This is a genomic window from Nitrospira marina (genome assembly GCF_059568365.1).
The window spans coordinates 346,029-576,714 of the sequence record NZ_JCANTH010000001.1; the positions used below are offsets into that span (position 1 = coordinate 346,029).

Below are 230,686 nucleotides of genomic sequence, written 5' to 3' on the forward strand. Positions count from 1 at the left end.
CCCTTTTCCCTCTGTTAACTGTTCAGATAGGGCATGTGAAAATTTTACCTAAGCAATTCAAAGGTCGGAGCCCTTAGTCAAGAAATAGAGTTCACGGTAAATTTTGCCCATCACTCAAGGATGAATGGAACCGATAACGAATTGAATCAGAGGTTCATATTGTGGAATAGACATTCATCTTTTAGAATTAATATTCAAGGCCGATTAGAACTATCTCGGTAAAAGGCATTGTTATGAAAGCGACTCCCAATCCTCGGGCGGAAAGAAAACAGCGGGAATATGAAGCCCGGCGTGAAGAAATCTTGCTGGCCGCGGAGCGAAAGTTTTCCCAGAACGGATTTTTTAAAACCAGCATGGCCGAAATCGCCGAGGCCGCTCAATTTGCCATGGGGACGGTGTACCGGTTTTTTAAAAGCAAAGAAGACATCTATATCTCTCTGGTGGAAGCCAAGGTGGAGGAATTACTCCGGCTCTTGGAAGAAGCGACGCACAGCCGTCTCCCGGCCCAGGAGAAGTTACGTGCGGTAATTCAGGTGAAGTTAGCTTTCGCTGATCAAAACCGTGCGTTCTTCCGTATTTATGTCTCTGAGTGGAGCGGGTTTGAATGGACGGTGAAAAGCGCGTTTGGCGAGCGGGTGTGGAAACGGTACTTGGCGCAAATTGATCTTGTTGCAAATCTCATTAAGGAGGGCATTAGGACCGGAGAATTCCGCAAAGTGAATCCCAAAGATACCTCCTTGGCGTTTCATGGCATGTTAAACTCCACCATCTATCTTTGGATTCTCCAGTCAGGCCCCAAAGAATCGCTTGTAGACAAAGGCAAGTGGTTGGGGTCGTTGTTGCTTGACGGTCTCGGGACTTCAACCTTAAAAAGGCCAATGTAAACGTATGACATGTCCGCCTAAAAGCTCTATCTGGTTGGTGTTTGCCCTGGTCCTAGGTGTGCAGGGCTTGCAGGGGTGTAGCGAACAGGAGGCGGCCCAGCCGCCAACGGGGCGTCCACCCTCTCCGGTCAAGATTGTGACCGTTTCGAGCAAGCAGGTTCAGCGATCCGTCTCATTGGTGGGAACAGCGGAGCCACGCAAGCGAAGTCTTGTAGCCAGTGAAGTGGCCGGGCTGGTCAAAGCCTTCCCCGGTAAAGAAGGGCAGTTTGTGAAGAAAGGCCAACTGCTTGCCAGTCTTCGAACAGACACCCTGGACATCCGCCTTGACTCGGCAGTAGCTTCGCATCGTGAAGCCAAAGCCCGCTATGAACAGGCGCAGAAGGATTTGGACCGAATCAAAGTGTTGTTTGCCAAAGAACTGGTGACTCAAAAGGAAATGGATGATGCGGTTGTTGAAGAAAGCGCTCTGGAAAAGCGGCTGATTCAATTAGAAGCGGAAATTCGACTTGTACGTGATCAAGTAACCAAATCAAAAATCATGGCACCTTTTCCCGGCTGGATCACGAAAGAATATACGGAAATCGGCCAATGGGTCGAGGAGGGTGGACCAGTGGTGGAATTGGTAGATCTGGCAAAGGTCGAGGTGCAAGTACCGCTTCCGGAAGAATATGTGCGGGATGTCAGGGTCGGGGATCCAGTGATGGCGGAGTTCGATGCCCTGCCTGGAGTGGAGGTTGAGGGAACAGTCTTTTCGGTCATCGCGCAAGCCGATCGGTCGGCACGGACATTTCCGGTCAAAGTCGTTTTGGCCAATCCGGATTTACGCATTAAAAGCGGGATGGTCGCACGGGTGAAGCTAGCGGTGGGCGCTCCTTACCAGGCGGTCGTGATCCCCAAGGATGCCCTGGTGCTCAAAGGAGGCAAGGAATTCGCCTTTATTGTGGCCAATAACACTGTTACGCAGGTAGCGGTGATCCCCATAGCCCATTTTGAGGACGTGGTAGAAGTGCAGGGAGCTATTGAAGAAGGCATGCAGATAGTCGTGGAAGGGAATGAACGCCTCCTGCCCGGTCAGTCGGTCAGAATTTTAGAGGAGCCGGTAAAAACATGAATCTGGTTCATTCCGCCATCCGTTATCCGGTCAGCACGGCAGTGGGTGTGCTCTTAGTGGTGTTGTTCGGCATTGTGGCGTTGGTGAAGCTCCCGGTTCAATTGGCCCCTGATGTGGAAAAGCATGAGGTCACCGTGGATACCGTTTGGCCTGGGGGAAGCCCGCATGAAATCGAGCGTGAAATCATCGATGAGCAGGAAGAGCAACTCAAAGGCGTCGAAGGACTGGAAAAAATGTTCAGCGAAAGTTCCTACGGTCAGGGAAAAGTCATTCTCCGATTTCCCACAGGAACGAACACGGATACCGCCTTACTCCAAGTTTCCAACCGGTTGAATCAGGTCAAGGAATATCCGCTTGAGGCGGATGAACCCGTCATTAGCAGTGCGGATACCCGTGGGGCCGCCATGGCCTGGTTTATTTTAGACACTTTAGAAGGAAATCCCGTCAACATTGAAACCATGCGGGATTTTGCAGAGGATATCATCAAAGCCCGTTTCGAACGGGTCCAGGGTGTCGCGGCTTCGAATGTTTACGGTGGGCGGGAGCGGGAGCTTCGGGTGACGGTCGATCCGGCTAAATTAGCGTCCAGAGCGTTAACCATTATGGATTTGGCTCGAGCGTTAGATCAGGAGAATAGGGATTACAGTGCCGGAGATTTCGATGAGGGTAAACGGTCGTATGTCGTACGTACGGTGGGGGAATATCTCAATCCCCAGGATGTGGAAAATGTCATCATCGCCCGGCGTGATGGCGCGTCGGTGTATGTACGGGATGTGGCGACTGCCCATATTGATTACAAGGATCCGACCGTTGTGGTGCGACAAAAAGGCCATCCAGCCATCGCAATCAACGCGATACGGCAAACCGGGGCCAATGTGTTGGAAGCCATGGACGGTCTCCGGGAGGCCGCCAGTGAGCTCAATGAAGAAATTTTGAATGCGCGGGGGTTTCAGTTATTTCAGGTCTATGATGAAACCACTTACATTAACCGATCCCTGACTCTGGTCCAGCAAAATTTAATCGTCGGGAGTATATTGGCGATTTCCATTTTGTATTTATTTCTCCGCACGGGCAGTAGCACCCTGGTGGTCGGTTTGGCCATCCCGATCAGCATGATGGGAACGTTTATTATGCTGTGGGCGTTGGGCCGGAACTTCAATGTCATCAGTTTAGCGGGAATGACGTTTGCTGCCGGGATGTTGGTGGATAATTCCATTGTGGTGTTGGAAAATATTTATCGTCATCGGGAATTGGGCAAATCGTTATTCCAAGCGGCATACGATGGCACTGTGGAGGTGTGGGGTGCAGTGCTGGCCAGTACTCTCACGACTATTGCTGTTTTTGTTCCCATTGTGTTCATGGAAGAACAATCCGGTCAATTGTTTCGGGATATCGCTATTGCGATCAGTGCGGGAGTGGGGTTGAGCCTTGTGGTCTCAATGACGGTGATTCCATCATTGTCTGCACGGGTGTTAACCACGGTGAAAAAGTCCAAAGGGGAGCAAGCACCCGGTACGTGGACTGCCGCGGGATTTACGGAGAGTGGTTCGATGGCGGGACGGCATTCCTGGTTGGATCGTATCAAAGAGGCCCTGGGTTCTTTGGTATACGGTTTGAGTGGCAGTGTCTTCTGGCGAAGTGTGACGATTCTGGGATTCACCTCCCTTGCGATACTGGGAAGCTGGGCTTTGTTACCGAAGGCGGAGTATCTTCCTCAGGGAAACCGGAATCTTGTCATCGGCATTCTGCTTCCTCCTCCGGGGTATAACACTCACGAATTTGTCAAAATGGGAAAGCCGATTGAATCGACCCTAAGCCCCTATTGGGACGCAAAGCCAGGCTCCCCGGAGGAAGCGGCTTTGGATGGCCCCAGTATTGCCAATTTTTTCTATGTGGCACGGGGGCGATCCGTCTTTATGGGCGGTCGAGTGAATGATCCGAGCCGCGTGAAGGAATTGATCCCCCTGTTCCGTCGAGCCACGGCGGACCTTCCGGGCGTGATTGGGATCATCACCCAACGCGGCCTGTTTGAGCGTGGTCTTGGTGAAGGACGAAACATCGATATTGAGATCACCGGGCCGGAGTTGGACACGCTTGTTCAATTAGGTGTTCAGGTGTTCGGTCAGGTGAAAGGGGTGCTCCCCGAGGCACAGGTCAGACCCATTCCCAGTCTGGATTTGGGAAGTCCGGAAGTCCGGGTCACCGTCAAACGGGATCGTGCGGCGGATGTGCAAATGACGAATCAGGAACTCGGATTTACCATTGATGCCCTGGTCGATGGGGCAAAGGCCAGTGATTACCAATTTGAAGGAGATGAGGTTGATCTTACGATTCGTGGGATCGATAAATATGCCAATCAGACGCAGTCGCTGACCTCGATCCCAATCTATACCAAGGGGGGGCAATTGACGACGGTCGGCAATATTGCTGATGTCTCCCTGGTAGCTGGCCCCGAACAAATTAATCATATTGAACGGGAACGATCCATTGTGATTCAGGTGATCCCGCCGGTTGAGATGGCGCTGGAGGAGGCGATGGATGTCATTCGAACGCAAATCCTTGGGCCATTGAAAGAAAGTGGGACGTTAGGACGTTTGTATAATGTCCGCCTGTCGGGGACGGCCGATGATCTTACCGAAACCTATGATGCGTTAAAATGGAATTTTCTGTTGGCCTTTACTATTACCTACCTCCTGATGGCGGCCTTGTTCGAAAGTTTTCTCTATCCTCTGGTCATTATTTTTACGGTGCCGTTTGCCGCAGCCGGTGGATTCCTGGGGCTTTCTCTGGTCAATAATTTTATCGCGTATCAACCATTAGATGTGCTGACCATGTTAGGCTTTGTCATTCTCATTGGAGTGGTGGTCAATAATGCCATTCTAGTGGTGCACCAGGCCTTAAATTTCATGAGGGGACCGGAAGAGGGGGATTCGTTTGGGGGAGAATCGGGACAAGGATTACCTCTTCGGGAGGCAATTCGTGAATCCGTCAAAATCCGTGTCCGGCCGATTATGATGACGACACTCACGACGCTCTTTGGCCTCTTTCCGCTTGTGGTCTCATCCGGCGCGGGCTCCGAGCTGTATCGGGGTATCGGAAGTGTGGTACTGGGTGGCCTCTTGGTCTCCACCGTGTTCACCCTTATTGTTATTCCGGCATTGTTTACTCTGGTCGTTGATACGCAGCGCAAGTGGGTAGAGGCTAGAAATCCTCAATTAGCTGAACAGCCGTCGGGCGGCGCTTTGTAACTTGGAGGCGAAGGGACAAGAAATGATGGGAGTCCAGTGTTGGAAGGTGGTTGGGCTATGCGCAGTGTGTCTTATGGTGTCTGGCGGATTCGGTGCCGTGACCTGGGCGGCTTCCCCGGAGCCTTCAACCGCTCGGGACCTTCCCGAGTTGCGGCTGAGTTTGCGAGAGGCGATGGATGCGGCTGTCGATCAAAATCCAACGGTCCGTTTGTTTAACGAACGTATTACACAGGCGCAGGATGTCGCGAATACACAACTTGGTGAATTATTGCCCAATCTTTCAGGGACGGCAGGCGCATCCCGGCGTCGATTCTTTACGGGATCGTTTGGCTCGAGTGCCACAGTCGTCGGTCCCAGGGATTTTTACGAAATGAGGGCATTTCTCACCCAGAATGTGTTCAGCTTAAGTCTCATTCAAAAATGGCGGGCTGCCAAAGCGGGAGTGGATGTGGCAGGGTTGGATGCCGAAGTCACCAAACGGGATACCATGGCTACCGCAGGTCTGATTTATTTGGAAACGCTTCGGGCTAAGGCGGCGGTGGATGCTCGGACCGCGGATGTGGCGTTGAATAAGGAATTACTGCGTTTGGCGGCGGAACGAAAATCCGCGGGGATGGCGACCAGTTTGGATGTGACGCGTGCGAAGGTTCAATTGGAAAACGCCAGACAGCGATTATTAGTCGCTGAAAATGAGCGGGATCGTGCCAAACTCAATTTGATTCGTGCCATGGGGCTGTCGTTCGAGGTGCGGCTGGTGCTCACGGATGAAATGAAAATGGTGAATGTCTCCGAACAATCCATCGGAGAAGCCTTGCAGGTGGCAAAAGAAAACCGGACCGAACTGAAGGCGCAGCAGAACCGTCAGCGTCTGGCGTCCTTGTCGTTAAGTTCAGTGACGAACGAACGGATTCCCACTATTCAGGCCCTGGGGGATGTGGGCATGATTGGCAATCAAATCCCCAATGCGTTGACCACCGACAATGTTCAGGTATTAATGAGAGTGCCGATTTTCGATGGCGGAATGCGGGAAGCCAGAATTTCAGAGAGTCGCAGTCTGCTCAGACAGGAAGCCATCAGAACGCAGGATGTGCAATATCAAGTGGGATTGGAAGTTCGTGATGCGCTGATCACCATGAGTTCGGCCAAACAGCAAGTCGCGGTTGCGGAAGAAGGCTTAAAACTTTCACTGACTGAATTGGAACTCTCGCGTGAACGGTTCGCAGTCGGTGTCGCCACGAATATTGAAGTCACTGATGCGCAAACCCGTGTGGCGCAAGCCAGGGATAATTTGATCGAAGGCCTCTTCACATTTAATGCCTCCCGGCTGAGTCTGGCCCGGGCTCAGGGTCAGTTGGAAAAATTATAATAGATCGGGCCCGTTCGCCCAAAAGGGAATATGACGACACTCCAACTCAAACAAGAAATCCGGTCAGAAGCGAACAAGCGTCGGACCTTTGCCATCATCAGCCATCCGGACGCTGGTAAAACCACGTTGACCGAAAAGCTCCTGCTTTACTCAGGGCTGGTCCGCACCGCCGGTATGGTCGGGGGGCGAAAAAACCGGAAAATGGCCACGTCGGATTGGATGGAAATGGAGCAGGAGCGCGGCATCTCCATTACCGCCTCGGCGATGCAATTTCCTTATAAACAGGCTGTGATCAATGTGTTGGATACGCCTGGCCATCAGGATTTTTGCGAGGACACGTACCGGACACTCACGGCCGCAGATAGCGCAATCATGGTCATTGACGCGGCGAAGGGTGTTGAAACGCAAACACGAAAACTGTTTGAAGTCTGCCGTCTCCGTCGGATTCCCGTACTGACTTTCATCAATAAGATGGATTTGCCGGGACGGGCTCCACTGGATCTCATGTCAGAAGTGGAGGATGTATTGGGCATTCATGCCAGTCCCATTAACTGGCCCATCGGGTCCGGACAGGATTTTCTCGGTGTGGTGAACCGGCAAACCCGAAAAGTGTTGCTCTATACCAAAACGGCTGCGGGAGGGGCGGCGAAACCGGATCTCATGGAACTCTCATTGGACGATCCCTCGGTGAAAGACCGTATGGCGGGGTATATCTGGGATGAATTGATGCATGATTTGGAATTGCTGGATATCGCTGGGAATCCCTTCTCGAAAGATGATTTTCAAAATGGAAAAGTCACGCCCGTCTTCTTCGGATCTGCCATGACCAATTTCGGTGTGGAAGCATTCTTCGATGCATTTGTGGATCTGGCGCCTCCCGCTCGCGGTCGATTAGCGGATGCCCCGGATGGCCATGAGCTGATGATCGATCCGGTGGATACACCATTTAGCGCCTATGTATTTAAACTCCAGGCCAATATGAATCCACGCCATCGCGACAGCACGGCTTTTTTACGAGTCTGTTCAGGGAGATTCGAGCGGGATGTGGTGGTCAAACATCATCGGACCAACACGGAGGTTCGGCTCTCACGGCCCCACAGTATGGTGGCGAAGGAACGCAATACGGTCGATGTGGCCTATCCCGGGGATGTCATTGGGATTATCAATCCCGGAATTTTTCAAATCGGTGACACGATTTCGGTGGCGGACCGCTTTAATTATAAACCGCTTCCACAATTTCAACCCGAAGTCTTTGCCCGTGTGCGGCCGACCGATACGGGTATGCGGAAATCGTTCGACAAAGGGATCGAGCAACTCGCCAGGGAAGGGACCATTCAAATTCTTCGGAGTCTGGACGAGCTGGAATTTTTTGTGGCCGCTGTGGGCAAACTTCAATTTGATGTACTGGAATTCCGTTTGCAAAGCGAATACCGCGTCAAAGTGGTGGTGGATGTGTTGCCCTATGAATCCAGCGCCTGGCTGGTAGGCGATGTTGAGACCTTTAAACCGCCCTCTGATGCCCTTGTCGTTAAAGACAGCCGGGACCGAGCCGTCGTTCTGTTTCGCAGCTCGTGGTCGAAAAACTTCGCCGGCGAACGTAATCCCGATCACAGTTTCCGCGATATGGGGTAGTCATGAATCAATGTTGCTCTATATCAGATGTTCTGCTTAATACCTCTTTTCTGAAATCCTATCCCTGAAATTGAGTAGGGGGTGTAACCTCCATATTTTCCTCAGACTTTCCCGCGATTTTGTTTTGACCTCTTCAGTTGTTTCGGTCCACCTTCAGCACGCTGCGGTCCTCTTGTTTCAATAGGATTTACAATGACTTGTAACGGGAGATCAGAAGGAAAGACCAATCATCATCAGGTTGGATTGAATCCCGAGGAAAGTGAAAATCACAATTTGGGTTTTGTAGAAAACGTATTCATTGAAAGCAGAGGCAACACATGAAGCAAACATGGAAGGGCATACTGACGGATTTGACCATCTTAGCCACAACGGTTTGGCTATTCAATTTTCCTTCGATAAGTGTGGCGACAAGTATTCCTGCTCCTGAAATTACCAGCTCGACTTGGTTGAATTCCGGGCCCTTACAAATGGAAAAATTGCGCGGCAAGGTGGTGCTGGTGGAGTTTTGGACATTTGGATGCTGGAACTGCCGGAATATCGAACCCTATGTCAAAGAATGGCATGACAAGTACGCCAAACAAGGGCTGGTTGTGATTGCGGTACATTCTCCGGAATTCAAATATGAATACGATGTAGAAAAGGTCAAAGGGTACATTCAGGAGCACCATATTCCCTATGCCGTGCCAATCGATAATGAATTCCTGAACTGGCGGCAGTACCGAAATCGCTATTGGCCGACGCTGTATTTGATCGATAAGAAGGGAAATATTCAATACACCAAGATCGGTGAAGGTAGCTATGAGGAAACCGAAAAAACTATTCAGCAGCTACTAGCCGAACCGACATAAACAGGGTGCTGATGAAGAGGTATACAAAGATCAATAGGTAGCGAGAAGGTTGGAGGAAAGAGCACTTGATGAAACCGTGATCCGGTTTCGATCAAGGGGGAGATGACAGGCTTATTCTTGACGACATTTCTTGAGTACCTCAGCCATCTCCTGATGGATATGACCGTTGGTAGCGATAAGGGTGCTGCCATAGATGGAGTAGGGTTCGCCCGCATAATTTGTTAACTTTCCCCCGGCCTCTTCCAGGATGACCTTTCCTGCCGCAGTGTCCCACGGATTGAGTTGTAGTTCCCAAAAGCCATCGAATCGGCCGCAGGCGAGGTAGCAGAGATCAATCGCGGCGGTGCCGGTGCGGCGCATCCCACGCGCACGGAGGGTGAATGCGCAAAATTCCTTAAGATTGTTATCTTTGGCGGTGTGCACGTCATAGGCAAAGCCGGTGACGAGTAACGCTTGATTTAATTGATGTGTCGCCGAGACATGAATGGGTGTGCCGTTGAGTGTGGCCCCCTTCCCTTGTTGCCCCAGAAACAATTCGTCCCGTGTGGGATCATAGACCACTCCTAGGACGCAGGTGCCTTCAAATTCCACCCCGATAGAGACATTGTACATGGGAAAGCCATGGGTGAAATTGGTGGTGCCGTCCAGGGGATCGACGATCCATTTGACGGGATGGGTGGGGATGTTCTGCAGGCCTTGTTCCTCGCTGAGAATCTGGTGTTCGGGAAACGCAAGTCGGATGGTCTGAATGACCGCTTCTTCTGAGCGTAGGTCAGCTTCGGTGACCAGGTTGATGGCTTGATCTTTTTGATGGATCTGAAATCCTTTTTTTGCATAGTCGAGCAGGATCGCCCCGCCCTGCCTGGCGGCTTGAATGGCGATGCGGGTGAACGAGTGATAGTCGGTAGGGGATAGTGGCATAGATGATGGGGAACAGACCGGTTTTCAGCATACCTGAAGTCTGCGGAAATCCCAAGCGCCAGGAGGCGATCAGGGGAATGTGTTGTGTGAGTGTTTAAGGGGGTTGAAGAGAAAAACACACCGGGAGTGGGTGGCCCCACTCCCGGTGGCACTGCAGGTGGGATCTACAGCTACTTCTTCTTGGTTTTTGCTTTAGCTTTGGGTTTCGCGGCCGCGGCCTTTTTCTTTGGAGCGGCTTTCTTTTTCGTTGCTGCCAATTCACTCACCCCCTTTCAGATCATACAATCATGTCCGTCAATGCGGGTCAGACGGCTTTGGTTAAAGATTTTTCGTGATTGACTTCGAATGTATTGGGCCCGACTTTTCGAAAACGAGGGTCCCTTTTTAAGGATGTAGCGACCGACGTGACAGGAGTTTTTCCCCGAATAGGCATCCCACCTTCTTTGAGACGTTGAAAAAGTTCTTTGGCGTGCAATGGACGACCTACCTCCTGGAGAACCATATACACTGCATCAGGGACGCTCATGCCCACGTATTTGCTTCGGCCTAGGAGAATTTCCCTCGACTTAGACGCGACATCCGTGTCGGCTGAGGACAGATGTCCCTCTTTTTCCGAGAAGATCTGGCTGGAGAGACTCGCCAGCTTCGCTTTGTCAGCTTCGACGCGATAGAGGGTTTTTGCCAACTCCAGATATTTCTCAACCGTCGCAATTTCCTCACCTACCTGCTCCCGTTTTTTTTGGAGATCTTTGAGTTTGCGCTCATAAACGCTAATGCGCTGTTCCAGCCCATCGCTGATATCTTTAAGCTGGTCATTTTGATCCTCCATTTCGCAGGCTCCACCATATGTTGAGTCTCATTCTATTCGTGTTTTAAAGCAAAGTCAACAAGCAAGCTTTAAATTTTTATTTTTAAAGGATGCCTTCAAACAAATATGCAAATTATGATTGGTTGATTATAAGTCAATGGCATGTTTGTGAAGAGATAATTATGAGATTACATGTTGAAAATGAAAGCCTAAACTTAGTGCCTTATGATTTTTTAAATCCAATATTTGGTATGTTATTCCTCATTTACTATTCATGAATGTGCTTTATTAACTAGGTAATATATCGTGGTCAGGAATTACTTACTGATGTTTTGACGGTGAGGAATTGACCGAAAAATTTTTATAATAATTGGCCATAAAGTGTCATATTGTTTATTGATGAGGTTTTACAGGTCGAAAGTATGGTATGGAATAACTCGTCGTTGAAGCATGCCATGAAGGAAATTACAACAGGTTGTGTTGTAGAAATACCTAATATTAATTTGGCATTTTGAGGAATTCTCGACGATTCTATGAGATGGCTTGGGAATGTAGGGATGCTATGATTGTTATTATATTTGATTGTGGAATTTAGACCTAATGACCAAAAATACCGCCCGTCTTAACCTGCTTGCTCTCAGCGCGAATGAACTGAATGCATTCATTCAGCAATTCGGTTGGCCACGATATCGGGCCGATCAAATCCTCCGATGGCTCTACCAACTTCGTGCAGTGGATATTGAAGCGATGACCAATTTGTCAAAAGCCGACCGAGCCAGGTTGCAGGAGGTGGCGACCATTCACCGCATGGGGTCTTTACCTCCAACGATTGCCAGCGATGGCACCGTAAAATTTGTATGGAATTTGGAGGATGGCCTGGCTGTGGAAACGATATTAATCCCGGATGGTCGTCGACGGACATTGTGTCTGTCATCTCAGGTCGGCTGCACGCTGGATTGTGGCTTTTGTTTAACGGCCGAAATGGGCCTGAAGCGAAGTTTGCGCGCGCATGAAATTGTCGGGCAGGTGTTGAATGTCCAAGCCTATCTGCCGGAAGGGGAGCATCTGTCTTCCTTGGTGTTCATGGGAATGGGAGAACCATTGGTGAATTTTGAGCCGGTGGCAGAAGCCATCCAGCGTCTCACCAATATTGAGTGGGGTTTGGGTTTTTCTCCACGACGTATTACGGTGTCCACAGCAGGATGGATTCCGCGATTTCCAGATGTGCGGCGATTAGGCGTGAATCTGGCCATATCCTTAAATGGCACAACCAATGAGCAGCGGTCACATCTGATGCCTGCAGTGAATGGGCGCTATGATTTATCCGAATTGCTTGGTGCCTGTCGCGAATATACCCAATTCAGCGAGCGTCCTCTGACGTTTGAGTATGTGTTGTTAGCCGGGGTCAATGATTCACCGGAGGATGCCAGGCGTTTGGTGCGGCTATTACAGGGAATCCGGTGTAAGGTGAATTTGATTCCCTTTAATGAATTCCCGGGGAACCCATTTCGGCGTCCGTCATCAGAAGTTATTGATGCCTTTCAAGGTATTCTAAGAAGCAAGGGTCTGGATGTGTTTCTCCGAAAAAGCCGGGGAGATGATGTGTTGGGGGCTTGCGGACAATTGGGTCGATCAGCTTCCGAAGTTTTAAATCAGACGACTACGAACAAGAAAAGGAGTCTTCCTCTCTATGCTCAACCTTGAACCAACTCTGCAGGGGAAGTACGAGACCTTGCAAGAACTCTTTCACCAAATGGGATCGGTAGTAATCGCGTTTTCTGGAGGGGTCGACAGCACCCTTGTGTTAAAAGTGGGCTTTGACACACTTGGTGCGCAGACCAAAGCAGTCACGGCAATTTCGCCAACATTTCCCGCATTGGAAGTGGAAGAAGTCAAGCGATTAAGCGCCGCGATCGGGGCGCCCTTGCAATTGGTAGAAACGGATCAGTTGCAAATTGATGCGTTCGTGAAAAATGATGCAACCCGTTGCTTTCATTGCAAGACAGACTTATACCGGTTGCTTTCCGGCCTTCGGGATGCCGTGGGATTTCAGACAATCGTAGACGGGACTAATGTGGATGATTTAGGAGAAGAGCGTCCCGGTATCAATGCGGCCCGACAACTCGGCGTGCGGAGTCCTTTGGTTGAAGCAGGATTCGGTAAGGCGGATATTCGGGAATTGGCAAAAGGTTTAGGTCTAGCCAATTGGAATAAGCCGGCTGCCGCCTGTTTGAGTTCACGAATTACGCGTGGTCTTCCCATCACGAAGACCTACCTTTCCCGGGTAGAGCGTGCCGAGGCCTTTTTGGTTGCTCAAGGAGTGACGCAAGTGCGGGTTCGCCTTCACGGCGATTTGGCAAGAATCGAGATTGACCCAACCCAAATGTCGATTTTGACTCAAGAACCGGAAAGATCCCAATTAGTGGAGGAATTTAAGAAGCTGGGATTTCAAACGGTCACGCTGGACTTAGAAGGGTATCGGGCCGGAGGTGGGAATCTTTCCTCCAACGAACGATCGAAACGTAGATCATGATTTTTGGGAACGGGTCACTGGAAGTGTCACTGAAAAACCGTTCTTTGCGGGTGTTTTGGGGAATATCAAAAAAAAAGAGGGAAGTGATTCTTCCCTCTTTTTTTTGTGAGTGGCGTTTTGATGTAGGCGATTCTTGAGGGAATAGCTCAGGTGCTCAAGGCTAGTTTGAGAGAATGGGGAAAGCCTTAGTTTTTTGATTGGGCAGCGACGGCTGCGAGAGCTTCCTCGGCATATCGCCGATGATCATCGTCCGATAAGCTTCGACCGATTACCTTTTCCGCAATCATGAGGGCCAGCTCAGCGGATTGGGTTTTGATATCTTGAATGGCCTTTCGTCGCTCCCGCTCGATGTCTTGTGTCGTTTCTTCTTTAATTCTCTGGGATTCGGCACGAAGCCGTTGCTCATTTTCATCAAGCAGTCGTTGAGCCTGTTGCTTGGCCTCTGCCAGGATCGTTTCCACTTCTTTGGCAGCCACCTGCAGCTTGGCATCGTATTCCTTGAGCTTTCGTTCTGCTGCAAGCCGGTTTTGTTCGGCCTGGTCGAGGCTTTCCCTGATCTTTCGTTCACGGGTTTCCAGTGTTTCCAGGATCGGGGGAAGGGCGTACTTATAAAGCACCCATAGGAGGATCCCAAATGACAGGAGTTCCCAAAATATCAGCGACGAAAAGAAATGTGAGTCAAATTGTGGCATAGGTCAGGAGCCCTTTATCCTTTGCCCATGATGATAAAGGCGATGACCAGTCCGTAGAGCGCGATGGCTTCGACCAAGGCAAACCCGATCCACATGTACTTGCCGACTCGAGCTTCCGCCTCGGGTTGACGGGCAACCGCCTCAATCATTTTTCCAAAAATATACCCGATGCCGATACCGGCACCCGCAAAGCCCGCCGCTGCCAGGCCCATTCCCAAAAGTGCTGCTGCTGCAGAATCCATTGTAGTGTTGTCCTCCCAGTTTAAAAGGGACTAATTGTAAAAACGTCCTCTGATCGTTCGTTTGAATGCCGGTTAGTGTAAATGCATCGCGTCGCCGATATAGACGCAGGTTAAAACGGTAAAAATATAGGCCTGAATAAAGGCAATCCCGACTTCTAAGCCATAAAGTGCGATGGTAAAGGAAAAGGGCAGCCATCCTATCAGGAGGCCGCCGGCAATGGTGAGGCCGAACAATACTCCAAGAATCACATGGCCTGCAGTCATATTGGCGAACAATCGGACGGCCAGTGAGATTGGCCTGGCTATTTGACTAATTAATTCAATGGGAATCATTAATGGTAGGAGCCACCCTGGCGTGCCAGGGGGAACGAGTATACCCAGGAATTTTGCCCCATGCAGCTGAAATCCGACGATAAGACTAAGTAGATAGACCCCTACAGCGAACACCCCGGTCACAATAATTTGGCTGGTAATTGTATAGGATCCAGGTATAAGACCGACCAGGTTTGAAAATAAGATAAACAAAAAGAGGGCGCTGATGAGCGGGAAATATCGCATCCCGGAGGCCCCCATCGTGTCGTGGATAATCCCGCGAATGAAATCGACCAGCAACTCCGCAAGACTTTGGAGCTTGGAAGGCACGAGTGCCCTGGCGCCACCAGCTTTCAATAATAAGAAAGTAACAAGTCCCACCACGACCCACATCATCAAGACAGCCTTATTGACAGAAACGTCAAGGCCGAAAATGGAAAGCGGGAGAAAGTTATGAAGCTCGAAGGGATGTAACGGATCTTCCAAAACTAAACCTTGTGTCTAGCGACTCATTGTTTCCAACGCTGAGCTGCACGGTAGGCGTTGCGAACTCCAGCGATTAATCCCAGTACCAGTCCTATCGCCACACCCCACGGCGTGGTATCCAACACATACGAATCAGTTAACCAACCAAGGAATCCACCGACGATAAGGGCGGCAAGAAGGTCCGTCCCCACTCGCATTGCCTGTCCCAGCCCCGCAAACATTGGATCCTGAGAAGGTGCCATTTTTTCAATCGGCAAGGCGAGTCGTTGGAAGGGGTCACATTCAAGCAAAAAATCCTGAATCATGTCAAGCAACAAAGGTCCCATTTTTCAATATTGTTATGGTAAGGTACAGTCAAGAAAGAAGCAGGATCATGAAGCCACCTCGCGGGTTCAGTTCCGGGTTCATTTTTTGGCCAATATTCACGATGATGAAACATTTTGTGTTACTTCTGATCCTGGCGGTTACCACGAGTGGGAATTCCGTGTGGGCCACTTCATCCGGGGTTGATGATTTACCGGATTTAACGGGTGGTGTGGTGCCTGTGGTTCAATATAAGCAACTCGACCCCTTCTCTGGAAACGATATATTAACGTCAGTGAGTGAAGTTGAGTATACGGTGAAGGTCAAAAACCAAACGGGCCATCCGCTAATTGCCGTTTCTTTGGTCCTGGTGGTGGATTCCGTCCTGGAAATTTCCGGAAAAGAGATCATCAACCGTGTCAGAATCGAAGGTTCCGATGGATTGACCCAGGAGGGGAAACCTTTTTTCAGAATTCCCAGTTCAGGGGCGGACCTGTCACCCTATGGAGAGAGTGAGTCGGTCACCATACGGGTGACGAATCCTGATTTTCTTCGATTTTATCCTCCCGGTGTTCGGGTTCGCGGGATTCGGCGCTCTTCTGAAAAAGCCGTCAAGGATCTGCTCGAAACCCTGGTGCAAAAGGGGTTGTTGTCTCCAGAAGACGCCATGCAGGCATTGGAATCTCCTTCATCAGGTAGTCCTTAACCCTTGTCCCCCATTTCCAAGCATGCCGAACGAGGAGGTCCTTCCTCGGTTCGTTCGAATCCGTATTTTCCTCTTATTCAGCATTGTTTCCCTGCTTTTGATGATCCCTTTGACCTCTTTGGCCGAGTGACCGGATATGCTCCGCATTCATTTTTTATGGAGCAGGATGCCGTTCAGGAAGGAGTGGCGCATCGTTATTCTTATTTGGGTTGCGATCCCTATCGCGTCGTTCGGGGAAGGGGACACACGTATGAAACTGTTACGATGGATAAGAAGGAAACCCACATTGGGGATCCATTCGCGTTGTTGCAGCGTACCTTTGTAGGTCAGCCCGTCAGTTCGTGGTCCCACCTCCCGCCTTTCCAGGGAGGAGCGGTCGGCTGTTTCAGCTACGACCTTGTTCGTAGGTTTGAGGTGTTACCGGAACGCCTACGGGATGATCTGCATTTTCCTGATCTATACTTTCTGTTTGTCGAGATGTTTGTCATAGTGGATCATCACGCGCCAGGAGCCTGGCTGATTTTTGCACCTTCGCCGGACCGCCTGGCGACCGAAAGCTGGGATCACTTGTATCGAGAAGGGCAGGAGCGCTTGTCTGATCTGCAAGCCAAGGTAATGATCCCTGAGAATCTCCCAACGAAGATGCACTCCCCCAGGTCTTCACTTCGCATAGAGGGGGAGCAATCGTCTCTGGAGTATATGGATCGCGTGCGTACCTGCCAGCAGTACATTGCGGCGGGAGATATTTATCAGGCTAACCTCTCTCATCGATTTCGGATAGAGGGGGTGACTTATGGTTTTGCAAACCAAGCGGAAGCCGGAGCCGACTTATATCGGCAATTGCGCAAGGTTAATCCCTCTCCCCATTCGGCATTTCTTGTATTGGAGTCCGACGTCATTGTGTGTAATTCCCCGGAACGATTAGTCCGCCTTGCAGAAGGACATGCAGATATGCGTCCGATCGCGGGCACCAGGCCTCGTGGCCGAGAACCTCACGATGATCGACTCCTGGCGGAAGATCTGTTGTCGTGTCCCAAGGAACGGGCGGAGCATCTCATGTTGGTTGATTTGGCTCGAAATGATCTGGGACGGGTGTGCGATTATGGGTCCGTTCGTGTCAATGAATTAATGACGGTAGAGCGTTATTCCCACGTCATGCATATGGTTTCCCATATTTCCGGCCGTTTGCGGGACCCTTACCATGGTTTCGATCTCATTCGAGCCACGTTTCCCGGAGGGACGATTACCGGAGTGCCGAAGGTCCACTGCATGGAACTTATCGAGCAGCTTGAGCCAGTTCGTCGGGGAATATACACCGGGTCGATAGGGTTTATTGGATGGAACGGGAATCTTGACTTGAATATTGCCATTCGCACATTGTTGCTCACGAAAGGACACGGATTGCTTCATGTGGGAGCAGGGATCGTGGCTGATTCCGAACCGGACCGGGAGTATCAGGAAACGCTCCAAAAAGCCGAAGCCTTTTTTCAAGTTCTGAAAGGGAACTGCTGACGGCAGATCGCGGATAAGAGATGTGGATATTTCTCAACGGAAAGTTTGTGAAAAAAGAACAGGCTCGGATTTCGGTCTTTGATCATGGGTTTCTGTACGGGGATGGAGTCTATGAAACTCTTCGAGTCTACCAGCGACGAATTTTTTTACTAGAACGGCATCTGGCGCGACTTCGACGATCCTGTGAACTGATCGGGCTGGTCCTTCCAATCCAGGATAATGCGTGGGCGAGCATCATGGCCGAAATGCTGATCCGGAATGGGCTTCAGGATGCCGGTCTGCGCGTGACGATTTCTCGAGGAGAAGGGGAACTCGGGATTGACCCCGGTCTCTGTCCCAGCCCAACAATCGTCGTGATGGCGAAGTCTGTGGTGTCCTATCCTGCTCACATGCGAGAGCAGGGAGTCCGGTTGCAGCTCGTCTCAATTCGACGGAATCCAGAGTCTGCCCAATCGCCGCAAATTAAGTCGCTGAGTTTTCTCAACAATATTCTGGCCAAGCAGGAAGCCGTGCAGGCCGGAGCGTTCGATGCTCTGATGTTGAATATGGGTGGTCATGTGACGGAATGTACAACGAGCAATATCTTTTTTGTGTCCAACCACCGGTTGCATACTCCTTCGGTTGCTTGCGGGATCCTTGAGGGGATCACTCGGGAAGTGGTGATGGTCTTAGCCAGGGAGTTGGGTATTGAATTGGAAGAAGGGGCATATGCGGCCGAGGATGTGCTTCAAGCGGATGAGTGCTTTATGACGAATACAGGTTTGGAAATTATGGCGGTCTCTCAAATTGGAAGAAATCCTATTGGCCAAGGCAGGAGTGGGGAAATCACGATGGCCTTATGGCGGGCTTTCCAAGAGAATTTGGAACGATGGTTGGGACCGGTTGTCACGGGCCCACAGGGATCATGACATTCAACGCTGTGCGGTTTTTATTGGGTTCTTCCCAGTAGCCTCAGTGACCTTGGAAAGATTTTCCTGTTGACAGTGGCTATGGGTTTTCCATGCTAAGCCTTTATAGAACGGAAAGTCTTCCCGGAAATGCGCGCCCACACTATTGGCTCTCCACAGTGCAGATTCGGCAATGCATTGCCCAACCAGAACCATATTTCGTGTTTCTAATCCTGGCCGGTTCCACGGAGCAGCCGACAGCTTTTGCGACCATTGCTGAATCTGATCGACCGCTTTTTTCAATGAGTTCCCTGTCCGCACCAATCCGACTTTAGACCACATCAAACGCCGCAGGGAGTTTCTAATTTTTTCCACATCTTGAGTGGACATCTTCCGGCCGGTGGATTTTCGGAGAAGGGGGGAATCCGAGAAGTTCGGGGAAGAGCCGGTCGTCCAACATGTTGAAGCGGTTTGAGCTGCGCGGTAGCCAAAGACCAGACCTTCCAGCAAAGAATTACTCGCCAGTCGATTCGCACCGTGCACGCCGGAGCAGGCCACTTCTCCAGCCGCAAACAGGCCTGGAAGGGTAGAGGCCCCATGCAGATCGGTTTTGACTCCCCCCATAAAATAATGGGCGCTAGGGGAGACGGGGATCCATTCCTCTGTGATGTCGATATCATACCGTAAGCAGGTTGAGTAAATGGTAGGAAACCGTTCTTTCAAAAATGTTGCTCCCAAATGCGTCACATCTAAATAGACATGGCGAGCCTTCGTTCGTTGCATTTCCGTCCAGATTGCCCGGGATACAATGTCTCGTGGCGCGAGTTCCTGGCTCCGGTGATAGTTTTTCATGAAGCGTTCGCAGCGATTATTGCGCAGAATCCCTCCTTCTCCTCGTAGCGTTTCAGATAGCAAAAAGGGAGGACTCGAAGGGAGATACAGTGCGGTCGGGTGAAATTGGACGAATTCCATATCCTCCAGCATGGCGCCGGCTCGAAAAGCCATGGCGATGCCATCTCCGGTCGCATTGGGCGGATTGGTGGTTCGAGCATAGACCTGTCCGGCTCCTCCTGTAACCAAAATCGTGGCCGGGGCACAGACGATCTTAAGATGCCCACTCAGTTCATCCAGAATTAATGCTCCCCAGCATCGTCCGTCTTGGATACACAGCTCAACCGCAACATGATTGCCCATCCATGTCAAATTGTTCAGGGTTTGGGCTTTAACGCTGAGCGCACGAACCATTTCGCTTCCAGTGGCATCCCCTCCGGCTCGTAACACTCGGTGGCGACTATGGGCTCCCTCCCGGGTGAACGCCAGTTTGCCATCCACTGTGTCGAATTTTGCTCCCCATTCGATCAATTCATGAATGCGCGTGGGGCCTTCTTCAACGAGTATTTTGGTAGCTGGCCGCGAACAGAGTTGATGGCCGGCTTTTAGGGTATCCGCCAGATGGAGAACCACGTCATCTTCTTCACTCAGGGCGACCGCCACGCCTCCTTGGGCGTAAAAGGAATTATTGTCTTGGGGCCCACCTTTGGCGACCATGGTGACTCGTCCATGTCGACTCAATTCAATTGCGGCTCGAAGGCCCGCGACCCCGGCGCCTAAAATCAGAAAATCCGTGGAAATCATGTGAGAGGAATGGTGAGATGTGACGATGGAAGGCATGGTAATGACTGAAACAGGGAAAAAGGATTGATGATCAAGAGGGAAAATTGAGACGGTGTGTCATACCAAACGGCAGGTCTCCTTCGATCCTGCGGAGCAGAATAACCTGATTGCCACTCCATAACAGGATTCCATGACCGCTCGCTTGAGCAGAAGGTCCCTGGGGCGTGCGTTCCCAGTTGCCTTGCCAGGACACAAAGGCCGAAATCCGGTCTCCATCAATTACCATGCGGTCGATGGTCAGGTCTAACCGAATACTTGAAAACGTGGCGAAATCCTCACGAACATTGGCCTCAAGAAGGTCAAGGTTTTCCAGTGGAAGGAGTAATTCCTGGAAGCCCGAAGCATCTTGATTGACATAGGCCTTTTCCAGTGCTTTGATGGCTTGCACCACCCGTTGGAATCGGGCGTGGTCCTCAGGATATTTGGGGGCCTTTTTCGAACATCCTGTTCCGGCAAGGGAAAAAATGACCGGAAAGGTTATTAAAAGCACAAAAACATGTTTATTCAAAAATTTAAGTAGAATCATGAAATTCTATAATGAAGAAGAATGCCGGAGGGGGTCAAGAGAATTTATAGAAAGTTGATGATTATCAGGTGAAGGACCAGGTATGATACACTGTTTATCTTGACACCTTTCTTGGCCCTATGATAGGTAGTCAGCCGGCAGTAGGGGCCAGTTTGCCAAATACGCGGAGAGAACTTTTCGAACCACAGTAGCAGAAACGATTTCACCCAGGAATGTAACTTTATGTCGAGTGTTGTCAAAAAGCGTAGGAAGAAAATGCGTAAGCATAAACATAAAAAGCTCCTTCGCCGAATGAAATTTGCCAAACGTCGTAATTAATTTCCATAGGCCGGGATGGTCAAGGGCTTGCATATGACCCAGGGGAAAAAAACTCGTATTCGGGTCCGTTCCTCTCTGTCATCCTATGTGGGAGATATCTTGATCCCGCCTATGCGAAATCGAATTTCAGATGTGTTAAATGATGAGTCTGTTTTGTTTATTAACCTAACAGATGTGCTGATCAATGACACTGAACATTCTGCTTTTGTGGCGTTAAATAAAAATCAGATCGAATCGGTTATTCAACTCGACTAACCCCTAATTCGTCTTTTTTCTCGCCTTGTTGCACCTTCCGATTGTAGTTTTAGGACATTCCATTCTTTCCCTCAACGGATACGATCACTGTTCGTGTAAGCCTCTATGAATTATCTGTCTCGATTTATTCCCTTCCTCCGTCCGTATTTGATGCCCATGGTCGGTGCGGGGGTCCTGGTGATGGGGGTTGCGGCCTGCAACCTGTTACTCATCCGGTTGGGTGGCACGCTGTGGGATCTTATTACGGTCCAACGAGATTTGCCGAAATTGACAAGCATGGTATGGGTCTTTGTCGGGTTGGTGATCGGACAGGGCCTCTTATCCATGGCTCATAGTTATTTGACCGCGCTTGCTTCCCAGCATGTGATGGCGGATTTTCGTACTCACGTTTTTTCTCACCTCCATCGGTTGTCACTGAATTTTTTCGCAAAACGGCGAACAGGAGAGTTGATTTCCAGATTGATGAACGATGTCGGGGTGATTCAAAATTTATTAACTGAGACCCCGATGGATGCCCTGAAGCATCTCGTGACCATCATCGGGGGGGTGGGATTTTTGTTGGTGATGAATTGGCGGTTGTGTGTCCTGATTCTCATAGTTTTGCCATTGCTGGCCATCGTCGCCAGGATGTTTGGAAGGCGTTTGAAATTTTTATCCATGCAAATTCAGGATCAAACGGCCCACGTTACCACGCTGATTGAAGAAGTGGTGTCAGGCATTCGTGTGGTCAAATCGTTTGTTCAGGGTAAACGAGAGGACGCGCGGTTTCGTTCAGCCGTAGAGACTTTATTAGCGACCACCATGAAACGGACAGCGGTGTTGGCCGTATTTGTTCCTGTCATCACCTTCTGTACCTTTGTCATGGCAATTGGGGTCTTATGGTATGGGGGCAAACAAGTCATCGAAGGACAGCTTTCGCCTGGGGAATTATTTGCATTTGTTCTATTTGCGGGGATTTTAATTGGCCCGTTTGGGTCGGCGGCCCGAATGTTCTCTCAGGTCAAAGAAGTGCAAGGAGCGATGACCAGGGTGTTTGAACTCTTGGATACGCCACTGGAAATCCATGATAGTCCGATGGCGAAGGCCTTATGGCCCATTCATGGGAAGGTCGAGTTCGATCGCGTGCAATTTGGCTATGAGGGCCGATCCCCCGTGTTGGATGCGGTGTCATTTTCGATTCAGGCCGGGGAATGTGTGGCGTTAGTAGGACCCACCGGAGCCGGGAAAACAACTATCGTGAATTTACTGCATCGATTTTATGATCCAACTGCCGGTCGGGTCCTTATCGACGGGCATGATCTCAAATCCATTCAAGTGGAGAGTTTGTATCAACAGTTAGCTCTCGTGCCGCAGGAAACCCTGCTTTTTGGTGGAACGATTGCGGACAATATCCGGTATGGTCGAGCCGATGCCCCTGAATCTGACATGATTGATGCCAGTCGCCGAGCCAATGCCCATGAATTTATTCAGTCGCTCCCTGATGGCTATGGGACGATTCTCGGTGAAAAAGGGATCAATTTGTCTGGGGGGCAGCGGCAGCGCATTGCCATTGCCAGGGCGTTGCTGAAAGACCCGAGAATTTTGATCCTGGATGAAGCCACCTCCGCATTAGATAGCCAGTCGGAATCGCTGGTCCAGTCGGCGTTAACGGAACTGATGAAGGGACGCACCACCCTCATGATCGCGCATCGGTTTTCTTCTATTCAACGGGCGCATCGTATTCTGGTTCTGCATAAAGGCACAATTGTGGAAGAAGGACAGCACGAGGAACTGCTTGCCAAGCGTGGGCTCTATCATCACCTCTATACACTTAGAGAAGTCGAGGGAATAACGGAGCCTCTGGAAGACTCCGCACAACCGTTGTCTCAATAAAGAGTCATATGAGCCGGGCGGAACATAAATAAAAACGGGCTTTTGCCCGACATTGAAACGGGAATAGGTCGTGGTTGCGAATTCGCTAATCCGGTTTTCGTGAAAAATGGGGTTAATGAATTTTGGAAAAGTCGGCTGGTATGTTAATCAGTTTTCCATCAGGAAAAAACACTGCGAGGGTTCCAGGCGCCATTGGATCGAAGTCGGCATAGGCGAAGCGTGCTGTAAACCTCGATCGAAAGCTGACGGTATCCCCTGGATTTTTTCGGCCGCGCTCAGCCGGCCCAATATCCACAGGGCGAATGGTGGTTGAACCCTGCTGGAGAGCAATTTCTGCTCCTTCCGCAAAGAACTCATCCTCTCCGCAAAGGCGAACCTCGACTTCCAGGTAGGGCATTTCCAGAATTTCCTGGATTTTGGCTTCTGGCATACGAATGTCTTGCTTCTGGCGTTTGGATTCTGCCGCTTCGCGGCGCCCAAAGTATTCCAACCAATAGAGGCGCGTTCTTAAAATGGCATGGGCCCCACAGGGTTCCACTTCCGGGTCAGCGCCGACCCGAACCGCACGCTCCGAGGCTTTCATCACTGCTGCCACATCCTCTACCGAATCGGCTTGTTCCATAGTTTTGCGACCAGCTGCCATGGCCTTATTGGCCTGATCTAATGTAATGGACAGTTCGATTGCGGAGGAGAGCGATGGCTGGATCCCCATACCGATCACGGTGAGGGCACAAAAAGTGAGAGGGAGACGAATGTACAAAGACAGCAATGAAACCATGCGCATTCTCCTTGGTACTTTCGAGGCATGACTCAGGATGAATGCCGGAATTGTAGAGGACACCTTAAGCCATTGCAATCCCTGGATGGTGCCCGGTAGGAGAGCGGGCATATCTGAACTCCTGCCCATGTCGGCATGGGGGGGAGACTGGAAAAGTGATTTCTAGTTGACTCCCTCATGCCGCTCCGGTAGATTAGCGAACTGTTTGATTTATTACATACATAGGCGGCCGTCCCCCTACGGCACCAGTTATTTGGGGTTCTCGCCTCAGGTAAGCAATCCCTTATCACACGGAATAAATGTCGAACGTAAATTTCCCTTGAAGGGGTGTGGATTGCGAAGGACACCATCATGGAGAAACAATGAATCTTGAGAAAGTTGAGCGTGTATACAGTGCGTACGCATCTGTTTATGACCATACCTTTGGTAAAGTATTTCAGCAATCGCGCGAATCGGCGGTCCGAGGGCTTCCTATTGAGCCTGGGCATCGGGTTCTTGAAGTTGGCGTAGGAACCGGGGAAGCGCTTCCTCTTTATCCCTCCTGTTGCGAAGTTCTTGGCATTGACCTCTCAGATGGTATGTTGGAACATGCTCGGCGTCGGGTTCAGGAGCACCGCTTGGATCATGTGACCCTTAAGAGAATGGATGCCGGGAAAATGGATCTTCCGGATAATCACTATGATATTGTGATGGCGGCCTACGTCGTCACGGCAGTTCCTGATTATCGAAGTGTGGTGGACGAAATGATTCGAGTGTGTAAGCCCGGTGGCCGGATCATTATGCTGAATCACTTTAGCAATGGGAATAAAGTGATTGCGGCGGTAGAAAAATGGATTTCTCCCCTGTGTAAGCATATTGGATTCCGAACCGATCTCGCATTACACACGGTCCTGGAAGGCACATGTCTAATGGTGGTCAATAAAAAGAAAGTGAATCCTTTGCGTTTCTGGCATTTGGTGGAATGTGTGAATAAGAAGAACGGTCAACAGGCTTTGTTCACAAATGGTTTTGCGTTGAATGGACATTCTTAGACCTCTCTACCCATTTTCGCCCTGTCGCATCCCTTCCTGCCTCCTAACCTATTTCTCTATCTAAGCTATATGACGAAGGGTGCGTCTTGTCCCTCGTTGATTGGCTCCTTGTTCTGAATCAACCCCAAGACTTACCTCATGAAGGTTGCTCTCTGCCTCCAGCATGTCTTGTTTGAAGGTCCTGGCGTCTTTCGTCGGGCTCTAGAAACTCGTGGGTATGCCGTCCGAAATGTGGTCGTCCCTGCTGAGGGTTTTCCTGCAGATCCAGGTGATTTTCTGCTCATCATGGGAGGACCGATGTCCGTCAATGATAGTGATCCGTGGATTGAGGCCGAACGCCAATTTGTAAAGATGGCTCTCGCGCGTGATATTCCTGTCCTGGGTATTTGTTTCGGCGCGCAGGTGCTGGCCAAAGCGTTGGGTGGTTCGGTGACACCGGGGCCAAAATTTGAAATCGGCATGGGTTCCGTGTCCCTGACCGATATGGGACAGATCGATCCCATCTTGCGTGCCATGCCTCAGAACTTTCTCGTGTTTCAATGGCACGGGGAAGGGATCACTCTTCCTCCGGGAAGCACGCATCTGATGACTTCTGCTGATTTTCCCGTTCAGGCATTCCGGATGACGGATCGAACGTATGGTCTTCTGTTTCATCTGGAATTGGAGGAAGCGGGAATTGTGGCCTTGTGTCGTGAATGTCCGCAAGATGTTCAACGAGGGGGGATGACACCAGCGTCTATTCAGGCCCGGTCGCGACCTCATCTACCCAGGCTTCATCAATTGGCTGATCGCTTCCTTGAACATTTGGTTGGGACGGGGTGACACCTGCTTCTGAATTCACGTCCCTATTGCCCGTTTCGAAATGATTTTTTCCGGGACGGTACCGTAACGGGTCCCATATTTGGTACCGTAACAGGCTCATATTCACCAGTTTCCGAAAAGGAGTACGAATTCATGGCAGGGTTTCCTATTCAGTATGCAGAAAGAATCCGCACGCTCCCCCCCTACCTATTCGCCGCCATCGATGACATGAAACGCAAGGCCATCGAGCGTGGCATGGACATCATTAATTTAGGCATTGGTGATCCTGATTTGCCGACTCCTGAACCCATCATTGAATCATTACGACGCGAGGCCGGGAATCCCAAGCACCATCAGTACCCTTCGTATGATGGCATGTTGTCATTTCGGACTGCGGTCGCCGATTGGTATCAACGTCGGTTTGGCGTGACCCTGGACCCCAAAACAGAAGTTGTGACGTTGATCGGGTCAAAAGAAGGCATCGGTCATATTCCCTTGGCCTTTATCGACCCGGGAGATATCGTGTTGGTTCCGAGCCCCGGATATCCGGTGTACCCCGTCGCAACCAGTTTTGCCGGGGGAATCTCCTATACCATGCCGTTGACGAAAGAGAATGGGTTTTTGCCGGACCTGTCTGCCATTCCCAAGGATATTGCCCAAAAAGCCAAAATGATGTTTCTCAACTCCCCGAATAATCCTACGTCGGTGGTGGCGAGCAAGGAATTTTTTCAACAAGTGGCGGATTTTGCGCAAGAGCATCAGATTATTGTCTGCCATGACGCGGCCTATTCCGAAATATATTATGACGGTAAACGGCCGGCAAGCTTTTTGGAAGCAGCGGGCGCAAAAGACGTGGGGGTGGAATTCCACTCGCTGTCCAAAACGTACAATATGACGGGCTGGCGCATCGGGTTCGCCGTGGGGCGAAAGGAAGTCATCGCAGGTTTGGGGAAAGTCAAAACCAATATTGATTCCGGCGTGTTTCAAGCGATCCAGGAAGCAGGCATTACCGCCTTGCAACTGGATGATTCGGTGACGGAAGGCTTGCGAACGATTTATCAAGAACGGCGGGATGTCCTGGTGCCCGGCTTGAAAAGCATGGGATTGGAACTGGATCCGCCTCCGGCGGCGTTTTACGTCTGGATTGGTGTACCGAAAGGCTTTACCTCGGCGTCCTTCACGGCACATCTTATTGAGAAAGCCGGAATTGTGACCACGCCTGGCAATGGATTTGGCGATCCGGGAGAAGGTTATATCCGGATGACGGTCACGACCACAAAAGAAAAATTAGCAGAAGCGGTGGAGCGCATGAAAAAGATCGGCTGGTAGCTATTCATTTTGGCGGATCTGCGAACAAACGAAATGGCCCAAGAAATCGTGTTTATCGCCTTTGGCTCCAACGCAGGAGATCGCCAGGAATTGTGCGACCGGGCGGTGGCCCTGATGAATTTGCTCCCTCTTTCTCATGTCACCGGAGTGTCTTCGTATTACGAATCCGAACCGGTCGATCCTCAGGGAATGTTGGGACCCACCTGGTTTTATAATGGTGTGGTGAGGCTGGAAACCACACTTAGTGCTCAACGACTTCTGGATATTCTTCAAGAAACCGAACGAGCGTTGGGCCGTGATGAAGGCAACCGTCGCGGTCCACGCACGATGGATTTTGACATTGTATTTTTTGGCCAACAGGTGATTGAACAACCAGGACTCACCGTCCCCCATCCGCGACTCCATCAGCGACGATTTGTGCTGGAACCGCTTGTGGAAGTAGATCCTGATTGGACTCATCCGGTGTTTCATCGTTCGGCGAAAGAGTTGTTAGAGTCTTTGACAGATACCAGTCAGGTCAACAAGTTGGATGTCATCCCCGGGGCGAAGTATGGCTCCCGACAGTCCTGCTCCGGGCCTTCCACTTGATCCATGCGCGTTATCCATTCTGTTCGAAATCTGCATAGCTGGAGAAGAAAACAGGAGGCGTTGGACGGCCCAATCGGGTTTGTCCCCACGATGGGCGCCTTGCATGATGGCCATCTCTCGTTAATACAGCGCGCTCGAAAACACTGTGGAACCGTTGTGGTCAGTGTCTTTGTCAATCCGCTCCAGTTTGGGGAGGCTGAAGATTTAGGCCGCTATCCCCGGAGTTTTTCCGCCGACCGGCGTTTGTGCCGGGAGGCGGGTGTTGATCTCCTCTTTGCTCCTCCTCCAGAAGAATTCTATCCGGAAAATTTTCAAACAACCGTCACGGTGAACCGCCTCACGCGACGCTGGGAGGGTGAAACCCGGCCCACCCATTTTCAAGGCGTGACGACCGTAGTGGCGAAATTATTCTGTCTGGTTCGTCCTCACCGCGCCTATTTCGGACAAAAGGATTATCAACAATCCCTGGTAGTGAACCAGCTCATCCATGATCTCAACTGGGATATGCGAATGGTCCTCTGTCCAACGGTGCGGGAATCCGATGGGCTAGCCGTCAGTTCCCGCAATCGGTACCTCTCAGCCAATCAACGATTGCAAGCCGGGCTCTTATCGAAGGCGTTACGCGAAGGGGGCGATGCCATTAAGACCGGAGTCCGGAATGTTCGGACCATACAATCCCGGATGGAAAAACTTTTACGCAGCGACGCCGATGTGCATCCGGAGTATCTGGCAATTTGCAATTGCAGGAATCTGGAACCATTGACTCAGGTGCGTGGAACAGTTGTCATCTTGGGAGCCGTTAGACTGGGGAACATTCGGTTGATTGATAATCTGCTCGTCCGCTGTCCACGGTCCAGTAGTTAGCTTTGAATCAGCTTGTTCGGGAGTTCATTGGGATTGGGGCCAGTGGGACCTGCCGGGAAATATTCGCCTAAAACCTCACCACATAAGGTAATGGCCTGACACAACGACTCCACGGGGTTCCCTTTGTGAAAGCCATCCTGAATCAAGGCCAGCATATTCTTCCAAGTCTCCGGGGGAACCCGATCCAGGATAGCGCGGTCTGTCAGAATCTCAATCCGGTGTTCGAGTAACGATATAAGAATCAGCACGCCTGTTCCAAGTTCTGTGCGATGCAGACCATGTTCCAGAAATGCCTGATGGGCGCGGAGGTTCGCTTTATAGGCCATTCGTTCGTGTGAGGTGAGGACCCGAATCACCGGGTCGAATGTTCCCAACCAGAATCCGAGTCCATAGGCCGCAATGACTGTCAGCAGAAGCCAACCGGCATTGGTGGCGTGCCACCCCCAGGACATCCATTCCCATTCAATGGTTATGAGGGCACTCAGCGTGAATAAGGCACAGCCTGCTCCGGCCCGATATTGCGTCTCCCGGTATCGCGCTGAGCGTTCGACGATCATCGGCACGATTTCTCCACGAGTATGGCGTTCAGCTTCTGTGACGCTGTGTTGAATGCGTGCCTGATCCTGGTCTGAAAAAGTCATCGTGAATTACCAGCTTCCCGAGGCACCCCCGCCCCCAAAGCTGCCTCCGCCTCCACCAAATCCACCGCTTCCGCCCCCAAACCCTCCCGATCCTCCCATTGGCCAGGACTGTCGAGGCCACCCGAAATTTGAGCCATACCCCAATGGGTTTCGAGTCGATGGACCACCGACGCTATTGAACAAACCAACAAGGAGAGAGGTCACCACACTCGCGAGGATACCCAGCCAGAGCGCCGCGGGAAATGCGACAACAAACGAAAGGAGCATGCCAATTACGCTACCATTTACACGTCGCCGGGAACCTAAGAACAAACCTATCAACGTCCCTAATATGACGGCTAAACCAAAGATTTCCCAAAGTCCAACGTGTTCAGCCTTATTGTCAGCGGAGGATGTCAGGTTTGTATACGTCCCTTCAATCGTCCCGAGGATGGCGTGAGTGCCGGCAATGATGCCTCCGGAGAAATCCCCAACCCGAAAACGTGGAACCACCTCATGTCGTATGATTCGAGAACTTTTGGCATCGGTCAATGTGCCTTCCAACCCATACCCTACCTCAATGCGAACCTTTTTCTCTTGCAGGGCAATCAGGAACAGGACGCCGTTGTCTGTACCCTTTTGGCCAAGTGCCCAGGCTGTTGCCACCTGATGAGAAAACTCTTCCAGGGGGTGACCCTCCAGCGACGCAATTGTGAGAACGGCCACCTGGTTCGAGGTTTTGGATTCATGGGCAGCCAGTGCCGCGTTCAGATCGGAAATGGCAGAAGGTGAGAGAAGATGAGCCTGGTCTACCACCCGACCGGTAAGGGGCGGAACATCCAGGCACCACCCGGTCGCAGCCAGGAAGAAGATACTCAGGAGTCCCACCAAGCCTAACCGGTAAAGGCTCTGCCCTGGTCTCGGCCTCATCATGTTCATGCCGTCCGGTGTACCGATGTCAGGTTAGAACTTCACCTCAGGAGGCGTCGACACCGCCTTTTCATCAGCGACGGTAAAGCTTGGTTTCACCTCAAGTCCCAGGAGGTATTTGGCGGTTAGATTGGTCGGAAAAAATCGAACGCCCTTATTGAACTCCGCGACCTTGTCGATATAGCGCTTGCGGGCGACCGTGATGCGATTTTCCGTGCCTTCCAGTTGGCTCTGGAGATCACGAAAATTTTCATTCGCTTTGAGGTCAGGATATTTTTCCACGACAACCATCAGGCGGGAAAGAGCGGATGATAGCCCCTGTTGGGCCTCCTGGAATTTCTGAAATATACCAGGGTCTTTTAAGGCTTCCGGTGTCAGTGTCAGACCGGCGACTTGAGAGCGTGCTTGGGTCACTCCCTCTAACGTGTCTTTTTCGTGAGCCGCATACCCTTTAACCGTCGCCACAAGATTAGGAATTAAATCGGCCCGACGTTGGTATTGGTTCAAGACTTCGCTCCAGGCGGCATTGGTTTCTTCGTCCAACCCCTGGAGGTCATTATAGCCGCATCCGCTCAGGAACAAGGTCAAGACGAGCAATCCAAGCACAAGGCTTTTGAGAATTCTTTCCATCGTCCATTTCTCCTTTACCAGCAAGCTGGATGTTCAGCAAAATATTTCGCCACTGAAGAGATAGACATCAAATTCCTGGAAACAAGGAAATGAACAATCCAGTTAACAGAAAGGTCCTCGGTTGGATTGGATTTCTGTGAGAAGTCCAGGCGTATCCGGCCATATTGAAATATATCATGTTGGGAAAGACCTCAATGTTCAAGGGATTCACCGGCACCCATTTGTGCGGCTAACAGATCATCAAGTTGAGCCGGGGAGTAGGTTGGGGGTTTGACCCATTTGCCGTCTTCCCGTTTGTGTCCGCCAATTTTACTCATGTTCGACCGGTGGACTTCCTGGAAGACCGGTTCCATGTCAATGCCAAGGGAAACGGCGGTGCCATAGACGACATACAATAAATCAGCAAGTTCTTTCGCAATAGACGGTAAGTCCTTTTCATGCATGGCTTCCTGAAGTTCATCAAATTCTTCCTGGATGAGACGTTTCCGAAGGATTTGGGTCGGTTCATCCGGGATAGAGGGAGTAGGAGACACGTGGATCTCGAATTGCTTGTGGAATTCTTGGACCATGCGTTGCGCGTCGTTCAATGTTCTTGACCTCCTCTGGCTCTTACCTAATTAAAGCGCAGAAATGAAAAATAATCTTTTACATGGCGACGATCAGATAAATGTCGTTCACGTTCGTGCCGGTTGGGCCGGTCATGATGTGGCCGTGGATCTGTTGGAAGAAGGTATAGCTGTCATGTTCATGTAACGCGTGCTCAATGGAGAGCCCTTGCTTCTTGGCCCGCTGAACCGTCTTCCCATCGGCGACCGCACCGGCCGCATCGGTTGGTCCATCGGTCCCGTCCGTGCCAAACCCTGCCACAAATACATTCGTGAGTCCAGCCAATTCCCGGGCTGCGGCCAGGACGCATTCCTGTGCCCGCCCACCCCGGCCTTTTCCGTTCACGATGACCGTCGGTTCTCCTCCGGCGATGAGACAGGCTGGTGGATGAACCGGGTTGCCGAATTCGACGAGGTCCCTGGCTAAACCTCCCAGAATGCTGCCGATCTCCTTTGCTTCCCCTTGCAAGGGGTAGGGGAGAATGAAGGGCTTGAGTCCTAACAGCTTGGCAGTTTTGGCCACGCCTTCGAGGGCCTGACGGTTGTTGGCAAGAACGATATGCCGATTTCGTAAGGCCTGTTGTCTGGTTGCCTTCAATGGTGCGGGAATTGGCTTGGAACGTGCTCGTTGTAAGTGGCGTTGTACGGATTCAGGCGCTTTGCGCCAAATCAAATACTGTTGAAGAATGTCTATGGCATCCTGAAACGTGGAGGGATCTGTGACCGTCGGGCCGGATCCAATGGTGGAGAGGTCATCTCCTAAAACATCGGACATGATTAAGGTCAGGGTAGTCGCCGGGGTGGATTGGGCTAATTGTCCGCCTTTGATGGCGGACATATGTTTTCGGACGACATTTATCTCATGAATGGTGGCTCCGGATCGCAGGAGTAACTGGGTGGTCCGTCGTTTGGCAGATAAGGTAAGGCCGATTGATGGCGAGCAGAGCAGGCTTGAAGCTCCACCTGAAAGTAAAACAATCAACAAGTCTTCTTGAGAAAGCGATTGAGTCAGGGCCAGGAGTTGTTTCGTGGCTTTTACCCCTCGTCTGTCCGGCGTCGGATGTGCGGCTTCAAACATGCGAATCCTGTCGCAGGGGGCATCATATCCATCCGGGACAATGACCATTCCGCCTTCAAGCCGATCTCCGAGCATTTGTTCCAGGGCTATCGCCATCCGTGCGGAGGCTTTTCCCGCTCCGACGCAAACGATGCGACCATAGCGGGTCAGATTGTAGTGGAGACGATGAACCTGAAGTCGGTTCTTGGTGAGATGGAGGGTATTTGCGATGGCGAGAGCAGGATCGCACGCCTCCAGGCCGGCATCAATAAGGGATTTTAATATTCGTTTCGCGGTCGGATTGGCCTGTTGGACGATGACGCGTGTTTTTTTAAGGTGTGATACTGACATGGAGGTGATTGATGAAGAATTTATTGTGAAGAGCGTGATGGCTTTTCTGAAAACATTGTCTGCAATGTAGCATATTATCAATAGAAACGAGTTTGAGGAATGCAAGGTGAAATTCTGCCACCCTTAGTCAACACAAGGAGTTTTTCCAATATGGTGAAAGGTCGTTGGTGCGTTCACCGGCTGTATGAAGGCATAGCCCGGAACACAATTTAATGAGGGGGAGAGGAGATAGAGGACATCCGCCCTGGTGGGTCGGAAGGGGTTTGTCCGGTTGCGAGGGGAGACTGACGCCAGAGTCTTTGGTGAACCATGTTGCTCAGTTCGATCAGCGAATAGGGCTTGGTAATCACTCCGTCGAATCCATGGGAGGCATAATTGGCCATGATTGGATCATTTGAATATCCGCTGGAGACGAGTGCCTTGACCTGTGGGTCAAGTTTTTGCAACCGTGCCAAGGTTCCCATACCGCCAAGTTTTCCCGGCACCGTTAAGTCTAAGATCACTAAGAGAAAAGGCGTCTGAGTCTCCATGGCTTGTTGATAGAGGGCCACCGCTTCCTCTCCATCCTTTGCGATCATCACTTCGTATCCACAATGCGATAACATTTCTCGTGCCATGACTCGAATTGATTCTTCATCATCCATGACTAAAATTTTTCCTTGTCCCCGCCGAATCCCCAGGTTCAGGGATTTGGGCGATGAGGTGGCCTTGGGAGATGCAGGGAAGTAGAGTGTGAAGGTGGTGCCTCCGCCGACCTGGGATTCCACGGTCACATGGCCGGCATGTTTTTTTATAATGGCATACGTGGAAGCCAAGCCCAATCCCTGTCCCGCCGACTTTGTCGTAAAGTATGGCTCAAAGATTTTTGGCAAATGATCTTCGGCGATTCCGATTCCCTCGTCGGTGATGGTGACTTTCACATACGGACCGGCAGAAAGAGGCAGAGGACTTCTGACGTCCGGATCGGACAATTGGATGTTTTCGGCGCGAATGGTGATTGATCCTCCGTGGGGCATCGCTTGGATGGCATTCATGAGGAGATTTTGCATCACCTGATTGATTTGACCCGGGTCGGCTTCAACAATCCATAAGTTCGGATCAGCCCAATGTTGGCAAATAAGCGATGACCCGGAAAGAGCCAGTTCGGAAGATTCCTTGATCAACTCGGATAAGGCCACAGATTGTTTAATGGGATCGCCGCCCTTCGAGAAGGTGAGTAATTGGTGCGTCAGGTGTTTGGCATGGAGAGCCGCACGTTCAGCTCGTTCTAAATAGGACTGGCGTTCCTTGGAAAAAGGCAGAATTTGTTTGGTCAGAGTAATATTCCCCAGGATCGTCGTCAGAAAATTGTTGAAATCATGGGCGATGCCCCCGGCGAGATTCCCCACCGATTCCAATTTTTGGGAATGAAGCAATTGGGTTTCCAGGCGCTGTTTTTCCTCTTCAATTTTTTTGCGTTCTGTCACATCTCTTGTAACTCCCGTTATGCCTATGGGGAGATTGTGTTTATTGAGCAGGAGGCTTCCTCGCACTTCCGCCCAGACTGAGGACCCATTGTGATGTTGATGTTCCAAGACTAACAAGAACGACTGGTTTGGCTCTTGGGTGCGGGATTGGTGATGAGCGCGTTCGTGTTGAATGGCCTTCCTCAGAGTGACCATGGAAGCCGGTGTCAGAATGGTCTCTGGCGAAAGCCCGTCAAGATCATACCCCGAATACCCCAACAACCGTTCCAGAGAGGGGCTGATGTAGGAAAACCTCGATCCCTCCAGGTCCATGACCCAAATGACATCGGATATCTTTTCAACCACCATTCGATACCGGGCTTCCGATTTTTGTAAATCGGCAGTCCGAATCCCCACAAGCGATTCAAGATGGTCTTTGTGATGAAGGAGTTCCTTTTCGATGTCTATCCGGGTTTGGATCTCCTGACTTAATGATCGATTGAGCGTTTCGGCCTGAGAGTGGGCCTTCTTCAATTGGTGGATTAATTGAAAATTCTCTGTTTCCAATGTGAGAGTATTTTTTACCATGAAAAAATTTCGGTAGGCGGTGACCGTAATCACAGCGAGAAACGTGAATCCCATGATCCCCACGGATTGATGTGCAGGGTCACCCTGCGCGAAAAATTGATAGGTGAGAGGCAAGGTCGTGGGAAAACTGTAGGCCAAAAAAGCAGGGAAATAGGCGGCATGGACGGCAGTCGAGCCCGCCGCCATTCCTCCCAGCATCAAGGCTAAAAACATTTGGTGGCTTGGTGAAGAAGGGGGGTACAGTGCAATACCCGCCATGCCCCAGATCAGTCCGGAGGCACAATTGCCGGCAACAAACCAGGCCAACCATGTACGTGGATGTACCAGAGGTTTTGATGCGCGGCGATAGGCTAAGACTAAACCTGACCAGAGAAGGTTAATCCCCACAATACCGATGATCCATCCCGACACGATCTTGGTCGGAATGTCATCCATGAGAATATAGGCGACCAGCCCACAATTAATAATGGAGGCCAGAATGGCCATCGGGACTAAGGAAAACAGTTGATGAACCTGTTGACGACGAAGTTCGATTAAGGAGTGGGAAGAGGAAGGGGTTCCTGAGGATCTCATGGGGGTCGGATCCGGCCGATTGAGCATCAACGCTATTCCAAAAACTAAGGAGTCCAGGCATAGACAACACCCCGGCATGGACCCTTCATACCGTCAAACTGATGAAGCAGGGATACTCGGGACGGAATGACCCCTCCTTCTAGCCTATAGCCTGCCTTTCATCAACGACTATGTCAAGACGACTGACGTTTCGGGGATAAAGAAAGGAACATAGGGAAAAGCGGTTAGGGAGGAGGTGCGAATCGGCGCAGAGAGCCTTAATCGGGATTATCCGGGTTCGGGCTGATTCATGTCCGTCTATGATACGATCACCCTAGGATGAAATCGTTCATGCTTCTTCAGAAGACCATAACGGACTGTTCGACCTGTCAACGATTGACGACATATCGTCAAGCCATTGCAAAGGAAAAGGTCAAACGATTTCGGGATTGGGAATATTGGGGACGGCCTATTTCCGGGTTCGGCGATCCCAGGGCTCAGGTCTTCGTGGTGGGTTTGGCCCCTGCGGCCCATGGAGGAAACCGCACGGGACGGGTGTTTACCGGTGATCGAAGCGGAGACTGGTTGTATGAAGCGCTGCATGCCTTCGGGTTTGCCAACCAGCCGGATTCAACCCACCGGGAGGATGGGCTCACGTTGAACGATTGTTATGTTGCGGCGGTGGTACGCTGTGCCCCACCGGCCAATAAACCCACAAAAGCGGAATTCGCCGCCTGCCGTCCTTATTTGCAGGAAGAATTACGATTATTGCGGCGGGTCAAAGTTGTTGTGGCGCTTGGGAAGATCGCCTTTGATGAATACTTGCGGACCTGCCAGACCATGGGTCGGCAGGTGCCTTCTCCACGACCGAAATTCAGCCATGGGGCCCAATATGCCTTATCCTGGGGTGTGACCTTGGTCGGGTCTTACCATCCCAGTCAGCAAAATACCTTTACGGGTACACTCACCCGTCCGATGTTTCACGGGATATTTAGCACCGTCCGCAAGCTGCTCACACCATCCTGACCGGTGCGGGCTCCTCTGCTCATGATGGTCCGATTAGGTCTAGTTGGAGGGCCTGGCTTCCCAATCGGAGAGAAATTTTTTTAAACCATTATCTGTCAACGGATGTTTGATGAGCTGTTGAAATACGCCAAAGGGCATCGTGCAAATATGTCCGCCGGTGAGAGCCGCCTCGACGACATGTTGGGGGTGGCGAACGCTGGCGACGAGAACCTGTGTGGTGAAATTATAGTTTTCGTAGATCGTCAGGATTTGTCGAATGAGTTCCATCCCATTGGAACTAATGTCGTCCAATCGGCCTATGAATGGCGAGACGCACCATGCCCCTGCTTTAGCGGCCAATAAGGCTTGAGTTGGAGAGAAACATAATGTGACGTTGACCCGGATTCCTTCGCTGGACAATTGCTTCGTGGCCTTGAGCCCTTCCGGAATAAGTGGACATTTCACCACGATATTTTTGTGAATCTTCGCTAATTCTTTTCCTTCCTTTACCATGGCCGCCGCTTCAACACTGACCACTTCGGCGCTGATGGGACCATCCACAATTCCGCAAATTTCCAGGAGGAGATCTTTGAAATCACGCCCTTCTTTTGAGACAAGCGAAGGGTTGGTGGTGATGCCGTCTACCAGGCCATAACTGGCCGCTTCACGGATCTCTTTGACACTTCCGGTATCGAGATAGAGCTTCATATCGAATCCCCTTTTTAGGTTTTAAGCTGGTGTTCCCTGAGTGGTCTCGTATGCCATTGTAATCCACGCCCTTGTCTTGTACAAATTTTCTTATCCATTGTCTGGAAGAAAAAAAATTATATGATAAGCCTGCCTGACGTGTCGTCCCCCTAGGAGGGCGTGCCGGCCCTTTCGAAGGACAGGTCCCTCATGCGGTCCTACCATTCGGGGATGAAGTAGGCGGAGGCCTCCTTTTACGTTGATGGATCACGTTGTTTGACTGGTAGAGGATCGAAGGCTAGAATTTTCACAGGCATAGAGAGCGTGTCCGCGTTTCAGCCATTGTTGGGGAAGGAGACAGGTGTGGTCTACAAATTTTTGCTGATAGGACTGATGGGATTGTTCTGTGCCGGTTGTGGAGGGAATCCGTATTTGGATGCCTCACTTGATCCCGCCAAATTTGAGGGAAAAGACAAGGCCTGGTTCGAAGAAAACTGGGGAAAGCCGAGCGGGAAATCCGCTCGATTCTTTGGAGGAGAAACCTGGATGTATTCACGTATTTCCGGGGGTGAGTCCCGATTTCCCTACTTTAATTTTTCCCCGAATCAATGTCACATCAATTTAGATTTCGACAAAGAAGGCAAGCTGGAAGATTATGATTATTCGAATTGCTAAGGAATTTCATGCCTCCGTTCCACTTGCTATGCATAAGAAGAACGTCGTTCTGCTAATTCATTTTAAACGGGTTTTCTTTCTTTAGACTGTTTGCTCGCCCTTTGGACGTAGGAGTCTGGATTGTCTCGGACAATTATCGTAACACCAACAATCGACGAGTTGTTTATAGCTGCCGCCAAGGAAGTGGTGCAGGTGGTGCTGGACTGTCGGAAAAACGGGCGCGACTGTCGTGTGGCTTTGGCGGGTGGGTCCACACCTCGAGGTTTGTACCGGCTCTTGGTGGGTGACCCCTATCGAACTCAGATTTCTTGGGACCATCTTCGCGTTTTTTGGGGAGATGAGCGAACAGTCCCTCCGGATCACCAAGATAGTAATTTCCGCATGGCCAAAGAGGCCTTATTATCTCATGTGCCCATCCCCTCCAGTCAGGTATTTCGCATTGAAGGAGAAGTACCCGCCGATGAAGCTGCGGCACGCTATGAAACCGTCCTGCAGGAACAATTCAATCTATCATCAGGTGAGAGACCACAGTTCGATTTGATCCTATTGGGCATGGGGCCGGATGGGCATACGGCGTCGTTGTTTCCTGGAACTTCCGCTGTGGCAGAGTCCGAAAAACTGGTGTCGGCTCCGTGGGTCGAGAAATTACAGACACACCGGGTGACGTTGACCCCACCGGTCCTTAATGCGGCGAAGCACGTGGTTTTTTTGGTTAGTGGAGTGGATAAAGCGACGGCGTTACAGGTGGTGTTGGAAGGGCCGGCAGATCCTGCCCGCTATCCCGCCCAAGTTGTGAATCCTCCGACAGGTCACCTGGTATGGTTGGTCAATCAGGATGCGGCTGGTCTCTTGAAGAGAGAATCGATGACGTCATCTGTGTGAAGAAGGAGAGGTCCCATGAAAATGGTTAAAGCGCCCGAGGCATTTATTCACGCCCTCCATAAAAAACCCATGACATGTCCTACACCGGATTGTTCCGGTTCCGTGGCTGTGGAAGAGTGCTCCCGGTCCACGGATCGGGTGAAATCGTTTAGATTGCACTGTGAGCAATGTGATTGGCACGACACGATAACGGGTGATGAACAAGTCGATCCGCCGTGGGACGAGGGGTCCCTGATGGAAATTACCGAGGAGCATCTTCTGCATTTGGAACCGGTTTGCCCGTATGATCAGGCACCGGTGGATTTTCATTCGCTGCCGAATCCCCGTCGTCGGGCTCGCTATCGCATTACGTGTTTTTTCTGTGGGCGGCAGGAGGAATTGGATTGGCCCCCTGAGGAAGCGAAGCGATAGTCCTTGCAAGTGTGCCGGGGCCTGAAGTTTCCCTCCAGTGCCCACTTGCGATATTCCCCATGCCCTGTTATTCCTGTCAGACTCATCTGTTGTCGAACTCATGAAAAAAATCAAAAAAAAGAAGTCGGCTTCTCAAGTCGTGCCGGCTTTTCTTGTTGGGTGGACTCATGGAAATGCACCTCCCCCAGGCTATATCGCTGCCTGGTTCGATGAAGCGTATGGCGGGCCACTGCGCATACGATTCCTCACCTCGAACGGACACCATCATTTTGAGGCGGCGCACACCAATTGGACTGCCGAAGTCAATATTGAGCCCTCAACGGCAATCGTGGAACAGTGGCAGGGTCGCTTACAGTGGGAACAGACCCAATTAGCAATCCTGTTTCCTCCAACCTATTCCGTGACCGATCGTCGGGATGTCCTGCTGCATGTGGCGAGAATGGCGAGGGGAGTAACCCTGCTCACCGACGGAACGACCTATGACGTGGCGACCGGCACGTATCTCAATCCTTCGGATTGGCGTGATCGGGATTTGGAGGTCTTTCGAATTACCGATCACATTCAGGTGGAACATCGTGAAGACGTTCAGCGGGCGCGCATGTGGTTCCATACCAGGGGCCTCACGAAATTTGGCCTGGATGAAATCGAGATCTTTCAACCCATGGGCCTATCGAGTCGAGAGGTGAAAGACACCGTCCTCAGGGTTGCCGACTATTTGATCGAGCAGGGAAAGAATTCAAAGGTAGGGGAACGAATCTTTCTTGATGGAAGTGGTCCCCAGGTGATGGTGGTACGTCATCGGACCGATCCCGTGTATGGGACTCCTCTTGCATTCCGGGAATTTATTTTGGAGTAGCGGGAACCCAAACACACAGGATGGCGCAACCGAACGTGCTTACCGTGGTGGAGAAACGACGGTAATGCGAGTCCGTGCGCCTCGTCCAATCGCTTGATCACAGGGGCTAATTTGTGTATCGATGGCAATATTCGGAATGGAGCCCGGCTTGCTCATCAGTTGCCGGGTGAGTGCCTCGCCCGATTCCACAGGGCGTGGCAGGCGATAAAGATAGATCGTGTCGATATCTTCTGCTTGAAACCAGGTTGCGCCTAAACTTCTCTTGTAAAATTCCAGAATTTGTCCAGGCGGATCGGGGGTGAGGAGCACGGCTGAAGGAATGGTCTGGTAAGCGTGTCCATGAATTTGGGCATTCCCGCTGGGCATGGCGCTGGCCAGGACGGCATTCGGATATGGAGGGACCAAGAAAAACTGTGCCGGAGGCGTCCAGCTATTGAGAAATGATTCCTGCATGGAGGTGAGGCGGCATTGCGGGTTCTTGCTCACGGCGGAAAAATCGGCCAGGGGAGCATAAGGGCCTGCATGGGCGAGTGCCGGGAATACGAACAGCGATACGAGACTCAGGGAAAAAAACCTCTTCATGCCTTGTCTCCTTGCAGCGTTTGGGATTGAAAAAACGGGCATGTTCAGCATACAAGAGGAGAATCATGGCGTAAGCATGCTGTGCAGTCAACTAAGAGGGGGCACAGAAATTCGGCGGCTTGAGTCATGGGACGGAATGAAATTTCATGAACCGGTCAGCAAAGCAAATCGGCCTTATCGATAACGGATTGCCCCATGAGGGAATTCAGACCACTGTTGTCTGTAATAAGTTATGAAAGCTTTGGTGTAGGGGCTGGTTTTTGATTGATGACATTCATGGCCAGCGCAATCATTGAACCCACATCGGACACCGAGGCTGGGAGTACGAGGGTGTTACTGGCTTTCGCCAATTCCCCAAATTCTCTGATATATTGTTCTGCTACACGAAGCTGAACCGCCTCAAATCCCCCCGGAAGTTGAATCGCGTCGGCAACCTTTCGAATACCTTCGGATGTGGCTGTCGCAATCGCGAGAATGGCTGAGGCTTCTCCTTCGGCTTCGTTGATTTGCTGCTGTCGTTTCGCTTCAGATGCTTTAATGACCTGCTGCTTATCTCCCTCGGCTTCGTTAATGGCCGCATCCCGTTGACCTTCGGACGCCAATACCACCGCCCGCTTTTCCCGTTCGGCCCGCATTTGTTTTTCCATCGCGCTGAGCACGTCTTTGGGCGGGTTGATATTTCGAATTTCGTATCGAAGGACTTTGGCACCCCAGGGCGAGGATGCTTTGTCTAATTCGTTTACGACCGAGATGTTGATCGTGGTCCGTTCTTCGAAGGTCTTATCCAGGTCAATTTTTCCGATCTCACTACGAAGCGTGGTTTGGGCGAGCTGAGAAATGGCGAACCGGTAATCGGTAATGCCATAGGAAGCCCGTTCGGCATCTAAGACTTTGATATACAAGACCCCGTCCACTCCGACCTGCACATTATCCCTGGTAATACAAATTTGTTCGGGGACGTCCACGGCCATTTCTTTTAGGGTATGTTTGTATCGGATCACATCTAAAAACGGGATGAGGATGTGAAGCCCGGCGTTCAATGTTGTCGAATAGCGTCCTAATCGTTCAACGACATAGGCGCTCTGTTGAGGAACCACGACAGCGGTTTTTGCTAGAATGATAAATGCGAGCAAAGCTAAAACCAATGTGACCAGCAATTCACCCGACATGAGATTCCTCCTGTGTCATCGGATCCGCCTGAATCCAGAGCGTCAACCCTTCAACTCGAATAACTTTGGCCTGGGATCCTTTGCCTAGGGTAGATGTTCCGGCATTGCGGGCAGTCCAGCTCGATCCGTGGAGTTCCACTTTCCCTATTCGTTGAGCTTCCAAATTTTCCAGAACGGTGGCCAACTCTCCGACCATGGAGTCCACGGGAACCTCATCCTTTTCCCTTATGAAGCCTGTTCCTTGAAGAGGTTTCTTCATGGCAAAGAGAGAGAGGATGCCGAAGAGCACGAAACTCAACCATTGCAGCCAGGCGGCTTCGGTCAAGCTTAACCAGGTGAGGGCGCTCACCATCAGTGCCGCTACCCCGAAAAACAGAAAATAAAAATTGCCCAGGCCTCCAAGGGTGAGGATTTCCAGCCCTATTAAGATTAAACCCATTATCGACCAATGCCACCAAAGCATCGCGAAAAGACTCCTCTCTGTTGCAAGGATACCGGCAGAAGGGGACAGGGGGATCCGAGCTATTGCCGTTTTTCTATTATATCGGCCGTCGTATGGCGAAAACTAAGGACCACATGGTTTTTTGTTGAGATGGGAACACTGCGGTACCGTCTTTAGGGAAGATTAGCACAAATTTCCGGAAAGGTCTTCCTTTCATAGAGGCAAAGCTGCATTTCAAATGGGAGATTGCCGGTGTATCCATGAACACTCAGCTTTGCTCTGCAAATTCTGTCTTTTGGCCTGAGAAATGTCCCGATTGGATTCGAAAGGTTGAAACAAATCGGACACAATGCCTGGGGATCCGTGAATTCCCCGGCACGGCTCTTTCCCCGTTTGGGAGAACGGAAGTTGTCAGGTGAAGACCACCAACAAGTCTCATTTCCGGCTACACAGGGTTGCGTTGATTTAGCCCGTTCGTCGGTCCTGTTTCTACCCGATGGGCAGGTCAGGGTGTTCGACAAAAACAGAGGGTGGAAACTTTTTGCCGGTTTTAGAGTGGCGGAGGGTGCGTTTCAGGACGAAGTCAAACAACAAAGGATTGTAGTCATAGATTTCATTGAGGGCGTCCCGTTCTTCAGAGTTGATGTGACCTGAGGACACGAGTGAGCGGGTCCGAATCACGATATTGATTGCAGGCAAGGGATAATCGCTTCCATTGATGAGTCTGGAGTGAATGGAGGGCTTGGATAAGATCTTATCGAGGTTGTGATGCCGATTGTATTGGGTCAGGGCCGAAATATCAGCAAACACTAAGCCTGTATACTTGGGGTCTTCAAGCATCTGAATGGCCAGATCGATGTAGGGCGTGCCGGGAGGACAAAGGGTCTCCTCCTTTTTTTCGCATTCCCCCAAACTGGCGACATGCGCCATCACGACTTTCACGCCCATATCCAAGGGTCTTTTTAATAACAAGGGATTTCCAAAACGCTGAAATTCTTCTGCTTCCGTGGCAACCTCCACACCCGTGTGGGAAATCAGGGCCATGTCGTACTCTTTCATGATGCGGTAGTACGGTACGAGTTTGTCCTGCATGGTCTCTGACGCCGGGTGAATACCCATGGCGTTGGGTAGCCATTTCACAAACCGAACGCCTTGTTGTGCATAGTGACGAAGCGCGGTTGTGGCCTCCTCCCGATAAGGATGAATGGAGATGATAGGAAAAAAGATATCGGGGTTCCTCTTTGCAATGGTCATCACATATTCATTGGGCACATAAAACGTTGATAATTCTCGATTAGGTTGGCCCTGCTCGTCATGAAAGAAATCAAACGCCATGATACCGAACTTTCCCCGTTCAGGCATGAACTGAATAAGGTTTTTTAAACGCGCAAGGTACTGGGCATCGGCCTGTTGTTCGTCGGTAACCACCGCCGCACTCTTGTAAATTTCAAACTGGAAAAAATGGGTTACTCCGCTCCAGGGGGATTGCCATTCCTCATTGACAAAGGTTCCATTGATGTTTTCATTCATGCCCAACATATGAACGTGATAGTCGCGAAGCGCGTCAGCTTGCATGCCCTCGAACGCCTGTTCGACCAGCGAACGGGCCCCGGCGCTAATCTTTTTTTCCAAATACTTGGGTTCATGATCGAAGGCTCCCCCCAAAAGATCGCAAGAAACACAGAAGGCACTTACAACAAACAGCATTGCCCGGAGAAAATGTGTCGATGTTGTTCTCATATGCTTGTGTGGAACCATGTTGAGTGCATCTGGTGCGTGGTGACGGGTTCTATCTCACTGATAGACGATATTCGATATGTAACGAAAGGTTTTAGGAAATTACACACGTAATTGTGACAAACAAAGAATGCCCATTCCATGTTGGCTTCCTTGTAAATCTTTCGGGAAGGCAGAATGGTAAATGTACATTCCGTTCCAACCCTACCGTAAAAAATGGTTCGGCGAAATATTATTTGCTACTTTTTTAAATATTTCTGAAGGCTTAGTTTACAAATTTTATACCTTGACTAATTGTCAGGATTAACCAAGAATCTGCCCATTCATGCAGATGCGCCTCTCTCATGGCTGAGTTAGGAAATCTGGATGTGAAGGTACCTATCCACCGTGTGCCGAATGAAATCTCTGATCCAATTCCCTTGATGAGGATGAAACGCACCGAGCCTACGATGCCGCCTACGCCAACCGGTTTTGGCGAGTCCTGTTACAGGCCGATCGAGTCTTTGCAAAGTTCCGTGCACGATTCATCGGTAAATGCAGCCCCGTGCATTTTTTCTGGGTTGCGCCTGATCTGGAAGTCACTCGCTTTTCGGGTCGTCCGGCGCCGAAACATCCCGGGGGAATTCCAAATCTGCCGGACTGGGTTACGCGGGAAGCCTACTCCGAGGAAGTGAGTAGTTGCGGGTTCTGGCCCGGTGGAGGTCCGATTCCGTACCCGGCTTTTAATTCATATGCCTATCCGGCTCCGCCGGACTTCTCAGCGGCAGCCGTCCACCCGAAAGGGGCCTTCTTCAGTAACGACCTGCATGAATTTGTTCTTTCTTACGATATTGTCCGGGAGGCACCATCGCCCAATGATACCCTTCTTGAATTCCTGCAAACGACGTATGAAGCCGCAGCCGATTTAGCAAAATAGGATTGCAATGCTCTGGAACGACGGATCGATCACAAAATTGCAGGGACATGAGAGTCCGGCCAAAATAATGCTCGGATCTTTGCCGGCCCGGTTGCGGTTCCCGTCTTCATCTTGGAAAAGCATGTTGATTTCCTGCGTGTCTTTCGTCGATAGGAAATAGTTAGTAGTTCCCTGGATGGAGGAGAGTATGTACACTCCCAATCTGCTGGGGTAACAGGTAACAGGGAGGTGCAAGTGGAACATATCTTCTTTGATAATTGGCAGGCGCTGTTCCGAACGGCGTTGATCAGTGTCCTGGCATATGTCAGCCTTATCACGCTTTTAAGGATGTTCGGCAAACGGACCCTCTCCAAAATGAATGCCTTTGATTTGGTTGTGACCGTCGCGCTTGGGTCGACCCTAGCAACCATTTTGCTCAACAAAGACGTGACCTTGGCTCAGGGAGTCCTGGCCTTAACTCTGCTGATAGGAATGCAGTTCGTTGTGACATGGTCCAGTCTTCGCGTCCGATGGGTGCGAAAGCTGGCCACAGGGGAACCGACGATGTTGTTGTATCAGGGTACATTTTTACCTGTTGCTTTGCGGTGGACACGGGTGACCGAAGATGAGGTGCGAGCCGCGGTTCGAATTGCAGGAGTGGCGACGTTAGATGAGGTCGAGGCGGTGGTGTTGGAGACTGACGGCTCCTTCAGCGTAGTCCCAAGTGGTGGAGGTTCCGGAGAGTCGAGCCTCACAGGGGTCAGTCGACCGTCGGGCATTCCACCCACAACCACCAACAGGTAAACTATGCCGTTAGGGGAGCCATGACGAAAAGGACAGCAGACGTTCGTATCGAAACCGACTCCTTCGGCTCAATTTCTGTGCCCGCCGACAAATATTGGGGTGCACAGACCCAACGTTCCTTGGAAAATTTCCAAATAGGCCAGGAGCGGTTGCCTCGCCCTCTGATCCGGGCGTTGGGTATCGTCAAGCGTTGCGCGGCCCTATCAAATATCATTCTGAACGCCATCGATGAAGCAACCGGCAAGGCTATTGCTGATGCGGCACAGGATGTGATCGACGGCAAGTTAGACGATCATTTTCCCCTAGTCGTCTGGCAAACCGGTTCCGGCACGCAGTCCAACATGAACGCGAATGAGGTGATTGCCAATCTGGCCATCGAACGTCTGGGCGGTAGACTGGGATCAAAAACGCCGGTTCATCCGAATGATCACTGCAATCGCAGCCAGTCTTCCAATGATGTCTTTCCGACGGCGATGCATATCGCGACAGTTGAGCAACTGCACCATGCCCTGATTCCATCCTTGAAACATCTGCACCGAGTTTTGTTGAATAAGTCGCAAGCCTGGGAAGGCATAATCAAAATCGGACGAACCCATTTGCAGGATGCCACTCCTCTCACGTTGGGTCAGGAATTCTCAGGATATGCGGCCCAGGTGCAATTGGGGATTGATCGGATTCAGGATGGTCTTAAACGACTGTATCCCCTTGCGCAAGGCGGTACGGCTGTCGGTACGGGATTGAACGCACAGTCCGGGTTTGGTGAGAAGTTTGCTGCAGAAGTCGCAAGGTATACCCAGCTGCCCTTTCTTTCGGCTTCCAATAAGTTTGAAGCGTTGGCCACTCATGATGCCATGGTGGAAATCTCCGGTGTGCTCAATGTTATCGCCGTCAGTCTGAATAAATTTGCCAATGATATTCGCCTGTTAAGTTCCGGTCCGCGGTCCGGTCTTGGAGAACTCTCCCTGCCGGAAAATGAGCCGGGTTCTTCCATCATGCCGGGAAAGGTGAATCCCACTCAATGCGAAGCCATGACCATGGTCTCTGCTCAGGTTATCGGGAATCACACGACTATCACGATTTCCGGCGCACAAGGGCATCTTGAACTCAATGTGTTCAAACCCGTCATTGCGTACAACGTGCTTCAATCCATCCGCCTCCTCGGCGATGCGGTCATGAGCCTGACCGATAAATGTATTGTGGGCATTGAACCCAATATCGGTCGTATTTCTGAGCTGATGGAACAATCCCTGATGCTGGTCACGGCATTGGTTCCCCGCATTGGTTACGATAAGGCTGCCAAAATTGCTCAAGGGGCCTTGAAAAATGGACGCACCCTGCGAGAAGAAGCTATCGCCAGCGGATTTGTGACTGAAGAAGAATTCAATACCTTAATTCGTCCGGAACAGATGGTTCGTCCAGAGTAACTCCAACGTCACCTACAGCATTCTGGATCCTTCCGGGAAGGATTTTAAAACGAAAGATTGCGATCTCTTTCGGCCACAGCTTTGACATAATCCTGCATGCCTTTCATTACGGCACCCACCTCGAGATCAGATTCGTGAATTTGTCGGGCGATCGAACAGGCTGAACAGACCCACAGAGGAATACCTTGAGACAGAATGGTATTGGCTAACACCTTCAATGCCGGTAATCCGACTCCCTGTACACCATCTACAACACCTTTTTTTGCTAAGACGACGGCCTCGGCCTGAAGCCACAAAACGACCTCATGCCCTTGTTCGTGAGCCGCCTGTGAAGCGATAAACGGAAGGGTGGCCATTGTTGGATCATCCGTCCCCTTACTTCCGGCAATGACAAAGCGTGCCATAGTTTACTCCTTTTATTACCCTCTTTTCTTTCATGCTTCTCCGACACCCCCATCTCATATCACAGGAAAGCTGGAATTAAGACGGGAGCACCTTCATTGATGATATCAGTAATGAATGTAAGACCAACCTCTGTAGAACCCTGGGTTTTGGCCGGCGCGTGTGAATAAAGTTAGCTCTCCGGTTTTGCCTATATCCCCTTTCCCTGAATTTACTAATCTGTCACGATAGATGGCGTGATATTTTTCGGTACCCGCCTGAGACTTGTGTCCGATCCTCGCCAAGCCGAAATTTTTATAGTCAATTAAAAAGGAGTATTCACATGCAAAAGATGAAAGCTGTAGAAGTCCGGCAGGCAAAGGGCTCTTTCCAACTTGTGGAGCGTGAGGTACCTAATCCTGGTTCAGGACAGGTCCTCGTGAAGGTTCAGGCCTGCGGCATCTGTCACAGCGATGTGTTCACGAAGGAAGGCCTATGGCCCGGTCTTGAGTATCCACGCATTCCCGGACATGAAATTGCCGGTATTATTGAGGAGATGGGGTTTGGGGTGGAGGGATGGACACAGGGCCAACGAGTTGGCGTGGGGTGGCACGGAGGACATTGTGGCTGTTGTGAGCCATGCCGCCGAGGCGATTTTGTCCTTTGCCAACGTGGGTTGGTTCCGGGGATTAGCTATGATGGAGGCTATGCCGAATACATGATCGCTCCTGTCGAAGCCTTGGCTCGCATACCAGAGGATCTTTCCGACGTGGAGGCGGCCCCTCTGCTTTGTGCCGGCATTACGACTTTCAATGCTCTTCGTAAGAGCGGCGCCCGCGCTGGTGAGGTGGTTGCTATTCTGGGCATCGGCGGCCTTGGACACTTAGGGGTACAGTATGCCAGCAAGATGGGATTCGAGACGGTCGCTATTTCCAGAGGAAAAGACAAAGAGGCTTTGGCCAAGAAATTGGGCGCACGGCACTATATTGACAGCAAAGCCCAAAATGTATCGGAAACGCTTAAGGGTTTAGGAGGAGCGAAGATAATCCTCGCAACCGTCACGAGTGGAAAGGCCATGAGTGCGACTATCGGTGGACTGGCCGTGGACGGAAAATTGATTATGGTTGGCGCCTCTGAAGAACCGGTGGAAGTACCCATCGTTCAGTTTATTATGGGACGACATGCAGTTCAAGGCTGGCCGTCCGGGACGTCGTCGGATTCGCAGCATACGTTGGCCTTTAGTGTGATGACAGGTATAAAGCCAATGATAGAGGAGTATCCTCTTGAACGCGCAGCCGAAGCCTATGAGCGTATGATGAGTGGTGAAGCAAGGTTCAGGGTAGTTTTAAAGGTTAGTTGAAGAGTCCACTCACTGGTCACTCCAATGCTTTGTCTTCGTCAAAAACGGGAATGCCCATATTGAAAGAAGCTGTGCGCATGAAAAGAGCCAAGTTAAACAGCGGTTAAAGGAGACAGGTTCCTACAGCGATGGCTCGACTTTTCATATTCTGAACGCGGCGTTACCCAACTGATCTCTGTCACCGTGGGATCATGTATATTTTCTCGCCTCAGGGGATGAGGGGGCAGGGAAAGGCGGGGGCCATTCCATTGAAAAATGAAGATTTGAATAGGGTATTCGTTGTGAAAATTTCGCTGAATGGATTTTCCCTCCAACGTCTAATTACTCGGTAGTTGATTAAGTTTGAGACACGCCAAAGAGTTATTCTACAAGGGCAGAATCTCAGGCCTTTTTAACATAGGCTTTGTACACTTTTTTGTCCGCAGCACCTTCTTCTTCCATCCCAACCATGGCGTGTCCGGTTGTCTCGCACCAGGCCGGCATATCTTTTTTAATCCCTTCGTCATCCGAGATCACTTCAAGGACTTGCCCTGAGGCGAGTTCTTTGATTTTTTTTGAGGTCAGAATAATGGGCATCGGGCAAAAATACCCCAATGTATCGAGTTTAACGTCGGCTGGTATCATGGTTCATCCTTTTGTGGTGGTCGTTAGATAAATAAGTTTACGGACCCGTGCCGGGCTTCCGCCAAATAGGTGCTGACTCCGGCGAGTTGGTCGATGCCATCAATGAGCGTATCCTTTGAAATGCCCATGAGTCCCAGGGTCGTGGTGCAGGCAATCATCTTCACATCCAAATCTTTGGCGGTTTCCATGAGTTCGGGTATACCGGGCATGCGGTTATCTTTCATCACCTTTTTCATCATGGTGGTTCCGAGACCTCCAAAATGAAATCGTGAGAGGGGCAGGCGACTGGCTCCCCCTTTGTTCAGCCATCCAAAGGCTCGACGGAGCCAATCCTTAGGGGAACTACTCACATTTTCCTTCCGGATGGCATTCAACCCCCAAAAGGTAAAAAACATCGTCACCTGCATGCCCATGGCTGCAGCGCCCGTGGCGATAATCAGGGCCGCCATGACGCGGTCCATATCTCCGCTCAGGACGACAAGTGTCACTTTATCGGGTTTGGTTTCTTTGAGCTCGGCCAAGGCAGTTGCTGGTTCTACGTGGGTGGCGTTCATGATGTCACCTTCTTTCTCAGAAAAATGATGGGTCGCCTTTTAAAGAGTCTTCGATATAAGCGGATTGTTACGGAGTATAGCAGCTCTTGGCCTTGGAAAGGGTTGATTTTGCTTGAAGACATTTTCAAAGGATGAGGCTTACTCCTCACTCGACTATAATATGGTAATTTTTTCGGTGTCAACAAAAGCCTGTTCTGGATTGTGCCTGCATGAGGCATGAACCGCAGGCTTCTTAGCCCTGTAGGCATCTGTAAGGAAGGGGCCATGGATCGGTTGATAGAATGTGTGCCGAATGTGAGTGAAGGCCTGGACAAGGGCGTACTCGCCTTATTGACTGAGCGTATTCAGTCGGTACCCAATGTGGCCTTACTGGATCTTCATATGGATCCCGATCATCATCGGTCGGTTTTTACCCTTGCAGGGGAGCCTGAGGCAATGGCCAGGGTGCTTTTTCAGTTTATTCAAGAAGCACAGCATAGCATCGATCTCCGCAGACATCAGGGGCAGCATCCACGCATTGGGGCCGTTGATGTGGTGCCGTGGATTCCCTTACGAGGCGTGACGATGGAGGAGTGTGCGGACCATGCCAAAGATTTGGGCAGGCGAGTCGGGCAAGAACTGGGCATTCCCGTCTTTCTCTATGAACAGGCGGCTTTAGTGCCTTTGCGGGCCCGGCTGGATATTATCCGGCGGGGAGGGCTTACCGGGTTACAGGAACGGATGGATCAAGAGGCCGATTGGAAGCCTGATTTTGGCCCAAATGTATTGCATCCTACGGCAGGAGCGGTCGCAATCGGAGCCCGTTTCTTCCTGATTGCCTTTAACGTGGTCCTCAAAAGTCAGGACATTCATGTGGCTCGTCGAATTGCCGGCACGATCCGGTCTTCAGGTGGAGGTTTGCCTGCGCTCAAGGCCATGGGTGTGACCTTGTTATCAAAAGGGCTTGTGCAGGTGTCCATGAATTTAATGGATTTCCGGCAAACCTCCCTGCGAGCGGCGTTTCAGGCTGTGGAGGAGGAGTCACATCGGTTGGGTGTGGATATTCAGGAAAGTGAAATTGTGGGTTTGGTTCCGCAGGAGGCATGGGATGCGGATTTGGCTGGCGATCTTAAGTTGAAGAACTGGAATCCTGAAGGCGTGTTGGAAGCAGCGTGTGGAAAATACCATCTTTTCCCATTGTAACTCATCAGGTACAATAACCCGGGAATGTGAAGGTGAATACCACGTCCTAGTGAATGGTGAGCCGGGCCACTGCATTTATTCGAAAGAGCAACAAAATGGGCATGGACTTTTACTCAAAAAAGGAAAAAACCATATGAGCGATGATGTCGCAGCTTTGCGGGCCAGTAAATTTGGGAAGTTAACGGTGGGCAGTGTCATGGAGAAAGAAGTGCAATCGGGCATGAAGGATTCGGAAGCCAAGTTACTGGCCTCTTATATGATGGAAGGATTTGGTTCCGTTCCCATCATTGACGAAACCTCGAAACTGGTGGGCATCGTTTCCGAGTTTGATTTACTGAAGGCCTTGCGCAAAGGAAAAAACCTGGAAGAGGTGACGGCAGGTGATATCATGACTGCCAATCCGGTATCGGTCACGCAAGATACCAATGTGCTGACTCTGATGGATGTCCTGCAAAATAATCATCTGATTCGGGTGCCTGTTGTGGATTCGAAGGGAAAATTGATCGGAATCGTCGCGCGAAGAGATTTACTGCGGGGCTATTTGCAAACATCGGGGAGTTGAAGCTCCCCGAGAGTTGTGCTACGGCTTTCCTTCACCGGGTTCATCCCTCCCATTTTCCAACATTAATGAATCGGCGCTCGTTCTCTTCCTGATTCCAGGGTGAGAATACGCCATGAGCTTGTGAGTTGACGACGATGAAAAATCAAGCGAATCAGATTGTCCGCCACCCATGGTTTGAGTACGGGATCATTGCCTTTATTCTCATTAACGGGGTCATTCTCGGCCTGGAAACCTCACCGGCACTGGTGAAACATTATGGTGCCCTGATGCATTGGGGAAATCACGTCATCCTTGGCATTTTTATTCTGGAAGCCCTCATCAAAATGGTGGCCGTGGCACCTCAAATTGATCGGTATTTTCGAGATGGCTGGAACATCTTTGATTTTTCCGTCATCGTGTTTTCTTTGATCCCGGCAACCGGTGAATTTGCCATGATTGCCCGGTTAGCTCGCTTGTTGCGGGTGGTTCGTCTCATCTCGACCATTCCTGAGCTCCGCCTTATCGTTTCAACCCTCGTCAGATCTATTCCCAGCATGATTCACGTGATGACTCTCATGGGCGTGATTTTTTATGTCTATGCCATCATGGGCTATCAGTTGTTTCATGAGCACGATCCGACGCATTGGCGATCATTGGGGGTCTCGCTGTTGACCCTATTTCGCGTCGTGACCCTGGAAGATTGGACTGATGTGATGTATACCGCCATGGATTTTCATTACCTGTCCTGGATTTATTTTGTGAGTTTTGTGGTTTTAGGAACGTTTGTCGTGATCAATCTGTTTATTGCCGTGGTGATCAATAACCTCGATGAGGCCAAAGCCGAACGCCTGGCTGAGCTTCAGGGGCCGGTCACACAAAAAGAGATACTCAAAGATTTGAGAGACACACAAATAGCCCTCAAGCGCCTAGAGGAGCGCTTGGAAAAAACGTCTGGAGAAAATGTCCTACCCCTATCGAAAGTGTTGAAAGGTTAAAATACCCAGAACCGGATTGGTTACGTTCCAAGAGGAATCGTGGAAAGGAATGAGAGGGAAAGAAAGCCCGGGGATATTCTACTAGACCAGATCCCAACACGAAAAAATCGGGCCCGTTCCGGTCTGCCGGAACGGGCACAATTTATGGCAATCACGTAACGGTAATGGTTCCTGTCGAACACCTTAAGTTCCTCCGACATTTAGGGCTGCATCGACGGGAGCCTGCTTCATGCATTTTTTCCGCGATTCCCATAGCTAAGTGTAGAAGTGTTGATCGGGCAGCTTCCGAACGCAGTGCCGAATACCACGATCCCCTTCACCACAGTGAGAGTCATTTGACCGTCCGGCAGGACCTTGATGTCAAATTCCTTTTCCTTCACGGCTGCAGTGGCTACGGGGTTTTCGATTCCCAATGGTTTCGACCCAAACCTCTCAGGTCGACAAACGTAAGATCCTGATAAATCATTTCCGTCTCCCCAGCGAGAGAGAATAGGAGAATCAGAATGCACCTTGAGTGCCATCTGGATGCCATTGGAAAATTCCAGTAACGCCTGACTTCCCGATCCGATTTTGACCCGGTCCCCTTCATATAAGGGTCGTATGTCTTACCCCTTCAGTTGCTCCTGAATACCATTGGTTCGAAATACTGTGAGATCCCCTATGACATTGCTCAATCTCATCTTCAGCCGACTACTCCCGGCATCGTTCCCTTGTGGAGGGCGGAAGCTGTACACCAGTTTCGATGCTGCTCCCCTCTCGCGTTGGTATTGATTCAAATCTCTTTTAACGGTCAGTAAAGTGTTCACGGAGATCTAGAGCCGGATCATCTCGTTTTCGCTGCATCGTTTCTGGGCATGCCTGATTGGCAACATGGCCGTCCTGTTTTGATAGGAGCATGGAAATAAATACGCGAACGATTGGCGATAGGGCGAGGGATCGTGTTTGGAAATCGTCGTGCGTATCTGAATCGATATCTTTCGTATCTAATGTTGTTGGCTTTCCCCGGGAAAGAGGAGTTGATCGAAAAACGTTTGGATTGAAATATATTCAATTTGCCAATGAATACGGTGTTTTTTTCTCATTGAAGATTCTGGCATTGAGGTTGCTTTAGCAGGCTGCAGAAATATTTTTCTCATTAACTCACCAAGGAGGGTGCATGCTTAGAAAGCAGGCGCACAAAATTCAGATGCAACGCAGAAAATGGACACACAATGTTTTCGGTGATCCGTAAATGAAGACTGCTTGGTCACGGTTCCGGCAATTTTGTATTCACGCAATGAAACAGAAAGGGCTTTCTATGAAACTCAATGTCTTGTTCAACGTAGCGGTAATGCTTGGCATGGTGGCCATCAATTCATCAGGATGGGGACATAGTCCCAATGATGCCGGCGAAGGCGGTCTTCAATCTAAAGTTCGTGAAGCGGGTTTGATTATGTATGGCCAGGTTGTTGATATCCAATATCGAAACTCGGAGCCCACGAAAGAACAACCCCAGGGTCTTCCTCATACGTTTGTGACTTATCAGGTTCTGGAAGTTTTGAGAGGTGATGTCCCGGACAAAAAAGTCACGCTTCGAATTCCCGGTGGGGCCGATGGGCAGGGTGGTGTCTACATGGTATCGACAGCCCCCGCGTTTGCCTTTGGACAAACTGATGTGTTGTTCGTCAAAGGAGGAGAAATCGACGATTGTCAGCTGGTGGAATGTGTCGAGGGAAGATTCCGTATACATGAAAATCAGGTGTTGAACGGTTGGGGAGTGCCGGTTGTGGAAGCACACAAAACGTTACGCATTGGGGGTAAACCACGGTTCGATCTCAATGTCATGGAAATACCCCGCCCTTCGTTTAAAGCCTTGTTGGAACGACCTGATATGAAGGCCTATATCGATCGCATAAGCCGGGAGAGCCGCCTGAGCTTGAAAGATCTGCAGGCCCGTTATGAGCGTGAAGCTCCCAAGATCACGACGGTCAATCTGGGCAATCAGATTCTGCCAATCCAAAGAGATGTCACCGACGAATCGGAGGCTATGCCAATGGAAACATACGGAGAACCGCTGACTCCCGAAGTATTTTTTGAGGCCATACGCGAGTGGAGTAAACAGGTGGGTGATCCTCGATCGCCAATCGTGATGGCTAATGCGAAAGAACGGTTTGAGGTTCCTGACCAAGAGGTCTTGGCTCTCGAGGCCAAGGATGAGGCAGGACTTAAAATAAGCGATGAAGAGCGTTATGACATTCATGCTAAGGAGGGACTTCGATAATGAATATGACCAAAATTTTCGTACCCATGATGTTCGTGGTGTTATGTAGTCCTCCCGCATTTTCAGCATCCTGGCTGGAATGTAATGGGGACAGTGGCAAGAAATTGCGTTGGGGAGGAAACTCCACGACGGCGCGAATCAATACCGGAAGTTTCCCGGCCGGGAGCGTCCTGCAGGCGGCCCAACGAGGTGTGAATATTACGAACACCAACCCCTCGCCGTTTACGATCAACCATACGACCGAAACCGGTGGGGTAGGGAGTGGAAATGGACAAAATGAAATATGGGCCGCGAGTATTTCTCCACCGGGAGAGGCCCGCATGCGCTATCACTGCTACTGGTTATTCGGGTGGCATTATGGACTGGATGAGGTGGATATTGTGTTGGATTCGACAGGGCGGTCCTGGACGACCTCCCAAAACAAAAGCGCGAATTTTACGTATACCGGCTCAAGCCGTCCCATCGATGCGGTCATTGTGCACGAGGCCGGACACTATCTTGGCCTGATGCATGTCAATTGGGAATACAATGTTATGGGTGATTCCTGGCGCCACCATCATACCAATGGGGGATCAGCTATCACGTATTTCGGAGAAGATGCTTCGCATGGGGCGCGGGTGCTGTATGGCTCGCAAAGCTCTGCCTTTAACGATGTGTCCGCTTCGCACTGGCGAAGAACCGGAGCCAGCGGTGAGTATTCAAGTCATGACCGGGTACGAGTTCGAAATAGTGCCAACACGGGGACGTTGACGGATATTACGATCGCCGGGGAACCCGGGTATCGGGTGAATCGAGGAAATGTGGTGCGGCCTGAATTTACGATCGAGAATAATGGGAAACAGACCCATGCCAACGTCACCTTCGGAATCTATGTCTCAACGAATGACTTTATTAGCTACAGCGATACCCGCATTGGGGGGGGGACTTTTGGCTCGATTCACCCTGCCGACGTGTTAACTACCACGATTCCGGTGATCATACCCAATTTTCTGAATGCGGGGCAAAATTACTGGCTGGGAATCATCGTTGATGAGGATAACGATATTAACGAGGTGAATGGTTCGAACAATCGGGCGTATATTCCCATCCGGGTTCAGTGAAAAGAATGCAAGTAAGGGATCCCGGGACAACACTGCTTGTGGTTTCGGATTCACTATAGGGGAATGGGCCTCGACCGGATCCCCGGGCATGTTTAATTGGAGGTCGACTTGGTAGCCGAGGCCGTCAGGATTCGAAGAATCTTGCACGGCCTCGGCTTTTCAAGGATGTTTACTCCGGCTTGTCAAAAGGGGTCGGTGTTAAGCATGTGCCCGGAGAATCAGGCCGTCAAAAGCAGCGTGATGAGAATTGGAGGTCGGGAATAAAAGTCCTGTCAGTCAGTCAGAAAATTTCTGGAAGGGGTAATCTTGAGCAATCCGACGAAATGCGGTGTTCCAATTCGGAATGAAGGTGAGAAGTTCGAGAAACATTCCCTCTTCACATGATCGACTGATGGTCATTGCGTCGTTCATCGCTTGTCCCTCATTTAAAAGCCGTTGGCCATAGAATTCTCTAAAAAATTAACGCAGTGGGAACTACAAACTACTATGTTCGAAAAAGATATCAGCCGAATAAAATGTTCACATTTAATGGAATGCAAGTTCATGCCTATAGTCGCCATAACCAATACAAGGAAACCAATCCTAAAAGACTTACGCAACTGATGATGATGAGTAAAATACTTTCCATGGTGTTGCCTCTCTCTGTTGGACAATCGGCCGTCACCCGTTCCTGATTCTGAATAAAAGCAACCTTGATGCCGTTGGACGTGTTGTGGCTTCTGGCCAATCAGGAATGCAAGCTAAACAACTAATTTTAAAGAGAAAAGGAAAGAGAGGCTAAAGCATTGTTTCTGGAAATCTTCGATCGGTGTCATATGGGGAAGTACCAAAAGGGGTACATGCCGTAAACATGGGGGAGCAGATACGAATGATGAGCTATTTAAAGGGGGTAATCTAAATGGGATAGATCATAAAATGAGGAATTAGTTATTTGAAGGTACTCTTTGTGTGGAAAGCTCCAGGCTTGTGTTAATCAAAGTCAGGGCCATGGGGGATGCCAACATACTTCACTTACGAAGAAGATTGAGGGAGCCTTCTTTAGGGAGGAGGATTATTTTTTTAGATTTTCTTCCTCCGTGCTCGGCTCGATTGAGCCTGGACTGGAGATGGCCGAACGTCGACGGGTTTGTTGCTTTTCTTCAGGAATGGATATTCGGGGTTCCCATTCCTCGACCAACCCTGCCGTTCCCCGTTGGCCCCAAGTGGACAGGCTAATAGTGGAATTTTTTCTTAGACCGGTGACCATGTGTACTTTCTCCATGTTGTAAAAGGTAAATACTCCAAATAGGCGTCTGGTAAATGACTCTTTCTGTGTGGTTTTCCCTTCAAAAATGTATCCTAAATGGGAAATTTTAAAAGAAAACTCATAATTCAAATTAAACAGCAATTTTGATGCCATGTCAAAATCCGGTCTTTAAATCATGGCTTTCAGCCATGATTTAAGCAATAGGACAGGGGAATTAGGGTATTTTCATGTGGGTGGGACGTTGTTTACTTTTGGAGGATGCATGTATCCATTCAGATAAACGAATGCATGGATGAAAAAATTTTTATTAACAATAAAAGAGGGAGGTCGTCTCTTAGGGGCACATCCCAAATGAATGCTGCTTGCAGTTAAGGTAAACCTCGATTCTACTTGAACCGTATTATTTCAAAAATCGATGAAGTTCGGTCCGGATTTTCGTGGGGGTTATGGGTTTAGGCCAAAATTCAGAGCCTCCAGCTGCGAAGGCCCGGTCTCGATGAGTGATTTCTGATTGCGCGCTCATGAGAATAATCGGGGTAAGTTGAAAGTTCTCCTGTGCTCGAAGTCGTTCACAGGCCTGGAATCCATTAAGGCCAGGCATTTTCACATCTATAAATATCAAGTCGGGTCGGACTCGTTGAGCGAGTTCAAGTCCCCTCTCGCCATCTTCTGCGCAGACGACCTGATAGCCCATTTGTTCTAAGACATCTCCCAGGATCATCAAATTATCCGGGGAATCATCAATGAGCAGTATGGTGACGGAATCGATACCGGAAATACTTTTGAAAGTCTGTGATGAAGAAACCGTCATGTTCATCTGCCTCCCTCCATTCCTTGTCCTATTGCTTCATCCATTGTTATTACCGATGAATTACGCAAGGAGAGTGCCGGATTGGTTGGGCATTGTAACCCATTGAAATGGAGATATTTTTAGTCAATTTGTCTCAAGAATCTGGTGTCGTGAGGTGTGTCATGAGACAAGGAGATGGGACAGAAAAGGTGTTTGAGACAATGAACAAAATCGCAATTGGGAGGAGAAACCCGTCCAAAAATGGATGCTATCCGTTAGTTTGGATTGATCACTTCAGCAGCTAACTGTGAGATCTCCTCGTCAAAGACCGGAGACTTCCTTGGAAGTGAATTTCCCCACTTAAAAATGAGAGGGGTTTTCTGAACGTTCATGGTAGGCTACCCGAAAACTCTTCACCAATTGGTTCCAGGCGGCCATGCCCTCGCTGCGGTCGAAAGAGATATGGAAAAGCCTCAAGATACCATAAATCAAAAAATTCAATTGGTGAGTATTGTTATTCCGGTCTTTAACGAACGGAAAACGATTGAGACGATTGTTGGCCGGGTGCAAAAGGTGGAAATTCCAAAAGAACTCATCATTGTGGATGACGGATCCACGGATGGGACTCGGGAATGGCTCTATGAGCAGTTCGGTCAGGGGGCTACAGAGGATGAAAAAAGCCAGAAAATAATCTGTGAGTCACGTGCCGATTGTTCTCAAGTCCTGGTGTTGGCTCACCAGTACAATCAAGGGAAAGGGGCAGCCCTGAAAACGGGATTTGGGCAGGTTCGAGGGAGCATTGTCATCGTGCAGGACGCGGATTTGGAATATAGTCCAGAGGATTATTATCGACTGTTGGACCCAGTGATAACAGGCCGGGCCGATGTTGTCTACGGGTCCCGGTTTTTGGGAGGCTGGAAAGGGAGTTGGCCACCGGTCTCCTATCTGGGTAACAAGATTTTCACCACGTTAACCAATGCTGCGACTGGGCTATCATTGACGGATGTATGGACCGGTTACAAAGTGTTTAAACGGGAAGTCCTGAGCGATATCTCGCTCGAAGAATCAGGGTTTGAATTGGAGTTGGAGCTCACACTGAAAGTGGCTCAAAAAAAATGGCGCGTGACAGAGGTGCCGATTTCTTATTTACCCAGAAGTAAAGCGGACGGGAAAAAAATCCGCTGGAGAGATGGAATTCAGTCCATCAAAACGCTGTATCGGTATTTTCACCCCTCATAACCCCGTCGGATTGATTGTCTTCTTACCCACGCATTCCGCCTGCATCAGAATTTTTGATGGTCATCGCATTTTTATCCCGAAAGACCCATTGAAAAAGGGTTCTGTCGCAAATCTGACTCGAACCAGCATTGGAGGAATCATTCACGATTGGCCCAGTAATACGGAAGCCAAGGCATAGAACTTTGTGTCTGCCCGAAGGCCAAACTCTCAGTTCCTGCACTTCGCCTTTCTTGATCATCCGCATCAAATCTATTTCAGTAAGAGTAGGGAGGACGGCGTGGGAGGGAGTGAAAGCCCACCTTCAGTATGTAATCCGTGTAGTACTGCAAAACGATAGGGATTAAATATTTACAGGTACGAATGTCAGTTGTGGGACCTGGTTAAGACTTATCCCATTATAGTTGACGATCAAGGACCCATGTGTCCGAGATTTTCCCTTCATGCATAGGAAATTATTAGTTAGAAAAAGCATGCCGCAAAATAATTCAAGTGGAAATTATGAGGAAACGGGCAGAAGCCATGATGATGGATAGTCCGGCGATGGATAGGTATTGGTCAATTCTGTTCAGTGTTGAAAATGATGCTGAAGGGCTTTCCCCCAATAGGAATCAGGTGGAGCCTGCCAGGCCTGCTCATGCAGCCATTGCAAACTGGCCCGGTCGCGTACCAGGTGACAGAGTTCTTTCTGTGTGAGGGAGTGTGGACCATGTTGAAAGCATCGTTTGCGGAGCGCGAGGATCATTTCCTGTTTTTTGCCACCGCGATGCGCATGAGCCATGGCTTGATGAACCTGGTTTAGCACCGGATCCAGGATAGCCTGTATGGCGGGAGAAGATCGTTCAGTATAGGTTTCCAGTTGAGGATAGGTCCTGGCATAGACATCATCCAGCAATGGTGAGCCATGACGTTCCTCAGGAACTTGCAAAAATCCCCAGCGCTTCAGTCGGTCACCTGGTCCCACCCGACTGAGAAAAACGGAGGTGGGCGCGGCAAACACGAGTGGTGCTGCGACCGGGAGGGACCAGAAAAAAAACATCTGATCAAGCCAGAAAGCGAATGCGGCCCAGGCTCCGGCAATCAACGTCCCCGGTGCCTGATTTAAAATGGCGGCTGACCAGCCGGTTTCATCTGTTCGATTCTGGCCTGCCCAACGTAAGGTTGTATTAAGCAGTGCTTCCACCACAAAACGGCTATGGGCCAACATGCGGATGGGCGCGAGGAGAGTGGACACCACTATTTCCAGTAAGACACTAATCAGGAGTCGAATGATGCCACCGTGTTGTTTGCTCCGTCGACGTCGGATGACATCGATCACCGCCAGAAATTTTGGCAGAAACAGCAGGAACAAGGTGCTGCTGGCCAGAATGATGGCCCATTCCGGATTCCATTCAGGCCAATGGGGGAAGAGGCTATGAGGTTCCGGAAAGTAATTAATGGGATATAGCACCAGCCGTGCGGCTTCGATCGTGGTTAATACCAAAAAAATTAACCATAACGGGGAGGCCAGGTAGGACATAATCCCGTTCAAAAAGGCCATGCGATGAGCAGGCCGCAGCCCAGGTTCAAACAGCATAAGCCAGATGTGCTGTAAATTTCCCTTGGCCCAGCGTTTATCGCGTTGCAGGTCATCCACAAGCGTGGGAGGGGATTCTTCATAACTGTGAGAGAGTTCCGGTTCCAGCCAGACTTCATACCCGCCCCGTCCCATAAATGAGGCTTCCACAAAATCGTGACTGAGAATAGGGCCATGAAAAAGTCCTGGTCCGGGAAGCCGCTTCAGGCCGGCATGTTCCATAAACGCTTGGGTACGAAGAATGGCGTTATGGCCCCAATAGACTGCTTCCCCAAGCTGCAGGGAGGCAAGACCTGTCGTAAACAGTGGGCCGTAGATATGGTTGGCAAATTGCTGGACCCGTGCAAACATTGAACGGGCATTGATCAAGGTGGGGCTGGTTTGCAGGATGCCTGTTTGAGGTTCAGCCTGCATGAGTTGCACCATCGTGACCAGGGTGGATCCACCCATGAGGCTATCTGCATCAAGGACGATCATATACTCATAGCCGGAACCCCAGCGGCGAAGAAAATCGGCAATATTGCCACTTTTATAATGTTGGTTCAGAGACCGGCGCCGATAAAAGAGATGTTCGCCCGCTCCCAATTCTTGGCATAACCGATGCCAGGCGGCTTGTTCAGCCAACCACACATCCGGATTGCGGCTGTCGGAAAGAATGAAAAAATCAAAATGGTCAATCTGCCCTGTCTGTTCTAATGAGCGATACATTGCGCGGATCCCGCCGAACGTTCGCTGAATGGGTTCGTGGTAGATCGGCATGACCACGGCTGTCCGTGCTAGGGGTTGAGTGCTTAACTCTGCAGCGGTATAGCGTCCCAGTGGGGAAAATCGATCCCCGCCGAAACACCGGAGGACAAATCCGAACATGCCAATCCAAAAACCAACGGAAATCCAGACGAATAGCACAAAAAACAGGCTAATAATCGCCATCTCCAGAAAATTTCCCCCATGATAGGGAAGGATGGCCGTCATATACGAAGCGGCCACGAACGATTGAATGAGGACTAATACGGTGAGCAGGGCGCGCCGGAGTCCTGCGGCCATTCTCCAGCTTATTCGTCTGGGGGTGGTCAGCGAATGCTGGGCCTCGGCGATTGTGGCTCCACGAATTTTCATGGCTTAAAACTCATGCTGCCGCGTGTGATCGGTGGCGCGGTGGTTGGGAGAGGAGGATTCTGCAGTGCAAAGTGGTCATGGATTCTTGTCATCACAAATTGCAGTGGATCTTCCTGCTTTGAAGCCAGCCCGGCTTCCACCAGGGTGAGAGCCCGTAGCGTGACCTCGCGGGTCAATTCCACTCCCATGGCCGACAGGTAATCGCAGACTCGTGAAAGAGTATGTTCGGCAATCGATCGGGCCATTATTCTTTGTCTGGTGCCAGAATGTTATTATTCATTGGTAGGCGGTACGTCCAGGTTTCCGTTAAGGTTGCCGAATCAGTTTTGAGAAATGCCCGCAAATGAAGCGGCTTTTTGTCTTGAGGTTTGGCCAGGATGGACAATCGCCATCCTTGTATCTGTTCATGATATTCCACAAAATGCTCCAGGATGTCGCTATTGTCCAACACCGTGACCTGGCCGCTGATGGGAGCATCGGGCGGCATTTTGCTCAGTGGGCCACCCGCAAAATCGATAATGATACGATACGCCTGTGGAATATTTCCTCCCCCGATACGATTCCCGTCCCCGATAAAGGTATTGACCACGGTTCCCAACGGATTTTGTGAGAGAGTGGCCTTCCCAAAACTCACATCATAGGCCATTTCTAAAGGGGTCTCCCGGGTCACGGGCGCTACGGGTGTCCAAAATGCGACAATATTGTCATGCGTTTCATTGGGGGTAGGCAGTTGGACGAGCACCACTTTTCCTTGCCCCCAGTCACCCTGTGGTTCGACCCAGGCGCTTGGACGTTGTTCATAATGCGCCCCTATATCTTCGTAGCCAGAAAATTTTTCCTCACGTTGCAGTAAACCGAATCCTTGTACATTGTCCGTGCTGAAAAAATCCATTTCAAGGTTAGCTGGATTCATCAAGGGACGCCACAACCACTCACGGGTGAGGCCATCATGAATCTGCAATCCGTCCGAATCATGGACTTCCCGGCGCCATTCTCCAGCTGGTCGTGGGGTATTCTCTCCATAAAAAAACATGCTGGTCAGCGGGGCAACACCCAATAACTGAATAGGTTTTCTGGGGAAGAGTTTGGTGCGTACCTTCATCCTCGTCTGGCTACCGGGAACAATGGTAAATTGATACGCTCCAGTGAGACTGATGCTGTCCAGTAAACCATAGATCACCATTTCTTTGGCATCGGGAGACGGGCGTACCAACCAGAATTCCGTGAATGAAGGAAATACCTCCCCGCTGGGGAGTCCCGTATCAATGGCCAGGCCTCGTCCTGCTAACCCGAACACGTTTTCCTTTCCGACCCCCCGAAAATAACTCGCCCCCGCGAAAACCAAAAACTGATTTTGTTCATTTTTGTTTTTCAAGGGAAAGGTCAGCTTGAATCCGGCAAATCCTACATCGGCCGGCACCCGTTTTTCGATTTCGGGGTCAGCAAACATAAAGTCGCTTTTCTTAAAAACCAGCGGGCGTGGACCTTCGGCGTCGATGACGTTGATGGTGACCGGGTGGGTGTAATGCAACCCCGGAGTTAGAAACATGACTTGAAAATTTGATTGGCTTTCTTTCCACAGACTGTGGTCAGGATTAAACCTGATCCCTTTATATGCCTCATAGGAAATTTCCCGCATAATTTTTGGGACAAGTTGAGGGGCCTCATAGGGTTTATCCGCTAGGTTTTTCGCTTTCTGAACCACCTGATCGAATGTGAAGCCCGCTGCTACATGCAGGGGGAACAGCAAGAACATTGCGACCATTCCAGCTAACAAGATTCTCATCACTGACGCTCCCGTTTAGTAAGATAATGAAACTGAAACTACCCAAATAAAATATCCCACTGAAGAGAAAACCTAAGAAGGAATGCTCAATGGGGAAGGGTATTTTGCGTTGGCTAAGAGGGAGATGGTCCCCCTGTTTGATCTGGGTTCGAATTGTACTATATGAGTGAATGAAAAACTGAGGGAAGATGAGGAATTTATCGTAGGACAACCAAGAAGTGAGAGACCTCGATCGCTTTCTTTCATTGGACTTTGTAGACAAGGAAGCCATTGGAGATGGTCGCACGTAAAAATATGATCATGGAAAGTTTGAGCAATACCTTGAGCCAATACACGGCTCAGGTGAGTAAGTGAGAGTATGGTACTACTCAAGGACATTTTTGGCCCGATTATAGCACATTTTGATTTGGTATCTATCCTGGTCTGCATTGTTTTTCAAGAGTTTTTGGCCATTGATCAACAAAATTCTGAAAAGTTATCAATTGACATCCCTCATTGAAAGAAGAAGCCGTTTACTATTCCATAATACTCTTCCCGTTAAATTAATCCCGCTGATTCAGTTCGTTCTCTCCGGTAGAACGTGTCGAGGTAACGCTTTGACCGTGTTGCCGACCGGATTAGAGGATGGCTCTAACCAAGTTAAAGCGGCCATTGCGAAGCCCAATTTTTAGGCAATTGCGCCTTTGTCTCAAATCATCCTGGCTTTAAGAAATTCTTCGAAGTTGTTTATCCGAAAAATATCCCGAAGGTGTTCTAGGATGTGTAGGGGGCCTCACTCGTTTGAGCGAGAGGAAAACAATGCCAGGGTCGAACGGATGTCGACACTTGGTGTGTCGGTGGTCCAGGAGATACGGATCGAAAGGTTTGAGGGATGGGAGGGATGGGTGAGGGTTTTCCAGGCAATGGAATGAGTGGAGGAAAGAGTGTGCATAGCCTGTTCCGTCTGTTCGTCAAGGCAGGCAAACGTTAAGATGCCGGGAGCATGCGCCCCGTCCCATTCGATAATCCGAATGCCAGGATAGTATCCGAGGCAGACTTTCCATTCTTTTCGTACCGGTTCAAGGCTGTGGCTGTGTGGATCTTGATGAGCCTTAAGATGGCAGCCTTTGGCAAATCCGGCGATCAAGCCAATATTCTGTGTGCCCAATTCGTATCCGGCCCAATAGGGTTGCGTTTCTTGGTGACCGTCTTTCCCGACAATTAGCGCACCGGTTCCCATTGGGCCTGTGCACCATTTATGGCCAGGGAAAAAATACGCATAGGGAGAAATTTCCTGAAAAGAAACCGGAATATGTCCGACGGCTTGCGCCCCGTCGACGATGAGTCGCGTGTGGTGTGACTGCGCCAGATGCTGGATTGCGGTGATGGGAAAGATGCGCCCATCAAAATGAGAGACGTGACTGATGACGATGGCCTGAATGGGTTGTTCATTTAGGATGCGTTCAAGCGCGGGAAGGAAGCCGGAGGGTAAATCCGGGTCGAGTGTAATAACGCGGACTCCACGGTCACCGAGTTTATTGATTTCATTGAGAATCGTGGAATTTTCATGAGTGGTGGTCAGAAGGACATTTCCAGGCTTCCAATTGATACGAGATAGGACCAGGCTGCATGCAGTTGTGGTATTGGGCATGAAGGCGAGCCGCTGTTCATCCTTCAACCCCAACCAATTCGCAATGGTTCGTCGGCATTCCTGAAGCGTATCCCGGTAATACTGAATGCCGGCTTCCGCATATAACAGGTGACTGAACGTGTCGAGTGTCCGGGAAATTACTTGCTGCACGTCAGGATGGAATGGAGCGAGTCCAGCCGGGTTGAGATAAATCATGGGAGCAGGGTGGCGGAGTACACTTGGGTTGTGAGGTTAGGTCCGGTCAGAATCCTGATGGAAAAAATCGTGCTTCTCTCGAACCATCCGGCTTAGGGTTTTTTTGCGAGCGCAAGGCCAATCAGGCTGTCAGGGTCCGAGTACCATTTGACCAAGGCAAAGCCCGAAGCCGCGAGAAGTGCTTCCGCCAAGGGGCGGTCATATTTCGTGCTGATTTCGGTGCGGATCTCCTCCCCTTGTTTGAGATGGACTTGTAATCCTAAGTCCTGAATGTCCAGAATTTGATCTTCTCGTGACCGTAGCCACATTTCAATGCGATGTTCATCATTATTGTATCTGGCGATATGGTCGAACGAATCCGGATCATTCTGAGATCCAAACTGATGACCAAGGACACGAATAATATTTTTGTTAAATTTTGCTGTAATGCCCTGTTTGTCATTATATGCGGCTTCCAGGCGACTTCGTTCCGTGATGAGCTGGACTCCCAATAAGAAATAATCTCCGGATGCCATTTCGGAGTTCACGGATGAGAGGAACTCTTCAGCGGCAAAAGCAGGAAGGTTGCCAATGGTTCCTCCAAGGATGACTACCAGGCGTTTGCCGCCTTCCGGAATATGCTCCAAATGGCAAAGAAAATCCCCTACCACACCATGTATCTGGAGACCGGGGTACTCGCGGACCAGTTCTTCTGAGACCCGTCGGACAATGGCTTCATCGACATCAAAGGGGACGAAATAGCGCAGCTGGTCAACCTTGGCCATGGCATCGAGGAGAACCCGTGTTTTTGTGGCTGCGCCGGATCCTAATTCCACGAGTTCTTCAGCTCCGCTGAGAGCCACAATTTCGTCGGCGCACTTGGTGAGCAGCTGATGCTCGGTCCGAGTTTGATAATATTCCGGCAACTCGCATATTTGTTCGAACAGGGTGGATCCCTGTTCGTCATAAAAGAGTTTTGAAGGGAGGGTTTTGGGGCTTGCTTGCAGACCGCGGGTGATTTGGGTTTTGACTAAGTCCGGATCTTCTCTGGTGAATGGAAGATCAATGGTAATTGATGGATCTGTTTGCGATGACATGAGCCCTCCTCGGGGGTCTATCGTGAGCAATATTCTATCCTCTCCCCTCAGACGTCAGCGCAGATGACGCCATCGTCGGAATAAGACGGAAAGAAAATGTCCAGGAAACGGAAAGAAAATGTTCAAAAAATGAACATCCTTTGGTCTAAATTTTTCTCGTGTAATACTGAGCGGGAGAAAGGGTTCGTTCGATAAGTTCCCTCATCTGTCTTCAATGCGCATAACTAAAGTGCAGTATGTGGATGGTGACGAATAAATTGGAATTTTATCACTTTCCCACTATAGCGGCAGAGCGGGTTGCGGGCAAGACAAGGGCATTGACAAAATCAGATGAGTAAACGGCTCTTTTGTCCGCCAAAATGTCACTTGGGTTGGTGTGCTTTTGGCATATATCAAATGGCAATTCGGTGAGGTTATTGGGCCGGTTCCAGGCCGCGTGGCCGGGCCCATTGTTCTACACGACCCAAGAGGCCATCAACCGACAGGGCCAACACTGTTGCGGGAAGGGCCCCGGATAATATCAAATTGACGTCCGCCAGCTGGAGCCCGGCCACAATGGGGACACCCAAACCCCCGGACCCAATAAAGGCGGCCAGTGTGGCAGTCCTCATCAGTTAGCTCGTCGGACAAGAGATCCTGCTTTTGTCTCAGGGTGCCCTACTGGCAACTTCGCCAATTCGACAAAGAAGCCGTTGCGCCGAACGTGATCTAAGCGCGGTTGAGGGGACCCAAGAAGAGAAATTGAGTTGGAGACGCATCCCGCTTACGATTTCATATGACGATTTGGTCGTGTGGAATGTGCTCGGGCCCTGTATTATGGGACGTTGTAAGAAACTGATTGGGTGTCTTGGTGCCGGGCAGTACAGCATTGGCGTGAATGGTAAGTTTCGTAGATTTAGCTGGAAGTAAAGCGCGGAGAATGTTGAGAATGCCGACTAAAGAAGAAGCGGTTATCCAAGTAACTGTTGCTTCCAATTCACATTGGTGAAATTTTTTCCCCACGAACGTATGAAGCCTTTGGGGCAGTTTGTCAACATGCTCGTGGGATGTCTTTGCATGAGGCACGCCCATGCAAACGCGATAGTCAATGGGCGGCGCGGCATTACGGCAGATTCGGTCATGCGATTGGCGTGTCGTTTTGTCAACACCGAAACTTGGAAGGATCTTCGGTAAGGAACTGAATAGAGTCTGCCCGATGGGGGTGGTGCGGTGGAAGGTTTGCTGGTGGCATTTGGCTTGGCGAAATAGAACGTTTTTGTCGCTTGGGTCGCGATGAGAAGACTGGACTTTTGATTCGTAGTGCTCTTGATTTGCTCTTTAGTTTAATGCTACTCCGGTCGATATGATTGCGAGCCAAGTAGTTCGAACCATTCTCTTGCTCGGCTTCTATATTGCCGCAACCGCATGTACTATTGTTAGCTACGGTCCCGAAGTGATTGTGCCTGCCGCATCAATGAAGAGAGAAGGGATTATTCGGTTTTTCTACTTTACCGGGGCTGCAAGAGATCCAAATGCGAAAGAAAACCCACTGCCTGTGGAGGCTAAGCTTATACAGGAAATTTTAGAGAACAAGGCCGGATTTGCCGCAGCTATTGTATCAACTCCACCACTGACGACAGGATTTCATCTCAATATTTATGAAACCTTCATAGAACCATCTGCCACCAGCAAATTTTTCTGTAATTTATCAATCTCAACACTCACGATACTACCTTGTTATAGCGGAGCTGCAGGATATCTCGTTCAATATGATTTGTTCGTGGACAATGAGCTGGAAAAGACATACAGATATAAGATCAATAGAACATTGGCACAATGGATCGGTCTGCTTCCTGTTGTGTGGGTGAATGGCTTGACTGGTGATTATAATACAGCTTTCAAAGGGACGATTTACCGGTTTCTTCGTGATAGTCAGGCAGACGGATACCTTCCATCTCAGTAGTCTTTTTTAAAACAAATTCGATCTACGGTTTTTTTTGAGCAATGAACCGGCAATTCCTTCTCCTCGTCAGCATAACTATTGCGACTAGCCTCTTGCTGTCATCGTGTATAACTCAAAGCTGGGAAATGCCTGCTCCTGGGTGGATTCAATATGCTGCTCTCGATAAACCTCCTCAATCACCCCAAATTAGTTTGTATATCCCGGAATATCAGTACGAAGGTCCTTCCTTCTCAAGACGTCTCCTACCACCACCTCATATGGTTTTCGACGCATTGAAGAAGAAAATAGACGGCAAGAACGAATCTAGCCTCTTTAAAGTAACAAGGGTTCCGCAGGAGACTGGAGTGTTCTGCTCTCTTCGGTTGGAAGAAGCTGAGATGCCTGCAATGGTTGAAGCATGGAGTATATTAACTTCCTTCACCGGATGGCTCATTCCTTTTTATGACAGTTCGCTCGGGTATCGCATCACGTACGAGCTATTTATCGATGCTAAACTGAAAAAGCGGTACCAATATCAAATATCGGGAAAAATGTTTATATGGGCTGCTGCTGTTTTTGTGACGCCGTTCATGGCTGGTAATTGGCACGTTCAGATGCATCCTCTGCACAGCGTGAATGATGACCTTCTGCAAAGTTTGTGGCTAACATCCAAAATGTTTTGGGAGGATGCTCGAATAGATGGCCTTCTAAGGTAAAAACTGTGATGCTGGCGTGACGTTCTGAGGGAAATCAATCTTTCGGTCGTCTCCGACTGTAGGCGAGTCTCCTCAGTCTTGGGTCAGCCTGATCCATGTTCGGCTAAGGCTTTTTGCGGAAAAAAGCTGGATCTTTGAAAGCTCGAATATCTTTCTTAAATGGTTATGGCCGCGGGGATTCCTAGGCCATGGGCCGAAAAATTATACGAGCTGGAATTTGAGGGTTTTCGAGGGATTATCGAGCCGGTTCCAGGCCGCGTGGGCGGGCCCATTGTTCTACTCGACTCAAAAGGCCATCGACCGACAGGGCCAACACTGTTGCGGGGAGGGCGCCGGATAATATCAAATTGACGTCCGCCAGCTGGAGCCCTGCCACAATGGGGACACCCAAACCCCCGGAACCGATAAAAGCGGCCAGTGTGGCAGTCCCGACGGTCCAAATGGCAGAGGTCCGAATGCCCGCCATAATGGTCGGTGCGGCCAGTGGAAGGCGAATAGTGCGGAGAATTTGGTATTCCGTCATGCCAAGGGCTCGCCCGGTTTCCACGACATTTGGAGCTGCGTCTCGCAACCCCGAATAGGTATTTCGAAGAATAGGGAATAACGAATACATCCATAAGGCCATGATGGCGGGGAGCGCTCCCACGCCAAATATCGGAATCATAAAGGCCAGAAGTGCGATGGATGGAATCGTTTGCAACATGCCGATTATTCGGATGATCGCTTCCGCTCCTTTTCGCCACCGTTCGAGAGCCAGTCCCAATGGAATGGCGACAAGTATTCCCAGGAACAACCCTAGTCCGGAAAGCCCAAGATGTTCTCCTGTGCGCAGGGCCAGATTAGAACGTTTGGTCCACATGTAGGACAAAATGGAATCGGAAGATTCCGTTCCGGCGCCCGGTTGGACATGATTGTCGGCCACAAGATCGAGTGCCCGTAAGGCGCTATGCGCTACTTGGGGAACCGGTTCTCCCTGTTCCTGAATCCGGAGATTTAATTCACGCATGCGTGTTTGGTCTATGCCATTGGTGAGCAAACTGATTACCCGTCCCAATTCCGGATGGCGTTTGAGAATTTCTCCTCGAACGAGTGCTGCGGCCTCATACGGTGGGAAGAACTGACGATCATCTTTCAGGACGACAAAGTCATACACGGCTAAGCGTCCGTCTGTAGTGTAGACATCTAAGAGGTCAACCTCTCCCTTATCTGTGGCTTGATATTTCAAGGTTTGTTGCATGCCAATCACTTCCTGAAACTGTAACCCGTAGGTTTTTTTTAACCCCGCCAATCCATCTTCTCTCTGGATAAATTCATACCCAAATCCGGCTTTCATGTGAGGGGCGACACGCACAAGATCAGAAATCGTTCGGAGTTCTAAGGTTTGCGCTCGATCGCGGCGAAGGGCTAGCGCATAAGAATTCTCAAATCCCAGCGGTGCCAGCCACCAAATATCCCATCGGTGAAGAAACTCTGTGCGAACGCGGTTCAAAACAGATACTCGATCGTGCATCGGCGGCTCACCCAGAATGGTGACGAGCCCTGTTCCTGTATATTCGGGATAAAGATCAATCCCTCCGGTTTTTAAAGCCTCAAAACAGACTTGAGTACCGGCGAGTCCGAGGCGACGCGTGACGGTTAATTCCGTACGGGCCTCAATGAGTTGAGCGAACATTTCCGCTAAGAGCCGGCTTTCCATAAAATTCTTGGATCCCACCACAATGGTGTCAGAGGCCCAAACCGGCAGAGAAAGAAAATGGAGCAATCCAAAAAGTCCGACCACGATTCCTTTAGAGGTCCTTCCAGTGCGTTGTCTGATCCGATCGGTGTTCATCTCCTTCCTGTTAACCTCAATGAGCGTGATAATGCTGAACGAGCAAATGAACATAGGGCGTGGCCGGTGAATGAAGAATTTCGTGAGGAGTCCCGACTTGCTGAATGCATCCTTCTTTGAGGATGGTAATCCGGTCACCTAGCCTAAAGGCTTCTGACATGTCATGGGTCACCAGGACCATGGTTTTCTGCAATCGGGCTTGAAGAGAGAGAAATTGGTCCTGCAGGTCATGGCGGGTGAGCGGATCTAACGCGCCAAATGGTTCGTCGAGCAGGACGATGGGCTGATCGGCTGCCAGGGCACGTGCCACGGCCACGCGTTGCCGCTGTCCCCCTGAGAGTTCAATGGGGTAGCGTTCAGCAATTTGCGAGGGATTCAGGTTCATGAGAGGTAAGAGCAGGTCGACTCGTTCGAGTTGCTGTTCCTGTGTCCATCCCAATAAATGAGGAACGAGGCAGACATTTTGCTTGATGGTCCAGTGAGGGAAAAGCCCGCCATCTTGTGGGACATACCCCAGGCGTCGACGAAGTTGAATGGGATCCTGTGCAGAGGCGGGCTCGCCTTGAATGACGACGGTACCGGTCGTTGGTTCTATCAGCCGATTCAGAAGACGCAAAAAAGTGGTTTTTCCTGAGCCGCTCTCACCAATCAGCGCCATGGTTTCCCCCTCTTTCACACCCCATTCAATGTTTTGAAGGGCATAGGTACCATCCGGGAATTGCTTGCTGACATGTTGGATTTCCAATGCCCACGGGTTCATGTGGGTGAGGTCCTTATAGACAAAGAAAAGAGGATCCAAATGGTGTGGTGATGCGTCATCGTGGTGATGAACGTCTGGAGAATTACTTGTGACCTGTGGCCAGGATAACAGGGTTCAACCGGAGAGACTAGCCTCGTTATCAACGCCGGATGGCATGCTGGCTTTGGAAATTCTTCTATGAATTTGGAGAGAAAGGTGAAGAAGGGGAGCCAATGGGTTATCGCTCATGCTTGCCTGTCCGCCAACGCCCGGGTTTTTATTATGATGACGTGATCTTCTGGCTTGGGAATGAAGTGCTGAAATATATGGAGAAATTTATGATAAATTTTGAATATTTACATCTTGTTTCTACCCTGGTTGTCGAGGACAGTGTTGATTGTCGCATAATACTCCGCATGGCCCTAGAACGAGACGGCTTTCGTTGCTAGAGGCAACGGATGGAATTGCTGCTTTCAAATTTTTTCAGGAAAAATCGATTGATTTCATCATCACAGATTTCCAGATGCCACATATGGACGGATGCGAATTCCTTGACGTCATTTCAAGTGCGGCGGTTAGTTGTCCTTTTGCTATGATGCTTACAGGAAACCTTACAGATTCTGTGCGAATGAGAGCGCGATCCATGCCGGGGCATTGGCCGTCCTCTCAAAGCTTTTTGATCAAGATTTTGAAAATGATTCGGGAAGTCGTACATCGCAAACAAGAGACCCATCATTAAAGGCGTATCCCTTTCATCCTGGAAAATAAAACTTTGCATTCTCGGTCGTGAATCCTGCTCCTAATGTGTCCTCTTCTTGAAATCCTCCTTCTTTCCTAATTTTTTGCTTGAAATTGGAGTGTGAAACTATCCTTGCCAAACAGGCATATGGGTGAGGTATGCCCGACGAGGGAAACACCACAACCGGACATTGGTCATCCATTTCCCATTATGTGCATGTTCCATTTTTCTGATTAAATTAAATTTCATGCCAATATTCGTTATGAGGGTAATGGATGTTTTGGTCAACCTCCATCTGTTGCCTTATTGAGCCAAATCCAACTGAGGCATAACCCTGAGCAATTGTAAAAGGACACCAACAATATCGAGAAGCCTGGTCACTCCATTGTCTCGGTTCAGGTAGAATGGGTTACTACGTCTCACAATTGGTTTTATCATGTGGAGTATTGGGAGGGGATTCATCACAACACGGGTGACGAGGCACTCTGTGAGGTGAGAAGATCACTGTGAATGAGGAGATTGAATGGCCAGGACATATCACACATTCTTGTGCTGGGATAATGCGAATGGGGCGTGCAGTGTCCCGCATGCAATTGATTGGGCTGAAACCTTTGACAGAGATCGATTAGTCCCATTCAGTGGTTCGATGCGAAGGAGTGTCCCGAAGACCTTAGAGCGCTACGCCAGGTCGTTGGGGAGCGTGTCTTATTTTAAAGTGCCATAGGAAGCCATCATGGAAGACAAAGGTTCCTTGTCATCTACCGAGAGTCACGTATTGAAAGATTCGGATCAGGAATTGAAGCGGACTTTGCACGATCTCCAGGAACGCGTGAAGGAACTGACCGCACTCCATTCCACCACGCAATTGTTTCACAACGAAGATTTATCGACTCAAGAATTACTTCAACGCATTGCCGATCTTATTCCGCCCTCCTGGCAATACCCGGAAGTCACAGCCGGTCGGATTCGGTTTGGTCATCTGGAAATTACGACCCCTAATTTTGTGGTATCCCCGTGGACCCAGCGGGAGGAGTTTGTTTGCCGAGATGGAACGACGGGTGAAATTGAAGTCGTGTATTTGGAGGAACGCCCGACGGAAGTGGAGGGCCCCTTCCTGCAAGAAGAGCGAAATTTATTGCACTCACTAGGAGAGATGATCCGGCTGCAGTTGGATCGGAAGCGGACCCAAGCTGCCCTTCGTGAGGCGCATGATGTGCTGGAGCAGCGGGTGCTGGACAGAACATCCGACCTGACGACGGCCAATCGATTACTGTCGCGAGAAGTGGCACAACGGAAAGAAGCCGAAGAGAAATTAGAGGACTTAATTGCGAAGATCCAGCGGAATCACGATGATCTCATTGCTATTTTAAATCAATTGCATATTGGGACTGCCCTGACCGACAGAGATGGAAAGGTGACCTTTCTGAGTCAGGCGGCCCAACAGTTATGCGGGAAATCAAACTTTCCTCATTCAGGTGAGTCCTGGCAAGCGTTGTTTAGCGATCCTTCCTATCATGCTCAAATAGAGGACATGGTGAATCGTTCTCCTGGTGAACGGCAGGAGGTCTTAGTGCGCATGTCTGAGGTTGGCGGGGAGTGCACCCGTTGGATCAATGTGGATGTCAGAGATGATCCACGAGATCCGGAACGGAAAATGTTTTTCTTGTACGATGCCTCGGAGGTGCAGACCCTTCGTCAATTATTGGGAGAGACCGGCAAATATCAGGATCTTATTGGCGCCAGTCATTCCATGCAATTAGTTTTCCAGCAGATTCAGGATTTTTCACGTGTGGATTCCACCATTCTTATTGAGGGAGAGACCGGAACAGGCAAGGAACTGGTCGCTCGTGCCATTCACCAAGCCAGCCACCGCAATGAATTTCCTTTTATTGCGGTGAATTGTGCGGGGTTAACCGAATCACTGGTCGCCAGTCAATTATTTGGCCATAAACGTGGGGCCTTCACAGGCGCCGTATCAGATCAGCAGGGATTGATCGAAGCCGCTGAAGGAGGAACCTTGTTTCTGGATGAAATCGGGGATATTCCGCTCACCGTCCAAACCAGTCTGCTTCGGGTTCTGCAAGAATGGGAAATTACCCGTCTGGGGGAATCTCGGCTTCGGAAAGTGAATGTTCGTGTGCTTGCGGCCACCCATCATAATCTTGCCAATGATGTCAGTGCGGGAACCTTCCGGGCTGACCTGTTGTATCGGATTCGGGTCGGAAGAGTGTTATTGCCTGCGCTGCGGGAACGACGGGAAGATATCCCATTGTTAATCAGCCACTTTCTGAGCCAATATCGGGCCACAACAGGAAGGCCCGTTGAGGCCGTGAGTAATGAAGCGCTCCGGCTGTTGATGGCCTATGCATGGCCTGGAAACGTTCGCGAACTCAAGCATGCCATTGAATTCGCCGTCATTCGATGTCCTCAGACGATTATTCAACCTCAAGATTTACCGCCAGAGGTGCTTAATCAGGACGAAAGTCTTCAAACGGCACCCTCTGAAGACATCACTTCAAGCCATGATGATGATAAGGAGAAGCTTCTCGCTGCATTGAAGCAGACGGGAGGGAACCGTTCAGCTGCCGCAAAGTTGCTTGGGATCGCACGCCTCACGTTGTATCGTCGCATGTCACGCCTCGGAATTCCTGCTCGCCGTAAAACGTCTTCCATGTGAAGTTTTTTGGTGAGACCGTTGCATAATGCATCCTCCAACTCCATAGGCAATTTGCCGTTATCAAGCCTGGGCGAATCAGGGTGAAGGAGATTTCAGAAAGGTCCGGCCTCTAACCCGTCACCCCGGCAGGCCAAGGCATGGCTTTCCATGGACCGGGCCGCAATCACCTGGATGGCGGAACGTCCAAGTTGATAGCCGAGCGCGGCCAAGAAGTCTCTTGTCTGCGTGCTTGCGCGATTTTCACACATTCCTTCTTTTTTCCCTCTATTCCTTTAGAACAGTTACAAATATCCCGCTTCTTCCATCGTAGAGTTAGGTGTCGTTCAGTATCCAAAATAAACAAAAAACACAACTGAATCCATGACAGGCTGACGTGTTACATAATGTATCAACTCATTACACCTTTGTTCATTGTTATGTAACAGTTCAGCACGTTTACTTTATGTCACAAATATTAAACCGTTGAAATTAAAGGTAAGTACTGCCTAAAGACTGTTGGCCTATAAATTGGATAGATATGAATAGGAGTTGAAAGGGTTGTGACTGAATCATATGGATTCTTTTTTGAAGCAGTCAGCAGGGAGGAAGCCATGAATCACAAAATATTGATGTTATTTTTCCTCTTATGGGTACTCCTAGGCATTCCAGAATTTGCTTTGGCTGGTGAGATTACGAAAGAACAGGTCTCTGAATGGAATCTGGAAACCCAGGGTTGGTCCATTCAAGACCATATGGCTGCTGCGTATTCTGAAGAAGAGGAAGTCCAGTCCTTAGAGGACCGCATTCAGCAATTGGATAAACGCATAAGCAAGTTGGATGAAAAGCCATACTTTGATCCGAAGGGGTTTACCAGAAGCTCATTAAAGCTTCTTTCCAGCACATTGGAAGAGCAAGAGAAACTTCTGAATGAAAAGATTGCCTGGCATTATCGGCAGGCCGACCAAGCCAAGCTGAAGGAGTAGTGGAGCTCTCCAGGTAAGAGGGAGCAGGATTGCCGGCCACCGGTATAGTATATGAATAACCCTTCCGTCGATATAGGTCGACTATTCGTCACCGAGCCAGTGTGGGAAATTCCCTTACCGAACTCAAGCATGCCGTTGGGCTCACCGGTTTTGTGGGCTCATTTTAGGGCGCAGGTCTGCCTTTTACGTCGGTTTTTTCCTAATCCTCGCAGGAGTGTTTTCGCTAAGTTTGCCTTTCAGAAACAGGAAAGCCAACTTTCTCAGCCATGGGGTCCAATGCTCGAATTAGGAGCTTAATGAGTTGGCAAAGCAGTGGCAGGACCTTCGCTTTTTTTATCGTTCCACCCGAATACTGCTCATGGCCTGGGTGGCATCTTCTACAGCCGGTTCCAACTTCATATTATCCAGGGCATCCTGGTTATCAAACCAGGTAAAAACTTCCGAAGTCATGACAAGCAAGAGTGTAACACAATGTAACTTAATGGATCACTATTGTAACATTTACATGTTACAATAGTTACATAACTTTATTATATATAAGGTGTTAAAGCGTTGAATTTAAAAGAAAATTTAATATAAATTATGTTGGCATATAAATTGGATAGATATTTGGATAGGTTGTGGGGATGAAAGCAACGTCAACATGAGCAGTGCCAGACCTACGGTGTTTTCAGAACTGATAAATACTGGAAGGAGGAAGTTATGAATAACAAACTATTTATTTCAGCTTTTCTTGTGGGGATCCTTCTAGGACTTCCCCAATTTGTTTTGGCTAATGATAATGGTCATGAACAGAACTCAGCCTGGAGAATGGAGACCCAGGGTTGGTCAATTCAAGATCATATGTCTGCGGCAAAAGATTCAGAAGGGGAAATCCAGTCCCTGGAAAGCCGTGTTCAGGATATTGATAAGCGCATAGCCCATTTTGAGAGCAAGCCACACTTTGATCCGAAGGGGTTTCATAGAAATGCCTTGAAGCACATATCCTCCACCTTAAAAGGAAATACGAATCTTCTGAATGAGAAGATCGCGTGGCATATAAGGCAAGCTGATCAAGCTAAGCTGACGGAGTAGAGGATCCCTGAATGATATAGTTAAAATATTAATAAATGCCTGTTGGTGGTCCATGGAAGGGGGTAGTAGGTTCAGTACCACCCTTCCATGGACAAGAATAAAATATCCCACGAGTTTTCTTGCGCCTGACGTTATGCGTCAGGCTTTTTCTTTTTCTAAGCCTTTTTGATCTCCATGTGGAGCGACAGACCTTTCATCCCTGATACAAAATGAATGAGCCAAATCGCTTCTTCCGCATATGAAGAAGGGCCCTTCCGGGGATCCTTATCCAAAGCAATGCCTATAGCCTATACAAGTTAAAATAAAAGACCAAAGGTATGGAGCTACCTGCGGTAAATTGCTGTGCGATTGAGCACAGGCATCTACGTTCGTTTTCGCTCTATTGCGAAAAATAAAAATGAAGTTTTTTTAATAATGTTTACTTAAATAAACGATTGATTGCGTGACCTGGATGACACCATGGAAGAGGTGGTGGTTTGCCTTATTAACCTATTGAAAAATAACACATATTTTTATGATTATTAGCTCAAGTGACTTGACAATTTTGACAAGGAAAATAGATATTTGTACACCACAACAAAAGCAATTAATGGCTCAGTAATTGCTGCCTTTATAGAAATTTATGCGTAATATTTTTGCCCATGAAAACTGTTTCTGGTTCGAAAGTTTCATTTAAGGTTACGATCCTTGGTACTCATTATTTCAATGTGAGGGCTTCATGATAGTCGATATGAATCACTCAACCGATCACCTTTCCCGTTACTTCTATCAAACCTTGTTGGAAGTCACGAACATCTTAAATTCCCAACGGAATACAGAAGATCTGTGGAAAGCCATTACGGGACACATTAAAAAGGTGATCTCTTGGGAACGCGCGGGTATTACGCTGTATCATTCTGACATAGATGCTTTCCGGTTTTACGCGGTGGAAACGAGTATGCCGTTGGTGAAGTTGAAATGTGATGCCATCATTCCTCGAGAAGGCAGTGCAATGGGATGGGTGTATAATCACCGGCGTCTTCATATACGTCCCCATTTACAACAACATCCCGTGTTTTTAGAAGATGCGTTTTATCACGAAGAGGGTCTGGGAAGAATGATCAATATTCCCATGATAGTTGGGGGTAATTGCATCGGATCTTTGAATATCGGCAGTGTGGAATCCGGGGATCCTGATCCGGAAAATGTCTTATTTTTACGCCAAGTGGCGACTCAAATTGCTTTTGCCATTGATCATGTGCGGGCCTATGAACAGATCAACCACCTGAAGGAACAGCTCACCCGTGAAAATGCCTATCTTCTAGAAGAAATTAAAGTTACGTACGATTTTGGAGCGATGGTTGGAAATAGTCAAAAGTTTAAGAATGTGCTGGACTTGGCCCAAGCCGTTGCCCCAACCACCACCTCGGTTCTCATTATGGGTGAAACGGGAACGGGAAAAGAACTATTGGCGCGATTACTTCATGAGTTGAGCCCACGCAATTTAAAGCCGTTTGTTCGAGTCAATTGTGCGGCGTTGCCTTCAGGTCTGGTGGAAAGTGAGCTCTTCGGCCATGAAAAAGGCGCGTTTACCGGTGCAGAGAATGGAAGACCCGGCAAATTTGAATTAGCCAATGGTGGCACCTTGTTTCTTGATGAAATCGGGGAGATGCCGATTGAAGCGCAGGCAAAACTCCTGAGGGTTTTACAAGATGGTATCGTGGAACGAGTAGGCAGTATCGAGGGGAAAGCCGTCGATGTGCGAATCATTGCCGCCACCAATAGCGATTTAAGCAAGGCGATTGCCGAAGGGCGTTTTCGTTCCGACTTATATTACCGACTGCATGTCTTTCCGATTGTTGTGCCACCTCTCCGGGAACGTCTGCATGATATTCCCCTTCTGGTGCGACATTTCATGGAGAAAAACCGGTTGCAGTTTAGACGAAACTGTCAGGAAATCGATGATCGTTCAATGGAAATGCTGGTTCAGTATCCATGGCCGGGTAACGTACGGGAACTGAAAAATGTGATTGAACGAGCCATGATTCTTTGCCAATCGTCCGTCATGCATGTGGAGGATTCTTTGTTGCAGTCACCGGCAAACGACATGGATGCCATGCCGCCCACTCAATTGAAAGACGTGGAGCGCACTCGAATACTACAAGCTTTAGCTGCGTGTGAATGGAGAATTGATGGACCATTAGGGGCGGCCAAGCATCTGGGATTACATCCCAGCACCCTGAGAAGCCGATTGAAAAAATTCGGGATTAAGCGGCATTCTGATTAAGACACTCAATAGTGGGCTGTGTGATCGAGATGAGAAGCCGGTTAGTCCGGAGGTAACAATTTGAAATAGGCCGTGCGCCCGTCTTTGTCCTCCCAATCGAAACCTACCTCGACTGACTTGTGAACATACGAACGGCTAAGATCAGGATCTTTGTGCCGTCCCCCTGCTTCACTGATATGCTTTCTTGCCATCATGCTATTAACAGGTCATCCCAACAGGAGGATTATTCAGGGAGGAAACCCACGTAAACGGTTTTCCTTCCACAGCTCCAGAGGGTTCCGGATGCGACAAAAGGCCATACAGAATCTACGCAGTTTTTCCGGTCAATGCTGCAATCTGTTTTATTGGCATATATATGACTGTTCAGTCGGAAGTCCGGGTAGTTTCTATCCTCAACGGTTTAACGAGCCAATCCAATCTTCATGAAATTTTCAATAGCCCACAAATTCTTCAGAGCGAATATTGGTCTTTGGAATGTCGATAGACTCAAGCATCTTTCGTAATCCACCAACCATTCCAGGGGGTCCCACAACATAATACAGAGCCGCTTTTACCTCTTTGACATATTTTCGAAGCATGACATGGTCTATCCGGCCGGTTTCACCTTCCCAGGTTTCCGTGCCTCCGTTTGGGCTCGTCATCGTTCCAATACACGTAAAATGCGTATGCTTTTGTTGGAGGGTTTGCAGTTCATCAAGAAAAGCGGCATCTTCGGGATGCCGATTTGAATACAAAAGAATGAATTGATGTGAGAATTTGTGATGAGCGGTTTCGACCAGCATACTTCGGAACGGTGTAATCCCGACTCCTCCTGCGAGAAGAACCACCGTTCGGGAATCGTCAGACGGTAGCGTGAATTGTCCGAATGGACCTTCAAGGTCAATTGTCGTTCCAAGAGGCATTTCTGCCAACATGCGTTTAAAGGGGGTGTCCCGAAGACGGGTGGCGACCATGAGCTGTTGTTCGGAAGGAGCGCTGGCAAGGGTCAGGGCCCGTGTTTGGCCTTCTGGATCGGATGTGGAAAGATTTGGTAATGACAGATCGATAAACTGCCCAGCTGTAAAGGTGAATCCAGCCGGTCGATCAAAATAGAACGACATTGTACCCTTGGCGATTTCCTGACGCTTTCTCAATGCCACGTGATAACTGGAAGGCTTGGTGAGTTTTCCCATTGAGATCGCTTCTTGATGGTGACATACGTTATGAGGTGACTCCGAACTCATATTATCCTAGCGTTTTGATACGGGGTTGAGTCAATTGTTGGCTCATGGTTTTCATTTTCCGATTAAAACGAATCCATTTTTCTTCACGACTTAAACATAAAATAATCGTACTGCCTTCTCAGATTTCGATTAAGTTCAAGCACATTTCTCTTATTAGACAGGTCATTTGGTTCTATGCTTGAATCTGTCGCAAGAAAGGATTGAAGGACTGTGGAACGAATTGAGAGAAATTACCGGGCCCTACTAAACGTCGCGATTGTGCTTAATTCACAACGGGATACCAATAGTCTCTGGCAGGCCATTATCGAGCAGATTGAACAGGTCATGCCCTGGGCCCGGGTCAGTGTGACTTTATATGACCGTAAGTCTGATGGGTTTCAATTTTACGTTGTGACGACTCATTTAGCGAGGGTGGTGGTCCAAGGTGATACCGTGATACCGCGTGTTGGGAGTGCAATGGGGTGGGTATATGATCACAAGACATTACATGTCCGTCCTGATCTCAAACACGAGCAGGTCTTTCTGGAAGATCAATGGTATGTGGAAGAAGGGCTAGGACGCATGATTAACCTTCCGCTGCTGGTCAGAGGAAAGTGTGTGGGGGTGTTGAACCTTGGGAGCGTTGATGCGGGAAACCCGGATCCAGATGCGATTGAGTTTTTATCCCAAGTGGCAATGCAAATTGCCTATGCAATTGATCATGTACAGGCCTATGAGGAAATTAATCTGCTGCGTCAGCAGTTGGCACGAGAAAACATCTATCTGGTCGAGGAACTCAAGCTGACAAAACACTTCGGGGCCATGGTAGGACGAAGTCAGGTTTTTCAGCATGTATTGGTACTTGCCCGCGAGGTCGCTCCTACGACGGCGACTGTCCTGATCACGGGGGAAACGGGAACCGGGAAGGAACTCCTCGCCCAAGCCATTCATGATTGGAGCATGCGAGCGAACAAACCGTTCATTAGGGTCAATTGTGCGGCTCTTCCGGCAGGATTAGTCGAAAGCGAATTATTTGGTCACGAAAAAGGAGCGTTTACTGGAGCCGATTCCAGGCGTGAGGGGCGTTTTGAGTTAGCCCATGGCGGGACCTTGTTGTTAGACGAAATCGGGGAAATTCCTATGGAGACCCAAGCGAAATTATTACGAGTAATCCAGGACGGGATGGTTGATCGTGTGGGTGGGAAACAGTCTATCCCGGTGGATATTCGGTTGATGGCCTCAACAAATGCCGATCTGCCATCAGCCATTGAACAAGGTCGGTTTCGTGCTGACCTTTTCTATCGACTTCATGTGTTTCCGATTACCATCCCTCCCCTCCGTGCCCGGCCGGAAGATGTTCCGGAACTCGCACAGCATTTTCTGGAGCACTATGCTATGAAACTCAAACGGCCCTGCGAAACCATTGAACCGGATTCTCTGCAGCGGCTTATCCGGTATTCCTGGCCGGGCAATATTCGAGAACTGGAAAATGTTATTGAACGGGCGGTGATTCTCTCACACCAAAAGATTCTGCGTATCGATGAACGGCTTTTGATTCTTCAGAATGCCTCGCATGAATCAAAGGCTCCAGCTGGTTTAGTTGATTTTGAACGGCAACATATTCTTCAGACGCTGGCCTCCAGCAATTGGCAAATTGAGGGAGAGGGTGGCGCGGCGGAACAACTTGGATTGGCACCTAGCACGCTCAGGAGCCGGATCAAAAAATTAGGGCTTCAACGCCCGACTCGACCGTAAAGTGTTCAACTTCACCATCTTTCTTTCTACCTGGTCTCACTCTTTTCTCTGACATCCCAGATGCTGAAACCACGGTGGGTGGTGGTATGAGCCACCAGACCACCACGATCTCTCACGGGATTTCACTACCAGTTCGTTAACCTGCGTCCTTGTCAACGGCGTCTACCGCATTTTCAATGGTCTCTCGTCTCAGTCCATCTCGATCCAACTGTGGCTTGGTGTATGCATACCAAAAATGGAGCCAGTTACGTTTTATCAATTCGGCAAAGAAATTTGGGTCATGAGTTCAGGTTTCATGCGCGATCCTGAGGCGGGAGCAGTAGGTCATGATTTTGGTAGGGGTGCGCTGCTCGGGGGGAAATCCCAGTTCATGAGTAATGAGTGCTCATGAAATTCTATCTTGACACGGTGAGTCTCACAGAGATTCAGGAGATTGGCAGGCTGGGGGTTCTGGATGGAATAGCCATGAACGCCACGTCGGTTACTGAGCAGGGGCTGAATTTCTATCAAGGAATTCGAGAAATCTGTCGTTATGTGGATAGTCCGATCAGTGTCGGCGTGTTGAGTATTGAAGAGGAGGCCATCGTCAAGGAAAGCAAAGAATTATCGAAAATCCACAAAAATGTCCTGGTGAAGTGTCCTTTGACGCCTGCCGGTCTCAAGGCGACTAGGCGGTTGACAGCCGAAGGCATCCGGGTGAATGTGTCTTTGTGTTTTTCCCTCACCCAAGCCTTAATTGCCGCCAAAGCCGGTGCCTGGTGTGTGTCCATTTGCCTTGATCGCACCGGGGACAAGCAATCCAAGGGAGACGATATCATTCGAAACATTGTCACCGTCTTTCGAAACTATGGTCTCTCCACCCAGGTGCTTCTTCCCGGTATCCGTTCTCCTCATGATGTGCTTGAGGCAGCATTAGCGGGAGGGCATATTTGTACGATGCGATTCCCCATGTTTCAGCAACTTTTCGATCCTGCGGTGAAAGTGTCCTTTATGACCACATCCTCCGATCCGGATTGTGCTCTTCAGAACCCCCGACCTTCCGAAGCGTGATCAGGCTTTCGGATATCGTATCTTTCTTCCTCATGCTCCTAGTTTTTCCCCCTTTTGTACTCCCTATATTTTCTTGAGTCCAGCCACGTAAAGCGGTGGTTGGCCACCACCTTCCACCACGTTCTTTCGTGGGTGAGTGATTCGTCTGCGGAGGTTATCCCAGAGAAACAACAATGGAAACTTTAGGATTACAAGGGATTGTCCTAGGACACTGAATTATTTTGATTGGGCATGGCCCATGCAAAGCATTCAACAACATATAGGAACGACCGGAATGAAATCAGTTGCACCCAGAATTCGGCAATGTCAGAAAAACTTGTGAGATAAATTTACCAGACAAAATTTTTATGGATGTCAGATGCGTCCAATGATTTTGGGGGGAGAGAAATGAGTGGAATGCGTGGAGGAATGAAACTTAAAAAGAATGCCGCAGTTTTACTGGTCAGCATGATTGCGGGAATGTTGCTGCTGCCGATCGGTATAGCGATGCCGATCCTTTTTGGAAATGGTGAAGCCATCGCTTCGGGAGGAGGGCAAAGTCCCCAGCCTGCTCAGGAGGTTGTCGAGGGTGAGGAAGGCGCAGCGCCGGTCGAAATGGCACGGGATATTTATTACAAGACCGAGGGCGTAGTGTCCAGTGGGACGGCGCCACTCACAGCTGACAATACTCACGATTATCCGCGCTATGGGAATTTTGAAAGTCGAGTGCTGATTTGGGTTGCGAACCAGCAGCATTTGTATTACGGCAGTTTTGTCTTGGCGGTTCCCATCTTCTGCATGGTGATTGAGTTCATCGGCATGGTGACAAAGGATAAGGCCATGGCGAAGAAATACGACCAGCTGGCCTATGATTTTATCAGAATCAGTCTGACGGCATATTCGTTGACCGCGATCCTTGGGGGCATTCTCCTTTTCACCTTTCTCACGCTTTATCCCACATTCTTCAGTTACCTCTCTGGAATTTTCCGTCCTGTCATGCACATCTACGCTCTGCTCTTCGTCGCCGAAAGCGGAACGCTGTATATCTACTACTATGGATGGGACAGGATGAGAGAAGGAGTCCTGAAATGGGTGCATCTCAGTATCGCGGTGGTCTTGAATGTCATTGGAACCGTGCTGATGTTTTTAGCGAATTCGTGGATCGCCTTTATGATGTCACCGGCAGGGGTGGATGAACAAGGACGATATCTTGGGAATATCTGGCATGCGATTCATAGCGCGTTGTGGAATCCGCTAAATGTTCATCGAATTTTAGGAAATATGGCATTCGGAGGCAGCGTCGTTGCCGCCTACGCGGCCTATCGTTTTTTATCCGCTAAAACCGATGAGGAGCGTGCCCATTACGACTGGATGGGATATGTCGCAATGTTTATCGCAGTTATTTTCCTCATTCCATTGCCGTTTGCGGGATATTGGCTCATGCGGGAGGTGTATGCCTATCGACAGCAAATGGGAATTACCCTGATGGGAGGCCTCCTCGCTTGGTTGTTTATTATTCAGGCCACCATGATCGGTGCTCTCTTTTTGAGTACGAGTTATTACTTGTGGCAATGCTTTGGCCGGATGCCGGGTGCGGAACGATTTCAACGATACATTAAATATCTGGTGTTTATTGCGGTCGTGGGATTACTAGTATTTATCACGCCCCATACCATCGTGATGACCCCGGCTGAGTTGAAAGCCATGGGAGGTCAACAGCATCCCGTCTTAGGAAACTATGGGGTCATGTCCGCCAAAAATGGCGGAATCAATATGCTTATCATTGTGACGATTGTGAGTTTCATTTGGTATCAGCGAGGCAATTTGATTCCGGCAGTGAAATGGAAACAGTTCGGCAATATTTTTATGACCTGTTTTTTCGTGGTCGGCAGTCTCAATATTATTTGGTTAGCCATCTATGGATATTTCATTCCGGCGAACGTGCGGATTGGGCTATCGGTGCCCCAGGTGGCCACCACCATGTCGTGCCTTTTGTTAATGATGCCGATGAATCTGGCCATGCTGAAAAATGCCAAGATGGCGGGCCCCATTCAATGGGGCAAAATGCCGGCCAGATCACAATATGCCCTGATCGCTCTGGCCACGGAATTTACCTGGATGATGGCATTGATGGGATACATCCGTTCATCAGTCCGTCTCTTCTGGCATGTCAATGAGGTGATGCGGGATAACTCGCCCTGGGCCTATACCCATACCATCGGGTTTGCCGCGAATATGATCTCCTTCAACGTTCTGCTGTTCTGGTCGACCATTCTATTCGTGTTCTGGCTGGCGGCATTTGCCGGTAAAAAATCGCCGGTACCGGAAATGCCGAAGGTGCCGGAGTCACAGGCTGTGCCGCAGTTCACACCTCAACCGGCCAGTCGCTCCTGATGGGTTTTATGGGGGAGCTATGGAGGGATGAATGAATGATGCATTCATAAAACCAGCGTCAGATCTGGCTTGCAAGGCGCGTTCACGCATTCAAGGTGAGGCGCATACACGGACTGATTGAACGGTGAAGGAGAGCGAGATGATGGAATTTTGGGTTGCAAATCCTCTGATTGAAATGATTTTCGGGATAGTCAGCTTCGTGGGAGTCTTACTGTTGGGATGGGCAAACCTCATGGTCGATCCCCCGAAAACCGCGGTGGCCATACCTGCCGAAATGAATGTCTGGGAAAGACATCGGTTGAGGCAGTCTCAAAGAAAGGAGGAATAAAGGGTTTGTGTCGTGACCTGGAACAGTCAATCTTTGTATGGAGGAGCGTTTGATGTTGGTAACAAAAAGACAATTTTTAAAAATTACAGCAGGCACTGTGGCTGCAGTGGCGTTGGCGGATAATGCGCTGGCGTTGACCGCATTGCAACCGGTTGTGGAGGTGGGCAATCCATTGGGTGAATACCCGGATCGCTCCTGGGAGAGGGTCTATCACGATCAATACCGGTATGACAGTTCCTTTACCTGGTGCTGTTCCCCGAATGACACGCATGCCTGTCGTATTCGTGCGTTTGTCCGGAACGGGGTTGTGATGCGCGTAGAGCAAAACTACGATCATCAAACCTATGAGGATATGTACGGGAATCGGGGCACGTTTGCCCATAATCCCCGGATGTGTTTGAAGGGGTATACCTACCATCGCCGGGTGTATGGTCCATACCGTCTAAAGGGGCCCTTGATGCGGCGCGGCTGGAAAGCCTGGATGGATGACGGAAGTCCTGAATTAGACCCAACGGTCATGACGAAATATAAATTCAATGCACGCTATTTGGATGATATGTTGCGGGTCTCCTGGGATACCGCGTTTACCTATTTGGCCAAGGCCATGATCGTGATCGCCAACCGGTATAGCGGCGAGGCCGGTGCGAGGCGATTACGGGAACAAGGGTATCCTCCGGAAATGATCGAGATGATGAAGGGCTCAGGGGTCCGGAGCATGAAATTCCGTGCCGGTATGCCCGTGTTAGGTGTCATAGGCAAAATGGGCATTACCCGGATGAACGGTGGATGTGGAGCTCTGTTGGATAGTTGGGTGAGAAAGGTTGGACCGGATAATGCCCAGGGTGGGCGGTATTTTAATAATTTGACCTGGCACGGTGATCAGGATCCTTCGCAACCATTCTGGTCCGGAGCGCAAGCCATCGATTGTGATCTTTCTGATATGCGATTCAGCAAGATGAATACAAGTTGGGGCAAAAATTTCGTCGAAAACAAAATGCCGGAAGCCCATTGGAAACTGGAGTCTATTGAACGGGGTGGTCGAGTGGTGGTCATTACCCCGGAATACAATCCCACGGCTCAACGGGCCGACTATTGGATGCCGGTCCGCCCCGAGACAGATGGAGCCTTATTTCTCGGGGCCTGCAAAATTATTTTAGACGATGGTCTTCAGGACAGTGATTTCATTCGTTCCAGTACGGATTTCCCCTTGTTGGTTCGCACGGATACCCTCCAATATTTGGATCCGCGCGATGTCATTAAAGATTATGCCTTCCCGGATTTCTCCAAAACTTATTCGGGCAAAGTGCAAGGGCTTTCACCTTCGCAGATCGCTCGTCTTGGAGGATTTATGGTGTGGGATCTGAATCAGGACAAGGCGGTCCCGCTTCATCGAGAGCTGGTGGGTTGGCATTTTAAGAATAGCGGCCTCGATCCGGCGTTGACGGGAACGTTCAGGGTGAAATTGCTGAATGGGAGGGACGCAGATGTGATGCCCCTTTTCCAGATGTATCAGGTCCATCTTCAGGATTACGATCTGGATACTGTCCACCAAATCAATCGATGTCCGAAAGACCTTATTGTCCGATGGGCTCGAGATAACGGGACCATTAAACCGGCCGCCATTCATAATGGGGAAGGTGTCTGCCATTATTTTCATATGACGTCCATGGGACGTGCGGCCGCTATGGTGATGACCCTGACCGGAAACATGGGAAAATTTGGTACGGGATGTCATACATGGTCAGGAAATTATAAGGTTGGTGTTTGGGCGGCCACGCCATGGTCAGGAGAAGGCATTGGGATCCACACCGGGGAAAATCCGTTCAAGATCACAACAGATCCGAATGCCCATGGGAAAGAGATTAATTACCGTCCGTACTATTACGGCGAAGAGACGACGTACTGGAACCACGGCGATACGGCGTTGATTGTGAATACACCCAAGTATGGCCGACGGGTGTTTACCGGCAAGACGCATATGCCGACGCCGAGTAAGCTCCGATGGGTGGCGAATGTCAATATCCTCAATAATTCCAAACACCATTATGACATGGTCAAGAATGTGGATCCCCACATCGAAACGATTGTGACTCAGGACATTGAAATGACATCCGATGTGAATCACGCCGATGTGTCATTTGCGGTGAACGGGTGGATGGAGTTTACCTATCCTGAAATGACCGCCACAGTTTCCAATCCCTGGATGCAGGTATGGAAAGGTGGCATCCGGCCGTTGTATGACACGCGGAACGATTTGGATACGGTGGCGGGCGTCGCGGCCAAACTCACCGAAATGACCGGTGATGGCCGGTTCCGCGATTACTTCAAATTTGTCTATGACAATCGTGTGGACGTGTATGTTCAACGATTGTTGGATGCCGGTAGCACCTCCTACGGGTATTCGGCGGACACGATGTTGAAATCGGAAAAGGGCTGGATGGTCATGACCCGGACCTATCCTCGTATTCCATTGTGGGAAGAGGTGAACGAATCAAAGCCGATGTGGACCCGTAGCGGCCGATTGGAGACGTATCGCGTGGAGCCTGAGGCTATTGAATATGGGGAAAACTTCATCTCGCACCGGGAGGGAACGGAAGCGACACCCTATCTGCCGAATGCGATCATGTCATCCAATCCGTATATCCGGCCGGATGACTATGGAATTCCGATCACGGCCCAACATCATGACGACAAAACCGTTCGGAACATCAAGTTGCCATGGGCGGAAATTAAACGATACGCCAATCCCCTCTGGGAGAAGGGGTATCAGTTCTACTGCGTGACGCCGAAGACCCGGCATCGGGTCCATAGCCAATGGTCGGTGAATGACTGGGTGCAGATGTATGAGTCCAACTTTGGCGATGCCTATCGGATGGATAAGCGGACACCGGGGGTGGGTGAACATCAAATCCATATCAACCCATCAGCGGCCAAAGATCGCGGCATCAACGACGGGGACTATGTCTACGTCGATGGGAACCCGGTGGACCGGCCGTATCGTGGCTGGAAGCCCAGCGACCCCTATTACAAGGTGGCGCGATTGATGATCCGGGCGAAGTACAACCCGGCCTTCCCGTACCATGTCACGATGGCCAAGCATGCGCCATATGTGTCGACGGCGAAGTCGGTGAAGGGGCATGAAACCCGGCCGGATGGACGGGCGATTGCGCTGGACACTGGCTATCAATCGAACTTCCGGTATGGGGCGCAACAGTCCTTTACCCGCAGTTGGTTGATGCCGATGCACCAATTGGACTCATTGCCAGGGAAAATGGCGAATAAATGGAAATTCAAATGGGGCTTTGAAATCGATCATCATGCGGTCAACACGGTGCCGAAGGAATGTCTCATCCGGATCACGAAAGCGGAGGATGGCGGTATCGGCGGACGCGGGCCGTGGGAACCGGTCCGGACCGGGTTTACGCCAGGTCAGGAGAATGAGTTCATGATCAAATGGCTGAAGGGTGATCATATTAAGATCAAAGTGTAGGTGAGTTGGAGGCTGGGGATATTTTTTCTATATTGACGTCTAGAAAGAAATATGATGAATACCTCCCCCCAGCCTCCTTCTTTTTATAGTGATCGTTGGAACTAAAAAAAATTCTTGTAAGCCTTTTATCATGAAAACTGTTGGGGGAAGCAAGATGAAACAGGTAATAGGACCCGTCGGTGAGCAAACCCTATGTTTTTGTGGTGGATGATGATGAGGTGATTCGCTCAAACATTGCGAAAAAACTTTCTCGATTGCATTGCACGGTACGTGTCTTTGATTCGGGAGAGGCCTTGATGGAATTTTTGAGAGATCATAGGGATGAACCTGATGTGATCTTGGTGGATTATAAAATGGGTGGGATGAATGGGGTGGAAACCCTGCATGCCGTTCGAAAATTTTCTTCTGTTCCAGCCATTATCTTTACCGCGTATGAAGGTTGGATAGATCCGCAGGAATTGAAAGAAATTGGGAATTGTGAGGTCATGATCAAAACCGTAGATCTTCACAATCTCAGTCATATGGTGAACGGGGTCATGGCCTTAAGGAATTTACGAAAAATTGATTGTTAGGTTAATACCGGGGGGATGCCAACCTGAGGGTTGGCCGACGCGGCCGGGACAGCCCCGAAATTTTCACCGAAACGGAGGACGACAATGCCTGAAGTGTATAACTGGCAGTTAGGACGAAAGATGCTGTATCCGTATGAGGAGCGGCATCCGAAATGGCAGTTCGCGTTTGTCTTTAACATCAACCGGTGTTTGGCGTGTCAAACCTGCTCGATGGCGGACAAATCGACGTGGCTGTTCAGCAAAGGGCAGGAATACATGTGGTGGAACAACGTGGAAACGAAGCCATACGGGGGCTATCCGCAGTTCTACGATGTGAAGATCACGCAGTTGATTGAGCAGGTCAATCCGGGCGGGCAGGTGTGGAATGTGCGGGTGGGCCGCAAACACCATGCGCCGTACGGGGTGTTTGAAGGGATGACGATCTTTGATGCGGGGGCCAAGATCGGGCAGGCGGCCATTGGCTACATCCCGACCGACCAGGAATGGCGGTTTGTGAATATTTATGAAGATACGGCCACCTCGATGCGGGCGATCGTGGAAGGGGTGGATAAGACGGGGTTCACGAAAGAAGAGCCGTGGAAAATGCAAGGCAGCAGCTTGCCGGAGCATGAGACGTACTTCTTCTATCTGCAACGCATCTGTAACCACTGTACATATCCGGGGTGTCTGGCGGCGTGTCCGCGGAAGGCCATCTACAAGCGGCCGGAAGACGGGATTGTGTTGATCGACCAGAACCGGTGCCGGGGGTACAAGAAGTGTGTGGAGCAATGCCCCTATAAGAAGCCGATGTACCGGGGCACGACGCGGGTGAGTGAGAAGTGTATAGCGTGCTATCCGCGGGTGGAAGGCAAAGACCCCTTAACGGGGGGCGAGCCGATGGAGACGCGGTGTATGGCGGCGTGCGTGGGCAAAATCCGGCTGCAAGGGTTGGTGAAGGTGGGCGATGACGGGCTCTGGTCGGAAGATCGCTGGAATCCGTTGTACTATACCATCCGGGTGGAACAAGTGGCGTTGCCGTTGTATCCGCAATGGGGCACGGAACCCAACGGGTTTTACATTCCGCCGCGGCAGGCGCCGCGGGGCTACATCCGGCAGATGTTCGGGCCGGGGGTAGATAATGCGATTGAGAAGTATCTGGTGCCGAGCCGGGAGTTGTTGGCGGTGCTGCAGTTGTGGCGGGCAAGCCAACAGATCATCTTCCGGTATGACGTGATTCCGGGGCCGAAAGTGTTTGAAACCCAAATCCATGGGCGGAAGTTTGAGATGTACAACGACACGGTGTTGGGGTTCAACAAATCGGGCAAGGAAGCGGTGCGGCAGCAAGTGGAAGAGCCGATTTACATCCGCCCGGCGGAGCGGGTGAACTGGCTGTAAGTTCCATGGTTATACATGCAGTGCGAGACAACCGGAATTATTAATTTTCGGTGAGGCTGGAGGCCGGCTGGCGACGTAAAATGAGTGTCAGGGAAAAATCGCCACCCGGTCTCTCCCCTGTTCAGGGGAAAAGCCGGAAAGGGAGGATGTTATGAATTGTCGGCGTTGTACTGGTCTCATGCATTGGCTAAATATGGTAGATCATCTTAATGATTCAGGACAGTTATGGTCCATGGCTTGGCAATGCTTTAACTGTGGAGAAATTGTCGATCCTTTGATTTTACAAAACCGGGGGAACGAACCCAGGCCCAAGGTGGGAAAGGCCCGCCTAAAAACGTTTTCACCATCCAGGCAGATCATGCGGGAAAATGGTCAAACCATAGAAGCCTAACAAAGAACCGCAAGTCCATTGCTGGGAGAGCACAAAGGGGTGAATACGTTTCACCTCCTTGTGCTCTTCCTCGTTGAAAACCATACAAAACTGAAAATGCGACCGGCAATTTCATTCATATCGTGGAACGGGTGCCTGTGCAGGTCGCTTTTGTGAAAGAAGAAATCCTGGCGCACCCCGTCCGTCCGGGATTGTCGACCAAATCCTATATTGATGTGAGCGAGGCGGGACGCCCTCTGGAAGTTTCACTGGCAGAGCTTCCACTCAGGAATATGAGACGAACATCTATGCCGATGAACTTACCGATGCAGAATCCCTGGCACAAGAGATCATCATGAAGAACCTTGTTTTGAAACGCGATCGGCCCGAACCGGCAAAGGGGGTAGAGTCGTGTCGGTTTAAAACCTAGGTATTGGGACGCAGTGATCATGTCAGCGTATGTCATTACCTGCGATTACAGGGGGAAGATAAAGGCGTTCCTCCAGCATCCACAATCTTTCCGGTATATGTGGTGAAGGGTTAAAACAACCTAATCCAGCGCCTGCCTATTGAAGGCCTTTGTTCTGTCCTCGCCGGTCAACCGGACGAACGTTGTTCCTCACCCTGAAATTCCTTTCTTCATTCTTAAAAAATCCTCAATCAAGTCAGCTCGTTAATCGTTGAGCATTGCAGCAAAAATGCTTCCCACGAAAGGCGGTGGTGGAATCGTGGTGGACGGCAGCGATATTTCGTGGCATTCCAACGGATTGAATTTTATTTGCCAAAAGAGGCCACGAAAATAAGGCCAATTTGTAGACAGTGGATGAAGCGTTTGGCGGCTCGCTATTTGCTTGTCGGAAAGGAACGAAACAGTAGTGTCAAGAATCAAAGAGGAAATGCATTAGAGAAGAGAATGTTATCGCTATAGAAAGGGGTTCATATTCCCGGAGACGTTAATAACCTACAGGGTCATGATCGATTTTTTATGAGGAGGGGATGTTTTATGTTGTCAGGGAAGAAGGTGTATGACGCAGTGAAAGGCGTTGTCGCGTGTATAGGGATAGTGCTCATGATGAGTGCCATAGGATATGCGGGAGAGAAGATTCAGGATGAAACGGATACCCATGCTGGTCGAAACGTGGCGGCAGCGTCGGGAAGGACGAATCATTGGGTAGAGAGGTTGAAAGGGCAGACGATTGTAGAGGACTCGATGGAGGGGAATCCTGATCGTACGCTGAACGTGGATCGGCAGCATGAACGGTTAATGTCGAAAATGGGACATCAAATGCAGGCCGATTTGAAGTTGATGGAGGGTAGCGGGGCCTATGACACCGCCACGATGCTCCATCAATACGGAGCCGGCCCGGCAGACTATCTTCTGGCTTCGGACAATGAAATTGAACCCGTCTCGGGTCAGCCTGGACTGTGTCCGGCCGGTGTGCCCGAAAAGCACTACGATATTTCGGCCATCGACGTGGAAATCACGTTGAATAGATGGCTCGACTACTATGTCGGCTACATGTATGTCCTCACCGAAAATCTCGAGAAGGTGAGGGAGGAAGAGGCGGCTAATGCCGCGGCCCGTGAGAAGGAGGGGTATGACCCCGGCGCGGTTGAGACCGGTTTGCAGAATAACTGGATTCAGCCATTGGTGATCCGGGGCAATCAGGGTGATTGCGTGAGGTTCACTCTCCGCAATCAGTTGATAACCGGAGAAGGGGTGAGTTTGCAGATCGGGGGCTCAAGTATGATGGTGAGTACAACCGGCCAACCGGCGACAACCACGAACCCCGATGCGATCGCGATGGAAGGCCAAAGCGTCGACATGGAGTGGTACATTCCACCGACGATGCAAGAAGGCGGACGGCAGTTTCATAGTTACAGCAATGATCGTGAGTTGACGGTGATGGGCCTGATGGGCACCTTTGTGGTGGAACCAAAGGGTTCGACGTATCTGGATCCGCTTGGCGCAGGGGAACCGACACCGATGACCAGTGGTTGGCAGGCGATCATCAAAAACGGCACCGGTCCGGATTTTCGCGAGTTCGTACTCATTTATCATGAAGTCGGCGATGAAGCCTTTCGCCCGGTCAATAAGCATGGTGACTTTATTCCGCAGCGGGATCCGGTCACTGACGTCTACCGGCCTGTCGCGCGGGCGTTGAACTACCGGAGCGAACCGTTTGGTGTGGACAACATGCAAACGCAGCATGAGTATTTCGGATTTGAGGACGAGTCAATGGCCTACAGCGCCTATACCTTCGGTGATCCGGCCACCACTGTGCCGCGCAGTTATTTGGGCGATCCGGCGAAGTTCCGGCTGGTGCATGGGGGATCGGAGGTTTTCCATTCCCATCATCCCCATGGCGGGTCAATTCGCTGGCCCAGGAGTCCCCGTGCGATCGACGAAATGCCCCTGTGGCACACCGCAAAAAACGGACCGGTGAAGTATCCCGTCGTCCGAACAAAGACGGACCGTGTCGACGTGGAGGTGATCGGGCCGTCCGAGGCCGTTGACCTGGAAACGGAATGTGGATCGGGACTCTGCCAGCAATTGGCCGGGGATTTTCTGTTTCACTGTCACGTGGCGCATCATTATATCGCCGGGATGTGGGGCTATTGGCGGGTTTACAATACCATCCAGCAGGGAGAAGTTCACAACGATACGATGCCGGACCTCCGCGAATTGCCGGACCGCAAGGGACGGATCAAGGCCGGTGTCACATCGGACCAGCTGATCGACAAGAAAGTGGATTGGTTCGGCAAAGAGTTTAAAATTATCGAGAAGGGGACAACGGATTGGAAAGCCAATCCGGCTGTCGTCACGGTGAAGGACTGGGTGGAAATGCAGTTGCCGCCTCAAGGCAAGCCCGGGCACAAAGATGATGAGAGAGAACAGATCCTCTCCTATGATGCGACGGTGTTGGACTGGATTTGGAACGGAAATCGGGCGATGACCGAACGGGAAAACACGATCCCCAATCCACGATACCAATCTCCGGCTCCCGGCGAACGCTTGCCGATTCTGTTCGAGCCCACCACCGGCAAGATCGCCTGGCCCCACTTGAGGCCGCATTTTGGAAAGCGGGTTCCATTCTCTCAAAATCACAATCCTTCTCCATGGCTCGAAATGATCCATTTAGATGATGATGGTCAGATGAGTTCCTATCCGGCAAAGCCCGGAGAAAACGGACGGTGGAGTCTGTGCCCAGCCAATGCCGGCTCCAAAAAGTTTAACGTGCATTTCATTAAGACCCCCATGATGGTGGCAGATAAACAAGGGGATGAACCGGCAATCATCGATCCGGATGGGACGATTTATGTTCTTCATGAAGAGGAGGAAGAGGTTCGAAAAAATAATGATAAAAGACATCCGTTGGTCGTGAGGTCTAACGTGTACGACTGTATTGACTGGATGCTGACAAGCGAATGGGTTGATGACGACAATTTCAACATGCATGCGTCGAAGATCAACACCCATTGGCATTTTATGCAGTTCGACAATCAATCGTCGGATGGGGTGATTACCGGCTTTTCGTATGAACAATCCGTGCGACCCTTTACAATGATGGAGAAGACGACTGACAAGGGCCTGCCACTGCCGATGAATACGGTCTTCACGCAGCCGGGCAAGAAGGGTGATATGACCATTACGGTAAAAAATGCCGCGCAGTATCATCCGAAGACCGAGATTCTGATCGGTGCCGATAACGTGAAAGACAATGAGATCGGGCGCATTAAAGCCATAGATGGGAATCAAATAATTCTGTATCGGCCGTTAGAGCATGATCATCCGGTGGATGACATCGTTACCGTGGAATTCGTAAGGCAACGATTCTGGGCGGATGCGGATGTGGGCACCGTGTTTTGGCATGACCATGCGGTCGGCCGTGTCACTTGGGGACACGGAGGGTTCGGGACGATGATTGTTGAACCCTGGGGCTCGACCTATCACGATCCCAAAACGGGCGAACCGATCCGAAGTGGACCGGTCGCGGATATCCATACGGTTGAACCGGTAGGGTATGGAGTGAACGGGAGCTTCCGTGAACTGATGGTGCAGTTGAACGACAGTGTGCCGCATTCCGTCAACATCGTCACCGCAGGTAATCCTCCGGGCCAGCCGATTGAGGTCGCGCTGGAAGCGGGAAAGACGATCTCATTTCCCATGCCTGAACATATTCCCATGACACCGATGCCGTTCCTCAACGGGGGAACGCACACCACGGGTGGCAGTTTTAACTTCCGGGCCGAACCGATCGCGGCTAGACTCAAGGCAAATCCGGATTTCTCGAACATTTTTAATAGCCATGTTCATGGGGATCCCTATACGCCAATGGTCAGGGCGTATCTCGGTGATACAGTCGTGTTCCGGCTTTTGGAGACCATGACAAACGAATCAATGGTGTGGACGTTGTCGGGGCATACCTTTCTGACCGAACGGTATGCCGGTGATGCCAACCGGAAAAATTCCATCCACATTGGTATCGCAGAGCGATACGATCTCGTGGTTCCGCAGGCAGGCGGGCCTAGGCTCCAGCCTGGTGACTACATCCATTTTAACGGACGATCTTCAAAGTTCTCGGAAGGAGCCTGGGGTATTCTGCGGGTATTGGATAAGGAGGTGCCTGATCTTCAAAAGCTGCCGGCCGGGTATTCCGGTCGTAATGAAATTCCAGATCCTGGTCCGGTCTGTCCTGCCGAAGCACCGGTCAAATCATTTAATGTTGTGGCGATGGATTTTCCTTCCATGAATTTCAACACGAAGGCACCCGAAGCCGTAGAGGTCGATTTCGAACGGAACATTCTGCTCCAGAATCCGGAGGGAAAAATCTATGTGCTCGAAGAAGATGTCGAAAAGACGGCCAGTGGAATTCAACCGATGCCGCTGACTCTGAGAGCCAATGTAGGTGACTGTCTCAAGATTCACCTGACGAATCACATGAAGGAAAGCCGCGCCTCGTTCTCCGCGCTTTCCCTCGCCTTCGATCCAAAGGATTCGTTGGGGGCCAACGTCGGGCAGAATCCAGGTGATCAAACGGTTGCGCCTGGAGAAAGCCGGACGTACACCTATTATGCCGATCCATTTTTAGGTGAGATTGCCTCGTTGGTCTGGGACTGGGGCAATGTCATGCACAATCCACGGAACGGGCTTTACGGCGCGATTATTGTCGGGCCGAAGGGCGCGACGTATCGTGATCCTAAAACAGGTGCGGATATATCCCATAAAAACAGTTGGATTGCCGACGTGATCGTGGACCGGACGGTGACTGGATACGAAGACCGACCAAATTATCGGGATGCGGCCTTGTTCTTCCAGGACGAGGACAACATTATCGGGACGAGCTTTATGCCTTACGTGCAGAACGTGGCTGGTCTGGTCGGGGTGAATTATCGAGCGGAACCTTATTTGTTCCGTGAGGAGCAGGGATGTACGTTGGATAGGATATTCCAGCCCTGTTCTGAGGAAGGTCCGGAAGACCCCATTACGCCGATCATTGAGGCCCATGCCGGTGACCCCGTTCGCATTCATGTCTTCGGTGCCAGCAATGAACAAAATGGGATGTTCGGCGTTGAAAGTCATGAATGGCCCATCGAACCATTCATGCGAGGAGCCGATCAAATCAACGTCGTGGAGTTTTCGGGGTCAGAAGCGTTGGATGCCTTCATTCCAGCCGCAGGCGGACCTTATCAACGTACCGGGGATTACGTCTGGAGCAACCAGCGGTTGCCCTATTCCCAATCAGGGCAATGGGGGTATTTACGCGTACTACCAGGGAGTGACCAACGAATCCTATCATTGGATGGAAGGGCTCCTGGCATTAAAGAAGCTAAGTTGCCACGTGAGCAAGTAGTCCATATTAAACCCGTCGAACTGAAATAAGCCGGCATGGTTTTTAGTTGACGGGTTTGGGAACGGGGAAGCCGATCCACGGCTTCCCCGTGCTGGTCACAACCCCGTAAGACAAGATGGTGAGAAACATGTGGAATTTTATGCTGGCGGAGGAATAAATGAAAAGCACGGTGGGACAGTTGCTATGGGTGGCGTTGGGTATCCTGGGAATGTGGGCCATCCCGGTTTGGGCCTATGAAGAAAGTCAGGTCAAACTAGGAGGAACGATTCGTGGGCAAGTGACTTTAGCTGGAGGGATGCCTAAAGCCATGGCCTTTAATTTGGTCACGATTCCTGATCCGGTTTTTTGTGGACGAATTTCAACCGGAACAGGATGGCGTATTGTTGAAGATTTCATACTTGGATCTCAGGGCTCGCTGAAGGACGCGATTGTGATGCTCAAGGGTATTGAAAAAGGGAAAGCTTTTGAATTGCCAAAAGTGACAATTGAGGCGAAGGATTGTGATTTTCTTCCATTTGTCAATGTCTTACGGGATCAAGATGAACTGACGGTCATTAATATGGATCCAGTGGAACATGACATTCAGGGATACGAGACTGCTCGTGATCGTGGTGCGAGGGTCTTGTTTAATCGCCCTCTTCCAATGAATCCATTTCATAAAGTCTTAGATTTGATCAACAGGCATGATCATTTACCCGGCAAGCCAATGATCGAAAAAATTCATGTGCAGAAGGATCGGAATATCTTTGTGATGCAATGCGGGTTTCATCCCTATATGTTTTCTTGGGGGGTGGTGGTTGATAATCCCTATTATGCGATTACAACCGAGGACGGCCGGTTTGAGATATCCGACATTCCACCTGGAACCTATACGTTATCGGTCTGGCATGCCGGAATGAAGAAATACTTAAACCGTGAGGTGACTATAGAACCGAACGGGTCAATTTCTGTGAATTTCGAATATCAATCACCTGTGGGTCGCCGCAGTGTTCATGAAATTCAAGAAAACCCCCATTTTGGATTGGGACTATTAGGGGAAGAAGTCATCATCCCTTCACTTCGTCTTCAACATCCCTCATAACAAACACCATGAAGGGGTCATCATATAGGTTCGGAATGTTTCTGTTTCTGAAAGTGGGAAACCTTTGCGCTGAGTCATTTCTTTATTCGCGCTGATTTCTTTTTCCAATTTCCGAATGTTTAGTATGGCATTCAGGGAATGCCTGCCTCAACGATCCATGTCCTTTGGGAGATGCAGGTTCTTATTCATCCATCCTCGATTGGATTCTCAGAACGGAATCTGGTTGCTATTAGGTAAAGTATGGATTAAACCATATTTTCCTCGTGGCCTAAGTTGGATTTCTACTCTCTCACTAGGAACCTATAGATTATTCTTCGGGCATGATTCAATTTATTTTTAGCCCCTTCGTTTCCCAAAGATGTCCTTGTCATTAAATTCCGTATCCCCTTTCGTTCTTTTGCCTACCTTATTTTTTAATTCACCAAACCGAAGTTCTATTTTGTGCCGATGTGAGATTTGCTTGGAACGGGCGGGTTCCCAGAATTCCAATTTGAGATATATGAACTTTCCATGTTTTTTTTTGCAAAAAAAGGGGCGCCTGAAAAGCATGTGCAAAAATCCCAGCCCTTGAAATTTCGGTGCTTCGCGAGCATTACGCGATATTTTTCGTGGCCTGATTAGTTTCCCATAACCAGCAGCAACTTCAATTAACCTCTCGTTTTCAATGAGTTAAGGAAAATATTGGGAGAATAATTTTTTGGACTAAAGATTGCTATTCAAGAGTGAGGAGGAATGTGGTGACACTGGTGACCAGTGTTCGTGGATTATTGGTTGGATCGGGATGGTAAGAAAGGAGGTGCAAGCAGGTCTGGGTTGAAGTCCAATTACGGAAATCTTTAAATAATTATGACTATCCGTAATGAGTTTTAAAAAAAAAAGGAGGTCTTTTAATGTTTCTTTCTAGACGTCAATTCTTGAAAGTTTCTGCCGGGACTGTGGCGGCAGTCGCACTTGCCGATAAGGCTCTGGCCTTAACCGCCTTGCAGCCAGTCATTGAAGTAGGTAACCCCCTTGGTGAATATCCTGACCGTTCATGGGAGCGGGTTTACCACGATCAATATCGCTATGACAGTTCGTTTACCTGGTGTTGTTCCCCCAATGATACCCATGCCTGCCGCATTCGGGCGTTTGTGCGGAACGGGGTTGTGATGCGGGTTGAGCAAAATTATGACCACCAAACATATGAAGATCTCTATGGCAACCGTGGGACGTTCGCGCACAACCCCCGTATGTGTTTGAAGGGGTTTACGATGCATCGTCGGGTGTATGGTCCATACCGATTGAAGGGGCCCTTGATGCGTCGAGGGTGGAAGCAATGGATGGATGACGGAAGCCCGGAGTTCACTCCTGCTATTCAGACGAAATACAAGTTTAATGCGCGGTATTTGGACGACATGTTGCGGGTGTCCTGGGATACGGCGTTTACCTATTTGGCTAAGGCCATGATCATCATCGCCAACCGGTATAGCGGAGAATATGGGGCGCGCAAATTGCGTGAGCAAGGCTATCCACCGGAGATGATTGAAATGATGAAAGGCTCTGGAGTCCGGTCATTTAAATTCCGGGCCGGTATGCCTGTTTTGGGAATCATTGGGAAAATGGGCATCACCCGGATGAATGGAGGCTGCGGGGCTTTATTGGATTCCTACGTCAGAAAAGTTGGGCCTGAAAATGCTCAAGGAGGACGATACTGGAATAACTATACGTGGCACGGCGACCAGGACCCTTCCCAGCCATGGTGGAATGGGACGCAAAATTGTGATATCGATTTGAGTGATATGCGGTTCTGTAAATTCAACACCAGTTGGGGTAAAAACTTCGTCGAAAATAAAATGCCGGAAGCCCACTGGAAGCTTGAGTCAATTGAACGCGGTGCGCGAATTGCGGTCATTACTCCGGAATACAATCCTACGGCATATCGAGCCGACTACTGGATTCCCATTCGTCCCGAGTCAGATGGGTCCTTCTTTTTAGGGGCCTGCAAAATGATTGTGGATGAGGGTTTGTTCGATGCTGATTTCGTGCGGGCCAACACCGATATGCCGCTGCTGGTACGTACCGATACCCTTCAGTATTTAGATCCGCGTGATGTGATTAAAGATTACCAGTTTCCTGATTTTACCAGTACCTATTCGGGCAAAGTGCAGACCCTGAAACCTGCGGAAATCGCCAGGCTAGGGGGAATCATGGTATGGGATCTGAATAAAAATCAAGCGGTACCCATTCATCGTGAATTGGTAGGCTGGCATTTTAAGAAGAGTGGTATTGATCCGGCGTTGACGGGGACCCATCGGGTTCGGTTGCTTACCGGCCGGGAAGTGGACGTGATGCCGATTTTCCAAATGTATCAAGTCCATCTGCAAGACTATGATTTGGATACTGTCCATCAAATTTGTCGGTCGCCGAAGGATCTGATCGTTCGGTGGGCGCGAGATATGGGTACGGTCAAACCGGCGGCTATCCATAACGGAGAGGGTGTGTGCCATTACTTCCACATGACGCAAAACGGTCGTGCGGCGGCATTGACGCTCATTTATTCCGGAAATATGGGTAAATTCGGAAGCGGTTGCCATACCTGGTCTGGAAATTACAAAGCGGGTACGTGGGCGGCCACGCCGTGGTCAGGATCCGGTCTTGCTGTGCATACCGGAGAGGATCCGTTCAAGATCACGACGGACCCCAATGCTCATGGAAAAGAAATAAAAACCAGAAGTTACTACTATGGCGAAGAAGTCGGATATTGGAACCACGGTGATACGGCCTTGATTGTGAATACGCCCAAGTATGGCCGACGGGTGTTTACCGGCAAGACACATATGCCGACGCCGAGTAAATTCCGGTGGGTGGCCAACGTGAATGTGTTGAATAATTCGAAGCACCATTATGACATGGTCAAGAACGTGGATCCGCATAATGAATGTCTCGTACATCAAGAAGTGGAAATGACCTCCGATGTCAACCATTTTGATGTGTCGTTTGCCGTGAATACCTGGATGGAGTTTACCTATCCTGAGCATACGGCGACGGTGTCGAATCCATGGTTCCAAGTATGGAAAGGCGGTATCCGGCCGTTGTATGACACGCGGAACGATTTGGATACGGTGGCGGGCGTCGCGGCCAAACTCACCGAAATGACCGGTGATGGCCGGTTCCGCGATTACTTCAAATTTGTCTATGACAATCGCGTGGACGTGTACCTCCAACGATTGTTGGATGCCGGTAACTGTTCCTATGGGTATAACGCGGACACGATGTTGAAATCGGAAAAGGGCTGGATGGTCATGACCCGGACCTATCCTCGACATCCATTCTGGGAAGAGACCAACGAATCGAAACCGATGTGGACGCGAAGCGGACGCCTGGAGTCCTACCGGGTGGAGCCGGAAGCCATTGAATATGGGGAAAACTTCATTGTTCATCGTGAAGGGCCAGAGGCCACTCCCTACTTGCCGAATGCGATCATGTCATCCAATCCGTATATCCGGCCGGATGACTATGGTGTGCCGATCACGGCCCAACATCATGACGACAAAACCGTCCGCAACATCAAGTTGCCTTGGGCGGAAATTAAACGATACGCCAATCCGCTCTGGGAGAAGGGGTATCAGTTCTATTGCGTGACGCCGAAGACCCGGCATCGGGTGCATAGCCAATGGTCGGTGAACGATTGGGTGCAGATGTATGAGTCCAACTTTGGTGATGCCTATCGGATGGATAAGCGGACGCCGGGGGTGGGTGAACATCAAATCCATATCAACCCATCAGCGGCCAAAGATCGCGGCATCAACGACGGGGACTATGTCTACGTCGATGGGAACCCGGTGGACCGGCCGTATCGTGGCTGGAAGCCCAGCGACCCCTATTACAAGGTGGCACGGTTGATGATCCGGGCGAAATACAACCCGGCCTTCCCGTACCATGTCACGATGGCCAAGCATGCGCCATATGTGTCGACGGCGAAGTCGGTGAAGGGGCATGAAACCCGGCCGGATGGACGGGCGATTGCGCTGGACACTGGCTATCAATCGAACTTCCGGTATGGGGCGCAGCAGTCCTTTACCCGCAGTTGGCTGATGCCGATGCATCAAACCGACTCGTTACCGGGTAAACATCCAGTTGCCTGGAAATTTAAATGGGGTTTTGCGATTGATCATCATGCGGTCAATACGACGCCAAAGGAATGTCTCATCCGGATCACGAAGGCGGAGGATGGCGGCATTGGCGGACGGGGACCGTGGGAACCGGTCCGGACCGGGTTTACGCCAGGTCAGGAGAATGAGTTCATGATCAAATGGCTGAAGGGTGATCATATTAAGATCAAAGTGTAGGTGAGTCGGAGGCTGGGGGTTTTTTTTCTTGATTGCCGTCTAGAAAGAAACATTGCGAATACCTCCCCCAGCCTCCCTCTACTTACATGGCAGATCTTACGGAGATTATCCTTTGGAGGATGCTATGACATTTGAGATCGACGTAATTCACAACCAATTACCAGGACCTGTCGGTGAGCAAACCCTATGTTTTTGTGGTGGATGATGATGAGGTGATTCGCTCAAACATTGCGAAAAAACTTTCTCGGTTGCATTGCACGGTACGTGTCTTTGATTCGGGAGAGGCCTTGATGGAATTTTTGAGAGATCATAGGGATGAACCTGATGTGATCTTGGTGGATTATAAAATGGGTGGGATGAATGGGGTGGAAACCGTTCGGGCAGTGAGAAAGGTTTCATCCACTCCTACCGTAATTTTTACGGCGTATGAAGGCCTGGTGGACTTGCAGGCCGTGAAACAACTAGGGCGCTGCGAAGTCCTGCTTAAAACGATAGATCTGAGTGTGTTAGGTTCTGTCGTGAATGAAGCGATGGCTGTAAGAAAGATGCGGCAGTTAAATTGGGTTGATACCGGGGGGATGCCAACCTGAGGGTTGGCCGACGCGGCCGGGACAGCCCCGAAATTTTCACCGAAACGGAGGACGACAATGCCTGAAGTGTATAACTGGCAGTTAGGACGAAAGATGCTGTATCCGTATGAGGAGCGGCATCCGAAATGGCAGTTCGCGTTTGTCTTTAACATCAACCGGTGTTTGGCGTGTCAAACCTGCTCGATGGCGGACAAATCGACGTGGCTGTTCAGCAAAGGGCAGGAATACATGTGGTGGAACAACGTGGAAACGAAGCCATACGGGGGCTATCCGCAGTTCTACGATGTGAAGATCACGCAGTTGATTGAGCAGGTCAATCCGGGCGGGCAGGTGTGGAATGTGCGGGTGGGCCGCAAACACCATGCGCCGTACGGGGTGTTTGAAGGGATGACGATCTTTGATGCGGGGGCCAAGATCGGGCAGGCGGCCATTGGCTACATCCCGACCGACCAGGAATGGCGGTTTGTGAATATTTATGAAGATACGGCCACCTCGATGCGGGCGATCGTGGAAGGGGTGGATAAGACGGGGTTCACGAAAGAAGAGCCGTGGAAAATGCAAGGCAGCAGCTTGCCGGAGCATGAGACGTACTTCTTCTATCTGCAACGCATCTGTAACCACTGTACGTATCCGGGGTGTCTGGCGGCGTGTCCGCGGAAGGCCATCTACAAGCGGCCGGAAGACGGGATTGTGTTGATCGACCAGAACCGGTGCCGGGGGTACAAGAAGTGTGTGGAGCAATGCCCGTTTAAAAAGCCGATGTACCGGGGCACGACGCGGGTGAGTGAGAAGTGTATAGCGTGCTATCCGCGGGTGGAAGGCAAAGACCCCTTAACGGGGGGCGAGCCGATGGAGACGCGGTGTATGGCGGCGTGCGTGGGCAAGATCCGGCTGCAAGGGTTGGTGAAGGTGGGCGATGACGGGCTCTGGGCGGAAGATCGCTGGAATCCGTTGTACTATACCATCCGGGTGGAACAAGTGGCGTTGCCGTTGTATCCGCAATGGGGCACGGAACCCAACGGGTTTTACATTCCGCCGCGGCAGGCGCCGCGGGGCTACATCCGGCAGATGTTCGGGCCGGGGGTAGATAATGCGATTGAGAAGTATCTGGTGCCGAGCCGGGAGTTGTTGGCGGTGCTGCAGTTGTGGCGGGCAAGCCAACAGATCATCTTCCGGTATGACGTGATTCCGGGGCCGAAAGTGTTTGAAACCCAAATCCATGGGCGGAAGTTTGAGATGTACAACGACACGGTGTTGGGGTTCAACAAATCGGGCAAGGAAGCGGTGCGGCAGCAAGTGGAAGAGCCGATTTACATCCGCCCGGCGGAGCGGGTGAACTGGCTGTAAGCAGGTAGCCCAGAGGGGAGCCCGAAGAGCAGGGGGCGACATGCGTCGTCCCCTGCTCTTTTTTTGCGTGTTTACCCCGTTGAAAAGGTATTTGGGAGAAAAGAAGGTCAATGTTAATCATTAACCTGACGGCTGTGGGGTGCCTTTTCCCTTGCATAGAACAACCTTTAATGGTGAAACCCTCATCCTTCAATTTGAGATAAACTTGGTCGGTATTCTATTAACGACAGGATTTGTTCCCCTTTTTGGTTGGGATTCTGATTCCCGTTCATTGAACTTTTCTAGGGGGAGATGAGTTGGTATAGTTAGTTTGGTGAGTCAAAGAATCTTGTGAAAGTCGTTTGCTGAGCCATTTTTAGCTGTATCTCGGTTGAGGAGGCGCAATGTCGCAATTGGCACAATTGCAGAGAGAATTGGAGTCGGCCAGGTCACGCACTGATAAATTATTTTCGTGTATGCGTGCCGAGGCAATGTATGAGCGTCCCATTCCTGAGCGAAACCGCTTAATTTTCTATTTGGGACATCTTGAGGCTTTTGACTGGAATCAGATTGGTCGGTGGACATTGGGGATGCCATCATTTCATGAATCGTTTGATCAATTATTTGAAGCCGGCATTGATCCTTCTCTTGGAAGCTTTCCCGTTGACCAACCCTCCGATTGGCCAACGGTCAATGAGGTGTACCGATACAATGCGCGTGCTCGTGAAGAAGTGGATCGCCTGTTGTCATCTGTTCCAGAATGGATTGTTCATATGGCGGTTGAACATCGTCTGATGCATGCTGAGACCAACGCCTATTTACTGCACCATTTGGATTCGAAGCACAAGACCCCCCCTGCCAATTTTTCTCCCGTCTCATCTTTTTCAATCTCAGATGAAACGGCCAAGGATGAGATGATCGAAGTCCCGGAAGGGATTGCGACCTTGGGGAAGAAGCCGGACGAGGGGTTTGGCTGGGACAACGAATTCGCCCAACATGAAGTGGCTGTTCCTGGGTTTTTAATCAGCCGGTATAAAGTGACGAACCAACAATATTTGCGATTTGTCCAGGATGGTGGGGAACCTTCGGCCTTTTGGGTCAAACGAGGGGATGCCTGGTATGTGCGAACAATGTTCCAAGAGATCCCTTTACCAAAATCTTGGCCTGTGTATGTGACGCATCGACAGGCGCAAGCGTATGCAAGTTGGGTCGGGATGACCCTCCCGACCGAGGCGCAATTTCATCGCGCAGCCTTTGGCACTCCGGCTGGTATTGAACGGCCCTTCCCCTGGGGTGATGAGGCGTCAATGTTTCAAAACATAAATGTTGATTCTCAATCTTGGGATCCCGTTCCGGTTACAAGCCAGTCGTATGAGCGCAATGGTTTTGGAGTGGCTCAGATGGTGGGGAACGGCTGGGAATGGACATCGACTCTTTTTCATCCTTTTCACGGCTTTTCGCCCCTTCCCACCTACCCTGGCTATTCGGCCAGATTTTTTGACCAGGATCATTATGTGGTGAAAGGTGGTGGTCCTCATACCGCGAGCCGGCTCTTGCGCCGATCATTTCGAAATTGGTTTCGACAAAGTTACCCCTATGCGCATATCGGGTTTCGTTGTGTGCAATCCTAATGCATGACGCTGAACCCCCACCGTGTGCGTTTTGATTTGAACCGTTCTATGCGACAGATCCTACAAAACGCAGGGTATTGGGGGTATTTCCTCCTTATCTTGATTCTCTGGGGGAATTCAGCCCACGCGACTGACAGGTTGGTGATTTTGCATTCGAGTGAACATCACGGGGTTGCGCTTCCGCTTGATCAAGCCGGGGAAACTAAAATTGGGGGGTTGGCCAGGCGAAGCACAATTGTCGAAGAAGTACGGCGAGAAGGCGGGCCGGTTTTGTTGGTGGATTCCGGGGATATCCTTATTGGAACGGCTTTGTCTTCCTGGTTTCGCGGTGAACCGGATATTCTGGCCATGAATCTGATCCGCTATGACGCGATGGTGGCTGGAAATCATGATTTTGATTATGGGATAGACCATCTTCGCACATTGGTCGAGTTGGCCGATTTCCCCATTTTATGCACGAATCTTCAGTCTGAGCAATCGCTCCTGCCTTGCCGCCGCTCGTTTGTCACTCGCCTGGGGAATGTGGTCGTCGGGGTCTTAGGTATTGTCGGGAAAAGTAATTTTCCCGGCACTTTTAACCGGGATGTGGCAAAGAAATTATCGTTGGTGGATCCGATTGGCTCTCTTCGAGCGGAGGCTCTGCGTTTACGGAAGGAAGGCAATGTTGATCTGATCATTGCCCTCACGCATCAAGATAGTGAAGAAGACTTAAAAATTCTGGAGACCGTTGAGGGGGTGGATGTGCTCATCGGTGGACATACTGAAGGGTTTGACGGATTGTATGCTCCCGGGTTGATGGAGCCCGTTGAAACCGTGACCCGACCCCGATCGGTGTATGTGAAGACGCATCGTCAAGGACGAACAATCGGGCGTTTAGATCTGACGATTTCAGACGGATCGGTGGTCCAGGCGCGTTCCTATAATATTCCAGTGACGGTGGCGGTTCCAGTAGAGCCGAAGGTCCAACAACTTTTAAATGAATATCGACAGCGGTTTGCCCGGCATGCCACCCAGGTGTTGGGGGAGGCATCAGTGCGGCTCCAGGGCGATCGACCGGTTATCAGGACCCAAGAAGCCAATCTAGGCAATTTGTTGGCCGATCGTATGCGAAACACGTTGGGCACGGATATCGCCTTGATTAATGCCGGACAGATTCGCCGCAGTCTGGAACCCGGTCCGGTAACACTTGGCGATGTGCTGTCGGTACTGCCCTTTGATTCCGCTCTTGTGACCCTCCATGTGACGGGAGCGATGCTTCATGAGGTTTTAGAGCATAGTGTGAGCCAATGGCCGAATCATTCTGGCCGGTTCTTCCAGATTTCCGGTCTCCAGGTCACATATCAAGGAAAGGCTCCTGTCGGGTCTCGTGTGAGAAGCATTATGGTTGGAGGTGTGCCGTTGGATATTTCCAAAACCTATACCGTGGCGACGGACGCATTTGTGGCTGACGGCGGGGACGGCTATGACATGTTGACGCACGTCACACACCGAACGGATCATCAAATCCCCCTGAGAGATCTGTTGCTGAATGCCCTAGCTGAAGGTCCCCTCTATGCGGAGGCTGATCATCGTATGGTGTTCATGATTGGGAACGAAGAAAAATGACGTCAATGGCTCCTTGTCTTCGCTGAGCGGCTTCATGTTTACCCGCTCGAGCGCTTCGCCGTGTAAAGGCGCAGCTCATTGATCGCTCTCAAATTCCCCGTTTACTCTCCTTGTGTCTACATGATTGAGGCGTTGCCTCATTCTTTTTCTTTTTACATGTCGCTTCGGAAGCCAGATTAGGATCGACAATCGAAAGATTCATGATTCATCAGTCATCTGCATACCTCACGTCTTAGGGGCTTTTCATATATTCATGTCTCTTCCTCAAGATGCTCGCGATTCACGAAGATGGTGGGCTGACTTGCTGGCTGTCTGGCGGGATACCAGGCAGATTGTTCTGACGGCTCAGATTGCCGCAATTTATGCGGCGATTCTTATTCCCTTTAAAGCCGGCATTCCGATTGTTCCTGGTTTTGTGGAATTACGCCCGGCGAATGCTATTCCCATCGTCGCATCGCTGTTGTTTGGTCCCGCTGCGGCCTGGGGTGCAGGTATTGGCAATGTCATCGGAGATTGTTTCGGCACCTTAGGGCCGGCAAGTTTTTTTGGATTATTAGGCAATTTTATTTTTGGGTATCTTCCGTATGTATTATGGGGGCATTTGGGGTGGTTCTCCTCCGGGCAGCCGCCTTTGGGAAAATCTTGGCGTCAGATGATGGAATATGGCGTGGTATGTGTGATTGCTTCAGCTGCTTGTGCCGGAATGATTGCGTGGGGAGTGGAGTGGTTGGGGTTATTACCCTTCGTTATTCTCGCTCCAGCGATTTTTTTAAATAATGTGGTAATGGGCTTGTTCCTCGGTCCTCCATTATTGGGTTTTCTCTATCCGAGGGTGCAACGGTGGCGATTACGGTATGAAGATATTCGAGAATCAGATTCTTCCCATATTCATCCTTCCAAAACTCTGCGGTCATTTGAATCGATGGGGACCGAGAAGGCGAATGACCATCTCGACGACGCTATTGTGGACTGTCGTGGACTTTCCTTCCAATACGCCTCGGGTTCAGCGCCGGTTCTCCGGAATGTTTCCTTTTCTCTGGCTTCTGGGGAACTCGTCGTTCTGTTAGGCAGGAGTGGAAGTGGCAAATCCACATTATGCTATGCCTGTAATGGTCTCATTCCTCATATGATTCATGGGATTTTCTCCGGAACATTCCGGGTGAAGGGACGTGAAACCGTGGATGACCCCGTGTGGAAACAGGCCGGACGGGTCGGCCTGGTGTTTCAAGATTTTGATACCCAGCTTGTAGCGACGACCGTTGAGGGGGAACTGCTTCATCCATTGGAATACCGTGACCCCCTGCTTTCTTCGGACGAGGTCAGACGGCGGGTCGTTCATGCCCTCAGTCAAATCGGGTTGGGCGATTGTGCCCATCGTGATCCCATGAGAATGTCCGGTGGCCAGAGGCAGCGTCTGGTGATGGCTTCTGTGCTCGTGCAGGAACCGGCGCTGTTGGTCTTAGATGAACCCGGTTCAGATTATGATCCGGCAGGGCGAGCACAATTGCGGGAGGTTTTACGAAATCTTCGACAAGACGGGATTACCGTGCTTATGACGGAGCATGATGATGGCTATCTTTTGCAAGCAGATCGGGTTCTAGTTTTAGATCAGGAGCAAATCGTCTGGGAGGGAAAACCTGAAGCCTTGTTGCGACAGCCTCGGTTGATGCGGGATTATGGTCTTCGACCCTTCGCCCTGACAGAATGTTTTGAAGAATGGGGCGTGGAACACTTGCCTATTTCGGTCGAGGAAGCCTGGACCCAGGCTGAGGTATTGAATCTTCGTCTGTCTCCTCCGGCGGCGGTCTTGGATGACTCCCTCCGTGTGGGTCACCTGCCGGCGAGAAAGTCAACCATGGCTTTGCCCTTGATTCAGGTTGACCATGTATCTTTCCGGTATGAAGAACAGACGGTCCTGGATGGGGTGTCATTTACCATCCGTCCAGGAGACTTTCTGGCTTTGCTGGGTCAGAATGGATCCGGGAAAAGTACGCTTGCACGATTGCTCAATGGCCTCTTGATGCCGACACACGGCACTATTGTTGTGGACGGTATGGATACCCGCACCACCTCGATGAATGAATTGGCGAGGCGCGTCGGATTAGTCTTTCAGAATCCTGATCATCAAATTTTCGCGGATACCGTCTGGGAAGAAGTTGCCTTCAGCGCCAAGAATATGGGTTGCTCAAGCGATGAGATTGTCGATCGGGTGCAAGAATCGCTGGCTGCTGTGGGATTGCCATTTGAGGGAAGCCGAGACTTAGATCCGTTTTCCCTAAGAAAAGGAGAGCGACAGCGGATTGCGGTCGCATCCGTGTTGGCTACCAGACCGGCTGTGTTGATTGTTGATGAGCCGACGACAGGACTTGATCCTGATGAAACTGACCGGATGATGGCGATGATTCGTCGATTGAACCAACAGGGGCATACGATTGTGATGATCACTCATTCGATGGGGCTTGTTGCCGCCTATGCCCGGCGTTGTTTGTTAATTCACACTGGGAGAATTCTTGCTGATGGGACCCCCCGTGAAATTTTTGCTGATCCGGGCTTGATCCAATCCGCATCATTGGAGATTCCGGCCATTTCTCGCTTTAGCCAACGATGGGGACAGACCTTGCTAACGGTGGACGAAGTGAAGGCTTCCTGCAGACCAGGTTTTCCATAAAACTTGTGGCCGATACTTTTCAGATAATAGAGAGCGTGTTTGGGGTGCGTGAGAATCGTACGGCCTGGTAAATACGGATGATTGTTTCCTTGTATCTTTCCCGGAATTCGTGGATGCACCGGTTAGACGGACGCACCAAAGTTCTGACGGTGCTTGGGGTGTTTGGGCTAGCTCTCTGTTTTTCGGATCCGTTCTTCTTGCTGGTGCTATTGGGATTCGTAATGAGCGGGTTAGCCTTGTCTGGCGCGTGGGCCAATGTGAGGAAAATGTGGATGCTGACGGTTCTCCTCTTTCTTTATAGCGTGGCGCTCTGGCCTTTCTTTGTCGAAGGTGTGACACCTGTGCCCCTCTTGCATGGGCTTGGAGTGACCTGGGAAGGCGTCATGGTTGGCTTAGGCATGGGCTTGCGATTGTTAATTATGCTCTGGGCTGGAATTTGGCTACTTTCGACGATGTCGGTTGAAGAACTCGCGCAGGCCTCTCAGCAATTAGGGCTTCCTTCACGGGCAGGGTTTGTTTTCTCACTTGCGTTTCGGTGGGTGGGAATGTTGTTGGGAGCAGGGGCGGGCGTGGTCCAAGCGCAGCGCTCACGCGGATTAGATGTGTCGACGGGCGGAATTCTGCAACGCATTCGTAAGTATGTGCCTCTGGTGATCCCATTGATTGGACATGCCCTTCGTCAAACAAATCTACTGGCCATGTCTTTAGAATCCAAAGGGTTCCATCCCTTAGCGACACGGCATTTTTACTCTACGGGGAAATTGGGTATCCAAGACTATGCGGTTCTGAGTGTGATGCTGATTTTGGTCGTGGTAGGCATCTGGATGCGATGGCAGGGCATTGGAACGCTTGATGTGCGATTTTAAGAATTCGAGATCTGCATCATTTCGCCGGGTGCCTATAGGCATGGATAACAAAACGAGTCCTCCATCCATTGTGCGATGCGGCAAATGCTGGCTGGATAAGGTTGACCCTGGAAGATTGTTTCCCCAAAAGCTTTACAAACAATGCTTTTCTCGTGGAGAGGGAAGGTAATAGACCTGAGAAGGAATTAAAAGGAATCGGATGTGGGGTGGTAGGAACGGAAACCCCTAACTTACCATGGGTGTGTGTCGGCAGGACGTTTCTTCCTCAGCGAGTGCGACAAATTTTGATATTTTTTTGATGCAACGGCCACAGCACTGCCGTTTGTCATTAAGTTCGAGGGCGTCCGCAAGCTTTAAGGGACAAGTGACACCTGCTTGCCCAAGTTCACGGACATCGGATTCTTTGATACCTTTGCAGATACAGATAAACATAAAAATCCGTTACTGAATGATTTTCCTTTCGAAAATGATAACCGTTATCAATCTAAAAATATTCTACTCACCAACTGGGTTCATGTCAAGAGGTGGGTTTCTGGCATAACATATTGAAAGCTAATATATTATTGCTGTTTATGTGATATTGTTTTTTGTTTTGCTCTCTCGTATCAACCTTTTTTTTTGATTAAAAAAGGTCGAAAATTTGTATTGGATAATAGGAAGTTTTACATGGAATGGGCCAGGTGCGTGATAAAAAAATCAGAAGGTATAGAAATTCGAATTTATATTCAGCCACGAGCGTCAAAAACGGAGATTGTTGGGCTCCATGGGGACGCCTTGAAGATCCGCGTAGCGTCTCCCCCGGTAGAAGGTCAGGCCAATGCAGAATTGTGTCGATTTTTGGCACAACATGTTGGTGTTCCCCGCCAATATGTGCAGCTAAAATCGGGTGTTAGTTCAAGACAGAAGCGAATCTTTATTGAAGGGAAAACCTTATTCGATGTAGCAGCAGCCCTGACGGAAAGTGTTTCCTTGAAAAATTCTGAACATCCATGAGTAATGGAGGATAAAGAGAAGAATCTGCAGAATGTTGGGTGAGTTTACAACCCTTGAAGTCACTTTTATAATGCCCAGCCGTAGTTGTGGTTACAATACAGTATGGGATTGTGCTGGGTAAGAACTTTTCTTGTACCCATTTAACTCCCTCGGTTATTAATCAATTACATGTCTTCCTTTACCCCAAAAGATGAACTTCATGAGTTATTGGTCGACCGACTTGATGCGACCACGGCGCATGGTCTCGATGAACAACTCGCGGACCCTCGTTTCCGGCTGCCTGTTCTAGAGTTACTCATTGAATTAAAAGAGATTTCGTCAAAAGTACAGGGTGAAGCCGTATGGGCCCTTGGTGAGGTGTATCGAAAAAAATGCTTAGACAGTGCCATCCCGTGGTTGGATTTAGGCATAACATTCGCTCAGGCCTCTGGCGCACTCGGTCTTCGATATTTCAAAGAAAGCCCAATGATTCTCGGATTTCTGGAAAAAGAGTCGAATCGGGACGAATTGTTGGCCCATGTCTTGGAGTTGGCCGATGGCTCAAATGAGTCCGCTCCACAATGTGCGTATGAATGGTTCAAAGTACTTCCCCAATTGTCCGAGGAGATTGGCCTTCCTGAGATTCGGGAATGGGCTCGACTAGGGATGGAGCTGGCCGAATGGAATTATGTATTAGGAAATGAATTTTTCCGGGAGTGTCCCTCCATTGCTAAAGCTATTCCGTTGGGATCGGCAAAGTCCTGGATTGGGTTTGGCATGAAACTCATGGTTCAAAACAGCCTTGGAAAGCCTGATTACATTGGAACGTTGGAGTTTTTTCGAGCCAGCCCAAGTTTGTTTCTTGAGATCCATAATGAGAATGTCAAGCAAGGGGTCATTGATCTAGGTACGAACCTCGCAGATCATTCTCCCGAACAGGCGGTAGTTTTTTTGGCAAAGGCTCCAGAAGTTTTGGCTAGGGTCTCGACGGTCGATTGGAAGATTCGGATCTTGAAATTCGGCCTTCTTGTAGCGGATCGGGATCCCGAGGCTACTCTCGCGTATTTTACTCAGGTTTCCGAGGTGGTCGTCTTGGCCGGCAAGGAAGACGATTCCGGTGTATTTGACGCGTGGTTTGGCCAGGGGATGGAGGCCCTTGAGTATAGCGTTGAGGCTGGACGCGCCTTTTTTGGTCTGGAAACGCGGCAGGCCTGTTCAGCCGTCGAGCAGGCAATGAGTGGAGTGTCGCTTCGTCAAGTCGCCAGATCGTTGAAGATGTTTGCCAGAGCGTTGTGTGGAGAGGATGTGGCCATAGAGGGGCTCCCTGAGGGAGGAGGTTCAATTGGTGCCAATCACATGTCAACGAGTCCAGTCTCCGGGAAAGCTCAGGTGAGCGCCGACGGAAAAACGGTATATCTTCCTCTGGTCATGAGGCGATCGGAAACCCGTGAAGGAAACCGACGATGGTATACGGTCATGGTCGCTCATGAAGTTGGGCATGTGGAATTTGGAACGTATGCGCTCTCGACTGAAGTATTGAAACGTGTGGCTACCCGGGTGCAGACCCGATACCCCGATGAAGTTCTTAGTCCCAACGGAGCCATTCACACATTGGGAAATCTCTTTCAACGCTACCCTCAACCCGAGATTATCCGGGATTTGTGGGAAATTGTGGAGGATGCTCGAATTGATTTTTTGCTCCGTCATGAATACCCAGGATTACAGGAGGATTTGACGTCTTTGACAAAGGAAGCCATGGAACTCCGAACGCTTTCCCATGGGATGACGGCTCGTGAGATTGTGCTGGACGCATTGTTGTTGCTGTTTGCAGGGTTCACCAAGGAGGAATTCACTCGTCCGGGACTTCAAGAGGTGATTGATGAAATTTGGCAGATTGCCCGAACGATCTTACACCCCACCGCGACCGTCGATGAATCTGTTGAACTTGCCGACCGGCTTTACCACGAATTGGAGCGCCGGATTGGAACCCTGGAAAAGCACAACCAAGAACAAGAACTTGAACCCTTTTCCAATACTTCCGGGGTTTCCGACTCAGGCGGCCAACCTGAGGCGGCCGAACACTTAGAAGAGGCGTATCAGCCTTTGAGTAACTGGGGATATCGGGGCATTCTCAATCCAGACCACGTCAAAGGAGGGGAAGAGGGAGAACAGGCGTCGAAAGGACAGACAGGAGGGCAACTGGATGAAGTTGCCGCAATGGGTGAAAATGCTGGGGGAGACGCACCCAGCCAATTTGAGCGCCGATCTCCTCACCAATCCGATCCTTCGCAAGATCCGAAGAAACCAACCTTTGGTGAATCACCTATGCAACAGTGGTTTCAACCGACGTTTCGTCCGAGCGATGGACAACCGGGAACTCGTCTCCGTGAGGGGGAGTATCTGTATGAAGAGTGGGATGGGACGGTACGTGACTATCGACCACAATGGTGCCGGGTAATCGAACAGGCAGGCCGTGAAGGGTCACCAGACTTTGTAGATGAAACGTTTCAAGTGTATGGCCCGATGGTGCGACTCATCCGCCGTTATTTTGAAGCGATTCGTCCGGAAGCTTTTCGTCGAATGGGGCGCCAATCACATGGGGAGGACATTGATTTGGATGCCTTGGTGAATTGGATGGTTGATCGACGCCAAGGAAACGATTCTTCTGATCAGGTGTATGCCACCAGACAAAAACGTGATCGACAGGTTGCGGTGGCATTTCTGGTGGATATGAGCGGGTCGACCGGACGGCAGATTGGAACTCGAGCGCGTCCCGTCATTGAGATTGAAAAGGAAGGCTTGCTCCTGCTCTCAGAAGCGTTGTCCGCAATTGGCGATCAATACGCGATATACGGCTTTTCCGGGCAATCCCGGCAATCGGTGGACATTCACGTGTTGAAAGATTTTGACCAACGACCTGGAGGGCGTGTCGGTTTGAAAATCAGCGGAGTAACTTCCAAACAACAGAACCGTGATGGCGCGGCGATACGACATGCGACGCAGCGATTGAAACAGCAAGCGGCGAAAGTCCGGCTTCTCATCCTGATCAGTGATGGGAAACCATTAGATGATGACTATGCGGATGAATATTCCCTTGAAGACACCAAAATGGCTCTTCGTGAAGCTCGTCTTCAAGGCGTCCATCCCTTCTGCATTACCATTGACCAAGCGCCAACCGATTATGTGAAACGGATGTATGGGGAGATTGGGTATGTAGTTGTCGATGAAGTCGAATCGCTTCCGATGAAGTTGCCGAAAATTTATCAACGGCTTACGGCCAGATGAGCGGATATGGGAGATGTATGACCAGCTTACCTTCACACTCTGATGTGCCCCCATGGCTCTATAAGTTGTTTACCGGCCATCAATACCCCTATGTCCGTCGGCAGGCGAAGTTTGACCGGAAAGATCGGCAGGAGGACGGAGAACGGTTCGAGCCAACTCAAGATGATATCCGTGAAAAATTTTGGGAAATATTTCCTCGCTGCTCCACCAAAATGTTACAGGAGGTCAAGGTCGGCATGATTGTCGCGTTCAAGGAATTAGGAGGGTATGAGGCGGGAACCTACCAGGAGTTTATCGATCATCCGGAAGAGTTCTTGAGTCGGGAATATGGAAAGAAAAAAATTAAGGTCAATTTTTATGATGGGGATAATTTTGTGTGTACGATCAACTTTAAAGTCGCAGGGTGGACGAGCCATGACGATGATTAAATCCGTATGGCTGGCGACCTCTTCAAAGGGATGGGTGGTTTCATGAGCCGTATCAAAGTGACTGTGGTGGGGGCTGGAAATGTTGGGGGATCCATTGCCCAGCGGTTGGCCGAAAAAAATTGGTACGACATTGTACTGGTCGATATCGTCGAAGGTCTGCCGCAAGGCAAAGCCTTGGATTTGCTCGAAGCCGGCCCAATTTGTGCCTACGATTCCGCCGTCACAGGTACGAATCATTATGAGGCGACCAAAGATTCTGACGTTGTGGTGATCACGTCAGGCGTACCTCGCCGGCCAGGGATGAGCCGTGATGAATTATTGGAAACCAATACCAATATTGTGTCAGCCGTGGTCCGTGAGACGGCCAAACGTTCCCCTGATGCCATTCTTATTATTGTCTCCAACCCTCTTGATGTGATGACCCACGTCGCGCATCGGGTGAGTGGATTTCCCAGAAACCGGGTTATTGGGATGGCGGGGGTGTTGGATTCGGCACGATTCCGTTCCTTTATTGCGGAGGCCCTGCAGGTCTCGGTCGAAAATATTCACGCAATGGTTCTGGGAGGGCATGGCGATTCAATGGTTCCCTTGAATCGTTATACGACGGTGGCAGGGAGGCCGGTGACCGAATGGTTGTCGCCGGAGGCATTAGAGGCCCTGATCAAGCGGACCCGCGAGGGAGGAATCGAAATCGTCAATCTACTCAAGACAGGGAGTGCCTATTATGCCCCGGCTGCCTCAGTCGTAGAAATGGTTGAAGCAATTTCTAAAGATCAAAAGAAAATCCTTCCCTGTGCGGCGTTATGCGCCGGGGAATATGGTTTTAACGACCTCTTTCTGGGTGTGCCGGTGAAGCTAGGGGCAGGCGGAGCGGAAGAGATTATTGAATATGCGCTTACCCCTGAGGAACACGCGGCTCTGAAGGTTTCAGCCGAGGCCGTTAAGGAATTGTGCAGCCATGTTGATCAGATGATGAAAAAGACCCTCTAGCGTGATAGATGGCATGACGAACTTGCCCATCTTTTTTCTTCACTAAATAGACGTGCCTTCTGGTCCTTTTGTTACCTTGACGACTTTAGCGACCCATTCGTATAGTGGGTAGTGCTCGTACGCTGACCCCGCCTTGACGCCTGATTTTCCTTATGAATATGGAAGGAAATTTGGTTTTTCGAGGAAGGGATTTGTAAAAAAGACCATCGTTCAAGTGGTAAACATAATGGGAAAACACATGTCGGTCCAAACCATTGATCAAGGGGGCTTCGGTGGATAACGCATTCGCACCTCGAGTGTTGCGGGAGGTAAAGGGTGAACCAGGGGACATAGAGGCGTACCGCCAGCAAGGGGGGTATGAAGCTTGGGTTCAGTGTGTCACAAAAAATGATCCGCATGCCATAATCGCACAATTGAAAGAGGCCCATCTGCGAGGACGGGGGGGCGCTGGATTTCCTACCGGACTGAAATGGGACAAGGTGGTCAATCATCGCGTCAAAGAGCGATATTTTGTCTGCAATGCCGGGGAGCATGAACCTGGGACGTTCAAAGATCGATACTTGCTTCGACATCATCCTCACCAACTTCTCGAAGGATGCCTGATTGCGGCGTATACCGTTGGAGCGAAGGCGGCTTATATCTATTTAAATCATGAATTTTCCGAAGAGCGAGCCATCTTTGAGCGAGCTAAAGAGCAAGCCACAGAGCAGGGCTTATTGGGAAAGAATTTTCTTGGCACAGGTCTCACCCTGGATATTGAAATTTTTGATGGATATGGCAGTTACGTGGCGGGTGAAGAAACTGCGATGTTGGAATCCATGCAGGGTCGTCCAGCTCAGCCTAAGCAAAAGCCACCATTTTATCCCACGGAGTTTGGACTGCATGGCAAGCCGACCTTGGTCAATAATGTTGAAACGCTGTCGAATATTCCCCAACTGTTGCGGAACGGACCAGAATGGTTTCGTCAGGTCGGCACCAGTACTACTCCAGGGACCATGTTGTTTTCGCTCAGTGGAGCCGTGAATCGGCCCGGTGTATATGAACTGCCGTTGGGAACTTCCATCCGACATCTGATTGAGGTCTGTGGACAGGGCGTGCCGAACGGCCGGGGTGTCAAAGCCGTGTTCCCAGGTGGGCCGTCCTTTTCCATGGTAGGGGCGGATCAATTGGATTTACCCATGGATTTTGATTCGCTTAAGAAAGCTGGGACTGGATTGGGGTCTGCCGGCGTTATTATTGTCGATGATGCGACGTGCATGGTGGAGCAAACGCTCAAGTTTTCCGGATTTTTTGAACGGGAAAGTTGTGGGCAATGTCCACCATGCCGGATTGGTACACAGGAATTAGCGATCTTAATGAGGAAAATCGAAGATGGATCAGGAGAAGAGCGCGATCTGGCCAAACTGTTGCAAATTTGTGGGTTTGTCAAAGGCACCGGATTTTGTACTCTGGTGACGGGAGCTGCGGTGTTGGTACAAAATAGCCTACGGCTGTTTCGTCACGAGTTCGAAGACCACATTCGCCTGGGGCGATGTCCGTTCAAGCCGGTTCCCGTTGGCGCTGAGTAAGGAGGAGACTTTATGCCTCGCGTAACATTTCTTCATCCGGAAGGGAAGTCTGGGGAAGTTTCTGAAGGTCTTTCCCTCTTAGAAGTCGCGGAGCAACTCGGGTTCCCCTTGAATCATGATTGTGGGGGCAACGCCTCCTGCACGACCTGTCGGGTAGATGTGATCGCGGGCGAAGAGAATCTTTCTGATATCGATTTTGATGAGCAGGATTTGCTCGATCGGGAAGCACTGACTGAGCCTTACCATCGATTAGGCTGTCAGGCTCGAGTGTTGGGGGATGTGATTGTGCAAGTCCCCGAAGAAAAATGGGGTGAGGCCGAAGTTGAACAATCTGCCTAACGTTGTCCTTTTTCCAAGAGTAAAGGTAGAGAATGAGGGTACCCGCCACAGCCGTATTGTTCAGTACAAGCTTTGCAATGTGAAAGTATCCTGAGCCCGACTGCTATGCCGACTGCATCGTCCATCACCCGAACCTATCGGTTTTGCGCCGCCCATCGTCTGCATACCGACCAATTGCCAGAGGAGACCAATAAAAAGATTTTTGGAAAATGTAATAATCTGAACGGGCATGGGCATAATTATACTATTCTGGTGACGGTGGCCGGAGAACTGGATATGCGCACGGGGTTGATCGCAAACGTGGACGCCTTGGACCAACTCGTCAAAGACAAGATAATCGATCGTTTTGATCATCAACATCTTAATTTTGATCCCGCCTTTGCACAAGTCACGACAACTGGTGAGAATTTAGCGCGGCTAATTTGGGATTTGCTGGTTGATCAGATTCCTTCCGGGCATTTGAAGAAAATTGGGGTGATTGAAACCAGAGATAATTTCTTTGAATATATGGGTGCTCCAAGAGTGCCCAGCGAATCTTCCAACAGAAACGGGATAAAGGAGAACTAATGCCGAGTAAGACGAAGCGGCCCTCATCTGTCAAGCCACGGGCGGTCGATCCACACATTAGCCAGCCAGTCCGAATGCCCAATCTCCCGAATCTGGAAATCCTTGTAAAGCAATTACTGGAAAATTTGGGTGAAAATCCCCAACGGCATGGTTTAACCGATACGCCCAAGCGGGTAGCCAAATCCATGGCCTTTCTTACCAAAGGCTATCAACAAGACATCGATGAATTATTGAATGGGGCTCTGTTCCCTATCGTATATGATGAGATGGTCATCGTGCGGGATATCGATTTTTTTAGCCTCTGTGAGCATCACCTTCTGCCGTTTTTTGGGAAATGTCATATCGGGTATATTCCCAATAAGCATGTGGTGGGCTTGAGCAAAATCCCGCGGATTGTCGATGCCTTTAGTCGTCGTCTGCAAGTCCAGGAACGGTTGACGGTCCAGATTGCCCACACCCTTCACACGAAGCTCAAGCCGCGTGGGGTGGCTGTTGTCATGGAAGCCCGCCATCTGTGTATGAGTATGCGTGGAGTAGAAAGGCAGAATACCGTGGCGGTCACCAGTGAAATGCTGGGTGTATTTCGGAAACAAGAACAAACCCGTGACGAATTTCTGAAGCTCATTCGCCAGCGCGGATGCGACGGCGATTAGTGGTTTCCATCCATTTCATCTTTCCCGTACAAAAATAGCTGATGCCTGGAATTTTCTAGCTATTTGATTTTGATAGTGGAATCAGGTTTAATGCGACATTATTAAGTTTCATAGGTGCTCCCACGGAAGGGCATGTCGCGCAGGAGGCGCTGGCCTCATCCTTATTTTTCTTTCTGGTTTTGTGTTTGGTCTGGGACAGTAGAGCCTCTTTTTGATTTCCCCTCAATTTCCTTTCCTTTAGGCCCGTCGCTTCTCTATTTCTTTAGTTCCAACCCAACTCCATCCTGTATCGGATGTTTTTCTGATCTGTTTTGGCGTTGTGGCAATACTTATAACCGGTGTGTCGTGAGGAAGCTCCGAAGTGCTTCGTTGAACGCGGCGGGTTGTTCCAAGTTTGATAGATGGCCGGCTTTAGGGATGGTGACCAAGATTGAGCCGGTTATCCGTTTGGCCATGTACTGAGACTCTGAGATCGGGGTAGCGACATCATCCTCGCCCACAATGATCAAAGTCGGGCAGGTGATTGTGGATAACAGGTCCGTTGAATCAGGTCTAGCGGCCATCGCCACCAAATCGACGACAATTCCTCCTGTTGATGTTTGAAGAATCATCTGTCGAACCTGCTCCACAATCTCAGAATGACACTCAATGGTGGAAGGGGCCAGAAGTTTGGGAAGCATGAGGGCGGCAATGGCTGATGCTCCATCGCTAAAAGCTACTTGAGCCATCGACCCACGTCCAGCTTTCCCTTCTTCACTATCCGCTTGCGCTCTTGTATCTGCAAAAACCATGGCTTTTACCCGATCGGCATACTGTCGGTAGATCGAAAAGAGGGTATATCCGCCCATCGACAAGCCCACAAACACGGCTTGAGCAATACCTAAATGATCGAGCAGGTGGATGATATCCTTGGCATAATCGTCCAACGTATCATTCCAAGGCACGATGTCGGATTCTCCATGTCCTCCAAGGTCAATGGTGATCACTCGATAGGTGTCCTTCAGCGCATCGACTTGAGGTTGCCACATGGTTTTGGAAAGTGGAAAGGCATGGATGAAGACGAGCGGCGTGCCGTCCCCTTGATCGGAATACCCGACGGTCATTCCATGAATCAGCGCTTTCACCGATCTCTCCTTTTTTGTCGATGGGAGCCACCTCGAATTTTCTCGAGTGATGTCATCAAAGAGCCATATGCTGGTTTTATTTGCGGGTGCATGACCGGTGGTTATAGCATACTGAGAATAGAGAGGTAATCACAGAATCGCCTGCCAGAAATGCTTAAGGGGTAAGTGCATTTTCATGGAATCCTTTGAGTCACAGTCGCAAGAAGATCTTTTCCCTGTTCAGGAACAGTCCGATACACGCCCGGCTCCTTTAGCAGAGAGGATGCGGCCGCTGGATTTTGATGAGTTTCTGGGCCAGGAAGACGTCTTGGCCGAAGATCAGCCGCTGCGTCTGGCCATTGAACATGATCGTGTGCCCTCACTTATTTTGTGGGGACCGCCGGGGACGGGAAAGACGACCCTAGCGAGTTTAATCGCCAAGAAAACCCAAGCGACATTCGTCCCATTTTCAGCGGTGCTCAGTGGCGTGCCGGAGTTGCGCGGATTGTTGAAAACGGCCCAACAACGCCGGAAGCTGTCAGGACAGCGTACACTTCTTTTTGTGGATGAAATTCATCGATTCAATAAAGCGCAACAGGATGCCTTCCTCCCCTATGTTGAACGGGGAGATATCATACTCATTGGAGCCACCACACAAAATCCTTCTTTCGAAGTGATTGCTCCCTTGTTGTCCCGGTCTATGGTGGTGGTGCTTCAATCCTTAAACGAGGAGGCGTTGAGGCATATCTTGAATCGTGCCCTTTCGGATACGAAACGAGGGCTCGGTTCCTCACACGTCACCCTTACTCCCGATGCGCAGCGTCTATTGATTGGATATGGCAATGGCGATGCCCGGTCGATGTTAACGGGCCTGGAATTTGTTGTTGGCCAATATGCGAAGCCTGGCAAACCTACGACCATTGATCAACCGCAAGTCGAGCAAAGCTTGAAGCAGAAGGCCTTACGATACGACCGGGACGGGGAAGAGCATTACAACCTGATTTCCGCCTTTATTAAAAGTATGCGTGATTCCGATCCGGATGGGGCGTTGTATTGGCTGGCGCGGATGTTGGAGGGCGGAGAAGAGCCCAAGTTCATCGCCAGGCGCATGATAATTTTTGCGTCAGAAGATATCGGGATGGCCGACCCGCAGGGTCTCTTGATTGCCTCGGCCGTTTTTCATGCGGTGGAGGTCATCGGATTACCCGAGGCACAAATCAATTTGGCGCATGGGGTGACCTATTTAGCCACTGCTCCCAAAAGCAAGGCATCGTATATGGGGCTACTGGCAGCGAGGAGAGACGCCAAGGAAAAGGGGAATCTTCCTGTGCCACTGCATTTGCGAAATGCCGTGACTTCGCTGATGAAGGATTTAAACTATGGCAAAGACTACCGCTATGCTCATGATGATCCAAAGGGTGCCAAAAACCAATCTCATCTCCCCAAAGAACTGGAAGGTCGCCAGTATTACCGACCCAAAGGTTCTTCCTCTCCTGCTGATGACGAAGAAGATCTTAACTCGCCCTGGTAGTTATGGAGTTCTGAAAAAGAGCCGGTTTTCGGACCGGCAGCCGAGGTCCTTTTGTTTCGGCAAAAGGACCCAAAACCATTGACGCCCCGTCCGGCCTAATCAAATTAGGCGGGCGCAAACTACGGGAGGGCGGTCCAACTCGCTGCGCTCAGACAAGGCCCGCCGATTCATAAAAGCGCCCAACTATAGGGCCGGACGGAAGGCGTCGGTCCAGAAGGCAAGCGCTACCCAGAGCAAGAAGGTTGGCAATTAACTGAATTAGTTATAACTAGAAGGGCTTGTCTTGTGGAAGAGATGTTTTTCCTAAGAAGCTGGCTAAAAAAAGCGGGGCGAGTGCTAGCTGGTTATTTATTTAACATTTTTCTGCTTGTAATCCTCTATTACTGCTTTAAATCGGTTAAGAACTTCTTTGAATCCACCAAAATCGATCGAGTCCTGATTAGCTTTTACTACTTTCTCAGCGAAAACAATTTTCCCATACTCGGTTGCGGAATCAATTTTTGGTTCTCGATTAAATTTTTTGCCAGCAACAAGAGTGTTAAGAGTTTGTATATCAAAGAGGTCTTCTATCGCCATTTCGCCAGTCCCACTTCCTGAGGAGATACGTACTATATATAAATTTTCTAAAAAAAATGAGAACTGTTTTGATGGATCCCATTTCTCGATATTTTTCAAAAATTTTATGATTTCCTTTGAACCAGTATCATCATCAATGAGTATTATTACAGGGTACTTCTTCCCTTCGCCCTTGAAAGGCTTCATATATTTTTCGTAGATACCCATCAAAGATGCTAAGCCCCCCGTTCCTCCTGATATCGCTAGAACATCCTTCAGATTTTCAGTCAAGTTTAGAAATCCAAGTTTGAAAACGAATTTACCGTCAGTTTTTTGTACTAATTCGCCATATTCCTTTTCTAGTTGCTTTAATGCGCATTTCAAATACGTAATGTCTGTTTTGCCCTCGCAGATTATTAAAGGTGAATTTAAAATGAAAAAATGTTTGTAAAACAGGAATTTTCTAAAAAGCGTAGTTATGGCATTAGGATCATTCCTTCTCTTGTCGGTTTTTCTGTTATCGTGAGGTCTTTTCACATAGTAAATAAAACTTAATACGCTCTCAAGATGTTTTACTGTCCCATTCACCTTCCGTTCCGGTGGAGATCCTTCTATTGGGATAATAGTGCCTACAGGTTTTGATGCTTCACCCATTTTTGAATTTTCAGATTTTTCGGTCTCCATAACGGCGATGTGGTTGTTTTCCCAAAAAAACTGATTGCTTTGAAACAAGGAATGGCACATAGATCTGGTTAGCCTGTAATACTCTTTTTTGATGTTTACTTTATTATTTACGATTAACCCAGTTGCGACTTGCCTTCCTGTCTTGTACTGCAAAGAAGTTTTCTTCTCATTAATTGTGAAGCCAGCCTTTCCTATCTCCCTTTTCAGTGCTTTACTAGCTATCCATTCGTTTCCATTATTTTGGACGGCAACTTTCTCAGGAAATTCTTTTTTGTTTGTGGAAAAAGTTAAATCATCTGCATATCTCGAATAAGTGCATTTGGCCTTCTTCGCAAAATTTGCCATTCGTATATCCAGGATGTGTGCTATTAAATTTGAAATAACCGGAGAACATGGGCTGCCCTGGGGCAACTCATTATTATGGCAAGATATTTGAGCGATGATAGTGGCGATTTTAGGATTTAATGAAAAGTGCGCATTTTTTATAAAAAACCCTCGAACTCGACCAAAGTTTATTGAAGGAAAGAAATCCTGCAAATCAATATTGAAAACATGCCGTTTTTTTATATGGTTAATTGCATTTGTGCTTATGGAATGATTTTTCCTAAATCCATGTGATAATGATTTCTTATGGTTGTCTTTTTGGGAAATCTCATCAAAACATTGATTTAGTAGATCTGCTAAACGTCTTTGGAGATGTTTGACCCTGTCTACAGGAGCTTTAATTCTACGGGCACCCCCATTTTTTTTAGGGATTATAAATTCAGTATATTTATGATCATTTGGAATTTTATAAAGGATGAAGGAAAATTTGCTTGGCTTGTAGCCTAGCAAGACAGCCATCTCACTTAGAGATGAGGCATTTTTTAGTTTTTCCAACTGAGACATTTGGGGGCAAAAAAGAGAATGGGGGCCTATAGGCACTCTTATGCACAAGGCTACCTAGCCAAGTACGGTAAGGATATTAAGGAGGCCAGGAAGCAAGTGCCCTGGCATTGTTTTCTTATGCTGCGATACGCAACAACAAATCTGCCTATAGGCCATTTTCTTTAAACCACATTTTCAATTTAAAATCAATTTATTGGAAATCCTGATCCTTTATGGATGTCCCTTGAAGGGTCCTTTTGGTGCTCGCGTGAGTCAAGTCTATACTATGGAATATTAAAGGGAGGGAGGCCAGAATTGTCTTGCGTTATGTTAAAAAGACAAACTTTGGGAATTACGAAATCTGGGATTGTTGTTTTTCGAGTTGGGCGCTGAGGTCGCCCCATTTGTGTGTGAGACGATCGAGGTCATGGCCCCATTGTTCGCGTTCGTGGTGGAGGGAATTCCAGCGGGAGTAGTCTTGGTAGGTGGCCGGGTCGGCTAGTTCCAAGTCCCGAGCTTTGATCTGTTCTTCGAGCTGGGCAATGTCTTTTTCCACTGTGGTGACTTGTTTTTCCAATCGGGCGATACTTTTTGAGAGGTCTCGTCGCGATGGGGCGTCAGGAGTGGCGACGGTTGTCTTGGCTTTCCCATTTGTGGGGTGCTCGGTGGTTGGTTTTTCTTTGTGGGGCTTCTCTTTTTTCTTTGATTTTTTCTTGTCGGGTGTGGCTTCCGGGGGCGCCTGGTCCTCCAGTTCTTTGGCCCGTTTCCAGCAATAATATTCATAGTCGCCGATGTAATCGCGGGCTTGCCCGTCGTCTATTTCCACGACGCGCGTGGCGACCCGCATGAGGAATGTGGGGTCGTGCGAGATAAACACCATGGTTCCGGGGAATTGAAGGAGTGCGTCCGTTAACATATCCACGGATGTGGGATCCAAGTGGTTGGTCGGCTCATCTAAGAGCAGGGTGTTGGCTGGCTCGACTAACATGCGGGCTAAGGCGACTCGATTACGTTCCCCGCCGCTCAAGGCTTTGATGGGTTTTTTCTGATCATCTCCGGAGAATAAAAACGCGCCGGCTAATCCTCTTAGGAAATTTCGTTCAGTCATGGGTGCGGCTTCTTCCAGTGACTCCAATATGGAATGTTCAGATTTCAGGATTTCGGCCTGGTGCTGAGCAAAGTAGTGGAGTGTGACCCCGTGACCCAAGATTCTGGACCCTTTATCGAATTCCAAGACTCCAGCCAGGATTTTAAGAAGTGTAGATTTTCCAGCCCCGTTTTCCCCGACCAAGGCCACGCGTTGTCCCCGTTCGACGGAAAAATCCAAGTCATCATAGATGATTTTATCGCCATAGCGTTTCCCGATATCCCGTAGTTCAAATACGTCTTTTCCGCTGGCCGGCGGGTCCGGGAATTTAAATCGCAACCGTTTCGTGTCCCGCTGCAACTCAATGCGTTTGACTTTTTCAAGTTGTTTGATGCGGGATTGCACCTGGCTGGCTTTGTTGGCCTGGTATCGGAACCGGTCGACGAAGTTTTGGACGCGTGCAATTTCTTTGGATTGTCGATTGGCGGCGGCCTCTTCCTGGGCGTCTCGCTCTGCCCGGAGTTTTTGAAACCGCGAATAATTGCCCCGGTATTCCTGCAAGGTATGGTTCCGGACTTCCCAAATATGCGTGACCATGGTGTCTAAAAAGCCAATGTCATGGCTGATGATCAACAGTGTGAAATTTGAAGAGAGTAAAAATGATTCCAGCCAACGCTGCGTGGGCTTGTCGAGGTGGTTGGTCGGCTCGTCCAGCATGAGGACGTCGGGGGCGGACAGTAATAAGTGGGCTAAGGCCACTCGCATGCGATAGCCGCCGGAGAGAGTGTCAATCTTGCGTTCCCAATCCGACTCCTGAAATCCTAATCCGGAAAGAATCCGCTTGGCTTCGTGATCGGGAAATTGATTCCTGTGTGTGGCATCGAGAATGGTGTTTCCCGGCAACGACTCCAGTTCCTGTGGCAGATAGCCAAGGCGAAGAAATGGACGTCGTCGAATCTTTCCGCTTTCTATCTCTTCCTCATTGAGGATCATGCGCATCAGTGAGGTTTTGCCAGACCCATTAGGACCAACGAGTCCCACACGCGTATTGGGTTTGAGGTGGGCCGAAGCCTCAATGAACAGGGGTTTCGTGGGGTAGCTCTTGGAGATTTGTTCAATATGCAGCATGCGGAAACACCATCCAATATGTGAGATGAAAACTGAGTCAAAACCCCTTTGTCATGGTCAAAAAGACGGAAAGGAGGGATGAATTGGTGGAGCTGGCCGGGATTGAACCGGCGACCTCGTGAATGCCATTCACGCGCGCTCCCAACTGCGCTACAGCCCCACACCGAAAATGATGCTATCACGCGACTACGGTTCGGTCAAGAAAATCAGAGGCCAGAAAGGCAGAGCTTCCTCGTTGACAAATTATGCGTTGAGACCTACGATTCACCCTCTAAGCTCTGGCTGACCTGCTGGCCGAGTTTTTTTTTGTCCCGTGCTCTTGTCTTGTGCGTGTGGAGGAAGCTATGGCCGCATTGGTTGTTGTTGGCTCCCAATGGGGAGATGAAGGAAAAGGAAAAATTGTGGACCTATTGGCCAAGGATGCGGATGTCATTGTCCGCTATCAAGGAGGTTCCAATGCCGGCCATACGGTCATTACCAATAAAGGCACCTTTATTTTTCATTTGATTCCTTCGGGGATTCTTTATCGAGGGAAGGTGTGCGCGTTGGGGAATGGGGTCGCCATTGATCCGGCTGGGTTGATTGAGGAGTTGGATCGTTTAACTGCCAAAGGGATATCGGTTGGAAAACGATTTCTTATTAGTAATCGGGCCCATGTCATCATGCCCTATCATAAGGCCATTGATAAGGCCGAAGAGCAGGCGAAAGGGGCTCGCCGAATCGGGACGACGGGCCGAGGCATTGGGCCGGCTTATGTCGATAAAATGGCGCGAGTCGGCATTCGCATGGGAGATTTACTGAATCCGGACGTGTTGCAACAAAAGATCCAGGAAAATCTGGTGGAAATTAATGCGTTCTTAGAGCGCATTTACAATGTGGATGGTTTTACGGTTGAGAAGGTTTTTAAAGATTATCAAGCCTATGGTGAGCGACTTCGTCCGCATATTACGGATGTAGCATTGGTCCTGGACCGGGCCTTTGAACGCGGGAAGCGTGTTTTGTTTGAAGGGGCACAAGGGACCCATTTGGATGTCGATTTTGGAACCTATCCCTACGTCACCTCATCAAGTTCCTGTTCGGGTGGGGCGTGCACCGGCAGTGGGGTGGGTCCCACTACGATAACGGGAGTCTTAGGTGTCACGAAGGCCTATACGACTCGAGTGGGTGGAGGTCCGTTTCCGACAGAATTGACTGATGAAATGGGGCAGCAACTCATGCAGCGTGGGAATGAATACGGGTCAACGACGGGTCGAGCCCGCCGGTGTGGCTGGTTGGATATGGTGTTATTGCGATATGCCGTTCGAATCAACGGACTTACCTCATTGGCCATCACAAAGTTGGATGTGTTGGATGGCTGCAAAGAATTGAAAATTTGTACGGGATACCGATATCAGGGAAAACTCCACAAAGAAATGCCAGGTGACCTAAAGGTGCTGGCAGGTTGTGAGCCGGTGTATGAACGATGGAGTGGGTGGACAACCGACACAACGGGATTGAAGGGGTATAAGGGACTTCCCCCTGCTGCTAAAAGGTATTTAGCCAGAATTGAGGAATTAACCGGATGCCGAATTGATATGATTTCGACCGGGTCCAAGCGTGAAGATACCATTGTTGTGAAAAATCCATTGATTCGGTCCCGCAAGGGCAAATGATTAACACGCTTCTTAGTGTTTTTTTGCTGTAAGTTTGACAACAACAGAATCCATTGTTAGCATCGCGACCCGGTGAGCCGCTAGCTCAGTTGGTAGAGCATCGCCCTTTTAAGGCGAGGGTCGTGCGTTCGAGCCGCACGCGGCTCACCATAATTATCAAAAGGTTGTGCACCCTTTCCCTGCCGTTTGATTAGTCACGGTTCCATCTGAAATTTGCCCATTAAAGCCTGTCAGCCCTGCCACTTCGCCCCAGAGGGTGAGTTGGGCTAAAATGGGCATACCGTGCCAACATAGCTGGAGACTTCCAACCGCCCAAGGCCAAGAGCGTTCGGTCATTGGCACCTTGCATAGCCAAGAGGCAGGGAAAGATATGCCGAAAATCATGAAAACTGATGGAGCAAATCCTGAGCCAATTACGGCCTTATCAAAGGGGGCGGTGGGAGTGAAAAATGTGTGGGATGATGAAAGCTTTGTAGAGTGCAAGAGGGTATACTTTTGCTCGGGTTCTACCCATGGAGCTTCACAAATTCAACATGAAAACCTGCCCTGCCCTCGGCCATTTTTCAATCGAAGAAAGGGGACCCGTCAGAAATTAAATAAACACGGTCACGAGATAGGCTCTGCGTGTTTGCTTGGCTTTCAATCCATCTGCCATTTACCACGAAGAAATTTGGTAGGATAACGAAGAGAGGTTCTAGACCCATCCCTGCATCACATTTCCCCATGTAAACTCTTTCTTTTCAGAGTTTTACCGATCCCTCAAATTTCAAAAACATCCCTTTAAAATACAGCCATTCGTTTGATACACATAAAAACCTGGTTATTATACTTATATGCTATATCTGCCCCAGCGATCTACGCAATCCTCAGCTTTTAGTTGATTATTAAGCTGAAAAGTGTAGAGTAATGAAACATTTGCCTGGAATTTAAGAAACCAATTTTTGGCTTTTTGAATTAAATTGCGCATTTCTAAAATAGGTTTTGTATGAATAAATAAACAGGGTGATTTTGGTGAAGATCCTCCGACACATATCCCTTGTTCTCGCTTCCGCAAGTTTTTTTATCCTTTCAAGCTGCACAACCACCGAACCTGATTTCTATAAGTCTCTTAATCCTCCCTTCCCTTCCCCTCAGTCCACTTTTTTCCGTACACCATTAAGTTTTGAAGCCAATCAAGGGCAGACGGATTCCCAGGTTCAATTTCTTTCACGTGGGAACGGCTATAACCTCTTTCTTACGTCAAATGAAGCGGTAATAACCTTTACTAAACCTGACCAAACAAACACAGGAATTACTGAAGCTTCGAATAAATCCGAACCGAAGAGAACCGCCACGGTACGGATGCAGTTGGATGCTAGTAATCCTTTCCCAACCATTTCTGGAGAAAGGACACTGTCGGGGAAGGCGCATTACTTCAAAGGAAACGATCCTAATAAATGGCAGACGAATGTATCGACTTATGCCCAAGTACGGTACGCAGAAATTTATCCGGGAATTGATTTAGTGTACTACGGCAATCAGCAGCAATTGGAATATGATTTCATAATAGCCCCTGGAGAAGATCCATCAAGCATTACGATTAACTTTCAAGGTGTGGATACCCTCAACATTGAACCCAATGGTGATCTGATATTGCAGACTCCAGGTGGAACTATTCGCCAACGGAAGCCTATCATCTATCAGAAAGTCAAGGAGGAAAAACAAATTATTCGGGGACAATATCTTGTGAAAAGTTCACATCAGGTTGGGTTTCAGGTGGAAAAATATGATCCCACAAAAGCCCTGATAATAGATCCAGTCATGGGTTTTTCCACTTATTTTGGTGGGAGCAAAACCGAAAGGCTTCAAGCAATTGCAGTAGATTCTAAAAAGCAGGTGTACATCACCGGACATACCCTTTCCACAGATTTCCCTACTGCCAATCCAATCCAGGCATCCAATATGGGGGGCTCTTCCTCCGCACCTGATAGTTCTCAAAGCGATGTTTTTATAACAAAATTTACAGCGGATGGTTCGGAACTACTCTATTCCACCTATTTAGGCGGTAGCAGTATCGACGAAGGGCGAGATATTGCTGTAGACGAGGATGGAAATGCCTATGTAACGGGAGAAACCTCATCCGACAATTTTCCAATTATGAATCCCTTTCAGAATGCAAAATCCGATGGGGCAGACGCCTTTGTGACCAAATTAGCATCCGATGGATCGTCTCTCATTTATTCAACATTTTTAGGGGGTAGTAGTCATGAAGAACTTTTCCTTTTCGGACACGATGCGGCCAGCGGGATAGCAGTTGATGCTGCCGGAAGCGCGTATATAACAGGCTTTACGGGGTCCAATGATTTTCCGATAAAAAATGCTATTCAGCCTCAGAATGCAGGTGGGCGTCTCACTACGGGCCCTGTCGGAGATGCCTTCGTGACCAAATTAACTCCCGACGGAACCGCACTGGTCTATTCCACTTATCTAGGTGGAGGTGTTAATTCAGAAGGGTTGAGCGGTCAAGGTTATGATACGGGTAGGGCTATTGCTGTAAATAAGACAGGCCATGCCTATATAACTGGGGTAACAGTTTCCGACTCCTTTCCAACGGTCAACGCATTCCAAAATACCTTGTTGGGGTATAGTGATATCTTCTTAACAAAACTCAGCCCTGACGGATCCGCATTTGTCTATTCCACTTATCTGGGGGGGAGTATACCTTTCGATGGTGGTATAGAATCCCACCTGGAACAGGCAACAGGTATAGCAGTCGATGATGCCGGACACGCCTATTTGGCCGGATGGACCAATTCGAACGACTTTCCAGTTGCCAATGCCTTGCAGCCCCTGCCTCCATTTGAACATTCAAATTTCACCTTTAGTGCTGGCTTTGTCACCAAATTTATGGTTGATGGATCAGGTCTAATTTACTCGACCTACCTGTCGGGTTCGCAGCCATTTAGGGATCAAGTCAACGCCATAGCGGTTGACGCTGCCGGAAACGCCTATGTAACGGGAAAAGCAGCATCTTCTGCCTTTCCGACCACTCCGGACGCCATTCAGAAAACTAAATCTGTTTTCCAGGCCGCGTTTGTGACTGTATTCACTCCTAATGGTTCGGCGCTCAGCTATTCCAGTTACCTTGGAGGCTCAGATGATGATAGCGGGATAGATATTGCAGTAGATTCTTCGAGAAATATTTATGTGGCAGGACAAACCGAGTCAACGGATTTCCCCACCATGAATCCATTTCAGGCCTTCAATGCTGGTGTAATTGATGGATTTGTGGTGAAAATTGCCCCAGATAATATTGCTCCCACAGTAGAAGCAGGACCTGCGCAAGCAATAATTTTGCCCAATATAGCCAATCTTAATGGCTCTGTCTCGGATGATGGGTTACCGGACCCTCCAGGCACTGTTCTTACTATCTGGGAAAAGGTTAGTGGTCCTGGAACAGTGACATTTGCTGATCCCTCAGCAGTCAAAACCACCGCCAGATTTAGTCTCCCTGGCACCTATGTGGTGCGTCTTACGGCTGATGATGGAGATTTAACCGCTAGTGATGAAATATCCATAACCGTTAATCCTCCGCCTCCGCTTATAAACCAAGCGCCAATGGTGGATGCGGGTCCAATGCAAACGATTTTCCTTCCTGGCCAGGCCCTGCTCAATGGAACAGTGACGGATGACGGCCTACCGAATCCCCCAGGTACTGTAATGACGACTTGGAGTAAGGTCAGTGGCCCCAACGTTGTGGCATTTGGCAATCCAAATGCCGTAGATACCACCGTTTTGTTTTTCAGCGCGGGAACGTATGTGTTGCGGCTGACTGCATCGGATGGCGCACTCTCCAGGAGTTCGGATGTCACCATCACGGCCAGAGATCAGGGGACCAGTTCACCGAGCAGTGATGTGAATGGGGATGGCAAGGCAGATATCGTGTGGCGCAATACCAATGGGATGGTCGCGATCTGGCTGATGAATGGGGTGACAATCACCTCAACTGGTTTCCCAGGAGGAGTCGCAACCGAATGGCAGATTAAGGGTGTGGGTGATGTGGATGGGGATGGCAAGGCGGATGTCATTTGGCGCCATGCCACCAGTGGCGCCACCGCGATCTGGTTGATGAATGGGGTGACCAGGAGGTCCGTAGGTTTTCCCGGCAGCCCGTCGACGGATTGGGAAATTCAAGTCGTAGGGGATGTCAATGGTGATGGCAAAGCGGACATAGTATGGCGCAACAGTCGTGGTGCCACAGCGATCTGGTTCATGAACGGCGCAGCGATTGCGTCCGCTGGCTTCCCCGGTGGAGTGCCGTTGGCCTGGCAGATTAAGGGTGTGGGTGATGTGGATGGGGATGGCAAAGCAGATGTCATTTGGCGGCATGGCACCAGTGGGACCGTGGCGATATGGCTAATGAATGGGCTGACGATCACTTCAGTTGGCTTTCCGGGGAGCGCGCCCAACATTTGGACTGTCAATGAGGTAGATGATGTGGATGGGGATGGCAAGGCGGATGTCATATGGCGCCATGGCACCAGTGGCGCCACAGCGATCTGGTTTATGAATGGAACGACGATTGCCTCCTCCGGCTTTCCTGGTCCCATGCCCACGGAATGGAAAATTGAACAGGTCGGAGATGTCGACGGGGACGGTAAAGCGGACATTGTGTGGCGGAACAGCCTTCCAGGTGCTGTAGAGGTGTGGATCATGAATGGCTTGACCATAAACACCAAGGGTTCCCCAGGGACCGCCTCCACAGGCTGGGAGATTCAATAGGGCGAAAAAATCATCTTTCAGTATACGTTTCACAAGAGCCTGGCTCCTCACGGTGCTGGGCTTTTTGTTTGCGGTAACGTTGAATCGAGCGCATTCTGTTTCCCCGTGGGAGCACTTGCGTCGATGCCTCAGCACCGCCTCTTTTGGAGTCCTGTTGTGAGAGGGGTGGTACTATCGCCCAAGGGGGCCAAATGGGGGGTCTGCCCATTGGGGGTGGGGGCATGGCAGAGTTTTGATGGAAAAGTTGGTCACGGTTTTAGTCACGGTTCGGTCACGGTTTTGTTCACAATCAGGATGTCTCTCAGTCTCGATTGATCACACTCGAATTTGGTCAATCGCCTTGCCAATCCAAGTGATTATCACCCTTTGTCTTATTCAGTCATTCTCTAGGGTAATCGCCCAAGTTTGCCCTTTTAAGGCGAGGGTCGTGCGTTCGAGCCGCACGCGGCTCACCATAAGTATCACATCCTTCTTGTGTTTTCCCCTCAATAAACCAGCCAAAAGTCCGGGTACATCTCCCAAGGTTGGGAGTTCATTGCCCGTGAAAATCATTTAAAAAAGGAATGCGGCACCCTTTATCAAAGAAGAGTGCCGCATGAAGTGCAAAATATTTAGTGCTTCTGGGCTAATCGAGCCAGATTAGCGTTGGCTTGGGACAACACTAAGGCAAAGGCGGCAAAATCCGTGTCGGTCAATGGATGCCCCGTAGAATATCTATCCACCAGGATGACCCCGATAGGCCTGTTGGGCGCGTATAAGGTTCCGGCAAACCCGGGCTGGTCGCCCCAGTATTTTAAAAAGGCGGTTGGCATACCTCCGGATTCTCCTTCTTTGACCAAGGAAGAATAGTGAATAGGGTGAAACCTGTGGAGCAGTCGATCCCAGAAGTTTCCATGAGAAAGAGGGCAATGAAACGCTGGTTGGATGGTTTCCACATGTGGACCATAACCGATTTTGGCCTGGAGCATATCTTTTCCTGGTACTACCAATGCGAGCCAGACCCGTTCAAATCCATAGGAAACATGGAGCGTTCGGGTGACAAAGGTAAGCAGCGAGGAGGGTTCGGAAATTTTCATGGACTGGATGGTGAAATCCAGCAATGGCCTATCGGAGGCCGGAGAGGGCTGGAGAGAAGGGGAAGCTTGCTGGGCCGATGTTGCTGATCCTTTGGAAAGAATCCCTTCGGGGTCTAGAGCCTGATGGATCGTTTGAGTGAGCCGATGTAGATGTTGATTGTGAAATAGCCCATCGGCCTCAGATGCGGGAAGAAAGTGCTGTCGGTCAATATTGATGGCCGAGGCGATTTCTGAGGCCTGGCTAAAGGCTTTGGAGACGGTGTGTTCCAATTGGATCATGGAGAGGCCGAATGGGGGAAGAAACTGTTCGATCAGGCCTTGAAGTATCTCTCCCTGTCCGGTAGCCAATGGGTTCAGGAGGCAATAACTCAATTCATTAGCGGCTCGAACAATACCTTCCATGATCTGTTGATCTGCTTCTGGATGCGATTTAGGCCAGACGGGCTTTTTCTCCAATAGCTGAACCAAGGTGTCCGGCAGATTCCAATGCTTGGCCATGGCGGCAGCGATGACATGCAGCGGTCTTCCCAAAAGAGTGAGTTCGGCTTTTGGGATCTTGGCTGGATCCTCTCGGCGTAGGACTTCTAGTTGTTCGGCGACGTCGGGGCGACAGAGGGCGAGGATAAGGTCTCCTAGTGAATAGAGCATGGCATTGGTAAATAACGATCCCGTCTCCCTGTAATTGATGGCTTTTCCCAGTTCCTGTGCCTGGGTCCCCGCGACCAGAGCGCGAGCCAGGAGGTGTTTCAGATTGGTGGTATCGGCCCCAAAGGAATCGGCCTGTTCAATTAATTGGGCAGAGACCACCATGGCCCGAATGACGTCAAATCCAATAAGGGCCACCGCATAGGTTGGGGTTTTGACTGGTGTGCGGGTATGATAGGCGGGGCTATTCGCGATTTTAATGACATTGGCCATCATGGCTTGATCACGCATGATGATTTCTCCAATATCGCTGGCATTTGAGCGTTTATCCTGAGTAAGATTTAGGACTTGGATGCAACTTTGCCTGAGGATAGGCAATGTTTCCGGGGCTTCGGCGAGCAGACTTTCTAAAAAGGAAGCAGAGGACGCGTGGCCGGTGGAGGTGGGGGATTTCATGTTGGCACGTCTGGCAGGATAGAGTGCCAGGCGGTAATTCAAGGACGTGGTAATTTTAAATCATGGCAATGGAATGTGGTAATTGGCTCTCAGGTTAATTCTCGGTAATATTCTCCGAAACATTAAACCGTCCTTACCCTTTGAGGTGAAGGCGGGACTCATTTTTTTGATTGGGTGTTACCTGTATGAGAAATAGAATTTCCTGCTCGGCTCAGGAACTGAGCCAATTAGATGCTGACATGATTCAATCCGTGGTTGGGGGAACGGTCTTCGAAGAAGGCCATCAATATTTTTCCACCCAACGAGTCAAGATCCTTGATGCGGACCAGACGCAAATCACGGCCGAGGTCCATGGCGTCTATGGCGTGTATACGCAAACTATTAAATTGCGCGCGGGGACCTTGTCGACCAGGTGTTCCTGTCCATCGACTGAGCAACCTTTTTGTCGCCATTGTGTTGCGGTGTTACTGCATCAATTCCATAACGGTTCCTCACTCAAGGCGGGTGCCAAGGAAAATCATAAGGACCCGGCTCCTCCTTTCGATCAGCGGGGACGGGCCGAAGCACCTCGTGCGGAGGAATCCGGGGGTGCGGGGGACTTGAATTTTTGGGAAGCCATCCTGTTTATCGATTGGGTACAGAAAGCCGTTGGACTGTTAGGCAAGGAGGCCACCCTACCTCCAGTTCCTGGTTCGCTCGGGGGTGTTGCTCGAGAATGGGTAGGTGTAGTTGAACGCCTTAATTCACAATGCCTGGAAGGAGAGGAAGATCGACTTGATGCCTTGAGGAACCTGCAATCAGCCGAAGGCATGGTTGATAACCTCACGAAGAAATTGCATGTTTTAAAGGAGGAAGCTGAGGCGGCTCAAAAGAATTGCAGGGTGTTAGAGAAAAAAGTCAAGCAATTGCAAGATTCATTGGCAGAACTCTCAAAGGCATCAAACTAGGTCTGGTGATTTGCGGCAGGCCTCGTGGGAAATGTGACTTTTAAGTCTAGACGAAGGTTCGTGGACGTGAGGGCAGTCTTCCGACCCTTTTCATATGGGAAGAGAGCGGACGGATTTTTCAATAAAACAAGGCCATGACGTTAGTCATTCATTCATGCTCGAATCTTTCTGGGCTCTTCCATCCGGCCAATTGATCCAGCTGTTTGCCCCACCATCTCAAGTACATTGTCGGCAATTTGGTTCAGCGCGATGGTCGCTGGAGACGTGGGGGCCAGCTCTACCACTGGAAGATATTTTAAAATGGATTGTTGCACGTGCATGTCTTCAGGGATATTTCCTAAGATAGAGAGGTCGGTTCCAACATATTGCTTAAGAAGATGTTGTAAGTGCAGCGTGTTGACCCTGGATTTGGGAGTCATGCGATTTAAAATGAGGGCCGGTTGAAACCTTTTTAAGGCTTCTTGAGCAATCTCCACACCTGATTCGTTCGTCCTTCCAACAGCTTCCAGGACTGCTGTGACACTATGAAAGTCTTTGTCCAGAAGGGCGTCCGCCACTGGGTCGCGGGCTAAAAAAGCCGTAAGGACCTTTCGAATGGCGGCAAGTTTAATGAATCGATACAGATCTAAGACCGAAGTCGGGTCAGGAGTGGCCACAGCCAGGTAATAGTCCGCGAGGAGATAAAAGTCCAGTGCGTGATAACTGGTGCCCGCCCCGACGTCAACCAGAATGATATCTGCATCCAGCTTCTGTACGTGCCGGATAAGGCGTTTTTTTTTGGCATGCTGCAAGTTTGCGGTAATCAGGGTTTCCCCGGTTCCAGAAATGAGCTTCAGGGAAGAGAGGCTGGGAATAGGGTGGGCGATCTCATTTAAATTAGTGAGAGTGTTTGTCAAAAAATCTGTGAGAGTGGATGGGGGATGGAACATCCCAAACAAGATGTGGAGATTAGCTCCCCCAATGTCCATGTCGACCAAAGTAACGCGAAGTCCCTTTTTGGCGAGGAGGAGTCCAAGATTGCTGACGACCATGCTTTTTCCAACTCCGCCCTTACCGGAGGCCACTGAAACTATACAAGGCATCGCATTAAATCCTCTCTTGTTGATTTCACCTGAAAGTGAGTACAACCCTGATCAGAAATAGCCTATCATAGGGTCTGTCTTATGCCCATGGGCCGCGACTCCACGGGTGGTGTGAATGATGAGGGATTTATGTTAGCTAGGGAGTTGTTGTGAGTCGGGTAAGCTCTTGCCTTTAAAAATGGAAAGTGCTAGGTTATTTTCGAGTAGAGTGGGCGTGAGCCCACTTTTTTTTGGTCTTGGTTTGTGGCCGCTCGTAGTGAGGAATTGTGGTGGCCTTTTCGGCTGACAATCTTGAGCAAGTGATTCGCCAAGTGGGCGAGCCTATTGCTCGAGCCTTGGGAGTGGATATTTTCGAGGTTCAGTGCACCGGGAGACCCGCCAACCTTTTGGTTCGATTGACTCTTGATAAAAAGGGGGGAGTTGGAATTGAAGATTGTGAACAATTTCATCAATCCCTGCGTCGAACCTGGGAGGTTCTTCATCCAGAGCAAGCCGCGTATCGGTTTGAAGTTTCTTCGCCTGGTCTAGATCGACCGCTCCGAGATCTAAAAGACTATGAACGAGTGGTGGGTGAACGACTTCGAGTCACTCTGAAAACCTCGATCAACAAGCAATCAGTTGTCTTGGGGCAATTGATTACTGTTACAGACATGGGGATTCATTTAATGGATGACAAGAGCAAAAATCCTCAGGAAGTCGTTGTGCCCTGGGAAGATATTGCCAAAGCGAGATTAGAGGTTTCGTTCTAATGCTTTACTGGAAATGCGCACCAACTGCCCATGTCCGTTTGAACCGCTCATCGTGCCTTGCGAGGGATACATATGAAAAGTGAACTCATGTTGGTCATTGATCAAATCGGTCGGGAGAAAGGAATCGATAAGGCCAAAGTCATTTTGGCCTTGGAGTCAGCGCTTCTCACGGCCGCGAAAAAACGATTTGGGCATGGTGAAAACATTCAAGTCGACATTGATACGGAAACCGGCGAAATTTCTATCGTGAAGAAAAAGACGATTGCCGAGAACGTGCTGGATTCTAAAACAGAGATTTCACTGGAAGATGCCAGAAAAATTGATGATGAAGCTGAAATGGGAGACGAAATTGGCTCACTCATTGATTTGGAAGAATTTGGGCGAATAGCTGCACAGGCCGCGAAGCAGGTCATTTGTCAAAAAGTTCGAGAGGCAGAATGGGAATCGATTGAACGGGAATATTCCAAAAAAGAAGGGGAGCTAGTTCATGGGGTTATATTGGGCCAGGAGCGTCGAAATTACCTGGTCGACATTGGAAAAACAGAGGCCCTTCTTCCCATTCAGGAGCAAATCCCACGGGAAGCTCATAGGCGGGGCGATCGAGTGCGGGCTTTGCTGTTAGAAGTTCGACGAACTCCAAAGGACGTGCAAGTGATCCTTTCCCGAGCGCATCCTCAATTCGTGGTGAAATTGTTTGGTTTGGAAGTGCCTGAAATTACAGAGAAAATTGTTGAAATCAAAGGGGTGGTACGTGAACCGGGTGACCGGACGAAAATTTCAGTGGCTTCGCGGGATAAAGCAGTTGATCCGGTTGGCGCATGCGTTGGCGTCAAAGGTTCACGGGTCCAGGCCATTGTTCGGGAACTGCATGGTGAGAAAATAGATATCATTCCATGGACAAATGATCCTCGGGTTTTTATCGGGGAAGCCCTGAACCCTGCCTCAATTGAAAAAGTAGGGATTGACGAACAAAAGAAATCTGCCTTGGTGGTGGTGGCTGATTCTCAGCTTTCTTTGGCCATCGGGAAAAATGGGCAAAACGTACGATTGGCAGCAAAATTGACAGGTTGGAAGATTGATATCATTAGCTCCACAGAATACGAAAAGCAAAAGCTTGAACGAGACCAGGAGATTAAAGCAGCTTTGGCTGAAGAGGCTGCTCAAATTACGGAAGAGCCGGCGGCGGACAACACTAAGGAAATTGAAAGATCCTCACAAGAGGAAATCGTGGAGAATCCAGCGGTGGCACCAACAGAATCAGGGCAGAGCTCGGGATCGTAAGGATACGGCTTCACAGTAAAGGACGTGCATGAGAGTTCATGAGATAGCCAAAAAAATTGGGATGGAGAGCCGTTTGCTTATTCCTGAATTGGTGCGACTTGGCATTCAGGTTAGTTCCCATAGTAATACTGTGGAAGACAATATGGCCAAATGGGCGATGAATATAATTCTTGGTAAAACTCCTGAAACAACGCCCAAGCCTGGGGATTCATCCGTTCCAGGGCCTGTTGGTGCAAAAAGCTCTGAGGGGGGGCGCCTACTGAAAAAAGAATCGTCGACTTCCGGAAGGCATCGTTCTGAGGCAGTGGTTGAAGAACCTAAAAAAGCCGAAAAAAAGCACATACTGATTAAGAAGAAAAAAACAGAAGAAGAAATCCTGGAAGAGATGGCGGAATTGTCCCCAGTCGGGGAAGGTGGGGGAGAAGAGTCATCGGTCATCCAGGAGGAGTCAGAGTCTCCATTGGAGACGGCTCCCGTTTTGACTCAGAGTCCTGGCGTATCGGTCGTGGAATCTCAACAAGAGGTTCCCGCCTTATCGCCCACTGAATCGGGAGGGCTTCATGGTGTTGGGGCCCCACCGCCTGTTCTTGAGGAGAAAAGTGTCGCAACCCCTCCATCTGGTAAATCTCCTGAAAAAGAAAAAGAGAGGAAGGGCGAAGGAAAGCCCGACAAGAAGGCTGCGGTTATTTCGCGAGAGGTTCCAATAGAGGAAAAAGGCAAAAAAATAAAAAAAGTTGCGCGTGTCAAAGACGAAGATCTCTTCGCCGCACGGTTTGAGGATGCTGCGGTCTGGCAAGATCTTCGGCCATTACCAACGTTGCGACGTGAGGAACGTACCCGTCAGGTTCAACAGCCTTCGGTGGGTGAAGTCACAAAACCCCGGAAAAAAGTTATGAAGGTCACTGCTGGGATATCCGTGAAAGATTTTGCCGAAGTGATCGGCCAAAAACCCACGGAAATTATTCGGAAATTAATGGATTTAAATATTGCAAAAACCCTCAATCAACCCATGGATTTAGAAGCTGGAGTGCTCATTGCGGAGGGCTATGGCCTCGTAGTTGAAGCTGTGGCTGCTAAGGGAGGGGAAGCCCTCCTGGATGAGGTGCTTGAGGGAGGAGAGCAAGGAAATTTGGAACCTCGCGCGCCTGTGGTGACGGTTATGGGACATGTCGATCATGGAAAAACCTCGTTGTTGGATGCCATTCGGCAGACCCAGGTGACCGACCAAGAAGCGGGAGGAATTACTCAGCACATCGGGGCGTCATTTGTGAAGGCTGGTGAACGTGGGGTGACGTTCTTGGATACCCCAGGCCATGAAGCCTTTACGGCCATGCGGGCTCGCGGGGCTCAGGTTACTGATATTGTAGTCCTGGTTGTGGCTGCAGACGATGGGCCGATGCCTCAGACTATTGAAGCTATTAATCATGCGCAAGCGGCCAATGTGCCGATTATTGTGGCCGTGAATAAAATGGACAAACCGGGAGCTAATCCTGATCGGGTCAAGCAAAGTTTAGCCGAGCATGGCTTGCAACCTGAAGCATGGGGAGGCCAAACCATTTTTGTTGAAGTATCGGCAAAGCAAAACAAGGGGTTAGACCAGTTGCTTGATATGTTGTTACTTCAAGCAGAAATTATGGAATTGAAAGGCGATTCTACCTGTTCCGCCCGAGGGATTGTTTTGGAGGCAAAATTGGATAAGGGGCGTGGGCCTGTTGCCACGGTGTTAATTCAAGCCGGAAACTTACGAATCGGGGATTCGTTTGTCGTGGGGGCAGTGAGCGGCCGGGTGCGAGGATTAACATCGGACAAAGGTGAACGTTTGAAGGAAGCTGGGCCATCGATACCAATTGAAGTCATTGGCTTATTGGGGGTTCCTGAAGCCGGGGATCAGCTGGTCGTGGTGAAGGATGAGCGGGCTGCGAGAGAAATTGCCCAGGCCAGGCAGCAAAAGCAAAAAGACGTAGGCCTCGCATCCACGTCCAGAAGAACCCTAGAGGAGCTTTATGCAGAATCTAAAGATGGGGAAATTAAGGAATTGCCACTACTGATCAAGGCTGATGTGCAAGGGTCGGTGGGGGCATTAGGCGATGCACTTCTCAAGATTTCTACCGACGCGGTAAAGCTTAAGATCATTCATAGTGGCGTAGGTGGTATCAACGAAACCGATGTGTTATTAGCGGCTGCTTCAAAAGCGATTATCATTGGATTTCATGTTCGTCCGGATTCGAAGGCGGCTGCTATTGCGGAACGTGAGGGTGTGGAAATTCGGTTGTACACCATCATTTATAATATACTTGATGATATACGTTCGGCTGCAGAGGGGCTTCTGGCTCCAACAATCAAGGAGCGAGTGATGGGGCATGCGGAGGTTCGACAACTATTCACCGTTCCGAAAATGGGCACCATTGCCGGCTGTTATGTGAATGATGGGTTGATATCCCGGTCGAATACCAAAGTGAGAGTTGTTCGTGATCAGGTGATGGTGTATGAAGGAAAAATTGGATCCTTAAGGCGGTTTAAGGATGATGCACGGGAAGTTCAGCAGGGCTATGAATGCGGAATTGGAGTTGAGAATTTTAATGATTTAAAAATCGGGGATGTGTTAGAGGCCTACGTTTTAGAAGAGGAGGCCACAAAATTATAATGTTGAATGGATAATCCTGAATGGGGATGATCGTGGGGTTGTGCACGCTCGAACTCCATATCCCTGATGTCCAATCGTTGAAAGGGAAGCGTCAGGTCCTTTCAAGCTTAATTTCCCGATTGCGAAATCGGTTTAATGTTTCCGTTGCTGAAATTGATGAACAAGACCTTTGGCAAAAAGCCATTTTGGGGGTGGTGTGTGTGGCGAATGACACGGGAAGGGTCAATCAAGTCTTAGATCAAGTCCTCAACTATATACGATCAAATCCCTCCCTCGAGATTTTACGATCCCAGATTGAAGTCTTGTAAGCTCCCATTATTTTTTCACGTCATGGCAAAAATTAATAGTAGTCGGGCAACGCGGGTTGCCGATCAGATCCGGATGGAAGTGGCAGAGATTCTTTCCAGAAAAACGAAAGATCCACGGATCCAATTCGTGACCGTGACAGGGGTGAAGATGACGGCTGATCTCAAAATTGCTCGGATATATGTGACCACTTTGGATCAAGCCCATTTTGATCAGGTGACGGGTCCCGGTCTAAAAAGCGCAGTGGGGTTTGTTCGAACCGAATTGGGACGACGATTGAATCTGCGCTATACGCCGGAATTAGTCTTTTATCGGGATACGAGTGCAGAGTATGGGAATCGAATTGAAAAGTTATTGGATTCTCTTCATCAGGAATCTGGGGACTCCGGGGAACCTAAGGCATCCTCCTCTCTCCCCAATAAGAGTGAAAGTATAGAGGGGTAATGGCAACAGTGGCGTCTTGCATCGACCATTCGGAATCGGGGAAGGCAGCGAAGGGGATGGCCTTACATGGAGTTCTGAATGTCAATAAGCCTGATGGATGGACGTCGCATGATGTGGTGCAACGCCTCCGGTCGGGTTTGGGTATTCAGAAAGTCGGACACGCTGGTACCTTGGATCCCCATGCGACAGGTGTATTGCCGATTTTAATTGGAAAAGGAACCAAAATTGCCCAGTATCTGTTGGGATGGGATAAAGAATATGGAGCCGTGCTTCAATTGGGCCAACGGACTGATACGCAGGATGCGTGGGGCACGGTATTAGAAGAATCCCCGGTGGAATCTCTGACAGAGGAACGTATCCGATCCGTCTTTGCGACCTTTCAAGGATCCATCCAGCAAGTGCCACCCATGTATTCGGCGGTGAAAATCGGGGGGCAGCCCTTGTATAAAAAAGCCAGAAGAGGGGAAACGGTTGATCGACCGGCAAAAACCGTGATGATCCATGATTTAGAAATCCAAAGACTGAATGTCCCTGAGGTTGCATTTCGGGTTGTTTGTTCTAAGGGCACCTATGTTCGAACGCTCTGCGAGGATATTGGAAACATATTGCAGGTAGGTGGACATTTGAAATGGCTTCAACGACGACGGGTCGGGCCTATTCATGTTGATCAGGCTGTTGGGATAGAATCCCTGCTTGGGGGGCTTGAATTCTCCCGTCTGGATGGTGCATTTTTGGGGTTAGACCAGGCTTTAGAAGGGTTTCCCGCAGTTGAGGTCGATGGAAATGACGCTCGAAAGGTGCTCCATGGGAATGCGATCTCCTGGGATCGTGTGGTCAACTCGTATTTGGAACAAAAAGTTTCGCTCATGGGGGACAATATGGTGAGGGTGAAACAGAAAGATGGGCAATTACTTGCTTTGGGGAGAGGTCCGGTGTTTCAGTCAGCCAAGGCAGGTCCCGTATTAGCGATTGAAACGGTGTTTGCCTAGTCTAAAAAAATCGGGTTTGTTTAGTGAGGATAAGACGATATTCCTAGAAGGAATTTCTTACTGAATTCATGTAACCTTGAGAAACTGGAGGAGGAGTTATGGGTTTAACCAAAGAAGCAAAAACCACGGCAATAGAATCGCATCGGATTCACGACAAGGATACTGGTTCGTCTGAAGTGCAGATTTCCTTGTTGACAAATAGAATTACCAGTTTGACCGAACATTTCAAGACACACAAAAAAGACCATCATTCCCGACGCGGCCTTTTGCGAATGGTGAGCAAGCGAAGAAAATTGTTAGATTATTTGCGGCGTCGGGATGAGGGAAAATACCAAGCCGTGATTGCTGCACTGGGTATACGAAAATAAGACAGAATACAGGTTTTAGGGTGAGCAGAATCAATGAGATGGGAGACAGATGCCCGGTTCTCAATGCGAAGCGAAGCCTCACACTCCATATCAATATATCCACTCAAGGATCAGAAAGGTTGAAACATGATTCATTTCGTTGAAATGGAAGTTGGTGGTCGCCCGCTTCGTTTGGAAACTGGTCGCATGGCAAAGCAAGCGGATGGTGCCGTGTTGGCAACCTATGCCGATACCGTGGTGCTAGCCACGGCGGTAGCCTCCAAGACATTGAAGGCCGATGCCGATTTCTTGCCTCTGACCGTGAACTATCAAGAAAAGGCCTACTCAGCCGGGAAAATACCTGGCGGGTTTTTCAAACGGGAGGGGGCTCCCAGCGAAAAAGAGGTGTTAACCAGCCGACTCATTGACCGTCCGATTCGGCCATTAATGCCGGAAGGTTACTTTTATGAAACCCAGATCATTGTATCAGTGCTCTCTATTGATCAGACCATGTCTTCGGACGTCATTGGCATTGTGGCCGCATCGGCAGCACTTGCCGTTTCCGATATTCCAGGGTCCGGGTTATTAGCAGGGGTACGAATTGGAAGAGTGAACGGCCAATTTGTGGTCAATCCCGATAAGAAGGCACAGGAGGAAACCGAGTTAAATCTCGTGGTGGCCGGAACGAAGGACGCCGTGATGATGGTCGAGGCTGGTGCGGATGGACTGTCGGAAGACACGATGATTGATGCGATCGAACTGGCTCATCGTGAAATCAAGAATATTATTGCCAAAATTGAGGAATTACAAGCGAAGGCGGGCAAAACCAAGCGGGTATTGCAGGTGGAAGCCATCGACGCTGAACTTGAGCAGGCCGTGCGCCAAGTCGCGGCCGCTCCCATTTGTGAGGCCATGTATATTGCAGCCAAAGCCGAACGCCAGGATCGATTCGCCCAAATTCTTCAAGAAGCGATTGAGACCGTGGCCGGAGACGATGCCGATCGAAAAGCCAAAGTTAAAAAAGTGTTTGCAGATTTAGAATATTCCGAGGTCCGGAGAATGATCCTGGAAAAAAAGAAGAGAGCCGATGGCCGTGGTTTATCCGATATTCGTCCCATATCTTCTGAGGCAGGGATTCTTCCTCGGACTCATGGCTCTGCATTATTTACGAGGGGGGAAACCCAGGCATTGGCTGTCGTAACCTTGGGCACTTCAGATGATGAGCAACGGATTGATGCGTTGGAAGGAGAGTATTTCCGGTCATTTATGTTGCATTACAATTTCCCGCCTTTTAGTGTGGGTGAGGCGAAAATGCTTCGTGGTCCGGGTCGGCGTGAAGTCGGCCATGGCAAATTAGCCGAACGTGCGTTAGCAGCAGTGCTTCCCACCAAGGACGAGTTCCCTTATACCATTCGACTTGTCTCGGATATTTTGGAATCAAACGGGTCCTCTTCAATGGCCACGATTTGTGGTGGGGCATTAGCCATGATGGATGCGGGAGTACCCATTAAAATGCCGGTGGCAGGAATCGCGATGGGGTTAATTTTGGAGCAGGGTGGCGTCGCGATTCTTTCAGATATTTTAGGAATGGAAGATCATCTGGGCGATATGGATTTCAAAGTTGCAGGAACGCGAGATGGAGTCACAGCCCTGCAGATGGATATTAAGATTGCCGGAATAACTCCCGACCTGATGCGGCAGGCGTTGGCGCAGGCCCGTGAGGGACGATTGCACATTCTTGGGAAAATGGATGAATGCTTGGCTGTTCCTCGTACCGGGCTGGCAGCCTATGCGCCACGTATCACTACCATCCAGATCAAACAAGATAAAATCCGGGATCTCATTGGGCCTGGGGGCAAAATGATTCGTAGCATTATTGCCGATTGTGGAGTGAAAGTGAATGTCGATGACTCAGGAGTGGTTACGATTGCAGCCGTAGACGGTGAGTCGGCCCAAAAGGCAATGGATATGGTTCAGCGGATTGTTGAAGAAGCGGAGGTTGGGAAAATCTATCTCGGGACGGTGCGAAAGATTGTAGATTTTGGCGCCTTTGTGGAGATTCTCCCCGGTATGGATGGGCTTGTGCACATTTCGCAATTGGCCCCGCACCGTGTGGCATCGGTTACGGACGAAATTTCCGAAGGGGAACAGATTCTGGTGAAAGTGCTAGAAATCGATCGACAAGGGAAGATCCGTCTTAGCCGAAAAGACGCCATGGCCGAACAGACCGACAAGGACCAGCTCACCTCTTAAACCTGCCTGAGTAACAACCCGTGTATAAAAAAGTCATATTGGATAATGGAGTCCGGGTTGTCCTGGAGCGGATGTCATCTTTGAAATCCGTGGCTTTAGGAGTATGGGCCACGGTCGGTAGTCGGGATGAAAAAAAGGGTGAGGGTGGCCTCTCTCATTTCATTGAACATATGATGTTCAAGGGCACGCCAAGACGGACTGCGTCCCAAATTTCCAATGAGATCGATGCCTTGGGTGGTGAAATGAATGCCTTTACTACTCATGAGGCCACGGCTTTTTATGTAAAGGTTCTGGATCAGCAGATGAGGCTGGCTTTCGATCTTATTGCCGATCTGTTTCACCATTCAAGGTTTTCGGCCAAAGACATTGCAAAGGAAAAACAAATCGTCCTTGAGGAGATCCGTACGGCCCAGGACGACCCAGAGGACTATATTCATGAATTGCATGCCAAGGATATCTTCGGCTCTCACCCGTTGGGGCGTCCGATCCTGGGAGAGCCTGGGGTGATGAAAAGACTCAGCCGTCAAGCGCTGATGCAATATAGGCAACAGCATTATCGCCCTGAACACACGATTGTCACAGTGGCCGGCAACTTTTCCTTTCCGGAAATCATTGATACCGTCAACACCTACTTTGGGAAGTGGAAGCAGGGTGGAAACGGCAAGCTTTCCTCATCCGTCCAGAAAACACCCTGGCCCGATCAGCCGCAGGAACGCCAAAGTCTTCACGTTAAGCCCTTGGAGCAGGTTCATGTGTGTGTGGGGTTTAAGGGATTGCCTGTGGGGCATCCGGATCGGTATGCGGCGCATGTCTTAAGCACAATTCTTGGAGGCGGGGTCAGTTCACGACTATTTCAGGAAATTCGCGAAAAACGCGGATTGGCCTATACCATTTATTCGCATCTTTCTGGTTTTTTGGATGGCGGGACGCTTACTGTTTATGCCGCCACTCGCCCGAATGAAATGGCAGCCGTCATTGACCGAATTTGTCAAGAAACCAGGAAATTATGTCGTCGGGAAGTGGCAAGTAATGAATTAGAGCGAACCAAAACTCAATTAAAAGGAAGTTTGATGTTGGGCTTGGAAGGAACATACGGGCGGATGAATAAATTGGCAAAAGACGAAATGTACCAAGGGCGTCATGTCACCCTACAGGAGATGGTGAAGGCCATTGATCGGATTTCCCCTGAACACATTCGTCATTTAAGCCAGAAATTATTTGATCTACAGCAGTTTGTGGTCACGGCATTGGGACCCATCCCAAAAAGGGGAATTCCAAGGTGGGGATGATCATCAAAACCGCTTATTTTTTCGCTTGACAACCATGCCCTGGATGAGTAGCATTGGACCCTCTTAAATACCTGGTTTTCCGTTTTGGATTAGGGGTATGCAGAACTAGGGAAAAGTGGTTTTTGAAGATAAACAAAGGGTAAGTCGTTTTTTAATTTTCTGTCATTCTAACACTGTAAGGAGGGAGCAGATGAAGAAGTCATCTCTACGTCAGGAATTGGTAGCTCTCTGTGCCTTTGGCCTGTTGAGTCTTGGATTAGTAAGCGTTGGGTATGCAGCTGGTCCTGGTCCTGACAAGTCAAAGGGTGACCCAAATGATATCACTCACCAGGGTGATATTTCTTTTAAAGGTGAACCAGCTACCAGTTTAAAGGGGCGGGTTTTTGGCCATTGGGCGGACAACCCTGAGGGAGAAATTTTATTCGGAATTCAGTATTGGAACACCTCTGCACCGGCAGAAACCGGCAATCCTCCAGGCAGGGCTTCCGATGATCGAATTCAAACGCTTCCCGACTCATTGTTTTCCTGTTGTGCCTGGGGTTATCAGGGCGGGAACGAAAAGAACAATCCTTATTCAGGATGGTATACCCCGCAAACGACAGTCCGTTTAGCAGTCAAGGATAAAGCGTTAATGGACCAAATCACGAAAGCAGCCCAAGATTTCGTGGCCATGGAAGTACAAGTAGATGGTCGTACGGTCACGGGATTTAAATTGTTACAAGAAGAATAAGAAATTGTCTGATAATTCATGATTAGAATTAAAATTTTAGTCGAGGAGGGAAGCCATTATGAAAAGTGCTAAGAAGAAAGGGTTGGCCCTTGTTGGAGCCGTGGCGCTAGTTGGGGCTATGGCCTCGAGTGCAATGGCAATCGAAGCTTTTCAGGAGCGGTTTGAGTGGGGTGATTTAAGCAAGCCAACGACCCTTCAGGGGCGCGTTGCTGTGGTAGATCCTTACGACAAAGCTGTGTGGATCAATGTCGCCGTATTTGGTGGGAATGCGGAGAGTGGCTATTATTGGCAGAAATATTTCCCAGGGAAGAACATCAAGGTGTATCCCGGGAGCGATGAGGTGTGGAAAACCCTCGTTGCAGCCGGTAAAGATTCCTCAAGTCAGGCGGTGATGACAGACACGAAGCCATCAAATTATGGCTTGGTGGAGATTGTCGTTCAAGAAACCGAACAAAACCATCGGGTGGTTTCATCAGCCAAGGCAGTCCCAGAGGTAGCAGGAACTCCAGAAAAACCACGAAGTATTCATAGCCTCAGGTCATTGCCGGTATTAGAGGCCATGAGGGCTGATAGTTGGCCCAATAATCGAAAAATGCTTTATGATGTCCTGATCCCAGACGGGAAGGCCATTGTTGGAGTAATTCCCAACTCTGATCAAGGGACTGGCGAAATTTACGACCCTACAAAAGGTATGTATGAAAAGGTAGAACCATATAAGGTACCGGCTAAGTCGGGAGGGGCCGAATAAGATTAAGTAGCAATAAACCTTGTTAAAAGGTATTTGTTAAAAGGGCCTGTGGGCATCCACAGGCCCTTTTTTTATGTATTGCCCGCATTCAATCTGGCTTTGAAATCAGCGAGTCTATTGAGGGCCTCAAGGGGAGTCATCGAAAAAAGATCCATTTGCTTGACTTCATCCAATATAACATGAGGTTTTGGTGAGAGGTGTTCGAGAGGAGTGGAATCTAAGGACTCCTCACAGATTGACACATTTGCAGACGAGGTATCCTGTTCAAGCTGAGCTAGAATATTTTTTGCACGATCCAATACCGGTTTTGGTATCCCTGCCAGTTTGGCGACCTGAATCCCGTAGCTTCGATCGGCCTTTCCCTGGACGATCTTTCTCAAGAACAACACATCCTGCCCTTTCTCCTGGACGAGGACTGTATAGTTCTTGATTCCTTCCCGGAGTGCCTCTAATTGAGTCATTTCATGGTAATGGGTGGCAAACAGGGTTCGTGCCCCCAGATGTCCACGATCTAAAATATATTCGGCCAATGCCCAGGCGATACTCAGTCCGTCATAGGTGCTGGTTCCTCTGCCAACTTCATCCAGCAACAATAAGCTTCGCGAAGTCGCGGTGTCCAGAATTCTTGCTGTTTCACTCATTTCCACCATGAATGTACTTTGGCCAGCGCTGAGGTCGTCTGCTGCACCCACTCTGGTAAAAATCCGGTCCACGATTCCTATTCTGGCGGATTCAGCCGGCACAAAGCTTCCCATTTGAGCCATCAGCACAATAAGGGCAACCTGCCGCAGGTAAGTGCTTTTTCCTGCCATATTTGGACCGGTTATTAATAAAAGTCTGTTTGTGTCCAGGTCTAGTATTGTATCGTTTGGGATAAATCCTTCAGTCTGTTGGAGATGCTCAATGACCGGATGTCGACCTTCCGTGATCTGGATTGTTCCGCCTTCATGGACCGTTGGCTGATGATACCGGTTGACGGCAGCTGCCTCCGCTAAACCTGTCAGGACGTCCAGCCTGGCCAGTTGCTGTGCCATTCCCTGGATTCTGATGGTGGCAGATGCGACACGGCGACGGATTTCACCAAATAACTGCCCTTCCAGATTTTTCATCTTTTGGTCTGCGCTCGAGAGCCGACCTTCGAGGTCCTGTAGTTCACCCGTAGTAAACCGTTCGGCATTGACCAGGGTTTGTTTCCGATGGTAATCGGCAGGGACTCGCGATAAATTCGCTTTCGTTACTTCAATGTAATAGCCAAAGACCTGATTGAATTTTACCTTGAGAGAGTCGATACCGGTCCGGTTACGTTCACGAGTTTCCATTTCGGCCAGTAACCTGGTGCCTTCTTTTGCCAGAATTCGCAACTCATCGAGTTCTGCATTCACCCCTGCTTGAATAATGCCTCCTTCCTTGGCCGAAAGGGGTGGATTGGGAATAATGGTGTCGCCAATCCAGGAGGAGACATCCTGGAGGGGATCCCACGCCTCATGAATGGTTTGTAGCATGGGAGACGTGAGAGACGATAAGAGTTGTTGAAGTACGAGCAAATTTTCAAGGGAGCGATGGAGACTTATGAGGTCGCGAGGGTTGGCCACTTCCAGGACAATCCGACTATTCAGTCGTTCAAGGTCTTGTACCGTTTTCAGATGCTCACGAATCGTCATGCGAATCCCAAGATGAAGGACCAATTCCTTCACAGCCTCTTGGCGTAGTTGTATGGCCGTGACCTGGGTTAGGGGACGGACGATCCACTCCCGCAAGAGTCTTGTGCCCATTGGAGTTTTGGTTTTGTCCAATGTCGTGAGTAAGGTAGGACTTTGTCGTAGTTCGGATACGGGCTTGAGAACTTCTAAATTTCGCAGGGTGGTCTGATCCAATTGCATTTCATGTTCGAGGAGTCGAATCCATGGTCGCCGTATATGGGCGTGCACGAGTGTGGGCTGAGTATCAGCCAGGTAGTGTAAAAGGCCGCCTGCAGCTTGAAGTCCGGCATGAAGGCCATGTAGCTGGAGGTCTTCAATATGATTGACTTGGAAAATTCTTGTGAGGACGGTCTTGCTTTCCTCAAGACCAAAGGTCGTGGCGTCACGAGGCACGATACGGGCGATAGGCAAGGATTGGAATGCGGAGGTCATTGCCTCCTGTATTCCAGCAGGAAAGATGACTTCTTTGGGCTCAAGGCGGACCAGTTCATCGACAACACTTTGTAGCGAATGCTTCATCCAGGACTCCGAGATCCAAAATTCCCCGGTTGAAAGGTCTAGGGAGGCCAGTCCGAAGCGATTGGCCAGAGTGTTCCCCGATAGGGATAACGGGGTGTAACACAGCGCTGACAGGAAATTTGCCTCTCCTGCCGGAAGCAACTCATGATCGTATAAGGTTCCAGGGGTATAGACCCGCACGACTTCACGACGGACGAGACCTTTGGCAAGCTTGGGGTCTTCGACTTGTTCGCATAAGGCCACAATTTTTCCAGCCTTTAAGAGCTTTGCGATATACCCGGTTGAGGTGTGATAGGGGACTCCGCAAAGAGGGATGGCCTCCCCTTTGGCCTTGCCTCGTGCTGTTAATACGATGCCAAGGAGTTTCGAGGCTTCTTCGGCGTCCTCAAAAAACATTTCATAAAAATCCCCAACACGAAAAAATACAATGGCATCAGGATGTTGAGCCTTTACATCCTGAAATTGGCGCATGAGCGGGGAGAGTTCTTGGTCTTTCATCAGGTGAGCTGTTTCGTTTTGATAATTGTTGGATCGTGGTAAGAATCGTCTGAAATGAGTATGCAGGTTATGTCATTTGTGGATCCATGCCGCGCCTTCTTTCTTGAATTCACATGGGATGGCCGCACGAATATGTCGATTCAGTTGTATGCGGTACCCATAAGTTGAGTCAATGTGGGTTTGACAAATTTCTTTGTATGTTGGCCATCTTGCGGATAGTTTTGGGTCCGGTTCCAGACAGGGTTACGAGGCGGATGTTTTTTTCCTCTCCGTATTCCAAGCAAATGGCCATGTGGTCGGAGGGTAATATCTGAGGGAACCGCTCCGCCCATTCAATCAGGACAATGGTGTTTGGAGTGAAATATTCCTCTAATCCTAATGTGGATATATCGGATGGCCCCTCAAGACGATATAAATCCACATGAATAAGCGGAATAGTCCCTTGATATTCTTGAATAAGGGTAAACGTGGGACTGCTGACTTGATCAATGGGAATTCCTAGCCCACAGGCAATACCACAGGTAAGAACGGTTTTTCCTGCTCCTAAGTCACCCGTAAGAGCCAGCACGTCTCCTCCTGTTAACTGTTGTCCTAACCGTTCACCGAATCGGATGGTTTCCTGGGCAGATGCCATCCGTAGTTGAAGTGCGTTCCCATTTGGGGCCTGAGGAGGCGTGGGGTGTGAGGGATTCGGATTCATGAGCCTAGGAATGAGAGAGGGTATGGGTCAATGCATGAGGAATAGTGGTCAACACATCCCCCGCGATCAGTCCTGGTTCACCGATGGTGGCGGCTGCCAGATCGCCTGCCAATCCATGCAGATAGACGCCGGCCCGGGCCGCATCCCAACCGCTCAATCCCTGAGCTAATAAACCGGTAATGATTCCGGTTAAAACATCTCCCATTCCGGCGGAAGCCATTCCGGGATTTCCTGTCGGACAAATAGCCACTTGTCCCTGGGGTTCGGCGATGACCGTACGAGCGCCTTTTAGTACCAAGATCACCTGATGTTTCATGGCAAACCGTCTGCTTATGCCGACGCGATCCTCATTGACCTTTTTGGAGGAGGATCCAAGAAGCCTGGCCATCTCTCCAGGATGTGGGGTCAAAATTGGGGGTCGTTTCAAGGCTGAAAATACTTGGGGATGTTGGGCTAAGCCGTTGAGGGCATCGGCATCGAGAACGCAGGGGGCCTCCAGTTGAGGGAGGAGATGGCGCAAGACCTCTGTTGTTTCAGGGGAGGTCCCCAGACCTGGTCCGAAAGCCAGAGCCGATTTTTTAGCGGCGAAATCAAGAAGGCCTGGATAGGCTTCCATTCCCAGGAGGTGTTGGGACGATTCCGGCATGGGCTCAGTCATCACCTCCAGCAGTTTTGACTCCAAAATGGGGGAAATGCTTTGAGGAGTAGCCACGGTTGCCAGGCCGGCTCCAACACGAAGTGCCCCTAGTCCAGCCATAGCCGGAGCCCCTGTTTTCCCCTGTGAACCACCAACAATTCCTGCATGTCCAAAGGTCCCCTTGTGTGAGGACAGGAGGCGAAGAGGAATAAGGGGGCGAACCATCTTTTGTGACAGAAGATGAACCTGAGGGTCCAGATCCACCACAAATTCCTGGGGAATCCCAATATCGACGATTTGGATGGTTCCAACTTTGTCGATGGCCGAACCAAGATACAGGCCGAGTTTCGGGCATCCGAACGTCACGGTGAGATCGGCCTGAACAGCGGCTCCCAGTATGGCTCCGGTGTTGCTATCCAAGCCGGACGGAATATCTATGGCCAGGGTAAAGGCCTGCGAGGCATTCATGGCCCCGATGGCGGAGGAGTAAGGTGGGCGAACTGCAGAAGAGAGGCCCGTACCCAGGAGCGCATCGACAAGAATATCCGCGTCTTGGGTGAGGGAATGCAGGGACTCCTCCGAGGGATTGACGGTTAACAGAGATGGTTTGATGATTTTGCTAAGTCGTCGGTACATAATCTTTGCATCGGGACTGAGTGCCTTGAGTGGAGCCATCAAGACTACCTTCAGCTTTGCCCCCTTTTTTGCCATGAGCCTGGCAACAACCAAACCATCTCCTCCATTATTGCCCTTGCCGCAAAGAATGACGACCTTTTTGCCTTTAGGGGAACCATAGGCTTTGATAAGGTGGCTCATCGCACCGGTTCCTGCCCGCTCCATTAAGGTTATGCCGGGAACCTTGGTTTCTTGAATCGTGCGCCGATCAAGTGTTTGCATCTGTTCAGCGGTCACGACCCACATAAGTAAATCATTGGAACAAGGAGAGCTGGTTGGTTAAAGCATGAGCAACAGCGAGTCATGCGTAGACGAGTTAGGACGACATTCGGGTTCTATACGGTTTTTGAATTGACTCGTGGATGTCTTCGGATCATTCACCGTGCACACTGATGAGATCCTGTTTTTTCTCGTAGACGTTATCCCAGGAGATGTTTCATGTCACGGACCGCTCGTTCAAGTCCGACAAACATGGCATGAGCAATAATGCTATGACCGATGTTGAATTCTTCAATTTCTGAGATGCTGGTCAGCCGCCTGATATTCCGGTAATTCAGCCCATGCCCCGCACTCACACGCAAACCTAATTTCGACGCAAGTTTGGCCGTTTGACCCAACGCGTCAAGCTCAACATCTTCTTCCTGCTGACGGCGGGTATTGGCGTACCGGCCGGTATGGATTTCTATGCAGTCTGCTTGGATCTTGTGGGCGGCGCGAAGTTGATTGACATCAGGATCAATGAACAGACTGACGGGAATGCCGCCTTCATGGAGTAATTGCACCATGGCCTGGATACGGTCCCGATGTTCGATCACGTTCAACCCACCCTCTGTGGTGAGTTCCTGGCGCCGTTCGGGCACGAGGGTCACCAGATCGGGCTTAATGTTCAAGGCAATTTTGGCCACAGCATCGTCAGCGGCCATTTCTAAGTTGAGATGCGTCTGCACGGTTTCACGCAAAATGGTCAGATCCCGATCCTGAATATGCCGCCGGTCCTCTCGAAGGTGCACCACAATGCCATCGGCCCCGGCAAGATGAGCCAACGAAGCCGCAACAATAGGGTCTGGTTCATGTCCTCCACGAGCTTGGCGAAGAGTTGCCACATGGTCGATATTCACGCCGAGTCGTGCCATGGAAGTCCTTTAAAGTCCGGGCGAGTGATAAATCAACGAGATCTCCATTATGGCAAAAGGGAAAATCTTCCTGCAATAAAGGGATTTTCAGTTCAGGGGGAGTGAATCGGGAAAAATTGACTGAAAATTCCCATACTCTGAAATTGACTGGTCGCGTTACCTCATCTAGAATAAAAACTCTATTAAATCGTACGATTATCTATCCATTTCCTTCCCAAACCATCAAGGACGATTCGCCATTTTACACAAACAATGGAACCTTTTTACCGAATTCAACGTTTGCCAGGATACGTCTTCTCTCAGGTTCAAGAGTTAAAACTCCAAGCCCGGAAGCGGGGAGAAGATATCATTGATTTAGGTATGGGCAATCCTGACCAGCCCACACCCCGTCATATTGTAGACAAATTGATTGAGACCGCGCGACTCGGGCGCAATCATCGCTATTCGGCTTCACGCGGTATTACGAAATTGCGTCATGCGATTTGCGATTGGTATCAACGAAATTACGAGGTGAGTCTCGATCCGGAGACGGAAGCGATTGTGACCCTTGGGGTAAAGGAAGGGTTAGCGCATCTGGCCCTAGCCATGGTGGGACCGGGTGACGTAGTTCTGGCACCGACTCCCACGTATCCGATTCATATGTACAGTGTGATCATCGCGGGTGGCGAAATCCGCGGGGTTGAACTCGGGCCGGATTCTGATTTTTTCGAAAATCTGAAAAAGGCCTTCAAGCAGACGCAACCGGCTCCTCGGGCGTTGATCATCAGTTTTCCTCATAATCCCACCACTCGAGTGGTTGATCTGGAATTTTTCAAAAAGGTGGTGGAGTTTGCCCTGGAACATCAAGTCTGGGTCATTCATGATTTGGCCTATGCGGATATCGTGTTCGATGGTTACAAAGCTCCCAGCCTTCTTCAAATTCCTGAGGCCAAACAAATAGGCGTAGAATTTTACTCCCTCTCGAAAAGCTATAATATGCCGGGGTGGCGTGTTGGATTTTGTGTCGGGAATCGTGAAGTCATTGGTGCGTTGACCAAAATCAAAAGTTATCTGGATTATGGCATGTTCCAGCCTATTCAAATTGCCAGTATTATTGCCCTAAACGGTCCACAGGATTGCGTAAAAGAAATTGTGGGACGATATGAGCGACGGCGCAATGCCTTGGTCCGTGGACTCAATCGCATTGGTTGGTCGATCGACTATCCTCGCGCCACCATGTTTGCCTGGGCAAAAATCCCACAACCGTACCTTGGAATGGGGTCGTTGGAGTTTTCCAAGTTATTGTTACGAGATGCCAAAGTTGCGGTGTCACCGGGAATTGGATTTGGCGAAGGCGGCGATGACTATGTGCGCTTTGCATTAGTCGAAAATGAGCACCGGATTTTCCAGGCGGTTCGAGGAATCCGTCAGGCGCTAAAACTGGATGGAGAGATGTAATGCGAAGGACGATCCAGGTTGGGCTGATCGGGTTTGGAACGGTGGGAACAGGAGTGGTGAAGATTCTCCAGGAAAATGTCAGCCTCATCACGAAACGTGTTGGAGTTCCGGTGGCACTCGCGCGAGTTGCGGACCTGGATGTGAGAACCGATCGCGGGGTTTCGGTACCTCAAGGGGTACTCACGACGGATGTCAGGGACATTCTGGATGATTCGGCAATTGATATTGTGGTGGAGTTAATTGGCGGCCATGAACCGGCCAAACGGTTTATTCTTCAGGCGCTTGAACGAAAAAAGTGTGTGGTCACAGCGAATAAAGCGTTGTTGGCCGACCATGGGGAAGAGATATTTGAGGCGGCATTTAAGGCAGGCGTTGATCTCGGGTTTGAAGCGAGTGTGGGGGGAGGCATTCCCATCATTCGCTCGCTTACCGAAGGCTTAGCAGCAAACCGGATCTTGTCGATTACGGGGATCATGAATGGCACGTCAAATTATATTCTGACCCGGATGACCAATGAGCACCGTGATTTTGAGGAAATATTACAGGAAGCGAAACGGGAAGGGTATGCCGAAGCGGATCCATCACTGGATGTGGATGGTGTGGATGCGGCTCACAAACTGGCTATTATGGTGAATCTGGCGTATGGGACTCCCGTGCCCATGGGAGCCGTCTTCACTGAAGGAATTTCCCGTATTTCGACGGTGGATATCGAGTTTGCCCGAGAACTCGGGTTTACGATTAAATTGCTGGGAATCGCAAAACTTCAAGAGCATGCCATTGAGGCACGAGTGCATCCCGCTCTGGTGCCGGCTGGCTCTCCCATTGCACAGGTCAATGGGGTCTACAATGCCATTCATCTGATTGGTGACGCGGTTGGAGATGTTGTGCTCTACGGCAAGGGGGCTGGATCGCTTCCCACAGCCAGTGCCGTGGTGGGAGACATTATCGATCTGGCACGCAATCGAATCGCCGGGGTTGCCGGACGGGTTCCTGTGGCCTCATTCCAATGGGAATCGCGTGAGCCTATTGCCATTCGGCCGATGGACGAGATTGAAAGCCGGTATTATTTGCGGTGCATGGTTAAAGATCAAACCGGCGTATTATCGGCCATATCGGGAATTCTTGGACAGCGGGGGATCAGCATCTCATCGGTCCTGCAAAAAGGGCGAAAGGAAGGGCAAACGGTGCCATTGGTCATTTTGACGCATCGCTCGGTGGAGCGAGCGGTTCAGTCGGCACTCCAGGAAATTAATGCACTTCCCATGGTATCAGAACCCACGACGTTACTTCGGATGGAAGGGGTGGAATAATACATGAAGCCAAATCGCGTCACGAAGGGGGACAAGCCATTATGATTCCTTGGCGTGGCATTATCGAGGAATATCGGAAATTCCTTCCGGTGGGAGAGCAGACTCCGATCGTGTCACTACTGGAAGGGAATACTCCACTCATTCCAGCAAAGCGCTTGGCCGGGAAAATTTGTCCTGGCCTGGGTCTGTATCTGAAGATAGAAGGGGCCAACCCAACCGGTTCATTTAAGGACAGGGGAATGACCATGGCGGTTTCCAAGGCCGTAGAAAGTAAGGCCAGGGGACTCATGTGCGCCTCGACAGGCAACACTTCCGCTTCGGCAGCGGCCTATGGGGCGAAGGCGGGGTTGCCGGTTTATGTCGTCGTGCCGGCAGGGAATATCGCATTGGGTAAGTTGACGCAGGCGCTCATGCATGGGGCGCGAGTCATTCAGATTGAAGGAAACTTTGATCAGGCCTTAACGATTGTAAAAGATTTGTGCGAGGAAACCGCCATTGAATTGGTCAATTCAATTAACCCGTTTCGTTTGGAGGGCCAGAAAACGGCGGCCATGGAAATCTGTGATCAGTTAAGGTATGCCCCGGTCATTCATGCCCTCCCGGTAGGGAACGCCGGGAATATTACTGCGTATTGGCGAGGATATCGGGAGTATCACAAGGCCGGACAAACGCAAGGGTTGCCTCGTATGTTCGGGTTTCAAGCGGAAGGAGCCGCCCCCATGGTCAGGGGTCATGTCGTGGAGGAGCCGAAAACCATTGCATCAGCCATTCGGATTGGCAATCCGGCCAGCTGGTGTTTGGCTCTGGAAGCGGTGGAGGAATCACACGGATATCTGGACATGGTATCGGACGAAGAAATCCTTCGAGCGTATCAAATGGTGGCGAGTGAAGAAGGGGTCTTTTGCGAGCCGGCTTCCGCTGCGTCTCTGGCTGGGATTGACAAAATGAATCGCGCCGGACTGTTGCCGAAGGAGGGGGACATTGTGTGTACCTTAACCGGACACGGGTTAAAGGATCCGGATACGGCCATCTCGGTCTCCTATCGACCGGTGACGGTTCCTGCAACACATGAAGCGGTCAAAGCGCAATTAACGAATCAATAATCCCTCATGGTCTTCTGAAAACCCGGATTGTTCGTTCAACAACTCATTAACTCAACACAGTGAGGCTCAGGTCGTGCGAAAAACGATCGTGATTCACGTCGATGGATTGACAGGACAGTCGTATCAAGAATTAGGAGACCAAACCGTCTTACAATCGGCCCGGACTCCGCACCTGGATGAATTGGCGGAGCATAGCGAATTGGGGCGTTTAGGGGTTCCCCGGGAAACTCGTCCCTTTTGCGGAGAAATGGCCCTGCTGGCTTTATTGGGATACGATCCCCATAAATGGTATACAGGTCCTGGTGCCTTTGAGGCGGGAGGATTAGAGGTTGTTCTGGACGCCCATGACGTGGCCTATCTTTGTCATTTGGTGACTCTCCGGGGTCAGGATGGATGGGGGGATGACAAAAAATTTGGTCCTCACCTATTCATGGCCGATCCCTATGGCGGAGGAATCGGGACTGAGGAAGCCCGAGAACTCATTGATGCCGTTAATGAACAATTGATTTCTGAAAATATTCAATTTTACATGGGCAGCCATCATCGGCATCTTATGGTCTGGGTGGGCGCGAGCGGGAAAGGGGCCTGTCGCAACCCATTTGAGGCTTTAGGACAGTCGATCGAGGCGTATCTGCCGACCGGAGATGGGTCGCACATCTTGCGTGAACTCATGGCGGCTTCCCGTATGATCCTCTGCCATCATCCTGTGAATCACGAGCGCCTGAACGCCGGGTTGAAACCGGCCAATTGTTTGTGGTTGTGGGGGTCAGGAAAGCCTGTGGAATTGCCTCATTTACATGAGCGGTGGCCAGTCAACGGTCTCGTAATTTCGCCCGATGGGCCGTATATCGGTGTTGGAATGGCCGCTGGACTTCAGACGGTGAGGGTCGAACATGTGGGAGGGGGAGATATCGCATGGTTGCAGGCGGTAGCCCATCAGGCTTCGACGGCCTTGGACAGGCATGACCTGGTCTGTCTGCACATTCCTTTTTACGAGTGGGGCTTGAAGGATGGACAGGTGGTGCCACCCGCACAATTAGTGGAATATCTTGGGCAAGTGGACGAACAGGTTATTGGAGCCATTCACGAGTCTGTTGGAAGCACCAACTCCATCCGCATCGTCGTCCTGGTGACTCCATGTCCGAATTGGCAGAAGGATGGAGGGTCTGTCATATCGCCCTATCTGGTGTTTGAAGGGCCAGGAGAAAAATCTGAAAATCATGCGGGACCGATGAATGAACGTGAGGTAGCCAATCGGCCCCTCCGTGATGCTACCAAACTGTTTGAGCGATTTATGGTCACTCACTAAAACCATGGCCCTGTATATTCAAAAATTCGGCGGTACGTCAGTGGGGAGCCTGGAACGCATTCAAAACGTGGCTCGGCTTATTCAGCACACTTTCCGGGAGGGGCATCAACTGGTGGTCGTGTTGTCCGCGATGAGCGGGGAAACGGATCGCCTCATGAAAATGGCCAAAACCTTGAGCGTTGATCCAGATGATCGGGAGCTGGATGTGCTCCTTTCTTCTGGAGAACGGGTCACGATTGCGCTGATGGCGATGACCCTTAAGAGTCTTGGGATCAGGGCGCAATCCTTTACGGGACGTCAGGTTGGAATTGTGACCGATAGCACACATACCAAAGCCCGAGTCTCCCGTGTCGATACGGACCGGGTGCTGGGAGCCTTGCGTGACGGGATTGTTCCCATCGTGGCCGGGTTTCAAGGTATCAACGCCGCATCCGATGTGACCACGTTAGGGCGCGGCGGCTCGGATTTGACGGCCGTGGTCTTGGCGGCGGCGCTCAAGGCCGATACCTGCTTTATTTATACCGATGTGGATGGGGTGTACACTGCCGATCCCAATATTGTGCCGGGCGCGAGAAGATTGGATAAAATATCCTATGAAGAAATGTTAGAATTAGCGAGTCTGGGTGCGAAAGTCCTACAGTCTCGTTCGGTGGAGTTAGCGGCTAAATATCAGGTGCCTGTGGAAGTGCGATCCAGTTTTCAAGACGGGCCTGGAACCTGCGTGGTAAAAGAGGATGTTGATATGGAAGAAGTCTTAGTCTCGGGGGTCACGGGCGACCGGAATCAAGCCAAGGTCACGGTGGTCGGGGTCCCGGATCACCCTGGAATTGCGGCCACATTGTTCTGCTCCATTGCTGATGCCGCCATCAATGTGGATATGATTATCCAAAATGTGAGTCAGGACTCTCTGACTGATATTTCCTTTACCGTGCCGAGAGCTGACCTTCCTCGAGGCATGGGTCTCATCAGAGACATTGCCAAATCAGTGGAAGCGCGGACGGTCGAGGTGAACGAATCCATTGCCAAAGTTTCGTTAGTGGGAGTGGGAATGCGTTCGCATTCCGGTGTCGCAGCCAGAATGTTTCAGACGCTCTCACGTGAAGGCATTAATATCATGATGATCAGTACCTCGGAGATAAAAATCTCTTGTGTGGTGGAAGAAAAATATATGGAGTTAGCTGTTCGGGCTTTGCACCAGGAGTTTGAATTAGAAGTTCATCCGGGGAGCAGAAAGGCATAGCGTGGGGATGTGTGTCGACACCGATAGTGCGAATGCGTGATATGAATTCTCAATTTCCAGTCATCGAAATCTACGATACGACCCTCCGGGATGGAGCTCAGGCCGAAGATGTCAGCTTTTCGGTGGAGGATAAGGTTCGTATCGCCCTTAAATTAGATGAGCTAGGGGTCCATTTCATAGAAGGGGGGTGGCCGGGAGCCAACCCGAAGGACATTGAGTTTTTCCAAGTCATGAAATCGACTCCAATGCAGCACGCCAAAATTGTGGCATTTGGTTCAACGCGAAAAGCCAAAAATACGGCAAAGGCCGATCCGACGCTGGAAGCCCTGTTATCCGCTGAGACGGATATTGTGACCATCTTTGGGAAAAGTTGGACCCTCCATGTGACGGAAGCTTTGGAAACGACGTTGGCCATCAATTTAGAACTGATTGCCGATTCCATCTCCTATCTCCGGTCGAGGGGACGGCAGGTCTTTTACGATGCCGAACATTTTTTCGATGGCTATAAGACGGATCCCGCCTATGCCATGAAAACCATTCAAGTTGCGGCAGAAGCCGGGGCGGAACGAATCGTGTTGTGCGATACGAATGGGGGAACGATGCCATGGGATATCGGGGAGATTTTTGCGAAGATCCGCAAGAACTGTTCTGTGCCGTTAGGCATCCATGCACACAATGATGCGGAGATGGGGGTCGCCAATTCACTGATCGCCGTGCAAGCGGGGGCGATCCAGGTCCAGGGAACGATCAATGGCATTGGAGAGCGGTGCGGGAATGCCAACCTGTGTTCCGTGATGGCCAATTTGGAATTAAAAATGGAGCGGACAGCGTTGGGGGATGGACGTTTGGCACACCTTCGCGCCATTTCTCATTATGTGGCCGAGATGGCCAATCTGACTCCCAACAAACGGCAGCCTTATGTGGGAGATACCGCGTTTGCTCACAAGGGGGGGGTGCATATTCATGCGGTGCAAAAAAACCCGCTCACCTATGAACATGTGAATCCCGATATTGTCGGCAACCATCGCCGCGTTTTAATTTCCGATAGCAGTGGTAGAAGTGCCGTGTTTGGAAAGATGGAAACTTTCGGACTGGACCTTCCTCAGGATAATCCCAAGGTGCTCGAATTACTGGATTCTCTCAAAACGTTGGAATATGAAGGCTACCAATTTGAAGGCGCGGAAGGGTCTTTTGAATTGTTAGTGCGGAAAGCGATGGGGACCTATACTCCATCCTTCGAATTCCTGGGGTGCCGGATCATTGTGGAAAAACGAAAGACGAATGAAGATCCTATTTCCGAAGCCACGATAATGGTCAAAGTCGGGGAGGTGGTTGAACATACCGCCGCGGTCGGCGATGGGCCGGTGAATGCTCTCGATCATGCCCTTCGAAAAGCGCTGGAGCATTTCTATCCGCAGTTAAAGGAAGTCAAACTTCTGGACTATAAGGTCCGTGTGTTGACGGGGCGACGTGGAACGGGTTCTCGTGTGCGAGTCCTGATTGAGTCGGGGGATCACAAGGAAAAATGGGGGACGGTCGGGGTATCGGAGAACATCATTGAAGCCAGTTGGCAGGCCCTGGCCGACAGTATTGAGTATAAGCTCATGAAGGAAAAGCCGTAAAAGTGATAGCGGTCCCTCCGAGTATAGGCTGACAAAGGGGAATCCTCTGAAGAGCCCGGTTCTTGACATCATCTGCGTTGCCCGTTACGTTGCTGCCAGCAACAACGGTCACAGGCGTGAATTCACAATCCATATGTACGGTCTTCAAGGCCACTGGTGAGGGGGTTTTGATTTATGCGCAAGGCTGACATTGCCGAAATCATCACAGAGACGGCAGCTATCCAAAAAACTGACTCCATGGAAATGGTGGAGCATGTCTTGGATTTGATCAAGTCCATGCTTCAACAAGGTGAAGTCGTCAAAATTGCCGGATTTGGGAACTTTGTTGTTCGGAATAAGGGAGAGCGGAAAGGCAGGAACCCAAGGACCGGAGAAGAAATTGCCATTACGCCCAGACGTGTGGTGACCTTCCGACCAAGCCAACTCTTTAAGAAATATGTCAATTCTTGACGGGCGAGAATCTCGCAATCGGTCTCGTTCACTCTCTTGCTAGATACACCGTGGGGTGATTGCAGGTATGGGAGGTGGAACCAAATACGAGGATAAGGCCTTTTATAAAATAGGGGAAGTCGCCGATTTGACGAATCTTCCCGCGTATGTCCTGCGGTTTTGGGAGTCGGAATTCATTTTTCTTAAACCGAAGAAAAGTCAGGGCAAACATCGGGTTTATTCGAAAGCCGACATTGAAACGGTCTTTGAAATTAAACGCATGCTTTATGATGAAGGGTATACGATTGCGGGCCTGAAGCGATATTGGTATCGCAAAAAACGGTCAGAAAAAGCCGTGCAAGTCCCAAAAGACCGTGTGGAAAAAGCGAAGGTGGAACTGCAAGGTATTCTGAAAATTTTGGGGCGAACGACGGTGTAGGTTTTCGGCTGAGAGCGACAAATGGGAATACGACTGGTCAGAATATTGTCGGGGCGTAGCGCAGCCCGGTAGCGCACTCGCTTGGGGTGCGAGAGGTCGGAGGTTCAAATCCTCTCGCCCCGACCATGCTTTCTTTTCAGCAGAAAGGGTTTCTTCGTCTCCACAATCAGTTCATAGTGGAGATTCGATTGGGCAGTACGAAGGCTCGCTAGGCTTGTAAGTCCTCTTCTTCAGCCAGCTCCTCACCCTCGGGCATTCCATACGCCACATATTTCGCATAGGAGAGATAAATCTGGCTGCTATCTCTCATGGCCTTTGAGCCAGCTTTCATTCTATGGAATCGGTTTTTTGATTCCGCATCGGTCTGTGTTTCGAGCCGGCTCACATGCTCCTGTAATAACATGGAATAGCGCTGCATCGCTTGCTCTATTTCCAAATAGGCTTGAAGAATGTCTTCTTGCATGAATGTTCCTCCTTCATAATGTCCTCCACCTTACAAAAGGCTGTTCCCAGGGTCAACTTATTGTGACCGTCGGTGTGGAGTGTAGCAAGACGGTCACGTAAACTCGGGGAGAGCATTTTGTGATGAAGGGCGGTTTGACCGATTTTTTAGATATTCAGTAAAATGGTGACCGGGTAGGAGGGTCCGAAACGTGTGTGTTGTCATTTTTTTGAAATCTGTAGCGTAGTGCGCGCAATCCATGAGTCTCCACCCGCCGCGCCATTGGATTTCCGTTGTCATTCCTATTAAAGATGAGCGGGAGAACATCCCGCTATTAGCGAGCCAATTACTCAAGTTTTTTGAGTCAAGGCCTGAAAGTGGCTCCGCGGCATTTGAACTTGTCTTTGTGGATGATGGGAGTGTGGACGGGAGTGGGCCGTTGCTGGATGAGTTATCCAAACAGTTTCCTGCGATACGGGCGATTCATTTAGACCGGAATCACGGGCAAACGGCGGCATTCGATGCCGGCTTTCGGGAGGCCAGAGGAGAACTCGTTGCCACCATGGACGGTGATCTGCAGTATGATCCGAATGATTTTGCTAAACTTCTTCCAATGGTGGAACGGTATGACTTAGTGTGTGGGCGACGGCAAGCCAGACATGACAATCTGGTTCGTCGATGGTCGTCAAAAATTGCCAACCAGGTTCGCAATTGGGCTGTGCATGACGGCATTTCAGATACGGGCTGTTCCTTGAAGGTCTTTAAGCAGGCCGTGGTCAAACGACTTCCTCCATTTAAAAACATGCACCGGTTTTTCCCGGCGCTGGCCAAAATGTATGGGTTTACGGTGACTGAAATACCTGTCCAGCATTTTCCAAGGGCCCATGGGACATCAAAATACGGAATTGGCAACAGGCTTTTCGCCGGTCTGTATGATCTCTTTGCAGTCAGATGGATGCAAAAACGCTGTTTGAACTACACCATGAAGGGTAGCCATCCCGAAAAATCCGAACCGTAGCATTCTTGAGTTGACACCTGTTGGACCTGCTGGAAACGATTGACGTACGTAAACCCTTAAAAGCACCGGCAGGGATCTGAATTGATGGACCCCTTTCGGCGATTCTTTACCTGTTAATAACGATGTTCGAATCCTTCACGCATTCTCTCCTGGCCATGTCGGTTGAGGAACTCCTCTGGATCGGCTTTGGTTTTTTGGGGCAAGGCATTTTTTTCTCACGCTGGTTGGTGCAATGGGTGGTGTCGGAACGCAACGAGGAAAGCCAAATTCCCATGTCGTTCTGGTACATGAGCCTGGTTGGGAGTGTGATTGTGCTGACCTATGCCATTCACATCGCCGATCTGGTATTCATGGCCGGGCAAAGTGTCGGAACCGTGGTGTATGTCCGCAATATTATGCTGCTCCATCAGGCCAATAAGCGAGTCCTGAGTGGATAGCCCTCCCCCTCAACCACTCTTTTCGTCCTCTTTCCGCTCTTCAATAACGCAATCGCCTCTTTTTCAGTTGGTGTGTGTGCTGCTCCTGGCTGCCTGGCTCTTGGGCGTAGATGGTGGATGGTTCTTTGGCCCGGATCTGGGGGCGTTGGGGCTGACGGATCGGGATGAGGGGAGTAATGCCGAAGCGGCCCGGGAAATGCTGGAGACCGGTGATTGGATTTCCCCTACTCTCAACTATGAACCACGTTATGCCAAACCGGCTTTTGTGTATTGGCTCATCAGCGGGTCGTATTCGCTGTTTGGCATCAATGAATTTGCCGCGCGGTTGCCTTCGGCTTTGTCCGGTCTCTGCCTGCTGTTGCTCCAGTACCTATTTGTGCAAAGGTGGGCCGGACCCATGGTGGCTCTTTTCGCTTCCTGCATGTTGCTGCTGAATTTGGAGTTTTTGGGCATCAATCGGATGGTGCTGACCGATCCGGAACTGGTCGTGTTCACCACATTGGCAGGCTATAGCTTTTGGCACGCCCTCCACCATGAACAGGCCAGGCGATGGCTTTTCGCCATATTTTATCTGGCCATGGGATGTGGCATGTTGGTCAAGGGGCCCGTGGGCATTATCATTCCGCTGGTGGGCGTGATCCCGTATCTTACCCTCACGCGCCAATGGGGAACCTTCTGGCAACGGGGCTTTCCCCTTGTCGGAATCCTTGCGGTCGCCGCGGTCGCAGCTCCCTGGTATGTGATGATGTTTCAAATACACGGGGAGGCCTATTGGGCTGCAGCGCAGGCCAATACCACCGGCCGGTTCATGAATCCCATGGAAGGCCATGGGGGGACGCTCTTGTTTTATGTGCCGGTGTTGTTGGTTGGATTTTTCCCATGGAGTGCCTTTCTCCCTTCCGTGTTGTATCACACGGTAAAGCGTTGGAAAGCGTTCTGGCGGGAACAAGGCCTTGCCACGCAAGAGCAACATTTGGAGTGTTTCCTGAGCCTCTGGGTGGTGGGATTGTTGCTGTTCTTTACCTTCTCAGCCACGCGCCTGCCTCATTATATCTATCCTCTGTTTCCGGCCGCAGCCGTGCTAATCGCACTGTGGTGGAAGCGTTTTTTGACAGAAGAAAGGCCGTTTGGACTTACCGCCTCCACTCGTGTCCTCATTGGGGTGGGTTACCTCTTAGGCATCGCAATGATGTTTGTGCCGGCGGTCTTTCAGTTGTTCATGAAGCAAATTGCCAAAGAGTTTCCGGCTGCAGTCCAGGTAGATCTGGCATGGCTTCCGTCGCTGGTAGGCCTTGTCATGGTACTAGGAACCATGCTCATGCGTCAGTGTATGCGATCTGACACCAAGCGCCATCTGGCCTTTTGGGTGGGATGCGGGATGATGCTGATCTTTACGGTATTGGTCGCACGAGGAGGCCTCTCAATTTACCAACAGTATTTCATCGGACCACCGCAGGAGTTAGCTGTCATCGCCGGCTATAACTTAGGCCGGGATGACCGATTGATTCAATTTGGCCGGAAGCGCCCCTCCCTCAGTTTTTATGCCAAACGCAAAGTGTACTTTCTTGGGGTAAAGGACGAAGAACTCCTCCAACACCTCGCCGCTCCCGGCCGAAAAATGGCCATCATCCAAACTCAGCTTCGAGGACAACTTCCCGAAGCCATGGCCCATTGGATTGTCGTTCTGGACCACGGCGGTTTTTCTCTCCTCACCAGCGAACCCTTGCTGTAAAAGCCGGCGGGGAATGTTGGCAGTCTCCCGTCTTTCTACTTTGACAAGCAGCCTATTCGCACTGGACCGGTGAGCCCAGGCCCAAATAGTACCAAAGAGCATATACTTTTTATCCGATTGCACAGGAGTCGTCCGCACACGAGTGCTTCGACAGAAGCTCGGGTGTTGCCGGGAGTGTGGCAGAGGATGTTGCATGCTCCCGCAATAATCCAAGTTCCGCTCCGAGAAGGAGATCGTCATGCACCCCGAACACCTGTCGGTGCAATCCGCCTTGTGCGGTAATCAACACTGTGGTTGGAGTTCCCCTCATCGCATACGCTCGCATGGTTCGGGGAAGCGGATCGCCATCCGGTCCTGGCAGGTCGACTGCAACCGGAAAACGAATGCGGTACTCATGCAGAAACGCCCGCAGTGACGACAACCCCATAGCCTCATGGTGCTCGAATACCGTATGCAACCCGATGACCCGGACGTCCGGAAAGAGCTTGGCGACCCGCTGAGCCTGTGGCAGGCCATGCGATACACAACCGGGGCAGAGCATCTGAAATGCATGAAGAAGCACGACTTGTCCCCGAAGCCCGGACAGGCTGAGAGGCTCGGGTGTATTGAACCAATCTGTGGTCTGCCATTCTGGAGCTAGCTGGATTTCCATCAAAAGTCTCCTTCGTTGATTGATGGTTGAGTATTGGTCTTTCATGCAAGATACTAAGCCTGCAAGAGTCTTTCAAGAAGGCACTTTTTGGTAAGGGGGCTGACTGAATGGTTCAGAATAATCCGTCGATGGGGGTGGGGTCGGAGTTGCAGGATGGCAGGAAAATTCCTGTGGCCTCGATGGTGGAGAGTATTGTGGGCTGTAAGTGGTCTGTCCGCTTACTCCAGCTTTGTGCCGAGGGGCACAATCGCCCTGGTATGGTGCTCCGGGCCTGTCCAGGTCTGTCGGCAAAGGTCATGAATGAGCGATGGCGAAAGATGATCCGTTTCGGCATCATGCGGCGCACGGTGTTGGGACAAAAGCCTCCGGTTGAAGTGGAATATCAACTCACCCCGTTCGGTCGTCGGTTCTTGAAAATTCTTGATGAAGTACGCAAGTTACAGGAGGCTGTGGATGTTGGGGGCATCTCGGAAACCACCCATTCCGCGAAGAAGGCTAAGTCGAGTGGTCGCGTTATGCCTTCAAAAAAACCGAGACGCCTCTCCGCGTCTGGTTTTTCCTCGAAAGACTTTTAATACATCCATATGTGAATACCTTCAATTCTAATTCACTTTTTTTCGGATCTGGCCTTACAGCTTAACGACCTATATCGGGAATCCATTTTGGGGCGTCCCAGTAAATAAAAGTGCTGACAGGTAAGCGCATCGCACTTGCGTCCCCAACTCTTGTGTCAACGTGATTTTCTGTGGTACCGGGTTTCGCCCCGGCAGGCGAAGTTTTGCATGGTGCGTCTCGAAAAGCGCGACTATTGTTTGGTTCGTCTCGAAGAGCGAATTCGTTGTGTGGAGAAAAAATGACCAAATAGCGGTTGCACTCTACGAAATGCAACAAACAAATTGACGCCCCGTCCGGCCTGATCGAATGGGGCGGACACAGGCCACGGAAGGGCGGACCAACTCGCGGAGCTTGTCCTGAGGTTTCTCGAAGGGCTCCAACAAGGCCTGCCCAGTGAAAGTGCGTCCGCCCCTGGAGCCGTCCGGCAGGCGTCGGACAATCATGTGAAGAAAAATGAATTTGCTGGCCATTGTGCTAAATAGCCTTGCTTGAGGGGGGCACGAAGACAATAATCCATATAGTGAAGGTCTTCCAATCAAGCAAGCTAATTCCTTCATTTTGAGGGAGACATCGTTTTTTGGGGGACAAATTCTAAGAAGTATTGGCGGGGGAGGAAGGTGTGTTCTTTGGCTAACATAAAGCCGGCTTGTTCCATGTCCTTGATGACTTGTTCTTTTGGAACAAGGTGGCGTTTTGAAAAGCCGAGTGTGCCGGATCGTGCATCGGCATAGTAGTCGATGATGACCACACGTCCGTTCGGCTTGAGCGCAGGCTTGGTGTTGGCCAGATAGTCGATCTGGTCTTCCAAGTGATGATAGACATCGCATAAGAATACGATGTCTGCATTGTTCCCGGAAAATGTAGGACCTTCTTTTTCGGCCAGAATAAACCGGACTCTGTTAGCGAGACCAATTTTTTCCAACTCTCCTTTGTTGTAATTCAGCATTTTCTGTTCAACATCGATGGCGATGACCCGCCCCTTGTCCCCCACCGATTGTGCGAAGCGCCGAGTGAAATAACCCGAGCCTGCCCCGATATCAATCACCATCATGCCAGGAGTGAGGTTCAGGGCCTCAATGACTTTTTCTGGCTGTTGGTGCTGATCACGTTCCGGGCGTTCAAGGGCGTGAATATATCTGTTGATATCCCATGTTTTCTGTGCACAGCCTGCGGTAAGACTTGCGAGTAGGAGCCCAAATACTAGTCCAAATAATTTTGGACCCGGTGAATGTAATGAAGATGTTGAAAATGGTTTATGCATGGGCCTCTCCATAAAGTTTGTGTGTGGTTCTCAGCTTTTTGTACAACCTAAAAACCATAATTTGAAAGATGAAACGGGAGACAAGGGTTTATGACAGTTCTTTCCGTGATAACATACTGGGTAGCATGTACTTACAATTCATTTTGCGACAGTGTAAATCAATTTAATGAGGTGCGTGTAGCCATTTAAAAATAACCCAGAAAAGAGAGTAATCAGAAATCGGGAGGGAGGCAATTTCCCCATTTGAATAAATTAATAAAAAACAAAGACAGGAGGAATTATGACAAAGATCATTATGAAAAGCTCTAGCATATTTGTCGGAAGTATGGCCAGCATATGCTTATTGGCAACAATTGCAATTGGTAATCCCGCGTTGTTGCCGGCGCATCCCGGCCATGAAATGGACATTCAAAACGACCAGAGCAATCAGGATCGAATGGACGGAGGGGATCAGATGGATAGCCAGAAGCACATGGTAGAAATGAATATGAGGGGCGGACAGAATCCAATGGCAAATCAAAATCAAATGGGTGCTCAGAACTCTCTGCGAAGTCAGGAGCCCATGACAGGGAAAAATCCTAGTGGGGATCAGAAGCAACCGGGCCAAAATCAGACCAACGGACCTAGTCAGATAAAGAGCCAAAGCCAAACGAATGGTGGTGAGCAAGATATGAACATCGGTGGTCAAATAGACAGACCAGACGAGAAACTTCAGGGACCTCGTGATTCAAAATTAGAGGGTTATTAGGCGTCATTAGTACTCATTGAGTTAAAACAATTAACGGGAAATTTATCGGAAGAGCCTTAGATAGTCTCCCCGATAAGAAGAATAAGTTAATTTTTAAAAGAAAATAAATTCCGGAGGGGGAGAAAGGTTTCAAGACCCTTCGGATGATAAACATCAGTAGGATCTAGAGAAAAATGACAAAACTAAGCACGGCCTCAATCCACAGGACATTGAGTCCGGCGAGGAAACTATTCTTGACCTCAGTTGGAAATTCGGATTGAGTCCCCAGCCACCAGATCCTTCCTGCCATCACACTGGCTCCCACGATCATCAAACTGCCGTTGCTGGATGCTACTCAAAGCCCCCAAGGATGCGGACCAGGCCGGTACCTCCGGTTGAAAAATGATACTGGAAACTGAGCTTTTCCCCATCCATAACAGACACAAACCCAATCCTGTCATGACCAGCATTGATGCAAGGTATACAGAAGGACCGGGTTCCAACTGAATGCCTGGGTGCGGAACAAGAATCCATGTCAGACCAAAGGCGGTAACAGCCACGGATGACTAAGTGTGAGGGCCTGCCGGGCGACCTCTTTCCAGTTGTGAGGATGATGAATGTTGATCAGCGAGGTTCCGATCCCCATCAGCATAACGACTAGGAATCCGAAAGAAAAAGGTAATACTTGCAATGGGTTAAATCTCTTATGGATTCTTCTCCATGCGGAATTGCACAATTATCTGGAGTACGGATTCTAGGTGCGCTCAAGGGGTAATTTATGACAGAAATGCCTAAAAATGGCCGCCAAGGGTTTTTGACAGTTACGGCCGCACAGGTGAGGTATAGGATGTAGTAAGTTCCCTTAAATTTTTTAATACTGGGAGCCTCAACTTTTTATTGCTTTTCGGGAAGGAGGCTTACAAGAAAGCATTTTTCTTCTCCCCTAAATTGGACCCTTCCCGAGATCATTTCATAACGAAGTTTTAGGAAGAGAAGAATGAAGTCTGAGGATCCAGGAAATTTCTGGGTATGCCAAGCTCTTTGAGCCCTACACCTAAATTAAATCAGGAGGCATTATGAAAAACGTGATGAAGAATAAATCTATTATATTTTTTGGCAGTTTGGCAGGAACATGTTTACTGGCCACAGTAGCCTTTGCCAATCCCGCACTAGTGCCGGATCATCCAGGGTATCCGATGAAAGAATCGAAAAGTCCGGTGAGTGGCGTCACCACGGCTAATGATCCGGGGCAGGAAAATTTTTATGGCCAAAAAGCCTTGAACGCTGCCACGAAAGGATATACTGACGATCTGGAAACCCGTCGGTCCGGGGCAATGGGAGCCAAAGAATCAGAGAGCCAGAATAAGATGGGTGACCGCTCCCAAACGGGTGGACAAGATCAAAAGATGGGACAGGAACACATGACGAGCCAAGATCAAAAGGGTCACCAGAAATAAATAGAAGAAGAGGACAACCCAGGACCCCGGGCAATTTTGAGACCCTCATTGGGACTCTGGTTGATGGAAATTTTTCTGAACGGGGGCTATAAAGGTAATCCGAGGGGGACTGTAATGGTCCTCCTCGGCAGAAAACATAGAAGAGTTGTTTCGCAAGAAATTTCAAAAGATGGAATTGCTGAAGGATCTGAAATTCTGTCACGAATGGCAGGAGTTAAGCGGACCGGATGAAAAAAATCAGGATTGAAAGGAAAAATATAACGAGTCCTCTCATCGCTTCGATCCAAATGGGATTGAAGCCGTCGAGGAATCTGTTCTTAACCTCAGTGGTTAATTCGGATTGAGTCCCCTGCCACCAAATTATTCCCGTCATCAAACTTGCTCCCAGAATCACAACGCTTCCCGTCGTGGTGGCTAAGCCAAGACCCATGAGCAGACGTGGCCATTGGGGGAGCCCTCGTCCGGAAGATGGGGTTCCTTCCGAGGTGAGTTCCCGTATCCACCAGAGTCTTAGCCCCAATCCAACCGCTATACTTATCAGTCCGAGAAAGAGTGAGAGGGATGGTTCCAATTCAATGCCTGGATGGGGAGCAATGATCCAGACGATACCAAAGGCGGTAATCAGCCAGGGGAGACCATGAGTGAGTGTATGTTGAAAGAATTTCTTCCACTGGTCCGGAGGATGAATGATGATGAGCGCGGTACCGATCCCCACCAGAACACCGCCAAGCACATCTGTAGGGAAATGGGAACCGGTGATGACACGGCAGGTTCCATTAAACGCGGCTAGCCCGAACCACAGCATTTTGCCTTTTGGGAAATAATGGGCAAGGACTGCGGCTACGGCAAACGAAGCGGTGGTATGACCGGAGGGAAAGGAGTCCCATCCACTTTCAAGTGACGGGGCAATTTCCCAGTCCTGTCCAAGCCTGAGTCTTGGGCGAGGGCGGCCTATAGTGTGTTTCAATATTTGCGTAATAAGTCCGGCAACTCCGTGTGCGAGTAGGGTATGAATACAAGCGGACTTCCAGGTCGGCCAACCGAATCGAAATCCCACGGCCCCAATGGCCAATGATATGACCACCAGGGTGACCCCGTCTCCTAATCGGTTTCCCACATTGCCGATGTGGTCGATGGCAGGATGGGTGAAGCTGTGAACGATCTGGAGGGTTGGACCATCGATCTGAGCAAGAAAAGCAAATAAGCCAAGGAAAAGGAGCCCGGATAGCCAGAATATCACGAGAGGAGTCTGGTGGAGAGGAAACTGTGGACGTCGGGGTGAAGAAGGTGAGGGTGATTGGTCAGTCACAGGATTGGGGAACGGGATTCGTCAACAGCCTTGGTCGTATTTTTTCTTCCGTCTGTGGAAATTCTTCCCCTCCTTGATCCTCCCTCCAGACCAGGGAAGATCAAAGCGCTCAGTTCACATGACATTCGTCAGGTTAGGGTACCCAGTCAGCGAGAAAGATGTTGAATTCTTTTGGGTTGGCGGCATTCCGATCGGATGACCATACCACCTGTTTTCCGTCAGGGGAGAACATTGGAAAGCTATTGAAGTGCCCTTTGAAGGTGATTTGTTCGGGGTGCGTGCCATCCTCATTGATCATATGCAAGTGAAAAGAGGGACGCCCCTGATGATCGGGCGGTGTCGACAAGTTTGAGGAATAGATGATGCGTTTCCCATCGTGAGCAAAAAATGGGGCAAAATTCGAACGCCCGTTGTGAGTGACCTGTATCTTGTTGGAGCCATCAGTATTCATGATGAAGATTTCCAGGTTTGAGGGTTCCACAAGGTTTTGACTGAGCAGGTCACGATAGGCCTTCACGTCCTCGTCAGTTTTCGGATGATGGGCCCGATAGACAATTCGTTTATTGTCGGGAGAAAAAAATGCCCCGCCATCATATCCGATTTCCTGTGTCAGTCTCTTCAAATTTTTTCCATCGATATCCATGGTGTACACATCTAAATCTCCATCACGAATGGAGGTGAAGACAATGGTTTTTCCATCTGGAGAAATGGTGGCTTCGGCATCGTACCCATGGGCGGAGGTCAACCGTTGTACGTCCCGGCCGCCGATATTCATGGAGAAGATGTCATAATCATCGAGAGCCCACCGGTAGCGTTCGGTCCTTTCGGGAACGGGTGGACAAAATTGACTACTGATATGCGTGGAGGAAAAAAGGACACGCCGGCCACCGGGGAAAAAGTATCCGCAGGTGGTGCCGCCCAAGCCCAGGCTGACTCGCCGGACATTTGTGCCATCGAGGTCCATAATATAGATTTGATAGCAGGACCTGAGCGTCTTGCCATCCGGTTCCAGGGTTGATTGGTACACCAACCGGTTGCCCTCATCCGAAAAATAGGCTTCGGCATTTTTCCCTGAAAAGGTGAGCTGCCGGATATTGGCCAAATGAGGTTCCGGATGATCCTGATCCGCCGGTGGTTCGGCAGCCAGGGCGGTATTCCACACTAGCAACAAGGACAGCAGGGTTAACGGGAGAATGTTTTGTATCGAGAATGTGGATAAGGTCGGATGCATTCATGAACCTCACGGTGAATGGCGAATAATCTCGCGTGTAGAGTGTACGGGTTGAAACATCCCCCGGGCAATCACTTTTCCTTGCTTGAAGACCAGATAGCTATCCCACCCGTAGAAAAACAACAGCCGTGAAACGGGCTTGACGGCTTCAGGAGACCATCCGAAAAAAAATGTGACGGTATGGATCGCATCCCGGGGATGGGCGCACGAAATCAGGAAGGCCATCTCCGGGCCTTCGAAGGTCTGTTCCTCAATGGAGAGGTGTCCCGGGTGAAGGTCCATGGACTTTTCGCAACTATTGAAGGAACCGGATTCCAACAGACGACGGGCAGGGGGGCCGATGACTAGATAGGAAGCCGATTCAGCAATGACCGGATCGTCGGCTTGGATGGTTTCGATGCCGGGTTGTTCTTCAAGACGTTGAAACAGAGTTTCTAAGCTTTGAGCCTCTTCTTTTGTCAGGGTCTGAGGTCTGATGAGAATCCGACGGGTGTCGGTTTCCCACTTATTTAACATGGGCGGGATTTGTGCACGGAGAAGGTGGAGCAGAAGATGGTGCTCGGGATCAATGGCGAGTCTTGTCGGACTCGCCGGGAGAGGCAGCGTGAACGGTTGTGTGGCCCGATCCACGTTGAGGAGGGCGTTATGCATGATTCCCCCTTGGAGATCGAGGTGGAGGGGAAGGCGAATGGTGAACATTGGGTCCGCCTGCAGGATTGTTCCGGTCAGGGTGAACTGTCCCTGTTGCGTGGGATCTTCCTGGACCAAGATATCCTGGATGTCCAGATTTGGTGCGCCGGGTTGATCAATCCATTGATGGAAAAACCAACTGAGGTCTCGTTCAGCCGCCTGTGAAAAGATCCGGAGAAGATCGTTCCACTCCAGATAGGTGCCCGTCCCTTCCTGAATTATGTGGCGAACCCCGTTGAAGAAAGCCACCTCTCCCATTTCTTGTCTGAGCATATGAAACACCATGGCTGTTTTTTGGTAGCCAATGGCATTATCCTGCCGGGTTTCTTTGTGGTGGAATGCCCGCACGGGATATTCCTTGTCCGGCTCCGCATACAAATTATATTCGTAGACCATCCGCCGTCGGGTATTGAAGGCCTCCTGCTGATGCCCTTTGGCCTCGTCATAGTAGTAATTGGAAAGATAAGTCGTGAGCCCTTCCACCCAATTTCCTTGAGCAAAGTCATTGAATACGGAATTTCCAAACCAGGAATGGACGATTTCATGACCGAGAGAATAGGGTTGGGTATATCCGCGCCGAATGACCCCTTCACCTAAGAGGGTGAATGAGGGGAGCCCAAGTCCGCTCGGAAAAAAGTTTTCCACGACGGCAAATTTTGTAAACGGGTAAGGACCCAAAAGATTAGTATACATTTGAAGATAGTCAATGGTCGCTTCTATATATTGCGGAGCCAAGTGCGCGTCTTCGGGGAAAAGATAAGTGGCGAGTTGAATGCCCTTCCATTCCTGCTTCTGCACCACAAAATGATTGGCAGCCAACGTCAGAGCTTCACTTGGGAGGCTCACCTTCCATTGGGTGGTTCGGCGTCCGTCAGTCACGGTATTGATAACTTCCCGGCCTTGGGTGATCGTTTCCCAGTCTGAAGGGAGGCTGAGGGTGAGATCATACGTCGAGAGGGTCTGTTCCCATGTGGGATGCCAGAATGTTTCATAGGTCAAATACACCCCGTTGGGTCCAATATGTCCGTTGGTGTCGTCCGGTCTGACGAAGCGAAGTCCACCTGAGGCTTTTGGAGAATCGTCAATTTGCCCATGATACGTCAGTGTCAGGACTGCCGGTTGGTCCGGATCGTCAAGGGGAGGTAAAGGAATTACAATAACCCGGCGCGTTGATGCCGGCGGGATCGCGGTTTCTGAGTGATGGGGGATTGGAAGCCGTGTGCCGTTGAATTCAACCCGATCGATTGTGAGCTGAGGATGCAGGATAAATGAGACGGACGAGTTGGCGCGATGGGATGGAGGAAGATGAACGGTGTCCGATCCGGTAATGGCATGGGTGTCTGGATTCAATTGAATATGTAATCCATGGTGAATAGGCATCAACGCCTTGGCGTGAACGGGATTCGTCATTGCCATGCACAGCAATACCAACCCAAGGACAAATGATGGGACTCGTACTGCTTGCGGGAAGATTCGGTGAATGAAATTCACAAGCTAATTTTCTTGGTTAATTTCCGAACACCATGTGGTTCTCCGACAGAATGCTGTGTGGAAGCAAGTCGGAACGTATCAGGCCTCTGAGTCTTCTGTCGGGAGCAAGGCCTCGACAAACGCTGAAGCCTGAAAATCCTGGAGGTCCGCTTCCCCTTCCCCCACACCTATCAAACGAATGGGAAGATTGAGTTCGTCGACAATCGCCACGACCACTCCGCCCTTGGAGGTTCCATCCAGTTTGGTCAAGGCTAAGCCGGTGACGCCGAGTGACTCATGAAATTGTCGGGCTTGCGCAATGGCATTCTGCCCCAGCGTGCCATCCAGGACCAGAAGGGTTTCGTGCGGGGCGTCGGGCATTTCCCGTGCAATAATTCGTTTGATTTTTTTCAATTCATCCATCAAATTAATTTTGGTATGCAGCCGACCGGCGGTATCGATGAGAACGACGTCCACATTTCGAGCTTTCGCCGCGACCATGCCATCAAACACCACGGCGGCAGGATCGGAGCCCTGCTTCTGCTTAATCACCTCGATGCCTGTGCGCTTTCCCCAAATATCCAGTTGTTCAATCGCCGCAGCCCGGAAGGTGTCGCCGGCGACAAAGAGTGTGTGTAATCCTTGTTGCTTCAACCGATGCCCGAGTTTGGCAATGGTCGTGGTTTTGCCGACACCGTTGATGCCGATGATCAAGATCACAAATGGACGAGGGCCGCGTTGAATGAGTTGTTCCAGCGGTTCGGTCTCGCCCTTCCGAAGAATGTCCGTGAGGAGAGTATGGAGGACCGCTGTCGGATCGGTCCCACTGAACACCCGTGTTTTATCTTTCAGCATCTCAAGAAATCGCTCGACTGTGTGTATGCCGACATCGGCTTCCAGGAGACTGGATTCGACATCTTCCAGGGCAACGGGATCCAGGTGTCCCCGCCCCAGCCGACGCAATGACGTTTGCACGGTCTGACGTGTTTTTGCTAATCCCTTCTGAAGACGTTCAACCCATTTCATAGCTGATGTTCTCGATGATTACGACAAAAAAGTGATGCATGGCTTTTTGTTATGCAAGAAGACGGAGTGCAGGCGAAGAAAGGCGACCGAAGATCGTGCGTTCTTTTCGCTTCATCCGTTTGGCTTCCCGATCGGTTGTTTCATGGTCATACCCCAGCAGATGAAGGGTGCCATGAATGAGTAAACGCAGGATTTCTTCATCGGCGGTGTTGCCAAACCGTGGAGCTTGAGCCAGTGCCACGGGAATACAAATCACAACATCACCCACGAATGCCAGTGGCGACTGTAAGGCATCCTGCATGGGGAAGGCCAGCACATCGGTCGCATAGTCCCGCTGCCGGTACGTCCGGTTGAGTTTCTGCATGCGAGCCGTGCCGACGAAGGTGAGACTCAAATCAGCCGAAGGATACCCTGCCTGTTGTAACACGGCTTGTGTCAGTCGGCACACCGTTTTGGGGCGAACGGATACTCGCCGGAGGTGAGAACGAAGCCACACAGCCATCGGGTGTTACCGCGCGGGCCTCTCGCCGTTGGTGTCTGATTTTGAATGAATTCCGGGAGATGCGGTCGAATGGCCGGATGATATGTTGTGCGGGCTGTTATTGGGCAGTTGGTGTTCATACCGGTCGTACGCTTTGATAATTTCTTTGACCAATCGATGCCGGACCACATCTTGTTCGGAAAAATACACAAATTGAATTCCGTCAATATTGAGGAGAATGTCAGCAATCTGCGCCAATCCGGATTTCTGCGAATCGGGGAGATCGATTTGGGTAATATCCCCGGTCACAATGGCCTTGGAATTCAGTCCGAGCCTCGTCAAAAACATTTTCATTTGTTCGGTGGTGGCGTTTTGGGCTTCATCCAAAATGACAAAGGCATCGTCCAGCGTTCGTCCCCGCATGAACGCCAGCGGGGCGATTTCAATTTCGCCACGTTCGATGAGCCGATTGGCCCGATCAATATCCATCATGGTGTACAACGCATCGTACAATGGACGTAAATAGGGGTGCACTTTGGCAAAGAGGTCGCCTGGAAGAAAGCCGAGATGTTCCCCTGCCTCCACGGCTGGCCGTGCGAGAATGATGCGACTGACTTGTTTATGTGTGAGAGCGGCAAGGGCCATGGCCATGGCCAAATAGGTTTTCCCGGTCCCGGCGGGGCCAATGGCTATGACCAGATCTGACTTGTTTATGGCTTCCAGATAGGCCTGTTGATTGGGAGTTTTCGGATTGACATTCCCTTTTTTTGTCGGAAGCGCGCTTGCCGAAACGGTATAGGGTTTGAGCGGAGTGTCTCGTTTTTCTTCTGTCGCCAGAATGGCTCGTGAAATATCGTCGGGTTTCAATTCGTAATAGGTTCGGGTCCAATCGGCTAACTCCCGCAAAATGTGTTCGGCCCGCAGAACTGACTCCGGTTGACCATGAAGGGTAATCTCATCGCCCCTGGCTGCCATTCGCACCTGGAGCTCCCCTTCGATCATTTTGAGGTGCAGATCGTGCGGGCCGAAAAGATTGGCTAAATCGACCCCTTCTCGTAGTTTAATTTTTCGCACGTCGTATTCGACTCAACCTCCGGTTAGCCGCCATTAAACTGATACTTGATTCTAGCAAAGGTTTCAGTTTGGCTCAAGGAATGAAATGAAGGGCTACCGTCTTTTTTGGCAGATCGAACAAAAGAACGAACTGCGTTCACTTTGCAGGCGGGTGATCAGAGTGGGGCATCCATGCAAGCAGGGCAATCCTGCCTTCTGATATATCTGGTGCGCTTGCTGGAACCGTCCATACGACCCATCCGGAGCACGAAAATCTCTGATGGAGGACCCTCCAGCGGCAATGGCTTCACCTAATACGGTATGCATGGTGTCATAGAGCCGTTGACAGGCTGAGGCGCCCAGCCGATAGCCGCGAGCTTGTGGGTGCACCCTGGCCCGAAAGAGGATTTCATTGGCATAAATGTTTCCAATACCCGCGAGCCGATGTTGATCGAGAAGAAAGGGTTTCAGCCTGCCTCGACAGCTTTGAATGAGCTGGATAAAGGATTGTGCACCAATATCCATGGCGTCAGCACCGAATCGGCGATGCATGAAGGCTTCCAATTCCGGTGGGGTGAATAGCCAGAGCCGGCCAAACCGTCGAGGATTCCAGTAATGCAGTTCAGTGGCCGCAGCTCCGGAAATCTCGATGCGGCAATGGATGTGTTGAGGAGTTGAGGCCAAGGCAGGATTGAAAAACCAGAGTCCGGTCATTCCCTGCTCCGAAAGCAGATACCGGATTTCGTTGGCTCGATGGCAGGTAAAGATGAGACATTTGCCCTTCCGGGCGATATGGGTGATCGTGGAACGCTGAAACCAGGGGATGAGGTCGTGTCCGGTGCGCACAATATCCGAACGGTGGATGGTGAATGTTGAAATGTTCCCACCCAGGACATGCCGGTTCAGATGGTTGAGGATGACTTCGACTTCAGGGAGCTCGGGCATAGAGGGTGATAGTGTAGGGTGATAATGCGAGGACAATAAAAGGGTTGAGCGTGGATTGGTCAGGTTTTCCTTATGGCCTGGAAGGTTGTATCAGATTACCAGGGTGTTGAAAAAGCCCTTCAGCGGCGTTCCCTGCTTTCGCCGGCGCGGCCTCCCGTCTACACGCTGAAGCACTTCGACTCGCCAGTGCGAAAGCAGGTCGCCTCTTGGCCATACACACGTACTTCTCGGTATGCTCCACCAGTCCAGGCGGCAACGGTCTTCCCTTTAAGGGGCCTCAGGGCAGGTCTGGACCGGCCATTTGGGTCATCCTCCGTCGCCCATAAAAGCTCGTAAAAATTTTGATCCCGATAAGCTCTCAGAAAATTTTTGAGTCTTGCAACAGTTTGTTGGAAGTGGCACTGGGTATTGCCATGTTTTTTTGGTGAGGTATCTATTTGGTCAAGCCATAACCCCCCGGCTGATGGATGTTCAGATGGGATTGAGCCAACCTCTGAACGGGAAGCCCTGGCCTGTGAAGAGGATCTGGAGTGTTTGGTTGCGGGATCTCTGGGAAGAAGCCTATACTTTAAAGCGGGACCTGTGCTCAATAGCGTGGATAAGGAAGAAGCATGACACAATTAAGCATCAAACAGATTGAAGAACGGTTAGGGGAGGTGAAGTGTCCTATTTGTAAGGCCAACCGTTTTGGAATTGACTCCAGGACAGCAACGGAAGACGGCGAATGGAAAGCGATTTGTATTGGGTGCCACTATATGTTTCCCGTCCATACCGATATGGAGTTTTATGTACAAACACAGCCGGATATCCCCTATCATCTCAAGGAAATTCCATGCCCATCTTGTCGGCATCGCGGGGTGTCCCTGGATTTTAGAGCGGTGCTTTCGGTTCGTGAATCGGTCTATTTTGTAACCTGTCCCAGTTGTCAGCTCAAGTTCCCTGAGCGGTCCCATTTGGAATCGTTTGAGTAATCATCGTAGAGGAGAATGTCATCATGAATCACGATAACACGTCCGAAGAACCCAACGATTCTAAACCTAACGACGCCGAGGATCCTAAGGCTATCTCTCAAAAAAAAATAAAAAAAGAATTGTCCGTTGTGTCTCTCCCGCATGATAATGATGTGATGGCTCAGGAAATGGCCGATCTGTTTGACGAAGATCGGGTCACGCATAAACATGGAAATGCCGAACCCGAAAAAGATTAGTAAAAAGGCCAATCAAACTTCCTGCCCTTACGAAGCTTCTTATCCCTATTCCCCTATATCGTGGTTGTCTTCTTCGCGTTACCTCAATAGAGAGATTCTTGGTTTTAGCCCTTCCAACGCGTAGGTATTCCCTCTATCCTTGTTGAGACGATCATTAATGATTTATGGCTTTAAGTGCATGAATTCATTATGCATTAAGAATGAAATGGTCATGGATAGCTGGAGGTGTTGTGCTAAATACGGGGGCCTTTTCATCCCTGTGCCGTAAAGAAAAAAATGAAACGGGATTTTGACTCTTTTACAAAAAATTCACATAAAGATGAAAACCTCTCTCTGTATTTGCTGGGGTTTGGTGTCTTGTTACCATTTTTTACCAATGTTAGGATGTTAGCGCTTAAGGAGTGTCCCCTAAGACGTAGAAGTTGTTGACCTACCTTGTGGAGTGACGACTATGAGCGTGATCGAACCCTCAAAAAAAACATTCAAAAACGTGGCCTATGAAGTTTCGAGTTCCTCTGAGGGAACTTCGTCATCTCAAGAGGAGGAATGGGCAACGCAGTCGGAAGAGGGGAGCCTGGATAAAGTCAGGGATATTCTCTTCGGGGCCCAAAGTCGGGAAATCGACAAACGATTCGCTGTATTGGAGAATCGGTTGTTACAGGAAAGCGGGCGGCTACGAGAAGACCTCACCAAATCCGTTGAGGATCTGAAAGTGCAAATGAATCAGGAAATCCTGGGGTTGGTCGGAAAATTACAGCAGGAACAGGATCGACGCGCCTCTACCATTCAGGACATGGGACAAACAGTCAAGACCGTTGAAGCCCAAGTCGGTCAACGAATTTTGGAATTAACGGAGCACGCTTCGAATCGCTTCCAGGCAATGAGCGAGGAAATGCAGAAGCAGAAGCATGAGCTGATTGAGCAGGATCAGGAGGCCATGCGCCAATTGGAATCTCAATTTCAACAAGCGGTTATTGAATTGAAGATTGAGAAAACCGATCGGGCAGTATTGGCCGAAATGTTGATGGAAGTCGCCTTGCGCCTCAAAGTGGGGGCGAAGGACACTGAGAACCAATCATGAAGCCTTAATCGCGGTCCTTGGGGTTATACCTCCCATGACGAAGGCAGACGATCAATTTCACGCGTTTTTCCCCCCTCCCACCATCAGAAAAACGTCAGCTTCCCCCTGAAGGGCAATTATGGAACGTACGGGTCGTTCGTCTCCAACTCAGACACCATCGGAATATGACAAAGGAAAGTCGGAGGATTTTTCGGCCCTTCGCCGGTTGTTGCTGTCCCCGGAGCAGGTTCAATTAGATCGGTTACGACAACGACTCGATACGTTGGTGGTCGATGCCCAGGAGGTGAGCCGCGTCCTTCCGGATGCGATACGACTTCGAGCTCGGCAGGATAATCGGTTATTGGCTTCTATGCTGCCGATTACACAAGAAGCGTTGGCCCTTTCCATCAAGCAATCTCCTCAGCTTATTAGTGATTCCATCGCCCCCATCTTGGGATCCGCCATTCGAAAGGCCATTTCCCGGGCAATGCGGGAAATGCTCCAATCTCTCAACCAGACGTTGGAATATAGTATGTCCTGGCAAGGACTTCAGTGGCGATTGGAGGCCTGGAAAACAGGAAGACCTTTTGTGGAAGTGGTGTTGTTACATACCCTTCGATTTAGAGTGGAGCAGGTATTTTTGATTCATAAAAAAACGGGATTGTTACTCAATCATGTGATGGCCGAAGGGATTTCCAGCCAGGGGGAAGCGGCCATTTCCGGCATGTTGACGGCCATTCAGGATTTTGTGAGAGATTCGTTTCAGCAAGGTCAGGAGGAAGGATTGGAATCGCTCAGGATAGGCGATTTGACGGTCTGGATAGAACAGGGGTCCAGGGCTATTTTGGCCACAGTGATTCGGGGAACCCCTCCTGTGAAATTGCGGGATTTTCTTCAAAACACGCTTGAATCCCTTCATGCCCAATATTCCGATTCTCTGCAGAATTTTCAAGGCGATGCCGCTGTTTTTTTAGAGACCAGGCCTCATTTGGAAGATTGTCTCCAAGCACAATTCGTGAAAAAACGAAAAGGTCTTCCGGTCGTATTCTGGGTATTAAGTGCTCTTCTTGTGGCCCTTCTGGGATGGTGGGCCTATCAGGCTTCTCTCAATCATCAACAGTGGACTGAGTTATTGAAGCGCATCGGGGCCGAGCCGGGTATTGTGGTGACGACTATTCAGGAGGAAGGGGGGCGAACGGTGTTCCATGGATTGAGAGACCCTCTGGCGGTTGACCCTGAACGGTTGCTGGAAGAGGTGGGATATTCTTCCCATGCGGTCGGCTTTCATTTTGAACCGTTCATTGCCCTCACTCCCGAGATGATTCGTAAGCGGGCAGTGACAGTTTTACAGCCACCCCAATCGGTGGAGGTCAGCCTTGAGGGGAGCCGGATCATGCTAACGGGGGAAGGTTCTCATGCCTGGATTTCCAAAGTAAAGCAATCCGCCTTGGCAATCCCGGGGATTTCGGAGATTTCCTTGGAACGTCTCATAGACACAGACATGAAACAATTTGAAGCACTTCAAGTTGAATTGGAAGGGCAGGCGATTTTCTTTTTGTCAGGGCAGGAGCGGTTGCCGAATAGGGAATTGGTCAAGATTCAGCAGGTGAAACACATTCTTCAGAAATTGGATAAGAAAGCCATGCAGCTCGGTCTTGAGCCCGCTATTGATGTCGTGGGATATTCCAGCCCTGTGGGCCCTCAAGGAACCAATGTGTCCCTGAGTGAAAGGCGAGCGAATAAGGTTCTGAAAATCATTAGTGAAAACCCTTTTCATGTCTTAAAATTGTCGGCCCTGGGCAAAGGGGTTGACCCCGAAGTGAAACCCGGGTCTGGGGAAGGACAGGCGTATTCTGCCAGTCGGCGAGTGTCATTCAAGGTGGTGGAGCCCGGGATAACACAGACCAGGAAAGCGGGAGCGAGGACCGGACCGTGATTCAGAAAAAAATTTGTATGTTGGGTGGGTTTGCCGTGGGGAAAACGAGCCTGGTGAAACGATTGGTCTCCGGCATTTTTTCCGAAAAATATCTCACCACGGTTGGTGTCAAGATTGATCAAAAATCTTTGTCGGTACGCGGGCAAGACATTCTGCTGGTTCTTTGGGATCTCTATGGCGATGATGACTTCCAAAAAGTTCGGGCGTCATATTTGCAAGGGTCATCGGGATATATCCTGGTAATTGATGGAACAAGGCAGGAAACGGTTGATGTGGCATGCAGGTTACATGAATTAGCCCTAAAGACCATCGGTCCTGTTCCTTTTGTCCTCCTGCTTAATAAACATGATTTGGTGGACGAATGGGTGGTGGAGTGTCCCATGGTTTCTGATCTCAGTGGCCAAGCCTGTCTGGTCTCCATGGTTAGCGCAAAAACTGGTGAAGGTGTTGAGGCGGCGTTTTCTGCGTTATCTGAAGCGATGCTGAAATCCTGAAGACGGGCTGGATGAAAGACGCCTCAACCGGTAGATATTCTTCGGCACACTCTACAAGATTCCCACATCCCCTTGTCGCTAGCAGAGATTGGTGAGACTCATGTCCGGTTCCATCCACGATCCCGCTCTTCTCAGTGTCTTTGATGCGTTAATTTTCAAAACAACTGCGGATCGTTTCGACTGTGTGGGTGATCTGCCCAGTTGGTTTCCTCCTCCTGGCATGACCGAGGGGAGTGAGGCGTCTCCTGGCCAATTATTGGGACATTCGTTTTTTCTTCAACATTTTCTTCATGAAGCGCAGGCATGGTGGGATTCAGCTGAGACTGGTCAATGCAAATCCGGTTTGTGGAGTGAACCGGCATTATTTGGAGAAGACGTTGTCCTGGAAGCCACTGCCGTCCGTCACGGGTCTGTTCGGTATGTGATTCTACAACGCTTTGGACCCGAGATCCTTCCGATCCAGCCCTTATTACAAAAGGCACGTGAAGAACAGCTTTCGCACCGTCAGGCCGTCAATCATCATGAACGCACGGAAGCTCAACTTGGTACTCGATTAGCGAAAAGCGAACAAGAACGGGATGATGTGATGGCCCTGCTCGACGGACTGGGATTGGGGGCGATCATGGTCGATGCGAATCGGGAGGTGACGTTTGTGAGTGGAAAAGCCCGTGAGTTATTGCAGATCGATCCTGACAACATGATCGGCCGCTCTCTGGGTAGAGCCCTTCCGTGGAAAACAGAAGACAATACCAGGGTCGAGGCTATGGGACGGTTACCTGGGTCGCAGCGTCAGGTTGTGTCGGTCGTGATGGATGGGAAAAACCGTTCGACACGCGCGTTGGAAGTTGAAGTTCAAGATGATCCTCGAGATTCTCGAAGAACCATTTTGTTGTTAACAGATGTCACCGAGATAGAAGAGTTGCGCCGGCAGTTGGTGGGACCAACACAATTTCACGATCTGGTTGGGAAATGTCCCGCCATGCGCATGGTATATGAACGGATCCGAGACATTGCCACGGTAGATGTGCCCGTGCTCATTGATGGGGAAACCGGGACGGGCAAAGAATTAGTCGCCCGTGCGTTACATCAATTAAGTCCGCGTCATGATCATCCATTTCTGCCGGTCAATTGTGCAGGATTGACCGATTCCCTCTTGGGGAGTCAGTTGTTTGGTCACAAACGAGGCGCCTTTACGGGAGCGACGAGTGACCATGCAGGATTTTTTGAGTCGGCTGAAGGCGGCACGTTATTGTTGGATGAAATCGGAGATATGCCGTTATCGATTCAGACGACCCTGCTCCGTGTGCTGCAAGAGGGAGAAATTATTCGTCTCGGGGAGTCCCGGCCACGGAAGGTGAATGTCCGTGTATTGGCGGCCACCAATCAGCAGCTACAAGAATTGGTCGACAAGGGTGCCTTCCGTGCAGATTTACTCTATCGGATTCGTGTTGCGCGATTAAGGCTTCCCCCTCTGCGAGAGCGCCGCGAGGATATTCCGTTGTTGACCACGGCCTTTTTTGTGAAAAGCCGCGTCGCGCTTGGGAAAATGCACGTTCTGAGTATTGCTCCGGAAACAATGCAGCGGTTTTTACGCTATTCCTGGCCGGGGAATGTCCGGGAATTAAAAGGGGCCTTGGAATATGCACTGATACATTGTCGTGGAGAAAGCGTCCTTCCGACCGATCTGCCTCCTGAACTGTGTGACGTATCTCCGATTGTTCAGGCATCGCCTTTTTGTAAACCGAATGAACGCCAGCTTATCCTTGATGCCCTGACACAAACGAAAGGAAAACGTGCCCAAGCCGCAAAATTGGTCGGTATGAGCCGTTCTACCTTTTACCGCCGCTTAACCGAGTTGAATATCTCTCAAGAAGAATCCTCCCGCTGATTACGCCACTTCTGTATAAATCCTGCACATTCGTCGGTGATTAAAACCGGGTACATGTGATGGGGTTTTCGTCAATATCCATTGCAATCGACGGCCCATGTGCATGCCCATATGGCATATAACTCCCGGCTCCTGGAAACAAAAAAGCGGACACGCAATATATCCTGTCGCTCGGATATGCATGTGATGCATAAGTCGAGGTTCTAATTGGAGGGCTCGGACATGGCAAATGTTCGGGCCCACAACGTTTGGTTTCTTTCCTGTGTCTTTTCGTTTCTCTCACTCGCCTGATTCAAAGTGTTTTTCACTGGGACACCCTGAGACACCCTGCTGTTTTAGAATGGGAAAAATTCCCTATGAAAAACGGGAACGATTGAAATTTAAAGAAAATTCATTTGGCATCATTATTGTTAATGGATAGGGGTACACAATGAGTAGGTGGAAAACCCAAACAATGACCATTCAAAGCTTCCATACATTTTCCTTCATGAGTCTCTGTGGTGTCATCGGAATGCTAGGCGTGTTGTTTTTCACTTTGGGAAAAGAACCGGAAGGGCTGGAGCCATTGATTGCCTGGGATGCCAAGGACGTTTCCCCGAGGCCAGTCATTTATTCAAAATGTGACGGGACGGTTCAGGTGGGGATATCCGTCATCGAAGTGGTCAAAAAAGATAAGGGAACGATCATCACGGTCAGGAGTTATGTTCCGGAGGTGTCGAGGGATCTGTTCTCCCTCACGGAATTCGCATCGGACTCAGATGTTCTTTGGCGAAAAGAAGCTTCCTGCTGGAGTAGGAATAGACGAGACCCATCAGAAATCAGTGAGTCAAATGGAAGATGGGGGCCTGTCTGAACGCCAGGAGAATGGTGCCTATATCAAATTGATATTTAGACATGATGATTATTGAGCAACTAACTCTGCAAAAGACATGTCGAGAACAAACTTTTTTGCGCAGCCTCCGGGAAGGAAGAGACCTTATGGTAACGGCAAAAAATGAGGTTCTTCAGTCGAGCTCCAGGCCAGGTCGCGTCTTAATCGTCACGAGGGATCATTTAATTCGTGATTTCCTGGGACAAATAGTAAAACTACACGGGTATGATTGCGAATACCTTGAGGAATTGCCAAAGGCCATGATGGAGCAAGCTTTGAAGGGTTTTGATGCACTATTCATTGAAAGCCACTCTCTGGAACAATTGAAGCGTGGCATGAGCGCTGAAATTTCCCATGCCTCAGTTTCTCCAATGGTGGTGGTATTGGGAGATCTTCCTCCATCGGATGAAACGGGGCATTTTCGTGAGCTGAAAAAACCCCTGGATCATCGTCAGATGGGAAGATTAATGGATGAATGTCTTTTTTTGAAGACGCAAAGACGCGCCTCACAAGACGATTAGAAGGTGAATCGTAACGATAGACTGTTTGTCAGGGTACGGAACGACCAGGGCGGCTAACCTATTCGAGCTGATCTTGACAGTTGGGGCTTTTAGAGGGGGTCTTCAACTGAAAATAGGCGAGGATAGGCCGGCCGCCCCAGGGCTTTTTTTTGACTGTCGCCGGCTCTGTTGTTACACCGAATGCAAAAAATATTGGAGGTGAAAGCCCGGTTAGGCGAAGAACGTGAAGCTCTGGAATAATCTTGCATTTGTTTTTGTGTTGAGAGAGGATGATGCAGCCTTTGTAGGATCATCCTGGACAACAACCGGTTCTAGAGTGCACGCCCATGAGAAGGAGGATGTGATGCTTAAAGAGTTCAAAGAGTTTGCCATGCGAGGCAATGTTATCGATATGGCAGTCGGTGTCATTGTTGGAGGGGCCTTTGGCACCATTGCCAAATCGCTAGTGGCCGATGTGTTGATGCCCCCTATTGGACTCTTGTTGGGTGGCGTTGATTTTTCCAACCTGTTTGTCACCCTTAAAGAGGGTGTGCCTCCAGGGCCATATCTGGCCTTGTCCGACGCTCAGGCAGCCGGCGCTGTCACCATGAATTATGGAGTATTTCTCAATTCGGTTATTAGCTTTCTTATTGTGGCCTTTGCCGTTTTCATGGTGATTAGAGCCATCAATCAGATGAAACGTGAAGAAAAAGAGACCCCGCCTGCGGATCCTACAACGAAAGAATGCAAATTCTGCCACATGACGATTCCCATTCAGGCCACCAAGTGCGGACATTGTACTTCCGAATTAGCGAAGTCCGCATAGTGGATCATGACTGGCCCAGGGTTGGCATAAGATAGAAAAAATAGAAGTGGACTTGTGATCAGCGGACTTGTCATATAAAGAAAATGTGCTGATGACAAAACCCCGAGTTAATGGGTAAGGACAGAATCAAGCGGTGGGTAGCATCCCTCGTGACAGGGATGCCGCTTATTTTTTCTGACCCTGGGGCCCGGACCGACAATAAGCTGATGCCGTATTTTAAATATTTAGAAAATATCCAAGAAATTAAGGTTTTCTGCGCCTAGGTGGACTTAATTTTCCTCAATTGTTAAGGTAAGTGTCTTCCTAACTCGATAGCTACCTTTCATATTTTCTCAATATAAGCTGACCAATAGTATCTTCCTGTCTCACCATCAAACTGTAGAGAATATCTACGGGGTGGCCGGTGTTATGTATTTTTATCGAAAGGAGTGATCTATGGACATGAGTAAATTGACCGAAACGTTACAAGTGAATCTTGGGGAAACGTTGCCCAATGTATTGGGTGCATTGGGCATTCTCATCCTGGGGTGGATAGTGGCTCTGCTTGTGAGAGCTGGAATCAGGAAGGGTCTGGGCATGTTGAACGTCAATCAGCGATTGCGTTCGACCACCGGTACCACCATGGATGTGGAAGGAGGTGTAGCGGTAGGAATCTATTATTTAATTCTTTTATTAGTTTTAGTGGCATTTTTTAACGCGTTACATTTGGAAATGGTCTCCGGTCCTCTAGGGACGTTGGTCGATCAGGTGATGGCCTTTGTTCCGAAACTAGTGGCTGGGGGAATATTGATGTTAATCGTGTGGATTATTGCCACCGTCCTTCGAACCCTTGTGTCCAAGGCTTTGCAATCGACGACGATGGATGAAAAATTGAGTGCGGGAGCCGGGGTGCGACCCATCAGCGCTAATTTGGGGAATGTCGTGTTTTGGCTGGTTGTGCTGCTATTCCTCCCTGCCATCTTAGGGACCCTGGAGATTGACGGCCTATTGGTTCCGGTCCAAAACATGGTCAATGAAATGTTAAGCATGCTCCCGAATATTTTCGGGGCAGTGTTAATTGGAGTTGCTGGATGGTTCTTGGCCAAAATCGTCAGAGACTTGGTGAGTAACCTGTTGACGGTAGCCGGTACCGACCGGCTGGGTGAACAAATAGGATTGCGCGGCACGATGTCCTTGTCTCATTTACTGGCTTTGGTGGTGTATATCCTCATTTTGGTCCCTGCGGTCGTTGCCGCACTGCAAGCTTTGGAAATTGAAGTGATTACAGGACCGGCCACCGATATGTTGAATACCATGATGTCGGCCATTCCCGATATTTTTGCGGCGGCCATTATTTTAGGAATCGCCTTTGCTATTTCCCGATTAGTCTCGAAAATAGTGGCGAGTTTATTAGGCGGGCTCGGTTTCGACGCTCTGCCGGAAAAGCTGGGGTTGGGACTGGCATTTACCGGTCAAACTACTCCTTCGTCCGTGGTCGGAAATGTCCTGGCTTTTTTTATTATGTTATTTGCGGTTGTCGAAGCGGCCAACCAGTTAGGTCTTCATCAGGTGTCCGAATTGGTCACCATGTTTATAGAGTTTGGTAGCCAGGTATTATTGGGCAGTGCCATCATTGCCATCGGGTTCTGGTTGTCGAATCTCGCATATGAAACCATCATTCGTGTTCATGGAGCGAATTCGGGAGGGGTTGCAAATATTGCCCGATTCGCGATTCTCGGGTTGGTGCTTGCTATGGGTCTCCGAGCCATGGGGTTGGCCAATGAAATCGTCAATCTGGCATTTGGCCTGACTCTCGGAGCCATTGCTGTGGCGGTGGCGTTATCCTTTGGTCTAGGAGGCCGGGAAGCAGCAGGCAAACAAATGGAGTACTGGCTCAGTCAAGCCCGTGGCGAACGTCGAGGGTAGAACCTTTCCCCCACGGCTGTTGTACATGGCCGTGGGGGACACTTTTTATTCAGTCGGGAGGTGCCTGCAGATTGGGTATGAGGGTATTGACTCTAACCTGGCAATCGGCCGCAATCTGATGCCGGTGTCGTGGCTGATCCACTCTCCCACAGCCCTCAGTTGAAAGTACAATTTGCTCCATGCTGAAGGCTGCTCTCAACGGAGATTAACCGATACTCGCAGGGTAGGAAGAAGTGTTACCCACTCTTGAGAGTCAGCATGTAATTGGTGAGGTCGTTCAGCTGTTTGTCGTTTAAAGGAAATTTTGGCATGAAGGAGCCGGGGGAAACGGATTGCGGATCCTTAAAATGCTGAAGATGCCATTCTCGGTCTGGCCGTCGATCGGCAACATACGAGAGATCCGGGGCCAGGTTTGCACCTTCCCCATGAATCCGATGGCAGGTTTGACATTTGTATTCTTCTACTAATGCCATTCCCCGAGCCACTGACGGATCACGTTTGGGAATGGCGTACAGATCACGGAGAGAGATACTCAACAGACTGAGCACAATAATCAAAAACCCCAACCCCGCACCCAACACGACGCGACGTGAGGATGGGTGTCGTTCGGGGTTTCGATCTACAAAGGGCAAGAGCAGCAATCCGGTGAAAAAGAGTGCGGGAAGAAGCCAGGTCGCCAGAGGTCCCCATGCCCCTGGGGCATATTTGAGAAGCTGATAAAAAAACAGAAAATACCATTCCGGGACGGGGACAAAAGAATGGTCTGACGGATCGGCCCGATCAGCCAAAGGGAATTCCACGCTGATCGCCAATATGGCGACGACGCCAAACACTCCAAGCATGACCACCGCATCCATGAAGACCTGCCGTGGATAGAAGGTTTCACTCCCGGTTCGGGCTCTCGTTTCATCATGAGGGCCCGCGGGCCCAACTCGTCTGAGAATAAAGAGATGGAGCATGATTCCCACTGCAATGATAAGGGGAAGAAACGCGACGTGAATGGCAAAAAAACGTGATATGGTCAGGGCGCCGAGAGTTTCCCCACCACGAAGGGCTTTCACCAGGAAATCTCCGATAAGGGGAACGCTGCCGACCATGTTGATTCCCACCTGGGTCGCCCAATAGGCGTTTTGATCCCACGGTAGCAAATACCCCGTGAATCCGAACGCCAGCATGATGGCGAGTAGGATGACGCCGACAATCCACATGAGTTCTCGAGGCCGTTTATAGGCACCATCAAAAAAAACCTGCAACATGTGGAGCCCGATGGCCAACATGACGCCTGAGGCCCCCCAATGATGCAGACCACGGACAAACCAACCACCCCAGACCTCATGTTGAATATACTGAACGGTGTCGTAGGCATGGTCGGTCGCTGGGACGTAATAGATCATCAGAAACATGCCCGTCAGCGCTTGCAAGACAAAGAGAAACAGCGTGGCCGAGCCGAAGACATAGTTCCAGCTGGCACCTCCGGGAATGGGCTCGTCCAGGAGGGTTTGCTCCAGGGGCTTTAATTTCAGGCGCTGGTCGATCCATTGATAAAGACGTGAGGCCATGCTTAGAGTTCAACCTTTTTCGCCAGACCGGATTTAAATTCCTCGTATTGGACCAGCAAGTCACCATTTTCGATTTTTGATGGCAGTGTGTCCAACGGGCGTGGTGCGGGACCGGCTTTCACCGTTCCGTTCATGTCATAAACGCTCCCATGACAGGGACATTTAAAGAGACGGTCCTGTTGGTCCCATCGATAACCACAGCCTAAATGGGGACAGATTGGCGAAAATACTGTCACCTCTCCATTGGGCTGTTTCACCGCCCACACGCCCTTGGTGGTGTGTATTTCCTGCCATCCATCCTTTTCCGTCATGGTGTAATCCATCGCCTTGGGTTCGCCAACCGGTAGCGAATCGGCTTTTCCCAGTGAGACCCATTCCTTGTTTCGTCGTTGAAGAGCAGGGGCGATGACGTATCCGATCAAAGGGACAGCAAGGGAAATTCCGATAAGGGAGGAAATAAACACGGTGGTTTTTACAAAGAATGACCGGCGGGTTCCTACCGGGGTGGACAATCCATCTTCCATCATGAGGGTTCCTTTTGGAAAAGCGGACAATACGATGCCTGACTCATCTTAGGAGTGCATGTTCCATCCTGTTCACATAAAGATATCATAGCTCGGGAAGAGAAACGGAATAATGCGGGATTCAGATATAAGATCATTATAAAAAGCCCCCGTAAAAGGCTAGCACAGAAGTAGGGGCAGTCAATATCAAAAAATTTTCATGGACGGGGTCAGATTGGAGAGACCTGTCTTTCTCAAGGGGATGACTCACACCGTCTAAGCATCAATGTAAGGACATATGTGCAGAGGTGATGTGGGTGCGGATCTATTTGTCCGATGAAAATGGCTCTTCTTTCCAGGCTCAGAATACGGGGTTTGGCTTTCTTGTGATGAACCGGATTTGTTAGGTTGAACAGGTGATGGGAAGGTGAAGGTGGCCAGCAGCAAGAGATTTGAGAATTTCACACAGGGGAATTGTTCCCGCCTGGAGGTTTCATGGCCCAACCTGCTCCCTATCCCGAAAATGAGGTTCAACGATTAGAGGCGTTAAGTACCTATCAGGTTCTGGATACCATCCCCGAGCTAGCCTTTGACGACCTCACGTTCCTGGCCAGTTCCATTTGCCAAACACCTATTGCGTTAATCAGCCTGCTCGATGACCAACGCCAATGGTTTAAGTCAAAAGTTGGGATCTCTGCGAGAGAGACCTCCAGGGACGTGGCGTTTTGCGCACATTGCATCCTGCAATCGGATGTCATGGTTGTGTCTGATGCTATCAATGATACCCGATTTGCTGATAATCCTTTGGTCACCCAGGAACCGAACCTTCGATTTTATGCCGGGGCTCCACTGAAAACGCCGGAGGGTCATAATTTGGGCACTCTGTGCGTCATTGATCGAGTGCCACGGGAACTTACTCAAAATCAGATGAAGTCTTTACAAGCCTTAAGCCGTCAGGTGATGGCCCAGATGGAATTACGTCGCCAGTTGATTGAACGCGATGTTCTGTTAAACCGATTGAAGCATGCCGTGAAAGAGGTGAAAATCCTGAATGGGTTACTTCCCATTTGTGCCAATTGTAAGGTGATTCGTAACGAAAAAGGGGAGTGGCTACCACTTGAAACGTATATTCGGGACCGATCCCATGCAGAATTTACCCATGGAATTTGCCCATCCTGCAAGCAGGATTTAATTTCCCAATTAAAGGACTATTCCTCATAGCCCTTATAAAATCTGAAGATGTTGGTTGAAACGTGATAATGAAAGAAGGAATTACCAGTACCGGACCGCTCCGGTATCGATATGAATGAATCCTCGCCGGCCGTAATAGCCGACTCCACCCAATCGAAGCTTCACAGCGGCGCGTCGAATTTTTGAAAGCCGGACGCCGGGAATCGAGAAGTCCATCGCTTGTCCGACCGTATGGAGGCTGTTTGGCGCGGCGCCTCGACCAAGGCGAATCAACAATTTATTGTATGAGGGCGAACGGTAGGCAGAGTAGACGTGAATTTCCTTCCCCTGACCGACTAACTTTTCTATCTGATTCATATATTCCAGCAATTGGATGTCCATCTGGCATATTTTTTTGGAATGATGGCATCGCAGGAGATAATTAATGTCTTTTAAGGCTTTCTGGTCATAGTGGCCGGATTGATTGCGATATGTCACCTGGAGTCGTTCGTCAGTGTGGGCGTTGTAGAGGTGAAGCCGGCCTTCAGGCAGGGACTGGGCCCATGCGGATTCCGGAAAGATCAACCGGCTACCAAGAATCAGCATGCCTGCAAGGGAGGACTTCAGGAAGAAACGCCTGGACCAAAGTTCTTCTGTTTCCTGAGACATGGTGACACCCTCCGAACTATGCATGGGGAAGTGTTGGGGGAGATTAAAGCGGCATGAAACACTGATTGTTTAACAAAATAGGATGATGAGGTCAACCAATTTATGGAAAATGTTCATTCTTCCCCTCACCCAATATTGTGGAAGCCAAAAGGGAAATGAATGGAAATGTCCAATCGCCTCTTTTGGCGCCGTTTTTTTTCGCGGACACCCACCTGCACTGCTGTTCCTTCCGACATTCTCCATTTGGGAACCCCATCATTGATTCTAGATAGAGCAACCCTTCTGACTATTCGAAATCGGGAAAGCTCATTGGGAGTCAGCTGGTCAATTGCCCCCTTATGGAGATTTACCGGGTAAGCTCCCAGGTTCTCCTTTTATCTACAGCGTACCAGCCGATGGAGATACCAAGATATCCGATTGGCATGTTCTATTCTCTCCTGGTGTCATTTTCTCATTTCCTTACAGCCCATTCAGTGGGCATAACAGGGCGCACCGGGCTGTCCACGAATCCCGTTTTGGAAATGTATTTCCAGAATGTCTCACCTGTTTCTAATTCCCTTGAATTTTGAAGTTCCCAACATATCCAAATTTTTAACAAACCAGGAAGGGGGATCCGGGTATCTAAACAGATAAACTTTTCTAACAATCGGATACATTGTGAACGTTATGAAAGGAACGTCTGTGTCAGGTGACCTCTGAAGAAACGGTTGAAAAGAGTTGAGCTACAAAGGGGATCGTTCTGCACAGCACTCGTCAACGTTCTACATGCAAATTGGGAATAAGTCTTGCTCACGTCAATAAATTAAGGGGCCAATTATTTAATATCTACGGACCCTGCAAAGGGTTCGTCTTACTGTAAGGAGGAGTCGTCATGCCACAGGTTGAACCGAGCGTTATGCTTAATTCGATTATGGGGAAAATCTACAATGTGCTAACCAATGGGGATGATACCGTCCCCAAATCGGAAGACAATTTTTTTAGTTGGTGTACACCCGGATTGGCTGTTGAACCTGATGATTTTGATTTTTTAACACAAGGGTTAACGGGTGTGGTGAAAAAGAAAGCCCTGAAGGACATGGTACTTGACGGCGAGGGAGGGGAATCGAAGCCACCTGAGCTGACACCGGCAGTATTAGAAGGATTGCGTGCGCAAGATGCCAGCAAACAGTATATGAATGCAGAAAGTTTTGCGCGGCTCGTCGATTTTGTCCCCGACCTGGCTGCAACCACGAATAATCAATTCGCAGCCATGAGTATCATGAACAATGAAGGATCGCTTTCAGAGCGGTTCGAGTACATTTTACGCATGAGTCAAATCATGGAAACCAAATTGGATGAAAAAACAAAAGAAAAAATTGAAAAGTTCAGAGGGCTGCTCTCGACGACAAGGATAAAAAAGGATCTTCTGACTGATGAAGAGATCGAGGTTTCAGAGCCTAGTGCCTTAGTGAAATTGTATAACCAGAAGATGACGGAATATGAAGCGGCGGCATTGGCATACAACAGTGCCCGCATCGATGCCCTGACAGCCGACAATGTCAAAGCGGTTCATTATTGGGGGATGAACGCCAACATTCTGCGCAATAGGGTCAAGGCGGCTATGGGAGATTGGGTCAGTAATGGGTACAAAAATGATTATGAAGGCATTAACGCGTTTATTGATCAGGTCATGAGACGGGATATGGCACTGCTGAAAGCCCAATATCAGGATGATTTGGAGAAGGCCAGAATCACCGGGATGTCCTCCGGTAGCGATTTTTTCTATACCTCGCTTGTGCCCAGCAACCCCATGCAGGCGTCAGGATGGACCAACTTTAGTTTTCAATCTTCGGATTATAATAATTCCTCCAATTCCAGTTACCAAATGAAACGGTCCAGGACAAGTGCCGGAGGGGGATGGTTAGGCATTTTCGGCGGTGGCGGATCTGCCAGCAATGCCAGTGGACAATCGGAATCTAAAATCACGTTTGACAGCAACCAATTCTATATGAATTTTTCGATTACCCAATGCCAAATTGTTCGGCCTTGGTTTAAAACAAGTTTTGTCAATAGTAAGTTGTGGCGCTTTGACCAAAATAATCCCGAATCATCAAAGCAAATTGTCAGTGACGGCGGCAAACCTGCAACAGGACTCTGCCCGGCCTATCCCACGGCCATCATTTTCATCAAAGATCTCGTGATTGGCTTTCGGAATAGTAGTGGTTTTTCAGAGGCCGCACAAAGTTGGGAACGATCCTCGGCGAGTGGTGGTGGCGCCGTGCATTTTGGTCCGTTTCATTTCGGTGGCTCGCATGGCCGCAGTTCTGCCAGCGGAGAACGTTCCTCAAAATTCCACTACGATTCGGAAAAACAAGAAATGAGGGTGCCGGGTCATCAAATTATTGGATTTAAATGCCATGTGTTCCCAAAGAGTCCTGATCCGTTGAGCGGAATCACTGATTGGATTTAACTCCCGATGTAGCCCCGCCTCACGGTCAATGTTGAGGCGGGGCTACCAAGGGAATGGGGCAATTCGACCAACATTACTACTTGATGAGGTTATACATGGCTATCGACTCTATCGTGCAATTGGCCTTGATGTCCAAAGCCAAAAAGGTTTTTGAAAAGGAAGGAACGTTTCTGAGTTTTCCTGTGACACCGTTGGCCTATACAAAAGAGGATCTGGATTTCTTTTCACAAGAAACCGGGAGTGATCTTCTCAAGAGCAAGGCCAATCTGGCCGCGTTTTCAACGCTGGTGAATCTGATTCCCCATGATGAGGCCTGGTTACCCACTGATGCACGTTTTTTGTGGAATGAGTTGGAATATGTGCTGAGAGAAGGCACGCTTGCTTCTTCGACGCGTACACCGGAAGAAGAAGTGGCGTATCAGAAGGCGTTGGCTCTTCTGAAGATCCCTGGTGAGGGAGGCCTTCTCCAGGACAGCCCGAAGGTCAGGGTCTATAACCAGTATAAGGATGCCTATATTATGGCTGAGCAGGAATTCATGGAGGCGAGAAGTACGGGTGAGGCCGCAGAGGACGAATCCGAGAAAAGGCACTGGCGGGAGGTCGATGAGCCTGCGTTTCGGGCAAAGCTCAAGGATCTGGATAATCAGTGGATCCTGGAGGGTTATAAGAATGAAGTCAATATTGCCAGGAGTCAGTACCAGAATCTTGGAGCCAAATCTCCCACCATAACCTGGGAGGAATGGAAGGGATGTTTTAATCAGGATCTCGATAGTGAGACCACTGCGCAGGATAATTTCACGGTTTTCCCAAGCAGCTTTACCCCGTCAAATGCCTTGGAGGAGGGTTCGTGGAATCCCTTCTCTCTGAGCGAGGCGGAAATCAAAACATTGGTGAATGAAGCACCGGCAGATCTCCGCGAGCGATTCTCGGCTGATGGAAAGGTGTCTCCGATGAAGTCTGTGACCTTGGAATTCAGTTCTGCGGCCATCAAGCGCTCCTGGTTTGATGCTGAAATATTCCGGGCACGGTTCTGGCGGTTGTCAGATTCGACCAAGGTTTTTTCTGACGGTGGCAGTCCGCCTTCCGGAGATTGTCCGGCCTATGTCACGGCAATCGTTTTTGCCCGGAAGGTAGTCGTCGAGGAGAAACAAGCCCAGCCGAATTCTTCCAACCCAAAAATGTCTATGGATTTGCGTTTTAATTATGCGGTGAACGATCAAAATTCGATAAAAAGGATAAACCCTGCTGTCTTGCAAGCCGTGCAACCGCAATTGCTGAAAAGGCCACCGATACCACCACAACAAATGAAAGCCCAACCTGCGCAACCCTTAATCATGAAAATGCGGCCTCAGGCGATGGCCTCGTTTAAGTCCACAGCCATCAGGGTGCCAACTCAGGCAACCAGAGGGAATGTCTTGTTACAACCAGCGGTCATGACTCCAATGGTCGCTCGCCCGGCTTACTCCCGGTCCATGATGACCCTGAAGGCGTCCGCCTATACCCGGTTGCCGACGACCCCGGTGCGGAAGCCGGCACCACGTCCTGCAACGCCGGTATCGCCTCCGCCCAAGGTTTTTGACAAGAACATTTATATCTTGGCGTTCATTTGTAAGCCATTACCGAAATGCCCCGATCCCGATATGGCCTTGCAGTGGTAATTCGGAAATAAAGAAGAGTGGTAAAGCCAACCCATGTATTGAAACTTCATCCATTTGAAAATTAAAGCGGGGATATGACTCATGAAGAAAGTCAGGATGGTTTTACAATGTGGTCAAGATTATATGGATGGAGCAAACAGGATTTCATTCTCCTGGAAGTCATGGTAGGGAAGATCTTGATAACGCAGACATCTCATTCCATCTTGACCATATGAGGCCCGGCACGTGATTGAGGGAAGAAATAGGGGGAGAATAAACGGGCAAGCCGTAAAGGGTGTTCAGTACACATGAATAATGAGGCGGTCCGAGCCGAGTGGTTGTAGAGTTCCCAGGTTTTCCCGTCCGGCCTTCCCTATGAGTGAATATCGGCAGGGGGCGTGGCTGATATGGGAGAAGGACCGTGAATAATCTCCTCGGGTTTGGCCTCGGCAGAGACGTTAGTGCCTTGAATGGCATGATCGACAAGAGTCATTCGACAGGACGAATCGTTTTCCTGGCTTTCCGGAAAACAATGAGTCGAATTGGAAAAATCGTCCAGTATTTTTGTGGCGGCGTCAATTGCGTGTTGCATGGAAAGTATACGAATAAATTTGGTCATGATCATTCTCACATCAATCCGGTCGTTCTATAGGCCAATCCTCTTCTTCCCATTTCCGCCTATTGAGATACAAAAAGCATAAGGCGTGCCAATGACACACGCAGTTATGCGCTCGCGGGTGATGCCACAGGATGAATCGATTCAAATGGAAATCTCCCTGAAATCTCAGGACATAGCCTTGACTTAGAAATCTCCGACTTCCTTCAATTCCAGACAGATGAAGCCCTTGATTTTGGAGTAAAAGACAAATTGATCCATCACACGACAATTTTTCTTATCTTCAAATTGACTCTCGGAATGAGAACCTCCGAACGACAATTTGAACGGGTGAGGCGGTGCTCTCTAAGAAAGTGTGAACGTTAAAAGCGTATGTGAAGGTCAGCGACAAGCGGAAGGTGATCTGAGGCGATGAGTGCAGCACGAGATTTCGGGAGATGCACATGGTTTACGTCAATCCCGCCTTCGTAAAAAATATGGTCGAGATGCAAGAGGGGCAAAAAGCCCGGATAGGTTCGGCGTCGTTTGACAAATGGGCGAATGTCCAGGCTCTGAAATCGTGGGGTCAGGATATCAGTGGTCACACCACGCCCCCACTCGTTGAAATCTCCGAGAATGATTTTAGGACCGGCTCCTCGATGCTGGTCCAGTATCATAGCCAGGCGCTCCGCTTGATACTTGCGTTCCCGCAAACCGGTCCCCATATGCACGTTGTAGACATGTAAGGTCTGATTGCCAAGCCGGAGATCTGCGCGTTGACAACATCGGCCGCGCCGGGTTCTCCAGGTCAAGTCATGTTGCGCATCATTGACAATCGGGAATCGGCTCAAAATCATGTTTCCAAAAGGATATCCGTGGCGCAGCCTGGCAGATGCCATTACCCATCCCATACCCATCAACGCACCAAGCAGTTCATCCTGTCCCCGACCCTTAGGGCCAAGTCCCAGGACTTCCTGTAGAGCAATGACATCCGGATGCAGGTCCGATAGAACTTCCGCAATCCGTCTGGGCATGATTCGACGATCCATCCCGCAACACCGGTGAATATTATAGGTCACAATCCGAATGTCGAGGGAAGTCGGCGGTAGGGGAACCTGTTGAAGTGTCCGGGCCATAGGTGGATGAAAAATCCTTTTAAATCAGGAAGTGGCGATTGCTATAGAGACCATATCATGCCGCGATAACGATCTGAGACATTAAAAAAATATCCCATTATTTTAATTGGCAAATTACAGACCAGGAGAGAAAAATGCCGTCCACAAATTTTGTGGATAACTTGGTGGTTAATGGCAAGGGCAGGCCTTTTTCTAAAGGATTGATAAAGAAATGAGCGGAATGCACATATTTTGGGCATTGTATGAAAATTATTTTTGGGTACAACATATAGAGGTGATAAATTTTTGGCGTAGTCGTAAAGGTAGATGGCAGATTTTATCTTGACTTTTTTAATTTAGTTGATCCTCGGGAGTGTCCTCAAACTCTCATTATGATCCTATAAAAATGCCTTATCCACAGAATGGCTTTTGCCTTGTTGATAATCAACTAAATGAGAATGATTTTATTAGCTCCTATAGGGCATTTTCGTCTGGCCAATCCGTTTTCGCTTGTGTTCATCGGGCATTTATCAGACCTTGAAATGTTTCACGGGCAACCCACGATTCTTCGTCGGTTCCAATCACCAGCAATTTAATAGCGGATTCCTTGCCATGAATGGGAATGGTCTCTCCTGCCTGCACATCAGAGGCCTCGAGATTTCGAGGGCAATCAAGTGAGAGACCGCACCAGTCCATTCCCTGACAAATTCGGGCGCGGATGTCAGGTGCCCGCTCACCAATCCCGCCTCCAAAAATGACCGCATCCGCTCCACCCAGGATGGCCAGATAGGCTCCCAGATATTTTCGCGCGCGATGACAGAACACCTCAATGGCCAGAGTTGCGTGAGGATCCTGTCGTTCGTGGACGGCCTTCAAGAGTTGCCGCATATCGGAGGTCTGGCCGGACAAGCCGAGGAGCCCGGATTGCGTATTCAAGAGATGGTCGATCTCTTCTATCGAAAGTTGTCCATGTTCGGCGACGTATCCAATAATGGCCGGATCCATATCTCCACATCGTGTGCCCATCACCAGCCCTTCCAACGGGGTGAATCCCATTGACGTGTCAACCACGGCTCCGTTCTTAATGGCCGAAACCGAGCAGCCTTGCCCCAATTGAAACGTGATAAGGCGGGTTTGTTCCAACGATCGACCTGAAAAGCGGGCATAGCTGTGTGCCAGAGACGCATGGGCAATCCCATGAAAGCCAAAGCGCTCAATGCCATGCTGTGTCGTCCATTTCCGGGGAATCGCATAGGTACGGGCATGGTCGGGAAGCGTGCGATGAAAGCTGGTATCAAATACCGCCACGATGGGTATCTGTGGACCCAGTAGAGCACGAATCTGATAGATGCCTTCCAGGCAGGGGGGATTATGGAGCGGAGCCAAGGGGCTCAATTCTTCAATTTGGCCTAAGACGGTCTCATCGATCAGGACGGATTTTGTAAACCGGTGGCCGCCATGCACCACGCGAACGCCGACCGCATCAATGGTGATCCCGGGTCCTTTTAAGGTTTCTCCGTCCTCCCGGCTCAGGTCTTGAAGGCTTTTCCATACCCACGCCACAGCCTGCCCATGATTCAGAACATCTTGCCGGGTGGAGGTAAAAGGGGCGTGCTCGGGAGCACTGATCTTCAGGGAGGCCTCTTTCCCGATGCCCGTCACGATCCCCTGCCTTAAAGTTATTGGATTGGTGCCGGCTGTGGGTGAGGATATCGGGTAATCAACCAGCCGGAATTTCAGTGAGGAACTTCCGCTGTTCAAAATAAGAATGCGCATGGAACGATTATATAACGTCTGCTGCAATGGGCATGAAACACTTTAGTCGGTAGGGAAGCATGAGAAGCAAGCGAACCGTCAATAAACCGTTATCCTGATCCAAGGGCGAAAGATCGATGCTCAGATGGAGAAGCCGTGATTTCTTGGGATCACGAGGAGATTTGGTGACCGAAGTTCAGCGTCAATTCAGGTCTGAATGACTCGAAGCTCCTCCTTCGCTCCTCGCAAGACGAATAACGCTGACCGCAAAAAAAGGGCTGAAAGTGCCAGGCCAACAAGAATATCCGGCCAGCCCGAACTGGTGAGCCATACGCCCACGGCGGCACACAGCACCGACACATTCGCAATAATATCGTTGCGGGAACATAGCCACACCGAACTCATATTGATGTCATCGGCCCGATGCCGCCAAAGTAAGAGAAGGCAAAGGCTATTCGCCGCAAGTGCCAGTAGGCCAATAGCGCCAATGGCCTCGAATACGGGGACCTGTGGCAACACCATCTTATAAACCGCCTGCCCAAACACGAATAGTCCGAAGGCCGCCATGATCCCGCCTTTGAGGAAGGCGGCCTTGGCCTTCATTCTTGCGCCTCGCGCCACGACGTAAATGCTGAAGCCATACACCAGCGCATCACCCAGCATATCCAGGGAGTCCGCTATTAATGAAACAGAACCCGCGAGCAGCCCTGCGGTGAGTTCGACGAAGAACATCACAGCATTAATGGCCAACACGATTTTGAGTATGGAGCTTTGGCGATCTTGAAGCGCCTCGATCTCACATGCTTTGTCATTACAACAATCAGCCATAGTTAAATCTTTGCAAATTTGCTGCGGGATAACTAAAGAAGCCTAACACCTTAAAGAGGTTATCATAGTAAATGAGAGTCCGTGAACAGTAAGGGAGGAAACGGCTTGGCTCAATATTGAGGGTTTTTCAATTACCTGATGAAGGGCTATCCGGAATGAGAGCATACATACCCTAACACAGGTGGGAAAACCTGCGAAGACAGAGCGATCGACTGATTGTCATCCTGAGCTATCGGCGAAGGATCTGAGCCCAGGTGGAATAGCCAAGGTCTAGGGAAATCTTTCCTGAATTCTGTCCTGAGTTTGGGCGGCAGGCCTGTTTTATCTTAAGAAGGTACATCGTCTCAATCTCTATCTGGTGGAAAATGTTATTACGCGAAAGATCACTCAGAGTCCTATCCGGACCGGAACAGATATTTGTTTGGCAGGAGGCAAAAAAACCTCTGGAAGCACTATGAAAGAAGATTTTAATTCTTGACATATGTACAACATTATTCAAGAATCGGTCGCATCGAAACTGGCTGGATGGTGTGCCCCAGAGGTTTCGGGTTTACACATGGGTGACCGAAAATGGATCGCAGTTTCCGTGGCCGTAGTGCATACCTTTCCACCTTGCCATCATTCCAAGAGGAACAATGTCCGCACCCTCAGCAACACCCGCATTGCTATCCGACTACGATAGGGCAATCGCCACTCTCGTGACCGCGTTTATCTCCGATCCGTTCATTCGCTGGATGTTTCCCGATGCCAAGCAGTATCTTCATTACTTCCCACTAGCATTGAAGTACTTTGCTGGACGCGCTTTCGACCACGGAACGGCCTATCGTTCGGAAGATTATAAAGCCGCAGCGCTCTGGCTACCTCCCGGTGTCGGTCCTGACGAAGAGGCCCTTGGCACGGTCTTGCAAGAAGGCGTGGCCACTGCACTGCAAGGGGAGGTATTTGCCATACTAGAGCAGGCAAGCGCGTCGCATCCGCCGGTTCCACATTGGTACCTGCCTGCCATTGGGGTTGAGCCGATGTTTCAGGGCAAGGGGTACGCCAATGCGTTGCTTGCGCAGGGCGCTGAAGTGTTTGATGGCGCTCACGTTGCCGCTTATCTTGAGGCGACTAATCCGGCCAATATTCCTCTCTATAGACGCTTTGGATTCGAGGTTGTGGGAGAAATTCAGGCTGGCAGTTCACTACCGATTTTCCCCATGCTCCGTGCCGCACGTTAAGTGAAACCATATGGCCCTTGTGGCTTGAGGGCACACATGAGTGACCGGAAATGCTGGGGAACTGCATGAACAATTTTGGGAATAAGATGCGATTGGAAGCCTTCGATTGAATTTTCAATATGGCAATAATCATGTCCTTTTGTTAAAAAATTCGATGGCGTGTTAGATGGACAAATGGCCTGATCCGACCCTTATGCGGATCCACTTAAACATTGTTAGCTGGGCTACAAACGATGGACACAACATTCAGCCACGCCGAAGTGTTCCCACTCATCGCACGCCTTATCGTCCGGTCGCCAGCGGATGATCTAGGGTTCGTTGAGCACGACGCGATCGTTTCTGCTCTGCTCGCGGATGCTGAGGGAAAGGCCATTGTTAGCCGTGCGAGCTTGGCATCCTCATTACCCGATCATCGTACCGTCGCATCGAACATGGTCGCATGGTTCTCACAACAGATCACGGTTGGGCGCTCTCGTTGGGCTGATTTTTTTGACCGTGAACGGCGGGCTGCAGCATGGGCGTACCGTCCGAAGACAGCAGTGAGCCCGCCGGTTGCTGCAGATCTGGAGCTATCCGCCGTGGAGGGGGAACCTCGGTTGTTCTTCCACCTGCGTCGCGAACGCGATCCAGCGCTTGCCCGGGCGAAGCGCGAGGCGGCGGAGCTCGCGGACGGGTGTTTGAAATGCGAGGCGTGCGGCTTCATCACAAAGGCGACCTTCCCAAACCTTGGTGGCGAGGTCTGTGAGATTCATCATCGACTCCCCCTCGCAATGGCTACCGAGGCCGTAGAAACGTGCTTGGAGGATCTTGCCGTGCTGTGTGCCAATTGTCACCGAGCAATCCATCGAACCCTCCCACTCATGAGTGTGGAGGACTTTCGGACTCACTACTTCCCAACTACCGGCGCGAAAGGCGCGGACTAACAAGGCGATGCAGGGGAAGGCCTTCGGCCTCCGCTGCAGACTGCTTCACCATACCTGCACGCGAAACTCTCAACAAAAGACTTGACCTCTGATTTTTCTCAAGAAGACCCATTGCCTCAATCCCTGTCTGGTGTGAAAGGCTATTGCGCGAAACAACGTTGCGGGTCCCATCCGGACCGGAATAGATTTTCGACTTGCAGGAGGCAAAGAAAGAAATCCGGAAGCGGTATGAATGAAAATCAGAAGCCTTGATTTATTTCCAACATTGGACAAGAATACGTTGCATCGAGACTGGCTGTATTGTGCGGCCCAGGTGTTTCGAGAGCAGACCGGAGTGATCGAAAGTGTCAGAGAACTGCATGATTACTTAATGGAAGTTATACCACCGGATGCCATTCGGATGGACTCATTGGAATGGCAACGACCATGTCCTTATATTCAGAAAATTCGATGGCGTGTTATACGGACAGAAATGGGCCGATCCGGCTCTTATGCGGATCCACTTAAACATTGATATGATTTAGCGTTTTTGTTTCTGCTAGAAAACGATAAATGAGGAGACTGGTGTGGGTTTTAATGAGCAGATAGCTGAATCCGCCGTCAAAGAAATGAAAGGAATGTGGGGTGGGAATCTGCCTAGCTGGGAGGATTTCAAAATAGCATCTAAAAAAGGACGGGTAAGAGCCAATAAGACACTTGCGGCACAGGCAATAAACATGAAAGGTATACCAAAAGCATATTTCATTATCTATGGCGTCATTACCCTCTGGCTTGGATTTCTTATATTCCCAGCAACCCTTGTCGCATGGTTTTTCATGGATTTCAGTGTGTTGTGGATCCTTGGGTCGTTATTCGCCGCATGGTTCCTGGTAAAGGTCTCTCGAGAAGGTCATTGTGAAGGCATGAAGGCTGGTGCTGAGAGGGACAAGGAATTCTACGAGATACTTGTTGAAAATGGAGCTTTCTTATTTGGGCCTGATATGCAAGACAAATGAAAGTTATAACCTCAGTTTGCATCGGATCGCTTATAGAACGTCGCACCCGGTGAAACTGGACGTTCGGCGGACCGAGAGAAGTAGCCTTTGTGAGAAAAGATCGATGAGGATCGGCGATATCCTGTACTTTGCACCTGGGATCAGGTTTGACGATGTGGAGTTAGACGGGGCACGCCTGCCTGGGCAATTCAGGCAGCGTGTAGTCGGGTTCTATATAGTCCCCTCGGAGGAATGCGCGGTCGGGGGCCATGCTTTTGCCGCTGGTGCCCTACTGGTGAGCTGCATCGACGCCCTGGCCCGCCTACGTTTCGGAGACCGAGTAGGCGAGCGTTTCCGTAAGTTTGTGGCCGAGGAACTGAAGGGCTTCTCGGGTGCCGGCATAGCGCAGCAGTTCTACGACGAGTTCCGAAATGGGTTGGTGCACGAGGGAAGGCTGAAGAATGGAGCCCAGTTTTCGTTTGAGATTGCAGAAACGGCCGAGACGCTCGACGGAATCCTAGTGGTCAATCCGAAGCATTTGGCCGCCGAGGTGCGCTCAGCTTTGGATTGCTATGTTGTTTTCCTTCAGTGCGATGAACGGGAGTTGACAAAGCTGGCCGGTACTCTCAAGCAGGACCTCTCGGAGGACTTCCGACTTGCGCGAGGGTACCGGGCCACCCAATAACCAGATGCAGCGGACGGTAGTGGATAAAGTCCCAAGGCCCGTAGGTCAACCCACCGCCGCTGTACCGGGACGTTAGCTGGGTATGGGGTCAAATCTGTTGTTGACTAATTTCTGCCTCCAGCCGTTCCACCTACTTCTTGAAGCCTTTGCCTGCGGACTGCTTCCCCAAACCTGCGCACGAAACTTTCCACAACATACTTGACCCTTGTTTCATTAATTCAAACGTTAGGTGCCCAAAAGAAATGCCACGTCAGCTAACTGGGGAAATGAAAAAGTTGCTTGAGGCGGCTGTGCGCGGCGAACTTAATTCATTCAGCAAGAACACATTGAAAGCATTAATCACACGCGGCCTCGCACACGAAGAAGGGCGCTTGACAAATGAAGGATGGAAGCAAGCCGTTGTTATGCTTCCATTGCGAGAGCAGTGCGATCAGCTTGGCATTGGCTATGAAACGTTGCCCAATCTACTACCTAGCCCGCATCCAGAAATGTCTGCATTCAAGTATTTTCAGAGTCAGGGATTTAAAGGTGGATGTTGTGAAGGTGGCCCAATACTTTTACTTATAAAAGCCGCCTGTTTAGAGCTACTTGTAAAACTCAATACATTTAGTTCGCGCAGCGACGCTTGCAATCGTTTTACTGAGGCGCAGCTTACGATTAATCAGCAGCACTCTGCCCTTATTACTAATGCCATTAAAAACTCAATCTGCTCAGAGGTTATTCGTAATTTTGAAGAAATTTACAATTCCCTCATGATTCAAGAGTATTATCCGGGGCTTACTAGCGATGCAATAGCGGCGTTATACCAATATATTGGCGCCAATAAATTGGCTGAAATAACAGCAGCAATAATTGAGGCTCCGTATGTTTATCGTGCTGGATGGCCTGACCTCACAATTACAAATGAGCATAAAATTGTTTGGGGGGAGGTAAAAACAACTGACCGACTGCATATGAGTCAAGTCACCACACTTCAGCGCATGAAGTCAATTCTCCCTGGCTCAGTTAAAGTTATCCATCTCGTATCGGGTAACGCAAATGGTACCTAACCCTGCGCTCAAGCGGGACTGGCTTACAGCGGGCTTTCGCCCGCTTCCAGTCAGCCCCTTAGTTCCACGTTAGGCAATAAAAATGGAAACTAAAGAAGTAATTTCAACGATGAGTCTCTTCATCGAAAAAGCAGATAAGTTAAGAAACAGTAATTTTGTTAAGCGTGCTGAAATAGACTCGGGAGTGAATTTTTCAGCAAGTATTGGAGAGCCAACCAAAATCAAAAGAAGAGGCCCTGATGATGAAAATATTGAAGCTTTTGTATTAACTTTTAGATTTTTTATTCAGGACAATGAAAAAATATCTTTAAGAAAATTAAAGGATGTATTTGAATCTAGTATTATTGAAGAAAATGAAAAAAACAATTACAACGAAGCTCGCAATAATTTAAACGCCTATTTAAATGGTGCAACAATGTTCAATATAAATGGTGTTGTTCAGCGTCGCACACTTATGGAAGTATTTTTGTACGGTGGCCTGTCACACGCAAATGAAAGTAAAAAGAAAATATATGATCAGTGGATGGGGAGCAAGATGTTGGCTCCATTCATGCAGAATGAGTTTATTGTAATACTTTTCGAGGTACTAAACGTCATAACATTTATAAGAAACCAATGTGAGGCTGTGCTCAAACGTGTTAATGCCTAACAATCGGATCAACTTGACAATTTTATACGCCGTTTCGCTTCGCTACACGTCGTATGAAATGGCGAGTAATGTTGAGCGTTAGGCAACGCCGCTAAAACAATGCAACCCATCAGCGCCATGAGTGTCAAGTCTACTCTCGTAGTATCTTTACAAAGGAACAAAAATGAAAAATCCCCCAGCAAGCTAATGGGTATCAAAGGCTAAAAGAGTTTTAGTTATCAGAGATCTTTTTTTTGGGCAACCGTGGTGTTGGACGCCACGTTCCGCCATGCTTTTTCATGTGCGTCACTGAAAGGTTTGGCTGTCCTGCTCTGACGCCTGCCGTCCGGTCCTTGGGTCGGACGCTCTTATGACCTGGCAGGCCTTGTTTGAGCGGAGCGAGTTGGTCCGCCCTCCTAAGCCTCGCGTCCGTCCCATCTAATTCGACCGGACGGGGCGTCAATGGTTTTGGGTCCTTTTGCCAAAACAAAAGGACCTCGCCTGCCGGGGCGAAACCCGGCAACACAGAACATCTCAAACCTCCCAAGCCTTACCCCGCCTTCACATATTGGTGAAAACGCTCCGTGAGAAACGGCAGACCTTTGATGTCCGAATAATTCTTTAAGAGCATATCGATTTTGGAGATGCGGAGGGTGGTGGAAGGATGCGTGGTGAAAAACTTGGACTCCACATGCCCTTCTTCTTTGGCCAATGTCTGGAGATAATCTTCCAGTCCTTGCGGGTTATATCCTGCCCGATAGGCATACTCTACGCCCACCACGTCGGCTTCAAATTCTTTGTCTTTGTCCAGACCCTTCGTGAACAAGAGGTCGGTCATTTCGTCGATGACGCTGGAGAACATCGCCGGATCCTGTTTCATGGCGGTGAGGGACAGTTCCGAGACACTGCCCATCAGGGCTCCCCGGCGAATGGCGTCCAGCATATGTTTCTGGGTGACATGCGCAATCTCATGGGCCAACACGCCCGCTAATTCGGCTTCATTGTTCAGAGTCTTCAGGAGACCGACGGTGATGAAGATATAGCCACCGGGAGCGGCAAAGGCATTCTGTTCCTGACTGTTCAGAATGGCGAAATGGTAGTTCAGGGTTGGCCGGTCAGAGACTTCCGCCACCGTCTTTCCCACCAGATTGATATAGCGTGTCCAGGCAGGATTCGAATATTCCCCGCCGAAACGGCTAAAGGCTTCCACCGCGACTGCTTCACCCAACGTGATTTCCTCTTCTTCTCCGATAGGCTCCATCGCTTGGACGACGCCGACGCCTTTTTTCAGGAGATCGATTTTCTGTTGCTTCATGCCAAGGGCTGCTCCGAGACCTCCAATGAGATCTGTTTGTTGTGAGGATTGCCCGGATTGTGATCCACCGCATCCCATGCCGGACAAGAGGAGACTCAGAATGCTCACACTCGCCAAAATTTTGCCGGTTTTCATTGGGCACCTCCCGAAAATTCTCCTAAGTTGCCAGCTTTTTTAAACTGCATCAATTCCTCCGGGGGAATGGAAAAGGCCTCCATGTGATCCACGGCATCACGGTCTTCCTTTTTGATATTCTTGGCTTTGGCATATTGTTCGGTGGATTCCTTGAGGCCTCGAATGCTGCCTCCTGCCCGCGATTCTCGCGCAGCAATGGTTTTCCGTCCCGTGAGGCCGGAGAGGCCAAGCCCGCCTCCACCGGTGGAAGGCTTCTCTTCTGCCAGCCGGAATTTAAACACCCAACCGGTTTTTCCTGTGGCGGTTTTGACTTTGGCCAATCGACCTTCTTCGGACAAGACTGTCACGGCATCTCCCAGCGCCAGGGTGGCGATGACCGCGGAGGTCGGAGATTTCTCTGCATTGACTTTAACGTCATCCTGCTTGGCGTAGAGGGTGGCCGCCCAGTTGGATGAGGGAAACATCCAGGCGGCTACTGTAATAAGGACGATACCGAAGATAACCCGAGTGATACGGTCTGCCATGAGGCCCCCTTTCAGCGTGAGACTAGGGCGTAATAATGGGACTATTGAGTATTCAAAATTTTCACAAGTTCAATCATCGCTATATCATTCATATATCAAGGGAGCTAATGAGGGAGGGTTCAAAAAGGCCGTCCAGTCCTGTCCTGAGGCCCCTCGAAGGGAAGGCCGCAGTATTGCTTGCCACGTCCGGTAGGCGTAACCCTTGTTGGCACGCGGAACGTACATGTGGGTACGTGAGCATGGCAAAGGGGCGAGAACGCCGGTGTCGGCTTTTTTCAACCCTCCCACTATTGATAGTCTCCGATTAAACTAAACCCGGCCCAATAGGATGGGTGGGGAAAATCCTTTTTGACGAGGAGTTGCGCTTGCCGCAAGCTTCTGGCTTTATTCGCCGTCACGTAATTCCGGTAAAAATGTTTCATGAGCACCGAGGTGGAGAGATCATCCACCCGCCACAGAGCGGACACCAGGGCATGCGTGCCGGCATAGACAAATGCGCGGTTCAGGCCGATGAGCTCTCCGGCTTCCAGTTTACCCAGGCCTGTTTGGCAGGCGCTCAAGGTCACCAGATCTGCGTTCAATTCCAAACCGAAAATCTCCTTGACGGTCAGTCGGCGGTTTTCGGGGTTTTCTGAAGCCAGCCAGAGTGAGGACAACAGCGGATTGCCCTCATCGAATTCCCCATGGGCCGCTAAGTGGATGATGCCATATCGGGAGATATTCTTCACCACCCATTCCTTGGTGGCCTTTTTTCCGGTCAGAATATCCATGTTGGGATAGTTCCATTTGATGCTTTTGGCCTCCAATTCGGCCAGTGGGAGATCGTAATTAAAATTTCCCAAATCCGGATTTCCGATCGCAAGGACTTTGTCATTTTTGACGGCTTGACGTTTGGCAAACGTGAATTGGAAGACGCTAGCCGAGGGTGCGTAGAAAAGCGGGATCTCATCCACCAGATAGGCCGGACCGTGTTTGAGTGCTGCAAAAGAGAGAAAGTGTAACGGCCCATCGGGAATAATTCCCAAATACTCCAGGTTTTTGATGTCGGCTTCAACCGGTTGAATCAGAGACACATAGAGTTTCTGTAATTCATCATCAACTGGTTCCAGATGCTGAACGAGTTGTCGGTAGCGGGTCACCAGGCGGGTGAGGTCTTCCTCCTTCGCTGATACTGTTTTAAAGATGGTTCGCTCCTTCGTAATGAGCCACAGGTAGAGCTGGTCTTTGGTCAGGAAATAGGTGAGCAGACCCACTCGAGGCGCCAGGAGTTGTTGGACCCCTTCCAGATTGAGCGGATCCACTGAGACAAAACTGCTGAGCGCTGGATTCTGTTGTTTAACTTCCAGGATGGCTTCTTCATACAGGGCCTTTGTATTGCGATACCGTTCCTGAAGGTCGGCCGGGGGTTCCTCATATGATCCCAATTCCGATTTGAGCGAACTCACTGTGGAAGCCATCGTGTTGATTTTTGTCCAGGTTTCCTGATCACCTTCATTTTTGAACGAAAGCTTTTGGTTACCCAGCAGGTCGATAAAACTTCTGGATCGGGAGCGTTCTAAGAAATTAAAGGCGTCATCGGTCCGGTCCATCGTGATGAGCAGGGTGATGATGTCCCGGTACAGATCCAGTTTGTTCGTCTGGAAACTATTGCGAAGTTCATCGATTTTTAGTGCGGCCCGCATGCCTTCCACCACCTCGACGCCTTTGGTAAACCAGGTCAAGGCATCCGGGAGCTTTCCCTCTTCCCGCAACAGCGTGGCCTTGCCCGCTGCCGCGCGCCATTCCACTTCCTTGATGCCGTATCGCTGAGAGATCTCATGCGCCCGCTCGTAATAGCCAAGGGCCTGTTCGGGTCGCAGCAGCGCTTTATTGACGTTGCCCAGTTCCAGCAAGGCCTTGACCCAATTGATGACATTGTTGATCTCGGCGCTGATCTGCTCGGCTTTGAGGAAATGCCCCTCGGCTTCTTCTAACTGTTCCAGGGCCAGTAAGGAGATCCCGATATTCCGATGGTCGTAGCCCAAACCCCATTGGCTCTTGAGGGACTCGTCTAGGGTTTTTGCCTGTTGAAAATAGTCCAGCGCGGTGGCATGGTCGCCCCGTTGCCGGTAGATCAAGCCAAGATTGTTCAGCGAAGACGCTAATTCGGTTTGGATGTTCGACGACCTGCTGAGCGTGACCGCGTCTTGCAAATGCACCAGTCCTTTGTCGGTGTCATTGAGTGTCCAGTAAATCAGCCCGCGGGTATTTTTCACCATAATACGTAATTGCGGGTCTTTGGCCTGTTCGGCTTTTTTGTCGGCCTGGGTTAAGAGTTGAAAGGCCGTTTGATAGTTCCCTTGGAACCAGGCCACATTGGCGAGGTAGAGGTCGCCCGTCGTGAGGAGCTTGGGGTCATCCAGTTCTTGGGCAATGGCCAGGGCCTGGTGGTAGCGTTCCGCGGCCTGGTCGAACAGGCCGACTTTTTCATAAGTCAGTCCCACTTCATACAGCGTTTCGGCTTCGCCCTGCGGATCGCCTTGTTCCTGATACAGCTTCAGCGCGGCTAGAAAGTTTTCCCGGGCTTTTTCGTACCGGCCCAATCGAAGGTAATAAATACGCCCGATTCGACGGTATTGAAAGGCCGTGTGGCCCATTTCCCCGATTTCCTGATACAGGGAAAACGACTGGTTGAATTGTTCCAGGGCTTCCGGATAGGCACCCATGTTTTCACGGACAATGCCCAATGTGGCCATGCCTTCCGCGAGTCGGTCAAGCTCGTCGCCCTGATCCCAAATTTGGTTGGCATGTTCGAGGTGTTGCACGGCGATGTCGAAATGTTCGAGACGGGAATGCAGAATGCCCAAACGATATTCCGCCTCGGCTCGCTTGCTGGCAGGGGTTTCCGCGGTGAGGGAATCCAGCAGCTTCTGTTGAAAGAAGATCCCCTTTTCATAATCGTTGACTTCAAAGGCGGTTTCCACCGCCAGGGTGGTGAGTTCTTTGAAGTCCGGTCGTTTTTTCGCATGCTCGATGAGAGCGAGTGCATGTTCGATGTGCAGGAGGGAGGCGGGAAAGTCTTTGGTCTCAAATGCGTGAATGGCTTCTGCCACTTCCTGGTCGTAGATGGAGGCGGCATATTCCTGACGTTCGTCCGGACCCATGCCGGCAAATCCGTAGTGGCGGAAGGGGTATTTCCCCGTCTCCGATCCCCAGAGATCCTTCGATGCGGCCATGACGGCTTCATCGGGAGGAAGCGTATTGAGATGCGTGAGATATTGATTCAGAAACCTGGTGGAGGTTTGGGAGTCGAGCGGTGTCCGGCTCACAATGACATGAGGAAATCCGGCGCGCAGGAGAGAGGATATCAGCACCCATGGAGAAGGCGACGAGGAGGGGATACCGCCGAAAAGCAGGATCGAATGGTGTTGGCTGCCGGCAAAATCGAGCACGGAAACAAATTCCCGAACATTCTGAGCTTCCTGCACTTCAAAGGCGAAGGTATCCGGATTTTTGAGAAACGCGGCAATGTTGGTGTGGGATGCCAGCGGATGGTCGTGAGCCTCGACCCCGCTAAATTGCTGAAGCACAAATGGAATTTCTCCCGCACTCGAAGGCGTGGAAGGGAGAAACGTGCTCGGGGTGGTGATGTAAGAAAAAAAGAGGCTACGCTGATGATAGCCATTCAGGAAGTCATAGAAGTTGCTGACCCACGTGAGCGGTTTCTGATCGAGTCCCAGTGAAGGGAGGGTGGATTCCAGTTCCTGCGGCATCGCCACATAGGCCGAGGCCGATTGTTTGAGCCGCTTGTGAAATTCTTCATCCCCCGTGACCCCATTTTCCGTGACCACCAGAGGGCTGTAATGGAGCGTATCGCCGTCATGAACAAAGCCATGATAGCCTTGCCTTCCTTTGAGAATTTTCAGGTAGGGATGTGAGGCGTCAACGCCTAAAAATATCAGGTCCTTGGTCGGAGGATAGGCCCAGAAGGACGCCGTGGCCCAGGGATATTCTTCAAACAGGGCATAGAGCGTGTCCTGAAGGGCAGGAGCCAGTTCCTCAATGGCCGCGACGTTTCCGTGATTTCTAGCTTGCCGAAGTTCTCCGAGCAGGGATTGTAACTCCGGTTCATAGTCTCCCAACCCTTTGAGGAAGACGTCCTCTCCCAGTGCTTCATAGACGGCGCTGGTCATTTGTCGAATGCTCAATTGCTCCGCCACGGTAAAGGCGTCGTCGGGCCGGCCTGCTTCAATCAATTGGTCAACCGAGAGCTGAATCAGATGTTCGTATGCAGGCCAGGTGTTGGTCTGACCCGTTGGGGGGTCGGTTTGCGCGGGAAAACGAAGGACAGCCTCAACGGATTGAGTGAGAAGCTTCTTGTGCGTCAGGGGATCAGCGGTTGCTTCGGCCTGAGACAGATACCATAACCAGCTATTGGGCGCTTGCCGGTCTTCCACCAGTTTGAGTAAGTCGTCCTGAATCCGGCGATAGACCTGAGACTCATCCAATGTTCGTGCCAATTCGGCCTGGTTCAACTTCACCAGAAATTGAGCGGGCAGACGTTCGGAATCTGAGAATAGGGTTGGCTTGTGCAGGAGCGACTCGGCCTTTTGATAATACGACCACGGAAGTGTCCTGGTTGTGAACTGTTCATGCATGCGCTGGACGGCATCAGCCGGCTTGAGGCGCTGGTCCGGTGATGGGTCGGGAAGAAGGGACAGGAGCATGGCGGTGTTGGTGAGGGTGAAGAAGAGATTGCGGTCTTCATAGGTTCGTTCCTGGAGATCCTGAATCCCCGAGGTAATGGCCTCCACAAGGCTGTGGTCCGGGGTGTGGCCTTGCAAGAGGCTTTCGACGGCTAATGTCGAAAGATTATAGATGTTGACGCCCGTCCCGAACGGGATATTCAACGTCCGGGTGTAATTCAAGGATTGGCGAAAGGATTCCATCGCCTGCTCAGGTTCATCTAATTGGTGGGAAAGCACTCCCAGCCGGTTCAGGACAATGGCTTTTTCTGTCAGAGCTGCCGCATCCTGGGTAGCCGGCGCCACCTGATTGAGGAGAGCGAGTTTTTTGCGATAAAAATCTCGAGCGGGACCGGGTTCGTCTAATTGCTCATAGGTGCTGGCGATATAACTGAACATGAGCTTTTGTTCGCCCATTTGATCGAACCCGCTGGCCGCTTGAGACCCGCCTTCATTGAGGGCCACATTCACATTGAACAAGCCTGGTCCCTTGGAAAGAGTTTTGCCGCCGCCTGTGGTCAGGTGGTCCAGGCTGGTAAAGTAACTGCCCAAGGCCTGTTTGAGTTCCTCGCGTCCACCGGTTTCGCTGGCGCGGCTCAGGTTAAACAGGTTGACCCCGATATTTCTCTGGAGCAATGTGACATTTTGTTCCTGTCCTAACTCACGGTTCAGGACCAAGGCCCGGGAGAAGGCCTCAATGGCTTTGGCATATTGTCCGATGTCCTGATGGGACAAGCCTATGCGTTCCAGGATTTCGGCTTGCAGGTTGGGTTGCTCGGGAGGCACGTTCCGTAAGGCCAACTGATATTGGACCAACGATTCTTCGGTGCGTCCTGCCTTAAAACAGGCTTCTCCATAATTTTTGCGATAGAGCAATTCGGTGATGGTCTCGCCGGACGGAGCGAATTGCTCCTCACGCTGCCGGTAATGTCGATAAGCTTCGCGGGCATTCGAGAGAGCCAGGTAGGTATTCCCTAAATTCAAGAGTAGTTGCGATTCCACGTCGGAAAAGCGACCGGCATCGTTGATCTCCAACGCGATGCGATACTCCTGCTCGGCCTTCTCAAGGTATCCTTTGTTGCCGGACGTCCGTTCGGTTTGTTCGTAGGCCCATCCCAGGGTTTGATGGACATACCCCAGGGCGGGATCTTTCTTCATGGCGCGTTGGAGGAGGCGGATCACTAACGGGAGGTCGGGCGGTTCGGAATAGGACAATGCCAGGGCCTGGCCATACTGATAGACCGCGTGATCGGGATGGGTTTTGACTAAGGTGGTATACCAGGCCTGGACCTCAGCCGTGTCTTTGAGCATGACTTTGGTTTCAATATACGCCCGATGGGCTTCCACGGATTCGGGATATTGATCGATGAGCTGTTTCAGGGATTTGGCGGCGATGCGGGTCTCCCCGATCTTCCGGTCCTTCAGAGCTTTTTTCACCAATTGTAAAATAAGAAGGCTTTTGGTTCCTTCAAGTTCAGTCTGATTTTCTCCGGGAAATTGACTCAAGGCGGCATAGGTATCCGCCGCTTCCTGGTACCGTTCCGATTCTGAAAGGATGGCGGCCTTTTTCCGATAGGCCTGGATGACGAGTTCGTTGGGAAGATCGGGAACCGGGATAATGAAATCCAGAGTTTCCAGGGCGGACAGTTGTTCTCCCTGTTCGTGATAGAGATCAGCGATGGTTAAACGGGTGGTGGCGATTAAGACGGGAAGGTCAGGATATTGAGGGATCATCCTGTTCAAGGCCGTAATACGCTCACGTTCCGTATCACCCTGTTGGGAAAGCATCACGACCTTTTGGATCGCACGTTTACCCCAGGAGGAACGTTCGCCGAATAATTGGATGACATCCACAAATACACGGATCACATTGGGAGCATCGTCCAGAATCCGGTAGGCTTCCCCTCTGGTAAAGAGACCCTTGGCTCGAATTTCTTTGTTGTCCAGGTCTTCGACTTTGACGAGGTACTCCAAGGCCGTGAGAGGATCGTCCGCAAAGAGGTAGAGCCGTCCGGCTTCAATAAGGGCTTGACCGTACACCTCATCCATGTCCCGGTGCTCTTGTCCGATAGTGAGCAGATCAGACGCGCCTGTGGTGACTAACCGGCGTCGTGCCGCGGAGCTGATGCCCTGAGCCTGTTCCCGGACACGCAAGACGATGGTATAGATTCTGGCCAACGCGCCGGTCCGGCCCGGTTGGCTGGTGTAGGGCTCCAAAGATTGGCGGGCCGCAAGAAAATTTCCCTCCTGTGTCTGTGTCTCGGCAAGGGAAAAATCAAATTCCGCTCGTGCGTCAGGAGGTTGCTCTGCCAACAGATTGTGAGAAATGTTCCCGAGGACCAGGAGCGCGAGATCCAGTTGCCCGTGGTCCTGATACGAGGCGACCAGCGATTTGGCATGATCGAGGTCGACATAATCCCTGAGAAACGCAGGGATGTCCATCCGGAAAATATCTCCGGCTTTCAAATCGGAGTAATAGAGAAAATCCCCGGACACGGCAGGGTAAATATGAAAATTATGCGCCGGAGTGATCCGATATATGTTGGGGAGCTCAGCCTGCTGCGGTCCCCAGAGTCTCATCCAAACGGAGGATTCATCATCGGTGTCAATCAGCCCGTCATCGTTGGTGTCCCGGTCATATCGGGTAAACACCAGGTGACGATCCGTGGTGAGGTCAGAGGGGTTGTGGTCCAAGGCAGGCCAGAGATCCAGAGCATGGCTGTCCTGGTCAAAGGAGGTGAAGCTGTTGTCCTGAAGATCCAATAAGGTCAAATGGGCACCAGTGGAATACAGGAGCTGTCCCTGACCGTTCACAGAAAAGCTGGTGGCTTGGGCCACGACCAATTCTTCCGAATGGTTTTTGAAAGATTTCCGGTAGATGGCGGAGGTGTTTTGGAGCGGATCACTTTTGAGATAGAAAAATCCGTGTTCTTCTTGATCCCATTGAGGAGACCCATCCCCGCTGGTTAAATCCGTCAGTCGTTGCTCCTCACGGGTAATGAGATCCAGGAGGTACACATCGCCACGGGGATCGGACTTATGCGACACATACAAGAGTCGGGTCCCATCCCGGTTCACGGCCGGTTCCTGATCGCTGGCCGGGTGAGTGGTCATTTGCCTGGGAAGTGTGAGGGCGGCACTCTTGAGGGTTTGGACCCAGATATCCGAATTTCCTGAACGAGTAGAAACGAATGCAAGCGTTTGTCCATCCTTGGAAACAGACGGTTGATAATCCAGGGCCGGGTGAGTGGTCAGTCGTTCAGGTGTCGCAGCGAGAGCGGGTAGGGAGGAGCACAGGAATCCGATCAGGCCGGTGAAGGCTATCAGGCCGAATAGGGTTTCGTGAAAATGAAACGATCTTCTCTCTTTTCTTCCTAAGGTGCTCTCTTGAGCTTCCTGGGAAGGGTGAGAAAGGTGTCCATCTCGCAAACTGGAGTCTTGAGTTAGGGTGTGGCGTCTTTTTGAGTCCATGTCCCATTGTCCAGTTGGATTCGTTCTCCCTTGAGCGCCTTATCCCGGTTGAGTGCGGCAAACATTTTGTGGACTCGTGGTAATTCTGAGGGTGACAGGGTCTCGTTGGTCTCAATGATCCGGCTCATGATCGCGAGACGATCCTCATTTTCTTCTTTAATCAGATTTTCCACAAACGCTCGATCGTCCGGTTGGACTTTTTCCGGCTCCAGGAGGGTGACACCACCTTCATTGTTTTCACCAATAATACCCAATGATTTATAGCGATTGAGATCATCTTTGTTAAACGACACTCGTTGGAGGGCACGCACAACGTCTTTTTTCCCTGGAGGAAGTTCCTGGGTCTGTTTCAATTTTCCCTTCGGATCGATATAGCGAACGGAGGCCACCAGCATAACTTGCTGATTAAGTTCTTGATACGTGCCCAGCACCTGGTTTTCCAAAGCCGTGCGTTCATCCACCACGGTCACACCTACCAAGGGACCGCCACAGGCTGTAAGGAATGCAACAGGGAGGATCATCAAGATCAAGAAGATTGGGCGAAAAAAGAGCGTGTGCACAGAAGGGTAAGGGGATATTCGGGGATAGGACATAACTAATCGGCTCCTAAAGAGGGTAGGGTCTTCTTTATCTTATCAAATTCCTGAAAGCTGCTGAAGAAAAATCTCCAAATGGTCATCCTGATCCAGATTCATGTCATCCTGAGTAAAGCGAAGGATCTGTGCCAGTTCCGCCGGGCCTTGGCTTAGCCTGACATACAAACAATGAATGCGGCGGGATTGGGCGTTGATCGTCCCTCCCTCAATCTTGTCATTCTGAGCGAAGCGAAGAATCTGTGCCCAGCTCACCCGGCCCGTGGCTTGGCGAGATGCTTCGTCTTCAGCTCAGCATGACACCGATACGGTGGGCCGGTCATTATCCAGGCTCTCTGCTTTGTCATCCTGAGCGAAGCGAAGGATCTGTGCCCAGCTCACCCGGGCCATGGCTTGGCGAGATGCTTCGCGTGACTCAGCATGACAACGAATATGTGGGCCGGTCATTATCCAGTCCCCTGGCTTGGTCATCCTGAGTGAAGCGAAGAATCTGTGCCCAGCTCACCCGGCCCATGGCTTGGCGAGATGCTTCGCGTGACTCAGCATGACAACGAATATGTGGGCCGGTCATTATCCAGTCCCCTGGCTTGGTCATCCTGAGTGAAGCGAAGGATCTGTGCCCAGCTCAACCGGGCCATGGCTGAGCCAGATGCTTCGCCTTCAGCTCAGCATGACAACGAATATGTGGGCCGGTCCTTATCCAGTGTCTCTGCTTTGTCATCCTGAGTGAAGCGAAGGATCTGAGCCCAGCTCACCAGGTCCATGGCTTGGCGAGATGCTTCGCCTTCAGCTCAGCATGACAACATTGTGGGCCGGTCATTATCCAGTCCCCTGGCTTGGTCATCCTGAGTGAAGCGAAGGATCTGTGCCCAGCTCAACCGGGCCATGGCTGAGCCAGATGCTTCGCCTAGCTCAACATGACAACCTATGAAATATCCCAATCCGTGGAAAGATCTTCCCATTTGGGGTTGACCGTGGCAATCAATTCCAACTTCTTTGTACGCGTCCAACCTTTGAGCTGTTTCTCGCGAGTGAGTGCCGCGTGAATATCCCGAGTTTCTTCGAAGTACAATAATCGTGTGATGCGGTATCTCGATGTGAAATGACTGCCTTGTCCCTGTCTGTGTTCATAGATTCGACGGGTGAGATCATTGGTGACACCGGTATATAGTGTGCCGGTTCGGTTTGTCATGATGTACACATAATACTGTTTCATCTGTTAACTGAGCCTCTCGCATTGTCATCCTGAGTGAAACGAAGGATCTGAGCCCAGCTCCACCGGCCCAGGGCTGAGCCAGATGCTTCGCCTTCAGCTCAGCATGACAAGATAAGAGGATTGTCTTTTTATTGAAGCACGAGCTCCCCTTCGGGAGTGAACGAATAGGATTCGGCTCCGATCAATTCCAATATCTTTGCTATGTCTTCCCAATTGGGAATGGCAGCGGTGAGTTTTTCAATGTTTTTCATTTTGGCGATCGGGATGCGCTCCAATCGAAAGGTGGGGATCAGGCTGCCTTGGAAGTGGATCGTCAGATTCAATTGCCCTCTGGCCACTTCCACCATCACCCGCGATGGATTCGCGAACTTCAGTTGGGAGCGAACATTGGAGATCGTCGGTTTGCTTCCCTCCGGGTCCAGGAACACGAGGAGGCGATCCAGCGCTTCGTTTCCAATGTGCGTAATATACAGGTTGCATTCTAACCGGCTCAAATCAACGGCTCCCGTGGTTTCCTGCAACATGGTTGTGAGTCCAATGGTTGCGGCAATGCTGCTATCCCCTCTGATTTTGGATTCCGTCTGGATGAGTCGGTTGGCATCAAGATTCGCCACTTCAAACTCCGCCGATAGACGCAGGGGACGTTCAGCGGCAATGATGACATTTCCCCCAATGCCTCCACCCAACACATTCATGGCGAGATTTTGCATTTTCAGGGACTGTTGCTCAAACGCCAAATTCGTGGAGAGGTTTTCGACCGTGAATGACCCGAGCTGAAGACGATCAATGGTGAGGGTCTGCCCTTTCCGGGAAAACGATTTGAGCTGGGCAATACGGTCGGACGGTTGAAATGGCTTTTTCGGTGGAGACGGGTGCCCTTCCGGTTTCCAGGCCAGTGATTTTCTGAGCTGTATCCCACCGTTCATGTCACGGAGTTCCGTGCCATTCCGCGTCAAGGAGAGAGTTTCGGACCCGATTTCCACAGAGGCGTCCAGACTGCCTTGTTCTTTTTTGAGCATGGACAGGGTGACCAGAGCCTTGCCGTCTCCCTTTATCCCCAAGGGTTGCAAGGCTTCTTGGAAGGTCTCCACATCCAGAGCCAGTCGGGTGTGCAGTTGGGCAAAGAGTTTTGCCAATTGAGCGCCACGAGGCGAGCTGGAGGACAACAGCTCACGCAAGCCCACCAAGGTGCTCTTCATAGAAAGGTCGACTCCCGTTGATGTCACATGGATCGGGTCAATCTGGACTTCATTGAGATCCGGAGACGACAGATTCACGTGCACAGAAGTGTTGGCTAATTCTCTGATCGGGAGGGTGTCCGGCAGGTTAATCCGATTGAGCGTGACATCCGTCGTGAGTTGGGTTTGAGGCGTGGCTCGTGGCGAATAGGCCATGGTCATGGTGCCGTTGCCTCCCTGAACCCGATATCCCGAGACAGCCCCCTCAAGATCCCGCAGCGTGAGTTTCCCATTGACTCCCAACGGAAGAGTCAATTTCTTGAGATCATCTTCCTGGGGAACCTTACCCGCCGCTCGCAGAGTCAGACTGATCCGTCCTTTTGGATTGATTTCATCTACTCCCTTCATGAGCGGTCCCGACAGATGTGGGAGAAGGTTACCGACATGGAGAAGGGGTAGCTGCAGATCTACGTCAAATTGTTGGTTCGCCTGCTGATACCGGGCTTTCATTCCCATATTTAATATTTCTTCGCTGGTCAGTCGCAGACTCTCCAGTAAATAATCCTGTTTGAACACATCTTCCTTAGTTTTTAAGGACAGTCTGATTGAGGGAAGGGTGGCCGTCAGGGAGGGATCCTGGTAGATCAGGTTGCCGAGCGTGACCTGGAGCTGGTCTTCCGAGCGAAGACTCGTGGGTTGATAGGTCGGCGAGAGATGGCCTTGAAAGTTAGATTTCAGGATCACATGGCTGGTTCCGATTGTCATCGTATCAGCCGCATGGAGGTCAGAGAAATTTGACGAAAAGCCGACCGTTCCCTGAATCGCACCATTGGTTTCCTGATAGCCCGAAGAAAGCAGGAAGGTTAGTTGGTGCATGGTGCCTTCTGCACCGAAGGGTTTCAGTTGAGCCTGAAGAGAGGACAGCTTGAGCGCCGCCGTCGCTTTTGCCCATTCGGGACGGAAATCCGGATGAAGTGCCCCGGTGGCGTGCAGCACAAAGGTATCCGGTTCGGATCCTTTCCGGAGAATAAGTCCTTGCAGCCGGTCCTTGGGGATGAGGGAGAGTAAGGCGTTAATCTTTGGTGACAGACGAAGTTTCAGCGAGGCATCCATGCCTTCCTTCGGGGCAGGATGAGGTTGAATTACACCGTTCATCTGCAAGGTCGCATAAGGGCTAAGGTCTGCGTTCAGATGCTTCACCTCTATGTGACGGGTGTGATGATTGCCACTGGTATCGAGGGTCACGGCAAAAGGAAGAGTGAAAGGCGTGCCAAGTAGGTCGCCGGGGAATCCTGTGGTGCCGGAGATCTGCAGGTTTCCCGAAAAGGGTCCGGAGGCCTGGTAGTCGCTCTGGAGACTCAACCCAAAGTTTTGTATTCCATAGGCTTGAAAAGTCACATCATGAATAGAAAGTTTCGCCGAGACGTTTCCCATCAAGGGGACGTTCTCCTTGATCTGAAGTCTTTTGGCAGCGAATGCCAGATCTGTCGGTCCCACGGTCAGGGCGTGGCCTGGTAGATGCAATTTAACATTTTTCCCGTCTAATCCCGCGTGGATGGTCCCCTCAAATCCGGAGTCGAGAAGTGAGCCGGTGAGGGTGAATGAGGGAGACAGATTTCCCCCCATTGAAGCCGTGGCCAAATCCGGCGGTACAAAATCTTTGGCGAGGGCCATAATTTTTCCGAGGTCAAGATCCGTATCAGTAAGAGAAAGATTCACAGCTTTTTGGGTTAAGAATTCGTTGATTGTTCCGGCAAGTGTGAGACGAAGGGCCGGATCGGATTCAATGGTGAGCTGTTTCAGGTCAAGATGTTGAGTCGGAAGATGAATCGCAGTGTCAAACTTCACGACCAGCGGCAGTTGAATGTGTTTCCCTTGAAGCGCCACCGCGACTTGCTCAACCTGCAACATGCCGTTGAGAAGGGCATCATCCGATGAAATGGCCCCCGAACTCTGGAGATTCAGATTGGTGAGGTTCACGGTGAGGTCGGGCGATACCATAAGCCGGATATTGCTCTCGATAATCTTAAGGGTTTCCAGATCAATCGAGACAGGGAGCGTGGGAAGTGCTGCCGGTTCAGAAGATGGTGGGGGAGGTGGTTCCGCTGGGGCCTTCGTGAGTTCAGGCAGATTGAGTGATATGTCTGCCTGATCGATGGAGATTTCATTGATGGTGAAGGTGCCCTTCAGCAGTCCCAAAAGGCTGTAATCCAAGGTCAGGTGTTCGAGTGTGAGAGGGGTTTGTCCCGGCTTGGTCAATTCCAACTGACTGACTTGAAGGCCGGTCAGCAGATTAAACGAAAGGGAGTGGATTCTGACCGTTCCTTGGAGAACCTCGGAAAGACGAATTTCCAGCTCTTGCCGGACCATGTCTGAAGGAAACCAGTAGGTCAGTAACAGACCCGCACAAAGAAGAAGGGCCAACATCCCCAGGCCTAACCAGGCAAACCATTTTAAACGTTTTCTTGAACGTGGTGGCTTTGACGACGGAGGTATGTCTTGTTGGGGGGTATCGGAAGACATGGAAGAGGGGGAATCCTATTGCCAGAAAGCGTTGAGACCTTTTTCGTTATTGGAGGTAAAACAGATCATACAGAATACCTGATTCTGGTATTACACCTTTATTATGTGTATCGGGAATTCATTTTGGAATTTGTCAGACAAAAGGTGTCGGGAGGTGAACGTATCGCACTGGTGTCACCAATTTTCGTGTCATCGTGCTTTTCCCTCCCTCAGACCAGACGGCAGGCGTCGAACCCTGGGAAGACGAACATCTCGGTTACTCTCATAAAAGAGGGAGGAACCCTATACTTCGTATGATCCGATAACGCTCCAATTCTCCGGAGTGTCAATTACCTAAGAGTTTAGTCAACTTCATGTCTTAAATAAAGGAATGGAATTTTTCTAGGGATACTTGATTGGGGATTTCTGAATGCGAGGGTAACGGGCAAGACTCGGGACACACAGAGAGGAACGGAAGTTGAAGATTAGTGGTTGGGTAGAATTAGTTTCCTTTGATAATCCGGTAGGCAAAAAGGAGCAGAAAGGATCCACCCACGGCAATGCCAAAACTTGGCAGATTAAATCCGGTGACCTCGCCATAGCCAAAGTAGGTGCTGATCAATCCTCCCACCATTGCGCCGGAGATTCCAATCAGGATGGTGATGAACATTCCACCAGGGTCTTTTCCCGGCATGATGATCTTTGCCAGGACTCCTGCCATGAGGCCGAATACGATCCAGGAAATAATGCCCAACGAAGACCCTCCTTGTGATCAGGATGACCCACAGTATGCGCCACTCGCCGACCTATTGGTGGACAGTGCGAGTGACAGGTTGAGATGGGCAATGGCGCAAATTGTTATGACTTATCTTTTTCCATTGAGGCGATAAATGAATCGGCTTCCTTAATAGAGGCATTCAATTCTTTAATGAGGGAGGCGATATTGCCTTCCACGGAGACCAATTCACTCTTTAATGACGCGATCGTTTCTGCATTCAGATTGTGTTTGAGGAAGAGGACCTGATCTTTAAACTTGACCAATACCGGATCCATTTTCGATTCGGCACGTTTCATGGCTTTAATCAGTTGAGCATATTGAGCCCGAGTCTGTGTGAGTTGCTTTTGGCTGTTCTTCCGCAAGGCCGGGCTGGAGTATTCTTTAAGTTCAGCGGCCCATTCATCAAATAAGGCTTCCGAGACATCTTCCACCGACGCGATTCGATCTCGAACCGCCTGGGCTTTGGCTTCGCTCCGTTCGTATTCCGCATTTAGGACCTCGTATTTCTCCTGTAACTCACCGCCCTTGATATTCAGGGTTGTGGTGAAGCGGTCCAGCGCCGACTTGAATTGTTCTTTGGCGTCCTCTTGAGCGTCACGGGCTTTTTCCACATCGGACACCATCAAGTCGCGCTTGTGATAGCCGATCTTCTCCATGGCATCATAATAGATGCTCTGGCAACCAAACGTGCTCAGACTCAAGAGGATGATTCCCCATGTCAGGTAAGGAAAGAGTCTGCGAGAACCTACTGGAGAATATTGAGGGTACATCATGTCATCCTTGTGCAAATGGTTTATATTCATTGGCCCAATCATCAGGTTGTCGACGGGCCGGGCTTCAAGACCTTTTCCAGAAGACCCTTCATGGAATCCCCGCCTTGATTCTGGACAAAGGAAAGGACGATCGGGACAAACTTTCCAATCATATCAGGGCTTAATCCAAGTTGCGAAAACCCGCTTGCCAAATTGGCGAGATTTCCCAATCCCCCCACCTTTTCACCTAACCCCCCGGCTCCGAGTGAAGCGGCGATTCCTCCTAATGCTCCCATCATGCCGCCCCCCGCAGAGGCTGCCGGGGAGGTAGGGGGAGCTGCTCCTAAGAGGTCCTTGACCCCTGGAACCTTCTGGGCGAGCTGTTGAAACTCGCCTGAGCCCAATTTTTCTTTCGCGAGGTTGAATAGGAGACCGGCGCCGCCTTTGGCTTGGCCTTCATTGATGTTCAAACTGCTGACTAGTTGTTGAATCAATTCCATGGCAAGACCTCCTGATAAACAATCGAATACATGAACACGCGGGTGAAAGGTGAGTGAGGGGTGGGCCGATCGCTTTTACTTCAGTCGATTATTGATGCTGAAGCATCAGCCGTACACGATAGGATACGGGATGTGCCGCTTCAAAAGAAACCCGAATCGCCAAATCATTAGTTGGAAAATTTTTGGGGGTTAAAGCCACGCTGGAGTCTGGTAGTCGCTGGTGTCAGTCCAAAACGGGACCCACGCCAAAGACACCAATTTAGTGGAAATGTTCGACTTTTTGGGGCGCACATTGAGAGTCTCCAGGGGAATGGTTTCAACATCCCACTGAGCGGTTAGGGACTGAATTTCTTCTTGGAGCTCCGCCTCTAAAGCAGCCAATTGTTGGTGAAGGGCGTCCACGTTTTCCTCTGCACGGTCCACATCCTTGCCCTCTTTCATGGTTCGGCTCATGCCTCGAACGGCAGATGTGGCCTGACCCATCGAGGATCGGCTGACGGTTTTTCGGCCCATGAATACCGACAAGAGAGTCGCGCCGATGGAAATTACTGTTTGGAGCTTTTGTTGTTTGGCTTGCTCGGATTCACGTTGAACGGCCTGTTCGGCCCGCCGGATTCGATCTTCGAGAGTCGTCATTTTCCCGGCATATTTTTTTCGGAGTGCGTCGGTCTCTTCATCCCGACGTTCGCGGACGAGCTGTTGTAATCGAAGGCGGAAGTCACGTTCCGATTCATGTGGGCCCGAAGTCACCCCTAACGAGGCATTTCTAAAGATGTCCAAGGTTTGTGTCCGGTAGACCCAATCCTCAAAATCCTTTTCCCAGCCCTTATAGGATTTTGCCTGGCTGGCGACGCCCGGTAGTTCCCCGAACTGTGCTCCGTCAGCAGGATATGTATTCAAATCGGCAGGTGGAATATCGAGAGGATCTGCTTGATCCCAATGGACCGGTACGGCGCCGGTGGTTATCACGACAAGGGCTTGGACCTCACGGACTTCATCCAATTTCGTTTTGGCATCCTGGTAATGGACCGATGTGGCACCATAGAGCCTTGGGTGATAGATGAGTGAGGCGCCTGCGGGCCTCGTTCTCCGAATGGGCAAAAAATGTTGGCGGATGTCCGGAGGAAGAACCGGTGGATGCGTGGTGCCGTCTTTGGAAGGTGTTCCGGCAGAAGACTGAGACGCGGCGGCTAGGGTTTTTTTGGAGGGGGATGACGCTGCAGAGCCGGACAGCCCAGCTTTTACCGGATCCATCAAGGTTTTGATTTGCGTCCGGGTTAACGGCCCTCGAAGATAGGACAATGCCCAACGGGTCTCAAAAATTTCCGGCCCGTCGTCATGGACGTTGTTCATGAGAAACACCCGGTTCCCGAGGCCGGAGATAATCTGCTCCATCTTCTGGCGATTGAAGTTTCCTTGACTGTTGGCCGCGGCGCCTTCCAATCCATCCAATACGCGGGCCATGTCCCGTTCAGTCTGGAGTCGTCCGATAAACCACGTTCCCGTATTGCCCAATCCTTTGTAATCCAGGTCAACCGGGTTTTGAGTCGCGAGCACGACGCCCAGGCCATAGGCTCGAGCCTGTTTCAACATAGTCAGCATCGGAGCTTTGGATGGTGGATTTTTGATCGGAGGAAAGAAGCCAAAGACTTCATCCATGTAGAGCAGTGCGCGCAGACTGGTGGTGCCCGATTGGTTTCGCATCCAACTGACCATTTGAGTGAGCAGGAGACTGACAAAAAACATACGCTCAGTATCATTCAGGTGTGCGATGGAAAAAATAGCGATGCGGGGCTTGCCGGTTGGGGAATGCAAAATCTGATCGATATCCATCGGCTGGCCCTCCAGCCATGCAGAAAACCCTGGTGCTCCCAATAAATTATTAAAACGCATGGCCAACGCGAAGCGATCCTTCGAGGAAAAAACCGATTCCAGATCCATCACGCCCAACTTGGAAAACGGCGGGGTTTGAATCTGTTGGATGAGCGAGGAAAGCGTGAGGTCCTGTCCGGCTTCCCAGGAGGTTTTCAGGACATTGGCCAGCAGAATATGTTCGGGGCTTTGCAGGGGGTCGGCATCCAGACCAACCAGATTCAGTAAGCTGGTCGCCGTAATGCCCACCCGGTCCCCTAAGAGTTCTGCGTCTTCAAGAATCTTGGGGGAAGGCACGGCAAACGATTGGAGAATGGACACAGGAAGTCCAGCCGTGCTCCCAGGAGTATAGACCAAAAATTCCGCGGCTTCACGGAGTTTCGCGATTCTGGCTCCATCCTGCCCCCAGGCCTCCAACCCCGATTTCCATTTGGCCGCTTCCTTGTCCGCGAATGCTTCCGGTGTGAGGGCTTTTTTCTTTGCATCATCTGGATTGATCCAGGGAAGAAAATCGCTGCCATGGAGCTCAGGAAAGGTTAATAAGAGATTGGCGATATCGCCTTTGGGGTCAATGATGATGGCAGGGACATTGTCGATCGCGGCTTCTTCCAAGAGGCCAATACACAAGCCGGTTTTGCCGCTACCCGTCATGCCGACACAGACCGCGTGGGTGACCAGATCTTTCGAGTCATAGAGGAGGAGGCCGGGTTTTGCTGACTTGGTGGCGAGGTCGTATGGCCTCCCTAAATAAAACACCCCGAGCTTTTCAAAATCAGACATGGTCAGCCACTCCCTTCGTTCACTTGCAAATAGAAGTTCCCTGGTTAAAAATGGGTGAGGGAAACTTCCTTCCTGGTTATCCTTTTTTAGGCACTGTAGCCCTGAGCGCGGATTGCCCTGAGCCAGGGATACGATACCAAAGTAGCCAGGACCGTCGCATTAGCTAAGGATTCATGAAATCTATAATGGTCCAGCCAGTTTAGAGATCAAAACTTTGAGCCCTATGGCAGATTGACATTCTTAGTTATTTGACCAAAAATCCAATTTGTTAGGCTCGACTATTTTTTAAGGAACCAGGTGGATATTCAATATTTTGAAGGAAGCGGCCTAATACGAAATGAGGAGAGTCTCATGACCATAACGAATAAGCAGTCAGGAACGAACGTACATCAGATTGCTGACGGGATCTATCGCATTAATACACCGGTGGTGATTGAAGGTGCAGGCGGGTTCTCGTTTAACCAATACCTCATCGTGGATGATGAACCATTGCTCTTCCATACCGGCCCCCGGAAAATGTTCCCATTGGTGCGTGA

188 protein-coding genes, 3 tRNA genes and 1 pseudogene (1 of these 192 running past the window's edge) are annotated in these 230,686 nt (G+C 50.1%); 117 read left to right on the forward strand and 75 right to left on the reverse strand.

Translation table 11 applies throughout. The annotated features are described in order from the left end of the window. The first annotated feature begins 233 nt into the window (after positions 1-233). From LX98_RS01500 to LX98_RS01525, 6 genes are all read left to right on the forward strand, one after another. A complete protein-coding gene (locus LX98_RS01500; RefSeq protein WP_496427219.1) occupies positions 234-884 on the forward strand; it encodes a TetR family transcriptional regulator in 651 nt (216 codons plus the stop codon). Between the two features lie 4 nt (positions 885-888). Continuing rightward, on the forward strand, positions 889-1,995 hold the full coding sequence (locus LX98_RS01505; RefSeq protein ID WP_496427220.1) for an efflux RND transporter periplasmic adaptor subunit: 1,107 nt from the start codon (positions 889-891) through the stop codon (positions 1,993-1,995). Next, positions 1,992-5,243, forward strand: coding sequence for an efflux RND transporter permease subunit (locus LX98_RS01510; RefSeq protein ID WP_496427221.1), 3,252 nt, complete (start codon positions 1,992-1,994; stop codon positions 5,241-5,243). The genes LX98_RS01505 and LX98_RS01510 overlap by 4 nt, the downstream gene beginning before the upstream one ends. Before the next feature lie 22 nt (positions 5,244-5,265). Beyond that, positions 5,266-6,609: a TolC family protein gene (locus LX98_RS01515; RefSeq protein WP_496427222.1), complete on the forward strand. Its 1,344-nt coding sequence runs from the start codon at positions 5,266-5,268 to the stop codon at positions 6,607-6,609. Positions 6,610-6,639: 30 nt separating this feature from the next. Next, on the forward strand, positions 6,640-8,241 hold the full coding sequence (locus tag LX98_RS01520) for a peptide chain release factor 3 (RefSeq protein WP_496427223.1): 1,602 nt from the start codon (positions 6,640-6,642) through the stop codon (positions 8,239-8,241). Positions 8,242-8,558: 317 nt separating this feature from the next. Further along, on the forward strand, positions 8,559-9,089 hold the full coding sequence (locus LX98_RS01525) for a redoxin domain-containing protein (RefSeq protein WP_496427224.1): 531 nt from the start codon (positions 8,559-8,561) through the stop codon (positions 9,087-9,089). A 111-nt stretch (positions 9,090-9,200) separates the two neighbouring features. On the opposite strand, the gene LX98_RS01530 is transcribed toward LX98_RS01525, so the two are convergent. Together LX98_RS01530 and LX98_RS01535 are read right to left on the reverse strand one after the other, a co-directional pair. Then, complete coding sequence (locus LX98_RS01530) at positions 9,201-10,010, reverse strand: inositol monophosphatase family protein (RefSeq protein WP_496427225.1); 810 nt, start codon at positions 10,008-10,010, stop codon at positions 9,201-9,203. A 304-nt stretch (positions 10,011-10,314) separates the two neighbouring features. After that, positions 10,315-10,839: a winged helix-turn-helix domain-containing protein gene (locus LX98_RS01535; protein ID WP_312644486.1), complete on the reverse strand. Its 525-nt coding sequence runs from the start codon at positions 10,837-10,839 to the stop codon at positions 10,315-10,317. 579 nt (positions 10,840-11,418) lie between these two features. On the opposite strand from LX98_RS01535, the gene rlmN reads away from it, so the two are divergent. Together rlmN and larE are read left to right on the forward strand one after the other, a co-directional pair. Next, the gene (rlmN, locus tag LX98_RS01540; protein ID WP_496427226.1) at positions 11,419-12,522 is read left to right on the forward strand and encodes a dual-specificity RNA methyltransferase RlmN; all 1,104 of its coding nucleotides are present in this window, start codon (positions 11,419-11,421) and stop codon (positions 12,520-12,522) included. Next, entirely contained in the window at positions 12,509-13,351 is an 843-nt protein-coding gene (larE, locus tag LX98_RS01545) for an ATP-dependent sacrificial sulfur transferase LarE (RefSeq protein ID WP_496427227.1), read from the forward strand. Before rlmN ends, larE begins: the two co-directional genes overlap by 14 nt. A gap of 185 nt (positions 13,352-13,536) precedes the next feature. Here larE and atpF read toward each other — a convergent pair whose 3' ends face one another. The 4 genes from atpF to LX98_RS01565 form a co-directional block, all read right to left on the reverse strand. Next, positions 13,537-14,043 carry a F0F1 ATP synthase subunit B gene (atpF, locus tag LX98_RS01550; protein ID WP_312644479.1) on the reverse strand — a complete coding sequence of 169 codons (507 nt, stop codon included), beginning with the start codon at positions 14,041-14,043 and terminating at the stop codon, positions 13,537-13,539. A gap of 14 nt (positions 14,044-14,057) precedes the next feature. Beyond that, positions 14,058-14,285 (reverse strand): ATP synthase F0 subunit C, encoded by a 228-nt coding sequence (gene atpE / locus LX98_RS01555; RefSeq protein WP_312644477.1) that lies wholly within the window; start codon positions 14,283-14,285, stop codon positions 14,058-14,060. A gap of 72 nt (positions 14,286-14,357) precedes the next feature. Next, positions 14,358-15,083 carry a F0F1 ATP synthase subunit A gene (locus LX98_RS01560; RefSeq protein ID WP_312644472.1) on the reverse strand — a complete coding sequence of 242 codons (726 nt, stop codon included), beginning with the start codon at positions 15,081-15,083 and terminating at the stop codon, positions 14,358-14,360. A 23-nt stretch (positions 15,084-15,106) separates the two neighbouring features. After that, positions 15,107-15,388, reverse strand: coding sequence for an AtpZ/AtpI family protein (locus LX98_RS01565; protein WP_312644470.1), 282 nt, complete (start codon positions 15,386-15,388; stop codon positions 15,107-15,109). 68 nt (positions 15,389-15,456) lie between these two features. Here LX98_RS01565 and LX98_RS01570 point away from each other — a divergent pair, with 68 nt between their 5' ends. The 3 genes from LX98_RS01570 to LX98_RS01580 are packed head-to-tail and all read left to right on the forward strand — an operon-like array spanning position 15,457 to position 18,512. Continuing rightward, positions 15,457-16,092 (forward strand): hypothetical protein, encoded by a 636-nt coding sequence (locus LX98_RS01570; protein WP_496427228.1) that lies wholly within the window; start codon positions 15,457-15,459, stop codon positions 16,090-16,092. A gap of 3 nt (positions 16,093-16,095) precedes the next feature. After that, positions 16,096-17,604: a chorismate-binding protein gene (locus LX98_RS01575; protein ID WP_496427229.1), complete on the forward strand. Its 1,509-nt coding sequence runs from the start codon at positions 16,096-16,098 to the stop codon at positions 17,602-17,604. Between the two features lie 47 nt (positions 17,605-17,651). Beyond that, positions 17,652-18,512 carry an aminotransferase class IV gene (locus LX98_RS01580; RefSeq protein ID WP_496427230.1) on the forward strand — a complete coding sequence of 287 codons (861 nt, stop codon included), beginning with the start codon at positions 17,652-17,654 and terminating at the stop codon, positions 18,510-18,512. Positions 18,513-18,515: 3 nt separating this feature from the next. Here the strand turns inward: LX98_RS01580 and nadB are convergent, their stop codons facing one another. Both nadB and LX98_RS01590 read right to left on the reverse strand, forming a co-directional pair. After that, the gene (gene nadB, locus LX98_RS01585) at positions 18,516-20,162 is read right to left on the reverse strand and encodes an L-aspartate oxidase (protein WP_496427231.1); all 1,647 of its coding nucleotides are present in this window, start codon (positions 20,160-20,162) and stop codon (positions 18,516-18,518) included. A gap of 34 nt (positions 20,163-20,196) precedes the next feature. Beyond that, a complete protein-coding gene (locus LX98_RS01590; protein WP_496427232.1) occupies positions 20,197-20,691 on the reverse strand; it encodes a hypothetical protein in 495 nt (164 codons plus the stop codon). Positions 20,692-20,913: 222 nt separating this feature from the next. Here LX98_RS01590 and LX98_RS01595 point away from each other — a divergent pair, with 222 nt between their 5' ends. From LX98_RS01595 to LX98_RS01605, 3 genes are all read left to right on the forward strand, one after another. Continuing rightward, a complete protein-coding gene (locus tag LX98_RS01595) occupies positions 20,914-21,009 on the forward strand; it encodes a 30S ribosomal protein bS22 (protein ID WP_312644457.1) in 96 nt (31 codons plus the stop codon). A 33-nt stretch (positions 21,010-21,042) separates the two neighbouring features. Further along, positions 21,043-21,264, forward strand: coding sequence for a DUF6812 domain-containing protein (locus LX98_RS01600; protein WP_312644452.1), 222 nt, complete (start codon positions 21,043-21,045; stop codon positions 21,262-21,264). 105 nt (positions 21,265-21,369) lie between these two features. After that, positions 21,370-23,136 (forward strand): ABC transporter transmembrane domain-containing protein, encoded by a 1,767-nt coding sequence (locus tag LX98_RS01605; protein WP_496427233.1) that lies wholly within the window; start codon positions 21,370-21,372, stop codon positions 23,134-23,136. 112 nt (positions 23,137-23,248) lie between these two features. On the opposite strand, the gene LX98_RS01610 is transcribed toward LX98_RS01605, so the two are convergent. Next, entirely contained in the window at positions 23,249-23,914 is a 666-nt protein-coding gene (locus LX98_RS01610; RefSeq protein ID WP_496427234.1) for a hypothetical protein, read from the reverse strand. A 362-nt stretch (positions 23,915-24,276) separates the two neighbouring features. Here LX98_RS01610 and LX98_RS01615 point away from each other — a divergent pair, with 362 nt between their 5' ends. The 5 genes from LX98_RS01615 (at position 24,277) to panC (ending at position 28,527) form a co-directional block, all read left to right on the forward strand. Further along, the gene (locus LX98_RS01615) at positions 24,277-24,945 is read left to right on the forward strand and encodes a methyltransferase domain-containing protein (protein ID WP_496427235.1); all 669 of its coding nucleotides are present in this window, start codon (positions 24,277-24,279) and stop codon (positions 24,943-24,945) included. Between the two features lie 138 nt (positions 24,946-25,083). Beyond that, positions 25,084-25,767 (forward strand): glutamine amidotransferase-related protein, encoded by a 684-nt coding sequence (locus LX98_RS01620; RefSeq protein WP_496427236.1) that lies wholly within the window; start codon positions 25,084-25,086, stop codon positions 25,765-25,767. A gap of 132 nt (positions 25,768-25,899) precedes the next feature. After that, a complete protein-coding gene (locus LX98_RS01625; protein WP_496427237.1) occupies positions 25,900-27,075 on the forward strand; it encodes an LL-diaminopimelate aminotransferase in 1,176 nt (391 codons plus the stop codon). A gap of 33 nt (positions 27,076-27,108) precedes the next feature. Beyond that, on the forward strand, positions 27,109-27,663 hold the full coding sequence (folK, locus tag LX98_RS01630; protein WP_496427238.1) for a 2-amino-4-hydroxy-6-hydroxymethyldihydropteridine diphosphokinase: 555 nt from the start codon (positions 27,109-27,111) through the stop codon (positions 27,661-27,663). Between the two features lie 3 nt (positions 27,664-27,666). After that, positions 27,667-28,527 (forward strand): pantoate--beta-alanine ligase, encoded by an 861-nt coding sequence (gene panC / locus LX98_RS01635; protein ID WP_496427239.1) that lies wholly within the window; start codon positions 27,667-27,669, stop codon positions 28,525-28,527. Here the strand turns inward: panC and LX98_RS01640 are convergent. From LX98_RS01640 to LX98_RS01665, 6 genes are all read right to left on the reverse strand, one after another. Further along, the gene (locus LX98_RS01640) at positions 28,524-29,168 is read right to left on the reverse strand and encodes a TPM domain-containing protein (RefSeq protein WP_496427240.1); all 645 of its coding nucleotides are present in this window, start codon (positions 29,166-29,168) and stop codon (positions 28,524-28,526) included. The two genes, panC and LX98_RS01640, sit on opposite strands and share 4 nt — an antisense overlap. A 6-nt stretch (positions 29,169-29,174) precedes the next feature. After that, positions 29,175-30,080 (reverse strand): TPM domain-containing protein, encoded by a 906-nt coding sequence (locus LX98_RS01645; protein WP_496427241.1) that lies wholly within the window; start codon positions 30,078-30,080, stop codon positions 29,175-29,177. A gap of 30 nt (positions 30,081-30,110) precedes the next feature. After that, positions 30,111-30,707 (reverse strand): LemA family protein, encoded by a 597-nt coding sequence (locus LX98_RS01650; RefSeq protein ID WP_496427242.1) that lies wholly within the window; start codon positions 30,705-30,707, stop codon positions 30,111-30,113. 191 nt (positions 30,708-30,898) lie between these two features. Beyond that, positions 30,899-31,294 (reverse strand): pyrophosphohydrolase domain-containing protein, encoded by a 396-nt coding sequence (locus LX98_RS01655; protein ID WP_496427243.1) that lies wholly within the window; start codon positions 31,292-31,294, stop codon positions 30,899-30,901. Between the two features lie 58 nt (positions 31,295-31,352). Beyond that, positions 31,353-32,720 carry a DUF4147 domain-containing protein gene (locus LX98_RS01660; protein WP_496427244.1) on the reverse strand — a complete coding sequence of 456 codons (1,368 nt, stop codon included), beginning with the start codon at positions 32,718-32,720 and terminating at the stop codon, positions 31,353-31,355. Positions 32,721-32,929: 209 nt separating this feature from the next. Then, on the reverse strand, positions 32,930-35,326 hold the full coding sequence (locus LX98_RS01665) for an ATP-binding protein (RefSeq protein WP_496427245.1): 2,397 nt from the start codon (positions 35,324-35,326) through the stop codon (positions 32,930-32,932). A gap of 330 nt (positions 35,327-35,656) precedes the next feature. On the opposite strand from LX98_RS01665, the gene LX98_RS01670 reads away from it, so the two are divergent. Continuing rightward, on the forward strand, positions 35,657-36,331 hold the full coding sequence (locus tag LX98_RS01670; RefSeq protein WP_496427246.1) for a uracil-DNA glycosylase family protein: 675 nt from the start codon (positions 35,657-35,659) through the stop codon (positions 36,329-36,331). A gap of 39 nt (positions 36,332-36,370) precedes the next feature. Here LX98_RS01670 and fsa read toward each other — a convergent pair whose 3' ends face one another. Further along, positions 36,371-37,018: a fructose-6-phosphate aldolase gene (fsa, locus tag LX98_RS01675; RefSeq protein WP_496427247.1), complete on the reverse strand. Its 648-nt coding sequence runs from the start codon at positions 37,016-37,018 to the stop codon at positions 36,371-36,373. 342 nt (positions 37,019-37,360) lie between these two features. On the opposite strand from fsa, the gene LX98_RS01680 reads away from it, so the two are divergent. From LX98_RS01680 to LX98_RS01695, 4 genes are all read left to right on the forward strand, one after another. Then, positions 37,361-37,672 carry a hypothetical protein gene (locus LX98_RS01680; protein ID WP_496427248.1) on the forward strand — a complete coding sequence of 104 codons (312 nt, stop codon included), beginning with the start codon at positions 37,361-37,363 and terminating at the stop codon, positions 37,670-37,672. Between the two features lie 120 nt (positions 37,673-37,792). After that, on the forward strand, positions 37,793-38,554 hold the full coding sequence (gene pgl, locus LX98_RS01685) for a 6-phosphogluconolactonase (protein ID WP_496427249.1): 762 nt from the start codon (positions 37,793-37,795) through the stop codon (positions 38,552-38,554). A 15-nt stretch (positions 38,555-38,569) separates the two neighbouring features. Then, the gene (locus LX98_RS01690; RefSeq protein ID WP_496427250.1) at positions 38,570-38,965 is read left to right on the forward strand and encodes a hypothetical protein; all 396 of its coding nucleotides are present in this window, start codon (positions 38,570-38,572) and stop codon (positions 38,963-38,965) included. Between the two features lie 37 nt (positions 38,966-39,002). Continuing rightward, positions 39,003-39,821 carry a DUF4026 domain-containing protein gene (locus tag LX98_RS01695; protein WP_496427251.1) on the forward strand — a complete coding sequence of 273 codons (819 nt, stop codon included), beginning with the start codon at positions 39,003-39,005 and terminating at the stop codon, positions 39,819-39,821. Positions 39,822-39,860: 39 nt separating this feature from the next. On the opposite strand, the gene LX98_RS01700 is transcribed toward LX98_RS01695, so the two are convergent. From LX98_RS01700 to LX98_RS01715, 4 genes are all read right to left on the reverse strand, one after another. Then, entirely contained in the window at positions 39,861-40,403 is a 543-nt protein-coding gene (locus LX98_RS01700) for a hypothetical protein (RefSeq protein WP_496427252.1), read from the reverse strand. Between the two features lie 230 nt (positions 40,404-40,633). Further along, positions 40,634-41,572, reverse strand: a complete 939-nt coding sequence (locus LX98_RS01705; RefSeq protein WP_496427253.1) for an SPFH domain-containing protein — start codon at positions 41,570-41,572, stop codon at positions 40,634-40,636. After that, complete coding sequence (locus LX98_RS01710) at positions 41,562-42,035, reverse strand: NfeD family protein (RefSeq protein WP_496427254.1); 474 nt, start codon at positions 42,033-42,035, stop codon at positions 41,562-41,564. Before LX98_RS01710 ends, LX98_RS01705 begins: the two co-directional genes overlap by 11 nt. A 468-nt stretch (positions 42,036-42,503) precedes the next feature. Further along, entirely contained in the window at positions 42,504-43,646 is a 1,143-nt protein-coding gene (locus LX98_RS01715; protein WP_496427255.1) for an amidohydrolase family protein, read from the reverse strand. 440 nt (positions 43,647-44,086) lie between these two features. Between LX98_RS01715 and LX98_RS01720 the strand changes: the two are divergent. The 3 genes and pseudogenes from LX98_RS01720 to fumC all read left to right on the forward strand — a co-directional run. Then, positions 44,087-44,667, forward strand: a pseudogene (locus tag LX98_RS01720) (DUF5996 family protein); the annotation flags it as partial. A 234-nt stretch (positions 44,668-44,901) separates the two neighbouring features. Then, positions 44,902-45,450, forward strand: a complete 549-nt coding sequence (locus tag LX98_RS01725) for a YetF domain-containing protein (RefSeq protein WP_496427256.1) — start codon at positions 44,902-44,904, stop codon at positions 45,448-45,450. Positions 45,451-45,470: 20 nt separating this feature from the next. Then, positions 45,471-46,874 carry a class II fumarate hydratase gene (gene fumC, locus LX98_RS01730; RefSeq protein ID WP_496427257.1) on the forward strand — a complete coding sequence of 468 codons (1,404 nt, stop codon included), beginning with the start codon at positions 45,471-45,473 and terminating at the stop codon, positions 46,872-46,874. A 44-nt stretch (positions 46,875-46,918) separates the two neighbouring features. Here fumC and LX98_RS01735 read toward each other — a convergent pair whose 3' ends face one another. Further along, the gene (locus LX98_RS01735) at positions 46,919-47,278 is read right to left on the reverse strand and encodes a DsrE family protein (protein WP_496427258.1); all 360 of its coding nucleotides are present in this window, start codon (positions 47,276-47,278) and stop codon (positions 46,919-46,921) included. 320 nt (positions 47,279-47,598) lie between these two features. On the opposite strand from LX98_RS01735, the gene LX98_RS01740 reads away from it, so the two are divergent. Beyond that, the gene (locus tag LX98_RS01740; protein ID WP_496427259.1) at positions 47,599-48,615 is read left to right on the forward strand and encodes an alcohol dehydrogenase catalytic domain-containing protein; all 1,017 of its coding nucleotides are present in this window, start codon (positions 47,599-47,601) and stop codon (positions 48,613-48,615) included. Positions 48,616-48,996: 381 nt separating this feature from the next. Here LX98_RS01740 and LX98_RS01745 read toward each other — a convergent pair whose 3' ends face one another. Together LX98_RS01745 and LX98_RS01750 are read right to left on the reverse strand one after the other, a co-directional pair. After that, positions 48,997-49,239, reverse strand: coding sequence for a sulfurtransferase TusA family protein (locus LX98_RS01745; RefSeq protein ID WP_312644386.1), 243 nt, complete (start codon positions 49,237-49,239; stop codon positions 48,997-48,999). A gap of 23 nt (positions 49,240-49,262) precedes the next feature. After that, positions 49,263-49,793, reverse strand: coding sequence for a DsrE/DsrF/DrsH-like family protein (locus tag LX98_RS01750; protein WP_312644384.1), 531 nt, complete (start codon positions 49,791-49,793; stop codon positions 49,263-49,265). A gap of 264 nt (positions 49,794-50,057) precedes the next feature. Between LX98_RS01750 and ftcD the strand changes: the two genes are divergently transcribed. The 5 genes from ftcD (at position 50,058) to LX98_RS01775 (ending at position 55,871) form a co-directional block, all read left to right on the forward strand. Next, the gene (gene ftcD / locus LX98_RS01755; protein WP_496427260.1) at positions 50,058-50,975 is read left to right on the forward strand and encodes a glutamate formimidoyltransferase; all 918 of its coding nucleotides are present in this window, start codon (positions 50,058-50,060) and stop codon (positions 50,973-50,975) included. Between the two features lie 133 nt (positions 50,976-51,108). Beyond that, positions 51,109-51,537 (forward strand): CBS domain-containing protein, encoded by a 429-nt coding sequence (locus LX98_RS01760; protein WP_496427261.1) that lies wholly within the window; start codon positions 51,109-51,111, stop codon positions 51,535-51,537. A gap of 134 nt (positions 51,538-51,671) precedes the next feature. Then, complete coding sequence (locus tag LX98_RS01765; RefSeq protein ID WP_496427262.1) at positions 51,672-52,511, forward strand: ion transporter; 840 nt, start codon at positions 51,672-51,674, stop codon at positions 52,509-52,511. Between the two features lie 1,297 nt (positions 52,512-53,808). Further along, entirely contained in the window at positions 53,809-54,771 is a 963-nt protein-coding gene (locus LX98_RS01770) for a hypothetical protein (RefSeq protein WP_496427263.1), read from the forward strand. Beyond that, positions 54,771-55,871: a CARDB domain-containing protein gene (locus LX98_RS01775; RefSeq protein WP_496427264.1), complete on the forward strand. Its 1,101-nt coding sequence runs from the start codon at positions 54,771-54,773 to the stop codon at positions 55,869-55,871. The genes LX98_RS01770 and LX98_RS01775 overlap by 1 nt, the downstream gene beginning before the upstream one ends. A 1,051-nt stretch (positions 55,872-56,922) precedes the next feature. On the opposite strand, the gene LX98_RS01780 is transcribed toward LX98_RS01775, so the two are convergent. Both LX98_RS01780 and LX98_RS01785 read right to left on the reverse strand, forming a co-directional pair. Next, the gene (locus tag LX98_RS01780; RefSeq protein WP_496427265.1) at positions 56,923-57,270 is read right to left on the reverse strand and encodes a hypothetical protein; all 348 of its coding nucleotides are present in this window, start codon (positions 57,268-57,270) and stop codon (positions 56,923-56,925) included. Positions 57,271-57,517: 247 nt separating this feature from the next. Beyond that, complete coding sequence (locus LX98_RS01785) at positions 57,518-57,928, reverse strand: response regulator (RefSeq protein WP_496427266.1); 411 nt, start codon at positions 57,926-57,928, stop codon at positions 57,518-57,520. A 369-nt stretch (positions 57,929-58,297) separates the two neighbouring features. Here LX98_RS01785 and LX98_RS01790 point away from each other — a divergent pair, with 369 nt between their 5' ends. Continuing rightward, positions 58,298-59,146: a glycosyltransferase gene (locus LX98_RS01790; protein WP_496427267.1), complete on the forward strand. Its 849-nt coding sequence runs from the start codon at positions 58,298-58,300 to the stop codon at positions 59,144-59,146. Positions 59,147-59,711: 565 nt separating this feature from the next. Here the strand turns inward: LX98_RS01790 and mdoH are convergent. From mdoH to LX98_RS01820, 6 genes are all read right to left on the reverse strand, one after another. Beyond that, complete coding sequence (gene mdoH / locus LX98_RS01795) at positions 59,712-61,835, reverse strand: glucans biosynthesis glucosyltransferase MdoH (protein ID WP_496427268.1); 2,124 nt, start codon at positions 61,833-61,835, stop codon at positions 59,712-59,714. Continuing rightward, positions 61,832-62,080, reverse strand: a complete 249-nt coding sequence (locus LX98_RS01800) for a hypothetical protein (RefSeq protein WP_496427269.1) — start codon at positions 62,078-62,080, stop codon at positions 61,832-61,834. Before LX98_RS01800 ends, mdoH begins: the two co-directional genes overlap by 4 nt. Next, positions 62,080-63,621, reverse strand: coding sequence for a glucan biosynthesis protein (locus LX98_RS01805; protein ID WP_496427270.1), 1,542 nt, complete (start codon positions 63,619-63,621; stop codon positions 62,080-62,082). Before LX98_RS01805 ends, LX98_RS01800 begins: the two co-directional genes overlap by 1 nt. A 772-nt stretch (positions 63,622-64,393) precedes the next feature. Continuing rightward, positions 64,394-65,446, reverse strand: a complete 1,053-nt coding sequence (locus tag LX98_RS01810; RefSeq protein ID WP_496427271.1) for an aminotransferase class V-fold PLP-dependent enzyme — start codon at positions 65,444-65,446, stop codon at positions 64,394-64,396. Between the two features lie 92 nt (positions 65,447-65,538). Next, entirely contained in the window at positions 65,539-66,522 is a 984-nt protein-coding gene (egtD, locus tag LX98_RS01815; RefSeq protein ID WP_496427272.1) for an L-histidine N(alpha)-methyltransferase, read from the reverse strand. 413 nt (positions 66,523-66,935) lie between these two features. Further along, a complete protein-coding gene (locus LX98_RS01820; RefSeq protein WP_496427273.1) occupies positions 66,936-67,133 on the reverse strand; it encodes a hypothetical protein in 198 nt (65 codons plus the stop codon). 731 nt (positions 67,134-67,864) lie between these two features. Between LX98_RS01820 and LX98_RS01825 the strand changes: the two genes are divergently transcribed. Further along, positions 67,865-68,464, forward strand: coding sequence for a hypothetical protein (locus LX98_RS01825; RefSeq protein ID WP_496427274.1), 600 nt, complete (start codon positions 67,865-67,867; stop codon positions 68,462-68,464). Positions 68,465-68,589: 125 nt separating this feature from the next. Then, positions 68,590-69,159 carry a hypothetical protein gene (locus LX98_RS01830; RefSeq protein WP_496427275.1) on the forward strand — a complete coding sequence of 190 codons (570 nt, stop codon included), beginning with the start codon at positions 68,590-68,592 and terminating at the stop codon, positions 69,157-69,159. A gap of 235 nt (positions 69,160-69,394) precedes the next feature. Here the strand turns inward: LX98_RS01830 and LX98_RS01835 are convergent, their stop codons facing one another. Continuing rightward, positions 69,395-70,990 (reverse strand): glycine betaine ABC transporter substrate-binding protein, encoded by a 1,596-nt coding sequence (locus LX98_RS01835; RefSeq protein ID WP_496427276.1) that lies wholly within the window; start codon positions 70,988-70,990, stop codon positions 69,395-69,397. Positions 70,991-71,006: 16 nt separating this feature from the next. Next, on the reverse strand, positions 71,007-71,750 hold the full coding sequence (locus LX98_RS01840) for an ATP-binding cassette domain-containing protein (protein ID WP_496427277.1): 744 nt from the start codon (positions 71,748-71,750) through the stop codon (positions 71,007-71,009). Positions 71,751-72,171: 421 nt separating this feature from the next. Here LX98_RS01840 and LX98_RS01845 point away from each other — a divergent pair, with 421 nt between their 5' ends. Then, complete coding sequence (locus LX98_RS01845; RefSeq protein WP_496427278.1) at positions 72,172-72,468, forward strand: response regulator; 297 nt, start codon at positions 72,172-72,174, stop codon at positions 72,466-72,468. A 733-nt stretch (positions 72,469-73,201) separates the two neighbouring features. Further along, positions 73,202-75,145, forward strand: coding sequence for a sigma 54-interacting transcriptional regulator (locus LX98_RS01850; protein ID WP_496427279.1), 1,944 nt, complete (start codon positions 73,202-73,204; stop codon positions 75,143-75,145). Positions 75,146-75,237: 92 nt separating this feature from the next. Here the strand turns inward: LX98_RS01850 and LX98_RS01855 are convergent, their stop codons facing one another. Then, a complete protein-coding gene (locus LX98_RS01855) occupies positions 75,238-75,393 on the reverse strand; it encodes a hypothetical protein (RefSeq protein WP_496427280.1) in 156 nt (51 codons plus the stop codon). A gap of 342 nt (positions 75,394-75,735) precedes the next feature. Here LX98_RS01855 and LX98_RS01860 point away from each other — a divergent pair, with 342 nt between their 5' ends. From LX98_RS01860 to LX98_RS01870, 3 genes are all read left to right on the forward strand, one after another. Beyond that, positions 75,736-76,107, forward strand: coding sequence for a hypothetical protein (locus LX98_RS01860; RefSeq protein ID WP_496427281.1), 372 nt, complete (start codon positions 75,736-75,738; stop codon positions 76,105-76,107). Between the two features lie 702 nt (positions 76,108-76,809). Beyond that, positions 76,810-77,181: a hypothetical protein gene (locus tag LX98_RS01865; RefSeq protein ID WP_496427282.1), complete on the forward strand. Its 372-nt coding sequence runs from the start codon at positions 76,810-76,812 to the stop codon at positions 77,179-77,181. A 730-nt stretch (positions 77,182-77,911) separates the two neighbouring features. Continuing rightward, the gene (locus LX98_RS01870) at positions 77,912-79,447 is read left to right on the forward strand and encodes a sigma 54-interacting transcriptional regulator (protein ID WP_496427283.1); all 1,536 of its coding nucleotides are present in this window, start codon (positions 77,912-77,914) and stop codon (positions 79,445-79,447) included. A 431-nt stretch (positions 79,448-79,878) separates the two neighbouring features. On the opposite strand, the gene LX98_RS01875 is transcribed toward LX98_RS01870, so the two are convergent. Continuing rightward, positions 79,879-80,619 (reverse strand): FAD-binding oxidoreductase, encoded by a 741-nt coding sequence (locus LX98_RS01875; RefSeq protein ID WP_496427284.1) that lies wholly within the window; start codon positions 80,617-80,619, stop codon positions 79,879-79,881. A 261-nt stretch (positions 80,620-80,880) separates the two neighbouring features. Here LX98_RS01875 and LX98_RS01880 point away from each other — a divergent pair, with 261 nt between their 5' ends. The 24 genes from LX98_RS01880 to folE all read left to right on the forward strand — a co-directional run bounded on the left by LX98_RS01880 (position 80,881) and on the right by folE (position 120,713). Further along, on the forward strand, positions 80,881-82,404 hold the full coding sequence (locus tag LX98_RS01880; RefSeq protein WP_496427285.1) for a sigma 54-interacting transcriptional regulator: 1,524 nt from the start codon (positions 80,881-80,883) through the stop codon (positions 82,402-82,404). Between the two features lie 387 nt (positions 82,405-82,791). Continuing rightward, positions 82,792-83,454 (forward strand): transaldolase family protein, encoded by a 663-nt coding sequence (locus tag LX98_RS01885; RefSeq protein WP_496427286.1) that lies wholly within the window; start codon positions 82,792-82,794, stop codon positions 83,452-83,454. Positions 83,455-83,862: 408 nt separating this feature from the next. Next, on the forward strand, positions 83,863-85,827 hold the full coding sequence (locus tag LX98_RS01890; RefSeq protein WP_496427287.1) for a cytochrome ubiquinol oxidase subunit I: 1,965 nt from the start codon (positions 83,863-83,865) through the stop codon (positions 85,825-85,827). Positions 85,828-85,966: 139 nt separating this feature from the next. Next, entirely contained in the window at positions 85,967-86,155 is a 189-nt protein-coding gene (locus LX98_RS01895) for a hypothetical protein (RefSeq protein WP_496427288.1), read from the forward strand. A 52-nt stretch (positions 86,156-86,207) separates the two neighbouring features. Continuing rightward, positions 86,208-89,645, forward strand: coding sequence for a molybdopterin-dependent oxidoreductase (locus LX98_RS01900; RefSeq protein WP_496427289.1), 3,438 nt, complete (start codon positions 86,208-86,210; stop codon positions 89,643-89,645). Positions 89,646-89,824: 179 nt separating this feature from the next. Then, on the forward strand, positions 89,825-90,217 hold the full coding sequence (locus LX98_RS01905; protein ID WP_496427290.1) for a response regulator: 393 nt from the start codon (positions 89,825-89,827) through the stop codon (positions 90,215-90,217). An 84-nt stretch (positions 90,218-90,301) separates the two neighbouring features. Next, positions 90,302-91,591, forward strand: coding sequence for a 4Fe-4S dicluster domain-containing protein (locus LX98_RS01910; protein WP_496427291.1), 1,290 nt, complete (start codon positions 90,302-90,304; stop codon positions 91,589-91,591). A gap of 1,439 nt (positions 91,592-93,030) precedes the next feature. Beyond that, the gene (locus LX98_RS01915; protein ID WP_496427292.1) at positions 93,031-97,845 is read left to right on the forward strand and encodes a hypothetical protein; all 4,815 of its coding nucleotides are present in this window, start codon (positions 93,031-93,033) and stop codon (positions 97,843-97,845) included. Between the two features lie 128 nt (positions 97,846-97,973). Next, entirely contained in the window at positions 97,974-98,897 is a 924-nt protein-coding gene (locus tag LX98_RS01920) for a carboxypeptidase regulatory-like domain-containing protein (protein ID WP_496427293.1), read from the forward strand. Positions 98,898-99,787: 890 nt separating this feature from the next. After that, positions 99,788-103,225, forward strand: coding sequence for a molybdopterin-dependent oxidoreductase (locus tag LX98_RS01925; RefSeq protein ID WP_496427294.1), 3,438 nt, complete (start codon positions 99,788-99,790; stop codon positions 103,223-103,225). A gap of 173 nt (positions 103,226-103,398) precedes the next feature. Continuing rightward, positions 103,399-103,815 (forward strand): response regulator, encoded by a 417-nt coding sequence (locus tag LX98_RS01930; protein ID WP_496427295.1) that lies wholly within the window; start codon positions 103,399-103,401, stop codon positions 103,813-103,815. 57 nt (positions 103,816-103,872) lie between these two features. Then, positions 103,873-105,162, forward strand: a complete 1,290-nt coding sequence (locus LX98_RS01935) for a 4Fe-4S dicluster domain-containing protein (protein ID WP_312644303.1) — start codon at positions 103,873-103,875, stop codon at positions 105,160-105,162. 383 nt (positions 105,163-105,545) lie between these two features. Next, the gene (locus tag LX98_RS01940; protein WP_496427296.1) at positions 105,546-106,772 is read left to right on the forward strand and encodes an SUMF1/EgtB/PvdO family nonheme iron enzyme; all 1,227 of its coding nucleotides are present in this window, start codon (positions 105,546-105,548) and stop codon (positions 106,770-106,772) included. A 48-nt stretch (positions 106,773-106,820) separates the two neighbouring features. Then, a complete protein-coding gene (locus LX98_RS01945) occupies positions 106,821-108,377 on the forward strand; it encodes a 5'-nucleotidase C-terminal domain-containing protein (RefSeq protein ID WP_496427297.1) in 1,557 nt (518 codons plus the stop codon). Positions 108,378-108,630: 253 nt separating this feature from the next. After that, positions 108,631-111,045, forward strand: coding sequence for an energy-coupling factor transporter ATPase (locus LX98_RS01950; RefSeq protein WP_496427298.1), 2,415 nt, complete (start codon positions 108,631-108,633; stop codon positions 111,043-111,045). A 77-nt stretch (positions 111,046-111,122) separates the two neighbouring features. Then, on the forward strand, positions 111,123-111,911 hold the full coding sequence (locus LX98_RS01955) for a CbiQ family ECF transporter T component (RefSeq protein WP_496427299.1): 789 nt from the start codon (positions 111,123-111,125) through the stop codon (positions 111,909-111,911). Positions 111,912-112,577: 666 nt separating this feature from the next. After that, positions 112,578-112,904 (forward strand): DUF167 family protein, encoded by a 327-nt coding sequence (locus LX98_RS01960; RefSeq protein WP_496427300.1) that lies wholly within the window; start codon positions 112,578-112,580, stop codon positions 112,902-112,904. Between the two features lie 168 nt (positions 112,905-113,072). Next, positions 113,073-116,168, forward strand: coding sequence for a VWA domain-containing protein (locus tag LX98_RS01965; RefSeq protein WP_496427301.1), 3,096 nt, complete (start codon positions 113,073-113,075; stop codon positions 116,166-116,168). A gap of 17 nt (positions 116,169-116,185) precedes the next feature. Then, positions 116,186-116,596 (forward strand): hypothetical protein, encoded by a 411-nt coding sequence (locus LX98_RS01970; protein WP_312741556.1) that lies wholly within the window; start codon positions 116,186-116,188, stop codon positions 116,594-116,596. A 42-nt stretch (positions 116,597-116,638) separates the two neighbouring features. Further along, the gene (gene mdh, locus LX98_RS01975) at positions 116,639-117,586 is read left to right on the forward strand and encodes a malate dehydrogenase (RefSeq protein ID WP_496427302.1); all 948 of its coding nucleotides are present in this window, start codon (positions 116,639-116,641) and stop codon (positions 117,584-117,586) included. A 272-nt stretch (positions 117,587-117,858) separates the two neighbouring features. Beyond that, positions 117,859-119,154: an NADH-quinone oxidoreductase subunit NuoF gene (nuoF, locus tag LX98_RS01980; protein ID WP_496427303.1), complete on the forward strand. Its 1,296-nt coding sequence runs from the start codon at positions 117,859-117,861 to the stop codon at positions 119,152-119,154. A gap of 12 nt (positions 119,155-119,166) precedes the next feature. Further along, positions 119,167-119,493 (forward strand): 2Fe-2S iron-sulfur cluster-binding protein, encoded by a 327-nt coding sequence (locus LX98_RS01985; RefSeq protein WP_496427304.1) that lies wholly within the window; start codon positions 119,167-119,169, stop codon positions 119,491-119,493. A gap of 105 nt (positions 119,494-119,598) precedes the next feature. Continuing rightward, positions 119,599-120,060 carry a 6-carboxytetrahydropterin synthase gene (locus tag LX98_RS01990; protein WP_496427305.1) on the forward strand — a complete coding sequence of 154 codons (462 nt, stop codon included), beginning with the start codon at positions 119,599-119,601 and terminating at the stop codon, positions 120,058-120,060. Next, positions 120,060-120,713, forward strand: a complete 654-nt coding sequence (gene folE, locus LX98_RS01995) for a GTP cyclohydrolase I FolE (RefSeq protein ID WP_496427306.1) — start codon at positions 120,060-120,062, stop codon at positions 120,711-120,713. The genes LX98_RS01990 and folE overlap by 1 nt, the downstream gene beginning before the upstream one ends. 329 nt (positions 120,714-121,042) lie before the next feature. On the opposite strand, the gene LX98_RS02000 is transcribed toward folE, so the two are convergent. Then, complete coding sequence (locus tag LX98_RS02000; protein WP_496427307.1) at positions 121,043-121,837, reverse strand: alpha/beta fold hydrolase; 795 nt, start codon at positions 121,835-121,837, stop codon at positions 121,043-121,045. A 175-nt stretch (positions 121,838-122,012) separates the two neighbouring features. Here LX98_RS02000 and LX98_RS02005 point away from each other — a divergent pair, with 175 nt between their 5' ends. Continuing rightward, positions 122,013-123,347 (forward strand): AAA family ATPase, encoded by a 1,335-nt coding sequence (locus tag LX98_RS02005; RefSeq protein WP_496427308.1) that lies wholly within the window; start codon positions 122,013-122,015, stop codon positions 123,345-123,347. A 348-nt stretch (positions 123,348-123,695) separates the two neighbouring features. On the opposite strand, the gene LX98_RS02010 is transcribed toward LX98_RS02005, so the two are convergent. The 3 genes from LX98_RS02010 to LX98_RS02020 form a co-directional block, all read right to left on the reverse strand. Beyond that, the gene (locus LX98_RS02010; protein ID WP_496427309.1) at positions 123,696-125,465 is read right to left on the reverse strand and encodes a retron Ec67 family RNA-directed DNA polymerase/endonuclease; all 1,770 of its coding nucleotides are present in this window, start codon (positions 125,463-125,465) and stop codon (positions 123,696-123,698) included. 340 nt (positions 125,466-125,805) lie between these two features. After that, entirely contained in the window at positions 125,806-127,668 is a 1,863-nt protein-coding gene (locus tag LX98_RS02015; RefSeq protein ID WP_496427310.1) for an ATP-binding cassette domain-containing protein, read from the reverse strand. An 84-nt stretch (positions 127,669-127,752) separates the two neighbouring features. Next, positions 127,753-127,828: transfer RNA gene (locus LX98_RS02020), tRNA-Ala, on the reverse strand. Positions 127,829-128,012: 184 nt separating this feature from the next. Between LX98_RS02020 and LX98_RS02025 the strand changes: the two genes are divergently transcribed. Further along, entirely contained in the window at positions 128,013-129,320 is a 1,308-nt protein-coding gene (locus tag LX98_RS02025; protein WP_496427311.1) for an adenylosuccinate synthase, read from the forward strand. Positions 129,321-129,394: 74 nt separating this feature from the next. Then, positions 129,395-129,470 (forward strand) — tRNA-Lys (locus LX98_RS02030). Positions 129,471-129,476: 6 nt separating this feature from the next. Here LX98_RS02030 and LX98_RS02035 read toward each other — a convergent pair. Then, entirely contained in the window at positions 129,477-129,599 is a 123-nt protein-coding gene (locus LX98_RS02035; protein ID WP_496430639.1) for a hypothetical protein, read from the reverse strand. Next, positions 129,541-129,669: a hypothetical protein gene (locus LX98_RS02040; RefSeq protein ID WP_496430554.1), complete on the reverse strand. Its 129-nt coding sequence runs from the start codon at positions 129,667-129,669 to the stop codon at positions 129,541-129,543. The genes LX98_RS02035 and LX98_RS02040 overlap by 59 nt, the downstream gene beginning before the upstream one ends. 662 nt (positions 129,670-130,331) lie before the next feature. On the opposite strand from LX98_RS02040, the gene LX98_RS02045 reads away from it, so the two are divergent. Beyond that, positions 130,332-134,081, forward strand: coding sequence for a DUF7948 domain-containing protein (locus tag LX98_RS02045; RefSeq protein WP_496427312.1), 3,750 nt, complete (start codon positions 130,332-130,334; stop codon positions 134,079-134,081). 611 nt (positions 134,082-134,692) lie between these two features. Here LX98_RS02045 and LX98_RS02050 read toward each other — a convergent pair. After that, positions 134,693-136,258, reverse strand: coding sequence for an HDOD domain-containing protein (locus LX98_RS02050; protein ID WP_496427313.1), 1,566 nt, complete (start codon positions 136,256-136,258; stop codon positions 134,693-134,695). A gap of 185 nt (positions 136,259-136,443) precedes the next feature. Between LX98_RS02050 and LX98_RS02055 the strand changes: the two genes are divergently transcribed. Then, on the forward strand, positions 136,444-137,205 hold the full coding sequence (locus LX98_RS02055) for an SWIM zinc finger family protein (protein ID WP_496427314.1): 762 nt from the start codon (positions 136,444-136,446) through the stop codon (positions 137,203-137,205). A gap of 152 nt (positions 137,206-137,357) precedes the next feature. Here LX98_RS02055 and LX98_RS02060 read toward each other — a convergent pair whose 3' ends face one another. Further along, positions 137,358-138,287 (reverse strand): P-loop NTPase, encoded by a 930-nt coding sequence (locus LX98_RS02060; protein ID WP_496427315.1) that lies wholly within the window; start codon positions 138,285-138,287, stop codon positions 137,358-137,360. 269 nt (positions 138,288-138,556) lie between these two features. Between LX98_RS02060 and rimP the strand changes: the two genes are divergently transcribed. The 11 genes from rimP (at position 138,557) to LX98_RS02115 (ending at position 150,067) form a co-directional block, all read left to right on the forward strand. Further along, a complete protein-coding gene (rimP, locus tag LX98_RS02065) occupies positions 138,557-139,036 on the forward strand; it encodes a ribosome maturation factor RimP (protein ID WP_496427316.1) in 480 nt (159 codons plus the stop codon). 72 nt (positions 139,037-139,108) lie between these two features. Beyond that, the gene (nusA, locus tag LX98_RS02070) at positions 139,109-140,317 is read left to right on the forward strand and encodes a transcription termination factor NusA (RefSeq protein ID WP_496427317.1); all 1,209 of its coding nucleotides are present in this window, start codon (positions 139,109-139,111) and stop codon (positions 140,315-140,317) included. Positions 140,318-140,345: 28 nt separating this feature from the next. Continuing rightward, entirely contained in the window at positions 140,346-142,961 is a 2,616-nt protein-coding gene (infB, locus tag LX98_RS02075; RefSeq protein WP_496427318.1) for a translation initiation factor IF-2, read from the forward strand. A gap of 20 nt (positions 142,962-142,981) precedes the next feature. Continuing rightward, a complete protein-coding gene (locus tag LX98_RS02080) occupies positions 142,982-143,269 on the forward strand; it encodes a DUF503 family protein (protein WP_496427319.1) in 288 nt (95 codons plus the stop codon). Positions 143,270-143,291: 22 nt separating this feature from the next. After that, positions 143,292-143,711, forward strand: a complete 420-nt coding sequence (gene rbfA / locus LX98_RS02085) for a 30S ribosome-binding factor RbfA (protein ID WP_496427320.1) — start codon at positions 143,292-143,294, stop codon at positions 143,709-143,711. Beyond that, on the forward strand, positions 143,711-144,700 hold the full coding sequence (gene truB / locus LX98_RS02090) for a tRNA pseudouridine(55) synthase TruB (RefSeq protein WP_496427321.1): 990 nt from the start codon (positions 143,711-143,713) through the stop codon (positions 144,698-144,700). The genes rbfA and truB overlap by 1 nt, the downstream gene beginning before the upstream one ends. 98 nt (positions 144,701-144,798) lie before the next feature. Beyond that, positions 144,799-145,068: a 30S ribosomal protein S15 gene (rpsO, locus tag LX98_RS02095; protein ID WP_496427322.1), complete on the forward strand. Its 270-nt coding sequence runs from the start codon at positions 144,799-144,801 to the stop codon at positions 145,066-145,068. Between the two features lie 126 nt (positions 145,069-145,194). After that, the gene (gene pnp, locus LX98_RS02100; RefSeq protein ID WP_496427323.1) at positions 145,195-147,300 is read left to right on the forward strand and encodes a polyribonucleotide nucleotidyltransferase; all 2,106 of its coding nucleotides are present in this window, start codon (positions 145,195-145,197) and stop codon (positions 147,298-147,300) included. Positions 147,301-147,320: 20 nt separating this feature from the next. Next, a complete protein-coding gene (locus tag LX98_RS02105; protein WP_496427324.1) occupies positions 147,321-148,589 on the forward strand; it encodes an insulinase family protein in 1,269 nt (422 codons plus the stop codon). Positions 148,590-148,779: 190 nt separating this feature from the next. Beyond that, a complete protein-coding gene (locus LX98_RS02110) occupies positions 148,780-149,319 on the forward strand; it encodes a hypothetical protein (RefSeq protein ID WP_496427325.1) in 540 nt (179 codons plus the stop codon). A 58-nt stretch (positions 149,320-149,377) separates the two neighbouring features. Next, entirely contained in the window at positions 149,378-150,067 is a 690-nt protein-coding gene (locus LX98_RS02115) for a hypothetical protein (RefSeq protein WP_496427326.1), read from the forward strand. Between the two features lie 71 nt (positions 150,068-150,138). Here LX98_RS02115 and mutS read toward each other — a convergent pair whose 3' ends face one another. The 4 genes from mutS to LX98_RS02135 all read right to left on the reverse strand — a co-directional run bounded on the left by mutS (position 150,139) and on the right by LX98_RS02135 (position 155,929). After that, on the reverse strand, positions 150,139-152,784 hold the full coding sequence (gene mutS / locus LX98_RS02120; RefSeq protein ID WP_496427327.1) for a DNA mismatch repair protein MutS: 2,646 nt from the start codon (positions 152,782-152,784) through the stop codon (positions 150,139-150,141). A 169-nt stretch (positions 152,785-152,953) separates the two neighbouring features. After that, a complete protein-coding gene (tsaE, locus tag LX98_RS02125; protein ID WP_496427328.1) occupies positions 152,954-153,418 on the reverse strand; it encodes a tRNA (adenosine(37)-N6)-threonylcarbamoyltransferase complex ATPase subunit type 1 TsaE in 465 nt (154 codons plus the stop codon). Positions 153,419-153,488: 70 nt separating this feature from the next. After that, positions 153,489-155,042 (reverse strand): NAD(P)H-hydrate dehydratase, encoded by a 1,554-nt coding sequence (locus LX98_RS02130; protein WP_496427329.1) that lies wholly within the window; start codon positions 155,040-155,042, stop codon positions 153,489-153,491. 173 nt (positions 155,043-155,215) lie between these two features. Then, entirely contained in the window at positions 155,216-155,929 is a 714-nt protein-coding gene (locus tag LX98_RS02135) for a pyridoxine 5'-phosphate synthase (RefSeq protein WP_496427330.1), read from the reverse strand. Between the two features lie 252 nt (positions 155,930-156,181). Between LX98_RS02135 and LX98_RS02140 the strand changes: the two genes are divergently transcribed. The 9 genes from LX98_RS02140 (at position 156,182) to LX98_RS02180 (ending at position 164,944) form a co-directional block, all read left to right on the forward strand. Next, positions 156,182-157,366, forward strand: a complete 1,185-nt coding sequence (locus LX98_RS02140) for an aminotransferase class I/II-fold pyridoxal phosphate-dependent enzyme (RefSeq protein WP_496427331.1) — start codon at positions 156,182-156,184, stop codon at positions 157,364-157,366. Then, positions 157,366-158,676 carry a homoserine dehydrogenase gene (locus LX98_RS02145; protein WP_496427332.1) on the forward strand — a complete coding sequence of 437 codons (1,311 nt, stop codon included), beginning with the start codon at positions 157,366-157,368 and terminating at the stop codon, positions 158,674-158,676. Before LX98_RS02140 ends, LX98_RS02145 begins: the two co-directional genes overlap by 1 nt. Before the next feature lie 41 nt (positions 158,677-158,717). Continuing rightward, positions 158,718-159,779, forward strand: a complete 1,062-nt coding sequence (gene thrC, locus LX98_RS02150; RefSeq protein WP_496427333.1) for a threonine synthase — start codon at positions 158,718-158,720, stop codon at positions 159,777-159,779. A 73-nt stretch (positions 159,780-159,852) separates the two neighbouring features. After that, the gene (locus LX98_RS02155; RefSeq protein ID WP_496427334.1) at positions 159,853-161,088 is read left to right on the forward strand and encodes a hypothetical protein; all 1,236 of its coding nucleotides are present in this window, start codon (positions 159,853-159,855) and stop codon (positions 161,086-161,088) included. 4 nt (positions 161,089-161,092) lie between these two features. After that, positions 161,093-162,328, forward strand: coding sequence for an aspartate kinase (locus LX98_RS02160; protein ID WP_496430555.1), 1,236 nt, complete (start codon positions 161,093-161,095; stop codon positions 162,326-162,328). Positions 162,329-162,369: 41 nt separating this feature from the next. Next, positions 162,370-163,950 (forward strand): citramalate synthase, encoded by a 1,581-nt coding sequence (gene cimA, locus LX98_RS02165; protein ID WP_496427335.1) that lies wholly within the window; start codon positions 162,370-162,372, stop codon positions 163,948-163,950. Between the two features lie 174 nt (positions 163,951-164,124). Then, positions 164,125-164,400 carry an integration host factor subunit alpha gene (locus LX98_RS02170; RefSeq protein WP_312644181.1) on the forward strand — a complete coding sequence of 92 codons (276 nt, stop codon included), beginning with the start codon at positions 164,125-164,127 and terminating at the stop codon, positions 164,398-164,400. Positions 164,401-164,467: 67 nt separating this feature from the next. Beyond that, entirely contained in the window at positions 164,468-164,818 is a 351-nt protein-coding gene (locus LX98_RS02175) for a MerR family transcriptional regulator (protein ID WP_312741465.1), read from the forward strand. A gap of 49 nt (positions 164,819-164,867) precedes the next feature. Then, a tRNA-Pro gene (locus LX98_RS02180) sits at positions 164,868-164,944 on the forward strand. Positions 164,945-165,026: 82 nt separating this feature from the next. On the opposite strand, the gene LX98_RS02185 is transcribed toward LX98_RS02180, so the two are convergent. After that, positions 165,027-165,281 (reverse strand): hypothetical protein, encoded by a 255-nt coding sequence (locus LX98_RS02185; protein WP_312741462.1) that lies wholly within the window; start codon positions 165,279-165,281, stop codon positions 165,027-165,029. 238 nt (positions 165,282-165,519) lie between these two features. Between LX98_RS02185 and LX98_RS02190 the strand changes: the two genes are divergently transcribed. The 3 genes from LX98_RS02190 to LX98_RS02200 all read left to right on the forward strand — a co-directional run bounded on the left by LX98_RS02190 (position 165,520) and on the right by LX98_RS02200 (position 168,447). Then, positions 165,520-166,278: a glycosyltransferase gene (locus LX98_RS02190; RefSeq protein ID WP_496427336.1), complete on the forward strand. Its 759-nt coding sequence runs from the start codon at positions 165,520-165,522 to the stop codon at positions 166,276-166,278. Positions 166,279-166,400: 122 nt separating this feature from the next. Then, entirely contained in the window at positions 166,401-166,715 is a 315-nt protein-coding gene (locus tag LX98_RS02195) for a lipid-A-disaccharide synthase N-terminal domain-containing protein (RefSeq protein ID WP_496427337.1), read from the forward strand. 76 nt (positions 166,716-166,791) lie between these two features. Next, positions 166,792-168,447: a phospholipid carrier-dependent glycosyltransferase gene (locus tag LX98_RS02200; protein ID WP_496427338.1), complete on the forward strand. Its 1,656-nt coding sequence runs from the start codon at positions 166,792-166,794 to the stop codon at positions 168,445-168,447. Positions 168,448-168,556: 109 nt separating this feature from the next. On the opposite strand, the gene LX98_RS02205 is transcribed toward LX98_RS02200, so the two are convergent. Next, positions 168,557-169,099: a thioredoxin domain-containing protein gene (locus LX98_RS02205; protein WP_496427339.1), complete on the reverse strand. Its 543-nt coding sequence runs from the start codon at positions 169,097-169,099 to the stop codon at positions 168,557-168,559. Positions 169,100-169,206: 107 nt separating this feature from the next. On the opposite strand from LX98_RS02205, the gene LX98_RS02210 reads away from it, so the two are divergent. Beyond that, positions 169,207-169,674, forward strand: a complete 468-nt coding sequence (locus LX98_RS02210; protein ID WP_496427340.1) for a winged helix-turn-helix transcriptional regulator — start codon at positions 169,207-169,209, stop codon at positions 169,672-169,674. A gap of 593 nt (positions 169,675-170,267) precedes the next feature. On the opposite strand, the gene LX98_RS02215 is transcribed toward LX98_RS02210, so the two are convergent. Beyond that, a complete protein-coding gene (locus LX98_RS02215; RefSeq protein WP_496427341.1) occupies positions 170,268-170,975 on the reverse strand; it encodes a methyltransferase domain-containing protein in 708 nt (235 codons plus the stop codon). Positions 170,976-171,255: 280 nt separating this feature from the next. Between LX98_RS02215 and LX98_RS02220 the strand changes: the two genes are divergently transcribed. After that, the gene (locus LX98_RS02220; RefSeq protein WP_496427342.1) at positions 171,256-171,723 is read left to right on the forward strand and encodes a hypothetical protein; all 468 of its coding nucleotides are present in this window, start codon (positions 171,256-171,258) and stop codon (positions 171,721-171,723) included. 1,055 nt (positions 171,724-172,778) lie between these two features. Beyond that, positions 172,779-173,159, forward strand: coding sequence for a hypothetical protein (locus LX98_RS02225; protein WP_496427343.1), 381 nt, complete (start codon positions 172,779-172,781; stop codon positions 173,157-173,159). 214 nt (positions 173,160-173,373) lie between these two features. Here the strand turns inward: LX98_RS02225 and LX98_RS02230 are convergent, their stop codons facing one another. The 7 genes from LX98_RS02230 to LX98_RS02260 form a co-directional block, all read right to left on the reverse strand. Next, entirely contained in the window at positions 173,374-174,399 is a 1,026-nt protein-coding gene (locus LX98_RS02230; RefSeq protein WP_496427344.1) for a phosphatase PAP2 family protein, read from the reverse strand. Positions 174,400-174,601: 202 nt separating this feature from the next. Further along, entirely contained in the window at positions 174,602-175,699 is a 1,098-nt protein-coding gene (locus LX98_RS02235; RefSeq protein ID WP_496427345.1) for a TolB family protein, read from the reverse strand. Positions 175,700-175,708: 9 nt separating this feature from the next. Further along, positions 175,709-177,880 carry a M1 family aminopeptidase gene (locus LX98_RS02240; protein WP_496427346.1) on the reverse strand — a complete coding sequence of 724 codons (2,172 nt, stop codon included), beginning with the start codon at positions 177,878-177,880 and terminating at the stop codon, positions 175,709-175,711. Between the two features lie 78 nt (positions 177,881-177,958). Then, on the reverse strand, positions 177,959-178,885 hold the full coding sequence (gene ftsY / locus LX98_RS02245; RefSeq protein WP_496427347.1) for a signal recognition particle-docking protein FtsY: 927 nt from the start codon (positions 178,883-178,885) through the stop codon (positions 177,959-177,961). A gap of 49 nt (positions 178,886-178,934) precedes the next feature. Further along, a complete protein-coding gene (gene ybeY, locus LX98_RS02250) occupies positions 178,935-179,387 on the reverse strand; it encodes an rRNA maturation RNase YbeY (protein ID WP_496427348.1) in 453 nt (150 codons plus the stop codon). Positions 179,388-179,393: 6 nt separating this feature from the next. Continuing rightward, positions 179,394-180,440, reverse strand: a complete 1,047-nt coding sequence (locus tag LX98_RS02255; protein ID WP_496427349.1) for a PhoH family protein — start codon at positions 180,438-180,440, stop codon at positions 179,394-179,396. Between the two features lie 93 nt (positions 180,441-180,533). After that, positions 180,534-181,364, reverse strand: a complete 831-nt coding sequence (locus LX98_RS02260) for a DNA-formamidopyrimidine glycosylase family protein (protein ID WP_496427350.1) — start codon at positions 181,362-181,364, stop codon at positions 180,534-180,536. Positions 181,365-181,975: 611 nt separating this feature from the next. On the opposite strand from LX98_RS02260, the gene LX98_RS02265 reads away from it, so the two are divergent. From LX98_RS02265 to LX98_RS02310, 10 genes are all read left to right on the forward strand, one after another. Next, positions 181,976-182,335, forward strand: coding sequence for a hypothetical protein (locus LX98_RS02265; protein WP_312644140.1), 360 nt, complete (start codon positions 181,976-181,978; stop codon positions 182,333-182,335). A gap of 23 nt (positions 182,336-182,358) precedes the next feature. Continuing rightward, the gene (locus tag LX98_RS02270; RefSeq protein WP_496427351.1) at positions 182,359-182,571 is read left to right on the forward strand and encodes a hypothetical protein; all 213 of its coding nucleotides are present in this window, start codon (positions 182,359-182,361) and stop codon (positions 182,569-182,571) included. 451 nt (positions 182,572-183,022) lie between these two features. Then, positions 183,023-183,652 (forward strand): hypothetical protein, encoded by a 630-nt coding sequence (locus LX98_RS02275; RefSeq protein WP_496427352.1) that lies wholly within the window; start codon positions 183,023-183,025, stop codon positions 183,650-183,652. Positions 183,653-183,770: 118 nt separating this feature from the next. Further along, positions 183,771-185,567: an OmpA family protein gene (locus LX98_RS02280; protein ID WP_496427353.1), complete on the forward strand. Its 1,797-nt coding sequence runs from the start codon at positions 183,771-183,773 to the stop codon at positions 185,565-185,567. Then, positions 185,564-186,061, forward strand: coding sequence for a Rab family GTPase (locus LX98_RS02285; protein ID WP_312741408.1), 498 nt, complete (start codon positions 185,564-185,566; stop codon positions 186,059-186,061). Before LX98_RS02280 ends, LX98_RS02285 begins: the two co-directional genes overlap by 4 nt. A gap of 100 nt (positions 186,062-186,161) precedes the next feature. After that, the gene (locus tag LX98_RS02290; RefSeq protein WP_496427354.1) at positions 186,162-187,949 is read left to right on the forward strand and encodes a sigma 54-interacting transcriptional regulator; all 1,788 of its coding nucleotides are present in this window, start codon (positions 186,162-186,164) and stop codon (positions 187,947-187,949) included. A gap of 430 nt (positions 187,950-188,379) precedes the next feature. Then, the gene (locus tag LX98_RS02295; protein ID WP_496427355.1) at positions 188,380-188,802 is read left to right on the forward strand and encodes a hypothetical protein; all 423 of its coding nucleotides are present in this window, start codon (positions 188,380-188,382) and stop codon (positions 188,800-188,802) included. A 125-nt stretch (positions 188,803-188,927) separates the two neighbouring features. Then, complete coding sequence (locus tag LX98_RS02300) at positions 188,928-189,341, forward strand: hypothetical protein (RefSeq protein ID WP_496427356.1); 414 nt, start codon at positions 188,928-188,930, stop codon at positions 189,339-189,341. Positions 189,342-189,684: 343 nt separating this feature from the next. Next, positions 189,685-190,146: a large conductance mechanosensitive channel protein MscL gene (gene mscL / locus LX98_RS02305; protein ID WP_496427357.1), complete on the forward strand. Its 462-nt coding sequence runs from the start codon at positions 189,685-189,687 to the stop codon at positions 190,144-190,146. A 441-nt stretch (positions 190,147-190,587) separates the two neighbouring features. Further along, complete coding sequence (locus LX98_RS02310) at positions 190,588-192,051, forward strand: mechanosensitive ion channel (RefSeq protein ID WP_496427358.1); 1,464 nt, start codon at positions 190,588-190,590, stop codon at positions 192,049-192,051. Positions 192,052-192,287: 236 nt separating this feature from the next. Here the strand turns inward: LX98_RS02310 and LX98_RS02315 are convergent, their stop codons facing one another. After that, positions 192,288-193,610 carry a cytochrome b N-terminal domain-containing protein gene (locus tag LX98_RS02315; protein WP_496427359.1) on the reverse strand — a complete coding sequence of 441 codons (1,323 nt, stop codon included), beginning with the start codon at positions 193,608-193,610 and terminating at the stop codon, positions 192,288-192,290. Positions 193,611-193,612: 2 nt separating this feature from the next. Then, positions 193,613-194,137 (reverse strand): Rieske 2Fe-2S domain-containing protein, encoded by a 525-nt coding sequence (locus tag LX98_RS02320; RefSeq protein ID WP_496427360.1) that lies wholly within the window; start codon positions 194,135-194,137, stop codon positions 193,613-193,615. 471 nt (positions 194,138-194,608) lie between these two features. Here LX98_RS02320 and LX98_RS02325 point away from each other — a divergent pair, with 471 nt between their 5' ends. Beyond that, entirely contained in the window at positions 194,609-195,334 is a 726-nt protein-coding gene (locus LX98_RS02325; protein WP_496427361.1) for a GAF domain-containing protein, read from the forward strand. A gap of 51 nt (positions 195,335-195,385) precedes the next feature. On the opposite strand, the gene LX98_RS02330 is transcribed toward LX98_RS02325, so the two are convergent. Further along, positions 195,386-195,952 (reverse strand): peptidoglycan L,D-endopeptidase MepK, encoded by a 567-nt coding sequence (locus LX98_RS02330; RefSeq protein ID WP_496427362.1) that lies wholly within the window; start codon positions 195,950-195,952, stop codon positions 195,386-195,388. Between the two features lie 871 nt (positions 195,953-196,823). On the opposite strand from LX98_RS02330, the gene LX98_RS02335 reads away from it, so the two are divergent. Further along, a complete protein-coding gene (locus LX98_RS02335) occupies positions 196,824-198,401 on the forward strand; it encodes a hypothetical protein (protein ID WP_496427363.1) in 1,578 nt (525 codons plus the stop codon). Positions 198,402-198,496: 95 nt separating this feature from the next. Next, on the forward strand, positions 198,497-200,059 hold the full coding sequence (locus LX98_RS02340; RefSeq protein WP_496427364.1) for a hypothetical protein: 1,563 nt from the start codon (positions 198,497-198,499) through the stop codon (positions 200,057-200,059). A gap of 352 nt (positions 200,060-200,411) precedes the next feature. On the opposite strand, the gene LX98_RS02345 is transcribed toward LX98_RS02340, so the two are convergent. The 4 genes from LX98_RS02345 to LX98_RS02360 all read right to left on the reverse strand — a co-directional run bounded on the left by LX98_RS02345 (position 200,412) and on the right by LX98_RS02360 (position 204,331). Beyond that, entirely contained in the window at positions 200,412-200,657 is a 246-nt protein-coding gene (locus LX98_RS02345; protein ID WP_496427365.1) for a hypothetical protein, read from the reverse strand. Between the two features lie 359 nt (positions 200,658-201,016). After that, complete coding sequence (locus tag LX98_RS02350; protein WP_496427366.1) at positions 201,017-201,769, reverse strand: endonuclease/exonuclease/phosphatase family protein; 753 nt, start codon at positions 201,767-201,769, stop codon at positions 201,017-201,019. 495 nt (positions 201,770-202,264) lie between these two features. Further along, positions 202,265-203,524 carry an acetate/propionate family kinase gene (locus LX98_RS02355; RefSeq protein ID WP_496427367.1) on the reverse strand — a complete coding sequence of 420 codons (1,260 nt, stop codon included), beginning with the start codon at positions 203,522-203,524 and terminating at the stop codon, positions 202,265-202,267. 186 nt (positions 203,525-203,710) lie between these two features. Then, the gene (locus LX98_RS02360) at positions 203,711-204,331 is read right to left on the reverse strand and encodes a cation efflux transmembrane domain-containing protein (RefSeq protein WP_496427368.1); all 621 of its coding nucleotides are present in this window, start codon (positions 204,329-204,331) and stop codon (positions 203,711-203,713) included. A 635-nt stretch (positions 204,332-204,966) separates the two neighbouring features. Between LX98_RS02360 and LX98_RS02365 the strand changes: the two genes are divergently transcribed. The 7 genes from LX98_RS02365 to LX98_RS02395 all read left to right on the forward strand — a co-directional run bounded on the left by LX98_RS02365 (position 204,967) and on the right by LX98_RS02395 (position 209,831). Further along, positions 204,967-205,551, forward strand: a complete 585-nt coding sequence (locus tag LX98_RS02365) for a GNAT family N-acetyltransferase (RefSeq protein ID WP_496427369.1) — start codon at positions 204,967-204,969, stop codon at positions 205,549-205,551. A gap of 389 nt (positions 205,552-205,940) precedes the next feature. Then, a complete protein-coding gene (locus LX98_RS02370; RefSeq protein WP_496427370.1) occupies positions 205,941-206,474 on the forward strand; it encodes an HNH endonuclease in 534 nt (177 codons plus the stop codon). Between the two features lie 232 nt (positions 206,475-206,706). Further along, positions 206,707-206,988, forward strand: a complete 282-nt coding sequence (locus LX98_RS02375) for a hypothetical protein (protein WP_496427371.1) — start codon at positions 206,707-206,709, stop codon at positions 206,986-206,988. A 52-nt stretch (positions 206,989-207,040) separates the two neighbouring features. Then, on the forward strand, positions 207,041-207,469 hold the full coding sequence (locus LX98_RS02380) for a hypothetical protein (protein WP_496427372.1): 429 nt from the start codon (positions 207,041-207,043) through the stop codon (positions 207,467-207,469). A gap of 103 nt (positions 207,470-207,572) precedes the next feature. Next, on the forward strand, positions 207,573-208,133 hold the full coding sequence (locus LX98_RS02385; protein WP_496427373.1) for a hypothetical protein: 561 nt from the start codon (positions 207,573-207,575) through the stop codon (positions 208,131-208,133). Between the two features lie 242 nt (positions 208,134-208,375). After that, the gene (locus LX98_RS02390; protein WP_496427374.1) at positions 208,376-209,182 is read left to right on the forward strand and encodes a hypothetical protein; all 807 of its coding nucleotides are present in this window, start codon (positions 208,376-208,378) and stop codon (positions 209,180-209,182) included. A gap of 82 nt (positions 209,183-209,264) precedes the next feature. Next, positions 209,265-209,831, forward strand: a complete 567-nt coding sequence (locus LX98_RS02395; protein WP_496427375.1) for a hypothetical protein — start codon at positions 209,265-209,267, stop codon at positions 209,829-209,831. A gap of 529 nt (positions 209,832-210,360) precedes the next feature. Here LX98_RS02395 and LX98_RS02400 read toward each other — a convergent pair. The 11 genes from LX98_RS02400 to LX98_RS02450 form a co-directional block, all read right to left on the reverse strand. Continuing rightward, a complete protein-coding gene (locus tag LX98_RS02400) occupies positions 210,361-211,260 on the reverse strand; it encodes a M48 family metalloprotease (RefSeq protein WP_496427376.1) in 900 nt (299 codons plus the stop codon). Beyond that, positions 211,257-211,784, reverse strand: coding sequence for an SH3 domain-containing protein (locus LX98_RS02405; RefSeq protein ID WP_496427377.1), 528 nt, complete (start codon positions 211,782-211,784; stop codon positions 211,257-211,259). Before LX98_RS02405 ends, LX98_RS02400 begins: the two co-directional genes overlap by 4 nt. Positions 211,785-212,071: 287 nt before the next feature. After that, a complete protein-coding gene (locus LX98_RS02410) occupies positions 212,072-219,979 on the reverse strand; it encodes a CHAT domain-containing protein (protein ID WP_496427378.1) in 7,908 nt (2,635 codons plus the stop codon). Beyond that, a complete protein-coding gene (locus LX98_RS02415; protein WP_496427379.1) occupies positions 219,952-220,572 on the reverse strand; it encodes a DUF1318 domain-containing protein in 621 nt (206 codons plus the stop codon). The genes LX98_RS02410 and LX98_RS02415 overlap by 28 nt, the downstream gene beginning before the upstream one ends. A 42-nt stretch (positions 220,573-220,614) precedes the next feature. Further along, positions 220,615-220,827: a hypothetical protein gene (locus LX98_RS02420; protein ID WP_496427380.1), complete on the reverse strand. Its 213-nt coding sequence runs from the start codon at positions 220,825-220,827 to the stop codon at positions 220,615-220,617. A 670-nt stretch (positions 220,828-221,497) separates the two neighbouring features. Continuing rightward, positions 221,498-221,788, reverse strand: coding sequence for a GIY-YIG nuclease family protein (locus tag LX98_RS02425; RefSeq protein ID WP_496427381.1), 291 nt, complete (start codon positions 221,786-221,788; stop codon positions 221,498-221,500). 128 nt (positions 221,789-221,916) lie between these two features. Then, positions 221,917-225,489, reverse strand: coding sequence for an AsmA family protein (locus LX98_RS02430; protein ID WP_496427382.1), 3,573 nt, complete (start codon positions 225,487-225,489; stop codon positions 221,917-221,919). A 481-nt stretch (positions 225,490-225,970) separates the two neighbouring features. Next, positions 225,971-226,222, reverse strand: a complete 252-nt coding sequence (locus LX98_RS02435; RefSeq protein ID WP_312647020.1) for a GlsB/YeaQ/YmgE family stress response membrane protein — start codon at positions 226,220-226,222, stop codon at positions 225,971-225,973. A 104-nt stretch (positions 226,223-226,326) separates the two neighbouring features. Next, a complete protein-coding gene (locus tag LX98_RS02440; RefSeq protein WP_496427383.1) occupies positions 226,327-227,019 on the reverse strand; it encodes a DUF2959 family protein in 693 nt (230 codons plus the stop codon). A 41-nt stretch (positions 227,020-227,060) separates the two neighbouring features. Next, entirely contained in the window at positions 227,061-227,498 is a 438-nt protein-coding gene (locus LX98_RS02445) for a DUF2780 domain-containing protein (protein ID WP_496427384.1), read from the reverse strand. 189 nt (positions 227,499-227,687) lie between these two features. Beyond that, a complete protein-coding gene (locus LX98_RS02450; protein WP_496427385.1) occupies positions 227,688-230,150 on the reverse strand; it encodes a helicase HerA domain-containing protein in 2,463 nt (820 codons plus the stop codon). A gap of 351 nt (positions 230,151-230,501) precedes the next feature. On the opposite strand from LX98_RS02450, the gene LX98_RS02455 reads away from it, so the two are divergent. Beyond that, a protein-coding gene (locus tag LX98_RS02455; protein ID WP_496427386.1) for an oxygen-binding di-iron domain-containing protein crosses the window boundary here: on the forward strand, positions 230,502-230,686 show its beginning. Its footprint extends 544 nt past the window's final position; only the first 185 of its 729 coding nucleotides appear in the window; its start codon is at positions 230,502-230,504; the stop codon falls past the right edge of the window.

What these genes read in the sequence shown, in the direction of transcription:
- LX98_RS01500 (WP_496427219.1), top strand. Translation starts at nt 234, where the DNA reads ATGAAAGCGACTCCCAATCCTCGGGCGGAAAGAAAACAGCGGGAATAT.
- LX98_RS01505 (WP_496427220.1), top strand. Translation starts at nt 889, where the DNA reads ATGACATGTCCGCCTAAAAGCTCTATCTGGTTGGTGTTTGCCCTGGTC.
- LX98_RS01510 (WP_496427221.1), top strand. Translation starts at nt 1,992, where the DNA reads ATGAATCTGGTTCATTCCGCCATCCGTTATCCGGTCAGCACGGCAGTG.
- LX98_RS01515 (WP_496427222.1), top strand. Translation starts at nt 5,266, where the DNA reads ATGATGGGAGTCCAGTGTTGGAAGGTGGTTGGGCTATGCGCAGTGTGT.
- LX98_RS01520 (WP_496427223.1), top strand. Translation starts at nt 6,640, where the DNA reads ATGACGACACTCCAACTCAAACAAGAAATCCGGTCAGAAGCGAACAAG.
- LX98_RS01525 (WP_496427224.1), top strand. Translation starts at nt 8,559, where the DNA reads ATGAAGCAAACATGGAAGGGCATACTGACGGATTTGACCATCTTAGCC.
- LX98_RS01530 (WP_496427225.1), bottom strand. Translation starts at nt 10,010, where the DNA reads ATGCCACTATCCCCTACCGACTATCACTCGTTCACCCGCATCGCCATT.
- LX98_RS01535 (WP_312644486.1), bottom strand. Translation starts at nt 10,839, where the DNA reads ATGGAGGATCAAAATGACCAGCTTAAAGATATCAGCGATGGGCTGGAA.
- rlmN (WP_496427226.1), top strand. Translation starts at nt 11,419, where the DNA reads ATGACCAAAAATACCGCCCGTCTTAACCTGCTTGCTCTCAGCGCGAAT.
- larE (WP_496427227.1), top strand. Translation starts at nt 12,509, where the DNA reads ATGCTCAACCTTGAACCAACTCTGCAGGGGAAGTACGAGACCTTGCAA.
- atpF (WP_312644479.1), bottom strand. Translation starts at nt 14,043, where the DNA reads ATGCCACAATTTGACTCACATTTCTTTTCGTCGCTGATATTTTGGGAA.
- atpE (WP_312644477.1), bottom strand. Translation starts at nt 14,285, where the DNA reads ATGGATTCTGCAGCAGCAGCACTTTTGGGAATGGGCCTGGCAGCGGCG.
- LX98_RS01565 (WP_312644470.1), bottom strand. Translation starts at nt 15,388, where the DNA reads ATGATTCAGGATTTTTTGCTTGAATGTGACCCCTTCCAACGACTCGCC.
- LX98_RS01570 (WP_496427228.1), top strand. Translation starts at nt 15,457, where the DNA reads ATGAAGCCACCTCGCGGGTTCAGTTCCGGGTTCATTTTTTGGCCAATA.
- nadB (WP_496427231.1), bottom strand. Translation starts at nt 20,162, where the DNA reads ATGCCTTCCATCGTCACATCTCACCATTCCTCTCACATGATTTCCACG.
- LX98_RS01590 (WP_496427232.1), bottom strand. Translation starts at nt 20,691, where the DNA reads ATGATTCTACTTAAATTTTTGAATAAACATGTTTTTGTGCTTTTAATA.
- LX98_RS01595 (WP_312644457.1), top strand. Translation starts at nt 20,914, where the DNA reads ATGTCGAGTGTTGTCAAAAAGCGTAGGAAGAAAATGCGTAAGCATAAA.
- LX98_RS01600 (WP_312644452.1), top strand. Translation starts at nt 21,043, where the DNA reads ATGACCCAGGGGAAAAAAACTCGTATTCGGGTCCGTTCCTCTCTGTCA.
- LX98_RS01605 (WP_496427233.1), top strand. Translation starts at nt 21,370, where the DNA reads ATGAATTATCTGTCTCGATTTATTCCCTTCCTCCGTCCGTATTTGATG.
- LX98_RS01610 (WP_496427234.1), bottom strand. Translation starts at nt 23,914, where the DNA reads ATGGTTTCATTGCTGTCTTTGTACATTCGTCTCCCTCTCACTTTTTGT.
- LX98_RS01615 (WP_496427235.1), top strand. Translation starts at nt 24,277, where the DNA reads ATGAATCTTGAGAAAGTTGAGCGTGTATACAGTGCGTACGCATCTGTT.
- LX98_RS01620 (WP_496427236.1), top strand. Translation starts at nt 25,084, where the DNA reads ATGAAGGTTGCTCTCTGCCTCCAGCATGTCTTGTTTGAAGGTCCTGGC.
- LX98_RS01625 (WP_496427237.1), top strand. Translation starts at nt 25,900, where the DNA reads ATGGCAGGGTTTCCTATTCAGTATGCAGAAAGAATCCGCACGCTCCCC.
- folK (WP_496427238.1), top strand. Translation starts at nt 27,109, where the DNA reads ATGGCCCAAGAAATCGTGTTTATCGCCTTTGGCTCCAACGCAGGAGAT.
- panC (WP_496427239.1), top strand. Translation starts at nt 27,667, where the DNA reads ATGCGCGTTATCCATTCTGTTCGAAATCTGCATAGCTGGAGAAGAAAA.
- LX98_RS01640 (WP_496427240.1), bottom strand. Translation starts at nt 29,168, where the DNA reads ATGACTTTTTCAGACCAGGATCAGGCACGCATTCAACACAGCGTCACA.
- LX98_RS01645 (WP_496427241.1), bottom strand. Translation starts at nt 30,080, where the DNA reads ATGATGAGGCCGAGACCAGGGCAGAGCCTTTACCGGTTAGGCTTGGTG.
- LX98_RS01650 (WP_496427242.1), bottom strand. Translation starts at nt 30,707, where the DNA reads ATGGAAAGAATTCTCAAAAGCCTTGTGCTTGGATTGCTCGTCTTGACC.
- LX98_RS01660 (WP_496427244.1), bottom strand. Translation starts at nt 32,720, where the DNA reads ATGTCAGTATCACACCTTAAAAAAACACGCGTCATCGTCCAACAGGCC.
- LX98_RS01665 (WP_496427245.1), bottom strand. Translation starts at nt 35,326, where the DNA reads ATGAGATCCTCAGGAACCCCTTCCTCTTCCCACTCCTTAATCGAACTT.
- LX98_RS01670 (WP_496427246.1), top strand. Translation starts at nt 35,657, where the DNA reads ATGCTTCTTCAGAAGACCATAACGGACTGTTCGACCTGTCAACGATTG.
- fsa (WP_496427247.1), bottom strand. Translation starts at nt 37,018, where the DNA reads ATGAAGCTCTATCTCGATACCGGAAGTGTCAAAGAGATCCGTGAAGCG.
- LX98_RS01690 (WP_496427250.1), top strand. Translation starts at nt 38,570, where the DNA reads ATGAAAATGGTTAAAGCGCCCGAGGCATTTATTCACGCCCTCCATAAA.
- LX98_RS01700 (WP_496427252.1), bottom strand. Translation starts at nt 40,403, where the DNA reads ATGAAGAGGTTTTTTTCCCTGAGTCTCGTATCGCTGTTCGTATTCCCG.
- LX98_RS01705 (WP_496427253.1), bottom strand. Translation starts at nt 41,572, where the DNA reads ATGTCGGGTGAATTGCTGGTCACATTGGTTTTAGCTTTGCTCGCATTT.
- LX98_RS01710 (WP_496427254.1), bottom strand. Translation starts at nt 42,035, where the DNA reads ATGCTTTGGTGGCATTGGTCGATAATGGGTTTAATCTTAATAGGGCTG.
- fumC (WP_496427257.1), top strand. Translation starts at nt 45,471, where the DNA reads ATGACGAAAAGGACAGCAGACGTTCGTATCGAAACCGACTCCTTCGGC.
- LX98_RS01735 (WP_496427258.1), bottom strand. Translation starts at nt 47,278, where the DNA reads ATGGCACGCTTTGTCATTGCCGGAAGTAAGGGGACGGATGATCCAACA.
- LX98_RS01740 (WP_496427259.1), top strand. Translation starts at nt 47,599, where the DNA reads ATGCAAAAGATGAAAGCTGTAGAAGTCCGGCAGGCAAAGGGCTCTTTC.
- LX98_RS01745 (WP_312644386.1), bottom strand. Translation starts at nt 49,239, where the DNA reads ATGATACCAGCCGACGTTAAACTCGATACATTGGGGTATTTTTGCCCG.
- LX98_RS01750 (WP_312644384.1), bottom strand. Translation starts at nt 49,793, where the DNA reads ATGAACGCCACCCACGTAGAACCAGCAACTGCCTTGGCCGAGCTCAAA.
- ftcD (WP_496427260.1), top strand. Translation starts at nt 50,058, where the DNA reads ATGGATCGGTTGATAGAATGTGTGCCGAATGTGAGTGAAGGCCTGGAC.
- LX98_RS01760 (WP_496427261.1), top strand. Translation starts at nt 51,109, where the DNA reads ATGAGCGATGATGTCGCAGCTTTGCGGGCCAGTAAATTTGGGAAGTTA.
- LX98_RS01765 (WP_496427262.1), top strand. Translation starts at nt 51,672, where the DNA reads ATGAAAAATCAAGCGAATCAGATTGTCCGCCACCCATGGTTTGAGTAC.
- LX98_RS01770 (WP_496427263.1), top strand. Translation starts at nt 53,809, where the DNA reads ATGAAACTCAATGTCTTGTTCAACGTAGCGGTAATGCTTGGCATGGTG.
- LX98_RS01775 (WP_496427264.1), top strand. Translation starts at nt 54,771, where the DNA reads ATGAATATGACCAAAATTTTCGTACCCATGATGTTCGTGGTGTTATGT.
- LX98_RS01780 (WP_496427265.1), bottom strand. Translation starts at nt 57,270, where the DNA reads ATGGCATCAAAATTGCTGTTTAATTTGAATTATGAGTTTTCTTTTAAA.
- LX98_RS01785 (WP_496427266.1), bottom strand. Translation starts at nt 57,928, where the DNA reads ATGACGGTTTCTTCATCACAGACTTTCAAAAGTATTTCCGGTATCGAT.
- LX98_RS01790 (WP_496427267.1), top strand. Translation starts at nt 58,298, where the DNA reads ATGGTAGGCTACCCGAAAACTCTTCACCAATTGGTTCCAGGCGGCCAT.
- mdoH (WP_496427268.1), bottom strand. Translation starts at nt 61,835, where the DNA reads ATGAAAATTCGTGGAGCCACAATCGCCGAGGCCCAGCATTCGCTGACC.
- LX98_RS01800 (WP_496427269.1), bottom strand. Translation starts at nt 62,080, where the DNA reads ATGGCCCGATCGATTGCCGAACATACTCTTTCACGAGTCTGCGATTAC.
- LX98_RS01805 (WP_496427270.1), bottom strand. Translation starts at nt 63,621, where the DNA reads ATGAGAATCTTGTTAGCTGGAATGGTCGCAATGTTCTTGCTGTTCCCC.
- LX98_RS01810 (WP_496427271.1), bottom strand. Translation starts at nt 65,446, where the DNA reads ATGATTTATCTCAACCCGGCTGGACTCGCTCCATTCCATCCTGACGTG.
- egtD (WP_496427272.1), bottom strand. Translation starts at nt 66,522, where the DNA reads ATGTCATCGCAAACAGATCCATCAATTACCATTGATCTTCCATTCACC.
- LX98_RS01820 (WP_496427273.1), bottom strand. Translation starts at nt 67,133, where the DNA reads ATGAGGACTGCCACACTGGCCGCCTTTATTGGGTCCGGGGGTTTGGGT.
- LX98_RS01825 (WP_496427274.1), top strand. Translation starts at nt 67,865, where the DNA reads ATGATTGCGAGCCAAGTAGTTCGAACCATTCTCTTGCTCGGCTTCTAT.
- LX98_RS01830 (WP_496427275.1), top strand. Translation starts at nt 68,590, where the DNA reads ATGCCTGCTCCTGGGTGGATTCAATATGCTGCTCTCGATAAACCTCCT.
- LX98_RS01835 (WP_496427276.1), bottom strand. Translation starts at nt 70,990, where the DNA reads ATGAACACCGATCGGATCAGACAACGCACTGGAAGGACCTCTAAAGGA.
- LX98_RS01840 (WP_496427277.1), bottom strand. Translation starts at nt 71,750, where the DNA reads ATGAACCCGTGGGCATTGGAAATCCAACATGTCAGCAAGCAATTCCCG.
- LX98_RS01850 (WP_496427279.1), top strand. Translation starts at nt 73,202, where the DNA reads ATGGAAGACAAAGGTTCCTTGTCATCTACCGAGAGTCACGTATTGAAA.
- LX98_RS01855 (WP_496427280.1), bottom strand. Translation starts at nt 75,393, where the DNA reads ATGTGTGAAAATCGCGCAAGCACGCAGACAAGAGACTTCTTGGCCGCG.
- LX98_RS01860 (WP_496427281.1), top strand. Translation starts at nt 75,736, where the DNA reads ATGAATCACAAAATATTGATGTTATTTTTCCTCTTATGGGTACTCCTA.
- LX98_RS01865 (WP_496427282.1), top strand. Translation starts at nt 76,810, where the DNA reads ATGAATAACAAACTATTTATTTCAGCTTTTCTTGTGGGGATCCTTCTA.
- LX98_RS01870 (WP_496427283.1), top strand. Translation starts at nt 77,912, where the DNA reads ATGAATCACTCAACCGATCACCTTTCCCGTTACTTCTATCAAACCTTG.
- LX98_RS01875 (WP_496427284.1), bottom strand. Translation starts at nt 80,619, where the DNA reads ATGGGAAAACTCACCAAGCCTTCCAGTTATCACGTGGCATTGAGAAAG.
- LX98_RS01885 (WP_496427286.1), top strand. Translation starts at nt 82,792, where the DNA reads ATGAAATTCTATCTTGACACGGTGAGTCTCACAGAGATTCAGGAGATT.
- LX98_RS01890 (WP_496427287.1), top strand. Translation starts at nt 83,863, where the DNA reads ATGAAACTTAAAAAGAATGCCGCAGTTTTACTGGTCAGCATGATTGCG.
- LX98_RS01895 (WP_496427288.1), top strand. Translation starts at nt 85,967, where the DNA reads ATGATGGAATTTTGGGTTGCAAATCCTCTGATTGAAATGATTTTCGGG.
- LX98_RS01900 (WP_496427289.1), top strand. Translation starts at nt 86,208, where the DNA reads ATGTTGGTAACAAAAAGACAATTTTTAAAAATTACAGCAGGCACTGTG.
- LX98_RS01910 (WP_496427291.1), top strand. Translation starts at nt 90,302, where the DNA reads ATGCCTGAAGTGTATAACTGGCAGTTAGGACGAAAGATGCTGTATCCG.
- LX98_RS01915 (WP_496427292.1), top strand. Translation starts at nt 93,031, where the DNA reads ATGATGAGTGCCATAGGATATGCGGGAGAGAAGATTCAGGATGAAACG.
- LX98_RS01920 (WP_496427293.1), top strand. Translation starts at nt 97,974, where the DNA reads ATGAAAAGCACGGTGGGACAGTTGCTATGGGTGGCGTTGGGTATCCTG.
- LX98_RS01925 (WP_496427294.1), top strand. Translation starts at nt 99,788, where the DNA reads ATGTTTCTTTCTAGACGTCAATTCTTGAAAGTTTCTGCCGGGACTGTG.
- LX98_RS01935 (WP_312644303.1), top strand. Translation starts at nt 103,873, where the DNA reads ATGCCTGAAGTGTATAACTGGCAGTTAGGACGAAAGATGCTGTATCCG.
- LX98_RS01940 (WP_496427296.1), top strand. Translation starts at nt 105,546, where the DNA reads ATGTCGCAATTGGCACAATTGCAGAGAGAATTGGAGTCGGCCAGGTCA.
- LX98_RS01945 (WP_496427297.1), top strand. Translation starts at nt 106,821, where the DNA reads ATGCGACAGATCCTACAAAACGCAGGGTATTGGGGGTATTTCCTCCTT.
- LX98_RS01950 (WP_496427298.1), top strand. Translation starts at nt 108,631, where the DNA reads ATGTCTCTTCCTCAAGATGCTCGCGATTCACGAAGATGGTGGGCTGAC.
- LX98_RS01955 (WP_496427299.1), top strand. Translation starts at nt 111,123, where the DNA reads ATGATTGTTTCCTTGTATCTTTCCCGGAATTCGTGGATGCACCGGTTA.
- LX98_RS01960 (WP_496427300.1), top strand. Translation starts at nt 112,578, where the DNA reads ATGGAATGGGCCAGGTGCGTGATAAAAAAATCAGAAGGTATAGAAATT.
- LX98_RS01965 (WP_496427301.1), top strand. Translation starts at nt 113,073, where the DNA reads ATGTCTTCCTTTACCCCAAAAGATGAACTTCATGAGTTATTGGTCGAC.
- LX98_RS01970 (WP_312741556.1), top strand. Translation starts at nt 116,186, where the DNA reads ATGACCAGCTTACCTTCACACTCTGATGTGCCCCCATGGCTCTATAAG.
- mdh (WP_496427302.1), top strand. Translation starts at nt 116,639, where the DNA reads ATGAGCCGTATCAAAGTGACTGTGGTGGGGGCTGGAAATGTTGGGGGA.
- LX98_RS01985 (WP_496427304.1), top strand. Translation starts at nt 119,167, where the DNA reads ATGCCTCGCGTAACATTTCTTCATCCGGAAGGGAAGTCTGGGGAAGTT.
- LX98_RS01990 (WP_496427305.1), top strand. Translation starts at nt 119,599, where the DNA reads ATGCCGACTGCATCGTCCATCACCCGAACCTATCGGTTTTGCGCCGCC.
- folE (WP_496427306.1), top strand. Translation starts at nt 120,060, where the DNA reads ATGCCGAGTAAGACGAAGCGGCCCTCATCTGTCAAGCCACGGGCGGTC.
- LX98_RS02005 (WP_496427308.1), top strand. Translation starts at nt 122,013, where the DNA reads ATGGAATCCTTTGAGTCACAGTCGCAAGAAGATCTTTTCCCTGTTCAG.
- LX98_RS02015 (WP_496427310.1), bottom strand. Translation starts at nt 127,668, where the DNA reads ATGCTGCATATTGAACAAATCTCCAAGAGCTACCCCACGAAACCCCTG.
- LX98_RS02025 (WP_496427311.1), top strand. Translation starts at nt 128,013, where the DNA reads ATGGCCGCATTGGTTGTTGTTGGCTCCCAATGGGGAGATGAAGGAAAA.
- LX98_RS02035 (WP_496430639.1), bottom strand. Translation starts at nt 129,599, where the DNA reads ATGCCCATTTTAGCCCAACTCACCCTCTGGGGCGAAGTGGCAGGGCTG.
- LX98_RS02040 (WP_496430554.1), bottom strand. Translation starts at nt 129,669, where the DNA reads ATGCAAGGTGCCAATGACCGAACGCTCTTGGCCTTGGGCGGTTGGAAG.
- LX98_RS02050 (WP_496427313.1), bottom strand. Translation starts at nt 136,258, where the DNA reads ATGAAATCCCCCACCTCCACCGGCCACGCGTCCTCTGCTTCCTTTTTA.
- LX98_RS02055 (WP_496427314.1), top strand. Translation starts at nt 136,444, where the DNA reads ATGAGAAATAGAATTTCCTGCTCGGCTCAGGAACTGAGCCAATTAGAT.
- LX98_RS02060 (WP_496427315.1), bottom strand. Translation starts at nt 138,287, where the DNA reads ATGCCTTGTATAGTTTCAGTGGCCTCCGGTAAGGGCGGAGTTGGAAAA.
- nusA (WP_496427317.1), top strand. Translation starts at nt 139,109, where the DNA reads ATGAAAAGTGAACTCATGTTGGTCATTGATCAAATCGGTCGGGAGAAA.
- infB (WP_496427318.1), top strand. Translation starts at nt 140,346, where the DNA reads ATGAGAGTTCATGAGATAGCCAAAAAAATTGGGATGGAGAGCCGTTTG.
- LX98_RS02080 (WP_496427319.1), top strand. Translation starts at nt 142,982, where the DNA reads ATGGGGATGATCGTGGGGTTGTGCACGCTCGAACTCCATATCCCTGAT.
- rbfA (WP_496427320.1), top strand. Translation starts at nt 143,292, where the DNA reads ATGGCAAAAATTAATAGTAGTCGGGCAACGCGGGTTGCCGATCAGATC.
- truB (WP_496427321.1), top strand. Translation starts at nt 143,711, where the DNA reads ATGGCAACAGTGGCGTCTTGCATCGACCATTCGGAATCGGGGAAGGCA.
- rpsO (WP_496427322.1), top strand. Translation starts at nt 144,799, where the DNA reads ATGGGTTTAACCAAAGAAGCAAAAACCACGGCAATAGAATCGCATCGG.
- pnp (WP_496427323.1), top strand. Translation starts at nt 145,195, where the DNA reads ATGATTCATTTCGTTGAAATGGAAGTTGGTGGTCGCCCGCTTCGTTTG.
- LX98_RS02110 (WP_496427325.1), top strand. Translation starts at nt 148,780, where the DNA reads ATGAAGAAGTCATCTCTACGTCAGGAATTGGTAGCTCTCTGTGCCTTT.
- LX98_RS02115 (WP_496427326.1), top strand. Translation starts at nt 149,378, where the DNA reads ATGAAAAGTGCTAAGAAGAAAGGGTTGGCCCTTGTTGGAGCCGTGGCG.
- mutS (WP_496427327.1), bottom strand. Translation starts at nt 152,784, where the DNA reads ATGAAAGACCAAGAACTCTCCCCGCTCATGCGCCAATTTCAGGATGTA.
- tsaE (WP_496427328.1), bottom strand. Translation starts at nt 153,418, where the DNA reads ATGGCATCTGCCCAGGAAACCATCCGATTCGGTGAACGGTTAGGACAA.
- LX98_RS02130 (WP_496427329.1), bottom strand. Translation starts at nt 155,042, where the DNA reads ATGTGGGTCGTGACCGCTGAACAGATGCAAACACTTGATCGGCGCACG.
- LX98_RS02135 (WP_496427330.1), bottom strand. Translation starts at nt 155,929, where the DNA reads ATGGCACGACTCGGCGTGAATATCGACCATGTGGCAACTCTTCGCCAA.
- LX98_RS02140 (WP_496427331.1), top strand. Translation starts at nt 156,182, where the DNA reads ATGGAACCTTTTTACCGAATTCAACGTTTGCCAGGATACGTCTTCTCT.
- LX98_RS02145 (WP_496427332.1), top strand. Translation starts at nt 157,366, where the DNA reads ATGCGAAGGACGATCCAGGTTGGGCTGATCGGGTTTGGAACGGTGGGA.
- thrC (WP_496427333.1), top strand. Translation starts at nt 158,718, where the DNA reads ATGATTCCTTGGCGTGGCATTATCGAGGAATATCGGAAATTCCTTCCG.
- LX98_RS02160 (WP_496430555.1), top strand. Translation starts at nt 161,093, where the DNA reads ATGGCCCTGTATATTCAAAAATTCGGCGGTACGTCAGTGGGGAGCCTG.
- cimA (WP_496427335.1), top strand. Translation starts at nt 162,370, where the DNA reads ATGAATTCTCAATTTCCAGTCATCGAAATCTACGATACGACCCTCCGG.
- LX98_RS02170 (WP_312644181.1), top strand. Translation starts at nt 164,125, where the DNA reads ATGCGCAAGGCTGACATTGCCGAAATCATCACAGAGACGGCAGCTATC.
- LX98_RS02175 (WP_312741465.1), top strand. Translation starts at nt 164,468, where the DNA reads ATGGGAGGTGGAACCAAATACGAGGATAAGGCCTTTTATAAAATAGGG.
- LX98_RS02185 (WP_312741462.1), bottom strand. Translation starts at nt 165,281, where the DNA reads ATGCAAGAAGACATTCTTCAAGCCTATTTGGAAATAGAGCAAGCGATG.
- LX98_RS02190 (WP_496427336.1), top strand. Translation starts at nt 165,520, where the DNA reads ATGAGTCTCCACCCGCCGCGCCATTGGATTTCCGTTGTCATTCCTATT.
- LX98_RS02195 (WP_496427337.1), top strand. Translation starts at nt 166,401, where the DNA reads ATGTTCGAATCCTTCACGCATTCTCTCCTGGCCATGTCGGTTGAGGAA.
- LX98_RS02205 (WP_496427339.1), bottom strand. Translation starts at nt 169,099, where the DNA reads ATGGAAATCCAGCTAGCTCCAGAATGGCAGACCACAGATTGGTTCAAT.
- LX98_RS02210 (WP_496427340.1), top strand. Translation starts at nt 169,207, where the DNA reads ATGGTTCAGAATAATCCGTCGATGGGGGTGGGGTCGGAGTTGCAGGAT.
- LX98_RS02215 (WP_496427341.1), bottom strand. Translation starts at nt 170,975, where the DNA reads ATGCATAAACCATTTTCAACATCTTCATTACATTCACCGGGTCCAAAA.
- LX98_RS02220 (WP_496427342.1), top strand. Translation starts at nt 171,256, where the DNA reads ATGACAAAGATCATTATGAAAAGCTCTAGCATATTTGTCGGAAGTATG.
- LX98_RS02225 (WP_496427343.1), top strand. Translation starts at nt 172,779, where the DNA reads ATGAAAAACGTGATGAAGAATAAATCTATTATATTTTTTGGCAGTTTG.
- LX98_RS02235 (WP_496427345.1), bottom strand. Translation starts at nt 175,699, where the DNA reads ATGCATCCGACCTTATCCACATTCTCGATACAAAACATTCTCCCGTTA.
- ftsY (WP_496427347.1), bottom strand. Translation starts at nt 178,885, where the DNA reads ATGAAATGGGTTGAACGTCTTCAGAAGGGATTAGCAAAAACACGTCAG.
- ybeY (WP_496427348.1), bottom strand. Translation starts at nt 179,387, where the DNA reads ATGGCTGTGTGGCTTCGTTCTCACCTCCGGCGAGTATCCGTTCGCCCC.
- LX98_RS02260 (WP_496427350.1), bottom strand. Translation starts at nt 181,364, where the DNA reads ATGCCCGAGCTCCCTGAAGTCGAAGTCATCCTCAACCATCTGAACCGG.
- LX98_RS02265 (WP_312644140.1), top strand. Translation starts at nt 181,976, where the DNA reads ATGACACAATTAAGCATCAAACAGATTGAAGAACGGTTAGGGGAGGTG.
- LX98_RS02270 (WP_496427351.1), top strand. Translation starts at nt 182,359, where the DNA reads ATGAATCACGATAACACGTCCGAAGAACCCAACGATTCTAAACCTAAC.
- LX98_RS02275 (WP_496427352.1), top strand. Translation starts at nt 183,023, where the DNA reads ATGAGCGTGATCGAACCCTCAAAAAAAACATTCAAAAACGTGGCCTAT.
- LX98_RS02280 (WP_496427353.1), top strand. Translation starts at nt 183,771, where the DNA reads ATGGAACGTACGGGTCGTTCGTCTCCAACTCAGACACCATCGGAATAT.
- LX98_RS02290 (WP_496427354.1), top strand. Translation starts at nt 186,162, where the DNA reads ATGTCCGGTTCCATCCACGATCCCGCTCTTCTCAGTGTCTTTGATGCG.
- LX98_RS02295 (WP_496427355.1), top strand. Translation starts at nt 188,380, where the DNA reads ATGAGTAGGTGGAAAACCCAAACAATGACCATTCAAAGCTTCCATACA.
- LX98_RS02300 (WP_496427356.1), top strand. Translation starts at nt 188,928, where the DNA reads ATGGTAACGGCAAAAAATGAGGTTCTTCAGTCGAGCTCCAGGCCAGGT.
- mscL (WP_496427357.1), top strand. Translation starts at nt 189,685, where the DNA reads ATGCTTAAAGAGTTCAAAGAGTTTGCCATGCGAGGCAATGTTATCGAT.
- LX98_RS02310 (WP_496427358.1), top strand. Translation starts at nt 190,588, where the DNA reads ATGAGTAAATTGACCGAAACGTTACAAGTGAATCTTGGGGAAACGTTG.
- LX98_RS02315 (WP_496427359.1), bottom strand. Translation starts at nt 193,610, where the DNA reads ATGGCCTCACGTCTTTATCAATGGATCGACCAGCGCCTGAAATTAAAG.
- LX98_RS02320 (WP_496427360.1), bottom strand. Translation starts at nt 194,137, where the DNA reads ATGATGGAAGATGGATTGTCCACCCCGGTAGGAACCCGCCGGTCATTC.
- LX98_RS02325 (WP_496427361.1), top strand. Translation starts at nt 194,609, where the DNA reads ATGGCCCAACCTGCTCCCTATCCCGAAAATGAGGTTCAACGATTAGAG.
- LX98_RS02330 (WP_496427362.1), bottom strand. Translation starts at nt 195,952, where the DNA reads ATGTCTCAGGAAACAGAAGAACTTTGGTCCAGGCGTTTCTTCCTGAAG.
- LX98_RS02335 (WP_496427363.1), top strand. Translation starts at nt 196,824, where the DNA reads ATGCCACAGGTTGAACCGAGCGTTATGCTTAATTCGATTATGGGGAAA.
- LX98_RS02340 (WP_496427364.1), top strand. Translation starts at nt 198,497, where the DNA reads ATGGCTATCGACTCTATCGTGCAATTGGCCTTGATGTCCAAAGCCAAA.
- LX98_RS02345 (WP_496427365.1), bottom strand. Translation starts at nt 200,657, where the DNA reads ATGACCAAATTTATTCGTATACTTTCCATGCAACACGCAATTGACGCC.
- LX98_RS02350 (WP_496427366.1), bottom strand. Translation starts at nt 201,769, where the DNA reads ATGGCCCGGACACTTCAACAGGTTCCCCTACCGCCGACTTCCCTCGAC.
- LX98_RS02355 (WP_496427367.1), bottom strand. Translation starts at nt 203,524, where the DNA reads ATGCGCATTCTTATTTTGAACAGCGGAAGTTCCTCACTGAAATTCCGG.
- LX98_RS02360 (WP_496427368.1), bottom strand. Translation starts at nt 204,331, where the DNA reads ATGGCTGATTGTTGTAATGACAAAGCATGTGAGATCGAGGCGCTTCAA.
- LX98_RS02365 (WP_496427369.1), top strand. Translation starts at nt 204,967, where the DNA reads ATGTCCGCACCCTCAGCAACACCCGCATTGCTATCCGACTACGATAGG.
- LX98_RS02375 (WP_496427371.1), top strand. Translation starts at nt 206,707, where the DNA reads ATGAAAATCAGAAGCCTTGATTTATTTCCAACATTGGACAAGAATACG.
- LX98_RS02385 (WP_496427373.1), top strand. Translation starts at nt 207,573, where the DNA reads ATGAGGATCGGCGATATCCTGTACTTTGCACCTGGGATCAGGTTTGAC.
- LX98_RS02390 (WP_496427374.1), top strand. Translation starts at nt 208,376, where the DNA reads ATGCCACGTCAGCTAACTGGGGAAATGAAAAAGTTGCTTGAGGCGGCT.
- LX98_RS02395 (WP_496427375.1), top strand. Translation starts at nt 209,265, where the DNA reads ATGGAAACTAAAGAAGTAATTTCAACGATGAGTCTCTTCATCGAAAAA.
- LX98_RS02400 (WP_496427376.1), bottom strand. Translation starts at nt 211,260, where the DNA reads ATGAAAACCGGCAAAATTTTGGCGAGTGTGAGCATTCTGAGTCTCCTC.
- LX98_RS02405 (WP_496427377.1), bottom strand. Translation starts at nt 211,784, where the DNA reads ATGGCAGACCGTATCACTCGGGTTATCTTCGGTATCGTCCTTATTACA.
- LX98_RS02410 (WP_496427378.1), bottom strand. Translation starts at nt 219,979, where the DNA reads ATGGACTCAAAAAGACGCCACACCCTAACTCAAGACTCCAGTTTGCGA.
- LX98_RS02415 (WP_496427379.1), bottom strand. Translation starts at nt 220,572, where the DNA reads ATGTCCTATCCCCGAATATCCCCTTACCCTTCTGTGCACACGCTCTTT.
- LX98_RS02425 (WP_496427381.1), bottom strand. Translation starts at nt 221,788, where the DNA reads ATGAAACAGTATTATGTGTACATCATGACAAACCGAACCGGCACACTA.
- LX98_RS02430 (WP_496427382.1), bottom strand. Translation starts at nt 225,489, where the DNA reads ATGTCTTCCGATACCCCCCAACAAGACATACCTCCGTCGTCAAAGCCA.
- LX98_RS02440 (WP_496427383.1), bottom strand. Translation starts at nt 227,019, where the DNA reads ATGATGTACCCTCAATATTCTCCAGTAGGTTCTCGCAGACTCTTTCCT.
- LX98_RS02445 (WP_496427384.1), bottom strand. Translation starts at nt 227,498, where the DNA reads ATGGAATTGATTCAACAACTAGTCAGCAGTTTGAACATCAATGAAGGC.
- LX98_RS02450 (WP_496427385.1), bottom strand. Translation starts at nt 230,150, where the DNA reads ATGTCTGATTTTGAAAAGCTCGGGGTGTTTTATTTAGGGAGGCCATAC.